Genomic DNA, 229,061 nt, shown 5'->3' on the forward strand with positions numbered 1-229,061 from the left:
CTCGGCCCCCTCCGCCCCCTCGTCGCCCTGCGAGTGGGCGGCCCGGGCGCGCGCGAGCATGCCGGCGCTGACGTCCACGCCGGTCACCCGCTCCCGGCACAGCTCCCGCAGCAGCCCCGTACCGGCCCCCGTACCGCAGCACAGGTCCAGGCCCGCGCCGAAGGGCCCGAGGGGCCGCAGTACGTCGGCTACGGACTCCAGGACCGCCGCCGGCGTCCGGAAGGGCGTCACGTCGAACTTCGGGGCGAGCAGGTCGTATCCGTGCTCCACCGACGACAGCGCCTGGGCGGTGAGCTCCCGCAGGGTCGGGCCTTCAGCCGTGAACATGGCTGTGAAGGTAACGCGTCCGCGGCTCGCCCGGGCGTCGCGGCGCCGCGGTCACAGCGGGTCCGCGTCGAAGGCGTCCAGCGGGTCGAAGGCCGCGACCGGTTGGCCCGCGGGGGCGGTGCCGGGGCCCGGGAGCTGCTGCTCCGCCCAGATGACCTTGCCCTGCCCGGTGTAGCGGGTGCCCCACCGCTCGGCGAGCTGCGCCACGAGGAACAGCCCGCGGCCGCCCTCGTCGGTGGTGGCCGCGTACCGCAGGTGCGGCGAGGTGCTGCTGGTGTCGGACACCTCGCAGGTGAGGACCCGGTCGTGGATGAGGCGCACGTGCACCGGCGGGGCGCCGTAGCGGATGGCGTTGGTGACCAGCTCGCTGAGGACCAGCTCGACGGTGAACGCCAGGTCGGACAGGCCCCACGCGTCGAGCTGCGCGGCGGCCGCGGCCCGGATCCCGGCCACCGCCTCCGGGTGGAAGGGCACGTCCCAGTCGGCCACGCGATCCGGGCCCAGGCCGCGGGTGCGGGCGATGAGCAGCGCCACGTCGTCCTTGGGATGGGCGGGAAGCAGCGCGTCCAGCACGGCGCGGCAGCTCTCCTCGGGGCTGCGGCCGGGCCCGCTGAGGGACTGCCGCAGCAGTTCCAGGCCCACGTCGATGTCTCGGCTGCGCTCCTCGATCAGCCCGTCGGTGTAGAAGACGAGCTGGCTGCCCTCCGCCACGTCCAGCTCCACCGTCTCGTACGGTATGCCGCCCAGGCCCAGCGGCGGCCCCGCCGGCAGGTCGGGGAACTCCACCCGCCCGGCCGGGTCGACGACGGCGGGCATGGGGTGCCCGGCGCGCGCCAGGGCGCAGCGCCGCGTCACCGGGTCGTACACCGCGTACAGGCAGGTGGCGCCGGTCATGCCCGCGCCGTTGCCGGACGCGCCGCCGGGCCCGGGAGCGGTCTCGTCCTGGTCGATGCGGCCGATGAGGTCGTCCAGCCTGCCGAGGAGTTCGTCGGGCGGCAGGTCGAGGGTGGAGAAGTTGTGGACGGCGGTACGCAGCCGGCCCATGCTGGCGGCGGCGTGCAGTCCGTGGCCGACGACGTCGCCGACGACGAGGGCGACGCGGCTGCCGGGCAGCGGGATGACGTCGAACCAGTCGCCGCCCACCCCGGACTGGGCGGGCAGGTAGCGGTGGGCGACCTCGATGGCGCTCTGCTCCGGCAGGGCGCGCGGCAGCAGGCTGCGCTGGAGGGTGACGGCCATGGCGTGCTCGCGGGTGTAGCGGCGGGCGTTGTCGATGGCCACGGCCGCCCGGGCGACGAGCTCCTCCGCGAGGATGAGGTCTTCCGCCTCGAAGGGCTCCGGCTTCTCCGAGCGCCAGAAGTTCACCACGCCGAGGACGACGCCGCGGGCCCTGAGCGGCACGGTGATGAGGGAGTGGATGCCGTATGCCACGATCGCGGCGGCCCGCTCGCGGTCCTGGGCCTGCCAGCCGGGCGCCTGGGACAGGTCGGGGACCAGTTCGGCGCGCCCGGAGCCGTACCCGCGGGCCTGCGGGGTGGACGGGACGAAGGCGATCATCCGGCCCGTCGGGTACAGCGGGTGGTCGTCGCGGATGCCGCGGGAGGCGGTGCGCCGCATGTCGGTGCTGGTGCCGGCGGGTTCCTCGCCGCGCAGGACGGGGTCGGAGAGGTCCACGGTCACGAAGTCGGCGAAGCGGGGGACGGCGACCTCGGCGAGTTCCTCCGCGGTGCGCACGACGTCGAGGGTGGTGCCGATGCCGACGCCCGCGTCGTAGAGCAGGTTGAGCCGCTTGCGGGCGACCTGGGCGCGGCCGCTGAGCGCGCGCAGCTCGGTGGTGTCGCGGATGGTGACGACGGTGCCGCCGTGTCCGCCGTAGGGATCGGTGGGGCGCTGGTTGACGGCGAGGAGGCGGCCGGCGGCCGGGACGACCTCGTCGGTGGCGACGCGGCCGGACGCCAGCAGGTCCGCCATGCGCGGGTCGAGGCCGGGCAGCGCCTTGATGTGCTGCCCCTCGGCGTCGGGCGGCAGCTTGAGGAGCCGCTCGGCCTCGTCGTTGGCCAGGACGAGGCTGCCGTCCCCGCCGACGATGACGACGCCTTCGCGGACCGCGTGGAGGACGGCGTTGTGGTGCTCGTACACGCGGGTCATCTCGGCCGGCCCGAGGCCGTGGGTCTGGCGGCGCAGACGCCGTGTGACGAGGGCGGTGCCCGCGGTGGCGACGGCCAGGGCCGCGGCGCTGGTGCCGAGGATGACGGGCAGCTGCCGGTTGACGAGCCCCGTGACGTTCTCGACCTTCAGGCCCGCGGACACCAGGGCGACGACCTCGCCCTCGGGGTTGGTGACGGGCACCACGGCCTGCACCTCGTCACCGAGCGGCCCGTCGACCCGCTCGGTCAGCACCCGGCCTGCCAGGGACGGCTCGATGGTGCCGACGAACCGCTGGCCGATGCGCTCCGGGAGGGGGTGCGTGTAGCGGATGCCGTCGGTGTCCATGACCACGATGAAGTCGACACCCGCCCGCTTGCGGGTGGTCTCGGTGATCGGCTGCAGCACCTCCGACGGATCCGGCTGCTCCAGCGCCTCCAGCAGGCCGGGCGCGTGGGCGAACGTCTCCGCCACGGCGACCGAGCTGTTGCGCGCCGCCCGGTCGATGTCGGCGCGCGACTGGAGCAGCAGCGCCAGCAGGGCACCGAGCACCAGCAGCACGACCAGCGTCACCTGGAGGACGAACACCTGTCCGGCGACGCTGCGTGGAAGCCTTTCGGCCAGCGACCGGACCGAGGCACCGCGGAACCGGTCGAAAAAGTTGACCACGCTCATTTGTAACACTGGGGCCCCGGGGCGGCGCCAGGGCTGAGCAGCACACAGGACGACCGCGACCGGCCCGGGCCCGCACGGTCACCGCCGTCCCGCGCACCGCCCCGCGCCCCCGCCGGAGCCTCCAGTGGGGGGTGTGTTTCACGCCGGGCCCTGGCCCAGGATCCCGGCCGCAGCCGGATCGGGGACGGAAACGCGGGACGCAGGACGCAGGACGCGGGCGGGACCCGGACGCACCAGCGGGACCCGGACAGACCAGCGGGACCGCGGAGAGCCACGGCAGGGCCCGGACACGCCGGCGGGGCCGCGGAGAGCCACGGCGGGACCCGGACGCACCAGCGGGGCCGCGGAGGCCGGGGGCCGCATGGGCCGGACGACCGGGCCCCGACCCGGGCCTGTCCTCCTACACGTGGGGGGCTACTCCGCGGGGCCGGGGCGGGAGTCCCCGCGGGTGCTTGCGGGTCGCTCCGCCCGCTCCTTCTCCCGGTCCCTGAGGACCCGCAGCCGGGCCTCCTCCTCGTGGAACAGGTCGGCGAGGCGCTGCGTGTGCTCGTCCAGCACGACCGGCGCGTCGTCCTCCTCGTCGCTGATGAGCCCCTGGGCGCGCAGCTGCTGGTCCTGCACCATGACGGGCTGCTGCGGGTCCGGGTCTGAGGGGCGCGGCCCTTCCGGCCCGTCGGGTCCGAACCGTACGAGGCGCTCCACGCGGACGATCCTGAAGCGGCGGCCCGCCACCTCCAGGTCGTTGGACGGCACCGAGTCGAAGCGGTCGGCCGCCGCGTTGTACGGCGCGCGCTCCTCGGCGCCGAGCTCCTCCTCCCACGGGATCATGACCCGCAGGGTGAAGGTGAGCGAGTCCCGGGCGTGCTGCGGAGTGGCGGCACCGGTGTGGGAGTCCGGCCGCCAGCGGCCCTTCACCCGCTCGGCCGTCATGAAGGTGGCCGGCAGGAGCACCCCGCCGGGGTGGGTGCGGGTCGCCCGCACGGAGTCCTCGCGGATGGCGCGGGGCCCGGCGCCCGCGGGACGCACGAGGGAGAGCAGGTCGACCTTGAGCACCCCCGCGGACATGCCGGTGGGCAGCGCCGGGTCGAGGACGAAGCCGGTGGTGGGGCAGGGCCGCTCGTGGCCCCGGCCGGGCTTCGGGAGGTCCGGGTCGGAGATGCGGGGCGGCTCGGGGCCCTCCGGTCCCGAGCGGATGAAGGCCTCCGCCCGGATGACGCGGTAGCGCTCCCCCAGCACCGTCAGCTCGTCCAGCTTCTCCCACTCCATGCGCTCGGCGGCCCGCATGCAGGCGTCGTAGCCGTCCTGGTCCCCCGCCTCCTCGGCCTGCTGGGCGCGGCGGCGGAACTGCGAGCCCATCGAGTCGCGGGCGTCCTGCGGCGTCTGGCCGGAGCAGCTGTCGAGGAGCTCCCACCCGCCCTGCTCGCGTTCCCGTACGACCCCGAAGGACGGGGCCCCCGCCGACATCAGCTGCGGGTACCTCTCGCGGGCGGACCACGCCTCCATGTCCGCCATGGCCACCAGAGGGTCGTCGGTGGCGGCGACCCGCACCGTCCGGTACGCGGGGACGCTGTCCTCCGGGCCCATGGCACCGTGCGGGGGGCCGTCCGGCCGCCCGCCCGCCGCGCCGCCCAGCGGCTCCCCCGCCCTGCGGTTGTCGTCCATGTCGCTGTTCCCTGAGTCGTAGGACATGGGTCCAGCCTGCCGCCGGACGGGTCCCCCGTGGGGGTGACGGAACCAAACACCTGCAACTGTTGGATGCGTTCGGCCGGAGGGCCGGACCGGAGCAGCGGGCAGCGCGGCGCCCGCAGGGTGCATTTTCGGCCGTCGGCCGTGGGTAGGGTCCCCGGAGGCTCGGCGTGTGGGTGACTGGGGGCGCAACATGTCCGAACGCGAGTTCGAGGAGCGCGGTGTGCTGATCCGCCGGGGGTGGCGGCAGCTGACGACGGCGGGCCGCGTCCGGGTGGCGGAGGGCCGGCTGACCCTGCTGAACAGCCACGGGAGCGAGATCGACAGCGCGCCCCTGTCGGAGGTGCGCGTGGGTGAGCCCTGGTACGCGCCGCGCGGCTGCGTCCGGGCGGTGCTCGGCCGCACGGCGTACCTGCTGCGGCTGGGGCCGGCGCGCGCCCGTGCCGTCGCGGAGGCGGCCCACCGTGCGCGCGGCTGACGAGGGGGCCCACCGTGCGCGCGGCCGACTCAGCCGTCAGGCGCGCCGCCGCTGCACCCCGGCGGCGGGACCGCGCCGCTGCGAGGGCCTGCGGGACGCAGGAGCAGTCGGGGCCAGCGGGCTCCGGCAGGACGCTCTCGGCCCGGTAGGGCGCGGGGCGCCCGGATGCCTTCCGGCCGGGTGCGGGCGAGTCCGCTGCCGGCGTTGCGGTCAGTAGCACCACCATGTGCCGTCGGGGGGCTGGGGCAGCCAGCCGTACGGGCCGCCGTCGGCGGGCCCCCTGCGGTAGACGGCGGTCACGGCGTCGGCACGGAAGGTGCGGACGCGTTCCGACCTGCCGTGGTGGTCGGTGCGCTCCAGGACGATCTCTCCGGCGGCGGTGCGCCCGGCGGCGGTGGCCTCGACGAAGGTGTCCTCGCCGTCGGCGAGGCGCAGCATGAAGACGGCCATGTTCGTGGTTGCTCCGTATGGTGCGTGCGGTGTCGCGGTGGTTCGGTGTGCGCGGGGGTACGGCCTGCGGTCAGATGCCGACCGGCACCGTCGGCAGGTCCTCCCACACCTGGCGCAGCTCGGTGTAGCGGCGGTCGGGCAGCCCCTCCAGCACCCGGCGCACCTCGGGCCGTGCGCCGGCGGCGGCGATGAGCAGATCGCTCCGGCTCAGCGCGCCGTTGGCGAAGACCGCCGCCAGGTGCTCGGCGATCTCGGTGCGGGTGACGTCGTCGGCCATGGTTCTCCCCAAGCGTGTGAGCGCGCACGAGCGGTGGCGGCGCGTGGCGGAAAAACTGAGGGTGAAGGTCGGGGCGGCCGCGGCGGGCGGCTCCTTCGCCGTCCGGGGCCGTACTGCGGGCCGCTCAGCGGCCCGCCGGGAAGCGGCACCAATCTAACGCAGGGGCAAAGTGCGAAGGCAAGTCAGAACCCCGCCAGGACCGGTCAGTTGCTTGGAATTCGCGCACAGTGGCGGACTTGCCGCCCGGCGGTCGGCAAGGGTTAACCCGGACATCACGTGAGGGTCGCCGGACGTCGGCGGACCGCGGGCCGGAAGCCGCCCGACATCGTGACGATACGATCGCGGGGAGTGACGAGCGCGCGGGAGCAGCAGCGGAGGGCGGGAGCCATGTCAACGGTGACGCGGCAGGAGATCAGGGCCTGTACGCGCGGGGCGTTCGGATCCGGATGGGTCGGCAGGGACCAGTTGTGCGCGGCGGCGCGGTCGGCGGGGGCCAGGCGGGAGGTGGTGGAGACGTTGGAGAAGCTGTCACCGCGGGTGCGCGTGTGCGGGGTGCCCGATCTGCTGCTGCTCCTGCCCGAACTCCCGGACGGGGACGAGGACGGGGACGGGGACGGAGAAGGGGACGGGAGCGGGAACCGGGCGCCCGACGGGGGCGGGAACCGAGCGCCCGACGTGGCCTGACCGGCCGCCGTGGCACCGCGGGCCGGCCCGCGCGTGCACCACCCGTCGCCGGACCGCGCCTGCCCGGCCGTGCCCCCGAGGCTGGTGCCTGGGCCACCGTCGGACCGCGCCTGCCCGGCCGTGCCCCCGCCGCTCACGCGAGGCCGGTACCCGGGCCACCGCCCGGACCGCGCACCCCGTACGGGGTCAGAGGGCCGCCCGGCGGCGCCGCCCGCACGGGGTCCGGACCGCACGGGATCCAGCCCGCACGGGATCCGGCCGCACGGGGTCCGGCCCGCCGCCCGCGGCACTCGCGCGCGCCCTCACGGGCCCGGTCGGCCGCCGGCCGGCACCTCGCCGGCTGTCCGACCGGACAGGCATCCGCGGCAGCGCACAGGGGGCGGCGCTGCGGCCGACGGGTGCCCCGCCGGCACCCCCTGGCCTCACGGGGATTGCGGCACGGGCGGAACGTCCTGTACAGCGGCGGCGGGCAGCCCGGCGGGCGGTGCCTGGTCGGGCATCGTCGCCGAGGGCCCGGAGAGCAGCGCCGTCAGTACCAGGCCCAGGACGGCGACCACGACGGCCACCACAGCGGCGACCTTCCGCCAGTCACGGCGTCCTCCGCGCCGCCCCGTACCGTGCGACCCCTCCTCGGGGCCCGCCGGATCCCGCTCGGGCGGCGGCCCCTCGGCGAACTGCCGGCCGAGCACGGCCATGCGCTCGTCCAGCGCGGGGTCGTCCCGGACCAGAGACCGCTCGATCTCGGCGAGCAGGCGGTCCTCGTCCATTCCTGATGCCATGTCGACCACCTCCGGTGGCTGGTACGCGGTGACTGCCCGACACCGGCGCCGCCGACTGGGACAGCGCGGGCGGGGCGGCCGGCCCCGTACGGCCGGGAGGGCGGCGGGACCGTCCCCCGGGCGAGCCGCCGCACGGCCCGTGCCCAGCGCCTGCTGCCCCACGCCTTCCGCGTACCCGTCTCCCGCGGAGACGCACCCCTCAGAAGCCGGCCGGGACACCGGAACCGCCCGGGCCGCCCGCCGACCCGGGGCCACGGCGCCCCCGGGCCGACGGCTGGGGCACGGGCGGACTCCCGGGGCGGAGCACCGCGACTCCGCCGCCCCGTCCCGGACCGTCACCCGAAGGCGCCCACGTCCTGCACCCACGGCGGGTCCGCGCCCGGCACGGCGCAGGTGGCGGCGGCGACCCGGGAGGCGTACGCGCAGCTCGCGGCCGTCTCCTCGGCGGTGAGCGCCTCCAGGCGGCCGCCGAGCCGGCCGAGGCGGGCGAGCGCGTGCAGCAGGCCCGCGGTGAAGGAGTCGCCCGCCCCGACCGTGTCGACGACCGCGGTCGGCGCCGCGGGCACCGCCACGCGGGTGCCGTCGAGGGACGCGAGGGCCCCGCGGCCGCCGAGGGTGACCACCACGAGCCGGGCACCGGCGGCGTGCCAGGCGTCGCACGCGGCCTCCGGGGACGCCCCGGGCATGAGGTGCCCGAGGTCGTCCTCACTGAGGCGGAGGATGTCCGCGAGCGCGCACCAGCGGGCGAGGCGGGCCCGGTAGGCCGCGGGGGGCACCAGCAGGGGCCGTACGTTCGGATCGACCGAGACGGTGGCCCGCTCCCGTACCGCCGCCAGGTGCTCCTCGACGCGGCGCCCGCCCGGCTCCCTGATGAGCGCCAGGGAGCCGGTGTGGAGGCAGGCCGCGTCGTCCGGGGCCGCGGCGGCCAGCTCCTCGGCGGTCCACTGCCAGTCGGCGGCGCCCTCCGCGTGGAAGGAGTACGTGGCGTGGCCTCGGGCGTCGACGTCGGCCACGGCCAGGGTGCTGGGCTCGGCGGCGGACACGCAGCCGGTCAGGTCCACGCCGGACGCGGCCAGCCGGGTGCGGAACAGCCCGCCGAAGACGTCGTCCGAGATCCGGCCGCGGAACCGGGTGGGCGTGCCGAGGCGTGCCAGGGCCACCGCCGTGTTGGCGGGGCCGCCGCCGGGCAGCACCCTGAGCGTCAGTTCCCTGCCGTCCGGCGGGTGCTCCGTGAACGCGTCGGCGACGCATTCGCCGAGCACGGTGACCGCCGGCCCGCGGACGGCTGCTGCGTCCGTCATCCGTGTGCTCATGTCCTCGCTCTCCCTGACTGCCGTGCTCGTGCCCCCCGGGCCCATGGTGTCCGTCCTGGGCGGCCCGCTGCCCATCGCCTCACCCCTTGACCGCCGAGCTCGCGACACCCTGGACGAACCAGCGCTGGAAGAAGGCGAAGACGACCAGGACCGGCAGCACCAGCAGCACGCCGAACGCGAGGATCTGGCCCCAGTCCGGCGGCTGCTGCCCCTGGAACACGCTGAGCGCCAGCGGCAGGGGGCGTACGGCGGGATCGGACACCATCAGCACCGGCCACAGGAAGGACCCCCACTGCACGAGGAAGGTCAGGATGGCGACGGACGCGAAGGCGGGCCGGCTCATCGGCACGATGACCGCGAAGAACGTCCGCCACGGTCCGGCGCCGTCCAGCCGCGCCGCCTCCTCGATGCTGGGCGGGATCTTCTGGAAGAACGTGTGGAACTGGTAGACGGAGAAGGCGTTGGCGACAAACGGCAGCGCCTGGATGAGGAGGGTGTCGCGCTGGTCGTGGTAGAGGTGGAACAGCGGCACCGCGACCGACTCGAACGGCACCAGCATCAGCAGCAGGACCAGGCCGAACACCGCCTTCCTGCCGCGCCAGCGGAGGCGGGACAGGCCGTAGGCCGCCATGGAGTTGACGATCAGCCCGCCGCACACGACGACGGCGGCCAGCAGCACCGAGACGCCCGTGAAGCGCCAGAAGTAGCCGGTGCTGTCGGAGTTCAGGCTGTCGAGGACGGCGGCGTAGTTGTCCAGGGACAGATCGGTGGGGAGGAAGCCGGACAGGCCGGCCAGGACCTGGTCGGAGGGCTTGAGGCTGCCGATGGCCAGATACAGCACGGGCAGGGCGAACACGAACGCCAGGACGCTGAGGACGCCGTAGTCGAGGATGCGGCGCAGGGGCGTACGGGACACGGGGCTCAGTCCTCGTTCTCGGGACGGACGACGCGGCGCTGCAGCAGCGTCAGGGCGACGACGATCACGAAGAAGACCACGGTGATCGCGGCGGCCCGGCCGACGTTGTTCTGGTCGAAGGCGGTGGTGACCGCCTCGTACATCACGGTGCGGGTGGCGTCCTCGTCGAGCCCGCCGCCCCGGACGAGGACGTACACCTGGTCGAAGACCCGGAAGGACAGCACCGACGTCAGCATGGCGACGAAGACGAGGGTGCCGCGGATGCCGGGCAGGGTGACGTGGAGGAACTGCTGCCGGCGTCCTGCCCGGTCGAGCCGGGCGGCCTCGTACAGCTCCTGCGGGATCTGCTGGAGTCCGGCGAGCAGGATCACCATCTGGAAGCCGACGCCCTGCCAGACGGACAGGACGATGACGGACGCCATGGCGGTGGCGGCGTCCCCCAGCCAGTCGAAGGCGCCCCAGTGGCCGAAGCTCAGGTGCTGCAGGAGGGCGTTGAGCATGCCCTCTTCGCTGCGGGCGAGGATCAGCCGCCAGACGACGGCGACCAGGGCCATGGGGAAGACCACCGGCAGGAAGAACACCGACCGGAAGAGTCCGATGGCTCTGAGCTTGCGGTTCAGCAGCAGCGCCAGGCCCAGTGCGAGGCCGGTCTGGAGGGGCACGACGACGGCGGCGAACGTGAGGTTGTTCAGCAGGGCCCGCAGGAACGGCCCGGACAGGTCCGGGTCCGTGAACAGCCGCCGGTAGTGCTCGACGCCGAAGAAGCGGGGCTCCGCGGGCGATCCGAGCCGGACGTTGAAGAAGGACAGCACGACGGCGTGGACGAACGGCACGCCGACGAAGAGGACGAGGCCGAGCAGGGCGGGGGCCGCCATGAGCGGCCCGTGCAGCCCGTCGCGCTTCCGCCGCCGCCGGGGGCCCGCGGCGGTGGACGGTGCGCCCGGCGGGGCGGGCGTCCCGGTCGCGGGCTCGGCCGCGGTTCCGGACAGTTCGGTGCGTGTGGACATGTGCGGCTCCTGCCTAACCCAGCGGGTAGCCGTCGTTGTCGGCGAAGTCCCGGTCGATGGCGCGGGCCGCCTTCGACAGGGCCGTCTTCGGGTCCGCGCCGCCGTACACCGCGTTCAGCGCCTTGCCGAACTCGGACGTGACCACGGGGTACCCGGCGGTCACCGGGCGGGTGACGGCGACGCAGGACGGTCCCGAGGCCCGGGTCCCGCAGGGCGCGGCGAGCTGGTCGGCGAAGACCTGGAGCGGGCCGCCCTTCCGGTACAGCTCGCTCTTCGCGAGGGCGGTGTGCGTGGCGGGCGGGGCGCCGTTGGCCTTCGTCATGGCGCCGACGCTGCCGTCGTCGAGGAGGAAGTCGAGGAAGGCGCCGGCGGCCTTGCCGTTCTTCGAGCCGGCTCCGATGCCCCAGGCCCACGAGCCCTGGCCGGTCTTGGTGCCGTTGCCGAAGTCGGGCAGCGGCAGGACGACGAGGTCCTCGTCCAGGGCCGCGCTGTAGGCCGGGTACTGCCAGTGGCCGACCCAGCTGAGCGCGACGCGGCCCTTGCCGAAGGCGTTGCCGTCGGTGTTGGGGTCGACGTACGGCTTCCACGACTGGACGGTCGTCAGGGCCGACACCGCCTCGGGGCCGTCGAGGACGCCGGCCGCCCTGCCGTCTTCCAGGAGGGCGCCGCCGGCCGACCAGAGGACCGGCGAGAAGCCGTAGGTGCCCCACTCGGTGGCCAGGCCGTAGTTCTCCGACACGTCGAGGACCTTGCCGTCGCCGTCGGGGTCCTCCGCCGTGAGCGCCGTCAGCGCGGCGGTGAACTCCTCGGCGGTCCAGGCGTCGCCGACGCCCTTCGGATAGTCCACGCCGGCCGCGTCCAGCAGCTTCTTGTTGCCGTAGACGCCCAGGCCGGAGTCGTACATGGCGAGGCCGTACAGATGGTCGCCGATCGTGCCCTGGGCCTTGACGGCGTCGGTGGCGTCGGCGACGGTCCCGACGGAGACGTACGGGTCGAGGGGGCCAGCTTCCCGTTGTGGACGAAGCTCGCCATGGTGGGGCCGTCGAACTCCAGGACGTCCGGCAGGGAGGCGGGGTCCGTGGCGGTGACGGTCTTCGTGTAGTCGTTGCCGGGTATCAGCTTCAGCTCGGCCTTCACGTCCTGCTGGGCGCGGTTGAACGCCGCGACCGCGGCCTGGAGTGCGGCGTCCTCGCTCTTCTGGCCCTGGTGGGCCCAGACGCTGATGGTGCCCTTGCCGCTGCCCGCCTCGGCGGTCGGCGCGGCGCCGGTCCCCCCTCCGCCGCAGGCGGCCAGCGCCGCCAGGGGCAGGGCGAGGGCGAGGGCGGTACGGAGGGAGCCGCGGGTTCTCGCGGTGCGGCGGGTACGGGAGGGGTTCATGCGCGTGTGCCTCCGGGTGAGGGGCGGAACGGGTATCAGGGGATCCGGGGGGCCGGGAGGGACGGGGGAAGGGACGGGCAGGGGGTTGGGGGGTGCAGGGGGGTGGGGGTGCGCCCGGTGGAGCGGGCGGCTGGGGGGAGGGTGCGGAGGCGTCCGAGGCGGTTCGCGGCGCCACTCCGATGAGCGGAGTCTCCGTGCGCCGACGCAGCGGGCGGCCGGGGTGCGGACGTGTCGGGGTACGGACGTGCCGGGGTGGGGACGTGTCCGGGGTGGGGACGTGTCCGGGTGGGGGGGCTCGGAGCGGGCGGGGCTGCTCGGGGGAGGCGGTGGGCGTCGGGGGCGGGTGAGGGCCCTCACGGGGCCCGGGACAAGGGGTCTGGTGGACGAGCGGAACCAAGGGGGTGGGGGCCGGGGGCTCCACGGCGTCTCGGGCAGCAGGCGCTGCCGGCTCCGGAGGGAGCGCGGCTACCGGGCGCCGGAGGTGCGGGGCGGGGCCGTGGTCTCCCGGAGGACGAGGTTGACGGGCATCTGCCGGTACGCGGGGTGGGGGCCGTCCGGGTCCTCCAGCTGCCGCAGCAGCAGGCAGGCCGCCTCCGCGCCCTGTTCCGCGACCGGCTGGGCGATGGTGGTCAGCCCGGCGACCTCGGCCAGTTCGTGGTCGTCGAAACCGACGACGGACACGTCGTCCGGCGCCTTCAACCGGTGCATGCGCAGCGCGCGCAGGGCGCCCATGGCCATCTCGTCGGACTGGGCGAACACGGCGGTCGGCGGGCGTACCGACGCGAGCAGCTCGGTCATGGCGCGCTCGCCGCCCTTGACGGTGAAGTCGCCGTCCACTTCGAGCGACGGATCGTGGTCGGCGCCTGCCTCGGCGAGCACGTCGAGGTAGGCGCGGCGGCGCTCCCCCGGTGTCGTCCACCGCTGGGGGCCGCTGGAACCGGAGATCATGCCGATCCTGCGGTGGCCGAGGTTCACGAGGTGCCGTACGGCGAGGGTGGCGCCGGCCCGGTCGTCGATGCCGACCGCGGTGAAGCCCGGCCGGGGTCCGCCCACGGTGACGGCGAGCGGCACGCCCAGGGAACGCAGCGCGGCCGCCTCCTCCTCGTCGGGAATGAGCAGGCACAGCACCGCGTCGACGCGCTTGCGGGCCGGCATGCGGGTGAAGAACCGCTTCCTGGCGTCGGTGGAGCCGAGGTTGTACAGCAGCACGTCGTAACCGGCGTCGCTGAGCACCTGTTCGGCGCCGTCGAGGACCCTGCCGAAGAACCAGCGCCCGACGTAGGGGGCGACCACGCCGATCGTGGACGTGCGGCCGCTCGCCAGGGCCGCCGCGGAGCGGGACGCGGTGTAGCCGAGCGAGGCGGCGACGGCGGTGATCCGGGCCCGTACCTCCTCCGACACGCCCTCCCGGCCCCGCAGGGCGCGCGACACGGTGGACGCCGACACTCCGGCGGCACGTGCGACATCGGTGATGCTGACGGTCACGGCGGGTCCTCCTGGACGGGTCTCTCCTCCGCCGTGCGTCACGGTGCTGTGAGCGGCGGGTGTCCAGACCGTAAACCCGGCCTCCTGGTTGCGCAAGCGTTTGCGTTCAGATTTACTTGGCGCGCTTTCAGGGCCGTGCTGACGAGCCCCAGGCAGGACGCAACCGTTTGAGTTCCCCGGTCGTGCGGTGTGGCGCCGCGCGGCTCGGCGCCGTCGTCTCCGCGCCCGCACGCCCCGCCGCCCGGCGGCCGGCTCCCCCGACATCGCGACACCCGCAGGAGTGGTCCATGCGCTACGCCCCGCCCGGTCTCTGTGTGAACGACTTCGCGGTCCTCCGCGCCGAGGACGGCACGTACACCGTGCTGCACCTCCAGGGCCCGTGGACCGAGGACTTCGACCACCTGCGGATGGAGACCTCGTACGGCAGGGCCACCTCGGCGGACCTGGTGCGGTGGGAGCCGCAGGGGCCGGCGTTCGGCACCGGGCTGCCCGGCCGCTTCGACCAGCGTGCCGTGTGGACCATGCACCCCTTCCGCCACGGCGGGGGGATGGCGATGCTCTACACGGGGATGAGCGGCCTGACGCCCGGCGGCTGGCCGCTCCAGGCGGTGGGGCTGGCGTACTCCGACCGCCTCGACGGCACGGGGTGGCGGCGCCACGGCACGGGGCCGGTCGTGGAGGCGGACCCGCGCTGGTACCGCACCGGTGAGCACATGGGCTGGCGCGACCCGTTCGTGGTGCGCAACGACGACGACACGGCCTGGGCCATGGTGGTCTGCGCGAGCGACGCGTCCCTGCCGGCGGATCGCGGCGGCTGCGTCGGGCTGGCTACCTCGACCGACCTGGAGCGGTGGGAGGTGCACCCGCCGCTGGTCTCGCCGGGCGACGTCGACGAGCTGGAGTGCCCGGTCCTGGAACGGCTCGACGACGGGTCGTGGCTGCTGCTGGGCTCCATAGGCGCCACCCGGGGGTTCGAGGCGTGGACGGCGCCCCGGCTGGAGGGCCCGTGGCGGCGCCGCGGGCAGCTCGGCCCGTCCGGCGCGTACGCACCGCGGGTGGTCACCGCGCCCGACGGCTCCCGCGTCGTGCTGCACACGACTCCGCGCCGGGTCGGCCTCACCGACGCCGGCGCCCCCTGCCGCGGCATGCTGGCCCAGCCCAAGCTGCTCGTCACGCCCGCCGGCGCCCCGCCGTTCCTGGCCTGGTGGCCGGGGCTGGACCCGTGGCTCGGGCCGGAGCTCACCGACGCGGGGCAGACCGGCGGGGCGGGAACGGGCGGGGCGGGAACGGGCGGGGCGGGAACGGGCGGGGTGGGAACGGGCGGGGTGGAGCGGCTCCACGCCGTCGGCGACCTCGCCGTGTCCGGCCCGGTCGACCTCGTCCTGCGGCGCCGGCCGTCCCGCCGCCCCGGCGCCGAGCCGGCGCTCACCGTGTCGTACGACGGCGCGGCGGAGCTGCGGATCACCGGGCCGGGGGCGCCGTGCTCGCCCGGACGTCCCTCGCCGCGCCGGCGGCGTCGCTGCGCGTCCTGACCGTCGGGGAGTACGTGGAGGTGTACGCGGACGGGGTGTTCGTGCTGACCGCGCTCAGCTACGCCGCCGCCCGCGGCGTGGACGGCCACCGAGGGGGGCCGCGAACGCCGCGTACCCGTGCGGCCGGTCCGGCTTCCGGACCCGGAGCGGGACGACGCGTCAGCCGTCTGGCCCGGTCCCGCCGCGCCCGCGGCGTAGCGGAAGGCGCGGGAGGCGGGTCCTCGTGGAGCGGGACGGGAAGCGGGTCCCCTCGGGGCCGGACGCGGGAGGCGGGACCGCCGAGCGGGTCGCCTACCGGGGTCCGGCCGGGGGCCGCCGCCGCACCGCTCGCGTACCGTGCCCCGCCGAGGGCCGACTGCCCCGCCGGCGCTCCGTGCGGGCGCGCGCCCGCCGCCCCGGGGCAGGGCGTCGGCGCGGGCCGGGCGTTCAGGGGCGCGTCGCCGCCTCCAGCATCGTGTGCCGGGACAGGCGCGCGTCGACGGACCACGGGCCCGCGCCGACGGCGAGCAGGAACGCGCTGCCGCACAGCTGCGCCAGGTCCGTGCGGGCCGCGTGGGCGAAGTCCCACCAGCCCGACGCGTCGGGGAACAGCGGGGCCCCGCCCCAGAGGATCGGCGCCTTGGTGACGAGGAGGGCCCCGACCATGTTCACGATCATGGGCGCCGCGGCGAGCCGGGTGAGCAGTCCGGCGAGCAGAAGCAGCCCGCACACGATCTCCAGCGTGCCGTCGAAGTAGCCGAGGAAGCCGGGGACGGGAAGCCCCGCCCGGTCGAAGCGCCCCGCACCCAGCTCGCCGGGGCGGACGAACTTCAGCACGCCCTCGCAGACGAACACGGCGCCCACGAAGAACCGGACGAGGACCACCGCGCCCGGTGCCTCCGTGTGCAGCAGGTGCGTACGGCGGGACATGGCCGTCGAGGGCCTCGGCAGCGTCCAGGGAGCGGTCATGGCGGGGCACGTCCTTCACACTCGGCTCGGTCCTTCACCCCCCATCCTGGGCGCCCGTGCCGGCCGGCAGAACGGCACATCGGGCCGTTCCCACCTACGGGGGACGGGAGATCCTCCCCGGTGATGTCCGCCCCGGCGGTCACCGTGCACGCCGGCGCCACCCTGGCGGAGGCGGCGCGGATCATGGCGCGGCGACGGGTGAAGCGCCTGCCGGTGGTCGACGGAGTCGGGCTCCTGGAGGGCGTGGTGAGCCGCTGCGACCTGCTGAAGGTCTTCCTGCGCCCGGACGAGGAGATCGCCGAGGAGATCCGGACGTCGGTGCTGCCCGACGTGCCGGGGCGGCGGGCACGAGGGTGACCGTGCAGGACGGGGTGGCCACGCTCGCCGCCCGCTGCGCGACCGCGCGCTCGTGCCGCTGCTGGCGCGGGCGGTGCGCGCGGTGGAGGGCGTCGTGGACATCCGGCTCGACCCGACCCGGGGCTGACGGCTCGCCAGCCGTCTACCGCGCGGCCGCGAAGGCGAGTGCGCGTGGGGCGCGGAAGCGCGCGGGTGCGCGGATGTACGGGTGCGCGGGTGTACGGGCGCGCGAGAGCGGCGGGCGCGGCGGGCGCGGCGGGCGCGGTCGGCATGAAGGGGCGTGCCGCGCCCGCCGCGGCGCGACCGGGAGTGACGCGAGACTGTCGGCGGCTCAGCCGGAGCCGTGGAGGAAGTGGTGGACGTGGGCGTCCGGGCCGGGGAAGAAGAGCGTCACCTTCCCCGTGTCGGACCATCTGACCTCGTACGGGGGTGTGCCGTCGGCGTGGGGCACCGCGACCACCTCGCCGTCGCGGCGGGGCGCCCCCAGGACCGGGCCGTCCACGACGATCCGGTCCCCGGGCGCCGCGTGCATCGCTGCGCCGTGTTCCCGTTCCTGCGCGCGCTCGTTCATCTGCCTGTCCCCTCGTGCTGTCCCCCTCATGCCTGTCCCCCTCATCGGTGCTCCTTCGGCGGACGCCTCGCCTCATCGGTGCTCCTTCGGCGGACGCCTCGCGGGCGGTCCCCTTCGCGGACCGTCACTCCCCCGGTTCCGGCACGGTCACGACCGGGCACTCGGCGCGCTGGAGCAGTCAGTGGACGACCGAGCCGAGCCGCATGCCGGTGTAGCCGCCGTGGCCGCGCCGCCCGACGACCACCGCGAGCGCGTCATGGGAGGCGAGGGCCAGTTCCTCGACGGGGTGGCCCCTCAGGACGTGCTCGCTGAACGGCACATCGGGGTATTTCTCGGGCCGGCCCGCAACGGCCGCCGACAGCAGCCGGCGCCGCTGCGCGGCCGCCGGCTCGTCACCCGCGGGCCCGCCCGCGAGGGCGCCCGGGTTCTGCGCGAGCGTACCGCCCAGCGGCAGCCGCGGGTGGGGCCACACCCAGACGGCCCGTAGGGACGCGCCGAGCAGCTGCGCCTCCTCCAGGGCGAACGCGACCGCGGCCCCCGACGCCTCGCTGCCGTCGACGCCGACGACCAGGTGGGCGGGGCCCCGAGGCGTGCGGGGCTCGTCGGCCACCACGGCGACGGGGCACGCGGCGCGCGCGCTCACCGGCACCGTCACGGAACTCGCGCTGAACAGCTCCGCCGAGCGGCCCAGCCGCCGGGACCCGAGGACGATCAGCAGTGCCTGGTGGGAGCGGCCGCACAGGACCGCGGCGGGCCCCCGTCGAGGAGTTCCGTGGTGACGGCGAGGCCGCCGCGGGTGGCGGCCACCCGGGCGGCCTCCTCGGAGAGCGCTTCCGCGCCCTCGGTGCGCAGCGCCGCCCGGTGCACCGAGTCGGCCACCCGGTGCCTGCGGCTGCCGTGCGGCAGGTCGTGCAGCACCGGCACGGCGAGGACGAGGCGCAGAGGGGCGCCCCTGCGGGCGGCCTCGTCGGCCGCCCAGGCCACCGCGGGCCGGGAGCCGCCGCGGGGTCCACCCCGGCGATGATCACGGGCGCTTCCCGGGGCTCGCGCTCGTGGGGGCGTCGCGGTGCGGCCATCGGTGCTCACTCCTCCCGCTCCGCTGGCGCCGCGGCGCCGTCCGCCGCCTCCCCGTCCGCGGGCTCCGCGGCGGTGCGGGGCACGATGGCGACGGGGCAGTGGGCGTGGTGGAGCACCGCGTGCGTGACGTGCCCGAGGGACCGCCCGATGCCGAAGGGCGGCCGGTGCGCCCCCAGGACCAGCAGGTCCGCGTGGTGGGAGGCTTCGACGAGCAGTCCCGGTACGGAGCGCGAGCCTTCCACCTCGGTGGTCACCGTCAGGTCCGGGAAGTCGGCGCGGAGCGCGTCCGCGAGGCGGCCGGTCTCGCGGACCCGGTCCCTGGCGACCTCGTCGATGTCGTCGAGGAGGACGGCCGCCGTACCGACGTGGGAGAGCGGCGCCCAGACCGTCAGCAGCCGCAGCTCCGCCTTGTGGGCCTCGGCTTCGCGGGCCGCGTACCGGGCCCAGGGGAGGTCGTCCGTGCCCCGCACGGCGGCGACGACCGCGCCGCCGCCCGGCCGTTCGTGGTCGCCGCGCACGATGATGACGGGCACCTTGGCGCGCGCGGCGACGCCGAGGCCGACGGAGCCGAGCAGCAGGGCGCCGAAACCGCCGAGGCCCCGGCTGCCGACGACGATGGTGCCGTCCGCGCCCGCCGCCTCGCGCAGGGCGGTGACGGCCTCGCCGCTGCTGTACTCCTTGGTGACGGGCAGGTCCGGGAAGCGCTCCTCGACCAGCTCGGCGGTCTCGACGAGGAGATCGCGGCCGGCCTCCCGGGCCTTCTCGACCGTCTCGGCGGACGCGTAGAGGGCGCGGTCGTCGGTACCCGACGCGTGGACGAGGTGGAGGGGCCTGCGGCGGCGGTCGGCCTCGGCCGCGGCCCACAGGGCGGCGGAGCGTGCCTGCACGGAGCCGTCGACGCCCGCGACGACGGGGCCGAGGCCCCCGGTCTCGGCGGCCGGTCCGACCGGGCCGCGGGTGGTGTCGTGGTTCATGGCTCCTCCTGACGGGCTGGGGCCGGTCGTCCGGCCGGTGCGGTGTCCCGCGCTGTGCCCCCACGCTCGCAGCGCGGGCGGCGCGGCGGCAGGGGCTCGCGGGGCAGGGGGACGGGCCGAACGTCCCTGCCCGGTGCCGGGTACCCGCTCCATGCTGGAGACTGCCTGCCCCGGTGCCGGGGCCGGCCGGAAGGGCGGTGCGGACCATGTCCGACGTGACCACCACGGACCTGTACGAGGTGACGATGGCCCTGTCGTACCTGCGGGAGGGCATGGACGGGCCTGCCGCCTTCAGCCTTTTCGTGCGGGAACTCCCGCCCGGCCGCGGGTTCCTCGTCAGCGCGGGTCTCGAACCGGCGCTCGACTACCTGTCCGGGTTCCGGGTGACGCGGGCGGACGTGCGGCGCTTCGCGGCCGCGCTGGACCGCGATCCGGAGGCGCTGGAACCGCTGCTCGGCCTGGCGTTCCGAGGGGAGGTGCGGGCGGTGCCCGAAGGGCGGGTGGTGCACGCCGGGGAACCGCTGCTGGAGGTGACGGCGCCGCTGCCGCAGGCCCAGCTGGTCGAGACGTACCTGCTGTCGCTGGTCAGCCACCAGACGGCCGTGGCGTCGAAGGCGGCCCGCTGCGTGCTGGCGGCGGCCGGGCACCCTGTGGTCGACTTCTCGCTGCGCCGCACCCACGGGCCGCAGGCCGGGTTCCAGGCGGCCAGGGCGGCCGGGCTGGTCGGCTTCGCCGGCACGAGCAACGTCGCCGCGGCGACCCGGCTGGGGCTGCCCGCGTCGGGCACGATGGCCCACTCGTACGTCGAGGCGTTCCCCGACGAGGAGGCGGCGTTCCGCGCCTTCGCCCGCGCCCACCCGGGCCCGGTGACGTTCCTGGTCGACACGTACGACACGGAGCGCGGCGCGGCGACGGCCGCGCGGGTGCTGCGCGACCTGGACCGGGGCGCGGGCTGCGGCGTGCGGCTGGACAGCGGCGACCTGGACGCGCTGTCGCGGCGTACTCGGGAGCTGCTCGACGCGGCGGGGCTGCCGGAGGTGCGGATCGTCGTCAGCGGCGGCCTCGACGAGTACGGCGTGGACGCGCTGGTGGGGGCGGGCGCGCCGGTCGACGTGTACGCCGTGGGCAGCAAGGTCGGCACGTCGGCGGACGCCCCGTACCTGGACTCGGCGTACAAGCTCGTCGAGTACGACGGCCGCCCGGTGATGAAGCTGTCGTCGGCGAAGGTGACGGCCCCGGGCTGCAAGCAGGTGTTCCGCACGCCGGGCGGACCCGATGTGCTGGCGCTGCGGGACGAGCCGCGGCCGGAGGGCGCGGAGCCGCTGCTGCGCACGGTGATGCGCGGCGGGCGGCGGCTCGGCCCGCCCGACGACCTGGCGTCCGCGCACGCCCGGTTCGTCAGGGACGTGACGGCGCTGCCCGCGGCCGCCCGGCGGGTGCGCGACCCGGAGCCGCCGGTGCCCCGGGTCTCGCCCCGCCTGGCCGCGCTCACGGAGGCGGTGCGCGGGCGGCTGGTCGAGCGCACGGCGGCGGCGCGGCGGGGCCGGTGACCCCGGAGGCGGTGCTGAGCGCGCCGTCGGCGGCGCACCTCCGCCACGGGGCCGCCGCCACCGGCCGCGGGCCCCGCCGCCGCGGGCCTTCCGCAGGCCTGCCGCGGTGCGCACCGGGCGGCGCAGGTCCTCGCCGGTCGCGGGCGCCGTGGCGGCGGCTCGGGCGGGCCCCGGCACGGGAGGGACGTTCGGACCGCCGACGGACCGGTCGGGCCCTGCCGCGGCGCGCGGCGGGCGGCGAGGCTTTGAGGCAGGGAGGCCCGACATGACCGACACCAGGAGCGCGACCCCCGACGGCCCGCGCGCCGTCATGGCGGGGCTGGACGGCTCACCGGAGAGCATGGCGGCGGCCGCCTGGGCCGCCGGCGAGGCGGCGCTCCGGAACGTGCCGCTCCACCTCGTCCACGCCCTGGACGAGCGCCCCGCTCCGGGCGCCACCGAGCACGCGCAGCGGCTGCTGCGCGTGGCGGTGGCGCGGGCCCAGCGGCCCCACCCCGGGCTCACCGTCGCCACGGCGGCGCCGACCGGCCGCAGCGCGGCCGCGGCGCTGGTCGGCGCGACGGGACCGGACGGCCCGGCGGGGATGCTGGTGCTGGGCTCGCGCGGGCTGGGCGCATTGGCGGGCTTCCTGGCGGGCTCGGTGGGCCTCGCGGCGGCCGGGGCCGCGCACTGCCCCGTCGTGCTGGTACGGCGGCGGGGCGACGCCAGGGCTCCGCAGGCGGCCCCGGGCCGCCACCGACGCCGAGGCACCCGGCGGCACGGCGGAGCCGGGCACCGACGCCGACGCCGAGGCACCCGGCGGCACGGCGGAGCCGGGCACCGACGCCGACGCCGAGGCGCCCGGCGGCACGGCGGAGCCGGGCACCGACGCCGAGGCCGCGGCGCCCGGCGGAACGGCGGAGCCGGGCGGCACCAGAGGGCCGGGGCGCGCCCCGGACGCGTCCGGGAGCGTCGTCGTCGGCGTGGACGTCTTCGAGCCCTGCGGGGACCTGCTCGCCTTCGCCTGCGAGGAGGCAGCGGCGCGGGGCTGCGCCCTGCACGCGGTGCACTGCTGGTCGCTGCCCGCCCCGTACGGGTACGCGGCGGCGATCGACCCGGACATCGGCGCGCAGGTGGCCCGCCAGGTCTCCGGCAGCCTCGCCGCTCTGCTGCTGCCCTGGCGGCAGAAGCACCCGTCGGTGCCGGTCGTGGCGCGCACGGTCGCCGGACCGGCCGCGGCCGAGCTGGTGCGGGCCGCGGAAGGCGCCGCCATGCTGGTCGTGGGCCGCCGTGCGGCCCGGCTGCCGTTCGGACCGCGTCTGGGCCATGTGGCCCACGCGGTGATCCATCACGCGGCCCTGCCGGTCGCCGTGGTACCCCACGGCGAGTAGGCGGGCCGCCCGGCCCCGGAGGAGAAGGCCGCCATGCAGGTGCGCTCCCTCGACACCGACACGGTGACGTCCCTGGTCGCGGACGCCACGACGGCCCCGTCCATGCACAACGCGCAGCCGTGGCTGTTCCGGTACGTGCGCGGCAGCGGAGTGCTGCGGATGCGGATGGACCCTGCACGCGCCATGCCGCACGCCGACCCGGACCACCGCGCCCTGCACGTCGGCTGCGGCGCCGCGCTGTTCAACCTGCGGGTGGCCGCGGCCCGCGCCGGATGGGAGGCGGGCGTCACCCTCCTGCCCGATCCGGCGGACCCCGAGCTGCTCGCGGACGTGGTGTTCGGCAAGCCGGTCGCGCCGGACGACCGGCTCGCCGACCTGCACCCGGTTCTGAGGAAGCGCCGCACGAACCGGTTCCCGTTCACCGAGGAGGCCGTGCCGCAGGCCGTGCGCGACGAGCTGAGCGGCGCCGCGCTGGCGGAGGGCGCGCGGCTGGTGTTCCTCGACGCCTGGCAGACGGAGGCGGTGCTGCGGCTGGTGCGGGACGCGGAGGCCGAGGAGGCCGCCGACCCGAGGAAGCGGGCCGAGGTGGCCCGCTGGACGTGGCGTGCCGAGTCCGCCGACGCGCCGGGCCGGGCCGAAGGCATCCCCAGCTACGCGCTGGGCCCCCGCAGCCACGGGGGCGGGCGCCGGTCCGGGACTTCGCGGCGGCGGAGCGGCCCGCGGGGCGCGGCACGGCGGTGTTCGAGCAGGTGCCGTGCCTGGCGGTGCTGGGCACCCGGCAGGACCGTCCCGAGGACTGGCTGCACGCCGGTCAGGCCATGGAGCGGGTGCTGCTCCAGGCCACGCTGGACGGCCTCGCGACGTCGCTGAACTCGCATGCCCTGGAGTGGCCGGAGCTGCGGTGGGCGGTGCGCGACCCGCGGTCGGCGATGGGGCACGCCCAGATGCTCATCCGGTTCGGGTACGGCCCGCAGGTCCCGGCGACTCCCCGGCGTCCCGTCGAGGAGGTCCTGCGCGTCGACGAGGCGGACTGAGTCCCGCGGCCCGCGGGGCTTGCGCACCGGCGGGCGACCGTCCGCCCGGCGGTGCGCGGCGGCAGCGCCGTACGGTCCTGGCCGCCGGTTCCCGTAGAGCGGGCGGAGCCGCGGGGCCCTCGGCTCCCGGAGCCAGGACCGGCGCCCGATGTCACCCGGCCACGGGGTTGCTGGGGTCGCTGCCGTCCGAGCCCCGCGGACCCGACCACGGGTTCTGCCGGGCCTCCCCGACGGCGAGGCGGGACCGTGCCGCCCGGCGCCGCAGCTCACCTCCGCGCAGCCCGGCTTCCACGCGCCCTGGGAGCGGCCGAACGCTTCCGGGTGTCGGGCCCCGGCCTCGACGTCCTGTACCGGCGTACGGCGGGCGGGAGCGGGGAGGCGCGGCTCAGGCGCCGTGGGGTGCGGCGCCGCCGTGCCGGTGCGCCGGCGTGTCGTCCCCCTGCGGCGCGTGGGTGTGGTGGACACGGATGCGGCGGCCCGTCACCCGGCGGGGCGCGACCGCCACCCACAGGTCGCGTTCGCCGCCCGCCCAGGGGGTGGTGTAGGCGGCCTCCTCCAGGACGCGCACCTCGTCGGCGCCGGTGACCTCCCGTGCGGGGCCGACGAGCAGCACGCTCCAGCCCTGGCTGAACAGGTCGTCGATGTGGTCCACCTCGAACGCGACGTCGCCCGCGCCGGCGCGGGCCGCGCGTGACGGCGCCGACCCGGGCTGCGTACGGAACGCCACCTCCCGTCCGCTGACGAGGTAGTTGACGGGGAGGATGGCGGGGCCTTCGGGCGAGGTGACGGCGACCCGGCCGACACCGTGGCTGCCGAGCAGCTCCCACGCCTCCTCGGCGCCGAGCTCGACGAGCTCCGGGTGGTACGCGGCGTGGCCGGTGCCCGGGGTGAGGTCCGCGGTGCCGCCGGTGAGGGCGACGACGGTGGTCTCCAGGGCGTCCGCGAGGCGCAGCAGGAACCCCATTCCCGGGGTGGCGGTCTGCTCCTCCAGGTACTGGATGTACCCGGGCGCGGAGCCGGCCCGCAGGGCGACCTCCTCCCGCGACAGCCCGAGCTGCTCGCGGCGGGCGGCCACGCGGCGCCCGATGTCCCCCTTCAGGTGCTCAGGTCCTGGCATGGCATCACGGTATCCGCGCCGCCCGCCGCCCGCATGCCCGGCGCGGACGACGTCCCCGGCCGGGCGCGGGGGCCGGCACGGGCGCCCTCGGCCGTGCCCGGCCGCACCCCCGCCCCCGGCCGCACCCCCGCCGCGTGCACGGCGCCGCCCGGCCGGGGCCGCGGGTGTCACGGAGCGGTGCGGCGCCCGGGCGCGGGCGCGGTGCGGGCCTCCGGCGGGGCGGTCAGCTCGCACCGTACGTCCACGACGCCCGCCACCGCGCGGGTGCGGCGCTCGGCCGCCGGGATGAGGGCGGCGTCGCGCACCGGCCCGGTGAGGGTGACCGTGCCCCGGCTCACGTCGACGCCGATGCCGCGGTGCGAGACGGCGAAGAGCCGCTCCACGACGGTCGCGCCGCACCTCCGCGGCGATGTCCCCGTCGGGCCGCAGGAACCCCTTCAGCAGGTCCGCGCGGCTGACGATGCCGCACAGCACCCCGTCGCCGTCCACCACGGGGAGCCGCTTCACGCCGCGCCCGGCCATCAGCCGGGCGGCGTGCGGCAGGGTGGCTCCGGCCGTCACGGTGACGGCGGGGCTCGACATGAGCTCCGCGGCGGTCACCGCGCCCGCCTTCGCGTGGTCGGTCAGCCGCAGCCGCTGGTCCACCGGGGAGGGGTCGGGTCGCGGAGCTCCTCCTTGGGCAGCAGGTCGGCCTCCGACACCACGCCGACGACGCGGCCCTCGCCCTCCACGACCGGCAGGGCCGTGACGTGCCGTGCCCGCAGGGCGGTCACGATCTCCTGGTACGTCGCGTCGGGACCGACGGCGACGACCGGTGACGTCATGACGTCGCCGACGGTGCGGGGAGCGGTTCACCGCTTCATGGCTGCGCCCTTCGCCGAGGTGCTCAGTACGCTCGTAAGAACCGTCGCACCGTCGGGGGTACGTCCGGTAGGGCCGGTCGGACCGGCGCCGGTGTCCCGGGCGGCCCCTGCGGGGCCGTGTCCCGGCGACCGAGGCCGGGGCCGACGTGCGCGGGGTTCCACCAGGAGGTTCCCATGAGCAGAACCGCAGCACCGAGGATCAACAGCGTGCCCGCTCCGCACCGGGAGCGGCTCATGACACTGGCCCGTGAGGTCGCCTTCGAGCCGGGCGACCGGCTGTTCGACGAGCAGCAGCCCGCCGACCGCTTCTGGGTCGTGAAGACGGGGGCGGTCACGCTCGACGCGCGGGTGCCGGGACGGCGGCCCGCCGAGGTCCAGATGCTGGGCCACGGCGACCTGGTGGGCCTGTCCTGGCTGTTCCCGCCGTACGAGTGGGAGCTCGGCGCCGAGGCGATGAGCCTGGTGCGGGCCTGGGAGTTCGACGCGGTGGCGGTGCGGGCCCTGTGCGCGGCGGAGCCGGCGTTCGGCTACGCGCTGACGCTGTGGGTGGGGCAGGTGCTGTCCCACCGCCTGCAGGCCACCCGGGTCAGGCTGCTGGACCTGTACGCCCCGCGTGCCACCACCGCGGTCTGACCGCGGCACGCCCCGCCCCGGCGCGGGGCGTGCCGCACCGAGGCGGGCGGAAAGCGCGGTGAGGGCGGTGAGGGCGGAAAGGGCCACCCGCTTCTCGCGGATCCTGATGGCGCGGTGCGCGGCCGTCAGCCGCTTCTCCCCGCCTCTCGTCAGCCCTTTCCGCCACTTCAAGGAAACCACCGCCCGGGGCGCGCCGCCAGGGCCGAACGGTCCCCGCGCGTCCGGCCGCGCCGCGCCGCTGCGGTGCGCACGGGCGGCGGGGAGGCATCCTCGAAAGCGGTGGGGGACCCGCCGAGCGAGCAGCGAGAAGGGACGGCACCCAGCGATGAGGCACCGCAGTGTGGCCGATCTGATGACCCCGGAGGCCGTCGCCGTACAGCCCGGTACCGCGTTCAAGGAGATCGCCCGGCTGCTGGACGAGTACGGCATCACGGCGGTCCCCGTCGTGGACGACGAGGAGCGGCCGGTCGGCGTGGTGTCGGAGGTGGACCTGCTGCGTCGCCACACCGGCGCCGACGACGGGGCGCGCACGGCGGAGGGGCTGATGTCGAGCCCGGCGATCGTGGCCCGGCCGGAGTGGAGCGCGGTGGAGGCGGCGCGCGTGATGGAGAGGCACCGGATCAAGCGGCTGCCGGTGGTGGACGCGGCGGGGCGGCTCATCGGCGTGCTCAGCCGCAGTGACCTGCTGCAGCTGTTCCTGCGGCGCGACCGGGCGATCCAGGAGGAGATCCTGGAGGACGTGGTGACGCGCACGCTCGGGCTGCCGCCGTCGGCCGTGACCGTCGACGTCCACGACGGCGCGGTGACGCTCAGCGGCACGCTGGAGCGGCGGAGCCTGGTGCCGATCGTGGTGCGGCTGTGCGAGAGCGTCGACGGGGTGGTGGCGGTGGACACCCGTCTCGCGTACGAGTGGGACGACACGGAGCCGGTGACGGCCTGACGGCCGGCGCCGCGGTGCCGGAGACAGCCGCGGTACGCGCCCGCTCCGGCGCCCGTACGGTACGGGCGTCCGGGGAATCGCACGTACCCGGTGCGGCGCCCGTACGACGCCGACGCCCGGGGACCCGTACGTGCCGGGACCCGTACGTGCCGGGTCCGCGCCCGTGCGACGCCGCCGCCAGGGGACCGGCCGCCGGGCGTCACCGCCCCGTCCTCGCCGCGGCGGCACGGCAGCGCGTGCAGCGCGTGCAACCCGTGCCGCGAGCCTCTACGGCCCGTACGGCCCGTACGGCCCGCGTGGGGAGCGCCGCTGCCCAGGGGTCAGCGGCGCCTCACCGCCCGACCCGCGGTGTCAGCGGCCGGGGGTGGACCAGCCGTACGGCGTCTCCTCCTCGCGTTCGCCGCCCATTCCCGCGCCCTGCTCGCCGATGTCCTTGTAGGCCAGGCGCATCAGCTGCCGCGCGAGGTCGCTCATGGCGCGGCTCGCCGCGAGTTCGTCGCCGATCAGCGGGACGTCGGTGTCGTCCGGGTTGCACCGCGCCGTGCCGTGGCCGGTGAGCCTGGACGAACCCGTGTCGAGGACGGCTCGCGCCTCGGTGGTGCCCTCGTCCTCCAGCAGGTCCATGTTGATCTTCCACTCCAGCGTCCGGGTCATGGTGTGCCTCCTCGACGCGTAGGGACGGCGGCGGACGGCGGGGCGCCCGCCCTCCCTACAGGATCCACCCGCGGCGCCGCCGGGACGACCCGGGCGGCCGGCGCAGCGGGGCGCGCCGCCGCGCTCCCCGCTGCGCCGGGCGGGGGGCGCGGAACGGCCCGCGGTTTACCGGCAGGTGGCCGGGGAAACCGGGCCTACCGGCCCTTCGCCCGCGGCCCGCGCGCGGGCAGGCTGGGAGCGCCCCCACCGCAGAGGGGGCACGGGATGCATACCCGTACGACGAAACTTCACGGAGGAAGCGCCATGGCGAACGAGGCCCCGACGAACCGCGCGATCGCGGTGGGCGTGGACGGCTCACCGGAGAGCCTTGCCGCCGCCGACTGGGCGGCCCGGGAGGCCGCGCACCGCGGGCTGCCGCTGCACCTCGTGCACGCCTGGCTGTGGCAGCCCCTGGACGTGCCGCTGGCGCAGGACCGCGAGGCGGAGGCGCAGCGGGCGCAGGCGGTGCTGGACGAGGCCGTGGCAGCCGTGCGGGCCGCGCACCCCGGCGCGGCGGTGACGGCCGAGGTGGTGCAGGACACGCCCGTCCCGGCGCTGCTGGCGGCGGCGAAGGCCGCGGAGATGCTGGTGATCGGCACGCGCGGGCACGGCGCGCTCGTCGGCTTCCTGCTCGGTTCCTACGGCCAGCAGGTGATCGCGGCGGCGGACCGGCCGGTGGTGTCGGTGCGCGCCGCGGCGCAGGACCGGCGGCCGGCCTCGGTGCTGGACGCGGCCGAGGTCGTGGTGGGCCAGCAGGGCGGCAGGGAGGAGAGCGCGGCGGTGCTGGGCTTCGCCTTCGCGGAGGCCGCGGCCCGGGGCGTCGGTGTCCGCGCCGTACGGGCCTGGAGCCTGCCGCCGCTGTACGCGTACAGCCCGGGGTCGCTGCGGTTGGCCGACGAGGCGGGCGGACTGGAGCCGTACGAGCGCAAGGCGCTGGCGGAGGCGCTGGCCCCGTGGCGGGAGCGGTACCCGGACGTGCCGGTCACCGAGCACGTGGAGATCGGCGGCGGCGGCCAGGTGCTGCTGTCGGCGGCCGAGGGAGCGGGGCTCCTCGTGGTGGGCCGCCGGGTGCGGCACGCGCCGCTGGGACCGCGCATCGGGTCCGTGGCGCATGCGGCGCTGCACCACGCACGGTGCCCGGTCGCGGTCGTCCCCCACGACTGAGAGACGCCGGTGGTGCGCCCCGGGGCCGCACGGCGTCCCGGGGCGCACGCCGTCCCGGGCACGCACCGCGGGGGCGGGACGCCCCGGGGCGCAGGCCCTCCCGGGCACCACCGCACCGGCACGGGCCGGGCCGCCGGCCGGTGCGGACCCGTGCCGCGGCCGGGCGCACGCCGACTGCGCGGGGCCCCGGCGCGACGCGCGGATGCCCGGCGCGGCGGGCAGCGGCACACGGCAAAGGGGGCGGCGGCCCGCAGCCGCCGCCCCTTTGCCGCGGCCCGTCCGTCAGTGCCTGCGGCCGCCCGGGTCCTGCGGGGGCCGGCCGCCGAGGGCCTGGGTGGCGATGACGGCGGCCTGCACCCGGCGCTCCACGCCGAGCTTGGCCAGCAGCCGGGAGATGTTGTTCTTCACGGTCTTCTCCGCGAGGTAGAGCCGCTTGCCGATCTCCCGGTTGGTCAGTCCCTCCCCCACCAGGGCGAGGATCTCCCGTTCGCGGTCGGTGAGCCCGGCCAGACCGTCCGGCTGGGCCTCCTCGCGGCCGCCGCGCAGCCGGGCCATCACGCGGGCGGTGGCGCCGGGGTCCAGCATGGACTGGCCGGACGCGACCGTGCGTACCGCCTGCACGAGGTCGGTCCCGCTGATCTGCTTGAGGACGTAGCCGGACGCCCCCGCCATGATCGCGTCGAGCAGGGCCTCCTCGTCGTCGAACGAGGTGAGCATCAGGCAGGCGAGCTCCGGCATGCGGGAGCGCAGTTCCCGGCAGACGCTGACCCCGTCGCCGTCGGGCAGCCGCACGTCCAGGACGGCCACCTGGGGGCGCAGCGCGGGCACGCGCACGAGGGCCTGCTCGGCGGTGCCGGCCTCGCCGACGACGGTCAGGTCGGGTTCGGCGTCGAGCAGGTCGTGCACGCCGCGGCGCACCACCTCGTGGTCGTCGAGGAGGAACACCCTGACGGGCTCCTTGCCCTGTGCTGCGGCGCCGTGGCTGTCCGTCATCCCACTCTCACTTCATGGTCGCGAGGTGCCGCGGTGCACGGCACGCCTCGATCGTGCCCCGGTCGGTGCCGTCCGGCCAGGGCCGGATGGCCCTCTCGGCGGGTTCCGGCCCGGATGCGGGCCGCGAAGGGTCCGTTCGGCCCTGGTCCGGGCTGCGGCGGCCCGGGGAGGCTGGGATGTCCGGTCGATCAGAGGGTGTTGCAGATGAACCACGAGGCCGTACGGCAGCCGGCGGCGGACCGCCGTGACGCCGCGGCGCCGCGCCGCATGAGGCAACTGAGCCGCGAGGAGGCGCTGCGGCTGCTGGGGTCGGTGTCGCTGGGCCGGATCGTCTTCACCCAGCAGGCGCTGCCGGCGATCCGCCCGGTGAACCATCTGGTGGACGGCGAGGATGTCGTCGTCCGGCTCCACGACGGCGCGACGCTGGCGTCGATCGCGGCGCCGGCGGGGTCGCCGGGCATCGTCGTCGCGTACGAGGCCGATGTCATCGACCCGGACACGCACCTGGGCTGGAGCGTGGTCGTCACCGGCTACGCGGGGCTGGTCGCCGACTCCGCGGAACGCAGCCGGTACGAGGCGCTGCTGCGGCCCTGGGTGGCGTCGCAGGGCACGATGAGCCATGCGCTGCGCATCCGGCCCGATCTGGTGACGGGTTTCCGGCTGACGGTCGCGGACGCGCGCGCCGGCGACGGGGCCGCGCCGCGGTCGTCCCCGGCGGGCTGAGCGCCCCGCGCCCTCCGGGCCCCGTACGACGGGCGGGCGTCCCGCGCCCTCCCGGTCGCTCACGACCCGGCCGGGCCCTTCGTCTCCCGCCATCGCGGACGGCGGGGCCGTGCCTTCCGGCCCTGCGGGTCACCTGCGCGGTTGGCCTGCGGCGGGCCGAGCCCTTCCGACCGCGTCCGGAGCCCTCCGGCGGATCGCGTCCCTCCGCGCGTCCGGAGCCGTCCGGCAGGGCGCGCCCCTCCGCCCCCCGCGGCCCCGTACGGCCGTACGGGGCGGATCGCGCCCCTCCGCTTCCGGAGCCGTCCGGCAGGTCGTGTCCCTCCGCTTCCGGAGCCGTCCGGCAGAGCGCGCCCCTCCGCTTCCGGACTCCTCCGGCAGGTCGCGTCCCTCCGTCTCCCCCGGCACGTACGGCCGTACGACGGATCGCGCCCTGCCGCTCCCCGCTGGTCGCGTACGGCCGCGCCTCCCTCACCCTTCGGTCCGCGTGCGGCGCGCTCACGCCTCCCGGTTGAGCGGGGCGCGCCAGGTGATCCGGCTGCCGCCTTCCGCGGGGCGGGTGATCTCCATGGTGCCGCCGACGCTCAGGGCCCGTTCGGTCAGGTTGCCGAGTCCGCTGCGGCGGCCCTCCTCGGGGATGCCCCGGCCGTCGTCCGCGACGGTGAGCACCACCTCGACGGGGGTGGCCTGGAGGGTCGCCTCCAGGCGGGTGGCGCGGGCGTGCCGTGCGGCGTTGCTGAGCAGTTCGGTCAGCGCGGCCACCAGGTGGTCGGCGACCTGCGGGGGCACGTCCGTGTCGAGGAGGCCCTCCATGCTGAGCCGGGGCGGGAAGCCGAGGGTCGTGGCGGCCTCGCCGACGGCGCGGGCGACACGGGCGCGCAGGCTCGGCCCGGCATCCTCGTCGCGGGCGCGCAGGCCGAAGATGGTCGAGCGGATGATCTTGATGGTCTCGTCCAGGTCGCCCACGGCCCGGGCGACGCGTTCTGCGGCGCCGGGGTTCTCGACCAGGCGGGCCGCGCTCTGCAGGGTCATGCCGGTGGCGAAGAGCCGCTGGATGGCGAGGTCGTGCAGGTCCCTGGCGATGCGGTCGCGGTCCTCCAGCAGCGCCAGCTGCTCGGCGTCGCGGCGCCGCTCGGCCAGTTCGAGTGCCACGGCCGCCTGGCCCGCGAAAGCGAGGAGCGGGCCGAGCTCGCCGTCCGTGAAGACCGGCTCGGTGTCGGCGCGGGCGAGCAGCAGCACACCCCGGACGTTCTCGGCGCCGGTGCCGAGCGGCACGGCCACGGCGGGGCCGAGGCCGTCGAAGCGGCGGGGGCCGGCGTTGTACCGGTCGTCCTTGGGGAGGTCGGGGGTCACTGCGGGGGTGCCCGCGGTGTAGGCGGCACCGGACAGGGTGCCCTCGACGGGCACGACGAGGCCGCTGCGGGCGTCCTCCTCGCTGCCCATGGCGAGTTCGACGGCCAGGCCGGCGGTGCCGGGGACGGGCACGGACACCTCGGCGAGCGCGGCGCCGGTGATCTCCCGGGCGCGGCGGGCAATGAGTTCGAGGACGTCGAGGCGGGCGCTGCCGGAGAGGAGGCTGCGGGTGATCTCGGCGTTGGCCTCCAGCCAGCGGCGCTGCCGCTGGGAGCTCTCGTACAGCCGGGCGTTGTCGATGGCGACGCCGGCGGCGACGGACAGGGTGGTGATGATGCCCTCGTCCTCGGCGTCGAACTCCTGCCCGCCGTGCTTGTCGGTGAGGTAGAGATTTCCGAAGACCTCGTCGCGGACCCGGATGGGCACGCCGAGGAAGGTCCTCATCGGCGGGTGGTTCGCGGGGAAGCCGTACGAGTGGGGGTGGCTGTGGATGTCGGAGGTGCGCAGCGGCTCCGGCCGCCGGATGATCTCGCCGAGCAGACCGTGCCCGGAGGGCAGGGGGCCGATCCGGGCGGCCTCCTCGTCGGTCAGCCCGACGGTGAGGAACCGCGACAGGGTGCGCCCGTCGGGCCCGATGACGCCGAGCGCGGCGTAGCGGGCGTCGACGAGGAGCGCGGCGGCTTCGACGATGCGCTTGAGGACCTGCGTGAGGTCGAGTTCCCGGCCGACGGAGACGACGGCCTCCAGCAGGCTGTGGACCCGGTCGCGGGTGCCTCGGGCGGCGTTGATGCGGGCCTGGAGCTCTTCCAGCAGTTCGTCGAGCCGCATCTGCGGCATCCGCGACAGGGCCTCCTCGGCTCCCACGGGCCGCCTCCTCACTTCCGTGCTCACCCGGTCGGCTTACGTCGGCCAGGGTATCCGCACGCCGCCCCGGCACGGGGCGGGCCGCGGAAGGCGGCGGCAGGGCCGGTCGGTCGCGGCGGCGGGGCCCTGCGGGCCTGCCGCGGGCGGGCGGCGGCGGGCGAGGCTGGTTCGGGCGGCAGGACACGCCGCGGGGGCCGGGCGGTGGCACGCTGGTCGTGAAGGCACCGCCGCCGATCCTCCCGTACGAGGAAGCGAGGACGCACTGCCATGGTCCGCTATGTGTACGACTTCTCCGAAGGCGGCCGGGACCGGGCCGACCTGCTGGGAGGCAAGGGCGCGAACCTCGCCGAGATGATGCGGATGGGCCTGCCGGTGCCGCCCGGCTTCACGGTGACCACGGAGGCGTGCCGGGTGTACCTGGCGACCGGCGCGCCGCCCCCGGAGCTGGACGGGGAGATCGCGGCGCACCTGGAGCGCCTGGAGCAGGCCGCGGGGCGGCGGCTCGGGCAGGTTGACGACCCGCTGCTGCTGTCGGTGCGGTCGGGGGCGCGGTATTCGATGCCGGGCATGATGGAGACGATCCTCGACATCGGGCTGAACGACCTGTCGGTGCTCGGGCTGGCGAAGACGCCGGAGCGGGAGCGGTTCGCCTGGGACTCCTACCGCCGGCTCGTACAGATGTTCGGCACGACGGTGATGGGGGTGGACGGTGCCCTGTTCGAGGAGGTGCTGACGCGGATCGAGCACCAGCACCACGTGGCGGACGAGGCGCACCTCGACGCCTGCGACCTGATCAGGACGGTGGAGACGTTCAAGGACATCGTCAGGGAGCGGACCGGGGAGGACTTCCCGCAGGACCCGCACGAGCAGCTGCGCCGGGCGGTGCTCGCGGTGTTCGGCTCGTGGAACGCCGAGCGGGCCCGTGTCTACCGCCGCCGGGAGCACATCCCCGACGACCTGGGGACCGCGGTGAACATCCAGACCATGGTGTTCGGCAACCGCGGCGCCGACTCCGGCAGCGGTGTGGCCTTCACCCGGGACCCGGCGACGGGCCGCCCCGGCGTGTACGGCGACTACCTCGCGAACGCGCAGGGCGAGGACGTGGTGTCGGGCACGCGCGACGCGGTGCCCCTGGAGGAGCTGCGGCGCCTCGACCCCGCCTCGTACGAGGAGCTGTGCGGGCACATGCGTCGGCTGGAGGAGCACTACCGCGACCTGTGCGACATCGAGTTCACCATCGAGCAGGGCCGGCTGTGGATGCTCCAGACCCGCGTCGGCAAGCGCACCGCGCAGGCGGCGTTCGGGATCGCGGGGCAGCTCGTCGACGAGGGGCGCATCAGCCTGGACGAGGCGCTGGCGCGGGTGAGCGGGGAAGGCCTGGCGCGGCTGATGTTCCCGCGGTTCGACACGTCGGGCGCCGGCGAGCCGGTGGCCCGCGGGGTGGCGGCCTCGCCGGGGGCGGCCGTGGGGGCGGCGGTGTTCACCTCCGCGGAGGCGGTGCGGCGGGCGGCGGCCGGCGAACGCGTGGTCCTGGTGCGGCCGGAGACCACGCCCGACGACCTGCCCGGCATGGTGGCGGCGCAGGCGGTGCTGACCAGTCGGGGCGGCAAGACGAGCCACGCGGCGGTGGTGGCCCGCGGCATGGGGAAGGTGTGCGTGTGCGGCGCCGAGGCCCTGTCGGTGGACGTGCCGGGGAGGCGCTGCACCGTCGGGGACGTCACCGTCGAGGAGGGCCAGGTGGTGTCCGTCGACGGCTCGGAGGGCCGGGTGTACCTGGGCGCGGTGCCGCTGGTGGACTCCGTGGTGATGCGGTACTTCGAGGAGGGCGGGCGCCCGGGTCCGGGCGCCGAGCAGGTCGTGCGGGACGTGCACCGGCTGCTGGAGCGGGCGGACTCGCTGCGGCGCCTGGAGGTGCGGGCGAACGCCGACACCCCGGAGGACGCGGCGCGGGCGCGGCGGTTCGGCGCGGTGGGCATCGGGCTGTGCCGCACCGAGCACATGTTCCTCGGTGAGCGGAGCCGCCATGTGGAGGCGATGATCCTGGCGGCGGACGACGCGGAGCGGGAGGCGGCCCTGGCGGCGCTGCTGCCGCTCCAGCGGGGCGACTTCACCGGCATCCTGGAGGCGATGGACGGGCTGCCGGTGACGATCCGGCTGCTGGACCCGCCGCTGCACGAGTTCCTGCCGGACCGCACGGAGCTGGCGGTGCGGGTGGCGCGGGCGGAGGCGTCGGGGCGTGAACCCGACCCCCGGGACGTGGCGCTGCTGGCGGCGGTCACCCGGATGCGGGAGCAGAACCCGATGCTGGGCCTGCGCGGGGTGCGGCTCGGACTGGTCGTACCGGGCCTGGTGGCGATGCAGGTGCGGGCGGTCGCCGAGGCGGTCGTCGGGCGGCTGCGCGCCGGCGGTGCGCCCCGCGCCCAGATCATGGTGCCGCTGGTGGGCGATGTGGCGGAGCTCCACCTGGTGCGGGACGAGGTCGAGCGGGTGCTGGCGCAGGTCTCCGAGGAGACCGGGGTGCGCGTGGAGTGCCCGGTGGGCACGATGATCGAGCTGCCGCGGGCGGCGCTGACGGCGGGCCGCATCGCGCGGGACGCGGACTTCTTCTCGTTCGGTACGAACGACCTGACGCAGACCACATGGGGCTTCTCGCGGGACGACGTGGAGGCCGCGTTCTTCCCCGCGTACCTGGAGCGCGGCGTCTTCGAGGCGTCGCCGTTCGAGTCGCTCGACCGGGAGGGCGTGGGCCGCCTGGTCGAACTGGCCGTGGCGGAGGGCCGGGAGGCGCGCCCGGACCTGGAGGTCGGCGTGTGCGGCGAGCACGGCGGCGACCCGGAGTCGGTGCACTTCTTCCACGCCGCCGACCTGGACTACGTGTCGTGCTCGCCGTTCCGCGTCCCGGTGGCCCGGCTGGAGGCGGGCCGCGCGACGCTGCGGGGCCCGGCGGACGGCGACGCCGCCCGCTGAGCCCGGGAGCGCCGCCGGTCCGCGGCGGGACACGACGGGACACCGGTCCGCGGCGGGGCGGCCGCCCGCTACGGCAGCGGGGTGCCGGTCCGCGGCGGGACACCGGTCCGCTACGGCAGCGGGGTGCCTCCGGTGGCGTTGACGATCTCGCCGGTGATGTAGCCGGCGCCGGACGAGGCGAGGAACACGTACGCGGGCGCCATCTCGGCGGGCTGGGCGGCGCGTCCCAGCGGTGCCTGCTTCCCGAACTCGGCGGTCTCGGGCATCGTCGCGGGGATCAGCGGCGTCCAGACGGGGCCGGGCGCCACCGCGTTGACGCGGATGCCGCGCGGCGCCAGCATCTGCGCGAGGCCCTGCGTGAACGTCACGATGCCGCCCTTGGTGGTGGCGTAGTCCAGCAGCGGCGGGCTCGGCTTGTACGCCTGCACGGACGTGGTGTTGATGATGCAGCCGCCCTTGGGGATGTGCGGCAGCGCGAACTTGCTGAGCCAGAACAGGCCGTACAGGTTCGTCCTGACGACCCGGTCGAACTGCTCCGTCGTGATGGCTTCGATGCCGTCCGGCTGCGCCATCTGGAAGGCGGCGTTGTTGACGAGGACATCGATCCGGCCGAACGCGTCCACCGCCCGGTCCACGAGGTCCCGGCACGCCTCCTCCTCGCGGATGTCGCAGGGCACGGCGACGGCCCGGCGTCCGGCGTCCTCCACCAGGCGGGCCGTCTCGGCGGCCTCGCCCTGCTCCTCGGGCAGGTGGGTGAAGAGCACGTCGGCTCCCTCCCTGGCGTACGCCAGGCACACGGCCCTGCCGATACCGGAGTCGCCGCCCGTCACGACCGCGGCCCGGCCGTCCAGCTGCCCGTGCCCCTGGTACGACTCCTCGCCGTGGTCGGGCCGCGGCTCCATCGGCTCCGTCCAGCCGGGAGGGCGCTGGTGCTGCTCCGGGTAGTCAGGTCGCGGGTGGCGGGTGACCGGGTTCGCGGGCTCACGGTCAGCGGTCATGGTGATCGGTACCTCCTCGTGCTCGGGGTGCGGCTGTTCCGCCCGTCCCGCGTTCCCCCGCAGGCCCCGGCCGAATCCCCGGGGCCCCACTCGTCGCATACGCCGGCGCTCGCTGCGCGGCCGGCCCGGGCGCCGCGGCAGCGGGACCCGGAGCCAGCCGAGGAGGCAGGGGCGGACCCGCGGGGCGGGGCGGGCGGCCTGCGGGGCCGGCGGCCTCTGGGCCGCGGGCCTGGAGACCCCGCCCGGGCGGGACGGGCGGGGACGCTCGTCCCCGGAGTGCGGGACCTTCGGCCTTCGTTCGGCGGAAAGGGTGCTGCCCTGGCTCACGCGGCTGCTAGACAGTGGGGGCCTGCGTTTCCGCGGTGAACTAACCCGCCGCCCTGGCTTTCCGAGGAGTCCCATGCTGTCCGCCGAATCGGCCGCTCTCGTCCGCGCCACCCTGCCCGCCGTGGGCGGCGCGCTGGACGAGATCACCACCCGCTTCTACGCCTCCCTGTTCGAGGGCCACCCCGAGCTGCTGGACGGCATGTTCAACCGGGGCAACCAGGCGAGCGGGCAGCAGCGCAAGGCCCTCGCCGGCTCCGTCGCCGCGTTCGCCGGGGCGCTGCTCGCCGACCCGGAGGCCCGTCCGGACCGGCTGCTGTCCCGCATCGCCCACAAGCACGCCGCCGTCGGCGTCACCGACGACCAGTACACGATCGTGCACAAGTACCTGTTCGGCGCGATAGCCGAGGTCCTGGGCGAGGCCGTGACGCCGGAGGTCGCCGCCGCGTGGGACGAGGTGTACTGGCTGATGGCCGGCGCCCTCATCGCGCAGGAGGCGCGGCTCTACCTGGAGGCGCAGGTGCGGCCCGGCCACCCGTGGCGGGAGTGGACGGTCGTCGAGCGGCGCGAGGAGACCGCCGACACGGTGTCGTTCCTGCTGCGCCCGGCCGACGGCGCGCCCGCGCCCGCCGCCCGCGCGGGGCAGTACGTGAGCGTGCGGGTGCGGATGCCCGACGGAGTGCACCAGCTGCGGCAGTACACCCTGTCGTCGGCCCCGGGCGGGGACGTCCGGCGGATCACCGTGAAGCGGGTCGAGGGCGCGGGCGGCGCGCCGGACGGCGAGGTGTCGGACCTGCTGCACGGCAGCGTCGCCGCGGGGGACGTGCTGACGCTGTCCGCGCCGTTCGGGGACGTCGTGCTCGACACGGCCGAACGGCCGCTGGTGCTGGTCTCGGCCGGTATCGGCTGCACGCCGATGGTGGCCATGCTGGAGCACCTCGCGGCCACCGGGTCCGGCCGTCCCGTGACCGTGCTGCACGCCGACCGCTCCCCCGCCGAGCACGCCCTGCGCGCCGACATGGCCCGGCTGGTCGCCGAACTGACCGACGCCCGCGCCGCCCTGTGGTACGAGGAGGGCGCGGAGGCGGTGCCTCAGGCGCGTACCGGCCGCATGGACCTCGCGGACCTGGACGGGCTCGACGTGCCGTCGGACGCGGACGTGTACCTGTGCGGCCCGCTGCCGTTCATGCGTACGGTACGCGCGCAGCTGCTGGCCGCCGGGGTGCCGGCCCGCGCGGTGCGGTACGAGGTGTTCGGCCCGGACCTGTGGCTGGCGGACGCCGCCTGACGGCACGCCGACGGTCCCCGGCGGACGCAATCTGACGGCATGCAACCTGACGGCACGCCACCGCCCGCGCCTCCACTGCCCGCGCCGCCCCCGGCCCCGCGGGTCCACCCGGCCGCGCGGGCGCCCGGTCACGCGGGCGGGGGCGGGGCGTGCGGTCAGGCGGTGTCTGCCTGGCGGTGCGCCGGCAGGGGCCGCAGGCGGCAGCGTACGGGGCCCTGCGCGCGCAGGGTGATGCCCGCGGTGACCGGCACGGCGACGTCGACGGCCTCCAGTTCGTACGCCTGGAGGACCATGGCCAGGGACAGGACGGACTCCAGCATCGAGAAGTGCTGGCCGATGCAGGCCCGCGGCCCGCCGCCGAACGGGAACCAGGCGTAGCGCGGCCGGTCCTTCTCCCGGTCGGGGGTGAACCGGTCGGGGTCGAAGCGCTCGGGCTCGTCCCAGTAGCGGGTGTGGCGGTGCGTCACCCAGGGCGCGACGACCACGTCGGCGCCCGCGGGGATGGTGTGGCCGTCGATGCGGGTGGCGGCGACGGCGCGGCGGCCAATGACGGGGCCCGCCGGGTACAGCCGCATGGCCTCCTTGAGGACACGGGTCAGGTACGGCAGCGCGTCGAGGTCGCCGGCGACCGGAGTACGGCCGCCCAGCACGCCCGCGGCCTCGTCGCGGGCACGTTTCTGCTCCTCGGGGTGGAGCGCCAGCAGGTGCAGGGCGAAGGCCAGCGAGGTGGCGGTCGTCTCGTGCCCGGCGAGCAGGAAGACCAGCACCTGGTCACGGATCTCGCCGGCGTCCAGACTGCCGTCCTCGCCGCTGCCGGCCAGGGCGAGCAGGCCGAGCAGGTCGTCCGGCCCGTCCGGGCCGTCGGTGGCACCGCCGCCCGAGCGGCGCCGTCCGATGATGCGGTCGCACTCGGCGTACAGCTCGGCCATCGCGGCGGCCGCGCGGCGGTTGGCGGGCGTGGGCCAGTGCCGGGGCGCGGTGGCGGGGGAGAACGCGCGCCGCAGGACGTAGTCGCCGATGACGGGGAAGCAGCGTTCGACGACTCCGACGGCCGACTCGACGTCGGTGCCGAAGAGGATGCGGGCGACGGCACGCAGGGTGAGCCGCGTCATCTCGGCGGACACGTCGACGACGCCCCCGGGCGCGTCGCGCCAGGCCGCGGTGACGGCGGCGGTCTCGGCGGTGACGGCGTCGGCGTAGCCGTCGACCCGGCGGCGGGTGAACAGCGGCTGCACGAGCCGGCGCTGCCGCAGGTACACCTCGTCCTGGCTGGTCAGCAGGCCGTTGCCGAAGGACTCGCGCACCTCCTGGTAGAAGACGTTGTCCTTGCGGAAGTTGGCCGATTCGGTGGCGAGTACCTGCTGGGCCCCCTCGGCGGAGAACACCCCGTACAGCTCGGTCCGCAGTCCGGGCGGGCCCGCGGTGATGCGGACGACGTCGCCGTGGGTGCGGTACGCGGCGAGGAAGGTGCCGAGCGAGTCCCGCTTCAGGTCGAGCATGGAGCCGACGAGCGGCAGCCCCGCGGGGCCCGCGATCTGTGTGCTGGTGGTGGTCATGCGTCTCCCCTGAGCCGGTCCAGGCAGCCCTGGACGGCCCTGTTGTGGCGGGCCGTGCACTGGAGCCGATTCTGCCCCGGAAGGCCCGGCCCGGGGGCGGTCATGCCGGGACCCGACCGGTTCGCCCGCCGCGTTCGACCGGATTCCGGACACATCGGGAAGATTCAGCGGAGGTTCCGGCGGCTCCCCCGCCCCGGTCGGCGCGAGGCGGCGGGTACGCCCCGGGCAGGGCCGCTACGAGGCGGGGTGCGCGCTGCACGGGGGCGCTGCGGGAAGGGGGACCCCGCGGCTCGGGCGGCTACGGGTCGGGGGGCGCGCTGCTCGGGCGGCCACGGATCAGGGTGCGCCCGCTGCACGGGCCCGGTGGAGGGCCGGGACGCGGTCCGGTCCGCGCGGCGGTGCCGCGGACCGGGGTAAAGTACCCCTCCGGGTATGCGGTGAGGAGGGGGCGGCGTGGAACTGGATCTCGCGGGAGCCGAACTGAAGTCGGTGCTGAACCGCCTGCGGCGGGCGCAGGGCCAGATCTCCGGGGTGATCCGGATGATCGAGGAGGGCCGCGACTGCGAGGCGGTCGTGACCCAGTTGGCCGCGGCGTCCCGGGCGCTCGACCGCGCCGGCTTCGCGATCATCGCGACGGGCCTCCAGCAGTGCCTGACCGGCTTCGGGGACGGCGAGGCGGCGGGCGCGGACCGCGAGGAGATGCGCGCCCGCCTGGAGAAGCTCTTCCTCTCACTGGCCTGAGGCACGCGGGCGCGGGCGTGCCTGCCCGGCGCGTTCCCGGGCGCCTGGCCCCCGCGCCGCCCGTCGTGGGCCCGGCGCGGCCCCGCGGCCAGGGCTCCGACCGCACCGCCGGGCCTCCACCCGCCCTCGCGCCGCACCGGGTATGCGCGCCCATGCACCACTCCGGACCACCGCGCCGAGTCGCCGCGCTGAGGAGCCGCCAGGGCTGCTGCCGCCCCCAGCCACACCGGGGCCGCCACCAGAGCTGCCGCCCCGGGCCGCCGCCGGAGCCGCCGTGCCGGGGCCACCGCCCCGGGCCGCCAGCCTGAGCCGCTGCGCCGGGCCGCACCTGGCCGCACCGGGCTGCACCGGGCTGCACCGGGGCCACCGCGCTGAGCCACCACCCCGAGCCACCACCCTGAATCGCCGTCCCCGGCGACGGCGCCGGGACGGCCCCTCAGCCGCCTGCCCGGACCGTACGTGCCGTCCCCTCTCGTCGGCGCCGCCGGCGCCCTCGTGCCGCCCCGTCCGGGAAGCGCCGTCCCGCGGGCCCGGCCGTGCGTCCTCACCGCAGGGCCGCGTCCGCCGCCATGAACGCCGCCACGGCCAGCAGGAGCCAGCCGAACACCCGGCTCAGGGTCTCGGGCGGGACGCGGGCGGCCAGGCGCCTGCCGTCCCAGGCACCGAGGACGGCCGCGCCCGTGAACGGCGCCACCACCGCCCAGTCCAGGGCGCCGGCCGCTCCCGAGCGGGCGGTCAGGGCGGCCAGCGCGTTGACGGTGATCACGAGGAGGCTGGTTCCCACGGCCGCGCGCATACGCAGCCCGACGACGCCCACGAGCGCCGGGACGGCGAGGAAGCCCCCGCCGACGCCGAGGAAGCCGGTGACCCCGCCGAGCGCCGCCCCGGCGGCCGCGGCCCGTACCGGCCGTACGGGCGCGCCGGCGTCCCCGTCCGCGGCCGGGGGCCGCCCGCGCAGCATCCGCACGGCCGCCAGGACGGCCACGGCGGCGAACGCGGCGGTCAGGGCCCGCCTCGGCACGCCGTCGGCGAGGGCCCCGGCCAGGGCTGCCGGCCCCACTCCGGCCACCGCGAACAGCGCGCCGGCCGCCCAGCGGACCCGTCCGTCGCGGGCGTGCCCGTAGAGGGCGGTGGCGGAGGTGACGGCCACGATCAGCAGGCTCGCGGTGGCGGCGTCGGCCGGGCTGAAGCCGAGCAGGTAGACCAGGGCGGGCACGGCGAGCACGCCCCCGCCCCCGCCGAGCGCGCCGAGGGCGAGTCCCACGACCGCTCCCGCGGCCAGGGCGAGGACCAGTGCGCTCACGCGATCGAGCCGGGGGCGCCGTGCGGGTCGACGACCGGAAACCCGGCCCGCGCCCATGCGCGCATGCCGCCCTCGACGTCCACGGTGTGCGCGCCGCGGTCGGCGAGGAGCCGGGCGGCCTGCTGCGAGCGCTGCCCGGACCGGCAGACGACCACGAGGGGCGGCCGCGGGCCGGTTCGGGCAGGGGGCGCCGGCGACGAGGCCGGACAGCGGGGCGTGGACGGCTCCGGGCGCGTGCCCCGCCTGCCACTCCGCCGGCTCGCGTACGTCGAGGAGCACGGCGCCGTCGGCGGCCCCGAGCCGGCGGTGGGCCTGCTCGGCGCTGACCCGGCCCGGGGCCGCCGCGGCCGCGGCCCGCAAGCCGGCGAAGGCGGCCGCGTCGAAGGCGTCGTCCACGGCGACGACGTCGCGGCCCTCCGCGTCCAGCAGGGAGGCGGCGATGGCGGCGCGCATCCCGCCCGCGCAGTGCACCCACACCGTGCCGTCGGGCAGTTCGCGGGTGCGGCGGCGCAGCAGGTGCAGCGGGATGTGGACGGAGCCTGCTATGTGCCCGGCGGCCCGCTCGGCGGCGCGGCGCACGTCGAGGACGACGGGGGCGGGGTCCGCGGCCAGTGCCGCGGCGAGCTCGGGAAGCCGGCGCGGCGGAAGGAGCGGGGCGTCTCGCCGGGGCGCAGCCAGTCGGCCGGGGTGCCGACGGAGGCCGCCGCGGGGCGGTCGACGCCGACGCGCGCCAGTTCGCGCTGGGCGTCGGCGAGTCGGGCGGCGGAGTCGGCGAGGAGGGTGACCGGCCGGCCCCAGGGGATCAGCCAGGCCAGGTAGGTGGCGAGTGCGCCGTCGGCCTCGATGTTGTAGGCGCCGGCCAGGTGGCCCTCGGCGAAGGCGACGCGGCTGCGCAGGTCGACGACCCACTCGCCGGCGGCGAGCCGGGCGGCGATCTCGTCGGCGTCCGCCCGCGCGGGCGGGGTGAGGTCGACGGGGGCCGGGCCCGCGGCGTTCAGGGGACCCATGTGGGCGTAGTAGGCGGGGATGTCGTCGAGGGCGGCGAGGAGGTCGGCGACGAAGGTGTCGGCGTCCTTGGCGAAGGCGTCGTTGGTGGTCTTCTCGGTGCCGATGGTGGTGGCGCCGGCGCCGTCGGCGCTGGTGGAGGAGCAGAAGCTGCCGAAGCCGTGGGTGGGCAGGACGGCGGTGGCGTCGGGGAGTTCGCGGGCGAGCCGGTGCGCGGAGGCGTACTGGTCGCGGGCGAGCCGCTCGGTGAGGCGGGGCTCGACGAGGTCGGGGCGGCCGACGGTGCCGATCAGCAGCGAGCCGCCGGTGAAGGCGGCGACCGGGGTGCCGGCGTCCTCCAGGACGTACGCGGTGTGGTGCGGGGTGTGGCCGGGGGTGGCCAGGGCCCGCAGTTCCAGGCCGGTGTCGACCGGATGCCGGTCGGCGTCCCGTACGGGGGTGTGCGGGAAGGAGACGCGGGCGTCGGCGGGGACGAGGTAGGCGGCGCCGGTGACGCGGGCCAGTTCGAGGCCGCCGGTGACGTAGTCGTTGTGGACGTGGGTCTCCACGACGAGGGCGATGCGCACGCCCCGCCGCGCGGCCGCGGCGAGGACGCGGTCGATGTCGCGGGGAGGGTCGACGGCGACGGCGCTGCGGTCTCCTCCGGCGAGGTGGCTCCGGTTGCCGAGTCCTTGCGTCTCGATGGTGTCGACGAAGAACACGTGGGCACTCCTTCCGGTCGCACCCGGGGGTGCGGATGTTACCCCCGGGGGTATATAGGCACCCTATCACGGTACCCCGGGGGGTATATTTCCGGCGGTTTCCGCGCCGGCGCAAGGAGAGAACGAGCCGCTTCGGACCGCCCTGCACGCCGACGGCCCGACCGCACCCCGAAGGGCGCGGCCGGGCCGTCGGCGCCGCTCGTCCGAGCGGGGGTCAGGGGCGGCGCGGCTCCACGATCATCGGGACGCGGTCCGGATGGGCCACGGCGGACGCGACCTCCCTGGGGGTGTGCCCGGGCACGGGTCGCAGCCGCCACTTCGCGAGGATCGTCGCGAGGGCGATGGTCGCCTCCGTCCAGACGAACGCGTCGCCGATGCACTTGCGGTTCCCGGCCCCGAACGGGATGTACGCCTGGCGGCCGATCTCCGTCCGGCGCTCCGGCAGCCACCGGTCCGGGTCGAAGCGGTCGGGGTCCGGGTACAGTCCGGGGTCGCGGTGCATCGCGTACAGGCTGAACGCCACCTCGGTGCCTTCGGGGAACCGGTGCCCGCCCAGTTCGACGGCGACGGTCGCCCGCCGCATCAGCAGGGTGACGCCGTGCAGCCGGATCACCTCGTCGAGCACGCGGCGCACGGCCGCGAGGCGCGGAACGTCCTCGACGGACACGGGCCGGTCCCCGACGACCTCCTCGATCTCCGCCACCAGTCCCTCCTCGACCTCGGGGCGGCGGGCCAGTTCGTGGAAGGTCCAGGCGAGCGTGGACGCCGTGGTCTCGGCACCCGCGAAGAGGATCGTGCTCAGCTCGTCCCGCACCTCCGTGTCGGTGAGGGACTCGCCGGTCTCCGCGTCGCGGGCGGCGAGGAGCACCGACAGCAGGTCGTTGTGGTCGGTGGGGCCGGACCTGCGGGTGGTGGCGACCACCTCGTCGATCACCTCGCGCAGACGCGCGGCGGCCGCGTCGAAGTCGCGGTTGGCCTTGATGGGCAGCCTGTCGAGGAACTTCGGGGACGCCGCCCGTATGAGCATGTTCTTCAGGACGACCGGAAGGTTTTCGCGTACCGCCTCGACGGCGGGCAGGCCGATGTCCGTGGAGAACAGGGTCTTGGCGAGGGTCTCCACCGCGTACCCGGCCATCGCCTGCTCCATCTCGATCTCCTGGCCGGGGGCCCAGGAGTCGGCCAGGGCGCGCGCGTTGTCGCTCATGACGGCGGCATAGGTGTGGATGCGCTGCGGATGGAACATCGGCTGGATGAGCCTGCGGTGCCTGCGGTGCTCCTCGCCGCCCGCGGTGGCGAGCCCGTTGCCGGCGAGGGGGCGCAGCCGGTCGAAGAGCCGGCCCTTCTCGAAGTGCCTGGCCTGGCGGACCGTCACTTCGTGGACCAGCTCCGCGGAGGTCACGATGTAGACGGGCATGGTGCCGAGGTCGACCCGGACGATGTCGCCGTCACCCCGGAGGGACTTGAGGAAGCCCAGCGGATCGCGCCAGAGCTTCCAGGCGTGCCCCAGCAGCGGTACGGCCCCTGGGGCGCGAGGCACCGATTCCAACCCGATTGACGCCACTGACACCGAAGAATCCTTTGCTCTAGCTGTGGGCGGTCGGCCGCGGCACCCGGCAGCGGGAGGCTGCGCCCGCGCCTGCGTGCACAGGTTCGGGCAGGAGGTCCCACCACCACCGGACGACGGGGATGTCGAGCGGCTTCCTGCTGTCGTCCACGGGGGTGTCGCGGAAGAAGGAGGGGATGTCCGCCGGGTCGTCGGGAGTCGTGTACCTGACAGAGCTGATGCCCCAGTCCTCGGCTCCCCGGATGAAGTGGCCGATGCTCCGCAGGTACTGCCCCAGCTGCGGGCTGCCGTGCCGGGTCAGGTGCGCGGTCAGGTCCGCGTACAGGCACATCACGCGGTCGCGCTGGGAGATGGCCTCGGCCAGCGCCTGCTCGGGGGTGAGGCCGCTGTGCTCCTCCATCACCCGCAGGGCGTTGAGGTAGTAGCCGGTGGCCTTCTTCTCCTTCTTCTCCTTGTGGTACGAGAAGATGTCGTTGTCCCAGGTGATGATGAAGGAGGCCATCTCGGTGACCGCGCGCACCTCCGTGCGGTCCCGCTCGTGGGGCTGGAGCTCGTAGCCGTGCCCCATCTCCAGCAGCGGCAGCACCACCGTGGTGGCGCCGTCGTACAGGCGCATCAGGGTGTAGTCGTTCAGCCGGGGCACCGTCCCCGAGCGGCGGTAGCCGGCCTCCCACACCACGGCGAAGAAGTACTCCCGCAGGGTGTCCACCCAGCGGGCGGCCTGCCCCACCGTGCCGTACCGGTCGACCCGGAGGCGCAGGTCGCGCAGCCCGGCCGCCAGCGGGTCGTCCAGCATGAGCGGCGCTTCCGGGTTGTGCGCGACGCGCAGCAGACGGTGGAGCTCCCCGGCAAGGTCGCCCGGCCGGCGGCCCAGCTCGCCCTCCTCGCAGTGGCCGTCGTCCACACCGAACAGCCAGAGGATGAAGTCCGCGAGGAGGGAGACCACCTCCTCGCGCCCCTCGGGGAGGATGCGCGCCGCGAACGTGCCTATCTCCTGGGCCACCAGACGGGCACGCAGCTCCTCGGAGCCGATGCGAAAGGTCTCCGCCCAGGCCGCCGTCTGGACGTCGGCCTCCGTGTGGCATGGATGGATCGCCGGCGGGATCGGAGAGTAGATCGGCGGCACTGTCAGCCCGGGCCCCACTGCGGCCTCCCTCTCGTCGCGACAAAGCGACGGGTCACTAGCGCAATAACCGTCAGAGTCGTGTCAACTCACGGCACTTGCACCACAAGAATGATCAACTCTGGCGCATAGTAGTCACCCGTGCACCCACTTCCAACAGGACGATTGCCGTGTAAGCGACACGGTCCCGGCCGCCGGACGCAGGTCCCGCGTCACCGGCTCAGTGGCCGGATCCGAACAGTGCGCTCCACCACGTCCGCCGCACCGGTCTCTCGTCCGAGGTCCGCACCACCGCGGGCCGGTCCACGGCCACCTGCTCGGGCAGCGGCCCCGGTGACGTCGAGGCGAAGTCCCGCGGCGCGCTGCCGGGCCTCGGCCGGGACACCGGCGCCGGCGGGGTGAACTGCACGGGCAGGGCGTCCAGCCGCTTCGACATCCAGGCCGCCGACCAGCGCAGCTCGGTCTCCGGGACGGCCAGGCGCAGGTCGGGCAGGCGCGCGAGCAGCGTGTCGATGCCGGTGTCGGCGATGGCCCTGCCGATGTCCTGGCCGGGACACTCGTGCGGGCCGCTGCTGAACGCCAGGTGGGCCCGGTTGCCGAGCAGCGGGCGATCCAGGTCGGGGCGGATCTCCGGGTCGACGTTGCCCGCCGCCAGTCCCAGCAGCAGCATGTCTCCCGCCCGGATCTGCCGGCCGCCGAGCACCGTGTCCCCGGTGGCCCACCGGCCGGTGATGGCGGAGAGTGGCGGCTCGTCCCACAGCACCTGCTCCAGGGCGTCCGGCAGCGTCATGTGGCCGCCGGCCAGGTTGGCCCGGAAGCGCCGGTCGGTCAGCACGAGGTGCAGGGTGTTGGCGATCAGGTTGACCGTCGTCTCGTTCGCGGCGACCAGCACCAGCCGCAGGTGCTCCATGACCTCGTCGTCGCCGAGCCCTGCCTCGTGCGCCATCAGCCGGCTCGCGAAGTCGTGCCCCGGGCGCTCCTTCTTCCGCTCGACGAGCGTACGGAGGGTCTGCACCACGAAGTCGTTGCTGGCGAGGGCGGTCTCGCTGCCCTTCATCAGGTCGAGCGCCGCGTCCACGAGCTTCGGCCCGTAGTCCTCCGGCATGCCGAACAGCTGGGTCATCACCAGCATCGGGAGCTTTTCCGCGAAATCCCCGATGAGGTCGGCCTGGCCGGTCGCGCAGACCGCGTCGACGAGCTGGTGGGTGTAGCGGATCACGTACCGGCGGATGCCGCGGCGGTCGAACCCCTCCAGGCCGTCCCGCACGGCCGACCGCAGCCGCTCGTGGTCCGCGCCGTCAGCGAACACGCACAGCGGCTGCCACTCCACCATGGGGCGCAGCGGCGAGTCGGCCGGCACCCGGTGCTCGCGGAACATGCGCCACAGCCGGGAGTCGTTGGAGAACCGCGAAGGCGACCGCATGACTTCCAGGTTCTCCCTGTGCCCCAGCACCAGCCAGGCCGGCAGGTCGCCGTGGAGGAGGACCGGGGCCACCGGGCCGTGCTCGGCGCGCAGCACCTCGTACAGGGCCTTCGGGTCGGCTTCCGCCTCCGGGCCGTACAGCCGGCGCAGGACGCCGCCGTCCATGCCGTGCGCGGGGCAGCCGGGCGGCGGGGCCAGGCCGGCGGGGGGTGCCAGGGGAAAGGCGTGCGGCGCGGACTCGGGCGGGGTCATGACGCCTCCTGGGTCGTGACGAGGGTCTGCAGGTAGCGCATCAGCGTCATCAGGATGTCGCGGCTGGAGGCGCGGTCCCGGGCGTCGCACGGCACGATCGGCACGCCGGCCGGCAGGTCCAGCGCGGTCCGCAGCTCCTCGACCGGGTACGCGGGCGCGTCCGGGAAGCTGTTCACGGCGACCACGAACGGCACACCGCGCTCCTCCAGGCGGCCCAGCACGTCGAAGCTGACCTCCAGGCGGCGCGTGTCGACCAGCACCACGGCACCGAGCGCGCCCTCGAACAGGCCGCGCCACAGGAACCAGAACCGCTCCTGCCCGGGTGTGCCGAACAGGTACAGCACCAGTTCCTGGTTGATGCTGATGCGGCCGAAGTCCATGGCGACCGTGGTCGACGTCTTCCCGTCGACGCCCGAGGTGTCGTCGACGCCGACCCCGGCCTGGGTCATCGTCTCCTCGGTGGTGAGCGGGCGGATCTCGCTGACGGAGCCGACGAAGGTGGTCTTGCCGACGCCGAACCCGCCCACGATCACCACCTTCACCGCGGTGGTCGCGGTCTCGGGCAGGGCGTCCTCGCTCCGCGGCCCCCGAACCGCGGTACCGGCGACCTGCTCGGAGCCGGGCTGCTCAGAGCTTCTGAAGTCCATCGATAACTGCCTCTATCAACGCGGGGTCGGGGAGTCGGGCGGGTGGGACGGGGGGTCGCGCCAGGACCCGGTTCTCGGCGAGCAGGTCGCCGAGGAGGACCGTGACGACACTGACCGGGAGGCCGGTGTACGCGGAGATCTCGGCCACGGACAGCGGTGACTGGCACATGCGTACGATCGTCGCGTGCTCCGGCTGCATGCCGGGTTTCACCCCCGACTTCGCCACGATCAGCGTGACGAGGTCGAGGTCGACGGGCGCTGACCCGCCGCTGCGGCCCCCCGTGATCACGTAGAGCCGCTCGGGACTTGAGTCCTCCCAGTCCCCGCCGCCCGCGTCGCTCACCTGGCGCCCTGCCCGTCCTGCCGCGGCGGGCTGCTCAGGTGCTCCCCGATCCGCAGGACCAGGTCGCGCATGCGCTGGCCCATCAGCCCCGCGTCCACGCCCTCGTCGGCGAGCACGGCGAGGTACGCGCCCTCCCCGGCGGCCATCAGGTAGAAGAACCCGCCGTCCATCTCGATCACGACGAGCCGCATCCGGCCGTCGCTGTGCGGCAGTTCGGTGGCGACGGCCCCGGCGAGGGACTGCAGGCCGGCGCAGGCCGCGGCGAGCCGGTCGGCGGTGTCGTTGTCGGCGCCGTACTGGGCCATGCGCAGGCCGTCGGCGGAGAGCACGACCACGTTCCGGGTCTGCGGGACTCCTTCCGCGAGGTCCTTGAGCATCCAGTCCATATTGGCCTGCTGCTTGATCATTGCTGCGTGTTCCCCTTGCTGCTTGCGTCGGTGGGCTCCCCGGACAGGCCGCTCTGGAAGGCGGCCAGCCACATGCCGGGCTGCACCTGCGGGTGCTGACCCGGTTCGGGACCCGTGGCGGCGGGCGTCGGCGACGTCTCACCGGTGGATGCGGCGGGTGCGGAGGCCGGGGCGGCAGCGCCCTGCGGCGGCGCGCCGAACGGCTTCCTGCGGCGGCGCTGGGGCAGCCCGTTCGGGGTCCGCTCGACGACCGGGGGCGCCTCGGGGGCCGCCACCGGGCCGGTGGCGGTGCGCTCGGCGCGGGCGGGCCCCGGGACGGGGGTGCGGCCGGGACGGTGGTCTGGGGCACGGAGGTGGCACCGATGCCGTGGGCGAGACCGGAGGCGCCGGCGACGGTGGTGATCAGTTCCTGCGGGACGACCACGACGGCGCGCACACCGCCGTACGCGGAGGAGCGCAGGCTGACCTGGAAGCCGTACGCCTGAGCGAGGCGGCCGACGACGGCGAGGCCGAGGCGCGGGGTCTCCCCCAGGTCGTTGAGGTCGATGCCCTGCTGGGCCTGGCGCAGCATCCGCTCGGCGCGCTTGCGGGCCTCCTCGCTCATCGAGACGCCGCCGTCCTCGATCTCGACGGCGATGCCCGACTGCACGTCCACGGCGGTCAGGTGGACGCGGGTCTGCGGCGGCGAGTAGCGGGTGGCGTTGTCGAGGAGCTCGGCCAGCGTGTGGATGAGCGGCTCGACGGCGGGGCCGGTGACGGCGACCTCGGTGACCGAGTGCAGTTCGACCCGCTGGTAGTCGATGATGCGGGACATGGCGCCGCGCAGCACGCTGTAGAGGGGGACGGCCCTGCTCCACTGGCGGCCGGGGCGGGTTCCGCCGAGGACGGCGATGGAGTCCGCGAGGCGGCCGATGAGGGCGGTTCCGTGGTCGATGCGCAGCAGGTCGCCGAAGACGTCCGGCCGGTTGCCGTGCCGGTCCTCCATCGCCCGCAGCTCGGTGGCCTGCTGGTGCACGATGGCCTGGACGCGGCGGGCGATGTTGACGAAGGCGCGCTGCGCGGACTCGCGCAGGTCCTCCTCCGCGACGACGGCGTCCACGACCACGCGGACGACGGCCTGGTGCTCCTCCGGGGCGTTGATGGAGGCGAGCACATCCTCGGGGAACTCCCCGCGGCGCAGCCGCTCGACGGCGTCCGGCAGCAGGGTCCCGGCCAGGTGCGCGGTCTCGGCGTGGCGCCGGGCCAGGGCGGTGTCGCGGGCGGCGACCGCGCCCCGCAGCTCCGCCAGGAGGCGCCCTCTGCGGGCGACCTCGGACCCCAGCGCCGCCAGGGTGAGGGCGGCGACCGCCCCCAGAGCCCCCACGGGGCCCCGTGCGGAAGCGGGAACCACGGCCACCAGCACTCCGGCGGCTACAGCGATCACAGCGGCGGGCAGCAGCCACACGAAAGATGCCGCGGACCGCGGGCTTCCACTTCCGGGCGACGATTCCTCACGGACCATCAGCACCCTCAAACCCATCGACGAGAAAGATCATATGACGACGGGCGTTGAGCATAGCCCTTTCGAGTGAAGCTGATTGACACAGGGTCACCCGATGGCCCGATGTTTGCCCAAGGTTCCGTTTTCGGCAGGGCGTTCGTGAGCCGGAGCCCTCCGACAGTGTCGTGTTTCCGTCAGTCGGCCGAGAGCCGCGCGGATCCCACCGCGTCGCGGGCTGCGCGTCCCACCGCGTCGCGCGTCGCCCTGGAGCCGCCCGGCCCGCGGGCCGCACGGCACCCGCCGCCCCTCCGCTACCGGGGGCGGGCGTCCCGGCGGGCCGCCGCGAGGAGGTACGGGACGTCCATGGCGAGGCACCCGCCGGCCGGTCGGCCGGGTGCGGCGCACGGTTCGGCGACGCCGGCGCGGGCGGCCCGCCACCGGCCGGCGGTCTCCAGCGCGGCGCGGTGGTCCGCGCAGGGGACCCGGCTTGCCCTCGAAGGCGGCGACGGCGTGTTCGGCGGACGGATACGTGACGCGGACGTGCGCGGCGCGGCCGCCCCCGACGCGGAGCCCGCGGAGCCGTGGCGCGCCAACGTGTCGCAGCGGCACACCGTGCAGCTGCGCTTCGCCGGGGTACTGGCGGCGAAGACGGGCGGGGTGCTGCGGGACGGCCACGACGCCGGTTCGGCGGCGGATGTGGCGGCGGCACTCCTGGGGCCGGAGACGTACGCGCTGCCGGTCGGCGGGCGGGGGTGGGCGCCGGAGCGCTGGGAGCAGCGGGCGGCCGACGCCCTGGTACGCCGGCTGCCGCCGTGACGGCGGCGGGGCCCGGATGCGGGCGGCGGGGCCGGGATGCAGGTGGCGGGGCCGGGATGCGGGCGGCGGGCCGACGCACGAAACCGACCACATAAGACCCGGTTTGACGCACAGATATACGAGGGTTGACGCAATGGGGAAGTTCCGTTGACGGCGCTCTCGGAGGTGGGTCATTCTCGACTGGCCCGCAGCGGCACACCCCCCATGACGCCCGTTCCGCGCCGTCCTGCCGCTTGCCGTCGCCCGGAAGGAACCGATCCGTGGACAGCAGCAGCTATCTCTTAGTGGTCGCCCGCAGGCCAGGCACCGCCGTCGGCGAGCCACCCGGCCCCTCGTCCTTCGCGCAGATACTGGAGCACATCGCCGGGATGCGGCACGTGCACTTCACCGGCAACCCGAAGGAGGCCCTGGAACTGGACGACCAGGCGTACGGCTCGTCGTGGGTGCGGACGGCCTGGGAGGCGCTGCTGGCGCTGCGCGACTTCGCCGACGCGGCGATCGGCGGCGGGGCGCACGGCGACTTCCGCACCTGGTGCGAGCGCGCGCCGCGGGGCGCCCACACCATCTCGCCGCGGAAGATCGTCCGGGGCGAGTCCAAGACGGTCAAGGCCAACCCGTGCTGGCGGCGGCAGCGGACCTTCCCCGTACCGGAGTACGTCCATCCGAGCCGCCGCCTGTTCATGGGCGCGCACCTGCGGATCGGCGGGGGCAACACGGTCGCTCCGCGGCTGCACTACTTCGACGGGGCGTGCGCGCGGCACGGCGTGTTCATCGGCTACATCGGCCCGCACCTGACGAACACGCTCACCTGACACTCCGCTGACACGGCCGCGGGCCGGCCGGGAGGTCCCGGCCGGCCCGCGGTCCCGCGCGTTCAGCTGACGGCGGCGGAGAGGTTCTCCGAGAGGACGCTCTCCACCAGGTGCGACAGGGCGCTGTCGCCCTTGACGGCGGTGGAGTTCTCGGCGCACTGCTGGTTCTGCGTGTCGTTGAGGAGGTCCTGGACACCGACGTTGATGAGCAGGATGTTCTGGACGTCCGCGGCGATCGGGACGCCGGCGCACAGCTTGTTCAGCGAGCCCTGGACGGCGGTGAACTGCGGGCTCATCTCACCACCGGTGACGGTGTTGCCGTACGCCTGCTCGGAGTAGTTGCCGTTCTGCGTGTCCACGAGGTGGTCTCCCGTGGCGAACGCCATCGGGGCACAGGCGCCGAGCGCGGCGGCGGCAATACCGGCGGAGGCAACAACCTTCTTGATCATGACTCTTCCTTCTCGTCGGGGGACCCGCGGCCGGGTCCCCCTGCTAACCGGCAGACCCCCGGCACGTCACGGCCGACAGGAGCGAAAGGGGCACATTCACCCATGTGCCGCATGGGGGCGGCCGCTCACCAGGCTCCGTCCCCGACCGGCCTGCCCGGCGGCCGGGCGTCCCCCAGCGGCGTGACCTGGCCCGGGGCGGGCGGCACCCACGGGTCGTGGTCGCCTCCGAGCCAGTCCCCCACCGGCTTGACGGCGCCGAGCGGTCCGGCGGGCGGCAGGTCGGCGGCCCCGGCGTCGTCGTAGTCGTACCAGGGCAGTCCCGCGCTGGTGTACGCCGCACGGTCGACGGGGGACGGGGGCGGCTCCTCCCCGGTGATGCGGCGCCAGTCGGGCGGGGTGACGAGGTGGACGAACACACGGCCGGAGGGCTCCGCGGCCCAGTCGGCGAGGGGGCGGTCGTCTTGGTACACCTCCTGGCGCATGGTGCCGCCCGCGCCGAGCCCCATGGCGGCGGCCCGGCGCGGGGCGCCGCGGACCGCGCCCGGAGCGGCGGCGGGCGCCGCGGGGCCGGGTGCGGCCCCGGGCGCGGGGGCGCGGCGGCCGGCGGAGGGGCGGGCATGCCGTACGCCTGGGGCGCCGGCGCCCCGTAGCCGCCCGCGGGCACGGGTACGGAGCCCGCGTGGCCGGGTGCCGCGCCCAGCGGGCCGCCCCACGTCCCCGGCCCGTACCGCTGCGGCGCGGGCTGCTGCTCCCGCCATGCCTCCAGGGCGGGCGGCGCCAGCGGGAACGCCTGCAACTGGAGGCCGCCCCAGGTCTCCTCCCCGGTCACCTGCCCCTCGACGGTGGCACCGAGCCCCAGCGGGACGGCGACGAACTGGCGGACCGTGCCGCGGCCGGAGTTGATGCCGTCCAGCCACGGCTGGCGGGGCAGCACGACGTAGTTCTGCGGGTCGCGCGCCAGGGTGCCGCTCCAGGGGCGGCCGGAGACCGCGCAGACCTTGCCGACGCCGACCTGCAGCGCCGCCGGCTCCGCGCTGCCCGCGAAGCTCAGCCACAGCGCCTCGCGCAGGTACATGGGGACGAGCACGCCGCCGCGGGCCAGCCACTCCGGCGGCGCCGTGTCCGGGAAGTCCTCGACCCGCCGTACCGGGAACTCGCCGAGCCCCGGAGGCAGCGGGTACGTGCCCTGCTCCGGCAGCCGCAGGGTCCGGATGAACCGGACCCGCGTACCGCCGCCCCACAGCAGGGTGTTCCCGTCGATCCGCACCGCTCCGGCAGCCATCGCAGCCCCTCTCCTCGTCCCGTGGACCCCGGCCGCTACCACGGCGTACGGCCGCCCGGCGGTTCCCGCCGGGCGGGGCGGGCCGTACGGAGTAGTCCAGCGCGAGGTTCCGCCCGGCGGGCGGGAGGGTGAGCAGTGACCCGGGCGGGGACCGCAGAACGGAACGGAGACACGCGTGATCGAGGACACCGTCGCACGACCGCCCCTGGGGCCGCCGCCGGTGCGGTTCTGGCCCGCGCTGGACCTCAAGGGCACCGTGTTCGACCCGGTGCTGGAGGAGTTGATGCGGGAGGGCCCGGTGAGCCGGATCCGGCTTCCGCACGGCGAGGGCTGGGCATGGCTGGTGACGCGGTACGAGGACGTCAAGGCGGTCACGAACGACTCCCGTTTCAGCCGCGCGCCGGTGCCGGGCCTCCAGGTGACGCGGCTGGCCCCGCACTTCAAACCGAAGCCGGGCGCCCTGGCGTTCGCGGAACCGCCGGAGCACAACCGGCTGCGCCGGGCCGTCGCGCCCGCGTTCTCGGCGCGCGGGGTGGAGCGGCTGCGCGGCAGGGCCCGGGAGCTCCTCGCCGGCTACGTGGACGCGCTGCTGCGGGACGGCCCGCCGGCGGACCTGGTGGAGCGGGTGCTGGCCCCGTTCCCGACGACCGTGATGTGCGAGCTGGTCGGAGTACCGGAGGCGGACCGGTCGCGGATGGCCGGCTGGGTGCATGCGATCGTGTTCCCGGCCGGCGGCGCCGAGGCGACGGGCCGGGCGAAGGACGCCATGTACGGATGGTTCGCGGAGGAGCTCGCGGCGCGCAGGGGGGCGGCGCCCCCCGGGGACGAGGAGACGGCGGACCTGCTGACCCTGCTGGCGGCGGCCGTGGCGCGGGGCGACCTGGCCGAGGAGGAGGCGGTCGGCCTCGTCGGCCCGATCCAGATCGGCGGGGAGGCGGTCACCAACAACTGCGGCAACATGCTCTACCTGCTGCTGACCCGGCCCGACCTGATGGAGCGGATGCGAGCCGAGCCGGAGCTGCGGCCGCAGGCCGTCGACGAGCTGCTGCGGTACATCCCGCACCGGGCGACCGTCGGGCTGGCCCGGGTGGCGCTGGAGGACGTGGACCTGCGGGGGGTGCGGATCAGCGCGGGTGACGCGGTCTACGTGTCGTACCTCGCGGCGAACCGGGACCCGGAGGTGTTCGCCGACCCCGAGCGCATCGACTTCGACCGCTCGCCCAACCCGCATGTGGCGTTCGGGCACGGGCCGCACTTCTGCACCGGGACGCTGCTGGCGCGGATGGAGATCGAGCTGCTGCTGGACACGTTCCTGGAGCGGCTGCCGGGGCTGCGGCTGGCGGCACCGGCCGAGGAGCTGACGTGGCGGCGGAGCGCCCTGATCCGCGGTCCTGAGGCGCTGCCGGTCGCGTGGTGAGGCCTCCGGACGGCGGCGGAGACGGAATCCGGACAGCCTGTACCGCGGGGCGAACGGGAGGGTTCGGCGCATAAGGGTGTGCGGGGCGGGCCCCGTCCGCGGCCACGGCCGTGGCGGGGCCCGCCGTTCGGCGCGGCGGCCCGGCGCCGGTCCGCCGCCGCGCCGGGCGGGAGGGCGGCGGCGCCCGCCGGCGGGGCGCCGGATGCGGGCACGGGAAGCCGGATCCGGCGGCTGTTCAACCCTGAACAGGCGGAACGCGGATCCGGGTCCTGCCGGGCTTGGGAGCCCTCCCACGCGGCGCGCCCCGGGCGGGCGCGTGCGCTCCGGCCGTCGCCGCGCCGGTCCGCAGGCCGCCCGGCGGGGCGCCGGCGGAGCCGCGCGCCGCCCGGGCCGGGAGAGCGGGCGGGGGCTGCCGTCGACGCGCGTGGAGCGACCGAAACCCGGCCTTGCGGGGAAGGGCAACCGGACCGGAAGATTCCCGGCGAGCGAGTTGTCAGGCACATGGCGGATCCGTGGCGGGAGACCCTCCCGCGCACCGCCGGTGCCCCACCGGCCCGTCCACCCAACGGGCCCTGACGATCCCCCACCGGAGGACTTGTGAACCTCAAGCGCTTCACCCCCGCGGCGCCGTCACCAGAGCCGCACGGCTGACCGCCGTCGCCGCCGCGCTGGTCGGCGCCACCGCGCTCGCCGCCCCCACCGCCGGGGCGAAGACCGCCGACACCGCCCGGGCCACCACCGCCGAACTGGCCCAGGTGAGCGAGGCCGTCCTGGACGCCGACGTGCCGGGCACCGCCTGGTACACCGACGCCGCGTCCGGCAAGCTCGTGGTCACCGCCGACTCCACCGTGTCCGCCGCCGAGCTCGCGAAGCTCAAGAAGGCCGCGGGCGCCAAGGCCGGCGCCGTGGAGATCAAGCGCACCCCCGGGAAGTTCAACAAGCTCATCGCCGGCGGCCAGGCCATCTACGCGGGCGGCGGCGGCCGCTGCTCGCTCGGCTTCAACGTGCGCAGCGGCAACGGCACGTACTACGCCCTGACGGCCGGCCACTGCACCGACATCGCGAGCACCTGGTACACCAACTCGTCGCAGACCTCGACGCTCGGCACCCGGGCCGGCTCCAGCTTCCCCGTCAACGACTACGGCATCATCCGCCTGGCCAGCTCCTCCCTCGCGGACGGCCGCGTCTACCTCTACAACGGCAGCTACCGCGACATCACCTCCGCCGGCAACGCGTACGTCGGCCAGACCGTCCAGCGCAGCGGCTCCACCACCGGCCTCCACAGCGGCCGCGTCACCGGACTGAACGCCACCGTCAACTACGGCGGCGGCGACGTCGTCTACGGCATGATCCAGACCAACGTCTGCGCCGAGCCGGGCGACAGCGGCGGCGCCCTGTTCGCCGGCTCCACCGCCCTCGGCCTGACCTCCGGCGGCAGCGGCAACTGCCGCACGGGCGGTACCACGTTCTTCCAGCCGGTCACCGAGGCCCTCAACGCCTACGGGGTCAGCGTCTTCTGATCCCCGCCCGCTGAGGCGTCCCCGCCCCCGCACCATCCGCACCATCCGTCCCACCCCGGACCGGCGGCCCGCTCCCCCACGCGGCCGCCGGTCCTCGGCGTACCCGGGGATCCTGCCGCGGTGCACCCCCGGCGAGCGGTGCGGCCCCTGTCCCGCAGTCAGGAGGGCGCACCCCCCGCGGGGCGCCGACCGCCTCGGCCGTGACCGGCGCTCGCCTGCGAGCCGGTCCGCGCCCCGCGCGCCGCTCCGTACCGGCGCTCGGACGCCTCCGTCCGCCGCGGCCGGGCGAGCGGCCCCGGCGGGCCCTGTGGCGCCCCGCCACCGGGCCGTCCGGCCCTGCCGCCCGGCCGCCTTCGGCGGACATCGTGGCAGTGAGGAGAGGAGGCGGGGACATGCAGCACCGCACCGTCGCGGACGTCATGACGCACCACGTCGTCACCGTGCGCCCGGACACCCCGTTCAAGGAGGTCGCCCACCTGCTCGCCGCGTACGACGTCACGGCGGTGCCCGTGGTCGACGCGCGGGACCGCCCCGTCGGGGTCGTCTCCGAGGGCGACCTGCTGCGCAAGCCGGCGAGCCTGCCGGACCCCGGGGGCGGACCGCGGGGCCGCCGCCCCGGCCGCGGGAGCGCGCGAAGGCGGAGGCCGAGGACGCGGGCGCCCTGATGTCCGCGCCGCCGGTCACCGCACGCCCCGACTGGAACGTCGTCGAGACGGCCCGCGTCATGGCCCGGCACGGCGTCAAGCGGCTCCCCGTGGTGGACGGCACCGGCCGGCTGGTCGGCATCGTCAGCCGCGCCGACCTGCTGCGGCCGTTCCTGCGGGGCGACACCGCGATCCGCGAGGAGATCGACCGCGAGGTCCTGGGCGAGACCCTGGGGCTCGCCCGGGCAGCCGTGCGCACGGACGTGCAGGACGGTGTGGTGACCCTGACCGGCCGGGTCGCCGACCGGGCGCAGTCGGCGCTGGTGGAGCGGCTGTGCCGGTCCGTGGACGGCGTCGTCGCCGTCCACGCCCGCCTCGCCTGCCCGCAGGACGCGCCCGCGCAGCCGCAGCCGCAGCCGCACGGCTGAGTCTCCGCGCCCCGCTGGTACGGGGCCGCACCCCGGCGGGTGCGGCCCCGGCACGCTGCGGGACCTCCCGCGCGCCCCCGCGGACCGGAGGGCTGCCCTCCGCCGGGGCGGAGCCGGCGGGTGGTGCGAGTCTCACGTGCTCCTCCGTCGGCCCCTCCGGTCAGGAGGGCGGGGCGCCCCAGGCGAGGGCCGTTCCGGTGTAGCCGGGGACGCGCGGGGCGTCGGCGTACTCCGCCGCCGCCGAGCGGCTGTGGTCGTCCGTCTCGTCGAACGGCGACCAGTCCGTCTTGCTCATGCGGAGCTGGATGTCGCCGGTGTGGGCCCCGGCCGCCAGCGTGCCGCCGGTGAAGGCCACTTCCAGGTACGCGTCGGCGCCGGCGACCGGGGCGGTCAGCGGGACGACGCGGAGGGCGACCCGGGCGCAGCCGACGGCGGCGTGGTCGCACCAGGCGCTGACGGTGGGCGCGCCCGCGTCGCGGGTGAAGTAGTAGCGGGCCGTCACGGTGGCCAGGTCGAGCGGTCCGCTGCCGGTGTTGGCGATGCGCAGCCCCGGGCGGATGGCGTTGTCGGCGGCTGATCCGTCGTTGTTCCGGTACTGGACCCTGAGCGTGCCCGACGGGTCGCCGCCGGGCGGGGTGGTGACGGTGACGGTGACGGCGGCGGAGGCCGCGGAGACGTTGCCCGCGGCGTCACGGGCCCGCACGGCGTAGCGGTACGCGGTGCCGGGAGTGAGCCCCGCGTCGGTGTACGCGGTGGCGGCGACGGGCGCGGGACTGACCTTGGCGCCGTCCCGGTAGACGTCGTACCCGGTGACCGCGGTGTCGTCGGCGGACGCGGTCCAGCGGAGCGCCACGGAGGAGCCGCCGGTGGCGGTGGCGGTGAGACCGGTGGGGGCGGTGGGCGGCGTGGTGTCGGACGGGTCGCCGCCGCCGTCGCCGTAGACGTCGTCCAGGCTGACACCGGTGGTGCTGCCCGCGCCGCCGAGGGGCACCTGGTGGTCGAGGCTGACGAACTTGCCGCCGTGCTGCCACAGCGACGGCTTGAGGAGGGCGTACTTCTCCTCGTCCCAGGACGTCCAGTCGTCGAGGAGCAGGCCGCCGGTGTCACCGGAGTTGGGGTTCAGGCACCAGAAGGTGTGGTGGATGCGCTCCTCGGTGAGGAGGTCGCGCAGGGCCGTCATCCACTTCTGGTTGGGGCCGCCGTCCATGAACCCGCCCCATTCGCCGATGAGCAGCGGCGCGGTGTTCTCCTTGTGGAGGTAGAGCCAGTTGGGGTCCCACACGTCGCGTTCGAGGGTGGTGCGGTCCCACTCGCCTTCGAACCAGGGCTGGGGGGCGACGAGCGGTCCGTAGTCGTGGGGTGAGTAGACGAGCTGGTCGCCGTTGCCGGCGCCGAGGTCGACGGGGTGGTCGCGGACGCCGCGCAGATTGCCGCCCCACCACGTGGAGTGGTAGTCGGTGGCGGCGGTCGAGGCCCAGTCCCGGCCGTCCTCGGGGTAGATCTGGATGCCCTCGCACAGGACGAGGAGGTGCGGGTTCACGGCGAGGATGCGGCGGCCCGCGGTCTCGCAGGCGTGCTTGAAGTTGTCCTGGTCGGTGGTGCCGCCCACTTGGCGCGCGGCGACTCCCCCGCTCCGCCGTGGGGTTCGTTCTTGACGTCCATCGCGACGAGGGTGTCGTTGTCGCGGTAGCGGGCCGTCACCCACTCCCAGGCGGTGTGGAAGTCCTCGGTGGTGATGTCGCCCTTCCACCACACCGGGTACACGTGGCCGGAGTTGTCGGCCTCGGCGCTGTGCACGTCCAGCATCACCTTGATGCCGTACTGCTCGCACAGGGCGAGCCAGTGGTCGAAGACCTCCAGGGTGGTCTTCCCGGCGAGTTCGGGGTTCGCGTGGGCGTTGACCGCGCTGGGGACGGCCGCCTGGCCGCTTTTCCACTCCAGGAGCAGCCGGGTGGAGACGGGGACGCGGACGATGTTGATGCCGCGGTCGGCCATGGAGCGGGTGACCTCCGTGATGTTGGCGGACCACAGGCCGTGGAAGACCCGCTCGGTGGCGTTGAAGCCGAACCAGTTCGTACCGGTGAGCCAGACGGGGTTGCCCTGGGCGTCGACGATCCGGTTGCCGCGGGTGTGCAGCCAGTCGTCGCCTGCGGCCGCGGGCGCGGCGGCGGCCGCGGTGGCGGCCGCGGTGGGCTGCGGGGCGGCGCCGGCGGTGCCTGCCGCCGACTGCGGGGCGGCGCCGGCGGTGCCTGCGGCGGGCATGCCGGCGGCCCAGAGGAGCCCTCCGGCGAGCGCGCCGGCGAGCAGCGCCCTGAGGGGTCTGCGGCGGGCGGGGGTGCGCCCTTCCGTACGGGGTGGCTGTCCCACTGCGTCACGTCCTCACTGTGCGTCGGGGCGTTGCGGTGCCGCTTAATGTCAGGTTCATGCCAACCACGCCGGTGGGAGCGCTCCCACCGGTCAGTCCTCATCAAGCCAGCCCCCCGCACGGCTGTCAACCTCCCCGGCAACGGCCGGTGAGGGCCCGGCAGGAGACGCACCCGGGGGACCCGGAGCAGGGGGCCTGCCGCCCCTTCGGACGCGGCCCCGGCGGCCGCCCGGGCCGGTGCTCCGCTATCCGTGGCCGGGGCCCGCGCCGCCCTGGAGGCGTTCGAGGTCGGAGGGCCGGACCTGGATGACGAGCAGGGCGACGAGCGCCCCGAGCGCCGCGGCGATCGCGGCCGCGACGAAGGCCGCGCCGGCGCCCGCCGTCAGCACCTGCGACGCCCACGGTTCCGGCAGCTCGCCGGTCCGTTGGAAGAGCAGCCGCTGCGCGTCGGTGGCCTGCGACAGGAAGGCAGGCGCCAGGCGCTCCGCCTCGTCGGCGCTCGCCGTGCCGAAGACGGTCACCAGAATGGAGAGGCCCAGCGAACCGCCGACCTGCTGGGTGGCGTTCAGCAGCCCCGATGCCGCCCCGGTCTCGTCAGAGCGGACGTTGGACAGGGCCATCAGCGTCAGCGACACGAACTGCATGCCCATGCCCATGCTGAGCACCAGCATGGGGCCGAGGATGCTGCCCGCGTACGTGGAGTCCGCGTCGGCCAGGGTGAGCCAGCCGAGGCCGGCCGCGGCGAGCAGCGCGCCCACGATCATGAAGGGTTTGGGTCCGAAGCGCGGCAGCAGCTGCGAGGTCAGCCCGGCGCCGACCGCGATCACCGCGCTGACCGGGAGGAACGCCAGGCCGGCCTGGAGGGGTCCGAAGCCCAGGACGTTCTGCACGAACAGCGTCAGGAAGAAGAACATGCCGAAGATCGCGGCGGCCAGGCACAGCATCATCCCGTACGTGCCGGCCCTGTTCCTGTCGGTGAACATGTGCAGCGGTGTGATCGGCTGCCGGGACCGGCGCTCCACCAGCACGAACACCGTGAGGATGACGGCGGCGCCGGCGAAGGACGCCACGGTCACCGGGTCCCCCCAGCTCTCCTGGGCGGCGCGGATGAAGCCGTACACCAGCAGCACCATGCCGAGGGTGGAGGTCAGCGCTCCGGTGACGTCGAAGTGGCCCGTGCGGCGCTCCGACTCGCGGATCCAGCGCGGCGCCGCGAGCAGGATGAGCAGGCCGATGGGCACGTTGACGAACAGCACCCAGCGCCAGTCAAGCCATTCGACGAGCATGCCGCCCGCGAGCAGGCCGATGGCGCCGCCGCCCGCGGAGACCGCCGCGAACACGCCGAACGCGCGGTTGCGTTCGGGGCCTTCGCGGAACGTCGTGCTGATCAGCGCGAGGGCCGTGGGGGACGCGATGGCCCCGCCGACGCCCTGGAAGGCGCGTGCGGCGAGCAACTGCGCCGAGTTCTGGGCCAGTCCGCCGAGCAGCGACGCGAGGACGAAGAGCGCGACGCCCACCATGAACATGCGGCGCCGGCCCAGGATGTCGCCGGTGCGGCCGCCGAGCAGCAGCAGCCCGCCGAAGGCGAGCGTGTAGGCGTTGACGACCCAGGACAGGTCGGTGGTGGAGAAGTCCAGGGCCCGCTGGATCTGCGGCAGCGCGATGTTGACGATGGTGATGTCCAGGACCACCATCAACTGGGCGCCGGCGATGACGAGCAGCGCCATCCCGCCGTCCCCGTGCTTCGGAGCGGTGGCGGTCTGCGGCGCGGACGCCGGTCGAGGAGTCGTCATGGCACTGTGCCCCCGGTGCGGCGGGCGGACGGGGCGTCGCGCCCACCGTTCGACCGTAAGTCCGCGGCTGACACCTCACCACTCGAACGGCGGCAGGTCCCGGCACGCGTAGGTGAAGGTGACGCTCGCGGTGTGGCGGCTGGGGCTGAGGACTTCGAGCTCGGCGCGGGCGCGGTGGGTCCCCTGGCCGGTGAAGGACCACAGCAGGTGCAGCCGCGCCTCGCGCTGGCCCCGCCGCAGCCGCTCCGTGAGCACCGCGGAGCGGGAGCCGTCGCTGCGCAGCCAGCGGTAGGTGAGCGTGCCGGGCCGCCCGTCGGTCCGTACGACGCCGACGATGTCGGCGCGGCCGCCGCAGCCGCCCTCGGGGGCGACGACGCCGTCCGTGCGGGCCGCGACGTCGCGGATCGCGACGGTGGGGCCGAACCGCTGCCAGGCGAGGAACGCGAGGACGCAGAGCAGGGCCAGGGCGGGCAGCGCGAAGCGGCGGGCCTGCGAGGGCCTGCGCCGCGGGCCCGCCGCCGGGGCGGCGGCGCCGGCGTGGCCGGGGGGACGGGTGGGACGCCGGGGCCGAAGCGCAGGACGGTGGTCAGGGGCCGGGTGGCGCCCTCCGGGGGTGGCGGCGCGGGGTGCTCGACCCAGTGGCTGGCGAGTTCGGTGGCGCTGTAGTCGTCGTCGGGGCGGTCGTTCATCGCAGCTCGCACCGGCGGGTGGGGAGGTGCGCGGAGGAGCCGCCGCCGTCGGCCGCGGGCTCGGTGGAGACCCTGACGTGCCAGTAGCAGGCGGTGCTCCGGAAGGCGTGGTCCACGGTCAGGGTGTAGCGGGTGGAGCCGCTGTACCGGTAGGTGCGGGTGGCGCCGTCCTGCGTCGTGGCGCCGCCGAGGCCGTCGCTCGCCGCCCAGGTGACGGTGAGGACGACGGGGCCTGGGCCGTCGGTGGCGATGTCGACGGTGGCGGTGGCGGTGGTGCGGCCCGTCTGGCGGAAGCCGCTGACGGTGGCGGCCTTGACGCGGGGCGGCGCCGGTGCGGTCGGGGCCTCGGGCTCCGCGGTCCCGCCGGGCCGCTGCGGGGTGGCGGAGGGTGACGGGCCCGTGCCGGGGGACGGCGGTGCGAGGGTGGACGGGCCGCCGGACACGGCGGGGGACGGGCCGGGGCCCCCGGGCTCCGCCGGGTCGCCGGTGCCGGGCGTGCCGGGGCCGCCCGGGGACGGGGGCTGGTGCGGGCCGGGGCTGTCCTCCCCGCGCCGCCCGGGCTCGCCGGGCCCGAGGGGCTGCCCGGCGCGGACGGGGAGGCGGCGGACGGGGAAGCTGCGGCGGACGGGGCAGGGACCGGCCCCGCCGGTGCGGCGCCGACCGGGGCGACGCTGGTCGTGGCGGCGGCGGCCGGGAGCGCGGGGCCGCCGGAGGCGGTCCCGGCGGGCGCGGGTGCGACGAGAACGAGCAGTGCCAGCAGCAGGACCGCGCACAGGGCGCCGATGGCGGGGCCGTTCGGCAGCCACGACTGCCACCCGGCCGCGTCGCCGGGGCCGAACGCGGTGGAGGCGACGTCGGTCGCGCTCTCGGCCCGGTCGCCCGCCGAGGGGAACAGCAGCGGCAGCAGTGCGGCCAGGGCGGCCAGCCTGCCCCGGCCGCGCTCCTCCCACGCGGGTCCGTACGCGGCCGCGGCGAGCCGCTCCAGCTCCGCCACGAACGCCGCCGCCTCCCGGGGCCGGTCCTCCGGGGCCTTGGCCAGGCCGGCGCGCACCAGGGGCAGGAGCGGCGCGGGCACGCCCTCCTCGGGGACGGGGTCCTCCAGGTGGCGCAGGGCCAGTTCGGCGAAGTTCCCGGCGGTGAAGGGCTTGCGGCCGGTGAGGCACTCGTAGAAGGTCGCGGTCGCGGCGTACACGTCGGCGGCGGGCGAGGCGGGAGCGCCGGCCCACTGCTCGGGAGCCATGTACGCGGGGGTCCCGGCGGCCGGGCCGGTGGCGCCGTGCCCCGCGGCGATCCCGAAGTCGACGAGCTTCGAGGCGCCGTCCGCGGTGACCAGCACGTTCTCGGGCTTGTAGTCCCGGTGGACGACCCCGGACGCGTGGGCGGCGGCGAGCCCCAGCAGCGAGCCCTTGAGGACGGTGAGGGCGGCCTCCGGGCCGACGGGCCCGTGCTCGCGCAGCAGGGCGCGCAGGGCGACGCCGTCGACCAGCTCCATGACGATGGCGGCGCCGTCCGGGCCCTCCACGTATTCGTACAGCCGCACGACGTACGGCGACTCCAGTGCGCCCAGCAGGCGGGCCTCGCCGCGGAAGGTGTGCAGGAAGCCCGGATCGGTGCGCAGGCTCTCGCTCAGGTGCTTGACGGCGACGGGCACCCCGGTCCCGTGGTGGACGGCGCGCACCACGCGTCCGCTCGCACCCGAGCCCAGTTCGCGGACCTCGGTGTAGCCGGGCACCGTCCACGTGTGCATGCTGCCTCCCCACCCCGCTGCGGCTGTCCCCCAGAGGGACACGTTCCGGCCACGCGCGGTTCCCGCCCGGCCGGTGGGGACGTCCGCCCCGGGCCGGTCGGGGCGAGGGGCTGCGGTGCGTGCCGGGGCCGGGCGTGCGATGCGCGCGGTCGCCGGGGGCGGGCGCCCGGTGTTAGAAAGGGGTGTATGAGGGGCATCAGCGGTCGTCTCGGGCGAGCCGGACGCCAGGGGCGGCTGCTGGGGGTGCGCAGCGTCGCCGGACAGGTGCTCTTCCTCCAGACCATCGTCGCGGTGGTGCTGATCACCGCCGCGATCGTGGCGCTCGCCTTCCACACACGCGAGGACGGCGAGGAGGTGGCGCAGAACCGGGCCCTGGCCGCGGCGGAGGCCTTCTCGGACGCGCCCGGCACCCTCGACGCGCTGCGGTCGGAGAACCCCGGGGCGCTGCTCCAGCCCGCCACCGTGCGGGCCGCCGTCGGGTCGGGACTGGACTTCATCGTGGTGATGAGCCCGGAGGGTGAGCGGCTGGCCGACAGCGATCCCGAGCTGGTCGGCACGCGCGCCGAGGGCGTGGAGCGGGCGGCGGCAGGCGAGCCCTTCACGGAGATCTACGAGGGCGAGCCGGAGGACGCGGCGCGGGCGGTCGTCCCCGTCATCGACGACGAGGGCCGGGTGGTGGGCCTGGTGGCGGCCGGGGTGGGGATCGGCAGCGTCGGGCAGGCGGTGGACCGGCAGCTCCCGGTGTTCCTGGGCGCGGGAGCGGCCGCGCTGCTCCTGGCGACACTGAGCGCGTCGCTGGTGAGCCGGCGGCTGCGGCGGCAGACGCGGGGCCTCGGGCCCGCGGAGATGACCCGGATGTACGAGCACCACGACGCGGTGCTGCACGCGGTGCGGGAAGGCGTCCTGATCGTCACAGGGGGCCGGCTGACGCTCGCGAACGACGAGGCGCGGCGGCTGCTCGGCCTGCCGGCCGACGCGGAGGGCCGCCGGGTGGGCGAGCTGGCGCTGGCGCCGGACACGGCTCGGCTGCTGACCTCGGGGCGTTCGGTGACGGACGAGGTGCACCTGGCGGGCGACCGGCTGCTGGCGGTCAGCACCCGGTCCACGGACCCGTACGGCGGGCTGCCGGGAACGGTGGCGACGCTCCGGGACACCACGGAGCTGCGGGCGCTGTCCGGGGTGGCCGAGGTGGCCCGCGAGCGGCTGACGCTGCTGTACGAGGCGGGGGTGCGGATCGGGACGACGCTGGACGTGGCGCGCACGGCGGAGGAGCTCGCGGAGGTGGTGGTGCCGCGCTTCGCGGACTTCGCGTCCGTGGAGCTGCTGGACCCGGTGCTGCGCGGCGAGGAGCCGACGGAGCAGGCGACGGCGATGCGGCGGACGGCGGTGGTCGGGGCGCGGGACGACCATCCGCTCCAACCGGTCGGGGACCCGATCAGCTTCGCGGAGCCGACGACGCCGATGGCGGCCGCCCTGGCGACCGGCCGGGCCGTGCTGGAGGCCGACCTGCGGGTGGCGCCGGGCTGGCGGGCGCAGGACCCGGCGGGCGCCGACGCGGCGCTGCGGTACGGGATCCACTCGCTGGTCACCGTGCCACTCCAGGCGCGGGGGGTGGTGGTCGGCATGGCGAACTTCTGGCGGGCGGCCGGCTCGGAGCCGTTCGAGGAGGAGGATCTGGCGTTCGCCGAGGAGCTCGCGGCGCGCGCGGCGGTGGCCATCGACAACGCGCGCAGGTTCACCCGGGAGCACACGATGGCGGTGACCCTGCAGCGGAGCCTGCTGCCGCGGGTGCTTCCGGAGCAGGACGCGGTCGAGATCGCGTACCGCTACCTTCCGGCGCAGGCGGGCGTGGGCGGCGACTGGTTCGACGTGATCCCGCTGCCCGGGGCGCGGGTGGCGCTGGTCGTCGGGGACGTCGTCGGGCACGGACTGCACGCGGCGGCGACGATGGGGCGGCTGCGCACGGCCGTGCACAACTTCTCGGCGCTGGACCTGCCGCCGGACGAGCTGCTGGGCTACCTGGACGAGCTGGTGGCGCGGATCGACGAAGAGGAGGAGGACGAGGAGGCCGCGGGCATCACCGGCGCGACCTGCCTGTACGCGGTGTACGACCCCGCTTCGGGCAGCTGCTGCATGGCCACCGCGGGCCACTACGCCCCGGCGGTGGTGCGGCCGGACGGCTCGGTGGAGTACCCGGAGGTGCCGGTCTTCCCGCCGCTGGGGCTGGGCGGCGGCCCGTTCGAGAACTACGAGACGCGGCTGCCCGAGGGCAGCCGGCTGGTGCTGTACACCGACGGGCTGATCGAGAACCGGCAGCGGGACGTGGACACCGGTCTGCGGCTGCTGGGCGGCACCCTCGCGGACGGCGGGTCGCGCAGCCCGGAGGAGACCTGCCGGGCCCTGGTCGACGCGATGCTGCCGACGCACCGCAGCGACGACATCGCGCTGCTGGTGGCCCGTACGCGCCTGCTGGAGGAGGACCGGGTCGCGGACTGGGACGTCCCCCGGGACCCGGCGGCGGTGGCGCCGATCCGGGCGGCGTGCGGGCGGCAGCTGGAGCGGTGGGGGCTCGGGGACATCGGCTTCACCACGGAGCTGATGCTGAGCGAACTGATCACCAACGCCATCCGGTACGGCTCCGAGCCCATCCATGTGCGCCTGCTGCGCGACCGCGCGTTGATCTGCGAGGTGTCGGACGGCAGCAGCACGTCCCCGCACCTGCGCAGGGCCGCGACGACGGACGAGGGCGGACGGGGGCTGTTCCTGGTGTCGCAGTTCGCGGGGCGCTGGGGGACGCGGTACACGGAGAGCGGCAAGGTGATGTGGACGGAGCAGCCGCTCACGGGCGGGGCGCAGCCGCCGGTGGCGTCGCTGTTCGGGGATCTGGAGGGGCTGGAGGACGCGGCGTGGTGACCCCGCGGCGCGGGGCCGCGGCGCCCGGCCACGAAGGCCGGTGGGACGGCACCGGAGCACGGCGGGGCTGCGCCCGGGCCCTTGGCCGACCGGTCCGGCGCACGTGCGGCCGCCGGGACCCGGGCGGAGGGGTGAGGCGCGGTCCCGGCACGTGAGGGGCCACGTGCGCTGCCCTCCCGCACCGCGGGCGGGCGTGCCGTGCAGAGGACGCGGGGGTGTTGCCGGCCGGTCCCCACGTGCCGGGCGGGGAGCCCGCTCCGGCCGCCCTCCGCGCGACGGGAAGGCGCACCCGTCGGAGCACGCGCGGCATGGGGCGCGCCGGTCCCCACCTGCCGGGCGAGGCGAGCGCGCTCCGGTCACCCTCCACGGACGGGCAGACGTGCCGTGCGGAGCACACGCGGGAGTGTTCACCCTCCCGCGCGCCGGGCGAGGAGCCCGCTCCGACCGCCCTCCGCGCGGCGGGAAGGCGCACCCGTCGGAGCACGCGCGGCATGGGGCAGGCCGGTCCCCGCGTGCCGGGCGAGGCGAGCGCGCTCCGGTCACCCTCCGCGCGGGGGCGCACCTGCCGCGCACAGGGCACGCGGTCGGTGCTTGCGTGCCGGGCGAGGCGGCCCCGCGGGCGTCGCGGTCGGCCGGCCGCACCGGTTCAGGCGCTGCCCGGCAGCCGTCCGTCCGGGCGCGGCGCGGGCAGGGGCGGGCAGCGCCGAACCGGCCGAATCGCGACGCGTTGGCCGAGGACGCCTCCGCCGGCCGGGTGAGGTGCCCGTACACACCGCGTCGCCGTGCCGGGAGTCGGTGCCGTCCTCGCGATCATGCCACCGTGACTCTCCCCCACCGCCGTTTCGCGCACCGGCCCCGGACTCTGCTCCCGGCCGGCCTCGGCGCCCTGAGCGCCCTGTCCCTGCTGCCCGCCTCCCTGGGCGCCGCCCAGCCCGCCGCCGCGGCCGCCCCGCCGGCGCCGCCCCGGCACACCACCCCCGCGGAGGCCCGTACCGCCGCGCACCTGGAGTCGCTGCGGGACGACCCGGACCGGCTGCGGGCCTTCTTCCGGGCCCTGCCCAAGGGCGGCGACCTGCACAACCACCTGTCGGGCGCGGTCTCCACGGAGTATCTGATCCGGCTCGCCGGCGAGGACGGTCTGTGCGTCGAGGAGGCGACGATGACGGCCGTCGCCCCGCCGTGCGGCCCGGGCCGGCGGCCGGCCGCCGACGCCCGGACCGACCGGGCGTTCCACGACGCGCTGCTGCGCGCCTGGTCGATGGAGGACTTCCCGGCCGGGGAGTCGGGGCACGACCACTTCTTCGCCACGTTCGGGAAGTTCGGCGAGGTGACGTGGCGTCACCCCGGCAAGATCCTCGCCGAGGTGGCCGACTCGGTGGTGCGGCAGAACCAGTTCTACCTGGAGACGATGGCCACCCCGGCGTCCCAGGGCGCCAGGGAGCTGGCCGCGAAGGTCGGCTGGGACGCCGACCTCGACCGGCTGCACCGCAAGCTGCTGGCGGACGGCGGCCTCGACCGGCTGGTGGCCGAGGCGCGCAGGGAGGCGGACGCCGCGCACGCCGAGTTCCGCGACACGGCCCGCTGCGGCACGGACCGCCCCGCACCGGGCTGCCGGCTGCTGGTGCGCTGGATCTCCCAGGTCTCCCGCAACAGCGCGCCCGAGCGGGTGTTCACGCAGATGGCCCTCGGCCTGCGGCTCGCCTCCCGCGACGACCGCTTCGTGGCCGTCAACCTCGTGCAGCCGGAGGACGGGGAGATCTCCCTGCGGGACTACCGGCTCCACATGCGCATGCTGGACTACCTGCACCGCCAGTACCCGGAAGCCCACATCACGCTCCACGCGGGCGAACTGTGGCCGGGCCTGGTGAAGCCCGAGCACCTGACGTTCCACATCAACGACGCGGTCGGCACCGCGCACGCCGAGCGTATCGGCCACGGTGTCGACCTCGTCCACGAGGACGACTGGCAGAAGCTCGTCCGGCGGATGGCCCGCGACGAGGTGGCCGTCGAGGTGCCGTTCACGAGCAACGCGCAGATCCTCGGCGTCAAGGGCGCCGACCACCCGTTCACGGCGTACCGCGCCTACGGCGTCCCGGTGGTGCTCGCCACCGACGACCCCGGGGTGTCCCGGACGGACATCAGCCACGAGTACCAGTACGCGTCGACCACGTACGGGCTGCGCTACCGCGAGCTGAAGGACCTCGCCCGCGCCTCCCTGGAGTACGCCTTCCTGCCCGGCCGCAGCCTGTGGCGCGGCAACCCGACGGCGCGGGGGTACGTGCCGGTCGACGCCTGCCGGGGCGCCCGGCCGGGTCTGGACAGGCCCGGCGAGGCGTGCCGGGCGCTGCTCGCCGGCAGTAGGAAGGCGGCGGTGCAGTGGCGCCAGGAGGCGGCGTTCGCCGCGTTCGAGCAGCGTTTCGGCGGCCGCTGAGCGGCGGCCGGTACGTGCCGCGCAGCGCGCCACCGGGATCCGCACCCGCGGCGGGGTTCGCCCCGCCGCGGGTGCGGCCTGTGCGGGGGCGGTGCGCCCCCGCTCGGCAGTGCCCGGCGGCCTGACGGGAAAGGCGACGCGGCACCTGCGGCCGCACGGCAGCGGGACCCGGGGTGCGAGGCAGCGGCGGTGCTGCACGGCCCCGTGACCCGACGGCAGCACGGCACGGCCCCGCAGCCGAACGGCACCACCACGCGGACCCGCAACCGCATCCCACCGCCGCACCATCCCGCGGACTCACAGCGTCCGGCACGGCCCCGCAGCCGGACGGCGGCCCCGCGCGGCCCCGCACCCGCATCCCACCGACGCACCGCCCCGCGGCCCAACAGCGGCCCGGCACCGGCCCGCAGCCGAACGGCACCACCGCGCGGACCCCCAACCGCATCCCACCGCCGCACCGCCACGCGGCCGAACAGCGGCCTGCCACCGGCCCGTTGTCGATCGGCGGCCTCCCGCCGGTCACTTGGTCCGTGACCCTGCCGCGTGCGAAGCGCCGGACCGGGTGCCCGCCGCCACGTCCGCGAGGTGGTCGGACAGGGTGCGCCGCGGCGACCAGCCCTGCCGCCCCGCCCGGGCCGTGTCCAGGACGACGGTGCGCGCCAACTGGTCGACGGCGTACCGCGTCAGCGGCGGCTCGGCGGACGGCCGCAGCCGGCACACCGCTTCCGCGGCGGCCGCCGCCGCGTGCGCGGCACGACGCGGGACGCGGCCGATCCGCGCCCGCACACCGTGCGCCCGCAGCACCGCCGACACCGCCTCGTTCCTGCGGTACGCGCCGGCGTCGGCGATGTTGTAGGCGCCGGGCGGCCAGTCGGCGGCCGCCAGGCACGCGTCGGTCAGGTTCTCCACCGCGGTCAGGCTCAGCTCCACGTCGGGCCCCGGCAGCAGGAGCAGCCCGCGCCGCACGCGGGCCAGCAGCCGCGGCACCAGGTGCGGGTCGCCGGCGCCGTACACCGCGCGGGGCCGCAGGACCACCGCCCCGGCGGCGAGGGCCAGCGCCTCCCCGCCGCCTTCGTCCTGCCGTACGCGTTCACCTGGCCGCGCACCGGGTGGTCCTCGGTGATCGGCGTGCGCACCGGCAGCGGGGCGTACACGCTGGCGCTGCTGACCCACACGACGGGACGGCCGGCGGCGGCCGCAGCAGCCGCGCCGTCCCGTCGACGTTCACCGCGCGCATGACCGCCTCCGCGGCCGAACCCGGCACCGGGTCGCCGACCGCTGCCGCGCAGTGCACGACGAGGTCCGCGTCCGCCAGGTCCGGCAGGCCGGTCGCCGCGTCCCACGGGACGTGCTCCCCCACCGGGCCGGGGCGCCGGCCCACGCACAGCACCCGCGCGCCGCGGGCGGCGGCGGTGCGCGCGACGTGCGACCCGCAGAAGCCGCTGGCCCCGGTGACGGCGATGGTGGTCATCGGCCCTCCCCGTCGCGGTGTCCGCGCGGACGGTGAGCGACCGCCAGCCCGGGAGCGCGGCCCGGCGGTCCACGCGCGCCGCCGCGACCCGCGGCCGGTGGGGGCGAGCGCCGCCAGCACGTCGTCGAGCTGCGCCCGGGCCAGCCGCGCCCCCGGGCAGGCGTGCGGCCCTGCGCCGAAGACCAGCTGGGCGATGCCCGGCGGCGCCGGCCGGTACGGATCGGGTTCGTCGCGGTGGGCGCCGACCGCGTGCCGTGCCACGAGGACGAGCCGGTCCCCGGCCCGTACGGGGCAGCCGGCGACGGTGGCGTCCGCCGCGGCCACCCGGGGCAGCACCGGTGAGGGGGCGGTGACCCGCAGCAGCTCGGTGACGAGCGCGGGGCGCAGCCGGTCGTCGGCGGCGGCGTCCCACAGGCCGGCGTCCGCGCAGCGGGCGACCGCGCGGGGCAGCGCGGCGACGGTCGTGCTCACGGCCGCGACGGCCAGCATGGACCGCAGTCCCCGCTGCTGCCCGCCGGGCGGCGGCCCGTCCTGTGCCGCCCGGCCGTCCAGGGGGTGCGCGGGGCAGGCGCCGGCCGTGCCGTGCGGGAGGTCCCCGTTCCGGGGCGGGTGGCGGTCGGGGCCTGCCTGGTCGAGCAGCCGCTCCAGCCGTGCGGCGGCTTCGGCGGCCGCCCGGGACGTGCCGGGCAGGCGCGGGCCGGGCAGATGGTCCCGTACGGCCGCGGCCGCGGCCTGCCCGGCGGCCTCGGCGAGTTCCACGGGGTCGCCGCGGCCGCCCAGGAGCGCGAGGACGGTGGAGCGGCCACCTCGCGGGCCAGCGGGACGAGGTCGACGCCGACGCCCGCCTCCAGCGGGGCGAGGCGCCGCTCCAGCACCTCCCGCCACACGGGCCGCAGCCGTTCCACGCCGGCGGCGCCGAGGTCCGCGGCGACACCGCGGCGGGCGTCCCGGTGGCCGGCGCCCTCCTGGTCGAAGAGCAGGCCGCCGGACGACAGCTCCCGTGCGGCGCCGCCCGTCGTTCCGCGGGCGGTGCGGTCGAGCGGCACGCGGGTGAGCACCTCCCGGAAGGCGTCGGTGCCGTGCACGAGGACGGTGCCGCCGATGCGGGTCACGGGCGTGCGGCGGGCCGCCGCGAGCAGCGCGAACAGCACCGGGTGGGAGCGGGTGTGGACCCGCCGGTCCCGGAGGCGCCCGGCCGCGCGGCGGGGCTGGGTGGGCGTGGTCATCGGACGTGCACCTCGCGTTCGTCTGCGGGCAGGTACCGGCGGTCCCGGTACCAGAGGAGGGTGCGGCGGGCGCCCCGGGCCCGCACCCGCCGGAGGCCGGCGCGGACCACGAGGTGCTCGACCCGCACGACGGGGTCGCTGTGCTCGCGGGCCCGGTCGAGCAGTTCGACGTCGTCGGACGACTCCCGCAGCGGTCCCGTCACCGGCCGCTCCCGTCCAGGCGTGCGGCGGCCCAGCGGGCGGCGGCCGCCCGGTCGGGCTTCGACGAGCGGCCGGACAGCGGGATGTCGGCGAGCAGCACGGTGTCGGGCCGGGCCGTGCCCATGCGGCGCAGCGGCGCGGCCAGGGCGTCCCGGACGCGGGCGGGGTCGGCGTCGCGGTGCGGTTGGACGACGGCGACGAGCCGCTCGTCGCCGTCGGCGGCGGGCACGCCGACGAGCAGGGCGAGGTCCACGCCCGGCACATGGAGTGACGGCTCGTACAGCCCCGGGTAGATGTTCTCGGCCCGCCGCAGCACCATGTCCTTGCAGCGGCCCTCCAGGACGATGCGGCCGCCGTCGAGGTGGGCCCGGTCGCCCGTGGCGACCCACGGGTCGGGGTCCTCGCCGAGGTACCGGTCGCGGGCCGCCGGCCCGGACAGCAGCAGTTCCCCCGTGGGGCCGGGCTTGGCCGTGACGCCGGGCAGCGGTGTGCCGACGAGGTCGCCGCCGCCGGTGAAGGCGGCCTTCTCGGCCTGTTCGACGGCGGCCGCGGGGAACAGCTCGGTCAGCGCGTACACGCCCCACGCCTCCTGGGCGCCCGCTTCCTTGACGCGGGTGAGCAGCGCGGCGCTCGCGGGGGCGGAGCCGGTCCACACGCGGCCCGTGAAGCGGGCTCGGGCGTCGAGGGCGGCCCGCAGCTGCGGCGGTGTCAGGTAGGTGGCCTGCGGGTCCAGGCGGTGCAGTTGGCGTGCGAGCGGGCGCGGGGACCGGGCGGGCAGCGCGACGGGGGCGCCGCTCGCGAGGGAGGGGACGAGGACGAAGAACGTGCCGCCGAGCACGGGCCGGCCCTCGCGGGGGCGACCAGGCCGGTCACGGCGGCCATGCCCGCGGCGAGGAGGCCCGGGTGTGGACCACGGCACGGGGGCGGGACGTGGTGCCCGAGGTGAAGACGACGACCGCGTCGCCGTCCTCGTCGGCGGGCCGGGGCGGCACGCCGCCGGACGGGCCGTCGCCGAGGGCGGGGGCGCAGCCGGGCAGCCGCGGCCCGACGGTGGCGACGGGGCCGAGCGCGGCGAGGTCGGGCAGCGCGAGGCGGGCCCGGCGGGCGAGCGGCCGCGCCCAGCCGGCGGCGGCCTGCGCGGTGGCGTCCGCGAGGACGAGGCGCGGCGCGGCCAGGGCGAGCCGGGCCCGCAGCACGTCGGGGCCCGCGCCGGGGTCGAGGACCGCGGCGCGCAGGCCGAGCCGGTGGGCGGCGAGCAGCACGGCGAGGGCGCGCGGGCCCGGCCGCACGGCGACGCCGGCGGTGTCGCCGCGCCGCAGTCCGCGGGCGTGCAGTCCGCGGGCGTAGCGGTCGGCGAGCGCGGCGAGGTCGCCGCGGGTGGCGCGGACCCGGACGGCGCCGGAGCGGGTGGTGCCGAGGATCGCCGGGCGGTGGGGGTCGCGGCGCAGGGCGTGGTCGAGGGCGTCCAGCATCAGCGGGGGTCCTCTCCCTGGCGGCCGGGTCCCTTGTCGAGGTACCAGCGGGCGGTGCCGACCACGCCGTAGGCGCGGAGCCTGCGGGTGGAGTTCTCCACGACCATGCCGGGCACGCGGACGATCGCCGCCGTGTGGCGCCGGACCCGGTTGAGGAACAGCCGGTCCGTGGGCGAGGGCCGGCGGGGCATCCCGCCGACGGCTTCGTACAGTGCGGCGGTGACGGCCATGTTGTTGCCGGCGTGCATGCGGTACGGGGTGAGGTAGCCGTGGCGGCGCCGGTGCGCGGGGCGGATGCGGCCGAAGAACGCGGCCGTGCCGACCATGGCGCGGAACGCGGCGCGGGCCAGGGGCCCGTTCTCGTCGCGGCGGGCCGTGATCCGGCCGCAGGCGAGGCCGGCGCCCGCGGTCAGCGCGGCCCGGGCGGCGGCGGTCCAGCCGGGGTGCGGCAGGCAGTCGGCGTCGGTGCGGGCGAGCAGGCGGGCGCCCTGCCCGATGGCGTGGCGGAACCCGGTGTCCACGGCGCAGCCGACGCCCTTCTCCGGTTCCCGCAGGACGTGTACGGGGAACGGCGCGCGGGCGGCGAACCGCTCGGCGATCCGGGCGGTGCCGTCGGTGGAGGCGTTGTCCACGACGACGAGGGTGAAGTCGCGGTCGTGCTGGGCGGCGAGCGCGTCGAGCGTGCCGCCGAGCCGTGCGGCTTCCTGGTGGGCGGGCACGATCACCCACAGCGCGGTCATGCGTGCTCCCAGACCATCGTCATGATGCTGATCCCGCCGCCGAGCCCGACGAACAGCAGCTTGTCGCCGGGGCGCAGCCCGTCGTGGACCCGGTCGAGCTGGACGCCGAGGCTGGCGCTGGCGACGTTGCCGAGCTCGGGCACGGTGACCACGAGGCGGTCCTCGGGCACGCCGGTCATCTCGGCGAACCGCTCCAGGTAGGGCACGGTGACCTGGTGGACCAGGACGTGCCGGAAGTCGGTCCAGTCCAGGCCGGTGCGGGTGCGCATCCGGTCGAGCACGGAGGTCCCGACCTTCTCGAACACCTCGCGCAGTTCCTTGCCGTCGCCGCGGAAGTACGTGTGCTCGTCGCCGCGCGGGTGGCGCGAGCCGCCGCCGAAGATGCCGCCGACGCCCCAGTGCTCGGAGTGCGTGGAGGTGTCGACGTCGAGGATGCCGCCGCGTTCCACGGCCTGGAGGACGACGGCGGCGCCCGCGTCGCCGAAGGTGTAGCCGGCGAAGCCGTCGCGGAACTGGTCGAGGTCGGCGGGCCGGCGGCGCACGGCCCTGCTGGGGGTCTCGCCGGTGACGACGAGGGCGCGGTGTGCGCGGCCCGCGAGGATCATGGTGCGGGCGAGGTCGATGCCGTTGACGAAGCTGTTGCACGCGTTGGTCACCGCCAAATCTCGCTCGCACACTCTTCTGTGAAACGGCCCTGAACCGGTGATGGGACACCAGCTCAGGGCCTTGATCCCCAGCTCAGAGAGGTGAGTGAGGAACCATGCGCCAGGCTACAGGCCGCTCCACTACTGAGGCAGCGCTGACCGCCGGGCCAGTAGCGGGGCGACCGCTTCGCGCTGTGATCTACGCCCGCGTGTCGTACGACCCTCGCCAGCAGTTGCGTTCCGTATCCCAGCAGATCGACGAGTGCACCGCCGAGTGTGAGCGGCGCGGCTGGACCCTCGCGGAAGTCTTCAAGGACAACGCCCGTTCCGCGTCCCGGTACGCGACCAAGGAACGCCCGCAGTACGACGCGCTGATCAAGTTCTTGGAGCAGGGTCGCGCCGATGTTCTCGTGACATGGGAGTCATCGCGCGCTCAGCGTGATCTGGAGGCGTACGTCAAGCTGCGGCGTGTCGCGGAGGACAACGGGGTTCAGTGGTCGTACAAGGGCCGCTTGTACGACCTGACGCGAACCGACGACCGGTTCACCACGGGCCTTGACGCCTTGCTGGACGAGCGCGAATCGAGCATGACCCGGGATCGGATCATGAGGGACAAGCGCAACCACGCCAAGAAGGGTGGGCCGCACGGCCGCCTGCTTTTCGGCTACGTGCGGGAGTACGACCCCAAGACCGGAGCGTTCGCACGACAGATTCCACACCCGGAGCAAGCAGCGGTGGTCCGGGAAGCCGCTAGGCGGGTGGCGGCGGGAGAATCGCTGCGGACCATCGCCGTGGACTTCAACCGACGCAAGATCACAACTGGGTGGGGCAAGGCGTGGCAAACCAGTGGCATCAGCCGCATGGTCACCAACCCTGGCTACATCGGCCAGCGCGTGCATCAGGGGAAGGTCATCGGCAAGGCGTGCTGGCCGCGTCTGCTGGATGACGCGACGTTCTACACCTGCGTACAGCGCTTGTCCCGCCCGGGGCGCTCGTACCACAGGGACGGGCGGACGCGTCACCTTCTCACAGGCATCGTTCGTTGCGGCGTGTGCGGAGGCCCTATGGCGTTCATCAATGGCGCAGTAGGGCGCGCGTCATACGCCTGCCGGGGCACAAGGGAAAGTCTCTCCTCGAAGTGCACCGTGGTCCGTCAGGAACGGTTGGACGACTACATCGAAAGGCTCGTGATCGAACGGCTGTCGAGCCCGGACGCCGCCGACCTGATCGCGAACGACACCACGGCCGCAGACGTGCAACGCGCCCTGGAAGAGGCGGCCGAGAAGCGGGCCCGGCTGGATGAGTTCTATGACACCGCCGCCACAGGGAAACTCAGCGCATCGGCTCTCGCCCGGATCGAAGCTCGCTTGCTGCCAGAGATCGAAGCAGCAGAGAAGCGAGCCTACGAGCTGCGCGTCCCCGCCGTCCTGCGTGACGTTGTGCGTCCGGACATCGCTGTTGTGTGGCCAACGCTTCATCTCGATCGGCGACGCGATGTCGTCCGCACTCTGCTGAACATCACGCTTCTGCCGCACCAACCCGGCAGTCGGGTAGACGTGTCGAAGCGCGTCGAAGTTGAGTGGAAGCACGACCTGTAGAGCAATCCCGTTGCCTGAAGCGGCCCCCGACCACGCTCCGTGGTCCGGGGCCGTTTCGCGTGCCGGAACCTATGGAGGTGACGCCCCGTGGCGACCGACCCCAGCACTCCTCCCCCCGCTGCGCCGGGCCCCGAGCCGGACGGCTACCGGGCACGCATCCGCGCCCTGGTGGACGCCGCGCCGCCGCTCAGCCCGCGCCAGCGGGAGCGGCTACGCCTCATCCTCGGGGGTGTGCTCGGCCGCCGGGCCGATGAGCCGCCCGCACCCCGCCGTACGCCCCACAAGCGCAGTCCGGTCCACCCGGACCCGCCAGTGGGTGGCGACGCCGCGTGACCGCGTCAGCCGACGCTGTACAGGCCCCCGTGCGGTTGCACTACGTCTGCCCCCGCTGACATGCGCGCACCGTGACCCGCCCCACCCGCCGCCGGGCGTGTGGTCAGCAGGTACGCGGAGCGCGACCGGCAACGCGCCGCCGTCGACTCCGCGCCGGACGCCACCCCGCCGGCCACTCCCTGCCAGCTGCGCGCCGGCGGGTCGGGGAGGTGTGTCGACCTGGCCCCCGTACTCGACGGGACCTACACCCCCCGCACCGCGCATGGACCGCAGGGACGACTGCCGCGCCCGGTCGTGTCTCGGGACGCAGCCACGTCCTCCGGCGCCCTCTCCAAGCCTCCCAGTGGCCAACCGGCCGCCGGGAGCAAGCCCCCGCCGATAGAGAAGAGCACACATGGAACAGATCAAGAGCGAGATCGACACCATCATGGCCGGAGTGATCAAGGCCATTGCCGCTCACGAAACCGACCACCCAACCGGCCGCCTGCCCGCGACCGGCCGCACGCAGATCGCCACCGCGCTCAAGACCGTCCGTTCCTACGACACCCTTCTCAACTTCGCGCACAACGAGATGGAGAAGCTGCGCCTGAACGACACCCTCTACCCCGAGGGTCGCAAGCGCATGATGCAGGACCTCCTCACCGACGCCGAGCAGAAGACCGCCGACAAGCACCGCACCGCCGACAACAACATCACCGTGGCCCGCGCCTCGTTCATCACCAACGCGTTCCCCACCCTTACCCGCAACCGCGAGATGATCGCCCGGGAGGACGCCCGCATGATCCTCGACGGCAGCAACGACCCACAAAGCACCCTCATCCACCTCGCCCAGCGCCAAGATGACGTCGGCGCCCTGGTCGTCACGGCGTGGGGAGCCGACTACCTCTACTCCCGGGGGTGCGACGACCGCGACGTCAAGAACGCCCAGAAGGCCATCATCGCGATGGCCGTGGCCGGTGCCGCCGAGCAGGACACCGACCCCCACCGATTGGCAGCCGCCCAGGGCGTGAAGGCCGCCGAGTCGGCCAAGGGGCTCAACGACGCGGCGGCATCCGCCACCCGAGGAATCCTCGCCAGCATGCGCGACTACTACGGCGTGCCCCGCGAGGAGAACCCCGTCCCGCGCGATCCCCGCCGCCCCGCCGCCCCGACCGTGCTCGGGGAAGACATCGAGCCGTTCACGGTCTGACCTCACCGCCGAAGGCCGCGCCGTACAGCTCGATGCTCGTACGGCGCGGCCCGCACCGACCTGCGAGGGAAACATGACCGACGACGAGTTCACCGTGTGGCTCGACGCGTTCGACCCGCGCGACCGCAACCGCTGGAAGCACCACTACGAACCGCTGCGCCAGGCACACGCCGCCGTCGTTCGCGCCCGCCAGGCAGGAGACGACGCACAGCTACAGGCAGCACTGCGCGCCCGCAGCGTCCTGCACACACGGCTGGATGTAGCCCAGCGCACCGCTCACCGACCGTGAACCCACCCCAGGGGGTAACCCCCAAGGGGTAGGGGGGCGACGACGCGGAGGAGGGCTCCGGGCGATCGGTCGACCAATCAACCCCAACACCAGCCACGGAGGGTGAGCTATGCCCGCACCACGGGACCCGTCGAAGCCGTACAGCCGCGCCCACCGGGGGCAGGGCCGCGCCGCCCTGGTGAGCCTGCCTGCCCAGGGGTGCACGCTGCCCGTGCCGGAGATGCCTGCCGGGCGGGAGTGGACGGACGCGGACCGGGCCCGGTGGGAGGAGTTGTGGCAGTCCCCGCAGGCGACGCAGTGGGACGACACGGCGCGGGGCACGGTCGCCGTACTGATCGTGTACGAAGCTGCGATTCTCGCGGGAGAGGCGTCCGCGTGGCAGGCGCAGGAGGCCCGGCACGCGGGTGAGGCGCTGGGGCTCACCCCGCGCGCCATGACCCAGCTCGGGTGGCGCATCGTCGACGACGCGGGGGCAGGCTCGTGACAACGCCCCGCCGGGCGGCCCGCGCCGCCCGCAGCGTGCGGGCCGCCGAGACTCCCGCGCCGCCGCCGCGTGCCGAACCGGTGTGGCGGGGGAAGCTCAGCAAGGCGGAGCGGGACTGGCCGAACGGGGGACCGCTCGGGATGCCCGCAGAGTTCATGGTCGTCTACGCGTCGTGGCGCCGTTGGCGGCGGGCGGTGACCGCGTGGCGGGCAGGGTCGGCCGACGAGTAGACGCGGGCAGCACAAGGCCCCCGGGAGGGATTCCCGGGGGCCGTTGGGTGCCTCCCGCGCCTGGCCGGGGGCCATGGACGCCGGGCGCGGGAGGCTGTCAGGGGCCGCCCGCCCCGCCCGCCTGGGGGAAGGGAAGCGGGACGGGCGGCCGGTCTACACGGTGACGACCTCCCGCCGGACGGGTACGCCCTCATGGCAGGCGCACGCGCACCTGATCGACACGGCGGGCGGCTCGGTCACCGGCTGCCCCCGCTGGACCACGTACACGTCCTGCGGAGGAGTGCAATAGCGGTGCTCATCCATCACGCACGCCCCGGACAGACCGGTGCGGTCCATCTCCGCCCACGTGTCCACGATCGTGCGGCGCCCGCTCACCGGTCACCGCCCTCGTTCGCACGGATCGCGGCCAGCGTGTCTGCGAACGCCCGGATCTCTTGGAGCTGTGCCGTCAGGTCGTCCGCGAGTTCGCGCAGTCCCTCCGGGCTGTACCGGTACGAGCCGCCGCCCAGCTCCACCACGACCGCCACGTCCCGTTCGCGGGCGCTGTACGGCGCGGCGTCTACCACGGCATGCAGCCATTCGACCGGGCCCCGCCGGGACGGCGCCGTCAGGGACAGCGACGGCCCGGTGTGGGTCACGTCCGCTCGGTACTGCGGGGCGCCCTGGTCGTGGCCCCGGCACCAGTCGGGCTCCGGCACGGTCACCGGGCCGTGGTCAAGGGTGTGCACGGTCACCGTGCGACCGCGCTCACTCGGCACCGCCCGCGCAGTCAGGCTGCACGCGGTGCCGCTCGGGGCGCGCGACGTAGTACGGGGCGCACCCAAGACAGGCGTACACCGTGAACCCGGGCCCGGTCCCCTGATCGATCTCCGCGACGATGACGGGGGTGTCCGTGATGTGGTTGCACCTCACGCACATACGGATGGGCTTCCGTGCAGGCGCCCGGTAGCCGGGCTGCACGCTCTCCTCCTGAGGCTCGACCGGGGCCGCCCACGTCTGCCCGAGCGTGTCCCGGTGCCCGCCGTCGTGACCGGCGGGCAGGACACACGGCTGGCGGTGGCGTCCGGGGCCGGGCCGCTCCCACCCGGACCGCCGCGCCCCGCACGGGACCGGGGCCGTCCACGTCTGCGCGAACGCGTCCCGGTGCTCACCCTCATGCCCGCCCGGGAGGATGCACGGCAGGCGGTGTCGACCGGGCCCCGGACGCTCCCACCCCGGACGCCGCACCCCGCACGGGGCCGTGTCCAGCGGCTCGACCCGCTTCAGGCGCGCGCTCACCGGGACACCCCGTGAAGGACGCGCCGGTCAAGGTCGATCCCGAAGTCCGCCGCCATCACGAGCGTGAGGCAGCGCCGCTGCTGCCGCAGCCTCTCCTGCCGCCGCTCGTGCGCGACCAGGTACGGCCGGACCAGGGCGAGGGTCTCGCCGTCGAACGTCTCGCGCAGCCCGTACGGGGACCGGGGCCGCGCGGTCCATCCCCACCCCGGGCCGAACTGCGCCACCTGCCCGTACGAGGGACGAGAGGTCTGGGGCTGTGTGGCGGGGGCCGCCGTGGTCGGGCGCGTGCCCGCCCGCCGTCGACCGGAACCGGGCGCGAACACGCCCAGCAGCAGACGCAGTAAGGCATGGATAATGCTCATCGTTGACGCTCCTCTACAGCGTTGGCCAAGCCCCGGGCCGTGCCAGCGGCGCCGGGGTCTGGCAGGTCTTGGGCATGGGCAGGCTGAGGCTGCGGTGTCACCGACCGTAGCCAGCCGCCCACTTGAATGGTCCACCGGTTGACTAGTCATGTCAACGGATACGGAAAAGCCCCCACCCGAATGAGGTGGGGGCTGTATCCCTGTGCGGCGAGGGTCAGTTACTCATCGCGTATTCCTCCGTCCGCGACCAGCGACCGGCGGGGGAGATACCAACCTCGTACGTCAGGGGCCTGCCCTCCTCGCAGTACGTCACGTGGCGAACCTCGCTCACCGCTTCGGGGCCGTCGAGGTGCAGCAGCTCCAACTCTTCGGGTGTGGCGAGCCGAGCCGTCCACCAGTCCCGGGCTGTGTGAGGGCGCCGCCCGGTCTGCATCTCGACGTACCGTGTCGTGCCCTCGCGGATGCGCTCACGCTGAAGGAGACGCGGCGCCGCCTCCAGCACCTCGGCAGTGAACCAACTCCAACTGGTGGCGGTCGGATTCTCACCCTCGTACGTAACACGCTGCCGCCGGGCCACCTGATCGCCCGACTGAACGCCGAGGGCGGTAGCCACATCCTCCGGAGCGGGAACCAGCTCGGCAGACACGATCGTTGCGTGCTCACCTGCCGTGTAGATGTGCCCGGTGTCCACGGACGCCTTATAGCGCTCACCCGCCGTCCGGGCCAGCAGCACCCGTTCGCGAACCGTGGACCCCGTGCCCTGGCGGGTCTCGATGAGCCCCTCGTGCCGCAGCACCTCAAGCGCTCGAACAACGGTCGCGCGGGACACCGACCATCGCTCGGTCAACTCCCGCTCGGAAGGCAGGGAGTCGCCCGGCTTCAGGTCTCCCCGCACGATCCGGCCGCGAATATCTGCGGCGATCTGGTCGTACTTCGGCAGTGCCATGATCAGGCCCTTACTCGACTAGTGGACTGGTCCAGTAGTCATGCTGGTTGAACGGCGTGTTCGAGGTCAACCCTTGGCCCGATCCGTGGACGCAACGTAAAGATGGGGCGCTGCGCCTGAGGGTGGCGACTCCACCGACTGACGCGACCCAGCGGCCCTAGGCCCTGAGGCGCCCGCTACGCCCCGCCAGAGCAGGCGGGGCGTTCGGTATTCCGGGGCGCAATCGGCCGCTGACCTGCACAGACGACCCCGAGCGTCAAAGGGTGGACCTACGCGCATTTGACACGTCGAGGGCGTGGGCGCGGGAGCCGAGCGACGCCTGGACGATGTGCGCGGTGGCCGGTTCCACCATGTCCCGGGTGGCGGACGCGAAGACCAGCAGGTCGAGGTCGAGGGGGTCGAGTCCGGCCCGGTCGAGGGCGGTGCGCGCGGCGCGCTCCGCGAGGGTGGAGGCGTACTCGCCGGGGCCCGCCGCGCGGCGGGTGGTGATGCCGGTCGCCCGCTCGAATATGCCGGGCGGCAGGGTGGGCCCGCTGGCGCCGGCGATGTCCCGGAGCAGCCGCTCGGAGTCGACGACCTGCTCCGGCAGGCTGGCGCCGACCCCGGTGACGCCGACGCGGAAGGCGTCCGCGGGGGCGGTGTTCTGACTGTTCATGACCGGAGGTTACGAACAGCCGGGCGAGTCGCACGTGAGTACGCGTACTCATCCTGTGTGGGTGCGGGCACCTGCCGGCGGGGGCGCGGCCGGTATGGGCGTACCGGCGGCGGCCCCTGGTGCGGCACCGCTGCCGGACCCGGCCGGGTCCGGTGCGGGGGGAGGGTGCCGGGGCGGCGGCGGGGTTCAGAGGTGGCGGCGGATGGCGGGGGTGTGGCTCTCGTACGTCTTGCGGGCCGCGACGGCGGCCTCCCGGGAGGCGACCTCGGCGACGGGGACGTCCCACCATGCCTGGGCGCCGGGTGCCTCCGCGCCGGGCGGCGCGGTCTCGACGTACACGCAGGTGGGCCGGTCGGAGGCGCGGGCGGCCCGCAGGGCGCGGCGCAGTTCGCCGACGGTGCGGGCGCGGAGGGTGTCCATGCCGAGGCTGGCGGCGTTGGCGGCGAGGTCGACGGGGAGCGGTGCGCCGACGAACGCGCCGTCGGGGGTGCGGTAGCGGTAGGCGGTGGCGAAGCGTTCCCCGCCGACCTGCTCGGACAGGCCGCCGATGGAGGCGTAGCCGTGGTTCTGGAGGAGGACGAGATTGACGGGGAGGCCCTCCTGGACGGCGGTGACGATCTCGGTGGGCATCATCAGGTACGTGCCGTCGCCGACGAGGGACCACACGGGCGTGCCGGGCGCGGCGAGTTGGACGCCGATGCCGCCGGGGATCTCGTAGCCCATGCAGGAGTAGCCGTACTCCAGGTGGTACTGGCGCGGGGAGCGGGCCCGCCACAGCTTGTGCAGGTCGCCGGGGAGGGACCCGGCGGCGTTGACGACGACGTCGTCGTCCCCGACGGTCTCGTCGAGGAGGCCGAGGACCTGGGTCTGGGTGGGTACGGCCGTGTCGTCGTCGGCGCGGTAGGCGGCGGCGACGACCCGGTCCCACCGTTCCTTGCCCGCGCGGTACTCGGCCTCGTACGCGGGGTCGACGCGGTGTCCGGCGAGTGCCTCGGCGAGTGCCGCGAGGCCGGCGCGGGCGTCGGCGACGAGGGTGCGGGCGGCCATCTTGTGGGCGTCGAAGGGGGCGATGTTGAGGTTGACGAAGCGGACGTCGGGGCGGGCGAAGAGGGTGCCGGAGGCGGTGGTGAAGTCGGTGTAGCGGGTGCCGACGCCGATGACGAGGTCGGCGGTGCGGGCGAGGTCGTCGCTGGCGGCGGTGCCGGTGTGGCCGATGCCGCCGAGGTCCGCGGGGTGGTCGTGGCGCAGGGAGCCCTTGCCGGCCTGGGTGGAGGCGACGGGGATGCCGGTGGCGTCGGCGAGGGCCCGCAGGGCGTCCTCGGCCTGGCTGTGGTGGACTCCGCCGCCGGCGATGAGCAGGGGGCGCTCGGCGGCGCGGACGGCGTCGGCCGCGGCGGCGAGTTCGGCGGGGTCGGGGGCGGGGCGGCGCACGGTCCAGACGCGGTCCGCGAAGAACGCCTCGGGCCAGTCGTATGCCTCGGCCTGGACGTCCTGCGGCAGTGCCAGGGTCACGGCTCCGGTGTCCGCCGGGTCGGTGAGGACGCGCATCGCCTGGAGGGCGGCGGGGACGAGCGCCTCGGGGCGGGTGATCCGGTCGAAGTGGCGGGAGACGGGGCGGAGGGTGTCGTTGACGGTCACGTCGGCGGACACGGGGTGTTCGAGCTGCTGGAGGAGGGGGTCGGCGGTGCGGGTGGCGAAGGAGTCCCCGGGCAGCAGGAGGACGGGCAGCCGGTTGACGGTGGCGAGGGCGGCGCCGGTGACGAGGTTGGTGGCGCCGGGGCCGATGGAGGTGGTGACGGCCATCGCGGAGAGCCGGTTGAGGTGCCGGGCGTAGCCGACGGCTGCGTGCACCATGGCTTGCTCGTTGCGGCCCTGGTGGAACGGCATGGCCTCCTCGCCGGCTTCGAGGAGTGCCTGGCCGAGGCCGGCGACGTTGCCGTGGCCGAAGATGCCCCAGGTGCCGGCGATGAGCCGGTGCCGGACGCCGTCGCGTTCGGTGTACTGGGCCGACAGGAAGCGCACCAGGGCCTGGGCGACGGTCAGGCGGCGCGTGGACGGGCTCATGCGGGGTGACCTCACTCGGACGGGGCGGTGTAGAGGGGGAGGCGGGGGTCGACGGGCTGGTCCGGCCAGGTGGAGCGGATCCAGGCGTGGTCGGGGTGGTCGCGGATCAGCCAGGCGCGTTCGGTGCCGGGCCCGGCCATGACGTTGAGGTAGTACATGGGGTGGCCGGGCGCGGCGATGGACGGGCCGTGCCAGCCGTCGGGGATGAGGACGGTGTCGCCGTGCCGCACTTCGGCGAGGACGTCGGTGCCGCGGCCGCGGCCGGACGGGGAGACCCGCTGGTAGCCGAAGCCGGGTGTGCCGCCGCGGGCGGCGATCTCGAAGTAGTAGACCTCCTCCAGCGCGGACTCCTCGCCGGGGCGGTGCTCGTCGTGCTTGTGCGGCGGGTACGAGGACCAGTTGCCGCCGGGGGTGAGGACCTCCACGGCGATGAGGCGGTCGCAGGGGAAGGCGTCCGCCGCGGCGAAGTTGTTGACCTGGCGGGAGCAGGTGCCGGCGCCGCGCAGTTCCACGGGGACGCCGGAGGCCGGGCCGTGGCGGGCGGGCAGGCGGCGGTCGCAGCGGGCTCCGGCGAGGGCGAAGCGGCCGCCGCCGGGGGTGGTGAGGGAGACCCGGGCGTCGCGGGGCGCGTACGCGAAGTCGGTGACGGCGCGGAAGACGTCGGGGCGGCCGGTGAGCGGGAAGGTCCGGTCGTCGGCGGTGACGGTGCAGGAGCCGGAGAGGGGCAGCACGATCCATTCGCTGTCGCCGGTGTCGTACGTGTGCCGGCCGCCGGGCGGCAGGTCGAGCACGCGCAGGCTCGAGTGGGCCCAGCCGGCGGAGCCGGGGCCGGCGCCGGCGGAGCCGGGGCCGATGTCGACGGCGTACGGGCCGTTCGCGGCCTTGCCCGCGGGCAGGTGGTGGGTGGTGGTCATGGTGGTGGCTCCTCGTCACAGCAGGCCGACGGCGGTGTCCACGGCGTCCTCCACGCTGCCGCGGGCGGGGTAGAGCAGGGAGCGTCCGGCGACGAGGCCCTGCACGGTGGGCAGTCGGAGGGCCTTGCGCCACCGCTCGTACGCTCCGTCCTGGTCCTCGCCGACGTCGCCGCCCAGGAGGACGGCGGGGAGGGTGGAGGTCTCCAGGACGGCGGCCATGTCGTCGGGGTCGTCGGTGACCGGCAGTTTCAGCCAGGTGTAGGCGGAGGTTCCGGCGAGTCCGGAGGCGATCGCGATGGCGCGGGTCACCGCCGCGGCGCCGAGGTCGTTGCGTACGCCGTGCTCGCCGCGGCGGGAGATGAAGGGTTCGACGAACACGGGGAGCCGCAGGGCGGCCATGGCGTCGATGGCGCGGGCGGTGGCGTGCAGGGTGGTGAGGGAGCCCGGGTCGGTGTAGTCGATGCGCAGGAGGAGCTTGCCGGCGTCGAAGCGGAGCCGGGCGAGGTCCTCGGCGCGGTGGCCGGTGAACCGGTCGTCGAGCTCGAAGCGGGCGCCGGCGAGGCCGCCGCGGTTCATGGAGCCCATGACGACCTTGCCGTCGAGGGCGCCGAGGAGGAGCAGGTCCTCCAGGATGTCCGCGGTGGCGAGGACGCCGTCGACCCCGGGGCGGGACAGGGCGGTGCAGAGCCGTTCGAGCAGGTCCGCGCGGTTCGCCATGGCGAGCGGGTCGCCGCCGACGGCGAGGGCGCCGCGCGCGGGGTGGTCGGCGGCGACGATCATGAGGCGGCCGCCGGCTCCGAGCAGGGGGCGCCGGGAGCGGCGTGCGGCGGCCTCGGCGATGGCCTCGGGGTGCCTGGCCCGCAGGGTGGCGAGTGCGGAGATGCTGATGGTCACGTCGGGCTCCTACTCAAGCCCGTCCGGTGGCTGCGGACGGGCGGTGTCCGGGCGCGGGGACGGGGTCTGGGGGCGGGCCTCTCACGCGGCGGGCGGGAGGAAGCGGGGAGGGGGCAGGGGGCGAGGGGGCAGCGACGGCGGGGGCGGGGGCTGCCGGGCACGGCCTAGCCGCGGGCGACGAGGGCGTCGAGCTCGGCGGCGGTGGGCATCGCGGAGGAGCAGGCGAGCCGGGAGGCGACGAGGGCGCCCGCGGCGTTGGCGTACCGCATGGTCCGCTCCAGTTCCCAGCCGGAGAGCAGGCCGTGGCACAGCGAGCCGCCGAACGCGTCGCCGGCGCCGAGGCCGTTGACGACGTCGACGGGGACGGGCGGCACCTCGGCGGTGGTGCCGTCGCGGTGCGCGGCGAGGACGCCGCGGGGGCCCTGTTTGACGACGGCGAGCTCGACGCCTGCCGCGAGCAGGGCGTCGGCGCAGGCGCGGGGGTCGCGGGCGCCCGTGGCGATCTCGCACTCGTCGATGTTGCCGACGGCGACGGTGGCGTGGCGCAGGGCCTCGGCGTAGGCGGCGCGGGCCTGCGCGGGGTCGTCCCAGAACATGGGGCGCCAGTCCAGGTCGAAGACGGTGGGGCCGGCCTTGGCGCGGGCCGCGAGGGCGGTGAGGGTGGCGGTGCGGCTGGGTTCCGCGCTGAGCCCGGTGCCCGTCATCCAGAAGACGCGGGCCCGGCGGATGGCGCCGAGGTCGAGTTCGCCGGGATGGATCTCCAGGTCGGGCGCTTTGGGCCGGCGGTAGAAGTAGAGCGGGAAGTGGTCGGGCGGGAAGATCTCGCAGAACGTGACGGGCGTCGGGTAGGCGGGGACCGGGGTCACCCAGCGGTCGTCGACGCCGAACTCCTTGAGCGCCTGGTGGACGTACGTGCCGAAGGGGTCGTCCCCGGTGCGGGTGACCACCGCCGCGGTGCGGCCGAGGCGGGCGGCGGCGACGGCGACGTTCGTGGCGGAGCCGCCGAGGAACTTGCCGAAGCTCTCCACCTGTGCGAGGGGCACACCGGTCTGGAGGGGGTAGAGGTCCACTCCCACCCGCCCCATGGTGATCAGGTCGAAGGTCTCGGTTGCGTCGGCCATGCGCGTCGCTCCTGGGGCGGTGGGGTGCGTACGGGGAGGGGGTCCGTGCCTGGTGGGGCCGGGTCCAGGTCTATGGCTTCCCCGGAATCCCTGTCAATACTTTGTACGGACATTCTCACCTGCTCCTGAAATGATGTCCGGACAAAGTATTGACAGGGGTCGGCCGCGCGGGCTTGGATCCGGTCCCAACAGCCGCGCCGCCGATCCGCCGCGGCTGACGCCCCGGGCTCTCGCGGACCCCTCTCCCCGGGTCCGCCGCCCTCCCCCTGTCGCGCAATGAGGTGCAGGACAGATGGACCGCACGTATCAGCCCCGCCCCCGCAGACTCGCCGCCCTCACCGCCGCCGCCGCGGCGTCCGCACTCGCGGTCGCCGGCTGCTCCAGCGGCTCCGGAGGGAGGCAGGCCCAGGAGAACGCCGCCGGCGCGGACACCGCAGGCAAGGCCGGCGCCCCCCGGATGACGGTCGCGATGGTCACCCACGGAGGCCCCGGGGACAGCTTCTGGGACCTCATCCGCAAGGGCGCCGAGACCGCCGCGGCCAAGGGCGGCGTCAAGCTCGTGTACTCCTCCGACCCCAACGCCGCCACCCAGGCGAACCTGGTGCAGAACGCCATCGACCAGAAGGTCGACGGCATCGCGGTCACCCTCGCCAAACCGGACGCGATGAAGGCCGTGATCGCCAAGGCGGAGGCCGCCGGGATACCCGTCGTCGGGTTCAACTCGGGGCTGGGCGAGTGGAAGGACCAGGGCCTGCTGCAGTTCTTCGGCCAGGACGAGTCCGTGGCCGGCGAGGCCTTCGGCGAGAAGCTGAACCGGCTCGGCGCCAAGCGGGGCCTCTGCGTGATCCACGAGCAGGGGAACGTGGGCCTGGAGGCCCGCTGCGCCGGGGTGAAGAAGACCTTCAAGGGCGCCTTGGAGAACCTGTACGTCAACGGCACGGACATGCCGTCGGTGAAGTCGACCGTCACCGCCAAACTCACCCAGGACCCCGCCGTCGACCACGTCGTCACCCTCGGCGCCCCCTTCGCGCTGACCGCCGTGCAGGCGGCCGCCGACGCGGGCGGCAAGGTGCAGGTCGCCACCTTCGACCTCAACAAGGACCTGGTGGAGGCGGTCAAGGCGGGAACGGTCCGGTTCGCCGTCGACCAGCAGCCGTACCTCCAGGGCTATCTGGCGGTCGACTCCCTGTGGCTGTACACGACCAACGGCAACGTCAGCGGCGGCGGGCAGCAGCCGGTGCTCACCGGTCCCGCGTTCGTCGACCGGGACAACGTCGACGCCGTCGCCGCGTTCGCCGCGAAGGGGACCCGGTGACGGCCGTGCCTCCGGCCGCGGCCCCGGCGACGACCTCCCCGCCGCCGGCCCCGGCCCGCGAGGCCGCCCCGGGAGGCGGCCGCCGAGCCCGGCGCTCCGCGGGCCGCAGGCTGCTGGCCCGCCCGGAGATCGGCGCGCTCATCGCCGCGGTCGCCGTCTACCTGTTCTTCTTCTCCGTTGCCCCCGCCTTCCGCGAGGCGGGCTCCCTGGCCACCGTGCTGTACCAGGCGTCCGTCATGGGCATCATGGCCGTCCCCGTCGCCCTGCTGATGATCGGCGGCGAGTTCGACCTGTCCGCCGGTGTCGCCGTCACGTCCTCGGCGCTCACGGCGGCGATCCTGTCGTTCCAGCTGACGCTGAACGTCTGGACGGGCGTGGCCGTCGCCCTGGTGTTCTCCCTCGCCGTCGGCGCGTTCAACGGCTGGCTGCTGATCAGGACCGGGCTGCCCAGTTTCCTCATCACCCTGGGCTCCTTCCTGGTCCTCCAGGGCGCGAACCTGGCCGTCACCAAGCTGTTCACCGGGAACGTCGCCAGCGACTCCGTCGCCGACATGGACGGCTTCGACGAGGCCCGGCGGATCTTCGCCTCCGAGGTCGCCGTCGGCGGGACGCACGTCAAGATCACCGTCTTCTGGTGGCTGCTGTTCGCCGCCGCCGCGAGCTGGCTGCTGCTGCGCACCCGGTTCGGGAACTGGGTCTTCGCCGTCGGCGGCAGCAAGGAGAGCGCCCGCGCCGTCGGCGTCCCCGTGGACCGGACGAAGGTCGCCCTCTTCATGGGGGTCGGCGCGGGCGCCTGGTTCGTCGGCATGCACCTGCTGTTCTCGTTCCGCACCGTGCAGTCCGGCGAGGGCGTCGGCAACGAGTTCCTCTACATCATCGCCGCGGTCATCGGCGGCTGCCTGCTCACCGGCGGCTACGGCTCCGCCGTCGGCCCGGTGATCGGCGCCTTCATCTTCGGCATGGTGTCCCAGGGCATCGTCTACGCCGACTGGAACCCCGACTGGTTCAAGGCGTTCCTCGGCGTGATGCTGCTGCTCGCCGCCCTCGTCAATCTGTGGGTCCGCCGCACGGCGACCCGGAGGTGATCCCCATGGCAACGAACGACACGCCGCACGGCGCTCCGGCGGGCCCGGCCCCGGGGACCCCGCTGGTGGAGCTGCGCGGCGCGGGCAAGGCGTACGGGAATGTGCGCGCCCTCCACGGCGTCGACCTCGCCGTCCGGTCGGGCCGGGTGACCTGCGTCCTCGGCGACAACGGCGCGGGCAAGTCCACCCTCATCAAGATCATCGCAGGGTTGCACCAGCACACCGAGGGGGTGTTCCTCGTCGACGGCGAGCCGGTACGGCTGCGCAGCCCGAGGGACGCCCTGGACCGCGGGATCGCCACCGTCTACCAGGACCTCGCCACGGTGCCGCTGATGCCGGTGTGGCGGAACTTCTTCCTCGGCTCGGAGCTGACCCGCGGCCGAGGGCCGCTGCGCCGCCTCGACATCACCCGGATGAAGCGGACGGCGGACCAGGAGCTGCGGGCCATGGGCATCGTGCTCGACGACCTGGACCAGCCGATCGGCACGCTCTCCGGCGGGCAGCGCCAGTCCGTGGCGATCGCCCGCGCCGTCCACTTCGGGGCGCGCGTCCTCATCCTGGACGAGCCGACCGCGGCGCTCGGCGTGAAGCAGTCGGGGGTGGTGCTGAAGTACGTGGCGGCGGCCCGCGACCGGGGCCTGGGCGTCGTGTTCATCACCCACAACCCGCACCACGCCCATCTGGTCGGCGACCACTTCACCGTCCTGCGGCTGGGCACGATGGACCTGGACGCCGACCGCAGCGAGGTCACCCTGGAGGAACTCACCGACCACATGGCGGGCGGCGCGGAACTGGCCGCCCTCAGACATGAACTCGCCCACGTGCGGGGCGCGGACACCGCCGGGCCGCCCGGCGGCCCCGACCCGGGCACCGCGGCCTGAGCCGCGCCGCGCCGCGCACCGCCCGCACCCTCCGCCCCGCCTCCCCCGCCCGTACGCGGGCGAAAGGACACGCCGCATGGACAGCACCGCCAGCACCCAGGCCCTGGACCGGATCAGGGTCGGCTCCGCGCCCGACTCCTGGGGCGTCTGGTTCCCCGACGACCCGCGGCAGGTGCCGTGGGAGAGGTTCCTGGACGAGGTCGCGGAGGCCGGTTACGAGTGGATCGAGCTGGGGCCCTACGGCTACCTCCCGACCGACCCGGCGAAGCTCGCCGACGAGACCGCCCGGCGCGGCCTGAAGGTGTCCGCCGGCACCGTCTTCACCTCCCTGCACCGGGGGCCGGCGGTCTGGGACGCCACGTGGGAGCACGTCCGCCAGGTCGCCTCCCTCGCCCGCGCGGTGGGCGCGGCGCACCTGGTGGTCATCCCGTCCTTCTGGCGGGACGACAGGACCGCCGAGATCATCGAGCCGTCCGAGCTGACGGGTGAGCAGTGGGCGCACCTCACCAAGGGCATGGAGCGGCTGGGCCACGAGGTGCGCGAGGTGTTCGGCCTGGACATCGTCGTGCACCCGCACGCGGACACCCACATCGACACCGAGGAGCACGTGGAGCGGTTCCTCGACTCCACCGACCGCGAGCTGGTCAACCTGTGCCTGGACACCGGCCACTACGCCTACTGCGGCGGCGACAGCGTGAAGCTGATCGAGACGTACGGCGAGCGCATCGGCTACCTGCACCTCAAGCAGGTCGACCCCGCGGTCCTCGCCGGCGTCGTCGCGCAGGGGGTGCCGTTCGGCCCGGCCGTGCAGCGCGGGGTGATGTGCGAACCGCCCGCCGGCGTGCCCGCGCTGGAGCCGGTACTGGCGGCGGCCCAGCGCCTCGGCGTCGACCTGTTCGCCATCGTGGAGCAGGACATGTACCCCTGCCCGCCCGAGAAGCCGCTGCCCATCGCCGTACGGACCCGCAGGTTCCTGCGCTCCTGCGGCGCCTGACCGGCCCCACCCCACGGAAAGGGAACCCTCCACCATGACCCAGCGCGCAGTGCGCGGAACGCTCGGTGTCGCCGTCATCGGCGCGGGCCGGATGGGCGCCGACCACGTCCGGCGCCTCGACCAGGTCGTCAGCGGGGCGCGGGTGGCCGCCGTCGCGGACGTCGACGCCGAGCGGGCCAAGGCGGTCGCCGCCGGCGTCGACGGCTGCATCCCCTGCACCGACCCGGCCGCCGCCCTGGCCGCGCCCGGTGTGGACGCGGTCGTCGTCGCCTCCCCGGCCCCGCCCACGAGGCGGCGCTGCTGGCCGCGTTCGCCCGCGGCCTGCCGGTGCTGTGCGAGAAGCCGCTCACCCCGGACGCGGCGTCCGCGCTGCGCGTCATGGAGGCCGAGCAGCGGACGGGCCGGCGCCTGGTGCAGGTCGGGTTCATGCGCCGCTACGACAGCGAGTACCTCGAACTGAAGGCGCTGCTGGACGGCGGCGCCCTGGGCCGGCCGCTGATGCTGCACCACCGGCACCGCAACGCCGGCAGCCCGCCCTGGTTCACCAGCGAGATGCTGATCAACGACTCGGTCGTCCACGAGACGGACGTCACCCGCTGGCTCCTCGGCCAGGAGATCACGGCGGTGACGGTGCTGCGCCCCAGGCCGTCGGCCAACGCCCCGGACGGGCTCGACGACCCGCAGTTCGTCGTCTTCGAGACCGACGGCGGCGCGCTCGCCGACGTCGAGATCTACGTCAACTGCCGCTTCGGCTACCAGGTGCGGGCCGAGGCCGTGTGCGAGAACGGCACGGCCCGCGTCGGCGACGCCCGCGGCATGAGCGTCGACACCGCCGGGCGGTGGGGCGGTGCGATCGCGCCGGGCTTCGTGGAGCGGTTCGAGGCGGCGTACGACCGGCAGGTCCAAACGTGGGTGGACGCCACCCGGCGCGGTGAGGTCACCGGGCCGAGCTGCTGGGACGGCTACGCCGCCGCGGCGGTCTGCGAGGCCGGGGTGCGCGCGCAGGCCGCGGGCCGCCGGGTCGAGGTGGAGCTCGCGCCCCGCCCGGCCCTCTACCGCTGACCCCGGTTGCGGACACGCCGCCGGACGGAGCAATCGCGGGGCGGGCGGGGGCCGGATCCCCAGAGTGTGCGGGACACGACCACCCTCCGAAGGGACAGCACTCATGCGGGTTCGCACCTGGCTCACCGCCCCGGCCCTGGCGCTCGCGGCCCTCACGGCCGGCGCGGGAAGCGCCGCCGCCGCCGACACGCCGTGGGGGCCGTTCGGTCAGGGCAACGTCGTCCAGCGCGAGGAGAGCCGGCCGGTCAACCACTGCGGCAACCACTGGACGCACCCCTCGGCGGCCCCCTCCGGCACGCAGACCGCGCCCGAGGGGAACGTCTGCATCAACGGGATGTGAGAGGCCCCCTCAGGACCGCGGCGGGGTGGCCCGTCGTCGCGTCGACGTGGTCGGGGCCCGGCTGAGCCCGCGCGCGGGCCTGCGGGCGCACCGCGGAGCGGGGCGGCGGGCGGCCCGCCGCCCCGGCCCGCTCGCGGCGGCGTCCTGGGCCCGGCCGCTTCCGGTGCCGTCCGGCTCGGCCGGGTCGGGCCCCGGCTTCCGTCCCGCGGGGCGGGCCCCGGCTGCCGTCCGACTCGGCCGGGTCGGGCCCCGGCTGCCGTCCGGCACGGGGCCGGCCCCGGGTGCCTCCGGCGCGGCGGGAGAGCCGCGGTCGGCGCGGCGGGGAAGCCGCGGTCGGCGCGGCGGGCCGACGGCGGTCGGCGCGCGGCTCTGGATCACCTGGCCATGTGGTGTCCCCGGTTGCCGCGCCGCAGAACGGCCGTGACGTCGCCGGAGCGCACGGCCTCCACGACCTCCTGGTGCAGGTCGCGGCTCTCCCGCTCCGACGCGCAGGGCACCGGGCTCCCGGTGATGGTGTACCAGTCGGAGGAGCCGCTGTACTGCACGGTGACGATGGCCTGGCCGTCGGTCCACGTCGTGTGCAGGCTGAGGTCGCCGTGGACCCGTCCCACCTCGTCGGTGGGCACCCCGCCCGCTGCGGCGAACACTCCCGTCGTCGTCCACGAAGCCCACGTCATGGCGCTCACCTTCCTGCCGCACGTTCCTCCAGCCCATGGTCCACCACCCGGGCCGCTACCGGCAGGCCCGAACGGCCCCGGCGCGTCGGCAGCGCCCCGGCGGGCGGCCCGCGGCCGGGGACGTTCGGCCCGCTGCGGCCGGGCCGCGCACCGGAGCACCATGGAGGCAGCGCGGAGCCGGACCTGCGAAGTCGGAGGTGCGCCATGAGGAACCGCTTCCCGGCAGGCCCGGGACCCGGGCACCGGCGGGGCCGCGGGCACGACCGGCCGGCGCACCGCCGGCACGGGCCCGCGGACGGCGCGCGGAGCCCCTCGTACGGCCGGTGGACCGGCTCCAGTGGCGGGTCGACCGGGCGCTGCTCGTGCTGCTGCTCGTGGGCCTGCCGTTCACCGCCTGGCTGGCGGGTTCCGTGACGTACGACAGGACGCAGGACGCGATGGCCTCTCAGGAGGCCACCCGGCGTCCGGTGGCCGCCCGGCTGCTGCAGGACGCCGTACCGGCCGGCCGGAGCGGCGCGGCGGGCGCGGCGACGGCGCGGGTGGAGTGGCGGGAAGGCGCCTCCGCACGGGACGCCGCGGCCGCCGTGGAGCCGGGCGCGCGGGCCGGGGACGTGACGACGGTGTGGCTCGACCGCGGCAGCGGCGAGGTCACGACCGCGCCCCTCAGCCCGTCCGCGGCCGTCTCCACCACGGTGGCCGCCGCCCTCGCGGCGGCCGGCGGCGCGGGCCTGGCGGGCGGCGGCACCCGGGCCGGCGTGCACCGCGCCCTGGACCGCCGACGCTACGCCCGGTGGGACGCGGAGTGGGCCCGCGTCGAGCCCCGCTGGACCGGGCGGGACGACGGCGGCCGGTGACGGCGCCGGGCGGCGGGGGGCTCAGGGACGCCCCGGGCCGCCGCTCGGCGGCGCGGTGGTGCCGCGGATCTCCAGGGCGGGGGTGGTGAGGTGCAGCCTCGCGGGCAGGTCCGGTTCGGCGAGGCGGTCGAGCAGGCACTGGGCGGCGTGCCGCCCGACAGCGCGGCTGCCGTTGTCGACGGTGGTGAGCCACAGGTGGCGCAGGCGGGACAGGGACGTGTTGTCGTACCCGACGAGGGAGAGGTCCCGGGGGACGCTGAGCCCCAGTTCCTCCGCGGCGGACCGCGCTCCCACGCAGGCGATGTCGTTGACCGCGAAGACGGCCGTGGGCCGCGGCGCGCGCGCGGCGCCCAGCAGCCGCACCATGGCGCGGTAGCCGCCTTCCTCGGTGAGGTCGGCCTGCTCGACGACCGCCGTCGCGGCGAGTCCGTGCGCGCGCATGGCGGTCTCGAAGGCGCGGCGGCGCAGCGTCCCGACGGCGCCCTGCCCCGCGAGGTGCGCGATGTGCCGGTGCCCGAGGCCGATGAGGTGCTCGGTGGCGAGGCGGGCGCCGTGCTCGTCGTCGCCGGCGACCACGTCCACGCCCGGCAGCTCCGGCTCGCGGGTGCCGGCGACGACCGTGGGGATCCGCCCCGCCGCGGTGCGCAGCGCCCCGGGGTCCGGCAGGGTGCCGACGGCGACGAGTCCGTCGACGCGCAGTTCGGTGAAGGTGCCGGTGAGGTCCTCGTCGAGCCGCCGGTTCAGGTGGCCGTCGGCGAGCAGCATGTGCATGCCGCTGTCGTGGAGGCGGGAGTTGAGGCCGTCGAGCAGGTCGACGAACCACGGGTTGCGCAGGTCGTTGAGGAGGACCCCCACGGTGCGGGTGCGGCGCTCGCTGAGGCTGCGGGCTGCGGCGTTCGGGCGGTAGCCGAGCTCGCGGACGGCGGCTTCCACCGCTCTGCGCTTCTCGGGGCGCACCTGGTCGGAGCCGCGCAGCACCAGCGAGACCAGGGACTTGGAGACGCCGGCGCGGGCGGCGACATCGCGGATGGTCGGTGCTCTGCCCATGCCTGGACCGTTCCACACACGCCGACACCGCGTCAAGCGGCCGCAAAAAGACTCAGAGGGCTGCTTTATAGAGCCTTGACAGGGCGCAGCACCGCCCTCACTGTGTCCCGCACTGATGTGGACCGGTCCAAGGGAGGCTGTCATGCCGCATGCGCTGGGTGTCGCTGTCGTCGGGTTCGGCTGGATGGGGCGCGTGCACACCCAGGCGTACAGCCGCCTGCCGCACCACTTCCCGCAGCTGCCCGTGCGGCCGCGGCTGGTGGCCGTGGCGGACGAGGTGCCGGGGCGCGCGCAGGAGGCGGCGGGGCGGTACGGCTTCGCGACCGCCGTCCGCGACTGGCGGGAGGTCGCCGCCGACCCGAGGGTGCGGGCGGTCAGTGTCGCCGCGCCGAACTTCCTGCACCGGGAGATCGGTGTCGCCCTGGCGGAGGCGGGCAAGCACCTCTGGATCGAGAAGCCGGTCGGCCTCACCGCCGGGGACGCCCGCGCGGTCGCCGCGGCGGTCGCCGCGGCCGGGGTGCAGGCCGCCGTCGGCTTCAACTACCGCTGCGCGCCCGCCGTCGAGACGGCGCGCGAGCTGATCGCCTCCGGTGAGCTCGGTACGGTGACGCACGCCCGCGTGCGGCTGTTCAGCGACTACGCGGCCCACCCGGAGGCCGCCCTGACCTGGCGGTACGAGCGGGAGCGCGGCGGCAGCGGCGTGCTGGGCGACCTGGCGTCGCACGGCGTGGACCTGGCCCGGTTCCTGCTCGGCGAGATCGCCGCACTGGCGGCGGACACGGCGGTGTTCCTGCCGCAGCGGGCGCGGCCCGCCGGGGCCACCGCGGGCCACGCGCGGGCGGCGGGCGGCGCGCCCGGCCCGGTGGAGAACGAGGACTACGTGTCGTGCCTGCTGCGGTTCGCCTCCGGTGCCCGCGGCGTCCTGGAGGCCTGCCGGGTGTCGGTGGGCGAGCAGAACGCGTACGGCTTCACGGTGCACGGCACGCGCGGCGCGGTGTCCTGGGACTTCCGGCGCATGGGCGAACTGCGGGTGAGCCGGGGCCGCGACTACCAGGACCAGCCCATCAGCACCCTGCACGTCGGCCCCGGGCACGGCGAGTACGGCGCGTTCCAGCCCGGCGCGGCCTCGGCGATGGGCTACGACGACCTCAAGGTCATCGAGGCGTACCGCTTCCTGCGCTCCGTCGCCGAGGGCGCCCCGCACGGCGCGACCCTGGAGGACGCGGTCCGCAGCGCGGAGGCGCTCGACGCGATGCTGGAGTCCGCCGAGCGCGGCACGTGGGTGGCCCCGGCCTGAACACGCCCTCCCGCCACGGGCGCCAGGTCTCGCCTGCGCGACCGGGAGCGGTAACGGCCGGTGGGCGGGACGAGTGGGAGGGCGGTACGGCCCGGTGGGCCGGAGGGCCTGCGGGCGGGCGGCCCGGTGGGCTGGAGGGCCTGCGGCGGGTCGGCCCGGTGGGCTGGAGGGCCTGCGGCGGGTCGGCCCGGTGGGCTGGATGGGCTGTGGGGGGGTGCCTCTATGTCTTTCGTCAAGGCACCTCTGTCGGGTTTCGGGTGGTTCGGGCTTGCTGAAGCTATGCGGCGAGTTCGACGTCCGTCGGTGTCCGGGGTTCGTAGAAGGTGCCGTCGCGGAGCATGGCGAACAGGACGCTGATGCGTTGGCGGGCGAGGCGGAGGAGTGCCTGGGTGTGGGTTTTGCCGCGGGCTCGTTGCTTGTCGTAGTAGGTGCGGGAGGCCGGGTCGGCGTTCATGCAGGCGAAGGCCGAGAGGAACATCGCCCGTTTGAGCTGCCGGTTTCCGCCTCGGGGTGCGTGTTCGCCGTGGATCGAGGTCCCGGACTGCTTCGTGGTGGGTGCGAGGCCGGCGTAGGAGGCGAGGTGGGCTGCGGTGGGGAAGCTGGTGCCGTCGCCGACGGTAACCAGCAGGACGGCGGCGGTCCTGACGCCGACGCCGGGCATCGACGTCAGGACCGGGGAAAGAGGGTGAGCCTCCAGCAGAGCGTTGATCTGGGCTTCCATCGCCCGGCGCTGGGTGTGAACAGCGGTGAGCGAGGCGGCCAGGGAGGGGATCACGATGTCGAGGGTGCCGGTGCCCGGGACCACGACGGTCTGTTCGTCGAGCGCGTCGAAGACGTCGTCGATCAGCCGGGTGGCCATGCGCGGGGCCTTCGGGCGGATCAGCTCCACGAGTCTGCGGCGGCCTGCCTTGCGCAGGGCGGCCGGGGATCCGTAGCGCTCCAGCAACCAGGTCACGGCCTGGTGGTCCAGGCGCGGGCCCAGGACGCGCTCCAGCGAGGGGTGGAACTGGGTGAGCAGACCGCGTATCCGGTTGGAGGTGCGGGTGGCCTCGGCGGCGAGGTCCTGGTCGAAGCCGACGAGCACGGTGAGCTCGGCAGTGATCTCGTCGGTCAGTTCCAGCGAGCGCAGGGTGTGCGGCATAGTCCGTGCGGCGTCCGCGATGACGGCGGCGTCTTTGGCGTCGGTCTTGGCCTCGCCCGGGTAGAGGTCGGCGATCCGGCGCATCGCGAGTCCGGGCAGGTAGGCGACCTGGCAGCCGGCGTCGCGGGCGACGGTCAGCGGCAGGGCGCCGATGGAGGCGGGCTGGTCCACGATCACCAGGACGGTGCCGAACTTGTCGCGCAGCTTGTCGAAGACGGCCCGCAGCCTGGGCTCGCTGTTGGGCAGCGGTTTGTCGAAGACCTTCTTCCCGCCCGGGGTGAGCCCATGACCGTGGTGGGCACTCTTGCCGACGTCCAGGCCCAGGAACACGCCCACGTCTTCGATCTCGAACATCGTGCCCCTTCCCAGGGGGTGTTGGCGGTGCCGGCCTCGGCTCGGGTGTCGTGCTCGCGCATCCACGTTATGCAGACCTGCCGCCCGCGAACTGTCCGGCATTGCGCCGGACCGGACGGTGGCCGGACCTCTGATCAGCGTCTCCGACGAACACCCCCGGACCCGGTGACACCACCCCCCAGGTCATGCCTTCGACAGGGGGCAACAGTCATGCCGGGCCCGGAGGCCAGCGGCCCCGTTGCGGAGCCGCAGAAAACATAACGGGGCGGCCCGGTGGGTGCGGGGCGCGGCGGGGAAGGCACCGGGCGCCGGGCGGCGGCGGCGGCAGGACGAGCGCGGCCCGGACGGCCGGTGGCGTGGGCCGCCCGGTGGGCGGGCGCCGGGCGGTTCGGCCTGGTGGGCGGTACGGCCCTGCGGGCGCGAGGGAGGCCCGGTGGGCGCGGGGGCAGCCCGGGGCGCGGGGCCGGTGGGCCGCGGGGAGGCCCTGGGCGCGGGGGCCGGTGGGCGCGGAGAGGCCCGGGGCGCGGGGGCCGGTGGGCGCGGGGAGGCCCGGGGCGCGGGGAGAGGCCGGTGGGCGCGAGCCCTGGACGGTGGCTGCCGGGCGCATGGGCGCGGCGCGCCGTCCCCGCGCCGGGCGGGTCCCGGGGCGGAGAGCTGTCTCGGCGTCAGGCGGGGAGCCCCGCGCGGCAGTCGGGGTGGCCCCAGCGGGCTCCGACCTTGGCGATCGGTTCGCCGGCCGCGTACGACCGCCCGCACGGGCAGGTGCCGCGGAACTTCGCCTTGACGGTCCTCGCCGCCCCGGCGCCGGCCGCGCCGCCCCGGGCCCGCGTCCGGCCCGCGGTCTTCTGCCGGGCGGGCGTGCTGCGCTCCGGTGCGGGCACCGGCAGGTCGGCGGTGCCGAGCGCGGTGCCCGCGGCCTGCTGGCCGGCCGCGGCGTCGCTGGCGGCCTGGTCGGCGATGGCGTTCAGATGGTCGCCGCCCTCGCGGTGGGCCGGCACGTAGCGGAACTCCACGTCCCGGTCCGCCAGCAGTGCGTCGATGCTCCGTACGAGCTCCTGGTTGGCGACGGGTTTGCCCGCGGCGGTCTTCCAGCCGTTGCGCTTCCAGGTGGGCAGCCACTGCGTGACGGCCTTCATGGCGTACTGCGAGTCCATCCGCACCTCGAGGGCGGCTCCCGGCGGCACCGCCTCCAGCAGGCGCTGCAGCGCGGTCAGCTCCCCCACGTTGTTGGTCGCCCGCCCCAGCGGGCCGGCCTCCCAGCGCTGCGGACGCCCCTCGGCGTCGGCGATGACCCAGGCCCAGGCGGCGGGCCCCGGATTCCCCTTGGCCGCCCCGTCACAGGCGGCGATGATGCGTTCGGACATCCCCCGATGATGCCGCACCCGCGAAGCCGGTATGTGCCGTGCCGGGGCCGGCCCCCTCCCCGCGGCGCGAGAGGCGGGACCCGATCGGCGCCGCTGCGGTGGTGGCCGCGGTGAGCCGCGGGTCGGATGGAAACCGGACGGGTGACGGTACGACCGAGAGGGCGGCACAGTGGGCGGCACGGCACAGGGGAGCGGTACGGGCAGGCGCGAGGGCCGCGCAGACCGGGCGTACATCGGGTCGTTCACGACCGGCGGGGGCCGCGGCATCACGATCGCTGCGGTGGACCCGGAGAGCGGCGCGCTGACCCCGCGGTCGGCGGTCGACGGCGTCGTCAACCCGTCGTGCCTCGCGCTCGGCGGTGACGGCGGGGTGCTGTACGCCGTGAGCGACACGGACCCGGGCGGTGTCGCGGCCTTCCGTGCCGCCGACGGGCAGCTCAGGCCGCTCGGCCCGGTGGCCGGCGCGGGAGGGTCCGGACCCACCAACCTCAGCGTCGCTGACGGGCTGCTGCTGACCGCGCACTACACGTCCGGGAGCGTCGGCGCCCTGCCGCTGGCGCCCGGCGGGGGTTTCTCGGGGCCGCCCGCCGTGCTTGCCCACGAGGGCTCCGGCCCCGACACCGACCGGCAGGCCGGCCCGCACGCCCACCAGGTGGTGCCCGCGCCGGGCGGCAGGTGGGTGCTGAGCGTGGACCTCGGCACGGACTCGGTGCGGGTCTGCACCGCCGAGCCGGGGGCCGGCGCGCTGCGCCTCCACGCCGAGACGGTGCTGCGGCACGGCTCGGGCCCGCGGCACCTCGCCTTCCACCCGGACAGCGCGACCGTGTACGTGCTGCACGAGCTGGAGCCGCTGCTGACCGTCTGCCGCTGGGACCCGCATTCCGGGCGGCTGGCGGCGCTCGCCGAGGTGGCGGTGGACACGGACGGCACTCCGGACGGGGCGCGCGCGTATCCGTCGGTCGTGCGCCCCTCGGCCGACGGGCGTTTCGTGTGGGTCGCGGTACGCGGCAGCAACCGCATCGTGACGTACTCCCTCGCCGCCGGGGCGCAGGCCCCGCGGTGGGCCTCGGCCGTCGACTGCGGCGGCAGTTGGCCCCGGGACCTGGTGACGGACCCGTCGGAGCGGCGGCTGTACGTCGCCAACGAGTGGTCCGGCGACGTCACGTGGTTCGACGTGGACGCGGAGAGCGGTGCGCTGCGCCGCGCCGGGGCCGTGGAGGTGCCCGCCGCGGCCTGCGTGGTGTTCGCCTGAACACCCACTCCCCCGGTGCGCCGGACCACCGGCGCGGCGCGTGCAGCACTGCGGCCACCGCCGTCCGGGGCGGTGTCGGCCCCCGCGAGGGTTCGGGGTTCGTCGGCTCGGGACGCGGGGCGGGGCTCGGGGCTCGGCCCGTGGGGTTCGGGGTTCGCCGGCTCGGGGCGCGGGGCGGGGCTCGGGCCGTGGGGCGGGTCGGCCCTGAGCCGGTCGGCTACTGGCGGCTCCAACGCTGGGACGCCTCGCCGGACACGCACCTGACGGTGGCCACTCCACCGCCGGTGCCCAAGTCCAGGCAGCCGCCGTTGGACACGCTTCTGAGCGTGCCGTCGGAGCCGGCGCGCCACTGGCGGGCCGGCTGGCTGTCGCAGCCCTGGACGAAGGTGGCCTGGCCCAGCAGGTTGGCGCTCAGGCACCCGCCGCCCTGCTTGTTGACGAGCCGGAAGGCACCGCCTGATGTGGCGCTGACGGTCCACTGGGCGGCGGAGTCGGCGCAGTCGCCGACTCCGGCCGCGCCGTAGAAGGGGATCAGGCAGGTGCCGTTGGCGCCGTTGCGGTAGCGGTGGGCGCCGGACGGGGACGTGGAGGTGCCTCCTCCGCCCGACGTGCCGCCGGAGGCGGAGCCCGAACCGGACGAGGAACCGGATCCCGATCCGGAGGTGGTCGACGATCCGGAACCGGACGACGAACCGGAACCGGACGTGGTCGACGATCCGGAGCCTGACCCGCCGCCCGAGGTGGATGCGGAGCCCCCACCGGACGGGGAACCCGACCCCGTGGCGGAGCCGGAACCGGAGCCCGTTCCGGAGCCCGTGGGGCCCGCGCCCGACCCCCCGCCGGCAGCGGAGCCCGGTACGGCACCGGAGCCCTCGCCGGGCACGGCGCCCGGGCCCTGGCCGTGACCGCCGGTCTGCCCTTCCGACCCGCCGCCGCGCTGCCCGCCCGCCTCCTGGCCGCCCGAGGCGGGCGTGGCGCCCGCGTCCTGCCCGCTCGGCGACGAGGAGGGCGGCGCACCGGCCGGGCTCGGTTCCTGCGCGGAGCCGGTGGGCGCGGCGGACACCGCGGGCGGGAGGGTAGGCGCGGCATGAGCACCCTGCGGGGGCCGGCGTACGGCAGCAGGTGCAGGACGGCCGCCGTGCCGACCGCCGCGGCCACCGGCACGACGGCCGTCAGCACCCACGTGCGGCGCCTCCGCTCCGCCGGGGCCCGGTCGTCCTTCCCCGCGGCCCGCGCCCGCGGCGGCTCGGCGCCGCCGCTGCCGGGCTCTTCCGCGGCACCGCCCCCTCGGGAGGGGACGGGGCCTGCGCGGCGGCGGGGCCTGCGCGTCGGAGGAACGGCCCGGCGCAGGCCGCCGCTCCGGGTCGGGCGGGCCGTCTGCGGGAGTCGGCCCTTCGGCGGCGGCCGGGCGCTCGTCGGTCGGCCGGCTTTCCGTGGCGGAGGCGGCCCCTGTGGTGGACGGGGCCTCCGCGCCGGACGCAGTCTCCGTGGCGGAGGCGGCCCCTGTGGTGAGCGGGGCCTCTGTGGCGGGCGGTCGCTTAGGGTCAGCCGAGCGCTCGGGGGCGGGCGGCTTCGCCGGCTCGGCCGTCCCCGCCTCCGGGTCGGCCGTGGTCCCGGGCCCGGACCGGACGCCGTCGGGTGCGGCCGACCGGTCGGATGCGCCGGACGGTTCAGGCGCCTTGGGGGCGTCGGATGGCTCAGACGCCTTGGATGCGCCGGACGGCTCAGGCACCTTGGGGGCGTCGGACGGTTCAGGCGCCTTGGGTGCGTCGGATGCAGGGGACGGAGCCACCGCGTGGAGTGCGTCGAGGGCCTCGGCCGGGGGGACGGCCCGCGCGAACGCAGCGCGCTCGGTGAGCCGTTCGGTGAGCACGCCGGGCCAGAGCGGGGGCCCGGACGGGCCGCGGCCCTCCGCCGCGTCGACCAGCTCGGCGGCGGAGGGGCGGCCTTCGGGGTCCTTGTCGAGGCAGGCCGTGACAAGGTCGGCCAGGTCGGGGTCGCACGCCCGCAGCGCGGTGAGGTCGGGTGCGTCGTGGACGATGCGGTACAGCAGGTCGAGGCCGGAGCCGTCACCGAACGGCGGCTGCCCGCACGCCGCGAACGCCACCAGGGAGCCCAGGGCGAAGACGTCCGTCGCGCCCGTCAGGCGCCCCGCCGTGGCCTGTTCGGGTGACATGTAGGCGGGGGTGCCGACCACCATGCCGGTCTTCGTCAGCCGGCTCTGGTCGGCGGCGCGCGCGACGCCGAAGTCGATCAGGGTCACCCCGTCGAGGGTCACCATGACGTTGGAGGGCTTGAGGTCGCGGTGCACCATGTCCCGCGCGTGGACGGCGGTGAGGGCTGCCGCCGCCCCCCGCAGCAGCAGCCACAGGGAGTCGGCGGGGAGGCCGCCGCCGTGCTGCTCCACCGCCTGGTACAGGGTCAGTCCCGGCACGTAGGCGGTGGCGAGCCACGGCGGGGTGTCGTCGCGGCCGCCGGCGAGCAGGGGCGCCGTCGCCTCCGCCGGCAGACGGGAGAGGTTGTCCAGTTCGTGTCCGAAGTGCCGGAGGAAGCCGTGGTCCTCGGCCAGCAAGGGCAGCACCTGCTTGACCGCGGCGTACCTCCCCTGGTGGACGCCGAGGTACACCCGTCCCATGCCGCCCGAGCCGAGCCGCCCGACGAGCGGTATCGGTCCGATACGCCGCGGGTCCTCCCCCCGCAGCGGCTCCGCGCCGCTGCCCCGCAGGTCAACCATGCTGCCCCGTCTCCCCCGTCCACCGTCGGCGCCCGGTCCGCGGCATATCCTGGGCCCTGCGCACGGTGTCGGAGGCCGGATGCCACACCACTAGAAGGTCTTTCTAGAAAACTACTACAGAAAGTCTCCGCGGTGTGCGCGCACCAGTCCAGACTGGAAACGGCACGGCACGGCACGGCAGCGAGAACGAGGACGACCAGCCCGATGAGCCCCAAGCAGCAGCGAGGCGAGGCCACCGCCGACCGCCTCATGGACGCCGCCCTGCGTCTCTACGGCACGTCGGGCGAGCAGGGACTGACCGTGAGCGCCGTGACGAAGGCCAGCGGCGTGAGCCTCGGGAGCCTCTACCACCACTTCGGGAGTCTCGACGGCCTCGCCGCCGCCCTGTTCGTCCGCTGGAACGAGCGGCTGATGGACACGCTCGTCTCGGCGCTGACGCGGTCCGCCTCCGTCCGCGACGGCGTACGGGCCGTGGTGGAGGCGTACCTGGGCTTCGTCCGAGAGCACCGGGACGCCGCCCTCTTCCTGCACGCCTCGGACCCGTCGCGCCACATGATGCACCACGGACGGCAGGTCCGGGAGGTGCAGAGCGCGAGCCTCGCGGCGATCGCCGCCTGGCTGGAACCGCACGTGGCGGCCGGCGAGATCGACCCCCTTCCAGGGCCCCTCGTCGAGTCGCTGGTCATGGGCCCCGTCGTGGCGACCGCCCGCCGCTGGCTGTCGGGCATCGACGACCAGGACCTCGACGAGGCGGCGCGCGTCCTGCCCGACCGCATCTGGCGCTCCCTCGCCCCCGACCCGGCCGCCCCCGACCAGGCCACCCCTGGCCGCGCCACCCCTGACCCTGCCGCCCGTGGCCAGGCCGGTCCTGACCAGGCTGCCGCTGACCAGGCCGGCCCCGGCGCGGCCTGAGGCTTGCGCGCCCTGACGCCTACGCGGACGCCGGCCGCGCCTCCGCGAGCTGCCGCGCGAGCGCCTCTCCGATGACGCGCGCCCCGTCGGGAAGGCGCCGGGGCCGGGCCCGGCGTAGTTGAGCCGCAGGTGGGGACCGGTCGGCTCGGCGGGAAACCATTCGGTGCCGGCGGCCACGACGACCCCGGCCGCCTCGCAGTCCCGGACCAGGCGCGGCAGGTCGGTGGCGTCCGGCAGCCGCAGCCAGAGGTTCAGCCCGCCCTGCGGCACGGCGTCGAGCCGGGCGGCGGCGCGTGTTCCGCCAGCGCGCTGGCGAGCAGGTCCCGCCGCGCCGCGAGCTGCCGGCGCAGGCCGCGCAGGTGGGTGCGCCAGGCGGGCTGGGTGACGACGTCGACGGCGACGGCCTGGAGGATGCCGCTGACGTACATGGCCTCCGCCTGGGCGTCGGCGAGGATGCGGGCCCGCGCCGGACCGCGCGCGACGACCCCGCCGATGCGGACGGCCGGGGAGACGCTCTTGGTCAGGGAGCGCAGGTAGACGACGTGCCCGGCGTCGTCGCGGGCGGCGAGCGGCACCGGGTCGGCGACCAGGCCGAAGTCGTGCGCCCAGTCGTCCTCGACCAGGAAGGCGCCGTGCCGGCGGACGAGGTCGAGGACCCGGCCGGCCAGGTCGGGCGACCACTGGGCGCCGGTGGGGTTGGCGAAGTTCGGCTGGGCGTAGAAGGCGCGCGCACCGGTCTGCTCGAAGGCCCGCGCCAGCTCCGCCGGGTCCGGGCCGTGCGGCCCGCTGGGGACGGGCACGAGGCGCACGCCGGTCTGGGCGGCGGCGAGGATCGCGCCCCAGTACGTCGGCGACTCCACGAGCAGGGGGCGGCCCGCCCCGACGAGGGCGCGGAAGACGGTGCTGAGGCCGCTCTGCGTGCCGGGGAAGACCACGACGTCGCTCGGCGCGGGCGGCGTGACGCCGACCGGGGCCGCGGCGCCGAGCTCCGCCGCGAACCACGCCTGCAGCTCGGGCAGCCCCGCGGAGGGGGGCCGGCTCACGGCGGCCGCGCTGCGGGACGAGCGGGCGAAGGCCGTACGCACCAGGCGCTCCGGCAGCAGTTCGCGGTCCGGGTAGCCGGAGTGCAGCGCGATCACGTCGTTGGGGACGGACCGCAGTGCGGCGGACAGCTGCGGGACGCGGTGCTGCGGCGAACCCAGGGCCGCGGTCTGCCACCCGTAGTCGTTCGGGCGGGCCACGCGCACCGTGCGGGCGAAGGTGCCCACACCGGGCCGGGTCTCCACCATCCCCTGCGCCGCCAGGGCGCGCAGCGCCTTCTGCACGGTGACGGGGCTCGCCCCGTACTGCGCCACCAGGGCCCGCGTGGACGGCAGCCGAGCCCCCGGGGCGGCGGTGGCGATCCACTCCTTGAGGCCGGCGGTGATCCGCCCGCTGCTATCGTCATACATGACAGCACACAGTAGCGCTACTCTCGCTCGCCCGCTCCCGCTATCGTCGTCCCGGGCCGGTCTCTGGTGGGGCCTGCTGGGGGTGGCGGGCTTCTCCTTCACCGTCCCGTTCACCCGCGTCGCCGTCGCCGACGGGGCGATATCCCCGCTGTTCGTCGGCTCGGGCCGCGCGGTGATCGCCGCGCTGCTCGCGGCCGCGGCGCTGGCGCTCACCCGGCAGCGGCTGCCGCGTGGCGGCCAGTGGGGCCGCCTGGCGGTCGTCGCCGCCGGTGTGGTCGTCGGCTTCCCCATGCTCACGTCGTACGCGCTGACCACCGCCTCGGCCGGCCACGGCGCGGTCGTGATAGCGCTGCTGCCGGCCGCCACCGCGGTGACCGCCGTGCTGCGCGGGCGCGAGCGGCCGCCGGTCCGGTTCTGGGTCATGGCGGCGGTCGGCGCGCTCACCGCGGTGGGGTTCGCCTCGCTGCAGGGCGGGGGCCTCGGCGGCGTCCACTGGTCCGACCTGCTGCTGTTCGGCGCCGTCGCCGCCGCCGCGGTCGGCTACGCGGAGGGCGGTCTCCTCGCCCGCGAGCTGGGCGCCTGGCAGACGATCTCCTGGGCCCTCGTGCTGTCCGCGCCGCTCATGGCCGTGCTGCTGGCCGTGTCGGTGGCGCAGCAGCCGCCGACCGCAGGCCCGGTGGAGTGGGCCGCGTTCGCGTACCTCGGGGTGGTGAGCATGTACCTCGGCTTCTTCGCCTGGTACCGCGGACTGGCGATCGGTCCCATGGCCCAGGTCAGCCAGATCCAGCTGGTGCAGCCCGTGATGACGCTCTGCTGGGCCGCCCTGCTGCTGGGCGAGCGGCTCACCTGGCCGACCGTGCTCGGCGGCCTCGCCGTGGTCGCCTGCGCCGGCACGGCCGTACGCACCCGGCTGGGCCGCGCCGCACCGCGCACGGCACCGGAGTAGCGCACGGCCGGTGCCCGGCGCGACAGCCAGGGCACCCGCCGCCCCGGACCCTCACGACAGGCCCGGGGCGGCGCCTTCCTGCCACTGCGGGCACGGGGCCCCTTCACTGACCGTGCGGGGCCGCACGCCGAGGGGAGAGCGGAGGTCGCCGACCGTCTGGGCCAGGAGGCGGAGGCCGTCCGCAGGGTGGGCGTCCGGCGGGAGAGCGGTACCGCGGACACGCCGGAGCGGCGGCCCCACGCGGCCGGCCCTCGAGCAGCGGACCGCCGCTCGCGTCGGCCACCCGCGCGGCGGCAGGGCGCAGGACGGGCGGCCGGCGTCACGGCCCGGCGGGAGCGCCCCCGTGCACGGGGCGGCCCTGCCCCGTGCGCGGGGGTCGGAACGCGGGCCCTCGGCCAGGTCGCCGCGGAGGCCCGGCCGGGGCGCTGCGGGCTCAGGCCACGCCGCGGGGCCGGAACTGGACGCTGATACGGGGACCGACCGCGCGGGCCGTCTTGGGGACCGCGTGGTCCCAGGTCCGCTGGCAGGATCCGCCCATCACGGCAAGGTCGCCGTGGCCGAGGGGCAGCCGCAGGGCGACGGGCCCGCCGCCGCGCGGCCGGAAGGCCAGGTCCCGCTGGTCCCCCAGGGACAGAATGGCGACCACCGTGTCCTGCGCGGACGAGCGGCCGGTGCGGTCGCCGTGCCAGGCCACGCTGTCGCGGCCGTCGCGGTAGAGGCACAGGCCGGCGCTGACGAAGGGCTCGCCGAGGGCTGCCGCGTAGTGGTCGCCGAGGGCCTGGCGCGCCTCGGCGAGCACCGGGTGCGGGAGCCGGTCGCCCTCGCGGTAGGAGGCGAGGAGGCGCGGCACGGCGACCACCTGGTCGTACATCGGGCGCTCCTCGGCGCGCCACGGCACCCGGGCCGCCAGATCCTCGAACAGCGCGTCGGCGCCCCGGAGCCAGCCGGGCAGGTGGTCGACCCAGGCGCCGTCGCCCAGCTCGGTCCGCCGGAGGCCGTCCAGGGGGCCGAGCCGGATGTCGTCGCCCTGATCGAACAGGGAGCCCTGGAGGGCGGGGATGTCCCGCTGCGGTCCGCTCATGGCTCCCAGCGTAGACCCGCATACGAACACATGAGCGAATCACTGGGGTGTGCGCTCCCCGCGGTGCCGCGGCCGGAGGGGCGCGCGCGCCCGGTGCGCGGGTCGCCCGGTGACTGCCTTCCCGGCGGTTCGGGGCGGCGGAACCGTCCTTAAGATGCTCCTGACGAGGGAGAATCATGGGCCTGGACGTGACGGAGCGCGCTCATTTCGGGCAGCGGTGGGCGGCGAGGGCGTCGCTGGCCGCCGCCGGGATGGCCGTGCTCCTGCCGCTGGTGTCCGGGGGCGCCGGCGGCGTGCTCATGGTGGCGGCGGCCGCCGTCGGGCTGGCCGTCACGGCGGCCGCCGTCTGGTGGGCGCTGTCGCGGCGCGGTGTGGTCCGCGTGGCGGCGGCGCGCTCGCGGTGGCCGCACCGGTGTCGGTCGTCGTCATGCTGGCGTCGGCCCGGCTGCTGTGGGTGGCCCTGGTGTCCCCGGCGCTGTGGGCCGCGTCGGTATGGGCCGGGCGGTACGCCCTGCACACCACCGGCCTGCGGCCCGTCCGCGTCAGGGAGCACAGGACACCGCCGCCGCGCCGGCCGGTCCTCCTGATGAACCCGCGCTCCGGCGGGGGCAAGGTCGCGCGGTTCCAGCTGAAGGAGCGGGCCGAGCGCCTCGGCGCACGCGTGGTCCTGCTGGACCCGGACAGGGAGCAGGACGTCACGGCCCTCGCCGAGCAGGCGGTGGCGGAGGGCGCCGACCTGCTCGGGGTGGCCGGCGGCGACGGCACGCAGGCACTGGTCGCCGCGGTCGCCGCCGAGCACGGCCTGCCGCTGCTGGTGGTGTCCGCGGGGACCAGGAACCACTTCGCCATGGATCTGGGCCTCGACCGCGACGACCCCGCCGCCTGCCTGGACGCGCTCGTCGACGGTGTGGAGCTGAGGGTGGACCTGGGCTTCGCCGGCGGGCGGCCCTTCGTGAACAACGTCTCCTTCGGCGCCTACGGGGCCGTGGTGCAGAGCCCCGCCTACCGCGACGACAAGGTGGGGACCGCGCTGGAGCTCCTGCCGGACCTGCTCACCCGGCGCCGCGGGCCGCGGCTGACCGTGCGGGCGGGCGGCACGGTCGTGCAGGACCCGCAGGCGGTGCTGGTCAGCAACAACCCGTACCGCACGGACGACCCGCTGGGCCTGGGCCGCCGCGAGCGGCTGAACGGCGGTGTCCTGGGCGTCCTCGCCCTGCGGGTCGACAGCGCGGCGGAGGCCGCGGCCCTCCTGCTGGACCCGGATGCCGACGGCCTGACGGTGCTGAGCGCCCGGGAGGCGGTCGTCGAGGGCGACGAGCCCGGCATGGAGGTCGGCATCGACGGGGAGGCCGTCGTCCTGACGGGGCCCGTGCACTGCCGCATCGAGCCGCGTGCCCTGCGGGTCCGCGTGCCGCGGCACCGCCCGGGCGTCCCGCCCCGGCCGCCCCGCGTCGAGTGGCGGCGCCTGCGCAAGCTGGCCGCGGCGGTCGGGCGTACGGCCGCGCCGCGACGGCACGCGCTCCCGCCCGCCGGGTGACGGCACCCGCCGGGCGCGGGCACCGGGCTGAGTGAGGGCACTGGGCCGGGTGAGGGCATCCGCTGAGGGCATCCACCGGGCGCGGGCACCAGGCTGAGTGAGAGCACCAGGCTGAGTGAGAGCACCGGGCCGGGCGCGGGCACGGGGTCGGGTGAAAAGGCGTCCACCGGATCAAGGCACCCGGGCCCCTTCCGGCCGCCGCGCCGGCCGGCCGTCACGTACGGCGCCGGCGAAGGCATCGCCCGCAGCGGGCGGCCGGGGCGCCCGCAGCGGGCGGCCGGGGCGCCCGCAGCCGGCCGGCCGGGCACGCGCGGCCACTGCCCCCGCCGGGCTCCCGGCGCCGGGGCGGCCGCAGGGCGCTCGGCCGCTGCCCCCTGACGGCGCCGGCGTTCGGCTGGGAGTTCCTCTTCGCCGCACGCCCTGCGTGTTCCCATGGCGGTCCTGTGTCCGGTACGCAACCATTTGGACGCCGTACAGGCCCCGTCACCGGCGTCGCGCGGGGGCGCACCACGGCAGCAGCGTCAGCCAGCAGGAAGAAGCACCGACTAAGGAAAGAAGGTCGGACGTGTCCGGCAGCGAAAGCGAAAACCCCGTCATCTCCTCCCCGACACCCACCCCGACCCGGCCCAGGACGAACCGGGACTGGTGGCCGAACCAGCTGGACCTCCAGGTACTCCACCAGCACTCGCCCCGCGCCAACCCGATGGGGCCGGACTTCGACTACGCGCAGGAGTTCGCGTCCCTCGACGTCGAGGCGCTGAAGCGCGACGTGTTCGCGGTCATGACGGACTCCCAGGACTGGTGGCCCGCCGACTACGGCCACTACGGCCCGCTGTTCATCCGGATGAGCTGGCACGCGGCCGGCACGTACCGCATCGCCGACGGGCGCGGCGGCGGCGGCGCGGGCGCCCAGCGGTTCGCCCCCCTCAACAGCTGGCCGGACAACGCCAGCCTCGACAAGGCGCGCCGCCTGCTGTGGCCGGTCAAGCGGAAGTACGGGCGGAAGATCTCGTGGGCGGACCTGCTGGTCTTCGCCGGGAACTGCGCCATGGAGTCGATGGGGTTCCGGACCTTCGGTTTCGGCTTCGGCCGGGAGGACATCTGGGAGCCCGAGGAGATCTTCTGGGGCCCGGAGGACACCTGGCTGGGTGACGAGCGCTACAGCGGCGACCGGCAGCTCGCCAGCCCCCTCGGGGCCGTGCAGATGGGCCTGATCTACGTCAACCCCGAGGGCCCCAACGGCAATCCGGACCCGATGGCGGCGGCCAGGGACATCCGCGACACGTTCGGCCGCATGGCGATGAACGACGAGGAGACGGTCGCGCTCATCGTCGGCGGCCACACCTTCGGCAAGTGCCACGGCGCGGTCGACCCCCAGTACATCGGGCCGGAGCCCGAGGCGTGCCCCGTCGAGCAGCAGGGCCTCGGCTGGCGGAACACGGTCGGCACGGGCACCGGCGCGTACGCGCTCACCAGCGGGCTGGAAGGCGCGTGGACCTCGGAACCGACGCGCTGGGACAACGGATACCTCGACAACCTGTTCCGCTACGAGTGGGAGCTGACGACGAGCCCCGCGGGGGCGAAGCAGTGGACCCCCGCGGACCCGTCGGCCGCCGGCACCGTGCCGGACGCCCACGATCCGTCGAAGCGGCACGCGCCCATGATGCTGACGACGGACCTCGCACTGAAGGTGGACCCGGTCTACGGGCCCATCGCGAAGCGCTTCCACGAGAACCCGGACCAACTCGCGGAGGCGTTCGCCAAGGCCTGGTACAAGCTGCTGCACCGCGACATGGGCCCCGTCTCGCGCTACCTCGGCCCGTGGGTCCCCGAGCCGCAGCTGTGGCAGGACCCCGTGCCGCCGGTCGACCACGAGCTCGTCGGAGACGAGGACGTGGCCGCGCTCAAGCGCACGATCCTCGACTCCGGGCTGTCGATCCCCCAGCTGGTCACCACGGCGTGGGCGGCGGCGGCGAGCTTCCGCGGCACGGACAAGCGCGGCGGGGCGAACGGCGCGCGGATCCGGCTCGCCCCGCAGAAGGACTGGGAGGTCAACGACCTGCCCGAGATCCAGCAGGTGCTGCGGACCCTCGACGGGATCCGGCAGGACTTCGACGGCGCGCAGAGCGGCGGCAAGAAGGTCTCCCTGGCGGACCTGATCGTCCTGGGCGGGTGCGCGGCCGTCGAGCGGGCCGCCGAGAACGCCGGGCACAGCGTCACCGTCCCCTTCGCGCCGGGACGTACGGACGCCTCGCAGGAGCAGACGGACGCGGAGTCGTTCGCCGTGCTCGAACCGCGGGCGGACGGGTTCCGCAACTACGTGCGGGCCGGGGAGAAGCTGTCGCCGGAGACGCTCCTCCTGGACCGGGCGAACCTGCTGACGCTCACCGCTCCCGAGATGACGGTGCTGGTCGGCGGCATGAGGGCGCTGGGCACCGGCTTCAAGGGGACCCGCCACGGCGTGCTCACGCACCGGCCGGAGGCGCTGACGAACGACTTCTTCGTCAACCTGCTCGACATGGGCACGGAGTGGAAGGCGTCCGCGGAGGAGGAGAACGTCTACGAGGGCCGGGACCGCGCGACGGGCGAGGTCCGGTGGACCGCGACCGCCGTGGACCTCGTCTTCGGCGCGCACGCCCAGCTGCGGGCCGTCGCGGAGGTCTACGGAGTCGACGACGCGGGCGGGGTGTTCGTGCGGGACTTCGTGGCGGCGTGGGACAAGGTCATGAGCCTCGACCGGTTCGACCTCCGCTGACCGGGTGGGCCCCGGCCGGCCGCCGGCCGGGGCCCGCGCGGCCCGGGCGTCTCCGGGGCAGGCGCGCAGCCGCCCCTGCGGCTGTCCCCGCCGCCTCTGCCGGTCTTCCCCGCCGGGCGTCCGGCACCATCGCCGCCCTGCTCGGCGCCGCCGCCCTGCTCCGCGCCGCCGCCCGGCGACGGCAGCGGCGGCATGCCGCTGCCCCGAGCGCCCTGACTTGTGGTCGGCTCGCACCGCGGGCGGGTCCGCGCCGGGCGGTGGCCCGGTCGTCCGCCCACGGTGCGACGACCGCCCTACCGCCGGCTGCGTACCAGCAGGTAAAGGAAGTACGGCGTGCCGATCACGGCGGTCATGAGGCCGGCGCCGAGCTGGGCCGGGGCGATCACCGTGCGGCCCACCAGGTCGGCGGTGCAGACGAGGACCGCGCCGAGGAGGACCGCGACGGGCACCGTGCGGGCGTGCTGCCGGCCGACGAGGGCGCGGGCCGCGTGGGGCGCCACGAGGCCCACGAAACCGATGGTGCCCGCGGCGGCGACGGCGGTGGCGCTGAGCAGGACGCTCAGCACGAGGAAGCCGAGGCGGCCCCGGCCGAGCGGCAGTCCGAGGAGCCGCGGGGTGTCCTCGTCGAGGGAGACGAGGTCGAGTTCGGTGCGGCGTGCGACGGCGACCGCCAGGCCCGCGGCCAGGGCGATGGCGAGGGGTGCCGTGTCGGGCAGGGTCCTGCCGTAGGTGGAGCCCGACAGCCAGGTGAGCGCCTTGGTGGCGTTGAACGGGTCGGTGAGGATGATGAGGAGGCTGACCAGGGCGGCCGTCGCCGTGTGGACGGCGAAGCCGACGAGGACGAGCCGGGTCTGCTGGAACCCGCCCCGCGCCGCGAGCCCGAACACGACGGCGGAGGCGGCCGCGGCGCCCGCGAACGCCGCACCGGCGACGCCCCACGACGAGGCGAGGGGGACGGTCGTGACGAGCAGGACCGCGCCGAGCGCCGCGCCGCCGGAGACGCCCATGATGCCGGGCTCGGCGAGGGGGTTGCGGGTGACGGCCTGGACGAGCGTGCCGGCCAGGGCGAGCGCCGCTCCCGCGAGGAGTGCGGCGGCTACGCGGGGCACACGGGTGTCGAGGATGAAGGACACGGTCTGGCCGGCCCGGCCGAGCGCCCAGTTGGTCACGTCGCCGAGGAGGAGTTTGGCGTCGCCCAGCAGGACGGCGGCGACGGCGGTGCCGGCGAGGACCGCCACGAGGGCGGCGGCGGTGGTGAGGAACACGGTCCGGCTGCGGATGCGCAGCCGGTCGGGGGCGATGCCGGTGGTGTCCCGGACCCGTACGGCCATGGCGACGACGAAGACGGCGCCGACGAGGCTGGTGACGACTCCGGTCGGCACGGCGACCGCGGTGTCGGCCGGTACGGCGGCCCGCAGGAGCACGTCGGCGCCGAGCACCAGCGCGGCCCCGACGAGGCCCGCGGCCGGGATGGCGACGCGGGTCCGGGCGAAGGCGCGGAAGCGGCGGGCGAGGGCCGGACGAGCGCCGGGGCGCACAGGCCGACGAAGCCGACGGGGCCGGCCAGGGTGACGGCGGCGGTCGACAGCAGGGCGGCGAGGACGACGGCCGTGACGCGGGTGGCGCGGACGGGTACGCCGAGCCCGCGGGCGGCGTCGTCGCCGAGGGCGAGGGCGTCCACCCGGCGGGCGAGGAGCAGCAGCCCGGCGAGGCCGGCGACGCCGATGGGCGCCATCTGCAGGACGCCGTCGAAGCCGTTCTGGGCGATGCTGCCCTGGTTCCAGTGGTAGACGCCTTCGGTCTGCTGGGGGAAGAGCAGCAGCAGCCCCTCGGTGACGGCGGTGAGGCCGAGGGTGAGGGCGCTGCCGGCGAGCACCAGCCGGACGGTGCCGGTGCCGAGGCCGGACAGGCCGAGCACCACGGCCGCGGCGGTGAGCCCGCCGGCGAAGGCGATGCCGGAGGAGGCCAGCAGCGGCAGTGACACGCCGGCGGCGGCGGCCAGCCCGAGGGCGGCGTACGAACCGGCGTTGACGGCGAGGGTGTCGGGTGAGGCGAGGACGTTGCGGCTGACGGCCTGGAGGGCGGCGCCCGCCATGCCGAGCACGATGCCGACGAGGAGCCCCGCGGCCATCCTCGGCAGCCGCGAGGCGATGACGACGGACGCGTCGGACGGGTCGGCCCGGCCGGTGAGGGCCTTCCAGACCTCGGGCGCGCCGGTGGACGCGGTGCCCTGGGTGATGTCGACGAGCGCGAGGCCCGTGACGAGGAGGAGCAGTACGGCCGTCACCGCGGCCGCGCCCGTCCGGGACGCGGCCGCCGACGGACGGGCGGCGGCGGGGGTCGCGGTGACGGCCATGGTCCTACTTCTTCGTCAGGGCGGCGACGACGGCGTCGATGTACTGGTTCATCGACTCGGGGCCGCCGAACATCCAGATGCCGTCGGGGAGGCGGTGGACGTTGCCCTTCTTCACGAACGGCAGCGAGGTCCACACCTTGTCGTCGGCGAGGACGCCGGTGAAGGGGTTGCTGGCCTTGTCGCCGTCGTTGCCGATGTAGGCGAAGTGGACGTCCTCGCTCAGCTTGGTGAGCCCCTCGACGTCGGTCGTGCCGAGCCCGTACGCCTCGTCGCCCTGGACGGACCAGTCGTTCTTCAGGCCGAGCTTCTCGTTGACCCCGCCGACGAGGGAGCCGCTGGTGAAGGGCCGGATGGAGACCTGGTTGGAGACGACGTAGCCGTCGGCGAAGGCGTAGGAGGCTCCGGCGAGTCCGGCGTCCGCGAGGGCCTTCTTCCCTTCGGCGATCTTCGCGTCGAACTGCTTCTTGAGCTTCTCCGCCTGCTCGGTGGTCCCGGTGGCCTGCGCGATGAGGTCCAGGTTCTCCGTCATCTGCCCGACCGGGTCGGAGGCGTCGGCGGCCTTCACCTCCAGGACGGGGGCGATCTCGCGCAGCTGCTTCACGGCGGCCGGGGGCAGATCGGTGGTGGCGACGACGAGGTCCGGCTTGAGGGCGGCGACCGTGTCCATGCTGGGTTCGCCGCGGGTGCCGATGTCCTTGGCGTCGTTCTTCAGCGGGACGGCGGTGTCCCAGGTGCGGTAGCCCTTGACGTCGGCGACGCCGGCGGGGTCGACGCCGAGGGAGATCAGGCTCTCCACGACGTTCCACTCGGTGGCGACGACCTTCTTGGCGGGGCCGTCGAGTTCGACCTTCGCGCCCGAGGCGTCGGTGAGGGTGATGCGCTCGGCCTTCTTGTCCGGCTTGGCGTCGGCGGCGGGCTCGGTCGTGCCGCAGGCGGTCAGGGTGAGGGCCGCGGCGGTGGCGGCCGCCGCGGTGAGGAGGAGGCGTCTCATGAGGGGGTGCTGAGCCTTTCACTTCGCGTGTGGTGCCGGCCGATCGCGCGGGTGCGCAGGCGTCCGGTGAGGGGGTCGGTGTCGACGTCGATGCGGATGCCGTACGTCTCGGTGAGGCGCTCCGCCGTCAGCACGTCCTCGGGGCGGCCGTCGGCGGCGATCCGTCCCGCGCGGAGCAGGACGATCCGGTCGCCGACGGCGGCGGCCTGGTCGAGGTCGTGCAGGACCGCGCCGACGGCGATGCCGTGGTCGTCGGCCAGGTCGCGCATGAGGTCGAGGAGTTCGACCTGGTAGCGCAGGTCCAGGTAGGTGGTGGGTTCGTCGAGGAGGAGCACGCCGGTCTCCTGGGCGAGGCAGCCGGCCAGCCAGACGCGTTGGAGCTGCCCTCCGGAGAGGTGCTCGACGCCGCGGTCGGCGAGCTCGGCGACCCCGGTCAGGGACAGCGCGCGGTCCACGGCCGCCGGACCGCCCGGATCGGTCCTGCCCCAGCGGCCCCGGTACGGGTAGCGGCCGAACTCGACCACGTCCCGCACCGTCAGTCCGCTCGGCGTGGGGCGGCCCTGCGTCAGCAGCGCCACCCGCCGGGAGAACTCACGGGGGCTCAGGGCGAGCCCGTCGGTGTCGCCGTCGATGACCAGCGCGGCGGCACGGGGCCGCTGCAACCGGGCCACCGTGCGCAGCAGCGTGGACTTGCCGCTGCCGTTCGGGCCCACGAGCACGGTCACCTGACCGGGCCGCAGCGTCAACGACGCGTCGTGGACGACGTCGACGCCGTCGTAGGCGACGGTGACACCCGTGGCCGAGAGTTCATGGCCGCGGGGGCGTTCGGCCGCGGACGTGTCTTCACCAACATGCACGTCGCAGAGGTTAGCCTAACCTAAGAAGGTAGGGAAAGGGGGGTCCCGCTGCGGAGCGCAAGGAGGCTTCAGGCCAAAGCGGCGCCCCGCCGCGGCCGGATGAGCGGACCCCTCCGGAGGCCCGCCGCGCCCGGCGGAGCGGTCACCGCCCGGGGGCCTGGCACCTCCCCCGGCGGTACCGCCGAGCATCGCCCAGCCCGCGCCGTGTACCCCGAACGGGCGTACGCACACACGCCGCTCACCCGTGGCGGGTGAGCCCCGCTCCGCGCCCCGCTCCACGCGGAGCGGTCGGGGCGCGGTCGGGGCGCCGTCGGGGCGCGGGCGCGGCGCCGTACGGGCCGGGGCGGCCGGCTGCGGAAGGCCGGCGCCCTCCTCCGAGCCGCCGGGACGGCGCCGGCCGGGTCGCCACGGTCCGGCGTCCGGGCGGTGACCCGCCGATTGCGGGCTCCCCGGACCGGGTGAAGCTCGGAGACGAGCGGCTCCCGCCGCTCTGCGCCTTCCCGAGGGAGGTGAGGGACGTCAGGCAGCATCCCGGCGAAGGGGATCACCGGAACCCCGCCGCAGCCCGCGCCCCGGACGGCCACCCGGTGCTCGCCGCCCGGTTCGCCGTACCGGCGGTCCCCGAGGTGTTCGTGCGCCGGCCCCGGCTCGCCGAGCGCCTGACCGCCGGCCTCCGCCACCCCCTCACCCTGGTCAGCGGACCGGCGGGGGCGGGCAAGACCCTGCTGGCCGCCGACTGGATCCGCAACCTGCCGCCGGGGACCGCCGCGTGGCTGACGGTGGAGCAGGAGGACAGCGTCCCCGGGGTCTTCTGGGCCTACGTCCTGCACGCGCTGCGGCACCACGGCATCCCCCCGCCCCCGCACCTCGGCGGCCCGGCCCGCCCCGGCGAGGTGGACCGCTCGCTGCTTGCCCGGCTCGCCGCCTGGCTGGACGGCCGCGACGCCCCGGTGGTCCTGGTGCTGGACGCGTTCGACCGGGTGGCCGACTGCACGGAACTGGCACAGGAGCTGGAGTTCCTGCTCCGACACGCCGGCCCGGGGCTGCACGTGGTGATCACCGGCCGTACGGAGCCGCTGCTGCCGCTGCACCGCTACCGGGCAGCCGGCGACCTCGTCGACATCCGCGGTGCCGACCTGGCGTTCCGCGCCGAGGAGACGGCGGAGCTGGCCGCCCGGCACGGACTCGCCCTGTCGGCGGGGTGCGCGGCCGTGCTCACCGAACGCACCGGCGGCTGGGCGGCGGGCGTGCGGCTGTGCACCCTGGCCGCGCAGCGGGAGGAGGACCCCGAGGGCTTCCTCAGGGACTTCGAACCCGGGCACAGCACGGTGGCCGACTTCCTGCTGGCCGAGGTCCTCGCCGCCCAGCCCGCCGAGACCCGGGACCTGCTCCTGCGGACCAGCGTCCTGGACGGGATCCACCCCGCACTCGCCGACGCCCTCACGGGCCGGGACGACGCCGCGCCGATCCTCGCGGAACTGCACCGCGCCAACGCGTTCGTCGCCCCCCTCGGGCACGACTGGTACCGCGTCCACCCGCTGTTCGCCGAGATCCTGCGCGTGCAGCTGCGGGTCCACCGCCCCGGCCTGGAACCCGAACTGCACCGCAGGGCCGCACGGTGGCTCTACGGAGCCGGCCTGCCGGACCAGGCCCTGCCGCACGCCGCGGCCGCGGGCGACTGGGAGCAGGCGGCCGCCGAGCTCGTCGCCCGGCCGGCCATCGGCAGGCTCCTCACCGGCCCCGACGCCGCACGCCTGGGCGACCTGTTCGCCGGCCTGCCGGAGGACGCCTCGGGGCCCGCCGTCGACCTGGTGCGGGCCGCCCGCGAGTTGGCCCGCCACGACGTCGACCGGGGCTCGCCCACCTGCGCCGCGCCGAGGAGGCGCTGCCCGACGACGGCACCCCGGAAGCCGCGGCGGTGCAGCTCAGCGGGGCGCTGCTGCGGGTGCTCGCCGCCAGGCTGGCGGGCTCGGCGGACATGGCGGAGGCAGCGGCCAAGGCCGCGGCGGACGCCCGGCAGGCCCTGCCCGCCGAACGCCTCGACGGCGCGCCGGAGTTGTGCGCGCTGCTGCTCACCGAGCTCGGCACGGCGCAGCTGTGGGCCGGGCGCTTCGACGCCGCCACGGCCGCGCTGTCCGCGGCCGCCGACGTGCCGGACGGGCCGCTGACGGCGATGCCCCGGCACGCGTCCCTCGGCCGCCTGGCGCTGATCGACCTGCTGCACGGACGGCCGGGTCCGGCCGAGTCGCGCGCGCGGGAGGCGGTCGCCGGAGCGGAGCGCGCGGGGTGCCGGCGGCCGCCTGCTCGGGCACGGCCGAGCTCGTGCTGTCCGCCGCCGCCCTCGACCGGGCGGACCTCCGCTCCGCGCGCGGGCACCTCGCCCGGGCGGCCGCCCGGCCCGCCGCGTCCCGCGATCCCGCCACGGCCGCCGAACTCGCGCTGCTGCGCTGCCGCGTGCTGCTCGCGGAGGGCGACGCGCGGGCGGCGCGCCGGGCCCTCGATGACGCGACGGCCGGCCCGCTGCCCGCCCCCGCGGACGCCCCGCCCTGGGTGGTGGACCGCGTCGCGGCGGTCCGGTCCGCCGTGCACCTGGCCGAAAACGACCCGGCGTCCGCGGTCGCGGTCTTCGCGCGGCGCGGGGCGCGCACCCCGGAGAGCCTGGCCGCCGAGGCCCGGGCGCACCTGGCCGCGGGCGGGGCCGACCGGGCCCTGCGCGTCCTGGACCGGCTGACCGGCGCCGGAAGCGCCGGGCCCGCCGCCGTCACGAGGGTGCTGCTGGCCCGCGCCCAGGCGCTCGACGCGACCGGGGACCCCGCCGGCGCTGAACGCCTGGTCCGCAAGGCCCTGTCGGCCGCCCGCCCGCACCTGCTGCGGGGGCCGTTCGCGGAGGCCGGGCCGTGGCCGCGGCGCTTCCTGGCGCACCGGCCGGCTCTCGTGCGGGGGCACGACTGGCTCCTCGGCCGCCCGCGGGGCGGGACGCCGGCCGCGCCCGCCGGGGAGCAGCCGCCGGCCCCCGCGCCGGAACGGCTGAGCACACGCGAACGGGAGGTGCTGGAACGGCTGGCGCAGCTCATGTCCACCGAGGACATCGCCGCCGACCTGCACCTGTCGGTCAACACGGTGAAGACGCACCTGAAGAGCGTCTACCGCAAGCTGGCCGCCACCCGGCGCGGCGAGGCCGTCCGCCGGGCCGGGAGCTGGGCCTGCTGTGACCCGGGCGCGCGCCGGCCGGCCCGCTGTCACCTCGCCGGGGTGATGTGGTGCCCCGGGCGCCGCCGCACCATGGGCACGACAGTCACGGACGGTCGTACGGCAGCGGAAGAGGCCCGTCTCTACGGGCTGCTGCTGCGGTGCCAGTCGCTCGGGTTGCGCGTGGGGGAACTGCGGCGGCTCCCGGAGCCCGGTACGGGCCGGTAGCCGCACGTCCGTGCCGCCGGGGATCCGGCGGGCGGCACGGACCCGCGGAGCGCCGGCTGCCCGCCCCGGCCGCGCAGAGGCACCGCGGCCGCGCGGACCGGGCCCGCCGAGCCGCCCCTTCGGGCGGACGCGCCGCTCACCGCGAGCCGCCTGCTCCCGCCGCCGCGCGCTCGCCGCAAGCGGCCTCCCCGCACCGGGGCGGCCGCCCCGGCCCGGGGAGCGGCCGCTTTCTGCGTGCGGAGGCCCGGCTGGCGTGTGCCGGCGTCCCGCGCGGCACGCGGCAGGCCGTCACTCCGTCCCGCGTCCGGTGAGCGTCTCCGGCCGCACCACGCAGAGGGCCCAGATGACGAACCCGTAGAGCGCGATCAGGGTCAGCGACCAGAACGGGTAGTACGGCAGGGACAGGAAGTTGGCGATGATCAGCAGCGCCGCGATGGCCACGCCGGTGTACCTCGCCCACGCGGCGGCCGTGAACAGGCCGATGCCGACGAGCACGGCGACGGCACCGAGCAGCAGGTGGATCCACCCCCAACCGGTCAGGTCGAACGCGAAGACGTAGTCGGGGGTCGAGACGAACACCTCGTCCTCGGCGATCGCCATGATGCCCCGCAGGACGTTGAGGATGCCGGAGACGACCAGCATCACCGCGGCGAACAGCGTCAGGCCGGCGACCGCGGCCGTCGTGCCCGCCGAGCGGCGGCGGGGCGTGGGGGTGTCGGTGGCGGCCATGGGCAGCCTCCCCGTTCTCACCGGGCTGCCCTGTGCAGCCGTGCAATGCGAGTGTCCGCCGCGCGCGGCGGCGCCGTCGTCACCCGGAGCGGGTGACGGCACGCCGTCCGGAGCGGGGCGGCGCGCCGCCCCGGTCGGTGGGGGCGGGGGCCGGGCATCCGTCCGGGACGGCGGGAACAGGGGCGGGGCGTCCGCTCCGGTCGGTGGGGGCGGGGGCCGGGCATCCGTCCGGCGTCCGGCGCACCGCGGGGCGCCGGCACGCCGGACGCCGAAGCGGGGCGGCGCCGCGGGTCCGGCCGCGGCCGGAGCCGCGCGGTGCGGGGTCCAAGGGCGCGCGTGCGTGCGTCACGCGGCCCTGGCGCTGAGGCGTCCGTCCGCCACCGCGTCGGCCAGCGCCCCGTGGTCGCGGGCGTTCTGGTCGGCGTACGCCTGGGCGAACTCCACGAGCGCCCGGTCGAAGCGGTCGCCGCGGCCGAGGTACGCACCGATGGCCACCGGGTCGCCCGAGCGGGCGTGGGCGCGGGCCAGGGTGGCGCCGCACAGCCGGCCGAACAGGGCCAGCGTGGCCGGGTCCATCGTCTCGGGCCGAGCGATGCCCTTCCAGTCCCACAGCTGCCGCACGTAGAAGTCGCGCCCGCGGCCGTCGATCCCGGGGACGCGCTGCCACCCGAGGAAGATGTCGCCGGCGGCCTGCATGAGCCGCTGCCCGGCGACGACGCGTTCGCCCTGGTTCACGTACGGGCTGGGACCGCAGGAGGCGGCGAGGACGGACTCGCCGGCCTCCTTGGCCTGGAGGACCAGCGGGTCACCGCCGTCGCGGCCCAGCAGCAGGACGATCCAGCAGCGGGTGCCGACGCTGCCGACGCCGACCACCTTGCGGGCCATGTCCACCACGTGGAACCGGCTCAGGAGGTGGCGCCGCTCCGACGACAGGCTGCGCCCGTAGCCGGTGACCAGGGTGCGCAGGCGCTCTTCCAGTGCCTCGCGTGCGACACCGCCCAGCAGTTCGTCGAGGGGGGTGATCAGCGGCGGGTCGGAGACGATGCGGGGCGCGCCGTCGACCAGGCGGGTCAGCTTCCCGGCGGCCTCCAGGCTCGTCCTGCCGCGGGCCTTCGCGGAGGCGCGGGAGACCCGCTGCCGGACGTCCCTGTCGAGCCGCTGGGAGAGCATCGCCTCGACCTGGTCGATGTCGTCCCGCGCGTACCACACGTCGAGGGTGCGCATGCCGGCGAACGCCCGCATGCGGTCGCGGTAGGAGCGTACGCAGGCGCGGACCGCGTCGTCGCACTGCGACCCCGTGAAGTCGTTGGCCCGGCCCGCGACGACCAGGCTCGCCGCCAGCCGTTTCACGTCCCATTCGAAGGGGCCGGGCAGAGTCTCGTCGAAGTCGTTGATGTCGAAGACGAGGTGGCGTTCGGGAGAGGCGAGGAGCCGGAAGTTCAGCAGGTGCGCGTCGCCGCACAGCTGCACCGTGAGCCCGGTGTGCGGGGCGGCTCCCAGGTCGGCGGCCATGACCGCGGCGGCGCCCCGGTAGAAGCGGAACGGCGATTCGAGCATCCGGCCGTACCGGACGGGCACCAGCTCGGGCACCCGCGCGGCGGACTGCCGCTCGATGATCCCGAGCGGGTCGCGCCGTCTCCCACCGGGTGCGAAGGCGGCGTGTGCGGAGCGCGGCAGACGGGCGCGGGCGGCCTTGCCGAGGGCCGCGCGCTCCGACGGTGAGAGAGGGGCGCTGTGCGACGTGGCCATGGACGGACCTCCTGGCCCCAGCGTCACGTGCGGCGATCCGGTGGGGATCACCCGGGACGGGTGAGGCGACCGGGGGCCGGTCACCCGGGCGCGTACGGCGGCCCACCGCCGGGGCGGCAGGCGCGCCGGGTCGGCGAACCGGGGCAGGGACGGCGAAGCCCGACGCGAGGCGCGGACGGCGCGGGGGCCCCGGGCTGCCCGGGGGCGCGAGCGGTCCGGACAGCGGACGGCAGGTGGGCGCGAGCGGTCCGGGACACGGGCGACGCGGGGTACGGGCGACGCGGGGCGCGAGCGGTCGGGACAGCGGGGCCCGGGTGCGGGCGGTGCGGAGCCTCGACGCGGCGCCGGGCCCCGGCGGCCCCGGGCTCGGGCGGCGCCGGGCCCGGGCGGCGCCGCAAGCAGCCCGCACAAGGAGCAGTCAGGTCACGGCCTGGACAGCGCGAGGCGTGGGCGGCGGATCGGGGCGCGCCGCGGGTTTTCGTCGCGGCGGCCTTTCGGTCCGCCCCCTGGGGGTACGCGTGCCGGGACGGCCGCCGAGGAGGTGGCCGCGGTGACGGCCGGTCGTCCGCGGGACCGGGGGACGGCGCGCGGGGACCGGGCGGCCGGCACCGTACGCCGCACCAGGGCGACCGGTACGGGAGCGCGCATTCCGTGCGGCCGCCCGACGACGCTACGAGGAGACGACGATGGTGCGTTCCGCTGCCCGTGGGCTGCTGGCCGGTGCGACCGGCACGGTGGCCCTCAATCTCGTCACGTACGGCGACATGGTGCTGCGGGGCAGGCCCTCCAGCAGCATGCCCGCCGAGACGGCCGACCGGCTCGCCGGGCAGGCCGGGATCGAGCTCGGCGACGGGGAGGAGAAGGCCGGCCGCGAAGAGGCCGCAGGCGCCCTGCTGGGGTACGTCGCCGGTCTCGGCACCGGACTGCTGTACGGCCTGCTGCGGGGCCGCGGCAGCAGGCCGGTGTGGCTCGCCGGGCCCCTGCTGGCCGCCGCGGCGATGGCGGCGAGCGACCTCCCGGCCACCGCCCTCGGGGTCACCGACCCCCGGGAGTGGAGCAGTACGGCGTGGCTGTCCGACGTCGTGCCGCACCTGGCCTACGGGTTCACCACCGCCTCCGTCTACGAGGCCCTCCGGTAGCCGCGCACCCGCCGTGCGGGTTGTCCGCCGGCCGCGCCGGCGGGACGGCGCCCGTGGCGCCCGCGCGGCGGGCGGGACGGGTCGGGCTCCGGGGCCATCCGCACCCGAGGGTGCCTGACCCGGTACGGTCCGCGGCCCTCCGGGCGGGCGGACGAGCGGACGGGCGAGCGGACGGGCGGGCGGGCCGAGGGCCGGCGACCGGTCCGCGGCACGGTTTGCGGCGCCCCGGACCGCGTTCAGCGCGAGGACCCCCGCTGCCCCAGGGCCGGGGCCAGCGTGTGGAGACGCAGGGCGAGCTGGATCTCCAGTGCGCGGTCGGGGGACTGCCAGTCCTCGCCCAGCAGATGGGCCACGCGTTCGAGGCGCTGCGCCACCGTGTTGACGTGGACGTGCAGCAGGTCCTTCGTGCGGGCCGGGCTCATGCCGCTGTCGAAGTACGCCTGGAGGGTGCGGACCAGGTCGGTGCCGCGGCGGCGGTCGTAGGCCGCGACCCGGCCGATCGTCCGCTCGACGAAGCCGTCGATGTCGCGGGTGTCGGCCAGCAGCAGTCCGAGGAAGCCCAGGTCGGCGGCGGCCGCGCCCTCCCCCGTGCGGCCCAGCAGGGTGAGGGCGTCCACGCAGCGGCGCGCCTCCGCGTACGCGCCGGCTATCGCGCCCGGGTGGTCCGCGGGGGCGCCGACGGGGACGAGCCGCCCACGGTGACCGGCTCGTGGAGGGCGCCGCCCAGGTGGCGGGCCGTCATGCGGGCCAGGTCGGCGGGGGTGTCGCCCGGGGTCAGCGGAAGGAGCAGGACCGTACCGCCGTCGCGGGCCGAGGCGAGGCCCTTCCTCGTGGCGGCCAGGTGGGTCGCGGCGGACCACAGGCGCTGCCGGTCGGCGCCGGTGCCGTCCTTGGCGGGCGTCCCGCCGCGGTCCTGGGGCGCTGCGGTCCGCCGGCCGAGCCGGGCCGCGAGGACGACCTGCGGGGCGTCGAAGTCCGCGCGCAGGCGCGCGGCGCGTTCCCTGAGGAGTCTGCGGTCGCGGTCCGGCGCGTCGATCAGGTCGTCCAGCAGCTCGCCCCTGACGCGCTGCTCGGCCTCGCCCGCGGAGCGGTCCGCGAGCAGGAGCAGGGACGTCACCATCGCCGCGCGCTCCAGGGTGCGCCGGTCGACCGGGTCGAGCTCCGCGTCGCCGTGCAGGACGAGCGCGCCGAACACCTCCCCGCCCGCCGACACGGCCGCCACCCAGGCGTCGCCGTCGCGGACGGCCCTGCCGTCGGCCGCCCCGGCGGGCGGCACGGCGTCGGTGAACGCGACGGCGCCCCTGAGGACGTGCGACACCGCGGTCGTGACGTCCTCCACGCCGCCGCCGCGCAGCACCAGTTCGGTGAGCCGGTCGTGGACCTCCGAGGCGCGTTCGATCACCGCGCTGCGGTCCCGGATGATGGCGTTGGCCCGTTCCAGTTCGGTCAGCGCGGTACGGGTCTCCGCCAGGAGGTTGGCCGTGTCGAGCGCGACCGCCGCGTGCGCCGCGAACGAGCCGAGCAGGGCGACCTGCTCCCGCTCGAAGACCCGCGCCCTGCGGTCCGCCGCGAAGAGCACGCCGATGACCTGGCTGCCGAGGGTGAGCGGCACGCCGAGGATGGCGACCAGTCCCTCGTCCCGTACGCCCGCGTCGATGGAGCGGGTGTGCCGGAACCGCTCGTCGTCGAAGTAGCTGTCCGTCACGTACGGCCGGGCTGTCTGGGCGACGAGTCCGCCGAGCCCCTCCCCCATGCCGAGGCGCAGCTGCTGGAAGCGCGCGGAGACGGACCCCTCGGTCACCCGCATGTACGTGTCGCCGCGCACCGGGTCGTTCAGGCTCAGGTAGGCGACCTCGGTGCGGAGCAGGGAGCGGGCGCGCTGCACGATGGCGCGCAGCACCGCGTCCAGGTCGCGCAGGCCCGCCAGGTCGTGGGCCGTTTCGAACAGCGCCGACAGCTCGGCCTCGCGGCGCCGTCTGCCCTCCAGTTCCGCCCGCACCCGCAGGGCGAGCCGCTTGGCCTGTTCGAGGTCCGCGAGCACTCCGGGTGCCGCCCCGCCGGCGCGGGCGCGGGCCACGGGCCGGTCGTACGCCTCCACGGCCGCGCCCTGTGCCAGCAGGTCGAGGTAGGAGGCGTACGGGGGTGCGGTGGCCGCGTCGGCCGTCTCGGGTTCTTCGGGCATGGCCACAGGGATACCGGCCCGGCCCGCTGTCTGACCAGGCCCGGGGGCGATCCGGCACGGACCCGCCGGGCCGGCGGCGGGCGGCGGCCGTCCTCCGCGGCGAGTGCGGGCACGCGACCGGGACGGCGGGCCGCCGCCGCGGGGCCGTGCTCCGGTGCCGGACGCGGCCTCCGGTGCCGGACGCGGCCTCCAGGGCGTACGCGTGCCGCACGCCCCGGTGCGTCAGAGGGCGGGCGGGGCGGCGAACCAGGTGGGCTCGCCGGCGCGGGCCTGCTTGATCCTGAACAGGTCGAGGTCGGACAGCGGCGGAAGGGCGTCGGCCGCGAACCAGCCCACGGCCGACGACTCGTCGTCGTTCACCCGGGCCCGCCCGCCCGTGGCCCGGCAGCGGAAGGTGATGTTCATGTACTGGCACCTGTCGCCGTTCGGGTAGACGACGGGCTCCGGTTCGGCCTCGACGAGCACCACGCGCTCCGCCTCGCACGCCACGGCGGTCTCCTCCAGAGCCTCCCGCACGGCCGCGGCGGCCGGCTGCTCCCCCGGCTCGGGGATGCCTCCGACGAGGGTCCACCGGCCGTCGTCGGACCGCTTCACCAGCAGGACCCGCTCGTCCGCGTCGAAGACGACGGCGGTGACCCCGGGCAGGAGGAGCAGGACGTCTCCCGCTTTGGCGCGAACTTCCTTGATGAAGTCAGGAGTTGCCATGCCGTCGACTGTAACCGGCGGACGCCGCCTCGGGATCGGGCGGCGCGGAGGGCCGGTCCGCCGCTCCTGACGCGGCCGGGGAGGCGGCTGCGGAGGAGCCGGTGGCGGGGGAGACAGCGGCCGAGTGCCCGTCGGCCGACTGGACGCAGGCGGTGGCGGTGGCGGTGGCGGTGGCGGAACTGGTCCCGTCAGCGGGGGCTGTCGCGGCGCCGGAACGGGTCCCGTCAGCGGGGGCGGTGGCGGGGCCGCGCCGGGCGCGCACCCCGGCCGCCGCGGCCCACGCCAGGCCGCCGAGCGCGAGCGCCGCCAGTGCGGCCTCCGGCAGCACGCCCATGCGGGTGGCGGGGGTGAGGGAGGAGCGCAGCGGCACCTCGGCGACGAGCGCGTCGGGGGTGAACAGCTCCGTCCGCTGCGCGATCCGGCCGTCCGGGAGGATGATCGCGCTCACCCCGCTGGTGACCGGGACCACGACCGTACGGCTGTGCTCGACGGCCCGCACACGGTCCATGGCGAGCTGCTGGTAGGTCATCTCGCTGCGGCCGAAGGTGGCGTTGTTGCTGGGCACGGCGATGAGCCGGGCCCCGTGGACGACCGTGTCGCGGACCGCCCAGTCGAAGGCGGCCTCGTAGCAGGTGGCGAGTCCGACGCGGGTCCCCGCCAGGTCGAACACGCCGACTTCGCTGCCGGGTCCGAAGTCGCGGCTCACTCGGTCGACGTCCTTGTTGAAGATCCGTACGAGGGACCGCAGCGGGATGTACTCGCCGAAGGGCTGGACGTGCCGCTTGTCGTACGTGGCGACGGGGCCGCGCCCCGGCTCCCACTGCACCAGGGTGTTGCGCAGGTGCCCGGTCTCGGGGGTGAGGACGGCGCCGACGACGGTGGGCACGCCGACGGCCCGCACGGCGCGGTCGATGACCTCGCGGGCGTCGGGGTTGCGGTAGGGGTCGAGGTCGGAGGAGTTCTCCGGCCACAGCACGAAGTCGGGCTTCTCGACCCTGCCCGCCCGGACGTCCGCGGCGAGCTGCTCGGTGCGCCGCGCGTGGTTGTCGAGGACCGCGCGGCGCTGCGCGTTGAAGTCCAGGCCCAGCCGGGGCACGTTGCCCTGCACGGCGGCCACCGTCGCCGTGCCGTCCTGCGCCGCGGTGGACACCAGGGGGCGGGCGGCGAAGGCGCCGAGGAGGGGCGTCAGGACGCAGAACGCGGCGACCGCGGCCCGGCCGCGGAGCCGTGTGCCGGAGGGCTCCGCTCCGTGCGCGCGGCGGGCCCGTACGACCCGGAGCGCCTCGTACAGGCCGAAGCCGCTCAGGGCGACGGCGAAGCCCAGCACGGGCGTGCCGCCGACGGCGGCCAGCGGCAGGAACACGCCGTCGGCCTGCCCGAAGGCGAGCTTGCCCCAGGGGAACCCGCCGAAGGGGACCCGGGCGCGCGCCGCCTCCCCGAGGACCCACACGGCGGCGGCGAACAGCGGCCATGCGGGGAGCCGGGTCACGGCGGCGATCCCGAGGCCCGCGGCGGCGACGAACAGGGACTCGGCGGCGACCAGTGCCAGCCACGGCCCCGGCCCCACCTCCTCCCCGGTCCACACCAGCAGCGGCAGCAGGAACCCGAGGCCCGCGAGCAGGCCGAGGCCGAAGCCGGCGCGCAGACGGCGGCCGTGCAGCGTCCAGCCGAGCAGGGCGAAGGCGGGAAGCGCGAGCCACCACAGGGGCCGGGGCGGGAAGCTGAGGTACAGCACGGCGCCGGACAGGGCCGCTGCCGCCGGGCGTACGAGCCCGCGCAGCAGCCGTCGCGCTCGTGCCTCCTCACGGGCGGGGGGCTCGGGCACGGCGTCGGGGGTGGCTGTGGCACTCACGTGGCGGAGTCTACGGCGCGCCGCTGTGCGGAGCGCGGCCGAACGGGTGGGGTCGGCGCCGTCGCGGCCGGGACCGGCCGCGGCGGGCACCGCGTGGCGCCCACCGCCCGGGGCACCGCCCCGGGCCGATGCGGCGGGCGACGGGCGACGGGCGGCGGGCGGCGGGCGGCGGCGGGAACGCGGCGTCCCGCCCCTGCGGCTGTCCGCCGGGCGTCCCGCGGCTGCCTCATGCTGGGGAGAGTGCCCAGCGGCCGCGTCCTGCGGCGTGCGCCGGGAAGCGACCGGGTGAGGCCCCGCGGGGGTCAGGCGACGGGGGCGGCCTGGCGCAGGGCGCGGCCCTCCGGGTAGGTCAGCGCGGCCGGCGGCAGCTCCGCGGGGCGGCCGCTGAGCAGCACGGTCAGCGCTCCGGTCCCGGGTGCCCGGGTGGCGGTGACGCGGCGCAGCGCCTGCGCCGCGACGGCGGGTGCGGAGCCGAGGAGGCCGACCTCGCGGCCGGTACGCGCGCGCAGGACCCGGCCGATGGCTTCGGCGACCAGTTCGTAGTGGGTGCAGCCGAGGACGACGGACTCGACCGCGGCCGGGGTGAGGGCGGCGGCCGCCTCGACGGCCGCGGCCACGGCCGCGGAGTCGGCGTGCTGGACGGCTTCGGCGAGCCCCGGGCACGGCACCTCGGCGACGTCGACGCCGGCCCCGAACTCGGCGATCAGCCGCCGCTGGTAGGGGCTGCCGGTGGTGGCGGGGGTGGCCCAGATGGCGACGGGCCCGCCCGCCGCGGCGGCCGGCTTGATGGCGGGCACGGTGCCGATGACGGGGATCCGGGGCTCCAGTTCGGCCCGCAGGGTCGGCAGGGCGTGGACCGAGGCGGTGTTGCAGGCCACGACGAGCGCGTCGGGGGCGTGGGCGGCGGCCGCGCGGGCCACGGTGAGGGCGCGCGCGGTGAGGTCCTCCGGTGTGCGGGGGCCCCAGGGCATGCCGTCCGGGTCCGAGGAGAGCACGAGATCGGCGTCCGGTCGCAGCCGGCGCACGGCGGCGGCCGCCGGAAGCAGGCCGATCCCGGAGTCCATCAGTGCGATCTTCACCCGGTCACCCTAGCCGACGCCCCTTCGACGTGCCGCGATGTGGGGCAGACTGCGACGAATGACCGTTCTTGCATGGATTGCCCTGGTTTCCTGTGCCGCTTGGGGGTGGCTTCTCGTGTGCCGGGGCTTCTTCTGGCGGACCGACCAGCGGCTGCCCGGCACCGGCGCGGCGGCGGAACCGGACCGGTGGCCGGACGTGACCGTGGTGGTGCCGGCGCGGGACGAGGCGGAGGTGCTGCCGCTGAGCCTGCCGTCGCTGCTCGCCCAGGACTACCCGGGCCGGGCGGACGTGGTGCTGGTGGACGACGGCAGCACGGACGGCACGGGGAGCACGGCCCGGGCGCTCGCGGAGCGGCAGGGCCCCGGGGCGCTGCCGCTGACCGTGGTGTCGCCGGGGCCGCCCGAGGCGGGCTGGACGGGCAAGCTGTGGGCCGTACGGCACGGGATCGCGGTGGCGCGCGGTGGCGGTGCGGCGGCGCAGGCCCCCGCGGGCGGGCGGCGGCCCCCGCTGCCCGCAGGTGTGCGCGAGCGGGGCGGCCCGGCGGAGTTCCTGCTGCTGACGGACGCCGACATCGCGCACGCACCGGACAGCCTGCGGCGCCTGGTCGCGGCGGCCGTGGCGCACGACCTGGACCTGGTGTCGCAGATGGCGCGGCTGCGGGTGGCGAACGCCTGGGAGCGGCTGGTCGTGCCGGCCTTCGTCTACTTCTTCGGCCAGCTCTACCCGTTCCGGTGGGTGAACCGGCCCGGGGTCGCACCGCGGCCGCGGCGGGCGGCTGCGTCCTGCTGCGGGCGGAGGCGGCCCGGCGGGCGGGGGTTCCGGACGCGATCCGGGGTGCGGTGATCGACGACGTGGCGCTGGCCGGGGCCGTGCGGCGGCACGGGGGCGGATCTGGCTGGGCCTCGCCGAGCGGGTGGACAGCGTCCGGCCGTACCCGCGGCTCGCGGACCTGTGGGACATGGTGGCGCGCAGCGCGTACGCGCAGTTGCGGCACAGCGTGCTGCTGCTGGCTGCCGCGGTGGCCGGGATCGCGTGCGTCTACCTCGCGCCGCCGCTCTGCCTGGCGGCGGGCCCGCCGGCGGCGACCGGGTGGCGGCGTGGGCGGGCGGCGCGGCCTGGGCGGTGATGGCGGGCACGTACGTGCCGATGCTCCGTCACTACCGGCAGCCGCTCTGGTCGGCGGTGCTGCTTCCCGTGACGGCGCTGCTGTACCTGTGCATGACGGTGGACTCGGCGGTGCGCCACCACCGGGGGCGGGGCGCCGCCTGGAAGGGCCGGACGTATCCGCGTCCGCAGGCGGCGCCGGACAGCTGAGCGGGCGCCGCTCACTTCCTCCCGGGGGTCCAGTCCATGCCCCAGCCGTAGGCGCGGTCGACCGTGCGCTGGGGGCTGACGCCGCGCTCCGGTACGAGGTAGCGGGCCTCGCGACGGACGACGAGGTCGCCTCCCCGGCCGGTGATCAGCGCGAGGGCGCAGACGGGGGAGGGCACGGTGCACTCGTCGAGGGAGAACGCGACGGGCGCGCCGTGCTGCGGGGTGAGGGTGACGGTGGCGTGCAGGTCGGCGAAGCTGCGGGCGCCCTCGTAGATGGTGACGAAGACGAGGATGCGGCGGAACCGCTGCCGGTGGTCGAGGTTGACGGTGAGGTTCTCGCCGGTCTCGACGGCTCCGGTGCGGTCGTCGCCGTCGAGGTGGATGTACGGCGGGTGGTGGAGGGAGCCGAAGGCGTTGCCGAGGGCCTGGACGACGCCCTTGCGGCCGTCGGCCAGTTCGTAGAGGGCGCACAGGTCGAGGTCGAGGTCGGCGTGGTGGGCGACGGCCCGGCCGCGCTGGGTGCTCCAGCCGCGGAACTGCTTGCGCACGCCCCAGTTGAGGTTCACCCGCAGCGCGCCGGCGGTGCCGCCCTGCTTGGCGAGGGAGACGGTGGGGGCGTCCTCCGTCAGGGTGATCTTGGTCAGCCGCACGGGGGCGGGCTGCGGAGCGGGGCCGGACGGGGTCCGGCGCGGCGGTCGGACGGCGGCGGGCGGTGGCGCGGGCACCGGAGGGGTGCGGCGCGGCGGCCGGTCGGCGGCCGGGCGCAGCACGGTGTCCGGGGGCGGGACGGCGGCGGACTCCCCGCCCTGCGGGGCCGCCGGCCACAGCGGTGCGGCGGCAGGCGCGGGGGCGGCGGCCCCGTGCCCGCCGCCGGGGAGCGCGGCTGCGGGGACGGCCGCGGGGATGGCTGGGGGCGCCGGTGCGGAGACGGCTGCGGGGGCGCGGGGGTGCCGGGCTCGGCGCGGCCGCGGGCTGCGGGCGCTGCGGCTCGTCCACCGTGATGCCGAAGTCCGTCGCGAGGCCCTCCGGTCCGCCGGCGTACCCCTGCCCCACGGCGCGGAACTTCCAGGCGCCCTGGCGCCGGTAGAGCTCGCCCAGGACGTACGCGGTCTCCACGGTCGCGCCCTGGCTCTCGAAGCGCGCCACCTCGGTGCCGTCCGCCGCGTCGACCACCCGGACGTGCAGCCCGGGTACGCGGCCGAAGGTGCCGCCGTCGGCGGAGGCCGCGAGGACGATGCGCTCCACGGCCGGTTCCACCCGGGGCAGATGGACCGTGAGGGTGTCCGTCACGGCGCCGCCCGAGGTGCGTTTCCCGTCATGGCGCACGGAGCCCGAGGGGTGCGCGGCCTGGTGGTAAAACACGAAGTCGGCGTCGGAGCGCACTTTTCCGGACACGAGCAGTAGCGCGGAGGCATCGACATCCGGCACCCCTTCACCGGAACGCCATCCCAATTCGATGCGAAGAGTCCGCGCCGGCACCGGAACATTGGCTCCCTTAAGCATGGACATGCCCACCCCCACCGCCCGTCGGCCGCCGCCGGTTTATGTAGCGGCCACGTTAATCCGGGCGGCACGGCCCTGCCCGGCAGACCCGTGGGTAACCCCTCCCAAGCTCGGGTTTTACGCGATCATCACCCTCCGACGCGACCGATTTCCCCATGTTCGGTCGCATTGGCGTTCCGCCGTCACAGGAAGCACGTCAAACAACCCGCTTATCGGCCTTCCACCCGACACATCGTGGGCTTAACTTAGGGCCATGACCTCCCCCCGTGCCTCGTACGGCGGTGCGTACTACAACGCGCCGCCGTTCCCGGACACCCCGATCTACGACTCTCTGGTCGCAGAGCGGGGCACGCCTCAGATCGCCCCGATCCGAGTGCCCTCCGCGTACGACACCGGCAGCACCTACATGCCGGCCTTGCCCGCGGCCCTCCCCGCCCTCCCGGCGGCCCCCTCCCCCCAGCAGGCGCCCTCCTACGGCGGCGGATACGGCTACCCCCAGCCGGCGACGCCGTATCCCGCGCCGCTCCAGCACGCGGCGGGTCCGCACATCCCGCAGCAGTCCGCGCCGCCGCGCGGATACGGCTACCCGGGCCCCCAGCAGCAGCAGCCGCGGCCGATGGCCACCGGCTACGACGCGATGCGCCCGGTCGGCCCGCCGCGTCCGGCCGCCCCCGCTCCCATGGCCGCGGCGCCGTACGAGGACCCGTACCGGCGGCCTTACCAGAACGGCGGGTACTGAGCGGCCGCGCACGGCGGCACGCGTCCCACGGAGGGCGGCAGCACGGCGGCACCCCGCGAGGTGCCGCCGTCCGTACGCGCCGGACGCACGGACGAGCAGGCCCGACGGGGCGGGGCGGCCTGCTGCTGATCCCGTGTCAACCGCCCTCCGGTGACCGTCCGGGGGCTCCTGGCAGGATGAGGCCATGCCCAGTCACGAGGTCATGCCCTCCTCCGTCCTGAGTTCCCTGCACGTCTACCCGGTCAAGGCCCTGCGGGGCTCTTCGCCCGCCCAGGCGGTCGTGGAGCCCTGGGGGCTGTCCGGCGACCGCCGCTGGGCGCTCGCCGACCCGTCCGGCCGGGCGGTGACCCAGCGTCAGCGCCCCCTCCTCGCCCTGGCCCGCGCCCAGGCGGAGCCCGGCGGCGGACTGCGCGTGTCCGCGCCCGGAAGGGAGGAGCTGACCGTCGCCGTGCCCGATGCGGCGTCTGCCGGCACCGTCGTCGTGGAGGTGTTCGGCTCGAAGGTCGACGCCGTGCCCGCGGGCGCGGAGGCCGACGCCTGGTTCAGCGGCCACATCGGCGCGGACGTGCAGCTGGTGTACATGGGCGACCCCGCGCGCGACCGCCCCGTCGACCCCGACTACGCCCGCCCGGGCGACACCGTCTCCTTCGCCGACGGCTACCCGCTGCTCGCCGCCGCCACGGCCTCCCTCGACGCCCTCAACACCCTCGTCGCACAGGGCGACCACGCCCACGAAGGCCCCCTCGGGATGGAGCGGTTCCGGCCCAACCTCGTCATCGGCGGCACCCGCGCCTGGGAGGAGGACCGGTGGGAGCGGATCGCCGTCGGAGAGGTCGTCTTCCGGGTCGTCAAGCCGTGCGGGCGCTGCGCGGTGACCACGGTCGACCCGCGGACCGCCGCGAAGGGCAAGGAGCCCCTGCACACCCTGAGCCGGCACCGCCGCGCGGGCGGCAAGGTCCTCTTCGGCCAGAACCTCATCCCGGAGACCACCGGCACGGTGCGGGTCGGCGACCCGGTGCGGGTGCTCGCCACCCGTGGCGGGCAGACCGCGGAAGACCCCGGCCCGGCCGTCGCATAGGCCTCCGCGACCTGGGCACCCGACCCCCGGAACCACGGTCGAACACGGATGACGGGAGAAGGGGGTGGGCGCCGTGTACGCGGCGGCCACGGGTCTGTGGCGCTGGCGCGGCAATCCGCTGCGCCGCACCACCGACCTGCTGGAGGCATGGACGGCACTGGCGGCCCTGGTGCTCATCTGCGTGGGCGCGCCCGTCGCGGGATGGCTGGTCGGCGTGTCCGCCGACGCGGCCCTCCAGGAGTCGGCGCGCCTCCAGCAGGAACGCCGCCTGCAGGTGGTCGCCGAGGTCCTGGGGCCCGCCGCGGCGCCCGAGCCGGGCTCGGTGCTCCCCTATCGGGTGTCCGCGGCGGAGCAGCAGCTGCGCGAGCCGGTCGACGCGCGCTGGGCGGCACCCGACGGCACGGAGCGCACCGGCGTCGTCACCGCGCCGCGGGATGCCGCCGAGCCGGGCGACACGCTGCCGGTGTGGGTGGACGGCGAAGGCGAGTTGACGCGTCGGCCGCTGACCGGGGACACCGCCCGCGAGCACGCCGCCCTGGCGGGTGCGGGGGCGGCCGCGGGCGCGGTGCTCGTCGTCGAGGAGGCCGGCGCCTGGTCCTCTGGCGGCTACGGCAGCACCGGTACGCCTGCCTCGACCGGGACTGGGCCGGCCGGGGCCCCGACTGGGGCCGCACCGGGGCCGGCGGCTGAGAGCCGCGCGAGCGGCCGGAGCGGGGCGACCGGGCTGCGGCCGAGGGTCCCGACCGTACCGGCGCGGGAGGAGGCCCGTCGTACCGGCGCGGGCGGAGGCCCGCGCGGGAGGACGCCCACCGTGCCGGCGCGGGAGGAGGCCCACCATGCCGGCGGGGGACGGCCTCCCGTACCGGCGCGCGGCAGAGCCGGTCATACCCGGCGCGGGCGTCGCTCCTGGCGGCGTGCGGCGCCCCTTGCCGGCGCGGCCGGCGCTGCGCGCGCGGGTGCGGTCGCGGTACGGGGCCGCGGCACCGATCCTCGCGGTGCGGGGAGCGTTCGGGCGGGCAGGGGCCGCGCGCCGGCACGGGCCCGCGCCGCGGGAAGCGGGCAACCGGGCGCCGTCGTGCGCGCTACGGTGGTGCGACGAGTCGGAGATCGGCGGCGCGCCGGGGTCGCACGCGGGCCGGGCGGGCGAGCGCACGAGGCGGGGGCAGAGCAGCACGATGGCACAGGGCACGGTCCAGGTGACGCACACGGGCACGTCGCGGTGGCGGCGCCGCACGGGCGAGTACCCCTCCCTCACCGCTGCCCTGGAGGCCGCGGGCGACGGGGACGTCCTCACCCTCGCCCCCGGCACCTACCGGGAGAACCTGGTGCTGCAGCGTGCGGTGACGCTGCGCGGCACGGACGGGGCCGTGGGGTCCGTGCGGATCGCGCCGGCGGACGGCGTGCCGCTGACGGTGCGGGCCTCCGCCACCGTGCGGGACCTGCACATCGAGGGCCAGGACGCGGCGGTGCCCGCGCTGCTCGTGGAGGACGGCACGCCGGAGCTGCTCGACCTGCGGATCGTCACGCGGTCCGCTGCGGGCGTGGAGGTGCGGGGCGCGGCCCGGCCGACCGTGCGGCGGGTCACCGTCGACAACCCGGCGGGTGTCGGCATCGCCGTCCTGGGCGGCGCGGGCGGCGTGTTCGAGGAGTGCGAGGTCGTCGCGGCGGGCCAGGAGGGCGTGGCGGTGACGGGCGGGGCCCATCCGCGCCTGGAGCGGTGCCGGGTCCACCACGCGTCCGGGGCGGGCCTGTCCGTCACCGGGGAGCACAGCGCCCTGGAGGGCCTCGGCTGCGAGGTGTACGAGATCCGGGGCAGCGGCGTGCGCGTCGCCGGCCGGGCGAGCGCGCACCTGAGCGACTCGTCGGTGCACCGCACCTCCGCGGACGGGGTCACCCTCGACACGGACGCCGTGCTGACGTTGTCGGACTGCGACATCCACGACGTGCCGGAGAACGCCGTCGACCTGCGGTCGCGGGCGGTGCTCACGCTGACCCGGTCCACGGTCCGCCGGTTCGGGCGCAACGGCCTGTCCGTATGGGACCCGGGGACGCGGGTGGACGCGAACGGGTGCGAGATCCACGACAGCACGGGCGACTACCCGGCGGTGTGGGTGAGCGACGGGGCGACGGCCGTGCTGGACTCCTGCCGGGTGCGGGAGGTGCCGGACGCGCTGTTCGTGCTGGACCGCGGTTCGCGCGTGGACGTGGTGGACAGCGACCTGTCGCAGGTGCGCAACACGGCCGTGTCGGTGAGCGACGGGGCGACCGCGCAGCTCGACGACTGCCGGGTGCGGGAGGCGTCGACCGGCGCCTGGTTCCGGGACCACGGCAGCGGCGGCACCCTCGCGTCCTGCGTCTTCGAGAACGTGCAGACGGGCGTCATCGTCAGCAAGGGCGCGGACCCGGTGGTCGAGCGCTGCACGGTCGCGTCCCCGGGCGAGGCCGGCTTCTACGTGTCCGCGGAGGGGCGCGGCACCTTCGACGGCTGCCGGGTCGCGGACAGCGGCGGGTACGGCTTCCACGTGCGGGACGGCTGCCGCACGACGCTGCGGCGGTGCCGCACGGAGCGCTGCGCCCGCGGCGGCTACGAGGTGGCGGGCGACGGCCCGGTCGTGGAGGACTGCACGGGCGACGAGAGTGCGACCGTGCCGGCCGCGGCCGCGCGGGTGGCGGTCGCGCCCCGGCCGGGTGCCACCGCCCCGCAGCCGGGCGCGGCGGTGGCGGTCGCGCCGCCCGCGCCGGCGGGGTGCCCGCGCAGCCGTCCGCGCCGGAGCGGGAGGCGGCAGCGGCACGGGACTCGCAGGACGTGCTCGCGGAACTCGACGCGCTGGTGGGCCTGGAGAGCGTCAAGCGGGAGGTGCGCACCCTCATCAACATGATCGAGGTGGGGCGCAGGCGGCAGGAGGCCGGGCTGAAGGCCGCGTCGGTCCGCCGCCACCTGGCCTTCACCGGCAACCCGGGCACCGGCAAGACGACGGTGGCGCGGCTGTACGGGGAGATCCTGGCGTCGCTGGGGGTGCTGGAGCGCGGGCACCTGGTGGAGGTGTCCCGGGTCGACCTGGTCGGCGAGCACATCGGGTCGACGGCGATCCGCACCCAGGAGGCGTTCGACCGGGCGCGCGGCGGGGTGCTGTTCATCGACGAGGCGTACGCCCTGTCGCCGGAGGACTCGGGGCGGGACTTCGGGCGCGAGGCGATCGACACCCTGGTCAAGCTGATGGAGGACCACCGGGACGCTGTGGTGGTCATCGTCGCCGGGTACACGGCCGAGATGGAGCGGTTCCTGACGGTGAACCCCGGGGTGGCGTCCCGCTTCTCACGGACCATCAGCTTTCCCGACTACGTGCCCGAGGAGCTGCTGCGGATCGTGCGGCAGCAGGCGGAGGATCACGAGTACCGGCTGGCCGAGGGCACGGCTGAGGCGCTGCTCACGTACTTCGAGGCGGTGCCGAAGGGCCCGGCGTTCGGCAACGGCCGTACCGCGCGGCAGACGTTCGAGTCGATGGTGGAGCGGCACGCGGGCCGGGTCGCCGTGCTCGCGAGCGCGAGCACGGACGACCTGAGCCTGCTCTATCCCGAGGACCTGCCGGAGGCGCCCTGACCGTCCCCGTCGTCCGGCCCGCCGCCGCGCTGGGTCGGCACCGCGGACAGGGCGTCGGCGGGCAGCGCGTCCGGCAGCGCGTCCGCGGGCAGCGGCAGCCGGTCGAGGAGGGCGGTGCGCTCCCGGGCGAACGCCGGGTCCGCCTGGTAGTCGGAGTGCCCGAGGATCGGTTCGGGCAGCGGGTGGTCGCCGGTGCGGCCGTACACGACGGGGTCGCGCAGGGCGGGGTGGTCGACCTCGCGCCTGGCGCCGTCGGCGGGCAGGCCGACGGGGCCCCCTATGGGGTCGGTGTGCCGCCACAGGTTGCGCCAGCAGTGCACCTCGCGGTGCAGGCCGGTGAGCGGCCCGCGGCCGAAGTAGGCGGGGAACCAGCGGCCGTACAGCCGCTCCAGCGGTGAGCCGTACGTGAGGAGGGCGACGCGCCGGCGGGTGGCGGCGGGCAGCTGCCACACGGCGGCGGCGGCCAGCACGCTGCCCTGCGAGTGGCCGGAGATGACGAGGCGCCCGCCGGTGCGGCCGGTCCAGGAGGCCATCCGCCAGGTGAGGTCGGGCACGGCCCGCTCGGCGTAGCAGGGCGGCGCGAACGGGTGGGCGGCGCGGGGCCAGAAGGTGCCGACGTCCCAGAGGATGCCGATGGTGCGGCGGGCGGACGCGTCGCGGTAGGCGCGGCGGCCCCAGGTGACGAACAGCAGGAAGCCGAGGCCGACGAGCCACGAGCCGAGGGACTGGGCGGCTTCGGCGGCGCCGTCGAGGACGGCGGGAGCCCCGTCGAAGGCGGTGCCCGGCACTTCGCCGGTCAGCCACGCGCCGGCCACGCCGACCGCGCCGAGGGTGAGCGTGGCCCCGGCCAGCAGCCCGGCGAGACCGGGGCGGCGTCGGTGAGCCGGGCGGCGGCCCGGACCCGGGCGATGGTCCGGGTGCGGACCGGGTCGGGGCGCTCGCCGGCGTACTCGGCCTCGACGACCGGCGCGAGCCGCAGGGCGGCGAGGGCGGTGCGGGCCGCCAGGTAGGCGACGGGCACGAGGAGGGTGAGCAGCACGGCCGGTATGGCGGCGGCCTGCCAGCTCAGCATGACGGGCGGCCCGGCCAGGGCTCCCCGCCGGGGCCCGGGTCGGCGGGCGCGGCGAGCCAGTCGGCGACGCGCTGGGCGACGCCGCCGGCCATGAGCCCGCCGAGGGCGCAGGCCAGCATCGCGACGGCCGGGCCCGCGAGGCCGTGGAGGGCGGTGCGGGGCGCGGGGGCGCGGCGGTACAGGCGCACGGCGACGGCCGCGAGGGCCAGCACCAGGCAGCCCTGGGCGAGGGCGACGACACCGAACGTGGCGTCCCCGGCAGGGAGCCCGCTGACGCCCAGTCGGGCCGCGACCAGGAGGCGTACCCGGCGGCGAGGACGAGCAGCACGGCGGCGGAGCCGGGCAGCCAGGTGATGAGGGTGCCGTCGAGGCGCTGGTCGAGGCGGCGTTCGCTGCGGCCGCGGCGGCACACCACGGCGGCGGCGGTGCACCCGCCGACGAGCAGGGCGCCCTCGACGCACCAGCCGAGGACGGCGAGCGGGGTGCTGTCGCCGCCGCGGTCGTGGCGGGCGGCGGCCCCGGCGACGGCCGCGGCGACGGTCAGCAGACCGGCGGCGGTGTGGGCGGCGCGCAGCCTCGCGACGAGGCGGCGGCCGTACCAGAAACCGGGGCGGCCCAGGGCGGGCCGGTCCGCGTGCGGCAGGAGGCCGCCGCCCGCCTCCTCGGCGTCGGGCCCGGCGTCGCCGCGGGGCGGGCGCTGGGACTCGTACGCGCTCCAGGTGCGGTGGGAGAGGTACCAGAGGAGGGCGACGAGCGCGGTCGGGACGACGGCGGCGGCGGTGAGGCGGCGGCCGGGCTGGGACCACCAGCCGCCCTCCGCGGCGGCGAGGAAGGACAGCCAGCCGCGGCCGTCGGTGCAGGCGGCGGTGCCCGCGCACTGCCACGCCACCAGGTCGAGGGCGACCTCGCAGGCGGCGGCGGTGAGGAGCACGGTGAGGGAGAGGGCGACGAGCCGGACGAGGACGCCGTAGAGCCGCACGGAGCCGCCGCGGCCGCCCGGGGCGGCGGGGCGCATCCAGTGGGCGAGGTTGACGACCATGAACGGCAGGAGCAGCAGCCACAGGGCGCGGGAGCCGTTGCCGGAGGTGAGGTTGGACCAGACGTACGCCTCGGGGACGGGGCCGTCGCGGAAGCGGTCGGGCCGGGTCTCGGCGTCCGCGTCGTCGGCGCGGCGGTACATGGCGGCGGTGGCGTCCCCGGTGACGCGGACGGTGCGGGGGTCGTCGAGCATGCCCTGCGGTGTGGCTCCGCCGACGCCGTGCACGAGGAGTTCGAGCGCGGCGGCGGGGCTCCTCGCCTCCGGTCCTGCGCCGGGTGCGGCTTCCGGTGCGGCTGGCGACACGGGCTTCCTTCCTGCGGAGTTGGCGAAAACGGTCACGGGGGGCGGCGGTTGCGGAACGGGGGTGCGCGGGCGACAGCGGGGTGGGTCTGTACGGGGGCGGTGCGACACGGCGAGTACAGCCGGTGCGGGACGGCGGTGCGGCAGGTGCGGCGGGTGCAGGGGTGTGCTGCGGGGCGTGCGGGCGGGGAGCGCGCGACGTGCCGTGGCCGGCGGCGCCGGGGCGGGCCGCCGCACGGCCCTCCCGTAGTCTCCCCGTCACCCCGCGAAGTGAAGCGCGTGGCAGGATGAGCAGGCTTGGCCAGCGGTGTTGCTGAAACGATCACGGAAGGAACGGCCCTGGGGTGAGCGACAACCAGAACCTCCTCGCGGAGCAGCGGCGCGCCCTGATCCTGGACGAGGTGCGGCGGCGCGGCGGCGCGCGGGTCAACGAGCTCACCCGCAGGCTGAACGTGTCCGACATGACGGTGCGTCGGGACCTGGACGCGCTGGCGCGCCAGGGCGTGATCGAGAAGGTGCACGGCGGTGCCGTGCCGGTCGCGGAGGCCGAGGCGCGGACGCACGAGCCGGGTTTCGAGGCGAAGTCGGCACTGGCGCCCGGAGCGAAGGAGGACATCGCGCGGGTCGCGGCGGCGATGGCGGCGCCGGGCAGCGCGGTGGCGCTGTCGGGCGGTACGACGACGTACGCGGTGGCGCGGCACCTGCTGGACGTGCCGGACCTGACGGTGGTGACGAACTCCGTGCGGGTGGCGGACGTGTTCCACGCCGCGAAGGGCGGTACGGCGACGGTGGTGCTGACGGGCGGGGTGCGGACGCCGTCGGACGCGCTGGTCGGGCCGGTCGCGGACCAGACGATCGCGACGCTCCACTTCGACCTGCTGTTCCTGGGGGTGCACGGGGTGTCGGTGGAGGCGGGTCTGTCGACGCCGAACCTGGCGGAGGCGGAGACGAACCGGCGGCTGATCCGGTCGGCGCGCCGGGTCGTCGTGGTCGCCGACCACACCAAGTGGGGCACGGTGGCGCTGGGTTCCTTCGCCCGGCTCGACGAGGTCGACACGCTGGTGACGGACGGGGGCGCGCCGGACGCGGTGCGCGCGGAGATGGCCGAGCACCTGCCCGGACTGGTGGTGGCGGGCGGCCGCGACCACGACGGCGACCGGGGGTGAGGCGGGGATGGGTGTCTTCCGTGTGGAGCGGGTGACCGCGCTGCCGCCGGAGGAGGCGTGGCGGCGGATCACCGACTGGCGGGCGCAGGCGGCCCAGGTGCCGCTGACCCGGCTGGCGTCGGTGAGTCCGGGGCCGGCCCGCGCGGGCACCCGCTTCACGATGCGGACGGGCGTGGGGCCCGTGGCGTTCGACGACCCGATGGCCGTGGTGCGCTGGGAGCCGCCGGCGGAGGGCGGCGGCACGCGGGGCGTGTGCCGGGTGGAGAAGTACGGCCGCGTGGTGGGCGGCTGGGCGGAGCTCACCGTGCGGGCCGAGGGGACCGGCTCCAGGGTGACGTGGGTGGAGGAGCTCCGGCCCCGGGGCGTTCCGCGGTGGTGCGACCCGCTGCTGGACGCGGGCGCCCGGCGGGTGTTCGCCCGCGCGCTGCGGCGGGTGCTCGGCGGACGGTGAGGCACGCCTCGGGAGGCGAGCGGGGCGGCGGGCACGCCCCGGGAGGCGAGCGGGGCGGCGGGCACGCCCCGGGAGGCGAGCGGCACGGCGGGCACGCCCCGGGAGGCGAGCGGCACGGCGGGCACGCCCCGGGAGGCGAGCGGCACGGCGGGCACGCCCCGGGCGCCTGGCGGGGCTCAGGTACTCCTCGGGAGGCGGGCGAGGGCGAGGCGCACCTCAGCGGCCGAGCAGGGCCGCGGCACGCCACCGGGCGCCGACCGCGCCGCCGGCGCCCGGTGGCGGCGCGTCACTCGGGCCAGGCGCCGGTGGCGAGGAACTCGTCGAGCGTGGCGCTGTACGGCTCGATGTCCAGGCCCTGTTCGGCCAGCCAGTCGTCCGAGTAGTACTTGTCCAGATAGCGCTCGCCCGGGTCGCAGATGAGGGTGACGACGCTGCCGGTCCGCCCCTGGGCCACCATCTCCGCCACGATCTTCAGGGCGCTCCACAGGCCGGTCCCGGTGGAGCCGCCCGCCTTGCGGCCGATGGCGTTCTCCAGGGCCCGCACGGCGGCGATGCTGGCCGCGTCGGGGACCTTCATCATCCGGTCGATGGCGCCGGGGACGAAGCTGGGCTCCATGCGGGGGCGGCCGATGCCCTCGATGCGGGAGCCGCAGTCGCTCGCCGCGTCCGGGTCGTGCCTGGTCCAGCCGTCGAAGAAGCAGGAGTTCTCCGGGTCGGGCACGCAGACCCGGGTGTCGTACTGCATGTAGTGCACGTAGCGGGCGATGGTGGCGGAGGTGCCGCCGGTGCCGGCCGTGGCGACGATCCAGGCGGGTTCCGGGTACCGCTCCAGGCGCAGCTGCTGGTAGACGGATTCGGCGATGTTGTTGTTGCCGCGCCAGTCGGTGGCCCGCTCCGCGTAGGTGAACTGGTCCATGTAGTGGCCGCCGGTCTCGGCGGCGAGGGCGGCGGCCTCCTCGTACATCTTGCGGGAGTCGTCGACGAAGTGGCACTGGCCGCCGTGGAATTCGATGAGGCGGATCTTCTCCGGGCTGGTGGTGCGCGGCATCACGGCGATGAACGGGACGCCGACGAGCTTGGCGAAGTACGCCTCGGAGACGGCGGTCGAGCCGCTCGACGCCTCGATGACGGGCTTTCCGGGGCGGATCCATCCGTTGCACAGGCCGTACAGGAAGAGCGAGCGGGCCAGCCGGTGCTTGAGGCTGCCGGTGGGGTGCGTGGACTCGTCCTTGAGGTACAGGTCGATGCCCCACGCCTCGGGCAGCGGGAAGCGCAGGAGGTGGGTGTCGGCCGACCTGTTCGCGTCGGCCTGCACCTTCCGTACGGCTTCTTTCAGCCAGGTGCGGTAGGCGGTGTCCGTGCGGTCCACGTCGATCGTCGCGACCGGGCCCGCGGGCCGCGCCGCGGATGCCGCTCCGGCCGCGGCGGTTCGGGGGGCCGGCTCGTGCCGGTGGTGGGTGGTGTTCACGCCCGGCGCTCCTCGCTTCTGGTCGTCCTCACGGTCCCCGTGCTCCTCATCCCGCTCTCCTGCCGCTCAGGGCCCTTGCTGCCGCAGGGGGCCTCGTCCCTGAACATACCTCCCCCACCTGGGCAAACAATGACTTTGATGACGCATAGGCTCTGCTTGCAGGGAGGGGCTGCCGGTGCTCTGGTGCGAACGCGGCGCGTTGTGCAGACTGGCCGCGGACAACCGGTGCGAAGGGGGCGGCGGACGTATGGCGGAACCCGACTTCAGTGCCACGGGCGTACGGATCGAACGCTGGCCGCGCTCCCTCACCAGGGCCGGCGAGGTCCGGATCGAGGACGGCCGGCTGGCTCTGCTGACCAGCTACGGCCGCGAGATCGACAGCGCTCCCGTGGGCACGGTCAGGGCGGGCCGCCCCTGGTTCGCGGCGCCCGGTTCCGCCGTCGCGACGCTGAACGGCACCCGGTACCGGCTGACACTGAACGGCCGCGACCGGGACCGCGCCGAGGACCGCTCCCGGGACGCCTTCCGGGAGGGGCTCTGCCGCCGCTTCCTGGAGGCCCTGCGCAGGGCGCGGGGCAACCGCGTCTGACGAGACGTCGGTTGCCGCGAGTTGCGGAGCGGTCACGTCTGGTCCACGCTGGATTGACATCACTCAGGGTGCATGGGCGGTAACGCTGTGATCCAGCCGCCGTACCGCGAGCCAGCCCACCACTGGATCCGATTCCGTCTTCTTCCGGACCTACTTCGGGGAGTCGCAGCCGTGATCAGCCAGGCAAGCAGCAGGCAGTGCACGGTAGAGCTCCAGGCCCTGCCGTGGCGGATCCGCCAGGTCCGCAGGATCGTGTCAGCGCACCTGCGCTACTGGAACCTGGACTGCCTGATCGACCGAGCAGCACTCGGCGTCACCGAGCTGCTGACCAACGTCCACCAGCACGCCCGACCGGACAAGGCGTGCACGGTCGAGATCTCCTTCTCGCTCGACCGCCTGACCGTCTCCGTCCACGACCACGATCCGCGTCTGCCCGTCCTCGACCGCTCTCCCGAGGCGCGGGACCCCCTCGCCACGTCGGGGCGCGGCCTCGCGCTGATCGAGGCGGTCAGCGAGAGCTGGGGGGCGCGACCGCAGGGGGACTCCGGGAAGGTCGTGTGGTTCACCCTCCCGGCGCCCTCGGGCGCCCCGGTGGACCTGCCACCGGTGTCCGGGCGCGCGGCGCCCGCGTCCTCCGCACGGCCGCGAGACCCGCGGCGCCGGCGCCCGAGTACGTGGCGGCGGCCCCCGCCCCGGTGCCGGTCCCCGGCTGATCCGCGGCCGCTCGGGCCCTCGGGCGCCAGACTGTACCTACTGGTATGTACAGTGGCGGCATGAGCGCATCGGAGCGGCTGGTCGAGGCCGCGCAGGACCTGCTGTGGGAGCGGGGGTACGTCGGGACGAGCCCGCGCGCCATCCAGCAGCGGGCCGGCGCGGGCCAGGGCAGCATGTACCACCACTTCGCGGGGAAGCCCGCCCTCGCCCAGGCCGCCATCCGGCGTTCCGCGCAGGAGCTCCGGGCGGCGGTCGAGGCGGTGCTGGGCGGCGGCGGCACGGCGTACGGGCGCATCGAGGCGTACCTGCTGCGGGAGCGCGACGTGCTGCGCGGCTGCCCGCTGGGCCGGTTGGCGATGGACCCGGACGTGGTCGCCGACGCCGCGCTGCGGGCACCGGTCGACGAGACGCTGGACTGGCTGCGGGACCGGCTCGCCGGCGTCGTCCAGGAGGGCGTCGACCGCGGCGAGTTCGCCCCGGGGCTCGACGCGCGGCACACCGCGGCGGCCGTCGCGGCGGTGGTGCAGGGCGGTTACGTGCTGGCCCGCGCGTCCGGCTCGGCGGCGGCGTTCGACACGGCGGTGCGCGGGCTGCTCGACCTGCTCGCCCCGGGGCGCGGCGCGGCGGCGGGCAGCCGGGGGGAGTACGCGCGGACGGGAGCCGCGGACGCGGCGGGCGACGAGGGGGACGCCTGACATGCAGGCGATGCAGTACGAGATCACTTTGCCGGCCGGCTACGACATGGGGATCATCCGTCACCGTGTGGCGACGCGCGGCCGCCTGCTGGACGACTTCCCGGGGCTCGGGCTGAAGGCGTACCTGATGCGGGAGCGCGGCCTGGCCGGCTCACCCGTGAACCAGTACGCGCCGTTCTACCTGTGGGCCTCGCCCGAGGGCATGAACGCGTTCCTGTGGGGCCCCGGCTTCCAGGGCATCGTGGACGACTTCGGGCGGCCCCGGGTGCTGCACTGGGCGGGCGCCGCGTACGGGGAGGGCCCGGCGGCCGGGTCGGTCCCCCGTACGGCGGTGCGGCGCCGGGAGCCGGTGCCCGCGGGGGTGCGGCCTGCCGAGGCGGTCGAGCGGGCGGCCGCCGCGCACGAGCGGCTCGCACGGGAGGACGGCGTGGTGGCGGCCGCGGTCGCCGTGGACCCGCATGCCTGGGAGCTGCTGACGTTCACCCTGCTGGCCGCCGGTTCGGCGCCGAAGGACGCGGCGGGCGACGTGTTCCAGGTGCTGCACCTGTCGCAGCCGGAGCGCTCCCGGCTGCGCCGGGGCCGCCACTGGTGACGGCGCGGTCCGGCCCGCCGGCGCACCGGACCGTGCGGCGCGCGGCCGCCTGTCGGCGCGGGCGCGCAAGCCCGTCGGTTCCCCAGCCTGCCGGCCCCGCAGCCGGGCCGGCTCGCCCGGCCTTCGCGCGGCTACACCCGCGACGCCGTGGCCAGGGCGCCGAGCGGGTCGTCCAGGACGGGCTGCCAGGCCAGTTCGGCCGCGCCCGCCAGGCTGTTGTGGGGCAGGGTGCAGCCGAGGATCGGCACGCCGCCGCTGCGGCCCCACAGGCTGCGGTCGGCGACCACGGCCCGCAGGCGCTCCGGGTCGGCGGCGAGGAGTTCGCGGTGCAGGCCGCCGAGGATGATGCGGTCCGGGTTCAGGATGTTGACCAGCCCCGCCAGTCCGAGGCCGAGCCGGTCGACGAGCTCTTCGACGGCGGCCCGGACCGACGGGTCGCGCGGCTCGTCGCGCAGCAGGTCGCGGGCCTGCTGGAGCAGCGACACCTCCGGGCCCGGGGTGCGGCCCGCCGCCGTGAGGAAGGCCAGGGGGTCCGTCTCGACGTCCAGGCAGCCGCGGCTGCCGCAGTGGCACGGCCGGCCCTCGGGGTGGACCGTGAGGTGGCCCACCTCCAGGGCGAGCCCGGAGCTGCCGGTGTGGAGCCGGCCGTCCAGGACGAGCGCTCCGCCGACGCCGCGGTGACCGGTGGCGACGCACAGCAGGTGCTGGGCGCCGCGCCCGGCACCGTGCCGGTGCTCGGCGAGGGCGGCGAGGTTCACGTCGTTGCCCGCGAAGGCGGGCCCTCGATGCCCGCGGCGCGTACGAGGTCCGCGAAGACCTGCCGGACGGGCGCCCCGGCGGCCAGGCGAGGTGCAGCGGGTTGAGGGCGGTGCCCTCGGGCTCGGCGACCGCGGACGGCACGGCCAGGCCCGCGCCGACGCAGCGGCGGCCGCTGTCGTGCAGCAGCCGCGCACCGGCGGCGACGACGGCCTCAAGCACCTGGGCCGGGTCGGCGGTGACCTCCACGCAGCCGGGCGCGGTCGCCACGATGCGTCCGCCGAGACCGACCAGCGCGGCGCGGAAGCCGTCGGCGTGGATCTGGGCGGCGAGGGCGACGGGGCCGTGCTCGTCCACGGTGAGCCGGTGGGAGGGGCGGCCCTGGGCTCCGGCCCCCGCACCGGGGCGGGCGTCGACGCGGATGAGGCCGAGGGCCTCCAGCTCGGCGGCGACGGCGCCGGCGGTGGCGCGGGTGACACCGAGCTCGGCGGTGAGCACGGCCCGCGTGGGCGCGCGGCCCGTGTGCACCAGTTCCAGGGCGGGGCCGAGGGCGCTGCGGCCCCTGTCCAGCCGTGTCCGGGTCGTCGTCGCCTTGCCGTTCATGCCGGTGAGTCTCCCATGATCCGGCGGGCCGGCCGCCCCGCTGCGCTGTTTCGCCGGTGCCTGGACGGGTACTGCGGGCAGCGGTGGCGGGGGACCGGACCGACGACGGCGGGGTGAGGGAGGCGCCATGTCACCCTCGGGCGGCGAAGAGCGGCGCGAGACCGTGCGGGAGCTGCTGGGCGCGCACGGCGAGACGTACGCCCGGCAGGCCGGGATCCGGCTGAGGGACACCCCGCAGCCGCTGTACCAGCTGCTGGTCCTGGCGCATCTGCTGTCCGCCCGGATCCGGGCGGACGTCGCTGTGGCGGCGGCGCGGGCGCTGTTCGACGCCGGTTTGAAGGACCCCCGGCGCATGCGGGACGCGAGCTGGCAGGAGCGGGTGGACGCGCTCGGCGCGGGCGGGTACCGGCGCTACGACGAGCGGACCTCCACGCAGTTGGGGCGGGCGGCGCAGCTCGTGCTGGACGCGTACGGGGGCGACCTGCGGCGGATGCACCGGGAGGCCGGCGACGATCCGGAGCGGCTGCGCGGGCTGCTCCGGGAGGTGCCCGGCATCGGCCCCGCCGGAGCGGACATCTTCCTGCGGGAGGCGCAGGGGGTGTGGCCGGAGCTGGCGCCCTACCTGGACGACCGGACGCTCGACGGGGCCCGGCGGCTGGGGCTGCCCGCGGACCGCGGCGAGCTGTCCGGTCTCGTGGACCGGGACGAGCTGCCCTCCCTGGCCGCCGCGCTGGTGCGCGCCGCGCTCGACCGGCACGTGGTGGAGGACGTGCGCGGAGGTCGGGAGGACGGCGGCGGGCAGCGGAGCAGGGGCGCGAGGAAGGCACGCACGGCCGGGCGGCCGGCGTGAAGGAGCCGGCGGCGGCGCCCGGCGATCGGGCGCCCGGACGACGAGCAGCCCGAGCGGAAGGAGGCGGCGACACGGCGAGGAGACCGGGAGACCAGAGCGTCGAGAGCCGAGGAGAGGCAGAAAGGGACAGCGCCGCACGGGCGCCCCGCCCGGCGGCACGCACGACACCCAGGGAGGATCCGGATGAGCACCCCCGACCGCGGCGACCTGCCGCTGCCCGACTACGACCATCTGCCCGCGGGCGCCCTTGAGCACCGCATCCGCTCCCTGCGCTCCGAGGAGGTCGCGCGGCTCCTGAAGTACGAGCACGAGCACGCCGACCGGCCGCCGGTCGTGCAGTTGCTCGCGGCGCGCAAGCGGCAGTTGGAGGAGGGCGCGCAGCCGTCCGGCGGCGATCCCGGGGCCTACCGGCCGGAGCAATCCCAGCGGGGCCGGGGCGGTTCGCCGGTGTCGCCGGCGACGTCGCCGCAGCCGTCGAGCCCGCCGCCGCACGGCACGCCCGACCAGCGGGGAAGCCGAAGGGCGACCGCACGGTCTGAGGCGTCCGCTCGCTGATTTGGAGCGGGGCGCGGGGATCCCTATCCTGAGTTTGTGCCGCTACTAAACAAACTCGGTTCCCCGCGCCCCGCCGCCGCGCCCCGCCAGGCCGCCCCCGACGCCGACCGGGGCCCCCGCGACCTGCGCGGGCTGCGCACCGCCCTGACCCTCTTCTTCGCCCTGGACGGCTTCCTCTTCGCCGGCTGGGTCGTCCGCATCCCCGCGATCAAGCAGCAGACCGGCGCGAGCGAGAGCGGCCTCGGTCTCGCCCTGCTCGGCGTGTCCGCGGGCGCGGTGGTCACCATGACGCTCACCGGCCGGCTCTGCCGGCGCTTCGGCAGCCACCCGGTGACGGTGGCCGCCGCGGTGCTGCTGTGCCTCGGCATCGCCCTGCCGCCGCTGACCCACTCGGTGGCGGCGCTCGGGCTGGTCCTCCTCGTCTTCGGGACGGCGTACGGAGCGGTCAACGTCGCCATGAACAGCGCCGCCGTCGACCTGGTGGCGGCCCTGCGCCGACCGGTGATGCCCGCCTTCCACGCCGCGTTCAGCCTGGGCGGCATGCTCGGCGCGGGCATCGGCGGGCTGGTCGCCGGCCACCTGTCCCCGGCCGCGCACCTCCTCGGCCTCACGGTCGCCGGCCTGCTGCTGACCGCCGTGGCCGGCCCGGCCCTGCTGCGGCACCCTCCCCGCCCGCCCGGAGGCCCCGGCGGGACCCGGGCGCGCCGGACGCGCACCCCTCGACCGCCGTTCGCGGCGGCTGGTCACCGTCTTCGGCGTGATCGCCCTGTGCACCGCGTACGGCGAGGGCGCGCTCGCCGACTGGGGCGCCCTGCACCTGACGCAGGAGCTGGGCGCCCACCCGGGCCTCGCGGCAGCCGGGTACTCCCTCTTCGCCCTCGCGATGACGGTCGGCCGGCTGTCCGGCACGGTGATGCTGGAGCGGCTCGGCCAGACCCGCACCCTCGTGGCGGGCGGCTCCGCGGCGGCCGCCGGCATGCTGCTGGGCACCCTGGCGCCGACGGTGTGGTCGGCGCTGCTGGGCTTCACGATCACGGGACTCGGCCTGGCCAACATCTTCCCGGTGGCCGTGGACCGCGCCGGCGCGCTCGCCGGTCCCACCGGCGTGGCGGCCGCCTCCACGCTGGGCTACGGCGGCATGCTGCTGGGCCCGCCGGTGATCGGCTTCCTCGCCGACTGGTACTCCCTTCCGGTGGCGCTGACGAGCGTGGCGGTGCTCGCGGCGGGCGCGGCCGCCATCGGCTACGCCACGCGGGGCGCGTCGGACGGCCGGCCGCAGCGCGGTTGAGAGCGGGGGCCCACTGGCAGAATTCCGGCATGGACACTGCCGAGCACATCAAGTACCTCACGCATGAGGGCCAGTTGCTGGCCGACGCCGCCGAACAGGCCGGGCCGGACGCCGAAGTCCCCACCTGCCCGGGCTGGCACGTGCGGGACCTGCTCCGGCACACCGGCATGGTGCACCGCTGGGCCACCGCCTTCGTCACCGAGGGGGACACCGCCTACCGGGCGGGTGCCGGGGAGCCCGACTTGGACGGCGACCCGCTGCTGGCGTGGTTCCGCGAGGGCCACGGTGCGCTGGTCGCGGCGCTGGCGCAGGCGCCGGAAGCCCTGGAGTGCTGGACGTTCCTGCCCGCGCCGTCGCCGCTGGCGTTCTGGGCCCGCCGCCAGGCGCACGAGACGACCGTGCACCGCGTCGACGCGGAGTCCGCGCTGGGGCTCGTGGCGGGCCGCTCCCCGGTGGACGCCCGGCTGGCCGCCGACGGAGTGGACGAGCTGCTGTGCGGCTTCCACGGCAGGGAGAAGAGCCGCGTCCGCACGGACCGTCCCGGTACCCTGCGGATCCGCGCGACGGACACGGGGGACGTCTGGACCGTACTCCTGTCGGCGCAGGCGCCGCGTACCGCCCGGGACGCCGAGGGCCCGGCGGACTGCGAGCTCAGCGGCCCCGCGGAGGCCCTGCACCTGACGTTGTGGAACCGCATCAGGCCGGGCTCCCCCGCCGTGACGCTCACCGGTGACGAGCGCCTGGCGCGGCTGTGGCGCGAGACGTCAGCGGTCACCTGGTGACGGCGGCCGGCGCTTCGGCGGCACGCGGCGGTACGGTCTCGGCGGACGCGGCGGCGGCACGCGGCCGCACGGCGGCAGCGCACGGGGACGGCAGGGGGACGGCACGGGGACGGCAGGGGGACGGCACGGGGACGGCAGGGGGACGGCACGGGGACGGCAGGGGGACGGCACGGGGCGGCAGGGGGACGGCACGGGGACGGCAGGGGGACGGCACGGGGCGGCAGGGGGTCAGGCATGAGGGACGGCGATGCACGGCAGGCCCGGCGGGACGCCGTCACCGTGGAGATCGGTTTCGCGGTGGTGACCGGGGCGCTGCTCGGCGGCGTGCTGTTCTGCCTCGTCGGCGCCCCGGTGCTGCTCTTCGACCTGGACGGCGGCACGGAGCGCACCCTCGTGGCGGGGGCGTGGGCCGCGGCCGCGGCGGGCTTCGCGGCCCGGGTGGCACGGGTCCTGTGGAGGTTCACCCAGGCGACCGCCGGTCCGCCCGCGGGGAGCCCGTCCGGGCCCCCGCCCCCGCGTCCGCTGGGCACGACCCGGGCGGAGCGGCCGGCACGCCGCAGGCCCCTCCTCCCGGAGGCCGCCGCCCCGCATCCGACGGGTGAGGCAGCGCGGGCCGGTCGGCGCCGCGTGCGGCCCGGCGCGGAGCGGAGCGGCCCGGTGGGGTGGCCCGGTGGGGTGGCCCGGTGCAGCGGCATGCAGCGCGCCGCGGTCGGGCTACTCCCCTGCCGCGCCCCCTCGGCCGCGGAGCGTCCCTCAGCGGGGTCCTGGACCGGGTGCTCCTCGTCCGGTACGGGCCGCTCCGCGGCCTGGCGGCGGTCCAGCGCGTCGACGGCGCGGCGGGCCAGAGCGCTGTCGCGCACCATCCCGCCCAGCGTCGAGGTGCCCCGCGTCACGTCGGTGAACGCCCGCCAGGCGGGCCGCCAGCCGGTGATGACGGCGTGCAGCAGTCCGGGGCGCCGTGCGAAGAAGCCGAGCATGCGCCGCCCCACGGCCATCTCGACGCCCAGCCCCGCCTTGATCGCGAACGCGTAGTTCAGGGCCTGCCTGCGCGCGTCCACCGCGTCGTGCGCCTCCGCGATCCGCACCGCCCACTCCCCCGCGAGGCGGCCGGAGCGCAGCGCGAAGGAGATGCCCTCACGCGTCCACGGTTCCAGGAGTCCCGCAGCGTCGCCGCAGACGACGACCCGGCCGCGGGAGAGCGGCGAGTCGTCGGTCCGGCAGCGCGTCAGGTGCCCGGACGACAGGGACGGTTCGAATCCGGCCAGACCGAGCCGGGCCACGAAGTCGTCCATGTACCGCTTGGTGGCGGCGCCTTCACCGCGGTGCGCGATCACGCCGACGGTGAGGGTGTCGCCCTTCGGGAACACCCAGCCGTAACTGCCGGGCAAGGGGCCCCAGTCGATGAGGATCCGGCCCGCCCAGTCCTCCGCCACGGGCGGCGGCACCGGGATCTCCGCCTCCAGTCCGAGGTCCACCTGGTCCAGCTTGACCCCGACGTGTGCTCCTATGCGGCTGGCGCTGCCGTCGGCGCCGACCACGGCCCGTGCCAGGACCGTCTCGCCGTCGGCGAGGACGACGGCGACCGTGCGCCGGTCGGGCACGGCGGCGCCGTGCTGCTCCACCCGGGCCACGGTGGCGCCGGTGCGCAGCTCGGCGCCGGCCTTCTGGGCGTGCTCCACCAGCCGGGCGTCGAAGTCCGGCCGGTTGACGAGGCCGAACAGCATGCGCTTGGCGCGGCGGGTGCGGGCGAACCGGCCGTTCAGGGAGAACGTCACCGCGTGCACCCGGTCCCGCAGCGGCAGTTCGAAGCCGGGCGGGAGCGCGTCGCGGGAGGGGCCGATGATGCCGCCGCCGCAGGTCTTGTAGCGGGGCAGCTCCGCCTTCTCCAGGAGCAGCACCCGGCGCCCGGTGACGGCCGCGGCGTAGGCCGCCGACGCGCCGGCGGGACCGGCGCCGACCACGACGACGTCCCACACCTCGGCGGGGCCGGGCGGCTCCTGCGCGGCCCCGACCGGATCGGCCGCGGGCGCCTCGGCGGGGCCGCCGCCGGGCAGCCCGCGCGGCTCCCCTGCGTCCGGTTCCCCGCCGTCCCGGTCCTCCGGGTGCGGCCGGCCGGAGTCGGGCGCGTCCCCGTCGCGGCCCTCCGGGTGGGGTTTCGCGGCGTGCGGCCGCTGCGGGGCGGATGCCACGGCCTCCGACGGCCCGGCGCCCGGCTCCGTCTCGTACGCCTCTTCCCCGGCCGCCTCGACGGCGCCCGGCTCACCGGGGACCGGCAGGACGGCGCCCCGGTCCTCGGCGCCTCCCCGGCCGGCGCCCCGCCCGTCGGCACCCTGCTCGTGGGCACCCTGCTCGTGGGCACCCGGCCGGCCGGCGTCCGCGTCCGGGGCGGTCCTCCGGTCACGCACGGTCGGCGCGGAGCCGTGGGCCGCGGAGCCGGGCGCCGGGTCGCCGGAGCGGGCGGAGCCCGGCCGCGCGGCGGCGCCGTCCACCGCGCCGTCCATCGCGCCGTCCACCGCGCCGTCCACCGCGCCGTCCACCGCGCCGTCCACCGCGCCGGCGGCCGGGGAAGGGGCTCCGGTGCCGGGGCCTCGGGCCCGGCCCCCGGCGGCCGCGCGGCCGCGCCCCGGGCGGTCGCGTTCTCGTCGTCTGTGCTCTCAGCCGCTGCGTTCTCGCTGCTCACGATGTGCTGCTGCTCCTGATCCCGATGATCCAGACCGTGTCCCAAGCTCTCGATCGCATCCTACGGCGCCGACCGCGAGCGTCCCTGTGGGAGGATCGAACCGGCGTTCGCGGCGCACCGGCAGCAACGCCGACCCCAGCAACACCCCGTGACACCGTCGCACCCACGAGGAGCGTGCCCATGACCGCCGCCGACCCGATGGTCGATCCGCTCGCCGAGCCCGTCGCCGCCACCGTGGCGTCGCTGATGCCCCGCGCCAGGGCGGAACTCACCGAGCTGGTGGCGTTCCGGTCGGTCGCCGATCCGGCCGTCTTCCCGCGCAGCGAGTGCGAGGCGGCCGCGGCCTGGGTGGCGGACGCCCTGCGTGCGGAGGGCTTCACGGACGTCGCCCTCCTCGACACCCCGGACGGCAGCCAGTCGGTGTACGGCCATCTGCCCGGCCCGGCCGGCGCGCCCACCGTCCTGCTGTACGCGCACTACGACGTGCAGCCGCCGCTGGACGTCGCGGCCTGGGACAGTCCGCCGTTCGAGCTGACGGAGCGGAACGGCCGCTGGTACGGGCGCGGAGCCGCCGACTGCAAGGGCGGGTTCATCATGCACCTGCTCGCGCTGCGCGCCCTGAAGGCGAACGGCGGGGTGCCGGTCGGCGTCAAGGTGATCGTGGAGGGCTCGGAGGAGCAGGGCACCGGTGGCCTGGAGCGGTACGTCGAGGAGCACCCCGAGCTGCTGACCGCCGACGCGATCGTGATCGGCGACACCGGGAACTTCCGGGCGGGCCTGCCGACGGTCACCTCGACGCTGCGCGGGATGACGATGCTGCGGGTCCAGGTGGACACGCTGGCGGGCAACCTGCACTCCGGGCAGTTCGGCGGCGCCGCGCCGGACGCGCTGGCCGCGCTCATCCGCGTACTGGACTCGCTGCGCGCGGAGGACGGTTCGACGACCGTCGACGGGCTGGCTGCGGACGCGGCCTGGGACGGACTCCAGTACGACGAGGAGGAGTTCCGCCGCGACGCGCGGGTCCTGGACGGTGTGGGTCTGATCGGCTCGGGCACGGTCGCGGACCGGCTGTGGGCACGGCCCGCCGTCACGGTCATCGGCATCGACTGCCCGCCGTGCGTCGGGGCCACCCCGTCCGTGCAGGCGTCCGCCCGCGCCCAGGTCAGCCTGCGGGTGCCGCCGGGGCAGGACGCGGCGGAGGCCACGAAGCTGCTCACGGCGCACCTCCAGGCGCACGCCCCGTGGGGCGCGCGGGTGACGGTGGAGCAGGTGGGGCAGGGCCAGCCCTTCCAGGCGGACGTGGCCAGCCCGGCGTACCGGGCGATGGGCGAGGCGCTGCGGGCGGCGTACCCGGGCCGGGAGATGCAGGCGGCGGGCATGGGCGGGTCGATCCCGCTGTGCAACACGCTGGCCGCGCTGTACCCGGAGGCGGAGATGCTGCTGATCGGGCTGAGCGAGCCGGAGGCCCAGATCCACGCGGTGAACGAGAGCGTGTCCCCGGACGAGTTGGAGCGCATGTCCGTGGCGGAGGCGCTGTTCCTGCTGCACTACGCGCGGTCGCGGCAGGACTGACGGACCCGGCCGCCCGCGGAGCGCCGCCTGCGGGCGCCCCGCGGGCGGCGCTCCGCAGACCGCCCGTCGCCGGCCGGGCCCGTCCGCCCGCGCGGGTCGGCACGGGGACGGGGCCGCCCCAGCGCGGCAGCCTCCGTGCGCCGGGCACGCGGCCGTCCGGCGCAGGCGCGGCTTCCCCGGGCTCGGCGGGGCCCGCACCGGACCCCCGGCGGCAGGGCGCTACACCGGGCCGACCGGAACGCCCGCTTCCAGGTTCAGCACCGTGCCGCGCTCGCGCGCCCTGAGCGCCCAGCGCAGCCGTTCGTACCGTACGGGCGGCAGCATCCCGGCCGCCTCCTCCTCGCTCGCGAAGCGCCAGCCGCGCAGCTCGGAGCCGGGCAGCAGCACCCGGTCGGCCTGGGCGCTGGTGAGGCGTCCGCCGTCGAAGAGGAGGCGCAGCCCGCCGTAGCGGGGCGGGGCCGGCGGCTCCCAGTCGACGACCAGGAGCCGGGGCACGGCCCCGAGTTCCAGGCCGGTCTCCTCCGCGACCTCCCGCATCGCCGCCCGGGCCGGGGCCTCCCCGCGCTCGACGACCCCGCCCGGGAACTCCCAACCCGGCTTGTAGGTCGGGTCCACCAGCAGCACGCGGTCCTGCTCGTCGAAGAGCAGCACGCCCGCGGCGAGCGTCTCGCCGGTCGGCTCGGGGGTCTGCACGATGCCGCAGACGCCGGCCGCGCCGGTGCGCACCGCGTCGGCGATGGCCTTGGCCGTGGCCTCGGGGGTGAGGGAGCCGTTGTCGACGGCGTAGGCGTCGGCCGCCAGCCAGCCGTCGAGAGCGGCGCGGTACGGCGCGATGCGGTCCTCGGCCCGCCGGCACGCGCGGCCGGTTCCCGCCGGGTCGCCCGGGTCGTCCCGGCGGGCGGCGATGCGGGCGCGCAGGATCGTTTCGTCTTGGGTGAGGACGATATGGCGGACGGTGATCCGGCGGGCGGCGAGGCCGCCGAAGATCTCGTCGCGGTACTCCTGGCGCAGCACCGTCATCGGCACCACGAGCACCCCGCCCACCTCGGCGAGCACGGCCGCCGCGGCGTCCACGACCAGGCGCCGCCAGATCGGCAGGTCCTGGACGTCGTCGACCGCGGCGAGCCGCTCCGGTGGCAGCAGTCCCGGCAGGGCGGCACCGACCAGTTCCGGGTCGTACAGCGTGCTGTTCGGGATCAGGTCGACCAGTTCGCGTGCGGCACTGGTCTTGCCGGCACCGAACGCACCGTTGATCCAGACGATCACGGTTCCCCCTCTTCCGTAGGCCCCGTCGGCCCCCTGTGGATTGCCCGCAACACCCTGCCACGGAAACCCGTCACGGCCGGGTGCGTGGCCGCAACGCTCCGGGCACCACCGCTTTGCGCACCGGGGGCGCGGACGCGTACGGCCGGTGCAGCCCCGTCTCGTTGGCCGAAACGCTGCTGCGGTGCGCGGCCGGCGCCGGCAGGGGCAGGAGGTCACCGGGGGGCGAGGACGATCCAGACCGGGCCGGGTGCGAAGGGGAGCGGTTCGCCGGATTCCCTGGTGAACGTGGTTCCGTCGGCGGCGGAGGGGCGGCTCCAGCGGGCGTCGTAGCTCTTCCCGTCCCGCAGGACGACGGCACTGCCCGAGCCGACGGTCTCCGTGTACGGGGTGACGTTCCCGCCACGGTCCTCGTAGGCGGACGGGCGGACGGTGACGTGCTGCACGACGACGGTGGGTGCGCCGACGCGCTCCCCGCCGGTGGTCCGCGCGGCGGTGCCGTCCATGCTGACGAGCCACCGCTTCTCGGCGGCGGACCAGGTGAATCCGTACTCCGCCGCCGGGAAGTCGACGGCGTACGACTCCGCGGAGCGGCCGCCTTCGGGGGCGCCGCCGAACCGGAATCCGATGTCCTGCGGCCGGTCGGCGCCGGGTGCGGCGGCGAGGGCCTTCCCGGGCACCACGTACAGGTTGTGCGGGGCCGGCCGGGAGGAGTCCCGGACGTACGCGGTCGGCGCGTCCTCCGGCGGCAGCGGCAGCAGCGGGGCGTCCTCGATGAGCGGCTTGAGTGCGCTCTGCACGCCGGAGTAGGCGAGCGCGGGCCGGCCGAACTGGCGCAGCAGCTCCACGTCCGACTCCCGGGCGCTGCGCACCGGCCCCACCCGGGGCGGGTCCTGCGACGAGTACACGGCGAGCAGCCGGGTCAGACCGCCCTCGACCTGTTCGACGTACACGAGGTCGGCGGCGTCCAGGCCGGTGTGGGGCCGTGCGGGCCGCACGTTGTCGATCTTCACGGCGAGGACCGGCCCGAGACGCCCGGGCAGCCCCGTGAACGGGGAGACCCCGGCTGGGGTCGTCGCCGTCTCGGGCGTGGCGGTGGGCGCGGCCGTGTCCTGCGGACTCGTGGGTGTACGGGACGGCTCGTCGGTCGTGGTGCACCCCGCGAGTCCCAGGACGAGCGCCATCACCAGGGCGGTCACCGCGGCGGTGACGAGCCCCAGTGGTCCGCGCGTACCCCGTGCAGCCATCCGAGTGACTCCCACGTCCAGTGCACCACGCACCCGCACACGTCGCACGGTGTGCGCCGCCGTGCCGGGAGGGGTGCACGGTGAAGCCCCGGCGCGGGTGGTCCGGGTGGCGGGCGTTGGCGGGGGTGGCGGAGATGGCAGGCGTGGCAGAGGTGACGGGCGCCGCAAAGGGTGGCGGAGGTTCGCGGAGGTGGCGGGCGCGGCAGGAGTTGGCGAGCGTGGCAGAGGTGACGGGCACAGCAGGGATTGGCGGAGGTGGCGGGCACGGCAGAGGTGACGCGCGGCAGGGGGCGGCCAGCCTGGCGGGGGTGGGCGGGCGCGGCAGGAGTTGGCGAGCGTGGCAGAGGTGACGGGCACAGCAGGGATTGGCGGAGGTGGCGGGCACGGCAGAGGTGACGCGCGGCAGGGGGCGGCCAGCCTGGCGGGGGTGGGCGGGCGCGGCAGGAGTTGGCGAGCGTGGCGGGCGGCGGCGGAGTACGACGGCCCGGCAGCCGGAGGACGCGGCGCGTGGAGCCGTGCCAGGGCCGCCGCCGCACCCGCCCGTCAGGGCCGGCACGCTCGCCGCCACCGCGGCACGCGGTCCGGGTCCGGCCCGCCTCGACGCCCCGCACCGAGCGGTCGGGGCCGCCGGTCGGGCGGCCGGCACCGCACAGCCGGTTCGGGGCCGGCCCGCGCGCCGCCTCACGGCGGCCCGCGCCGGCCGTGCGCCATGGCATCAGTCCGGACGGCGCCGCCGCAGCTCCCGCCACACGGCGGGCGGACACGGGCCCTGCGGGCGGTCCTTGAGGAAGTTGCGGTACGGCACGCGGCGAGGCGGAAGCCCGACCTCCACCCAGTGGCCCTTGCCGGACACGCGGTCCCAGTCGGCGTTGGGAAGCCAGACGAAGCCGGAGCGCCCGTCCTTGTTCTGCGACGTGATCTGGAGGACCTCGGCATACCCCCACCGGCGGCTCAGCACCACGCAGTAGTGCCGGGCGCACTCGTCGCGCTCGCGGAACGGCACCAGGGCCAGCCACACCTCCCCCGGCAGCGGTCTGCCCCGCTCCGACCGGCGTACGGCGACGCGGAAGGCGAACGCGGTGATCCCGGCGGCGAGGCTCTCCAGCGTCGCGCCCCGCGTCCAGTCGTCGGTTCCCACGGCGTGCCGCACCCAGAGCGCCACCGCCGTGGACACGGCCAGCAGCGCCGCCGCCCGGGCGAGGACCACCCACCAGCGGCCCGCTCTGCGGCGGCCGGCCGTCAGGGCCATGACCACGGCGGTGGCCGCGGCGAGTCCGACGGAGGCAGCCCACACCTCGGGCCCGGCCTGCTGCGGCGGAGTCTGCGCGGCCATCAGGTCGGTGACGGTGATCGGACTCACGAGGAGCTTGCCGACGAGGCCCACGATCAGCAGGACGAACAGGCAACCCCACACGGGCGGCCCCCTCCCTCAGTCCGTGGCCGCCTGCAGCTTCATGACCTGCTGGACCAGCACGGGCGTCGGGACCGGCACGTCGCCGCCCTTCCCCGAGGTGGCCACGAAGCGGAGCAGGTGGGGGCCTCGGCGGACGACGGTGTACGTCGAGGGGACGCCGCGGCCGGCGGTGTGGAAGGACACCGCCTCCTCTCCGATGTCGGGCGTGTCGCGCGGACTCACCGTGATGGTGCCGCGCCCGTCGCCGGTGTAGCCGTTCCCGCAGGCGCGCACGGCCCCCCGCAGCCCTTCCATGATCTTCCGCGCGTCCTCCTCGGCGAACTCGGCGAGGGTGATCTGCGTGCCCGTGCCCAGGTGTTCGCCCCGGGACGCCAGCGCATGGCGCCGCTCCAGGGCGCGCGGCGCCGGGGCGTACGTCTCGCGGCGCAGGTCGGCCACCGGCCGACAGGCGTCCGGCCGGATGGCGCCGGACGGCGTGTCGCGGACCTTTCCGGGGACGTCGGTGATCTGGAACTCCGCCAGGTCGCCGTTCGCCAGGACGACCGCCGCCAGGTCCGCGGTGCCTCCGCCCGCACCCGTGCTCGGCGGAGCTGCCCGCGTCGGCGGCGCGGTGTCATCCGGTGGTGCCGGATCGCCGGTCGCGGGGACGCCGTCGGCCGGGCGGACGGTCCGGCCGTCTCCCGCACGGTGTCCTCCGGGGCTTCGCCGGACGCGCCCGCGCATCCCGCCGCCAGCAGTGCCACCGCCATGGCCAGGGGCACAGGCGCCGCCACGCGCTGCCGTGCGGCAGCCGCCCTGCCGCGGTCTCGGTCGGTCATCGGTCGTCGCTCCCCCGGGTCCCCAGCGGCGTGCGCCGCCTGTGCGGCACCAGACGCTCCCACCCGGACCCCGGCGCAGGCATCCGTGAAACTACGCAAACACGTGAAGCCACCAGGGAGTTCACGGGGGCGCTATAGGTTGGGCCCCATGGGAGCTGCGGAGTCGTGGGCGGAGGCGGGCGCGCTGCCCGCCGAGCTGACGCCCTTCGTCGGCAGACGGGACGAGACGGACGCGGTCAGGCACCTGCTCTCCGCGTCCCGCCTGGTGACGGTGACGGGCGTGGGCGGGGTGGGCATGACGCGGTTGGCGTACCAGGTGGGCGCCGGGCTGCGCCGCGCCTTCCCCGACGGCGTCCGCCTGGTCGAACTCGCGAGCCTGCGCGACCCGGGGCTGCTGCCGGAGACGGTGGCCGCGGCGGTCGGCCTGCGCGGGCGGCGCACCCGTCTCACGCTCGACAGCGTCGCGGCGCACGTGCGGAAACGGCACATGCTGCTGGTCGTGGACAACTGCGAGCACCTGGCGGACGCGTGCGTGCCGGTGCTCGACGCGCTGCTGCGCGCGGCGCCGCGCCTGCGGGTGCTGGCGACCAGCCGGCACGTCCTCGGCATCACGGGCGAGCAGACGTTCTTCCTGGAGCCGATGCCAGGACCGCGCTGGGGCCGCGCAACGGCGCCGGGGACGGGTGCGGGTCCGGTTCCGCAACCGGCGCCGCACCCCGCGCAGGACGCGGCGGCCGGGCCTCCCCCGGCACGGCGAGCCCCCTGGGCCCCCGGACGTCGGCGCCTCCCCGACCGGACACCGCGCCACCCCCGGCAGCGGGCCCGCCCGCGCTCCCCGACCGGGCACGGCGCCGCCTCCCGAACCGGACGCGACCGAGCTCCGGAAGCCGTCCGCGGCGAAGCAGCAGGAGCGGCCCGCGGCGAAGCTCCGCGAACGGTCCGCCGGGACGCTCCAAGCGCCGGACGAGGCGCGGGCAGCGCCCCCGGGCGCGACAGCACCGGCCCCGCACGCGCCGGGGCACGGACGCCCCGCGGCGGCGCCGCACCGGCCCCCGGCCGGCGCAGGGGACGGCGAGGCGGCGCCGGCCGCCGCCCCTCGGCCGCTCCGGGGCACGACGGGCCTGCGCCGACCCGGCACGCGGCGGATTCCGGGCCTGCGCCGACCCTGCACTCGGCGGATTCCGGGCCTGCGCCGACCGGCTGCGGGGAGGCTTCCGGGCCCCCGCAAACCCGGCACGAGGCGCGGCCCGAGCGCGCCGCGACAGCACCGGCGCAGCCCGCCACGGCGGCGGCCCAGCGGTTGCGGGACCGGAGCGGGGAGCCGCCGCCCGCGGCCCCGGACAGCGGGCCTTGGCCGCACCCCTTCGGCGGCGGGGCGGCCACCGCCCCGCCGCCGCTGTCCGCCAAGGAGGCGCTGCGGTACGAGTCGGTCGTCCTCTTCGCCCAGCGGGCCGCCGCGGTCCTGCCCGGCTTCCGGGTCAGCGACGGCAACGCCGCGGCCGTGGCCGATCTGGTGCACCGCCTGGACGGCCTGCCGCTCGCGCTCGAACTGGCCGCCGCCCGCATGCGGACACTCACGCTGAGGGAGATCATCGAGCGGCTCGACGACCGGTTCGCCCTGCTCACCGGTGGCAGCCGCGCCGCGCTCCCCCGCCAGCGGGCCTTGCGGGAGCTGATGGACTGGAGCCACGACCTCTGCTCCGACCGGGAGCGCGTCCTGTGGGCGCGGGCGTCCGTCTTCGCCGGCGGTTTCGGCCTGGAGGCCGCCGAAGAGGTCTGCGCAGGGCCGGGGCTGCCCCGCCCCGCCGTGGTCGACGCGGTGCACGGCCTGGTGGAGAAGTCGGTCCTCGTGCGGCACGAGCAGCACGGCCGGGCCCGCTTCCGGATGCTGGAGACGGTCCGGGCGTACGGGCAGGAGCGGCTCGCCGAGACCGCCGAGACGGTCCGGCTGCGCCGGAACCACCGGGACCACTGCCTGGAGCTGGCGCGGCGGGCGGAGGGTGCCTGGTTCGGTCCCGAGCAGGTCGCCTGGTTCGCCCGGCTGCACGGCGAGCACGCCAACCTGCGGGCGGCGCTGGACTTCTGCCTGCGCACACCGGGCGAGGCGGCCGCCGGCCTGGCCCTGGCCTCGCTGCCGCGGCACTACTGGATCAGCCAGGGCGGCCTCGGCGAGGGGCGCCGCTGGCTGGCCCGCCTGCTGGAAGCGGGCCCGGGCCGGGGAGCCGCACACGTGACGGCGATGGGCGCGTACCTGTACCTGGGGCTGATGCAGGGCGCGGTCGTCGAGTCGGTGCCCGCGATCGACGCGTACGAGGCGGAGGCCGAACGGATCGGGGACGCCTCCGGCCTGGCGTGGGCGCTGCACCACCGGGCGCTGGCGGCCGCGTTCCGCGGGGATCTGGCCGTCGCCGCGGGCCTCCTGGGGGAGGCCGCGGCCCGCCACCGGGGCGGCGGCGACCTCGCCGGGGCCATGGAGTGCACCTTCAAGCACGCGATCGTGCTGACCATGCTGGGCCACACGGACCGCGCTCTCGCCCTGTGCCGGGAGTGCCGGACCGTCACCTCGGCGCACGGGGAGACGTGGATCAGGGCCGACGCGCTCTTCGCCGAGTCCCTCATCCGGTGGGAGACCGGGGACCGCGGGGCGGCCGCCCTGCTGGCACGGCAGGCGATCCGGCTGCTGCGGCCGCTCGGCGATCTGTGGGGCATCGCCCTGTGCGTGGAGATCCTGGCGTGGAGCGCCGCGTCCGACGGCGGGACGCGGCGGGCGGCTTGCCTGCTGGGCGTCCTGCGGTCCCTGTGGGAGGCCATCGGCGGCGCGCTGTTCGCCGCGCCGTTCATGGCGGTGTCGCACGAGCGGTGCGAGCGGGAGACGCGGGCGGCGCTGCCGGCAGCCGACTTCGAGCGGATGCTGCGCCACGGTGCGGGTCTCGGTTTCGACGAGGCGCTCGCGTACGTCTTGGAGGAGCCGTCGGCCCGGCTGCCGGACGCCGCGCGTGACACCCCGCCGCGCACCCCCGGGCACACGGCGCGGGCCACCGCCGCGGCCCCGGCCCCGCGCACCGGCGGGCGTACGGCCGGGTCCGCGGGGCCGTACTCCGGAACGGAGCTGACGCGGCGGGAGCGGGAGGTGGCGGACCTCGTCGCCGCCGGGCTGGGCAACCAGGAGATCGCGGCCCGGCTGGTCATCGCCCGCCGCACGGCGGAGAGCCACGTCGGGCGCGCCCTGGCGAAGCTGGGGCTGACCTCCAGGACCCAGCTGGCCGCCTGGGTGCACGAGCGGCGCGCGGCGGGGGCCCTGCCGGCACGTGAACGGGTGGCGGCACCGCGCGTACCCGTGCACACGGGTGAGGAGACCGTCCCCGTGCAGCCCGCCCCTGCCGGGCGACCCCCGTGCCCGCGGTGCGCCGCGCTACCGCCCCGCCGGATACCGGACCGGCCCACCGGGCGGCGGCCCCGCGTCAGCGGCCCGCGGCCCGGGCGCCGTGCGCGCCGCCGCGGCGGCGCCCAGGAGGCCCGCGTCCGTGCCGGTCACGGCCGGCGCCACCGTCAGCCCCGGACGAAGGAGAGCGCGGCGTAGTCCCGCAGGGCGCGCCGCAGCGGTGCGAACAGCACGTCGCCCGCGCCGCCACTCCCCGCCGACGACCGCGATGTCGACCTCCACCAGCGTGGCGGTGGCGGCGATGCCCGCCGCCAGGGCGCGGGCGGCCCGGTCGAAGGAGGCCCGCGCGGCGGGGTCGCCGAGACGGGCCGACGCGGCGACCGCCGCCGCCGTGGCGTCGCCGTCGGCTGCGGGGCGCCAGCCGTTCTCCAGGGCGCGTCGGGCGATGTTGGGGCCGCTGGCGATCCCTTCGAGGCAGCCGCGGCCCCCGCACGGGCAGGGGTCGCCGTCCAGGTCGACGCTCATGTGGCCGATGTGGCCGGCGTTGCCGGTGGGCCCCGGGTGGAGGCGCCCGCCGAGGACGAGACCGCCGCCGACTCCGGTGGAGACCACCAGGCACAGGGCGTTGTCATGGCCCCTGGCCGCGCCCTGCCAGTGCTCGGCCGCGGTCATGGCGACGCCGTCGCCGATCAGTGTGACCGGCAGGCCGCCCCCGGTGGCCGTCCGGACCCGGTCGACCAGCGGGTAGCCGCGCCAGGCGGGGACGTTGACCGGGCTGACCGTGCCGGCCGAGGCGTCCACCGGGCCGGCGCTGCCGATGCCGATGGCCTCCGCGCACCGCCACAGCGGGGAGGCGGCCAGGTCGGCGAGGACCGCTTCCACCGCGCCCATCACCGTGTCGGCTCCCTGCCGCGCGGGGGTGGGCCGCCGGCTCCGGGCCCGGAACCGGCCGGCGCCGTCCACGAGGGCGCCCGCGATCTTGGTGCCGCCGATGTCCAGTGCCGCCACGATCCGGTCGGGCCGGTGCCGCGTGTGCTGGGACAGCGCCTCGGTGTACATGGCCGTCGGATCCCCCGTAGTCGTTCGGTCGTAGCAGGTCGCGGCCCGTCTCCGCGCCCGCAGGGCCGGGCGCCTGGCCGTCACGCCGGTGGTGCGTGGCGGGCGCGGCGGTGGCGGCCCGCTTGCCCCCTGCCGTCCGGTGCGGCGGACGGCGGGTGCGGGACGCGGCGTACGGCGAGACACCTGCGGCCACGCCCCCTTCCCGGACGCCGGTCGTCCCGGGGCGCGTCGCCGCACGCACGGCCGGTCTGCCGCGCACTGCGGCGGACGGCGGGTCCGGCGCTCCTGACGTGCCGTCGGACCCGCCGGGGCGGGTTGGCCTCCCGTGCAGTGTGCAAGCTTTTGACAACGTTGTCCAGGGCCTATGCTCAACCGTCGTACGAGTCGTACGGCAAGCCGACCGGAACAGGACAGGACTGCGCACCGTGGCCGACAACGCCAGGACCGCCCGAAGCCCCGCCGCCGCCCGCTACGGCACCCGGCCCACCATGAAGGACGTGGCCGCCCGGGCGGGCGTGGGGCTGAAGACCGTGTCCCGGGTGGTGAACGGCGAGCCGGGCGTCACCGCGGACACCGAGCGCCGCGTCCAGGAGGCCATCGAGGCCCTGGGGTTCCGCAGGAACGACAGCGCGCGGGTGCTCCGCAAGGGCCGCACCGCGTCCGTCGGCCTGGTACTGGAGGATCTCGCCGACCCGTTCTACGGGCCCCTGAGCCGGGCCGTGGAGGAGGTCGCGCGCGCCCACGGCGCCCTGCTGATCAACGGGTCGAGCGCGGAGGACCCCGACCGCGAGCAGGAACTCGCCCTGGCCCTGTGCGCGCGGCGCGTGGACGGGCTGATCGTCATCCCCGCCGGGACGGACCACCGCTACCTGGAGCCCGAGATCCGGGCCGGGGTCGCCACCGTCTTCGTCGACCGGCCCGCGGGCCGGATCGAGGCCGACACCGTGCTGTCCGACAGCTTCGGCGGGGCCCGCGCGGGCGTCGCCCACCTCATCGCGCACGGCCACCGCAGGATCGGCTTCATCGGCGACCAGCCGCGCATCCACACCGCCGTGGAGCGGTTGCGCGGCTACCGGGCGGCCATGGAGGACGCCGGGCTGCCCGTGGACGACGCGTGGGTGTCGCTCGGCTCGACAGAACCGGCACGGGTACGGGAGGCGGTGGCGGCCATGCTGACCGGCCCCGCCGCGGTGACCGCGCTGTTCGCGGGCAACAACCGGGTGACCGTGACCGCCGTACGGGAGCTCGCCGCGCGGGGCCGGCCGGTCGCCCTGGTCGGCTTCGACGACATCGAACTGGCCGACCTGCTGGGGATCACGGTGATCGCGCAGGACGCCGCCGCACTGGGGCGCACGGCCGCGGAACGGCTCTTCCACCGACTGGACGGCGCGCAGGGGCCCGCCGCGCGGGTGGAGCTCCCCACGGTGCTGGTCCCCCGCGGGTCGGGCGAGATCCCGCCCCGAACGTAGGGCTGCGGGCGGCGGTTCGTCCCCGCCGCCGGGCTCCCGGACGCGGAGCCCGGCTCTGGGCCCTGCACCTTCCCTGCCCGTGCCGCCACCTGGCGCAGCGGTCCCGCGCGCACGTGCCGCGGCCGCGCCGGGTGGCCACCGCCGGGCGGAGGGCTGCGCGGGCGGGCGGCGCGTGCCGGACGGCGGACGGCTGCGCGGGCGGCGGCAGTGGCCGTGCGGAGTCGGTCGGCGGGGTGCCCGGATGCCGGGCGGGGCCGGGGTGCTCATGAGGGTCGGCGCGGGCCGTGCGGTCCGGTCGAGCGGGGGCCGGGCACCGGCTCGGGGTACGGGCCGCCCGGCCCCGTCTCCGGCACCGGCCCGGGGCGCGGGCCGGTCGGCTCCGCCGCGGACGCCGGCTCGGTGTGCGGACCGGTCCCGGGCCCCGCCCCGGAGTGCGGACCGGCGGGGCCGGCCGCGGGCTCGGGAGCCGCGGAACTCCTGGCCCCGCCCCCGGGGTCGCCGTCCGCTGGGTCGCCGCGGGTGGCCAGGAGGGACCAGGCGATGGACACGGTGAGGGTCACCACGATCACGCCCAGCGTCAGCGGGATCGGCAGCTTCCCCACCGGGGTCTCCGAAAGGATCAGCTTCACCCCGGCGAAGGCCAGCAGCACGGCCAGCCCGTAGTGCAGATAGGCGAACCGGCGCAGCAGCCCGGCCAGGCAGAAGTACAGACTCCGCAGCCCCAGGATGGCGAAGGCGTTGGCCGTCCACACCAGGAACGTGTTGGTGGTGATCGCCAGGATCGCAGCGACCGAGTCGACGGCGAAGACCAGGTCCGTGGCCTCGATCGCGACCAGCGCCACGAACAGCAGGGTGGCCACCCGCCGCCCGTCGATCCTCGTGAAGAACCGGTCGCCGTGGTACCTCGCGTCGGTGGGCACGATCCTCTTGACCAGGCGGACGACGGGGTTGCGGTCAGGGTCCACCTCCACGTCCTTGGAGACGGCCATCTTCCAGCCGGTCCAGATCAGGAACGCCCCGAACAGGTAGGCGCTCCAGAAGAACAGCTGCAGCAGTTCGGCGCCGACGAAGATGAACACCAGCCGGAAGAGCAGGGCGCCGACGACGCCCCAGAAGAGCACCTTGTGCCGGTAGGCGTCGGGGACGGCGAAGAAGGAGAAGACCAGCGCGAAGACGAAGACGTTGTCGACCGACAGCGCCTTCTCGATGAGATAGCCCGCGTAGTAGGTGGAGGACACTTCGGCGCCCTGCCAGACCAGCAGGACCAGGCCGAAGGCGAGGCCGATCGCGATCCACGCCCCGGACCACAGGGCGGCTTCCTTGAAGCCGATGACGTGGCTGTCGCGGTGGGCGATCAGGTCGACGGCGAGCATGACGGCGATGACGAGCGTGACGGCGGCCCACGCCCACAGCGGGACGGTGAACGACAGGGTACTCATGGCGGATCGGCTTCCTTCCTCGCGCTCGGGACGGCGGACGGGCGGGTGGGGAAGAGCGGCGGAGCCGGCCGGGCCAGCCGTGGAGCAGGGCCGGGCCGGGTCCGCCGCTTCAGCCGGGTGTCACGCCCCCGGCCCTGCCGGACGGCGGTCGTCCGGTGGCGCGGCCCTGTCGCCGGAGCGAGGTGCCGCAGGGCGGGGAGCGGCTGTGCGCGCGGAAGGAGCCACCGTCCCGAGGCCCCGGCGTTCGGGGCGGCCGACCGGCCCGGCCGGGAGGTGCCCGTCGGCCAGTGCCCACACGTGGCGCACCACCGCGGGCGGCAGGCCGGTCGCGTGGCTGCCGGCACGGGCCGGGGCGACGGCGTGGACGAAGGCGCCGCCCCGCCGCAGGGAGGCGTCGATCAGGCTCCGCGCGTCCAGACCGTCCGGTCCCCTGCGGGAGGCCACCACCAGAGGGGAGTAGTGGCGGGCCGCCAGGTCCAGCACCGCCCCGGCGGCCCCGGGCCCCGGCCGCCCGCCCGGCCCGTGAGGAGGCGGGTGGCGACAGGGATGCAGCCGACACCGTCGCGCCGCAGCCTGGCCAGTACCCGCGCCAGGTGCACGCCCGCGGGGGCGGTGTCCTCGCCGACCCCGGCGGACGGTCGCGGCCGGTCGGGCAGGGCCACGACGAGCAGCACGGGGACGCGTCGGGGGGCGGCCAGGCGGGCGGCGGCGTCCACCACCGCGAGGTCGTCGGGCCGATCGGTCACCAGTGCGGTGACCGGCTGCGGCAGGGACAGGGGCAGAGCCGGGGGGCTGGTGGCGGGGTGCGTCTCGGTCGCGGTCGGGGTGGCCATCGAAAGCCCCCTTTCAGAGGGGCCGGAGGAGCGGGGATGCGTCCAGCGTCACCCGACCGCACAAGCCACGTCAAGTTTTTCGCGAAATGTTTTTCGTCAATCATTTTTCGCTCAAAGTCGGCGGGAACGCGGTGTCCCGCCCGTGCGGCAGGGCAGACGCGGGCTCCTGCGGGCGGGGCGGGGCGGAGGCCGGCCCCTGCCCAGGAGGCGTGGCACGGTCCTCTGCGGAGGCACCACACCGCGTGGAGGCCGCCGAGCCCCGAGGACGCGAGCAGGGCAGGAAGGCCGCGCGGGCCAGGAGGACACGGCGGGGCGCCGCCAGGAGGCGGCGCCCCGTACACCCGCCAAGCGCCCTCGGCCCGCCGGACCCACTCCGACCGACCAGACCCACGCCAAGCACCCTCGGCCCACCAGACCCACGCCAAGCGACTCCGGCCCGCCGGACCCACTCGGGCCCCGGGCCCTACGCCGAGCCGCTCCGACCCATCAGACCTCCGCCGACCTGCCTACCCGAACCCCCACCCCCCGCTCCGCCCCACTCGCCCCCAGCCCACCGCACCCGCCGGCCCCACCCGACCCGACCGCCCTCGCACCCACCGCGCCCCCGACCCCGCACCGAACCACTCGCCCTCGGACCCGCCGTGCCCCCGGGTCCGGTGGAGGGAAGTCAGCAGACCGGCAGGCCGGGCACCGGCGCGTCGTTGTCGCCGCCCTGGAGGTAGACGTCGCTGACCCACACGTCGACATTGCCGCTGTCGTCGTCGGTCTTGGCCCACCAGACGTTCGTCCACTCCCCCGACGTCTCGCGGCGGCCGAGGTTGGCCTGGCACGAGAAGTAGTTCTTCCCGGCGTTGAGGACCCCTGCCTGGCGGCCGTCGCTCCAGTACGTCGTCGCGGTGCGCCACACCGTGCAGTCGTACTTGCCGTCCGCCCGGGGGAAGCACGCCGGCTCCTGGGGCGCGGCTCCCCCGCCGCTCGTGGCGGCCGGGGAGGCACCGGTCGCCGCGCCACCGCTCGTGGCGGTGGAGCCGCCGCCGGTGCTTCCCTTCCGCGCGGCGGAGCCCGTCCGGGACGGGGTGGCGGAAGGTGAGGCCGAGGCGCGGGACGGCGACGAGGAAGGCGACGGGGCGGCGGAGCGCGCCGCGCCGCTGCCGGAGGCCGCGGGCGACGGTTCGTCGCCGGGGGTGAGGGGCAGGGCCTCTCCGCCGTCCGGGCCCCCGACACCCCCTCCGCCCGCGGCGGCTCCGTCCCCGCCGCCGGCCGCGGAGGGCGCCCCGGCGGCCGCGGTCGGGTCACCGTTCGTCAGGAGGTACGTCGCCCCGCCCCCGGCCAGCACCACGGCGGCGACCGCGGCGGCGACGAGCGCCCGGGACGTGCCGCGGCGCCTGCGCGCCCCTTCCCTCACGGGAGCCGCGGGGCCTTCCGCCCGCTCGCGTACCCGGTGCCACCGGCCACGGTGCCACCGGCCACGGCACCGGACGGGAACCCGCCGGGCACCGCACCGCCAGGTCCACCGGGTGCCGTACCGCCCCCTTCCGGACCGCCGGCCGCCGCGCTGCCGCCCCCGGCGGGGTCGGACGGGAAAGCGCCCACCGGCCCGAAGGCGCCGGCAGCCGCCCCCGCTGCCGTACCGGCGAAGCCCGCGGCGCCCGGTCCCGTACCGCCGGGCACCGGCGGCCAGGACCCGCCGCCTGTCGGCGCGCCGCTCGGCGGCGGGAAGGGAGCGGGTCCGAAGCCGGCGGGTTCGTGCGCGGCGGGTCCGAAGCCGGCCGGTTCCTGAGCGGCGGGCTGCGGGGCCGCCGCCGCGGGGCGGTCCGGCGCGTGGGCCGCCTCGGGCGCGCCGCCCGGAGGGTCAGCGAAGTCGGCCAGGAGCCGGGCGGCCGTCCGGGCGTCCGGGCGCTGCGCCGGGTCCTTGTGCATGAGCTGCTGGAGGAGCGATCCCAGCGGGCCGGCGCGCCGGGGTTCCGGCAGCGGCTCCACCACGATCGCGGTGAGCGTCGACCAGGTGGACGTGCGGCGGAACGGCGAGGTGCCCTCCACCGCCGCGTAGAGGGTGGCGCCCAGGGCCCACACGTCGGAGGCGGGTCCCGGCCGGCCGCCCTGGGCCCGCTCGGGCGCCAGGTAGTCGAGGGAGCCGACGAGTTCGCCGCTGCGGGTGAGGTGGGCGGTGGACCCGTCGCCCGGGTCCTCCATGGCGGCGATGCCGAAATCGGTGAGGACGACCCGGCCCGCCCCGTCCAGCAGGATGTTCCCGGGCTTGACATCGCGGTGCAGGACACCGGCGTCATGGGCGGCGGCCAGCGCCTCCAGCACCTTGGCGCCCGTCCGGGCGGCCTCGCGCGGGTCCACGGTGCCGCGCTCGGCCAGGACGTCCGCGAGGGAGGGGCCGTCGACGAGTTCCATGACGATGACCGGTCGGCCCTCGTGCTCGGCGATGTCGTGCACCGAGACGACACCGGGGTGCCGGACGCGGGCCGCCGCCCGGGCCTCCCGCTGCATCCGCAGCGTCAGCTCGGCCAGCTCGGGCGCGGACGAGTCCGTGTACGTCCGCAGTTCCTTGACGGCCACGTCGCGGCCGAGGACCTCGTCCACGGCCTGCCAGACGACGCCCATCCCCCCGCGCCCCAGCTGCCGGACGGGGCGGTACCGCCCCGCGATCAATGCTGCGTGCTCCCCCGAAGACACCGCTGGCCCCGTTCCCTTGTACGTCGGTGTGATCAACGGGTACAGGGTACGGGGCGGTGGCGGCGGCCCCGGCGTCCGGCGGCTACGGGGCGGTGGCCGTCAGGTCGCCGCGCCGCGGGGCGGCGAAGCCGTCGAGGTCGGCGCGGGTGAGGCCGGTGTGGGCCGCCACCTCGGCGGTGTCGAGCGCCCCGCAGTCGATGCCGCGCAGCAGGTAGGAGCTCAGGGCCTTGGCGGTGGCCGGTTCGTCCATGACGTCACCGCCGGCCTGGTTGGCGTACGCGGCCAGGCGGGCGGCGGCCTGCGCGAAGCCCTCGCGGTAGAAGGCGAAGACGGCGGCGTACCGGGTGGGGAGGTGGCCGGGGTGCATGTCCCAGCCCTGGTAGTAGGCGCGGGCCAGGGCGCGGCGGGTGAGGCCGTAGTGCAGCCGCCAGGCGTCGTGGACCTGCTCGGTGGGCCCCACGGGCAGGACGTTCGTCGACCCGTCGGAGACCCGCACGCCGGTGCCGGCCGCCGCGACCTGCATGACGGCCTTGGCGTGGTCGGCGGCGGGGTGGTCGCTGGCCTGGTAGGCGGCGGACACGCCGAGGCAGGCGCTGTAGTCGAAGGTGCCGTAGTGGAGGCCGGTGGCGCGGCCTTCGGCGGCGTCGATCATGCGGGCGACGGTGGCGGTGCCGTCGGCGGCCAGGATGGCCTGGCTGGTCTCGATCTGGATCTCGAAGCCGATGCGGCCGGGCTCCAGGCCGCGGGCCTTCTCGAACTCCTCCAGCAGCCTCACCATCGCCGTGACCTGCTGCGGGTAGGTGACCTTGGGCAGGGTGAGGACGAGCCCGTCCGGCAGTCCCCCGGCCTCCATCAGGCCGGTGAGGAAGACGTCGAGGGTGCGGATGCCCCGGTCGCGTACGGCGGCCTCCATGCACTTCATGCGGATGCCCATGTACGGGGCGGCCGTGCCGTTCCGGTACGCCTCGGCGACCAGCCGGGCGGCGCGTGCGGCGTCGCGGTCCTCGTCGGCGTCGGTGCGGCCGCCGTAGCCGTCCTCGAAGTCGACCCGCAGGTCCTCGATGGGCTCCTGCTCCAGCTTGGCCCGTACGCGGGCGTGAACGGGCTCGGCGAGCTCGTCGGGCAGGCCGAGGACGGCGGCCAGGGCGGCGGCGTCGGGGGCGTGCTCGTCGAGTGCGGCGAGGGCGCGGTCGCCCCAGGAGCGGACGGTGTCGGCGGCGAAGGCGTCGCCGGGTACGTAGACGGTGTGGACGGGCTGCCGGGTGCCGGGGTCGCCGGGGTAGCGGCGGGCCAGCTCGGCGTCCACCGCGGCGAGGGAGGCGCTGACGCCCTCGCCGACCGCACCGGCGAGGCTGGTCGCCACCTGCTCCTGCCGGTCTTCGTACCGGTCCATGCCCGCACCCTCCATCAGCTCACTGTTTCCGTCTGCCGGAATCCTTCATCCGCATGGTGAAGTTATCCGGGGCGGCGGAGGTGCGTCAATGGTGACCGGCGCGACGAAGGGCGCGTCCGCGGCCGACGCCGGGGCGCAGCAGCGCAGGCCGCGCGCGTGCAGGTCGCCCGTCCACCGACCCGCGTCGGCCGGGCGACCGGCCGGGGACCGCCGCGCGCGGGCGGCCTGGCGGCGCCGGGCGCCTCGGCGTGCGGCGGGGCGAGGATCCGGTGGACGGCGGAGGCGGTCGGCCGGGGCGGCGCCCCTCTGCCGGACGCGGGTGCGCATCTGCCGCGCGGACAGGCCGCCCGCCACGCGGGGTGCGCCGCGCCCGGGCGGCCGGCCCGCACCGCCGGGAGGGCGGGCGTCCGCACAGGGTTCGTCCCTCGGACCCTCACCCCCTGATTGAGGCTTCTCCGGACATTCCGCCACCCCCACCAGCGGCGATGCGGGAAAAGTCCTACGTCGCTGGTGAATGAAACACTGGAAGGAGCCAGGCGCCCGGCATCGATGGTCCCGTGAGGAAGGACGGACACGTGAAGTTCCTGCTCGAAGTGACCGTGGACGACGAGGCATCGGCGGAGACGACCGCGAGGGAGCTGGGGAGGATCCTGCGCTACTGGGGCGGGAACCTGCACCACTACGCACTGGAGCCCGGCGACGGGTCTCCCGTCCACGACTCCGCGTACCGCGAGGTGGGCCGCTGGAGGCTCGTCGCGGACGGGGGACCCGCGGTGTGACGGCACGGCGAAGGCCCGGGGCCGCGCGGTGGTGGTCCACCGCGCGGCCCCGGGCCGTGTGCCTGGGCGCGCGATCAGCCCTTGCGGGACGTGACCTCTTCGGTCAGCTGCGGGACGACCTCGAAGAGGTCGCCGACCACGCCGTAGTCGACCAGCTCGAAGATCGGGGCCTCGGCGTCCTTGTTGATGGCCACGATGGTCTTCGAGGTCTGCATGCCGGCGCGGTGCTGGATCGCGCCGGAGATGCCGGCCGCGATGTACAGCTGCGGGGAGACCGACTTGCCGGTCTGGCCGACCTGGCTGGTGTGCGGGTACCAGCCGGCGTCCACGGCGGCGCGCGAGGCGCCGACGGCGGCACCGAGCGAGTCGGCCAGCGCCTCGATGATCGCGAAGTTCTCGGCGCCGTTGACGCCGCGGCCGCCGGAGACCACGATCGCGGCCTCGGTCAGCTCGGGGCGGCCGGTCGACTCGCGCGGGGTGCGGGAGACGACCTTGGTGCCGGTGGCCTGCTCGGAGAAGGAGACGGACAGGGCCTCGACGGCGCCTGCCGCGGCCGCGGGCTCCACGGGGGCCGAGTTCGGCTTGACCGTGATGACCGGGACGCCCTTGGAGACGCGGGACTTGGTGGTGAAGGCGGCGGCGAACACGGACTGCGTCGCGACCGGGCCCTCGTCGCCGGCCTCCAGGTCGATGGCGTCCGTGATGATGCCGGAGCCGATGCGGACCGCGAGGCGGGCGGCGATCTCCTTGCCCTCCGCGGAGGACGGCACGAGCACGGCGGCCGGGGACACCGACTCGTAGGCGGCCTGGAGCGCGTCCACCTTCGGGACGACGAGGTAGTCGGCGAACTCGGGCGCGTCGGCGGTGAGGACGCGGGTGGCGCCGTGCTCGCCGAGCGTGGCGGCGGTGGCCTCGGCGCCGGCGCCCAGGGCGACGGCGACCGGCTCGCCGATGCGGCGGGCGAGCGTCAGCAGCTCCAGGGTCGGCTTGCGGACGGCGCCGTCCGCGTGGTCGACGTAGACGAGAACTTCAGCCATGGGACTTCTTCTCTCCTGCTTGCGAGGGGTGAGGGGGCGGTGGGGGGCCGAAGCCTCAGATGAACTTCTGGCCGGCGAGGAACTCCGCGAGCTGCTTGCCGCCCTCGCCCTCGTCCTTGACGATCGTGCCGGCGGTGCGGGCCGGCCGCTCCACGGCCGAGTCGACCTTGGTCCAGGCGCCCTCGAGACCGACCGCGTCCGCCTCGATGTCGAGGTCGTCGAGGTCCAGGGACTCCACGGGCTTCTTCTTGGCGGCCATGATGCCCTTGAAGGACGGGTAGCGGGCCTCGCCCGACTGGTCCGTCACGGACACGACGGCCGGGAGGGACGCCTCCAGCTGCTCGGTCGCGGCGTCGCCGTCGCGGCGGCCCTTGACCACGCCGTCCTCGACGGAGACCTCGGAGAGCAGGGTGACCTGCGGGACGCCGAGGCGCTCGGCGAGCAGCGCCGGCAGGACGCCCATGACGCCGTCGGTGGAGGCCATGCCGCAGACGACCAGGTCGTAGCCGGTCTTCTCGATGGCCTTGGCGAGCACCAGGGAGGTGCCCATGACGTCGGTGCCGTGCAGGTCGTCGTCCTCGACGTGGACGGCCTTGTCGGCGCCCATCGACAGCGCCTTGCGCAGGGCGTCCTTGGCGTCCTCGGGACCGACGGTGAGCACGGTGATCTCCGCGTCGTCCGCCTCTTCCGCGATCTGCAGCGCCTGCTCGACCGCGTACTCGTCCAGCTCCGACAGCAGGCCGTCGACGTCGTCGCGGTCGACGGTCAGGTCATCGGCGAAGTGCCGGTCGCCGGTGGCGTCGGGCACGTACTTCACACAGACAACGATCCTCAAGCTCACGCCGGCTCTCCTACTGCATCGTCATTACTGGGCTGCCTTGTTGCACGCAGCATAGGCGCCTGATGGGGCGGTTTCCGCTCGGGGCGGCGGGCGCCCCGCAACGAAATATTACTCGTCAGTACACCGGGAGCCTTCCCGGTAAGCAAGCGCTTTGAACTGTGACCTTCGCAACGCTGAGTAACCAGGATCTCTCAGTCGCGCAGGGCGTTGAAACGCCCGTGGTGGTAGAGCAGGGGGCGGCCCCCGCCGGCGCCGGGGTCGCCCGCGACGACCTCGGCGACGACCAGCCGGTGGTCCCCCGCGGGCACGCGCCCGACCACCCGGCACACCAGCCAGGCCAGCGCGCCCTCCACGATCGGCACGCCCTCGGGGCCCGGGTGCCAGCGGGTCGGGGCGGCGAACCTGTCGGCGCCGCTGCGGGCGAAGGTCGCGGCCAGCTCCCGCTGGTGCTCGCCGAGTATGTGCACGCCGACGTACTCGGCCGCGGACACGGCGGGCCAGCACGACGACGCCGTACCGATGCCGAAGGAGACGAGCGGCGGCTCGGCGGACACGGAGGTCAGGGAGGTGGCGGTGAATCCGGCGGGTCGGCCGCCGTGCCCGGGACGGCCGGGGGCGGTGATCACGGCGACACCGGCGGCGTGCCGCCGGAAGGCGGAGCGCAGCAGCTCGGGGCCGGCGGCCGCGGGGGCGGGCTCCGTGTCGAGCGCGGGGGTGACCGTCATGGAGTTGTCCTTCTGCCGGTGCGAGGCGCGGTGGCGCGTGTGCGGGGTCCGTGGCTGCTCAGACACCCGGACAGAGCGCGCTCGCGCTGCGGGCGAGGTCGACGTGGACGCGCCCGAAGAGAAGGAGTTCGTACGGCACGGCCGCCAGCCTGGCGAGCGGCGGCCGACGGCGTCAAGGCCGCAGGGCGCAATGCGACGAGTGTCACGGCCGGTCGCGCCGCAGGTCACAGGACATGGCCGAGGGCGGCGATCACGTCGACCCGGCGCGGCCGGCCGGCCGCACGGCGCACGACGCGCCCGGCGGCGTCGAGGACGAGCACGGTCGGCGTACGGGTGATGCCGAGGGCGCGGACGAGCGCGAGGTGCCGTTCCGCGTCGATCTCGACGTGCGCGACGCCGTCGACCATCGCGGCGACCTCCGCGAGGGTGCGGCGGGTGGCGCGGCACGGCTGGCAGAAGGCGGTGGAGAACTGGACGAGCGTGGCCCGCCCGCCGAGCGGCGCGCCGAGGTCGCGCGCGTCCAGCACGGCCGTGCCCTCCTGCGGGCCGCCGCCGTCGTCCCGTGCGTCCGTGGCCACCGTCGTTTACCTCCTGCCGTTCCGCCTTGCCCCGACCCGCCACCCCGGCCCGCCATCCCCCGGCCCGTGGGCGCGTCCGGCACTCGTCACTCGTCGCGCCTGGCCTGCGTGCCGGCGCGGCGACCGCCGCGGGTGGGGCGCCGTCCGTCCGGGATGCCGGGAAGACCCAGCATGCGCCCGTGATCGGGGGGAACGTGACGAGCATCTCGCTGCGTTTGCCATCTTCCCAGGCCGCGCGGGCTGGCCTGCCCCCGGCCGCATGGGGCACGATCGGCCCATGCCGTTACCTACGGCGGCGTAACCTAGCCGGGAGCTCCCCGGGCTGTGGAAGAAGGGTCTTCTCCTCGATGGCAGAACTCGTCTATCGGCCGGTCATCGGCGCCGCGCTGACCATGTTCAAGGCGCTGGACCTCAAGATCGACGTGCAGGGATCGGAGAACATCCCGCGCAAGGGCGGGGCCGTGCTGGTGAGCAACCACATCGGCTACCTCGACTTCATCTTCGCGGGCCTCGCCGCCCGGCCCCAGAAGCGCCTGGTGCGCTTCATGGCGAAGGAGTCCGTCTTCCGCAACAAGGTGTCCGGCCCGCTGATGCGCGCCATGAAGCACATCCCGGTCGACCGGGCGCAGGGCGAGGCGGCCTACCGGCACGCGCTGGACGCCCTGCGGTCCGGCGAGATCATCGGGGTCTTCCCCGAGGCGACCATCTCGCAGTCGTTCACCCTGAAGGGCTTCAAGTCCGGTGCGGCCCGCCTCGCCCAGGAAGCGGGCGTCCCGCTGGTGCCCGTGGCCCTGTGGGGCACGCAGCGGCTGTGGACGAAGGGCCGCCCCCGCAACCTGAAGCGCAGCCACATCCCGGTGACGATCCGCGTGGGCGAGCCGGTGGAGGCCCCGGCCGACCAGTACGCGGGCGCCATCACCCGGCGGCTGCGCGAGCGCGTCCAGGAGCTGCTGGAGACGGCGCAGCGGGCGTACCCGGTGCGCACCAAGGACGCGGCGGACTCCTGGTGGATCCCGGCCCATCTGGGCGGCACGGCTCCGTCCCCGGCGGAGCTGCGCGAGGCGCAGTAACGCTTCGGCAGCGCCCGGCCGCCCCCGTCTGCGGCCGGGCGGTCAGGCGTCCGCGCCCTCCTCACCGTCCGAGAGGCCCTCGGGGAGGATGCGCCACAGGTGGTGCCGGTCGGCCGCGGTCCGCAGGGCCGTGAGGACGCGCGGGTGGGGCACGGCGTGGAGCTCCGGGTAGTCGGTCTCGCCGAGCTCCGGGCGTACGGGGAAGGCCAGGCACTCCCCGTCCAGGGAGAAGCGCGCCGTGACGCCGGGCTTGTTGCCTCGGCAGTCCTGCCGGTGCCAGGCGCCCTTGAGCCGGACGGCGACGAGGCCGTGCAGGGCGTGGCCGCCGTCGCCGGTCGCGAGCCGCTGGTAGCACAGGGCGGTGGGGATGTCCTCGGCCCGCAGCAGCGCGGCCAGGGCGTGGGACTTGGCGTAGCAGACCCCGGTCCCCGACTCCAGCACGTCGGAGGCGCGCCAGGTGACGCGCGGGTCGCCGCTGTCCGCGGAGTGGGGGACGGCGTCACGGACGTACTCGTATGCCAGTCGCGCATAGTCATACGAGTCCGCGGCGGGGCCCACCAGCCGGGCGGCCGTTTCGCGCACCACGGGATGATGGTGGTCGATCACGTCGTCCGCCGCGAGGTACGCGGACAGGTCGGGGTTCTGCTGGATCAGCTGCATGCTTGCCGAGCATAGGTAGGCGACTGACCGATCGTCAATGGACATTCGGTCAGCCGCATACTTATGCAGCCTTACGGGAGGGCCGGGTTGCCTCTGCGGGCTACCGGGCCATCTCCTCCTTCAGCGCCTGGACGAAGGCGTCGACGTCCTCCTCGGTCGTGTCGAAGGAGCACATCCAGCGCACGTCGCCGGCCGCCTCGTTCCAGAAGTAGAAGCGGAACCGCTTCTGGAGCCGCAGGCTCACCTCGCGGGGCAGCCGCGCGAAGACCGCGTTGGCCTGGACCGGGTAGAGGATCTCCACCCCGTCCACGGACCGCACGCCGTCGGCCAGGCGCTGCGCCATCGCGTTGGCGTGCCGGGCGCTGCGCAGCCACAGGTCCTTCGCGAGCAGCGCCTCGAACTGCACGGACACGAACCGCATCTTCGAGGCGAGCTGCATGGACATCTTGCGGAGGTGCTTCATGTGGCGGCCGGCCTCGGGGTTGAGGACGACGACCGCCTCACCGAAGAGCAGTCCGTTCTTCGTGCCGCCGAGCGTCACGACGTCCACGCCGACCGCGTTCGTGAACGCCCGCATCGGGACGTTCAGCGACGCGGCCGCGTTGGCCAGCCGCGCGCCGTCGACGTGGACCTTCATGCCGAGCCCGTGGGCGTGCTCCACGATGGCCCGGATCTCGTCCGGCGTGTAGACGGTGCCGAGCTCGGTGTTCTGGGCTATGGAGACGACCTGCGGCATGGCCCGGTGCTCGTCGTCCCAGCCGAACGCCTGCCGGTCGATCAGCTCGGGAGTGAGCTTGCCGTCGGGTGTGGGAACGGTGAGCAGCTTGAGGCCCGCCATGCGCTCCGGAGCGCCGCCCTCGTCCACGTTGATGTGCGCGGACTCGGCGCAGACGACCGCTCCCCAGCGGTCGGCGAGCGCCTGGAGCGCCGTGACGTTGGCACCGGTGCCGTTGAACACCGGGAACGCCTCGGCGGTGGGGCCGAAGTGGCTGTGCATCACCCGCTGGAGGTGCTCGGTGTACTCGTCCTCGCCGTAGGAGATCTGGTGACCTCCGTTGGCCAGGGCGAGGGCCGCGAGCACCTCGGGGTGGGCTCCGGCGTAGTTGTCGCTGGCGAAGCCCCGCACCGACGGGTCGTGGTGGCGACGGGCGTCGGTACGGGCCGGTGCGGACGGGATCATGCCGACCGGGGTCACGGCTTGGGGGTCAGCCACAGACGCTGTCCATTCACTTCCTGGGCGGGCTGCTGCCAGACGCCGGCGATGGCGTCGGCCAGGTCCTTGACGTCGGTGAAGCCCGCGAACTTCGCATTCGGGCGCTCGGCGCGCATGGCGTCGTGCACCAGTGCCTTGATCACCAGGATGGCAGCCGCGGCCTTCGGGCCCTCGTCGCCCCCCGCCTTGCGGAAGGAGTCGGCGAGGGCGAGGGTCCAGGCCTCGGCGGCGGCCTTGGACGCGGCGTAGGCGGCGTTGCCCTCGGTGGGCTTGGCCGCACCCGACTGGCTGACCAGCACATACCGGCCGCGGTCGCTGCGCTTGAGGGCCTCGTGGAAGGCGAGCGAGGTGTGCTGGACGGTGCGGATCAGCAGCTTCTCCAGCAGCGCCCAGTCGGCCAGGTCGGTCGAGGCGAAGTCGGAGCTGCCGCGCCAGCCGCCGACGAGGTGGACGACCCCGTCGACGCGGCCGAACTCCTGCTCGGTCTTGTCGGCCCACTCGCGGGTGGCGGCCGGGTCGAGGAGGTCGACCGTGTCGCCGGTCACGGTGGCGCCGCCGTGGGCGTAGCGGGCGGCGTCGACCGCCTCGGCCAGGCGCTCGGCGTCGGCGTCGGCGCCGACCACGGTCGCACCGGCCTCCGCGAGCCGGAGCAGGACGGCGCGCCCGGCGGGGCCCGCCGCTCCGGCGACCGCGATGACGGCGCCTTCCAGGGGGCCGCCGTTCCCGTTGACGTTCTCGGTCATGCTGCTCGTCTCCTCCGCACCCGTCGCGGGTGCCGTGTCGGTCGCCTCTGCCCTGCCTGCCTTCCCCGACGGATCGGGGCTCACGCGGCCGCCTTCTCGACGTCGGCGGCGGTGATCCCCTTGGTGGAGGCGATCACGGACTTCAGCTTCTTCGCGAGCGCCTCGAAGAACATGCTGAGCGGGAACTCGTCCGGAAGCACGTCGTCCACGAGCTTGCGCGGCGGCTGCGACACGTCGAGGGCGTCCGGGCCCTTGGCCCAGCGGGAGCCGGGGTGCGGGGCGAGGTAGGCGGAGACCAGGTCGTACGCGGCGAACCAGTGCACCAGCTTCGGGCGGTCGATGCCGTCGCGGTACAGCTGCTCGATCTCGCCGCAGAGCTGGTTGGTGACCTGGGGGGCGCGGTCCCAGTCGATGTGCAGGGTGTTGTCGGTCCAGCGCACCACGTCGTGCTTGTGGAGGTACGCGAAGAGCAGCTGGCCGCCGAGGCCGTCGTAGTTGCGCACGCGGTCGCCGGTGAGCGGGAAGCGGAACATGCGGTCGAACAGCACCGCGTACTGGACGTCCCGGCCGTGCGGGTTGCCCTCGGCCTCCAGCCGGACGGCCTCCTTGAACGCGGTGAGGTCGCAGCGCAGCTCCTCCAGGCCGTACATCCAGAACGGCTGGCGCTGCTTGATCATAAAGGGGTCGAACGGCAGGTCGCCGTGGCTGTGGGTGCGGTCGTGGATCATGTCCCACAGCACGAACGCCTGCTGGCAGCGCTGCTGGTCGCCGAGCATCTCCCGGATGTCCTGGGGCAGGTCGACGCCGAGCACGTCGACGGCCGCCTCGGTGACGCGGCGGAAACGCGCCGCCTCGCGGTCGCAGAAGATGCCGCCCCAGGTGAAGCGCTCGGGGACCTCGCGGACCGCGACCGTCTCGGGGAAGAGCACGGCCGAGTTGGTGTCGTACCCGGAGGTGAAGTCCTCGAAGGTGATGCCGCAGAACAGCGGGTTGTCGTAGCGGGTGGCCTCCAGCTCCGAGAGCCACTCCGGCCACACCATGCGCAGCACGACGGCTTCCAGGTTCCGGTCCGGGTTGCCGTTCTGCGTGTACATCGGGAAGACCACCAGGTGCTGGCGGCCGTCGACCCGCTCGGCGGCGGGGTGGAACTCCATCAGGGAGTCGAGGAAGTCCGGCACGGCGTAGCCGCTGTCGGCCCACTTGCGCAGGTCGGCGACCAGGGCGCGGTGGTACGCGGCGCCGTGCGGCAGCAGCGGGGAGAGCGCCTCCACGGCGGCGACGACCCGGGCGAGCGCGGCGTCGGCGTCCGCGCGGGCCGGGGCGCCCTCGGCGCCGAAGTCGACGGAGCCGTCGGCGGACTGCCAGACGCGGATCTCCTCCACGGCATTCTTGAGCTCCGTCCAGGCCGGGTGGTCGATCACCCGGGTCCCGGTGGCCACGGCACCACCGGCAACGTCCTGCACAAGAATTTCCGTCATTTCACTTCCTCCACGGGAGAACCTCGCGTTAAGGCACCGTATCCATGTGCGCGTTTCCACCACAAGGGGGTATGGCGAAAATTATCCTGCGCCACCCCTTGGTCACCGCCGATTTTCCTGTGCAGTACCCCCGAACCGCGCACTTAGGCCGCCTCATGTGCGGTAGTTCGACCCCGGCACAACAGAGCGCATCCGCTCGGCCACGCCACGGAACCGTGGGACCCGCCGGCATCGGCCACCGCGGGACTACGGGCGCCCACGGCCGGCCATGGCCCACCGGGGCAGCCCGGCCGCAGCCTGTCCGGGGCCCGCGCCCCGCCGCATCGCGACAGGGCCGGAGGCCCGGCGGAGCCCACCGGGGGCGACCGCGGCTGCCCGCCGGACCGGCGACCGGCGGGTCGGCGCGGCACCGCGGCCCGGGGCACCGGCACCGGCGCCGCCCCTCCGGCGGATGCACCGGTCGAGGCCCGCGCCGCGGACCCTCCGGCCCGGGTGCCCCGGCGCGGACCGCTGCCCGGAGCGGACGGCAGGGCCTCCCCGCCGCATCGCCTCCCCGCGACATCGCCTCCCCGCCGATCGCCTCCCCGCCGGATCGCCTCCCGGTCCGCGTGTCACCTGAGGGGAGCAAGGCGGCGCGCCGCACCCGCGCCCGAGGCGCGACCGCGCGGCGCCCGGCACCCCCGGACCCGGCGAAGCCGGTGCCCGTACGGCCGTACACCCTCCGTACGGGCGCCGGGCCCGCCTCGGGCACCCGGCGGCGACCGGCCGAGACGCCCCCGGCGGGATGGTCTGGCGTGTGTAAGCCGGGGCCGCCAGGGAACTCGCGCGCTGGATTTTGCCGTAAGCGGCATGAATCCTGGACGGACAGGGACGGATCGGCCTAACTGGGACGGACGGTACGGACATATGAGCAGTGGTTTCCTCGGACCGGAGGGCTTCGGCCCGGACCCGTTCAGCGAATTCCTGGCCCGCCTCTTCGGAGGTACGCAGGCCCCCTCCGCGGCCCGCCGCGGCCCCCGGTACATCGACATCGCCCGCATGATGAGCGAGCCGACGCGGCGCATGGTGGACGAGGCGGCCTCGTACGCGGCCGAGCACGGCAGCCCCGACCTGGAGACGGAGCACCTGCTGCGGGCCGCGCTGGAGACGGAGCCGATCCGCGACCTGGTCGTCCGGGCCGGCGCCGATCCGGACGCCCTGGCCGCGGAGATCGACCGCACCGCCGGCGAGGGGCCACCGCAGTCCCGCATCGCCGTCACCCCCGCCGTCAAGCGGGCGCTGCTGGACGCGCACGACCTGGCCCGGCACATCGGCGCCTCCTACATCGGGCCCGAGCACGTGCTCGCCGCGCTGGCCGCGAACCCGGACTCCGCCGCGGGCCGCATCCTGCGGGCCGCCAAGTTCGACCCCGGATCGGTGCCCTCCTCCGGGTCGGCGCCGCAGCGCGGGAAGAGCGGCGGGTCCGGCGGGTGGGAGAACACCGCGGCCGACCAGCGCCCGGCGCCGCAGCACGGCACACCGACCCTGGACAAGTTCGGGCGGGACCTCACCGACATGGCCCGCTCCGGGCGCATCGACCCGGTCATCGGCCGGGAGGAGGAGATCGAGCAGACAGTCGAGGTGCTGTCCCGGCGCGGCAAGAACAACCCCGTCCTGATCGGGGACGCGGGCGTCGGCAAGACCGCCGTCGTCGAGGGCCTCGCCCAGCGCATCGCCGACGGCGACGTGCCCGACTCCCTCCTCGGCCGCAGGGTGGTCGCCCTGGACATGACCGGCGTCGTCGCCGGGACCCGCTACCGCGGCGACTTCGAGGAGCGCATGACCGGGATCATCGACGAGGTGCGGGCACACTCCGACGAGCTCGTGGTGTTCATCGACGAACTCCACACGGTCGTCGGCGCGGGCGGCGGCGGAGGCGGCGGCGAGGGCGGCTCCATGGACGCGGGCAACATCCTGAAGCCCGCCCTGGCCCGCGGCGAGCTCCACGTCATCGGGGCGACCACCATGGAGGAGTACCGCCGCTACGTCGAGAAGGACGCGGCGCTCGCCCGCCGCTTCCAGCCGATCCTGGTGCCCGAACCCAGCACCGAGGACGCCCTGGAGATCCTGCGCGGGCTGCGCGACCGGTACGAGGCCCACCACCAGGTGCGGTACACGGAGGAGGCCCTGCTGGCGGCCGTGGAGCTCTCCGACCGGTACCTCACGGAGCGGTTCCTGCCCGACAAGGCGATCGACCTCGTCGACCAGGCCGGGGCCCGGGTGCGGCTGCGCGCCCACGCCCAGCCGACCGACGTGCGGGCCCTGGAGCGGCAGGTGGAGCAGCTCACCCGCGACAAGGACCAGGCGGTGGCGGCCGAGCAGTACGAACGGGCCACCGAGCTGCGCGACCGCATCCAGGAGGTGCAGACCCGGATCCGGGACAGCCGCGGCGAGCCGTCGGACGGGGACGCCCGCGACCGCGTCCTGGAGGTCACGTCCGAGGACATCGCCCAGGTCGTCAGCCGTCAGACCGGCATTCCCGTCAGCCGCCTCACGCAGGAGGAGAAGGACCGGCTGCTCGGCCTGGAGCAGCACCTGAAGGAACGCGTCATCGGGCAGGACGAGGCGGTGGCGGCCGTGTCCGAGGCGGTGCTGCGGTCCCGCGCCGGCCTCGCGGACCCGCGGCGGCCCATCGGCAGCTTCCTCTTCCTCGGACCCACCGGTGTCGGCAAGACGGAGCTGGCGCGGGCCCTCGCGGACGCGTTGTTCGGCAGCGACGAGCGGATGGTGCGGCTCGACATGAGCGAGTTCCAGGAGCGGCACACCGTGAGCCGGCTGGTCGGCGCACCCCCCGGGTACGTGGGTCACGAGGAGGCCGGGCAGCTCACGGAGGCGGTGCGCCGCCACCCGTACTCGCTGCTGCTGCTCGACGAGGTGGAGAAGGCCCACCCGGACGTCTTCAACGTGCTGCTGCAGGTGCTCGACGACGGCCGGCTCACCGACTCGCAGGGGCGGACCGTCGACTTCAAGAACACGGTCATCGTGATGACGAGCAACCTGGGCGCCGACGTCATCGGGTCCGGCCGGGGCGTGCTCGGCTTCGGATCCGCGGAGGCGGACGGGGACGAACAGGCCGCGCGGGACCGCGCGCTGCGACCGCTGCGCGAGCACTTCCGCCCCGAGTTCCTCAACCGCATCGACGAGATCGTGCTCTTCCACCGGCTGGAGGGCCGGCAGCTGCGGCAGATCACCGACCTGCTGCTGGACGAGACGCGGCGCCGGATGCGCGCCCAGCACGTGGCGGTCGAGTTCTCGCCGGACGCCGTCGACTGGCTGGCGCAGCGGGGCTACCAGCCGGAGTACGGCGCGCGGCCGCTGCGCCGGACCATCCAGCGGGAAGTGGACAACGAGCTGTCCCGGCTGCTGCTGGACGGCCGGCTGCGGGACGGCGGCCGGGTGAGCGTCGGGGTGGCCGGCGGCCGCCTGGACTTCCGTACGGAGTGATCCGCCGGCGTCAGCCCAGGTCGCCGAGGTCCTTCACGAGGAGCTCGAACCGCAGGTCGTCGCGGCGCGGCAGGCCGAAGCGCTCGTCGCCGTACGGGAACGGGGTCATCCGTCCCGTACGGCGGTAGCCGCGGCGCTCGTACCAGGCGATGAGCTCCTCGCGCACCGAGATCACCGTCATGTGCATCTCCCGCACGCCCCACTCGGCGCGGGCCCGCCGCTCGGCCTCCGCGAGGACGCGCCGCCCGAGGCCGCCGCCCTGGAGTCCGGGCCGCACCGCGAACATGCCGAAGTAGGTGGCGTCACCGCGGTGTTCGAGCTGGCAGCAGGCGACGATGCCGCCGTCGCGCTCCACGGTGAGCAGCCGGGAGCCCGGGGCGCTGATGACGGCGCGCACCCCCTCGGCGTCGGTGCGGCGGCCGTCCAGGATGTCGGCCTCCGTGGTCCAGCCTGCCCGGCTGGCGTCGCCGCGGTACGCCGACTCGATCAGGGCGACCAGGGCGGGCACGTCGGCCTCGACGGCGTCGCGGTAGGTCGGCTCACCGGTGCCCTGCAGTGCGGTGTCCATCGTGTGCGGTCTCCCCTCGGCTGTGCTGTCCCGGCGCCGAGCCTAACGCGCTCCCCCCGTACGCCCCTGCGCTCGCGTGCGCCCCGGGCCGTGGGGGCATCCCCTCGTGGGGCGCTACGGGGAGGGATGCTGCGGTGTCGGACTGGCTGCTGGTGGTGCTGTGCGCGGCGACCGGGGCGTACTGCCTGGTCCGGAGGGTGCGGATGCGGCGCGGCGGCGCACTGCGCGAGGGACGGGAGGCGGGTGGCGAGGCGGTGATGGCCTTCGGGATGGCGGCGATGGGGGTGCCCGCGGCGGTGCTGCCGCCTCCGGCGTGGATGTGGGTGGTATACGCGGCGGTGTTCGGCGCCGCGTCGGTGCGGGCGGCCTGGGCCGCGCGCCAAGGCCGGGGCCATCTGCACCATCTGGTGGGGTCGCTGGCGATGGTGTACATGGCGGTGCCGCTGCCGGGCGCGGGGGCGGCGGGCCACGCGGGGCACGCCGGGCACGCGGGGGCGGGCTGCCCCTGGTGACGGGCGCCCTGCTGGCGTACTACGCGGTGTGGGTGCTGCGCACGGGCGTGCGGCTCGCTCCGGCCGCGGCGGCCGTTCCGGTCGCCGGCGCCACGGCCGGGGGCCCGCGGGCCTCGCTGCCGGGGGCTCGGCGGGCGCCCCGGCGGCAGGACCTGCGGGCCCGGTCGCGGCACCTGCCGCCGACGCCGCTCCCCGGAGCGCGGAGGCCGCCCCCTGGGGCGCGGCGGTGGACGGCCCGTCGGGCGGGGCGGTGCTGGACGGACCGGAACTGGCGGCCGGGTGCCGGATGGTGATGGCGGTGGCCATGCTGGCCATGCTGGGGACGATGTGACCGCGCCGCCCGGGCCCCGGCGGGCGGCGCGGCGACATGGAGACGGGGTGTCCCGGCAGGGCGGCAAACCGTGGCGTGCGTCACTTCCCGCGCCGACCTGGTCCGGCCCGCGGGGGTCCCCTCTTAGGCTGGCGCCATGCTGCTTCCCCTCGCGCTGCTCACGTTCGGCGTCGTGGCCGCTGTGGCGGCTCCGCGCCTGCTGGCACGGGCCGACTGGCCGGAGCGGGAACCCATCGTGGCGTTGTGGGTGTGGCAGTGCGTCGTGGCGGCGGTGCTGCTGAGCTTCGCGCTGTCGATGACGTTCAGCGCGGCCGCCGCCTGGCAGGTGGTGCGGGGCCACGTCTTCGCCCCGGCGCCCGCCGCGGTCGTGGAGGCGTACGCGCTCGCGGACCACGCCCCGTGGTCGGGGGTGCTCGCAGTGCTGCTCGGGTGCGGGGGGCTGTGGACCGGGGCGATGCTGACCCGTGAGGTGCGCCGGACGCGGGCGCGGCGCCGCCGGCGGCGGGCCGAACTGCTCGTACGGGCCCCGCTGCTGCCGGGCGAGGAGCCGGGCGCGGGCCCGCTGGTGCTGCTGGAGGGCGACCGGGCGGGCGCCTGGTGGATGCCCGGTCCGACGCCCCGGCTGGTCATCACCACGGCGGCGCTGCGCCGCCTGAAGGGTCGTCAGCTCGACGCGGTGCTGGCGCACGAGGAGGGCCATGCCCGCGCCCGCCACGACTGGCTGCTGCACTGCGCCTCGGCGCTGGCGTCCGGCTTCCCCCGGGTGCCGGTGTTCGCCGCGTTCCGGGACGAGATGCACCGGCTGGTGGAGCTCGCGGCGGACGACTCGGCGTCCAAGCGGTTCGGGCGGCTGACCACCGCACTGGCGCTGGTGGGACTGAACGAGGACCGCGGGGTCTTCGGTCCCTGCCCGGTGCCGGACGCCGAGGTGCCGCGGCGGGTCCGCCGGCTGCTGTCGGGCGGTCCGCGGCTCACGCCCGGGCGGCGGCTGCGGTTGACCGCCGCTGCCGCGCTGGTGCCGGCGATGCCGCTGCTCGTGGCGCTGGCGCCGGGGCTCAGCGCGCTGCGCTGACGGCTCCCCCGCGTCCGGTGGTGTGTGTGGGCCGGGCGGGACGGTGGAAGATGCGTTCCATGGCGACGTCCACCAGGGAAGCAGCGGTCACCTCCGTCACGTACGTCCCGTCGCGCAGACCGCGCGTCGTCGCCTGGTGGAGCGGTGCCGGCGCCGTGGTGCTCCTCGCGCTGGTCGCGGCCGGATGGGAGCCGCTGACGGCGGCGGACCGGGCCGTGGCGGGCGCCACGCACTCCTCGGCGGTGGACAGCCCGGCGCTGGTGCGGATCAGCCGCGTGCTGACGGACTGGGTGTGGGACCCGTGGACGATGCGCGCCCTCGTCGCGGTCGCGGTCGTGGTCCTGTGGCGGCGCGGGGAGCGGTGGGTGGCGGGCCGCCTGGCCGCGGTGGCGGCGGTGGCCGCGGTGGCGCAGCAGGTGCTGAAGGCGGTGGTGGGGCGGGACCGGCCGCGGTGGCCGGATCCGGTGGACAGCGCCCACTTCGCGGCGTTCCCCTCGGGTCACGCGATGACGGCCGCGGTCACGTGCGGGCTGCTGTGGTGGGCGGCCGCGGTGGTGGGCGGCGGGCGCCCGGGGCCGCGGCGGGCGCCGCCCGGGTGCGGCAGGCGGCGGCCCGCGGCGCGGCACCGGCACGGAGGGCCGCGGTGGCGGGAGCGGCTCCGGTGCGGCGGGCCGCGGCTGCCGCGGCGTCGTCCCTGCGGCGGGCCGCGGGCCGGGTGTCGGCGCGGACGGTCGCGGTCGCGGGTGCGGTGTCGGCGCTCGGCGTGGGGCTGACACGGGTGTACCTGGGCGTGCACTGGCCGACGGACGTGGTGGGCGGCTGGCTGATGGGCGCCTGCCTGGCGGCGGCGGCCGCCGCCGTACCGGTGCGCCTCGCATCGGCGCCGGCCAGGCGGGCGGCCCGGCGGCTCTGAGCCCGCGGGCCCCGCGGCGGCACCGGGCACCGTCCGCCCCCGGCGCGAACCGGCGCTGCCGGGGCACGAACCGGCCCGCCCCGCCTGGTACGCAGCGCCGGAGGCACGACATCCCCACCGGACGCCGAAGAGGTGCGTAGGGGCTGCGGGCGGCGGCCGGTGCCGTCAGCGGTGCCGGCGGGGGCCTGCGCCCCGGGTGCGCGGCACGGGGAATGCGACCGCTTCGCGGACCCGTACGCGCCGCCGTCCGGGCACGGCGTGCAGAGGCCGGCAGCGGCTGTTCCGGGAGGCGTGCGCGGGGCTCGGCCGGGAGCCCCGTGTGCCGGTGAGGGGGCCGCGACCGGCGGGCGGACGGCGGGGCCGCCGCCGTGGCGTGCGCGGTGCGCTGCGCGGGCCGCCTGCCGGTGGGCGGCGGCCGGACGGGGTGCGCCGGTGCCCGACCTCGCGGCGTGGCGGCCCGCGGGCATGCGGACGCCATCCGACCGGACGATCCCCCGCGTCGCCCGGTCGGATGACACCGGCCGCACCGACATGCCGTGCGCGTCGGTGCGGACGCACTGAGTATATTGGCTGGGAGCCAGTCAACGCAGGAGTTAAGCATGTCCCCGCGGAGCGCATCGGTCAATGAAGAGCTCCGCCGACGGTCCCGGGAGCGGCTTCTGCAGGCCACGGTGGACCTGGTGGCGGAGCGCGGGTACGAGGCCACGACACTCGGCGACATCGCGGAGCGCGCCGGCACCGCCCGCGGTCTGGTCTCGTACTACTTCCCCGGCAAGCGGCAGCTCCTCCAGTCGGCGGTGCACCGGCTGATGCACCGGACGCTGGCGGCCGCGCTGGAGCGGGAACCCCGCACGGAGGACGGCCGGGAGCGGCTGGCCAGGGCCATCGACGCGGTGCTCGGCCTCGCCGTGGAGCAGCCCGTGCTGATGCGGACGCACATGGCGGGGATCCTCCAGGCGGAGGGCTTCGTGCAGTGCGAGGACCAGCAGCGGCTCGCGGCCCTGCTGCGCGACACCATGGAGCGGTACGGGTCGCACGACGTCGACACGGACTACCCGCTGCTGCGGGCCCTGCTGATGGGCGCGGTGTTCGCGGTGCTGCTGCCGGGGGCGCCGATGCCGTTCGCGCTGCTGCGGGCGGAGCTGTTCCAGCGGTACGGGCTGGAGTGGGAGCGGGGGTTCCCGCCGGGCGGCGGGCCGGGGGGCCGGCCGCCCGGCGGGACACCCGTCTGACGGTGCCGGGCGGGCGGGGCTGCGGCGGCAGGGGCGGGGCGCGTCGTCGACGGCCCGGCCTCCCGCCGCGCCTGCACTGCTCCCCGCGGGCGGACGGCGCTGCGCCAGGGGCACTCGTCAGCGGTCGAAGTCGTCGAAGTAGTCGGGCTGCGTCTGGACGTTGAGTTCGTGCATGCGGACGCGCTGCGCGGAATCCGTGCGCCGGTCCTCGATCTTGAGCACGTCGAGGCCCTTGCGGATGTCGTTGGAGTAGATGTGGCCGTTGTAGTAGTAGGCGGACCAGGACCCGCCGAGGCCGAGCGTGTCGGTGCTGAGCGGGCCGCGCTCGAAGTAGCCGATCTCCTTGGCGCGGGCGGGGTTCGTGAAGTCGATCACGGAGACGCCGCCCTGGTACCAGGCCTGCACCATGATGTCCCGGCCCTTGACCGGGATGAGCGAGCCGTTGTGCGCGACGCAGTTCTCGGTGTCGGCCTGGTGGCGGTCGATCTTGTAGTAGCCGCGGAAGACCAGCTTGCGCCGATCGCCCTTGCCCCTGATGTCGTAGAAGCCGTCGGCACCGCGGTGCGGGCCGACGCTCTCGTTGCAGGTGGCGCCGACGCCGCCGCCCAGCTCGTCGGTGAACATGACGCGGTTCGCCCGCTGGTTGAAGGTGGCGGAGTGCCAGAAGGCGAAGTTGGTGTTGTCCTGGACCTGGTCGATCACCCTGGGGCGCTCGGGGTCCTCGATGGAGAAGAGGATGCCGTCGCCCATGCAGGCGCCGGCCGCCAGGTCGCGGTGCGGCAGGACAGTGATGTCGTGGCAGCCGGTCGTCTTCGAGACGCCCGGGTTCGCGGGCGCGCCGGGGTTGCCGCCGCCGTCGGGGCCGTCGCCGGGGAAGAGCACGGGGAAGCCGACGACCGCGGCGCGTTCGGGGGCGGAGCGCGGCACCTTGATGACGGAGATGCCGTCGTGCGGCGGTTGGCAGTCGGGGAAGGCCGCGTTCGGGGAGTACGAGGCGACGTACACGTAGACGTTCGCGCGCTGCGGGAGGAGGGTGTGCGTGTGGGAGCCGCAGGCCGTCTCGACGGAGGCGACGTACCGCGGGTTGCGGATGTCGCTGATGTCGAAGACCTTGATGCCCTCCCAGGACGACTTCTCCGTCGCGGACTGGGGGGTGCTCTGGCAGGAGTCGTCGCTGCGGGACGAGTCGGTGGACAGGAACAGCAGGTCGCCGGAGACCGAGATGTCGTTCTGGCCGCCCGGGCACAGGACCTGGGTGACGGTCTCGGGGCGGGCGGGGTCGCTGATGTCGAAGATCTGGAAGCCGTCGTAGTTGCCGGCGAACAGGTACCTGCCCTGGAAGGCCAGGTCGGTGTTGATGCCCTTGACGGAGGTGAGCGGGATGTTGGCGACATGGCGGATGTTGTCGCTGTGGACGACCTCGTCCACGCCGGGGACGGAGCCGCTCGCGATGGCGGCCTCCGTGTCCGCCTGCCGGCGCTGTGATGCCTCCTGCCCGCCGGCCGGGCCGTCTCCGGGGTCGGGGACCGCCGCGGCGGGGCCCGCGGCGAGGAGGGCGGCGATCAGGCCCGCGGCGGCGGTGGCCACGAGCGGGCGTCTGCGCCGCTGCCGAGTGGTGCGCAACAGGGTCATGTGCGACCTCCCTTGTCGGACGTTCGCCGTCCAGGGGGTGAACGGCGCATCGACCAGGGCAGTATGAGCCTGAGCATGGACATCTCAACAGGGGTCGTCAGAGACACCGGGCGCCGGCCGGCGCCCGCCGTACGGAAGCACGCCGAGGACCGTTCCCTTCACCACCACCGACATGGGGGTCTTTCGTGTCGATCCGCAGGACGCACCGCCGCACCTCCGCCCCGGTCGCCGTGGCCGCCGCCGCGGCCCTCGCCCTGACGGGCGCCCTCGCCCTCGCCGCCTGCGACGGGGACTCCCCGCGCGGCGCCGGGGAACCGAGGGCCGCGGCCGGCGGGACGGGTGTGCTGGCACCGGGCAGACCCGGAGAGCCGGCCCGGACGCTGTCGCCCGAGGAAGCCGCCGCGGCGGTGCCCGAGGACACGCCGAACGCGGCGGATTTCTCGTACATGCGGATGATGGTGGTCCATCACCGCCAGGCACTCGTCATGACCGCGCTGGCCCCGGACCGGGCCGCGTCGCAGCAGGTGAAGAACCTGGCGGCGCGGATCGAGGCGGCGCAGGGGCCGGAGATCGCCGCGATGCAGGCATGGCTGGAAACGCACCGCGCGCACGAGGCCGGCGACGGGAGCGGCCCGTCCGCGGGTCCCCGCTCCCCCCACCCGCCGCACACCGCGCACCCGTCGGGTTCGCCTCACGGGGCCCACCCGTCGCATGCGCCTGATGCACCGCAGTCGGCCCACGCATCGCATCCGCCTCACGAAGGACGGTCGGCCCACCCATCGCACCCGGCGCCCGCATCGCCGGCGGCCCGGCCCGAGCATCTGTCACACCCGCCGCACCCGTCCGCGCCCGCATCCGGGGGCGCTCCCGGGCACGGCCCCGGGCGGGCCTCCGGCAGTCCCCGAGGCGAGGCGCCCGGGCACGACCACGGATCCATGCCGGGAATGGCCACGGACGCGCAGCTCAAAGAGCTGGAACGGGCGCGGGGCAAGGCCTTCGACAGGCTGTTCCTCCAGTTGCTGATCACTCACCACGAAGGCGCGGTCGTCATGGCGTCGGAGGTCCTGCGGGACGGCCGCAACACCGCCGTCCAGGAGATGGCCGGCGACGTGATCGCCCAGCAGACCGCGGAGATCCACCGGATGGGCGCGTTGTGACCGGGCGGCATCGGCGGGTCTCCCGCGGTGCCGGTCCCGGTGCGATGCTGGAACCCTCCGTGGAAGGAGCTCCGTCGTGCTGCGTGTCGCCGTGGTCGGTTCCGGCCCCAGCGGGGTCTACACCGCCCAGTCGCTGGTAGAGCAGACGGCCGTGCCGGGCGTCCGGGTGCACGTCCTGGACCGGCTGCCGTGCCCGTACGGCCTGGTGCGGTACGGGGTGGCGCCGGACCACGAGAAGATCAAGACGCTGCAGGGCAGCCTGCGGGCCGTGCTGGAGCACGAGCGGGTGACGTTCGTCGGCAACGTCCCGGTGGGCGGTGGGGCGCTGCCCCCGCACCGGCTGCTGGAGCTGTACCACGCGGTGGTGTACTGCGTGGGCGCGGCCCGGGACCGCAGGCTCGGCATCCCCGGCGAGGACCTGGCGGGCAGCGGTTCGGCGACCGACTTCGTCTCCTGGTACAGCGCCCACCCGGACGCGCCGGCCCTCCCCTTCGGCCTGGACGGGGTGCGGTCCGCCGTGGTGATCGGCGCGGGGAACGTCGCCGTCGACGTGACCCGCGTCCTGGCGCGCGACGCCGAGGAGCTGCGGCCCACCGACGTGCCCGCGGAGGTCCTGGCCGCGTTCGCGGCGAGCCGGGTGCGGGAGGTGCACATGGTGGCCCGCCGGGGGCCGTCGCAGGGCCGCTTCACCACCAAGGAGCTGCGGGAGCTCGGCACGCTGCCGGGGGCCCGGGTCGCGGTGGACCCGGCCGACCTCGCGCCGGACCCGGCGTACGCGGACCCCTCGGGGCTGCCCGCGGTGAACCGGCGGAACGTGGAGGTGATCCGCTCCTGGGCGGAAGCCGGGCCGTCCGGGGCCGCCGACCGGAGCCGCACGATCCGCCTCCGCTTCCACCTGCGCCCCGTGGAGGTCCTCGGCAGGGGCGGCCGGGTGGTGGGCGTCCGGTTCGAGCGGACCGTACCGGACGGGTCCGGCGGGGTGCGGGGCACCGGGGTGTTCGAGGACATCCCCGCCGACCTCGTGCTGCGCGCGGTGGGCTACCGCGGGGCGGCTCCGGAGGGGCTGCCGTTCGACCCGGTGCGGGGCACGGTGCCGCACGCCGCGGGACGGGGCACCGTCGCCCGGGGAGTACGTCGCGGGATGGATCAAGCGCGGGCCGTCCGGGGTGATCGGCACGAACCGGCCGTGCGCCAAGGAGACCGCCGGTTCCGTGCTGGCGGACGCGCACCTGCTGGTGCGCCGCGCGGTCGCCGGCGACCCGCTCGCCGCCCTGCGCTCGTGGGGCCTCGCCCCGGTCGAGTGGGAGGGGTGGCGGTCCATCGAGCAGGCCGAGGCGGAGCTGGGGCGCGCCCTGGGGCGCGGCCCGGTGAAGATCCCCGACTGGCCCGGCCTCCTGGCGGCAGCGCGCGCCTGACACGGTGTGCGGGCGCGGGAGCGGGCGCTTCGCCCGGACACAGCGGACACCGGGAGCGGCGGGGTGACGGAGGACGGGGGCCGCCAGGGGCGACGGACGACGGCGGCACGCGCGGCCCGGGCGGCGGCGACCGGTCCGGCCGGGGCCCTGGCGTACGGCGGGACAGGCGCACCGGAACCCGGGGGCGAGCTGCGGGCGCCCCGGGCCGGGGCCCTGACCGCGGGGTGTCGGGGTGGTCCAGGGCCGCGGCCCTGACGGCGCGGTGAGGGGCGGGCCCGGCCGGGCCCGGTGCGGGGGACGCGCCGGTGCATGGCTGCTGACCTGGGGCGCAGCGGCGTTCCGGGGTGGTGTCAGTGGGTGGGTGCAGACTGGCGGTTGTCCGCGACAACGGCGTCCTGGAGGTCGGGCCATGTCCGATGACGTACTGCTGACCGTAGGCACCCGCAAGGGTCTCTTCCTCGGCCGGAGGCGCGGTGGCGCCTGGGAGTTCGAGGGACCGCACTTCACGGCGCAGGCCGTGTACGCCATCGGGATCGACCTGCGGCGCAGCAGGCCGCGGCTCCTGGTCGGCGGGGACAGCGCGCACTGGGGGCCGTCGGTGTTCCACTCCGACGACCTGGGCGCCACCTGGACCGAGCCCGCCAGGCCCGCCATCCGGTTCCCGCAGGACACCGGCGCCTCACTGGAGCGCGTGTGGCAGCTCCACCCGGCGGGGCCCGCCGCGCCCGGGGTGGTGTACGCGGGGACGGAGCCGGCGGCGCTGTTCCGCTCGGACGACGAAGGGGAGACGTTCACGCTGGTCCGCCCGCTGTGGGAGCACCCCACCCGGTCGCAGTGGCACCCGGGCGGCGGCGGTGAGGCGCTCCACACGGTGGTCACCGACCCCCGGGACCCGGACGTGGTGACGGTGGCGGTGTCGGCGGCGGGGGTGTTCCGCACGGTGGACGGCGGCGCGAGCTGGGAGCCGTCGAACGACGGCGTGTCCGCGGTGTTCCTGCCGGACCGGCACCCGCGGTTCGGGCAGTGCGTGCACAAGATCGCGCAGGACGCCGGCGACCCCGACCGGCTGTACCTGCAGAACCACTGGGGGGTGTACCGCAGCGACGACCACGGCGTGCGGTGGACGGACATCGGGTCCGGGCTGCCGTCGGACTTCGGGTTCGCCGCGGTCGCGCACCCGCACCACTCGGGTGTGGCGTACCTCTTCCCGATCAGCGCCGACTCCGACCGGGTGCCCGCGGAGCGGCGGTGCCGGGTGTTCCGCACGCGGGACGCCGGCGGCAGTTGGGAGGCGCTGACGGCGGGGCTGCCGCAGGGCGATCACTACGGCACGGTGCTGCGGGACGCGATGTGCACCGACGGCGCCGATCCGGCGGGCATCTACTTCGGGAACCGGAACGGGGAGGTGTACGCGAGCGCGGACGACGGCGACACCTGGCAGCTGCTGGCGGAGCACCTGCCGGACGTGCTGTGCGTGCGGGCCGCGGTCGTCGGGTGAGCCCCGGGACCGCTGCCGCCGCGTCAGGGGAGGCGCCAGTCGACCGGCTCGGCTCCCTGGCGCATCAGGAGGTCGTTGGTGCGGCTGAACGGCCGGGAGCCGAAGAAGCCGCGGTCGGCGGACATCGGCGAGGGGTGGGCCGACTCGATCGCCGGGTAGGCGTCGAGGAACGGGCGCAGGTTGCGGGCGTCCCGCCCCCACAGGACCGCGACGAGCGGCTTGCCGCGCGCGGCGAGCGCCTTGATGGCCTGTTCGGTGACCTCCTCCCAGCCCTTCCCGCGGTGTGCGCCCGGCTTGCCGGGAGCGGTGGTGAGGACCCTGTTGAGGAGCAGCACGCCCTGCCGGGTCCAGGGCGTCAGGTCGCCGTTCGAGGGGCGGGGCAGCCCGAGGTCGGTGTGCAGCTCGCGGAAGATGTTCTGCAGGCTGCCGGGGAGGCGCTGCACGTCGGGCGCCACGGCGAAGCTGAGGCCGATCGGATGGCCCGGGGTCGGGTAGGGGTCCTGACCCACGATCAGGACGCGCACCTCGTCGAAGGGCTGCTGGAAGGCGCGCAGGATGTGCTCCCCGGCGGGCAGGTACGTACGGCCGGCCGCGATCTCCTCGCGCAGGAAGCCGCCCATGGCGGAGATGCGTCCCGCCACCGGGCGGAGCGCCTCCGCCCAGCCGGGCTCGACCAGTTGATCCAGGGGTTGTGCTGCCACGGCGCGTCACTCTACCGGTGCAAGGGGATCACTCCCAACCGGTCACGGGGCGGCGGTCAGCGGCCGCCCGGCCGCGGTGCCGGAGCAGGAAGCCGCAGGGGAGCGCGAGGAGGGGACGGACGTGGGAGGAGCGGATCCGGAGGGGCCGTGGCTGCTGGGTGTCGACTCGGGCGGCTCCGGGCTGCGGGTCGCCTTGGGGCGCGCCCCGGGGGCCCTGGCGCTCGGCTGGGCGGACGTGGAGGCCGTGGCGGTGCGGGAGTTCGGCGAGCCCGTGCCGACCGGGCCGGGAGGCATCGACGCGGACCGCCTGCTGGAGCGGGTGGTGCGGGCGGTGCGGGAGCTGTCGGCGGAGGCCGGGGGCGGGGCGACCGTCCTGCCGGTGGCCGCGGCGGTGGGGGCGGCCGGGATGGCGTCGCTCGGCGGTCGGCTGCGGGCCGTGCTGCCGCGCGCGTTGCGTACCGCGCTGGGCGTGCGGCGGCTGGCGCTCGCGTCGGACGCCGTCACCGCGTACGCCGGCGCCGCCGGGCAGCGGTCGGGCGCGGTGGTCGCCGCGGGCACCGGCATGGTGGCGCTGGGCACGGACCTGGCCCGCTGGCGGCGCGTCGATGGCTGGGGGCATCTGCTGGGCGACTGCGGCAGCGGGGCCTGGATCGGCCGCGCCGGTCTGGAGGCGGCGCTGCGCGCCCACGACGGGCGGCGGGGCGGTTCGGGAGCGCTGCTGCGGCGCGCCGAGGGGGTGTTCGGCCGGGCGGCCGGACTGCCCGGGGCGCTGTATCCGCGGCCGGACCGGCCCGCGGTGCTGGCGTCGTTCGCGCCGGAGGTGGCGCGGTGCGCCGCGGAGGACGGCGACCCGGTGGCGGCGGGCGTCCTGACGGAAGCGGCCCGGCACATCGCGGAGTCGGCCTCGGCCGCGCATCCGCCGGGCGGCGGGTGCGTCGCCCTGACGGGGGCCTGTTCAGGGTGGGTGAGCCGCTGCTCGGGCCGGTGCGCGCCGCGTTGGCGGGGCGGCTGCCGGGGGTGCCGGTGGTGGAGGGTGTGCGGGATCCGCTGTCGGGGGCGCTGCTGCTGGCCGGGGCGCTGGCCGCGGGCGCGCTGCTGCTGCCGCGGGAGGAGGGGTTGCTGGACACGTACGAAGACTGACCGGCGATTCGGACAAACGTACCCGGACAAACCGGGTGATAGGTCGCGTGATCGCCCCCTACCGAACGTCGGAGTGGGCGGAACCAGTAGCATGCGGCGCCATGAGCTCCCCCACTGGGCCCGCTTCCGGCCTGCCTGTACGAATGCCGCGACCCCGCCAGTCCGGGCGGCACCGTCGCCCCGAACCCCTGGCGGCGCCCGAGGGCGCGCCCGCACTCGTTCTCGCCGTCCCCGGTGAGCCCTCCGCCGCCGTGCGGGGCCTGGCGGACGAGCTGGTGAGCATCGCGCGCTCTGAGCTGCCCGGCCTGGACGCCGCGGTCGCGTTCCTGGACGGCCACGACGCGGAGTACGCCTCCCTGCCGGCCGTGCTGCAGGAGGCGCAGGCACTGCGGGTCGAGCGGTACGAGCTCGCGCAGGCCGCCGGCCGGGAGGTCGCCGCGCCCGAGGGGCCGGCCGCCGTCGTGGTGCCGCTGCTGGTGGGCCCCGAGCACGCGGTGATGGACCGGATACGGCAGGCGGTCGCCGACAGCGGTGTGCCGGCCGAAGTGACCGACATGCTGGGGCCGCACCCGCTGCTGGCCGAGGCCGTGCACGTGCGGCTCTCCGAGGCGGGTCTCGCCCGGGCCGACCGGGCGCGGCTGTTCACGGTGGCGACGGCCGCCGACGGCATCGTCCTGGCCACGGTGGGCGGTCAGGAGGCGGTGCAGGCCGCCGGGATCACCGGCATGCTGCTGGCCGCGCGGCTCGCGGTGCCGGTGATGGCCGCCGCGCTGGACGAGGACGGCTCGGTGACGGCGGTCGCGGAGCAGCTGCGGGGCGCGGGCTCCGCCCAGCTCGCGCTGGCGCCGTACCTGGTCGGCCCCGAGGCGCCCGCGGCGCTGCTGGACGACGCGGCGAAGGCCGCGGACTGCCCGGTGGCCGAGCCGCTCGGCGCGTACCCGGCGGTCGGCAAGCTGGTGCTGTCGCAGTACATGACTCTGCTGGGACTCTCCCCGCAGCAGGCGGGCGCACCCGTCCGCTGACAGCACACGAAGACCCCCGGCGGCCCGTACGGAACCTCTCCGTGCGGGCCGCACGCATGCCGGGCCGCGTGCGTGGCTGTACGCCCGGCGGGCTATCCGAGAACCACGCAGGTCGCCGCCGGCACGGAGACGGAGCCGGCCGGGGACGGGACGCCCGTGGCCGGGTCGATGTCGAACCAGGTGACGTCGCCGGACCGTTCGTTGGCCACGTACAGGCGACGGCCCCCGGGGTCGACGGTGAGGTCCCGGGGCCAGCGGCCGCCGCAGGGCACGTGGGCCACGGGGGTGAGCCGTTCGCCGTCGCCGTCCACGGCGAGGACCGCGAGGGTGTCGTCGCCGCGCACCGCCGCCCAGACGAACCTGCCGTCGGGGGCGACGGCCACGCCGGACGGGTAGGCCGCGCCGCTCTCCCCGGCGCCGGGCCGTACCGGCACCTCCCCCACCGGGACGAGGGTGCCGCCGCGCGGGTTCCAGCGGCACACGGTGAGTGTCGGCGTGAGCTCGGCGAGGACGTACACATGGCGCCCGGCCGGGTGGAAGGCCAGGTGGCGGGGGCCGCTGCCGGGCCGCAGCGGAGTCCCGCCGCGCGGTGTCAGCGCGCCCGTGGCGGGGTCGAGGGCGTGGACGCGGACGGAGTCGGTACCGAGGTCCACCGCCAGCAGCAGGCGCCCTCCGGGCGCCGGCACGACCTGGTGCGCGTGGGGGCCCGCCTGGCGCTCCGGGTCCGGGCCGCGGCCCTCGTGCTGCACCAGTCCCGACACGCCGCGCAGGGAGCCGCCGGGCCGCACGGAGAGGGCGCTGACGCTGCCGGAGCCGTAGTGCGCGGTCACCACGTGGCCGGAGGCGCAGGCGAGGTGGGTGGGGCCGGAGCCGCCCGAGGGGACGGGCGCGGACAGCAGGCGGGGTACCGGCCCGGAGGTGGTGTCGAACGCGGCGACCGCACCCTCCTCCGTCTCCGACACGGCATACAGCACCGTGCCCTGCGGGGCCAGGGCGAGGAACGACGGATCGGCGACCGCGTCGGTGGTGCCGGTGATCGCGAGGGCGCCGGTGGCGGGGTCGACGGAGGCGGCCGTGACTCCGCGCCCCCCGGCGTGGGTGAACGATCCGATGAAGGCGCGCCCCACCGGAGCGCCGCGCCCGGCCGGGCCGGGCCGCGCCTGCGTGGCGGGCGGTGCCGCCGCGGTGTCCCCGCCGGTCGCGTCCTGACGTCCCTCGTGACGCGTTGCCATCGCGCTGCCCCTCTCGTCGGCCGTGTGTGCGCTGCCTGCGCCCTGCCGCGGGGCAGACGCTAGCAGCTCAGGTCTAGACCAGCTGGGGGTGTGTCGGAAACCCGGGCGGCCGTGCCGTCCGCCGGGGGCTCAGGGGTGGGCCAGCGGCTGGAGGCGCACCGGGCGCTGGAGGGGGTCCTCCAGTCCGACGAGGGCCTGCTCCAGCGCCTTGAGGTGGCGCAGCGCAGGGTGCTCGGCCGCCTGCTCCGCCGCCGCGTCGGCCTCCCGCGGCACCGGCCGAGCGGCAGCGGGCTCCGGTCGGTCCGCGGCCGGGTCCGCGGCGGCGGCCGCCCCGGGCGCCCCGCCTCCGGTGGGAGCGGCCTGCGTGAGGGCCCGCACCGCGGCCTCCACACGCCAGCAGGCGACGGTGAGCCGCACGTCGTGCGAGGCGTCGGCGTCCGCGGCGACGAGCGCCAGGGCCCGCGCCTCGGCCGCGCAGGCGTCGAGGAGCTCCATGACCCGCAGGGCGCGCCGCTTGCGTACGCGCAGCGGGTTCAGGGGGTGGACCAGCGGGGCAAGCGAGAGCCGCACCCGGGCCAGCAGTGCCTCCAGGTCCCGGATGTGCGGGGTCGGGTCGGCCTGCTCGTCGCCCGCCAGGCGTGCGGCCGCCGCGGCGGCGGAGGCGTGCACGCTGTGCAGAGCGCGTCCTATCCAGCCGTTGGTCGTCGCGTCGGTGGTGATCGGCAGCACGAACAGCACCGCGAGCACCGCTCCCGCCATGCCGACGCCGGTCTCCAGCAGCCGCAGCGCCAGCAGCCCCGCGTCGAGCATCCCGAGCAGCCCGTAGAGCAGGCTGGCCATCACCGTCACCGCGAGCATCATCCACGTGTAGGAGACGGGCGCCGCGTAGAAGATGCCGAACACGCACGCCGCGATCAGGACGGCGCTGGGCACGGGCGCCCCGTGCAGCGGGACGGCGACGAGTGCGCCCGCGCCGATGCCGATGAGGGTGCCGAGGAAGCGCCGGAAGCCGCGGACCAGGGTCTCACCGCGGGACGTGGTGTTGACGAAGATCCACCAGGTGGCGCCCACCGCCCAGTACCAGCGCTCGTCCGACAGCATCTGGCCGACGAGCAGGGCGAAGCCTGCGCCGGCCGTGGCCTGGACGGCCTGGCGCGTGGTGACCCGGCGCAGGCCGGTGCCGTCGCCCGGGGCGGGGACGGTGGGCGGCGGCGGAAGGCGGCGCTCGTAGCACCAGGCGCCGAACCGTACGGCCGCGGCGGTGGCCAGCGACAGCAGGACGGCGGCGTACAGCTCCGGCAGCTGCGCGGGCACGGTGCCGAGGAACTGCGTCACGAAGTACGACATGAACGCGAAGACGCCGAGGGCGTGCCCGCGCGGCCCCCAGCGGCGGGCGTAGACGCCGGCGCCGGCGACGGCGAGGAAGGCCGCGTCGCGGGCTGCCGGGTGGTCGTGCAGCACGGCGGCGAGCGCCAGGACCGGCAGGCCGGCGGCCGGCAGCAGGGCGGTGGTGACGGCCTGGCCGCGCACGGTCGGGTCGGTCACGGTGAAGAGCGCGAGCAGCGCGGCGAGGCCGCCGGTGACCGCCGCGACGAGCGAGTGCCCGGCCAGTCCGCACAGGGCCACCGCGAGTCCGATGCCGAGGACCGCCCGGGTCGCGGCACGCAGCCGCAGCCGGCCCGGGTCGGGAGCCGCGAACACCCTCTTGAGCACCTACTACCGCCCCTTCGCATGAGTCCCCCCGGCGCCGTCCGGGCGCGGTCGCGCGCCGCGGCACGGGCCGTGGGAGACGTGGCATGAAAAAGGCGCCGCGGGATCCGCAGCGCCATCGACCCCTCCATAAGACCATCGAGTGACGCGATGGCTCAAGTCGACTCCGATTCACTGGACCATTGGCCCAGCCGTACGCCGTCGGCCCCTGCCGGGACGCGGCCAACGGACCAGTGGCCGGGGCCAGGGGCCGTTGCACCGCCGTTGGTACAGTCGGCGCATCGGAATGCCGACTTCCGGCACGGGCGCGCCGGGCCGGCCGCTGCGGAGGAGAGGACATCCGTTGCCGGTGGACGAGCTGGACACCCGGATCCTGCGGCTGCTCATCGAGCAGCCCCGTACCAGCGTGCGGGAGTACGCCCGCCTCCTGGGCATCGCCCGCGGCACCCTCCAGGCGCGGCTGGACCGGCTGGAGCGGGACGGGGTGATCACCGGGACGGGCCCCTTCCTCTCCCCCGCCGCCCTGGGCCATCCGGTGCTGGCGTTCGTGCACGTCGAGGTCACCCAAGGGCACCTGGACGAGGTCGGTGACGCGCTGGCCGCCGTGCCGGAGATCGTGGAGGCGTGGTCCATCACGGGCGGCGGCGACCTCCTGACCCGGGTGGTGGCCCGGGACAACGAGCACCTGGAGGACGTGATCCAGCAGCTCATCCAGTTGCCGGCGGTCGTCAGGACCCGCACCGAGGTCGCTCTGCGCGAGCGGGTCCCGTACCGGCTGCTGCCCCTGGTCGAGTCGGTCGGCCGCCGCCGAGCCGAACCGCGTCCCCGCTGAGGGCGCGTCGCAGCCCCGCGGAAGCGCGGAGGCGCGGAGGCGCGGAGGCGCGGAGGCGCGGAGGCGCAGACCTCGGCGGGCGAAGGAGCGGGCGGAGGAGCTGACCACAGAGGCACAGGCCGCGGAGGCGTCGGCGGCGATGACGGACCAGGCGTGGTGACGCGGTCGGCGGGCCGGACTCGCGCAGCCGATGGGCCGAACTCGGCGCCCGACCGGCGGACCGGACTCGGCCCGGCCGGGTGCGCGGACGCCCCCGGCCGGGCGTCGTCCGTACGGGGGCGCCGGGGCCGGGGGCGGCAGGCGGGGGCGCGCGCCGTCCGTGCCGGGGCGGCGGGTGCGCGCAGGGCGGGTCACTTCAGGTACGGCCCGTCCGTGCCGACCTTGCCGGGTGCGGCGTTGGCGCCGCCCAGGTCGAGGACGTAGACCCGGAGGTTTCCCTTGCCGGAGGCCGGGGCGGTGAGGGTGCCGTCGGTGACGGTGACGGCCCTGCCGGTGACGGCTTCCTTGTAGGTGCCGTTGAGGACGCCGGTGAAGGTGGCGCCGCTGCCGACGGAGACCAGGGCGTAGCTGTCGACGCCCGCGGCGGCGTCGGTGTAGCGCCGTTTGAAGGCCATGTCGCCGCTGACGCCCTCGGTGGAGTACTGGCCCATCTGGAGGGCGGGCACGGCCCGGCGGATCTGGTTGAGGCGCTGCACATGCGCCACCAGGGGTTGCTGGAGCGTGGTGGCCACGGGACCGTCGGCGCTGGAGACCTCCGAGAAGTCGCGGGCGGTGACCTCCCCGGCGATCCTGTCTCCGTAGTAGGCGCGGCCCGTGCCGGCCAGGGGGCACGTGGGGCCGCAGTCGATCTGCTTGCCTGCCTGGAACTCGGTTTCGGAGCCGTAGTAGAGGGTGGGGATGCCGCGGAAGGTCCACATCAGGGACATGTTCTCGGCCCAGGCGTCGGTGCCGCCGGCGTAGCGCTCCTTGGACTTGTTGGGCCCGTAGTCGTGGCTGTCGACGTAGACGACGTTGTAGGTGGCGTCGTTGACGGAGTCGTCGGAGTCCTTGCCGTTGTGGAACGCGTTGGACGCGTCGCCGAAGTTCATGTGCATGCGCATGTCGATGATGTGCATGCCGCTGAACCGGCTGCGGTCCGGGGTGCGGTAGGTGTTGCCGTCGAGGAAGGCGTTGGCGGAGGTGGGCTGGCCGGCGGGGCCCAGGGCCTGCTCGTGGGCGTACATCTCCAGCGCCGCCGCGGTGTCGTCCGCGGCGTACTCGCGGCGCTCCTTCCATGTGTAGAACTGCGCGGAGTGGTTCGCGGAGCCGCGGTTCCACTTGTCGTTGACGAAGGCGGCGACCTCGCCGAAGACGAAGAAGTCCCGTGCCTTCTGCGCGCCGGACCGCTGGGTGACGCGCTCCTGGATGGCGGGCAGGAAGCGGCGGTTCCAGGTGGTGCGCGGGATGTGCACGGCCGTGTCGACGCGGAAGCCGTCCACGCCCATGTCGATGTACTTGTTGTAGGCACCGATCAGGTACTGCTGGACGGCGGCGCTTTCGGTGTCGAAGTCGGCGAGGTCCTCGTGGATCCAGCAGGAACGCGCGTCCTCGCCCTCCCAGTTGCCCAGCCAGCACTGGTGGTAGAGGGCGGCGGGGAACATCTTGCCGGTGGGGTCGGGCCACTGGCAATTGTAGAGGGTGTATCCCTCGGCGCTGTACCTGCCGTTCGGCTTGCCCCAGTTCAGGCAGGTGTTGCCGGTGGGTTCGGCCGTCGACCACAGGTCGCCGTTGTAGTGGGACTTGCCGGACACGGGGTCGACGGTCAGGCCGTCGTATGCGAAGTCGCCGTTCGGCTGGTCGTAGTACCAGCTCCACTGGGTGTCGCGCACCCCGTACACGGTGGGGGTGAAGAGGCCCTTGGCGCCCCAGCGCGAGGAGTGGTTGTAGACCACGTCCTGGTAGATCTTCATGCCCTTGGCGTGGGCGGCGTTGATCAGGTCCTGGTAGGAGGCCCCGGCGGACTCCAGGCGCGGGTCGACTTCGTAGAAGTCCCAGCCGTGGTAGCCGTGGTAGTCGTAGTCGGAGCGGTTGAGGACGACGGGGGTGATCCACACGGCCGAGAAGCCGAGGGCCTTGACGTAGTCGAGCTTCTGGATCAGGCCCTTGAAGTCGCCGCGGAACATGGGGTCGTCGTGGGCGGCGTTGCCGGACTTCTGGTGCCGGCTGCCGCCGCGGTTGTTGGCGGGGTCGCCGTCGTTGAAGCGGGCCGTGAGGACGAAGTAGATCGGGTCCTTGCGAGGGTCGCCGCCCAGCGGGGTGCCTGGTTCGGCCGGGGGCGGTGCGTCCCCGGTGGTGGCGCACTCCGGCGCGCTCGCGGCGGACGTGTTGCCTGCCGCGTCCCGGGCCTGCACGGTCCAGCAGTAGGAGGTCCGCTCCTCCAGGCCGCTGGCGGACAGGACGGTGGAGGAGGTGCCGGCCAGCGACGTGCCGTGGCTGCCGCCGGTGCGGGTGACCTGGTAGCCGGTGACGCCGGTGTCGTCGGTGGACGCGTCCCACGACAGCACCGCGGAGGTGCCGGTGACCGAGGCGCTGAGACCGCCGGGTACGGAGGGGGCGGTGGTGTCCGGCTCGGCGGCCGCGCAGGGGTCGGCGGCGTCTGCGGTGACGGCGGTGTCCTTGACGGTGTGGCCGCCGGTGCCGAGTGTGTAGTCGGCGCCGTTGTGGTTGTCCCAGACGCCGTTGCCGTTGTTGAAGGCGGCCCGCCAGGTGGTGGCGGTGCCCAGGTCGACGGTCTTCTTCACCCAGCCGGTGCAGGCCGGTTCCATGCCCGTGCCCGGTACGGTCGTCCAGGAGCCGCCGGAGGGCGCCCAGTGCAGGTTGACGGTGGCCCAGCCGACGGTGCCGGTGGAGTACCAGACGGTCGCCGCGTTGCCTTCGGGCGGCTCGGTCGACCCGCAGGGGTCGCTGTGGGCGACCATGCCGTCCTTGACGGCGATCGTGCCGGTGCCGAGGGTGTAGTCGGCGCCGTTGTGGTTGTCCCAGACGCCGTTGCCGTTGTTGAAGGCGGCCCGCCAGGTGGTGGCGGTGCCGAGGTCGACGGTCAGCGTGACCCAGTCGGTGCAGGCCGCCGCCATCCGGGTGCCGGGCGCGGTGGTCCAGGGGCCGCCGGTCGGCGCCCAGTGCAGGAAGTAGGCCGGCCAGTCGCGCGTCGGCGTGTGGTAGTAGACGGTGGCAGAGGTGGGCTCCGTGTCCGCGCAGGGGTCGGTGGTGGTGACCGTGCCGCCGGCGACGGCGGAGGCGCCGCCGCCGAGCCGGTAGTCGGCGCCGTCGTTGTTGTCCCAGGTGCCGGCTCCGTTGGTGAAGGCCGCGGTCAGCGAGGTGGCGGCGCCCAGGTCGACGTCCTTGACGTACCAGCCGGTGCACGCAGCGGTCATGGGCTCGCCGGGTGCCGTGGTCCACGTGCCGCCCGCGGGGGCGTAGTGGATGTTCACCGAGGTCCAGGCGGTGTCGGGCCGGTAGTACACGACCGCGCTCGTCGCCGCGTGGGCGGTGACGGCGGGCAGCAGCGCGGCCAGCAGGCCGAGCAGGGCGGTGAGGAGGCCGAGACCGGCGGGCCACCGGGGTCCTGGGCGTCTGCGGGGCGGGGGTCGGTGCGGGAGGCTGCTCACGATGGCGGCTCCTGACGTGAGGGCCCGCGGTCGGCGACCGCGGCGGGGGCGGGTCGGGCGGGCAGGCCGCCCGGGGTGACAGCACGGCGGTCCCCGCGCCCTGCCGGCACCCCGCAGCTCCGGAGCAGTGGTGAGGCGTCCGGGCCCCGCCACGGGCACCGGTGCCGGCAACGGGCCGCCGGGGACTGCAAGTTGTTGCTGAATCTTGCGGCAAGGTAGTGCAGCGTTGCAGTGCCGTAAAGACTTCGCGCACGGATCCGTCGAGGCGACCGCCGAAGCGGGGCGGGGACGGCCGGGGGCGGCTGAGGAGGCGGGGGCGGATTACGGGCCGCGGGGTCGGCTGACGGGCGGGGCCTGGGCGGCGGCCGACACGACCGACGACGACAGCGAAGGGCGCGGCGGCGAGCGGGGAGTCGACGCAGGCCGCGTGCGCCGGCATGCCCCAGGGGCACGCGGGGCGATCCTTCTGCGGCTCCGTGCCCGATGCTGCCGCAGCCGTCAGAGCTGCGGCAACCGGTCCACCGCCGAGGGAGAGCGTCGCTCCTCAAGCCAGAAAAGATAGACGCGGAGGTGCGCAGCCAGGTCACCGTCGAGGTACGCGGCGTACTCCAGTGCCGCTGCGGCCACGCCTTGCCCGGCCTTCGCGTCGTCGGCCTCCCAGTCGGCTCGCCGGTCTGCCAGGTACTCCCTGATCCGCCCTCGGTCGCGCCACCACTCCCGGACCGCTTCCGGCGTCCAGTGGGTGTCGCCGTCACAGCCGTATCCGGAGAACACTTCGACTTCTGCTGCGTCGACCAGCTGCCGCAGTTCCTCCGGTGTCCGGGGCTGCCGGTACACGTACTCGGTGAAGTGGTCGGCTTCGTAGAGGACCAGCCCGGGGGCGTGGATGCGGCCCGTGCCGCAGTTGTCGGTCTCGGCTCCGTAGAACGGTCCTGGCACGTTGAGCCACTTCCGCTCCGACCACCGGCCCAGGAACGCTGCGCGCGCCTCGCCGAGCAGCGGCACCGGGTCGAAGTGGGGCTTCACGTCGAAAGGTCGGCCACGTGCCGCATCACGCACCGGACACGTCCTAGTAGTACCCCTTGGCCCCGTCGAGCAGCTCCCGCACGATGTCCGCGTGTCCCGCGTGGCGGCCGGTCTCCTCGATGAGGTGGATGAGCATCCAGCGCAGATTGGCTCCGGCCGAGCGGTATTCGGGGTGGCGGCCGACGTCGTCCAGGGAGGCCGCGGCGACGATCTCGTTGCTGCGGGCGCACTGGGCCTCGTACTGGGCGAGCAGTTCCTCCAGCGGGACACCGTCGGTGCGCCAGTCGGCGTCCTCGTCCGTCTCGTCGAAGGAAGGGTTCTGCGCCTTGTCGCCGCCGAGGAACAGCACCTCCAGCCAGGTGTGCTCGACCCACCGCATATGGCTGATCAGCCCGGCCATCGTCATCGCCGGGGAGGTCGGGATGACGGAGCGGTGCGCGTCCGCCTCGGTGAGGCCGGCGCACTTCCATCTCAGGATCTGCCGTTGGAGGTTCAGCCAGCCGATGAGCGCGGTGCGCTCGTCCGCCTGAAAGGGGGGACGTTCAAGTGAAGGTGCCATGTCTTCGGACGGTAGACGCCCTGGCGCGGGCTGTCGTCCGGTTTTCCGCTGGACGTGGCTGGGACTCCCGGTGCCACGGCCAAGCTGACGCGTCGTACGGCGCGCCCGGAGCGCCTGGCGGGCAGAGGGAGGGAGCCTGCACCGGAGGCAGCGCCCCCGAGGACTGCTCCGGCGGCTCACGCTCGGGCGGACGGCGAGGGCGGCGGCTGTCGCGGCGCCGAGGGAGACGTAGCCGCGCTTGTCGTAGCGGGTGACCAGGGCTCTGGGGTGCTTGAGGTGGTTGATCGCCCGTTCCACGCTGGCGCTTTGGGGCGGCTTGGCTGTCGCTCTTCTGGCTCCGCGCGCGGCCTGCCCTCACCGTCCGCGCCGGACCTGCTCGGGCCACGGCCGGCCAAGCACGGGCCGGGGTGCATCCGCTGACGCCCGTCCCTGCCCTCACGCTCCGACGGCAGGTGGCCCGGCCCGGCGCCTCACGCGTCACAGCCGGATACCGAAGGCGCCCCGATCAACCGGAGCCGATCGGGGCTGGGCCGTCTGCCGGCGGCCGAGGAAACATCGCCTGAACACGGCCGCCCCACTTGGCAGTTGCCGTGCAGTCGACTCGCCGGAAGCCGCCTCTGCCGCCACCGCTCCTGCTGTGCGGCCTCCTCAGACGTGCGCCACGAACGCCGTGAACCGCGCCCATCCCCCGCGCCCGACGGCGAAGTGGGGCAGCTCGACGTCTTTGGAGTCCCGCACGTGGACGGCCTGTTCGGTTACGGCGACCTCCACACAGCTGTCACCCTGGCTGCCGCTGTAGCTCGACTTGAACCAGGCAAGTTCCGTGGCGGTGCTCATAGTTCTCCTCGCAGTCGCTCCAGCAGGCCCCGCGAGTCCTGGGCGTTGAGGGCCTGCGAGCGAAGTGTGCCATAGCGCTGGTAGAGCAGGCTCACCTCTTTCGGGTCGGAAATCAGGCGGCCGTTCTGCTGCCCCTCCGAGTACCCGAGCCGCTGCCCCTTCGGCGTCTCCAGCAGTTGCACAGGACCATCGAGGCACGCGTGCATCCCGGCCTCGCAGGGCACGAGTTGGAGCGTCACGTTCCGCGGGGCGGTGAGCTCCAGGACGTGGTCGAACAGTGCGCGCATCTGCCCCGCGTCCCCGAACCGGCGCCGGAACACGTGCTCCTCGACGATGAAGCTGAAGGGCGTGGTGGGGCGCTCGAACAGCATCCGCTGCCGCTCCATGCGCCGCGCCATGTACTCCTCCAGCCGGTCGTCCGGCGCCACGGGCACGGTCCCCTCGAAGACGGCCCGCGCGTACCCCTCGGACTGCAGCAGCCCCGGCACGAGCCTGCACTCGTACGTGCAGAGGCTGTCCGCCGTCCTCTCCAGCCGCGCCCACTGGCGGAACCACGTCGCCAGCCCGGCCTCCCCGCGTGTCAGGTGCTTCACCGACCTCCGGAGCGCGCCCGTGTTGCCCAGCGCCTGCTCCGCCCGCTCCACGAAGACTCCGTCAGGCATACGGCGGCCCCGCTCCACGGACTCGACCGTGTGCTTGGAGAACCGGACGAGTTCACCGAACTGCGCCCGGCTGAGGCCCGCGTGCTCGCGCAGGGCCTGGACGACCGCGCCGAACGTGCGCAGGCTGTCGGACGGGTCGGGTTCCCGCGTCGCCCCCTCCCCCGCGTCCGCATCTCCCGCGCCGCCGAGGCCGCCGGCGTCCCGCGCCTGCCACAGGCCGCCCGCGTCCCCCGCGCCTCCCGGGCCGCCGGCCGCTCCCGCACCTCCCGCGCCCTCCGCGCCCCCCGGGCCGCCGGCGTCCTCCGCGCCCCCCGCCTGACCAGGACGTCCGCCGACGTCCCCCTCGACCCCTGCCATGTGCACCTCCGCGTGCTCACACGGGTGTTGACCCGCCGTCGGCCGCACGCGCGCGGCCGACGGGTCCAGCGTTGTGCGGAGACCGCCGTACTGTCCACTCAGAGTGTCCGTACGCTGACAGAGCGTACGGACCTGTGGCATGGCGAGCGTGGCGGAACTGCCGCCACCGTGGCCCCATGAACCAGCGCACTGCACCCCCTTCACCTGCCGCGTACGCGGTCAGCCGCCTGCTCCCCGCCACCCACCTCGGGGCTCGGCAGGCGAGGCTGGTGACGGTCCTCGAACTGCACGACTGGCGGTGCCCGCCGGACGTGTCGGAGCGCGCCGAGCGGATCGTCGCCGAACTCGCGGCCAACGCCGTGCTCCACGGACGCGTACGGGGCCGGGACTTCCGGCTGCGGCTGCGGCTCGACCCGTCGGCCGGGACGCTCCGCATCGAGGTGACCGACGCGCGCGGCGAGCGGGCGCCCGCTCCCGGGCGGGAGGCCGACGGCGGCGGCGAGGGAGGGCGCGGACTGCTCCTGGTGGACACGTTCGCAGACCACTGGGGAAGCACCTCGGCTCCGCCCGGCGGCAAGACGGTGTGGGCCGAGATCCACCTCGCCCCGGGCGGCGACCGGCCGCTCCGGGGCGCCGCCCTGGGGACCGCCGCCGACCGGGCGGCGGCGCGCACGCGGTGACCGGCCCGGCAGTCGGCGAGCCGGACGCGGCCCGGCGGCGTGCGGCACGCCCGGTCGCCACCCCTCCGTCGGGGACGTGAGGGTCAGGCCCCGCTCGCCTCTGCGGGGTCGCAGGTGCGCAGGCCCGTGACGTGGTTGCCGTCGGTGCCGTAACCGGCGAAGGTCGCCCACTCGCCGGGCTGGATGACGCGGCACGGGGCCCACTGGCCGTTCGTGTACTCGACGGTGACGGCGACGGTGTCGCCGCAGCCGTTGCGGACGTCGGTGTAGCGCCAGCTCTCGTAGTACTCCACGCACTCCGGAGCCGCGGACCCGGAGGCCGCCGCGGCGGAGGGAGCGGCCGCCAGGACGGTAAGGAGACCGGCCGCGGCCGCGGCGGCGAGGGCGGCGGGGTGCTGCGCTATGCGCTTGAGGCGGTTCATCATGCTCGGCATCCTCACCGCACGGCAAGTTCTTGCGCAAACCACTGCAAGAACTTTCAGCCATGCGCCACAGGAGGCGCTTAATCTCCAGGCCAATCGGGGTTGCAAGGAATGCAAGGGCGCATACGACCGTCGTTCGCCACGACGGGGAAAGCCCGCGCGGGCTGGGACGATGGCACGGGCGTCGCCCTCAGGTCCACCGGTGCCAGGCAGACGCACAGTGGCCGAGATCCGACTGCCCCGTCTCCTCCCGCTCGGCACATGCACCCCAACGGCCGCGTCCTCGCACGAGGTACATCCCCCTACGGCACACGTGAACCGCAGTGCCGATGGCCGGCCGATCGCGGGTCACCTGCCTGTACCGTTCCCCTCGTGGGTCACCTGCCTGTGCCGTTCCCGGGGCCGGCCTTTCAGGATCGGGTCATTCCGCCAGCACGATCGTGTGCGGGGCCGGCGTGAGCTGCGCCCGGTAGCGGCGGACGCCCCAGCTGCGGTGCTCCAGCTCCGCCGCGACCAGTACCTCGGCCGTGTTCGTACAGTCGGGCACGAGCTCCACCAGCGCGGCCACCGGGTGGTCCCCGACCAGCGGACATCCTTTGACTGGTCGGAACTCCCACTGCGGGTTCGACTGGGAGGCTCCGTGGCCCCGGACGATCCACTCCTCCCTCGCCGGCCCGGATCCCGGCGGCTTCTCCACCCCTACGTCCAGCACTCCCGTCGTGACCGTGAAGCTCACGCCGGTCCCGAGGCCGGGAACCGGCTGTGTACGCTCACCCGGGTCGATCAGGCGCGCGATCGGCTGCGCCTCGCGCTCGGGTGTGGACAGTGCGACACCCAGAGAGGCATGGCGGAACACCCCTCTGCTCTCCGGTGTCTCGGGACGAAACGAGCACACCATGAGCAGTTGCCGGAACTCCCGGTCGGGGGCGGCACTCACATAGGACAGCCAGCCGGCCGGCACGCCCGCATGGTCGGCGGGCAGGAGGTCCCAGCCGAAAGTGAGCCTGCCACGCAGCGGTGCGTCATCAGCTGGGCTGCCGAGCGTACGCTCCGGCACGAGTTCGACCTCGTGCAGCCGAATCTCGGTCATGGGGTTGCTCCCTTGTTCCTGCCATGGACAAAGACGAACGCTCCCCAATCACGGTACGGGGGATGCGCGACACGGGTGGCGAGTTGGGCACTGCGGAAGGCCTGCTCCGGATCGGTGCCGCGCGCGACTTCTTGATGCAGGTGGTGGTAGAAGTACGTGGCCGGTTCCGGGCGCACGGGCCACAGGCACCCGACGACGGCCTGAGCTCCGGCGGTGATCAGTGCCGAAGGGATGCCACGGACGTTGTCACCGCGGTCGAAGCGGCCGAGCGCCGACTCGCAGGCGGCGAGCGTGACAAGACGGAGCCCCCGCAGGTCGACATCCAGGAAGTCGTAGGCGAATACGCGGCCGTCGTCGTCGCCGTCCGGCGCGAGGTAGAGGCAGTGCATCCACGGCGCGTCCTCGTCCAGCGTCCCGTGTACGGCGATGTGGACGACGTCCGCCACGGACATCTCCGCGCGCAGCCGGTCGCGAGTGGCCGCACGACCGGTGAGGGCTTCGGTGCCTACCGCCTCGGCGACCTTCCGCGCATGCTCCTCCAGCGCCGGTTCGGCATGCAGACCGAAGGGAACACCCCCGGCAGCGGAGGCCAGTACCACGGTGCGGCCCTTGCGCGCGGGTACGTCGGCGGGTGCCAGGGCTTCGAGGCCGGCGATCGTGGTGACCGTCCAGTCGTCGGCGATCAGACGGCCGCCCCTGCGGCACAGCGGTAGGGGCAGGTAGTGCAGAGCGCCGTGCGGCCAGGCCAGGATGCGGTCCTTGCCCTGGGCGCGCCACTTGTCCCACAGCTCGCTGCCGCCGATCGGCAGGCCGGCCGACTCCAGCAGCCGACTGCCCTCCGGTGTCACGTCGCCGAACAGCGGGTCGCGTGCGATCTCCGTCCGGATCGCCTCGACGCGGTCCGCATCCGGGTGCCGGTCGCCGTTCCCGTCCGGGCCCTCGCCGAGGTGCACCACGAGCTCTCGGCCCTGCCGGGTGACCGCGAGCAGCACGGTCGCGCCGTTCACCGCCGTGGGCAGGAACCACGTCAACAGCACCGTTCGATCGTCGAGAAGATCATGCACCTTGGCCCAGAGGTGCTGGGCGTCGATGAGCGGCGTCGAACGCCGACGCAGCTCGTCGTCGATGAACGCCGAGATGCGCCACCGCAGATTCCGGGCGATCTGCGTGTCGTCGTGGCCGCCAGGACGATGGTCGGCGTCCACGGCGTTCAGCAGGTTCGGCAAGGCACCGCCTGCGGCAGTGGGCTCCTCCCGGTCACGCACCTTGCCGAGGAAGTGCTGGATGTGCGCGGGCAGGACCAGCGGGCCTTCGATGCGCCACCACGCGCCCAGTTCCGAACCCTTGCCCGCTTGGTGCAGGCCGAGTATCAGCCCCATCGGCAGCGTCTCGCTTTCCACGGTGAGCTGCCAGACCGCAGAGTGCACGAGGTCGCGCAGTATCGCGCCCAGTCCGGGCATGCCGGCGGTGTCGAAGTTCGGCGCATCCACGATGATCGCGTACAGCGCGTTCCTGAGTGCGTCGCCGCGGAGGTTGCCCAGCTGCTGCACGAGCGGCACCAGGCAGGCTTGGGCCAGTTCCTCGAAGCCGAGCGAGGCGTAGGAGAGCGCCGCGTACGTGTAGTAGCCCCACGGGAACGGGACAGGGCCGGCGACCTGCTCGCCCTGCTCCGCCGACTGGTAGTACAGATCGGCCGTGAGCAGCCGGACCTCTTCGCTCCGGTTGTCGCCCGCCTGGCGCAGGAGGGTGAGCCCCCACGCCGGCTGCCGCCGGTCGCGGGCGTGTGCGGCCGCATGCAGCAGAGCCGCAGATCGCTGCGCCGGTGTCCAGTACTCCTGTCCCCTGGTGGCCATCCGCAACCGAGCGGCAGCCAGCAGCGCGGCTTCCAGGTCGGCGGTATCGCTTCGCCCGTCGATCAGCCGAACCGCCAAGGCATCGGACTCCTCGAACACCGCGCGGTCGCACCGGTCCGCCACCAGCTGGACGCCCGCCTCGACGGCCTGGAACGACGCGGCCCGCCAGGCGGCCTCCCTCGCACAGGCGTCGGCGACCTCGGCGACCAGTCGCCAGTAGACGTACATGAACTCCACCAGGCCGCGGTGATCGAGGAACTCGTCCCGGAACAGCAGATCCACCATCGCCTCGGCGGACATCGCGCCGTGCTCCGCCAGGGCCTGCCGCGTCTCCTCCACTTCGCGCGCCCGTCGCTTCGCCTCGTCCAGCGACATGATCCGGTCGCACACGTACAGTGCCAGCTCCATGAGCACGCCGACCGGGTCGATGACGAAGGTGACCGTCGGCTCGCCGTCCGCCTGGCGGTCAGGCTCACCGAAGCGCACAACACCGGCACACACCTTCCCTCGCCGCGTTTCGAAGGCGAGTGCGCCGAGTGGATCGTCTGTGGCGGGCAGCACGTGGGACACGACCAGCATGACCGAGCCGGAAGCATCCGCCGCCTCCCACCACCCCGCCGGCGGTCCCACGTCCAGGTCGTGCACGAAGAGCGCGCCGTCGGGGTCCAGGACGGACAGCACGCCTTCCTCGTCCTGCGTGACACACCACCGGGGGGAGAGGGGGCCGCTGAACGGCAATGCGTCCAGTGAGGGGAGCACCGGGAGGCCCCGCGCGTACGCGCGGGCGAACAGGCTGCCTCCTGCCCCGCCACCAGTGGAGAACGGGCTGATGCCGGCCAGGCCGACGGCCAGGCCGGCATGACGGACACCCTCCACTTCGGCGAGGAACGCCCACCCGGTGACCTCGCGTGACAGTCGCATGCCATCCCCCTTCGCGCCGCCGGCCATCGACAGGTGCAACGGTGGCACAGACACCCGTCGAACCAGCCGGCCTTCGGGCACAGGAGGACGGCCCAAAGGCGGCAACGTGCACGCCGCGCCGTGTGCCCTCCCGTACACGTCTGCTGCATGCGTCGATCACGACCTCGCCCGCGAAGGCCGACGCCACCGCTGCGCCGACTCGCTTCCACGCAGGGCCCCTCGCCCGTACGGGCCGGAGGCACGTCCTCCCGCTGCCGCTCGGGCGAGGTCGCGGCGGCCTTGACCCGCGACAGCCGGCGAACGCCGCGCAGGCACGCTCCGCAGCCGTCGTACGGCCGCTCGGCCTCGTCCATGGTGGTACCGCGCGCCTCTCCCCCGTGTCGCCGGCGCGTCAGGAGATGTGGCGGACACACCCAGGACGATCTCCATCGGCCCGATCAGCCCAGGAAGCTCAACCGGACCTGGCGGCGGGGGTTGTCCTTGTTCGTGTCGACCAGGCACACCGACTGCCAGGTGCCCAGGGCCATACGGCCGCCGATCACGGGCAGGGTGGCGTGCGGCGGCACCAGGGCCGGCAGGACGTGGTCGCGGCCGTGGCCGGGGCTGCCGTGGCGGTGCTGCCAGCGGTCGTCGGCGGGGAGCAGCGTGTGCAGGGCGGCCAGCAGGTCGTCATCGCTGCCCGACCCCGTCTCCAGCAGGGCCACCCCGGCTGTCGCGTGCGGGGTGAAGACGTTGAGCAGGCCGTCGCGGCCGGCGGCCGCCTCCGCGAGGAAGGCGGCGCAGTCGTCGGTCAGGTCGTGGACGACCTCGTGGTGGCCGGTGGTGATGTCCAGTGTGCGGGTGGTGAAGGCGTCGCTCATGCCTCCATGGTGCCCGGTTCCCGCCGGGAAGATCCCTCCCGCGCTCCTGGTTGGTAGAAGCATGAACCATCTCTCGACGGGTGTGGAGGCGGCCGTGCCGGCGGCGGCTGTGGATGTGGACGCGGTGGTCGTCGGTGCCGGACAGGCCGGCCTGTCGGCCGCGTACCACCTGCGGAGGGCCGGCCTGGAGGCGGACCGGGACTTCGTCGTCCTCGACCACGCCCCCCGCCCCGGCGGCGCGTGGCAGTTCCGGTGGCCGTCGCTGACGTACGGCCGGGTGCACGGCATGCACGCGCTGCCGGGCATGGAGCTGACGGGCGCGGACGGCGACCGGCCGTCGGCCGAGGTCATCGGGGAGTACTTCGCCCGGTACGAGGACGCGTTCGGACTGCGGGTGCACCGCCCCGTGCACGTGGCGGCCGTACGGGAGGGCGACGGCGGGCGGCTGCGGGTCGAGACGTCGGAGGGCCCGTATGCGACCCGCACCCTGATCAACGCGACCGGGACGTGGGACCGGCCGTTCTGGCCGCGCTACCCCGGCCAGGAGACCTTCCGGGGACGCCAGCTGCACACCGCGCAGTACGCGGGGCCCGGGGAGTTCGCGGGGCTGCGGGTGGTCGTGGTCGGCGGCGGGGCGTCCGGCACGCAGCACCTGCTGGAGATCGCCGAGGTCGCTGCGGGCACGACGTGGGTGACGCGGCGGGAACCGGTGTGGCGGGAGGGGCCGTTCGGGCAGGACGAGGGGCGGGCCGCGGTCGCGCTGGTCGAGGAGCGGGTCCGGCGCGGCCTGCCGCCGCGCAGCGTGGTGAGCGTGACGGGTCTGCCCCTGAACGACGCGCTGCGGGAGGCGCGGGAGCGCGGGGTGCTGGACCGGCTGCCGATGTTCGACCGGGTGACCCCCTCCGGGGTGGCCTGGGACGACGGTCGGGCGGTGGCGGCGGACGCCATCCTGTGGGCGACCGGTTTCCGTGCGGCGCTGGACCACCTGGCGCCGCTGCGGCTGAGGGAGCCGGGCGGAGGCGTCCGCATGGACGGGACGCGGACGGTACGGGACGAGCGGATCCACCTGGTGGGCTACGGCCCGTCGGCCTCCACCATCGGCGCCAACCGGGCCGGCCGTGCCGCTGTCCGCCAGGTGACGGAGCTGCTGGCCCGCGTTCCGGCGGCCGCCTGAACCCTCGGCGTCCCGCCCGGCGGCCAGCCAGGGCCGCACGGGTGCGGCGCCGCGCCGCCCCGGCCGCGGCGGGGTTCGGGCGGCGGCATGCGGCGAACCGGCGGGCCGCCTGCCCGGCGGCCGGGCAAGGCCGTACGGGCGCGGCGGCGGGGGCGTTCGGAGGGCCGGCCGGGCCGCCTGCCCGGCGGCCACACGACCCGGCGCCCCCTCCCCACCGGGCCGCGCTGCCCGGCAAGGCCCGCAGGCACGCGGCCAAGCGGGCCGCGGGCCCCGATGCGTGAGGTCCCGCGCCCAGTAGGGCCCGCGCCCGGCAGGGACCGCAGCCCGGCAGGGACCGCGGCCCGGTCGGCCCAGAGCCCGCCAGGCCCGCAGCCCGGCAGACCCAGAGCCCGCCAAGCCCGCAGCCCGGCAGACCCACACCCCGACAAGGACCGCAGGCCCTCAGGCCCTCAGGCAGGCGGGCACGCGGGCAGGCGGGCTCCGATGCGCGAGGTTCCGCGCTCCGCGGGCGCGCCGCGGGGCGCGGGTCAGGAGGCGCTGCGGCGGTGCTGGTTGAACTCCTGCACGTTCTTCGTCTGCTCGGCGTAGCTGTCGGTGAAGCGGGTGTCGCCCGGTTTCACGGTGACGAAGTAGAGCCAGTCGCCCGGCGTGGGCTCGACGGCCGCGTGCATGGCGTCCTCACCCGGGTTGCCGATGGGGGTGGGCGGCAGGCCCGTCCTGGCGTAGGTGTTGTACGGGCTCTCGATGCGGGTGTCGGCGTGGCTCGTGTCCAGAGTGGAGCGGTTCAGGGCGTAGTTGAGCGTGGAGTCCATCTGGAGGGCCATGCCGAGGGCCAGGCGGTTGTGGATGACGCGGGCGACCTTGCCCATGTCCTCCGGGCTGTCGGCCTCCGCCTGGACGATGCTGGCGATGGCGACCGTCTCGTACAGTCCGCGGCCGCCGCGCCGCAGGCCCTCGGTGATGCGGTCGCCGGCGAAGCGCTCCCCGGCGGTCCTGACCATGTACCGCAGCAGGCTCTCCGGGGTGGTCGTGTCGTCGACGGGGTACGTCGCGGGGAAGAGGAAGCCCTCGGGGTTGCCCCCGGCCTCGGGCGGCAGGCGGTCGGCCAGGGCCGCGGCGGCGGCTTCCGTGGTGCCGGGCGGCGCGCCCAGGGACTCGTCGACGGCGGCGTACACCTGCGCGGCCCGCCACCCCTCCGGGATGACGAGGGTGCGGGTCTCCTTCGGGGGAGGCTCCACCGGTGGGGGGTCCCGCAGAAGCAGCAGCGGGAGCAGGACGCCGGTCGCGACCAGGGCGAACGCGCCGGTGAGCAGGACGATCCGGCCGCGGCGGGTCAGCCGCGGTCTGCGTCGGTGTCGGGGCGCGCGGGTGCGCCGCCAGAACTCGCGCCTCATGCCGGGCACAGTAGCCGGAACTACTCACAAAATCGGACATATCCTCGGCGCGGTCGGATTGCGGCACCCCACGGCGAACGCGCGAACGCACGAGCGGTTGTTCGCTGGAACGTGTGACCGTACGGGAATCCGCCCCGCACCGGCCCCGCGGCGGATGATGCTTACGGGGCGCAAGCGACGGGCTGCAGACCTCGGTTGCGCGGTCCCACACTGCACCACGTACAAGGAGAACGACGTCCCATGAACATCCTCACGGACCTGCTCGCCGGCTTCATGCACTTCGTGGGCTGGCTGGTCTGACCCTCGCTTCGCGCGGCGCCGTCGCTCCCCCGTCCCACGGGAGCGGCGGCGCCGCCGTCGTGTCGAGGTGCGTGTCGCCGCGGACGAGCGCGGCGTACCGGCCGCCCCGGGCCAGCAGGTCGGCGTGGCGGCCCCGCTCGACGATGCGGCCGCCGTCGAGGACGACGATCTGGTCGGCGTCCCGCACGGTGGAGAGCCGGTGGGCGATGGTGATCGTGGTCCGCCCCTCCGACAGTTCGTCGACGGCCTGCTGCACCGCGTGCTCGGTACGGGTGTCGAGGGCGCTGGTCGCCTCGTCCAGGATGAGGACCGGCGGGTCGCGCAGGATGGTCCTGGCGAGGGCGAGGCGCTGCTTCTCCCCGCCGGAGAAGCGGTAGCCGCGCTCCCCGACCAGGGTGTCGTAGCCGTCCGGGAGCGACGCGATGTGGTCGTGGATCTGGGCGGCCTTCGCCGCGGCCTCGATCTCCGCGTCGGTCGCGTCCGGTCTGGCGAAGCGGAGGTTGTCGGCGACGGAGGCGTGGAAGAGGTAGGTCTCCTGGGAGACGACGCCGACGGCGCGGGCGAGGCTGTCGAAGTCGAGGTCGCGTACGTCGACGCCGTCGAGCGTGACCCGGCCGCCCGTGACGTCGTACAGCCGGGGCACCAGGTAGCTCAGGGTGGACTTGCCCGAGCCGGTGGCGCCGACGACGGCGAGGCTGCTCCCCGCCGGCACGGTGATGTCGATGCCGTCGAGCGTCGGCACTCCCCGCTCGGGGCCGCCGCCGGCCCTGCCGTCCCGGTCGTAGTGGAAGGAGACGTTCTCGAAGCGGACCTCACCGCGGATCCGCTCCAGCCGCACGGGCCGCTCGGTCTCCGTGATGTCCACCGGCAGGTCGAGGTACTCGAAGATCCGCTGGAAGAGCGCCAGCGAGGTCTGGATCTGCACCCCCGTGGACAGCAGGCTGACGGCGGGGCGGAAGAGCCCCTGCTGGAGTGAGACGAAGGCGACGAGCGTGCCGATGGAGAGGGCCGGGCCGCCCGTCTGGAGGGCGAATCCGGCAGCCCAGTACAGCAGGGCGGGCATGGCGGCCATGACGATGCTGACCGAGGCCATGCGCCAGCGCCCGGCCATGGAGGCGCGGACCTCCAGGTCCACCAGGCGCTCGGACTCGACCTCGAAGGACCGCGTCAGCGAGTCCGCGCGGCCCATGGTGCGACCCAGCAGGATGCCGCTCACCGACAGCGACTCGGTGACGGTCGCGGCCATCGCGGCCATCTGCTTCTGCCGCTGGGTGGTGATCTTCTTGCGCTCGCGGCCCACGCGGCGGCTGATCCACACGAAGACCGGCAGGAGCAGCAGGGAGACGGCGGTGAGCCGCCAGTCCAGGGCCAGCATGGCGGCCACGGTGGCCACCACCGCCGTCAGGTTCGACACCAGGGACGTCGCCGTGGAGGTGACCGTGGCCTGCATGCCGCCGATGTCGTTGGCGATCCGGGACTGCACCTCGCCGGTGCGGGTGCGGGTGAAGAACGCCAGCGGCATCCGCTGGAGCTGCGCGTAGACGGCGGTGCGCAGGTCGTGCATGACCCGCTGGCCCACCGTCGTGGATATCAGCGTCTGGAGGACGCCGAACACGCTGGTGACCACCGCGATGAGGATCATGCCGAGGGCGAGCAGGCTCAGCAGGCCCGTACGGCCCTCGGGGATCGCCGTGTCCAGGATCTCGCGGAGCAGGAACGGCGAGGCCACCCCGACCAGCGAGGCGGCGCAGACGAGCAGGCCCACGACGGCCAGCCGCCCGCGGTACGGGCGGAAGAGCCGCAGGATGCGCCCGATCTGCGCCGGCGGCTGATCGGGATCCGGGGGCGGCGGGGTCCAGTCGGTCTCGGCGTGGATACGCATGGGCTCCTCAGGGTCGGCCGGCGGGGGACGCGGTGCGCGGGGCGGCCCGCGGACACCGCACGTCGGGGATGTCGACGAAGAGCATAGCTCACTGTTACCTAACTTCACAATGAACAAGGTCCTGATACGCTTCCGATTATGAACGCTCCCGACGCCGACGGCCTCCTGGCCGAACAGCTGCTGCGCCTGACCCGACGGCTCCACCGCAGCCAGAAGCGGCAGCTGGAATCCGCGGAGGTCAGCATCACGCCGGCCCAGTCCCGGCTGCTGCGCACCGTCGCCCACTACGAGGCACCGCCGCGGATGGCCGACCTCGCCGCCCGTCTGGAGGTCGTCCCCCGGGCGGTGACGAGCCTGGTCGACGGCCTGGAGGCGAGCGGCCGGGTGCGGCGCGTCCCGGACCCCGCCAACCGCCGCGTGGTGCGCATCGAGCTCACCGAGGAGGGCCGCGCCACGCTGAGGCAGCTGAGGAGCGCGCGCCGGGCCGCCGCAGAGGAGATCCTGGCTCCACTGACCGCCGAACAGCGCGAGCTGCTGGGCGGGCTGCTGGGCGCCCTGGTCGACGGAGTGCCGGAGCGGCCCTGCTGAGCCCGCCGCACGCCCCGCGCCACGTCGAGGGGAGTGCGCCATGCCGCTGCTGGAGCCGAAGCCGGACGCCCTCCGCCCCGGCGACCCCGGGCGGCGCCCGCTGCCCGACCGGCTGGCCGACCTGACCGCGCACGGCACACCCACGCCGCTGCGCGAGGAGCTCCAGGCGGTGCTGGGGCCGGAGAAGGTGCTGTGGCAGGTGTCGGACCTGGTGCGGTACGCGTCGGACGCCAGCCCGTACCGGTTCGTGCCGCAGGTGGTGCTCGTCCCCGAGGACGTCGACGAGGTGTCGGCCATCCTGTCGTTCGCGCACGGCAAGGGCCGCGAGGTCGTCTTCCGGGCCGCGGGGACCAGCCTCAACGGTCAGGCGCAGGGCGAGGACATGCTCGTCGACGTGCGCCGCCACTGGGAGGGCGTCGAGGTGCTCGACGGCGGCGCCCGCGTCCGCGTCCGCCCCGGCACCACGGTCGCCCGGGTCAACGCCGCCCTGGCCCGGCACGGCCGCGTCCTCGGCCCCGACCCGGCGAGCGCGGCGGCCTGCACGGTCGGCGGGGTCGTCGCCAACAACGCGTCCGGCATGACGGCGGGGACGACCCGCAACGCCTACCGCACGATGGCGTCCGTGACCGTCGTCCTGCCGTCCGGCACCGTCGTGGACACCGGCGACCCCGCCGCCGACGACGAACTGGCCCGTGCCGAGCCCAAGCTGTGCGAGGCGCTGCTCACCCTGAAGGCGGAGATCGAGGCCGATCCCGAGCTCACCGCCCGCGTCCGCGCCAAGCACCGCATCAAGAACACCAACGGCTACCGGCTCGACGCCTTCCTCGACGGCCGGACGCCCGCGGAGATCCTGCGCGGGCTGATCGTCGGCTCCCAGGGCACGCTGGGCTTCGTCGCCGAGGCGGTGTTCGACACGCTGCCGCTGGACCGGGCCGTGTCGACGGGGCTGCTGTTCTTCCCGTCCCTCGCGGCCGCCGCGGCCGCCGTGCCCCTCCTGGCCGGAACGGGCGCCCGCGCCGTGGAACTCATGGACGGCAACACCCTGCGCGCGTCCGTCCGCGTGGCCGGCGTGCCCGCCGACTGGGCGGAGCTGCCCCGGGAGTGCGCCGCGCTGCTCGTCGAGCTGCGGGCACCGGACGGGGCGGCCCTGGAGGCGCAGGAGTGGGCGGCCGCGGAAGTGCTGGACACCCTGCACCTCGTCGCGCCCGTCCCGTCGATCAGCAACGCCTTCACCCGCGACCCGGCCGCCATCGGCCGCCTGTGGACCGCCCGCAAGGCGTTCGTCACCGCTGTCGGAGGCTCCCGGCCGACCGGCACGACCCTCGTCACGGAGGACTTCGCCGTACCACCGGACCGCCTCGCAGAAGCCTGCGAGGCCCTGCTCGGCCTCCAGGCCGCGCACGGCTTCGACGCGGCGGTCGCCGGCCACGCCGCCCACGGCAACCTGCACTTCCTCCTCGCCTTCGACCCGGCGGACCCGGCGGACGTGGAGCGGTACGCGGCGTTCATGGAGGCGTTCTGCCGGATGACGGTGGAGCGGTTCGACGGCTCCCTCAAGGCCGAGCACGCCACCGGCCGGAACATCGCCCCGTTCCTGGAGCTGGAGTGGGGCGCGAAGGCGGCCGACCTGATGTGGCGGACCAAGCAGGCCCTCGACCCCGACGGGGTGCTGGCGCCCCGGATCGTGCTGGACCGCGACCCGCGCGGCCATCTGCGCGGCCTGAAGTCCGTGCCCGCCGTGGACCCGCTGACCGACCCGTGCATCGAGTGCGGCCTGTGCGAACCGGTCTGCCCCAGCCGCGACCTGACGACCACCCCGCGCCAGCGCATCGCGCTGCGCCGCGAGATGGCCCGGCAGCCCGCGGGCTCCCGCGTCGAGACCGCACTCGCCGGGACGTACGGCTACGAAGCCGTCGACACCTGCGCCACGGACGGCTCCTGCCAGGCCGCCTGCCCGGTCGGCATCGACACCGGGGCCCTGATGAAGCGGCTGCGGCACGCCCGCCACACACCGCGGGAGGAGCGGGCCGCGGCGCTCGCGGCACGCCGCTTCGGGGCCGCGGAGGCGGCGGCCCGCGCAGCCGTGGCAGCCGCGCACCGCACCGGACGGGTCGCGGGCGACGGGCTGCCGCGGGCCGTGACCGGCGCCCTGCGCCGGGTCGTACGGGCCGATCTCGTACCGGAGTGGCTGCCGGAACTGCCCGGCGCGGCCGCAGCCCTGCCGCCCACCCGCCGCGACCGGGCGGCCGCGGTGTACTACCCCGCCTGCGTCAACCGGATCTTCGGCGGGCCCGCCGGGCAGCGGGGCCCGTCCCTGCCGGAGGCCGTCACGGCCCTGTCCGAGCGGGCCGGGCTCCCCGTGTGGATCCCCGACGACGTCCGCGGCACCTGCTGCGCCGTCCTCTGGTCCTCCAAGGGGTACGAGGAGGCCGCCGCGCTGGCGGCCGACCGGATCGTGGAGGCCGCCTGGGGCTGGACCGAGGGCGGGCGGCTCCCGCTGGTCGTCGACGCGTCGTCGTGCGCCCTCGGCTTGGGGCGGGACGCGGCGCCGTACCTCAGCGACCGCAACCGGCAGCTGCACGGGGAGCTGACCGTGCTGGACGCGACGGTGTGGGCGGCGGACCGGCTGCTGCCGCTGCTGACCGTGCGGCGCCGGGTGCGGTCCGCCGTGGTGCACCCCACCTGCGCGGCCCGGCGGCTCGGGGCGGAGGACCGGCTGACCGCGCTGGCGCGGGCCTGCGCCGACGAGGTGGTCGTGCCGGACAGCGCCGGCTGCTGCGCCTTCGCGGGCGACCGCGGGCTGCTGCACCGGGAGTTGACGGAGGCCGCGACGGCCCGGGAGGCCGCGGAGGTCGCGGCCGGGGCCTTCGACGCGCACCTGTCGGCGAACCGCATGTGCGAGATCGGCATGGAGCACACGACGGGCCGCCCCTACCACTCGGTGCTGCTGGAACTGGAGCGGGCGACCCGCCCCTGACGGCCCGGAGGAGCCGGCGCACGGCCGGCACGGACACCTGCGGACGACCCGGGACACGGCCGGCACGGACACCTGCGGACGACCCGGGCGACCGGCCCGTGACCCGGAGGTGGGACGGACGGGGAGGGGCCAGGGCGCCGCGGCGGACGGGCCGGGGAAGCCCGGCGCGCGGAGTCGGTCGCCCGCGGCGGACGGCCGGGACGGGGCGGCGCGGGCGCGGGCGCGGGGCCATCCGGGTGCGGCCGCGTGCGGTCCTGGCGCGTTCTGTGGGGTCGGGAGCGAAAACCGTTTGCCCCGTGCCGGGCGGCGGCGCGAACCTGGCACGTCTTCGCCGCTCCACGACAAGCCTGGGACGTCATGCAGATCCGCCACCTTCCGTACGCCGACCCCGGCGAACCCGACGTCCGTTCGGGCACGCGGTTCCTCGTCTGGCTGGGCCGCAAGCAGTGGCAGGGGCAGCTCGCCGCCCTGTGGTGGGCGCTGGTGATGCAGCTCGGCATCGCGACGCTGCCGCTGGGCGTGGGCCTGGCCGTGCAGGCCGTCGTGGACGGCTCCGGAGCCGGGCTTGCCGCGGCCGGCGGGATCCTCGCCGCCCAGGGGGCGGCCATCGCGGCCGGGGACGCGCTGCTGCACCGCGCCGCGGTGGCCAACTGGATCGGCGCCGCCGTCCGGGTGCAGCAGTTGCTGGCCCGCAAGACGGCGGAGCTGGGTGCGGTGCTGACCCGGCGGGTGGCGGCGGGTGAGGTCGTCGCCGTCTCCACCGCGGACGTCGAGAAGATCGGCTGGTTCGTGGAGGTGCTGTCGCGGTTCGCGGCCGCCGCCCTGACGCTGCTGGCGGTCTGCGTGGGCCTCCTGCTGTACCAGCCGGAGCTGGGCCTGGTCGTCGCCCTCTGCGTGCCGGTGCTCGCGCTGGCCCCACTGCCGCTGCTGCCGCGCGCCACGCGGCGCGCCGACGCGCAGCGCGAGAAGGCGGGCCGCGCCACGGAACTGGCCTCCGACACCGTCGCCGGGCTGCGCGTGCTGCGCGGCATCGGCGGTGAGGAGCTGTTCCTCGGCCGCTACCGGCAGGCGTCGCAGGAGGTGCGGGCCGCCGCCGTGCGCAGTGCCCGGTCGTGGGCGCTGATCGCGGCCGTCCAGGTGGTGCTGCCGGGGCTCCTGCTGATCGGGGTCGTGGCGTACGGCGCGCCCCGGACGGCCGCTGAGCACCGTGCCCGGGTCGGTCGGGGCCGGTGCCGGGCCGGGTCGGGTCGGGTCGGGTCGGGTCGCGGCGGCGCTATGGGAGGACGTTGAGGGCGACGGCGCCGCCGAGACCGCCGAGGACCATGAAGAGCGGCATGAGGACCCGGACCTCCACCCAGGCGCCGGCCTTGAAGCGGAGCGCCTTGGGCGGCCCGATCGGGTGCCACCGCCGGCCGGCGATCGGGATCGGCCACAGGACCGGGCAGCCCGAGACGGTCAGCGCGTCGCCGATGTCGTGGACGAGGGCGCCCAGCACGATCGGCAGGCCGAGCCACAGGTACTCCTGCCCGGGCGCGTCGAACAGCCAGGCGGAGCCGTTGCCGGGCTGGTCCAGGAAACCCGCCAGGATCCACGCGCTGGTCGCGCCGAGGAGCCACACGAGGATGTCGCTGGAGACCCGGGCGGCTTTCCACAGCAGGCCCTCCACCGCGAGCACGAGGTGGACGAAGAGGATCGCGAGCACCGCCCACCGGCCGCCGGTGACGGCGAGCGCCGAGGCCCCGGCGCCGATGGCGACGGCCCAGACCCAGGTGTGGGTCAGCGTCCGGTGGCCGCCGCTCCTGCGCGGGTCCTTGGCCGTGCGGGTGGCCTTGTAGACGGCGTACGAGAGCTTGTCGACCACTTCGCACAGCCAGCGGGACACGGGGCCGAAGGCGCGGGAGATCGTCGCCGCCTTGTGGTCGAGGTCCGGGGCGAGGGCGGCACCTGCGCAGATGAGGGCCCCGACGACGAGCACAGGCCACGGCATGGGGTGGCCGGCGGCCGCGGCCGCGGCGCCCACCCCCAGCCAGGCTGCCGCGCCGGAGAGAGAGTGCGCCGGTCCCATCATGGTGTGTGCCCGCCCCAAGTGTTCGTGCCGTGTCGCCGAGTTGACGGGACAGGTTACCTCCCGTGATCTTCACGGCGGCGGCCGGTTCCCGGTTCGCGGGGCAAGGCAGGCAAGATGGAGGCGTGACCCTTATCGATCAGCTTCCGCAGACCGCCGATCCCGATGCCCTCTTCGAGGCCTTCTCGTCGTGGGCGGAGGGCCGCGGCATCAGCCTCTACCCGGCCCAGGAGGAGGCGCTGATCGAGGTCGTCTCCGGTGCCAACGTGATCCTGTCCACGCCCACCGGCTCCGGCAAGAGCCTGGTGGCGGCGGGCGCCCACTTCACCGCGCTGGCCAACGACCAGGTCACGTTCTACACGGCGCCGATCAAGGCGCTGGTGTCGGAGAAGTTCTTCGACCTGTGCAAGCTGTTCGGCACCGAGAACGTCGGCATGCTGACCGGTGACGCCTCCGTCAACGCCGACGCGCCCGTCATCTGCTGCACCGCGGAGGTGCTGGCGTCGATCGCGCTGCGCGACGGCAGGAACGCCGACATCGGCCAGGTCGTGATGGACGAGTTCCACTTCTACGCCGAGCCGGACCGCGGCTGGGCCTGGCAGATCCCCCTCCTCGAACTGCCGCAGGCGCAGTTCGTGCTGATGTCGGCGACGCTCGGCGACGTGTCGATGTTCGAGAAGGACCTGACGCGCCGCACCGGCCGCCCCACGGCGACGGTCCGCTCGGCCACCCGCCCGGTGCCGCTGTCGTACGAGTACCGCACCTCGCCCATCACGGACACGCTGACCGAGCTGCTCCAGACGAAGCAGGCGCCCGTCTACATCGTGCACTTCACGCAGGCGGCGGCCGTGGAGCGGGCGCAGTCCCTGATGAGCATCAACATGTGCACGCGGGAGGAGAAGGACCGGATCGCCGAACTCATCGGCAACTTCCGGTTCACCACCAAGTTCGGCAAGAACCTGTCCCGCTACGTCCGGCACGGCATCGGCGTGCACCACGCCGGCATGCTGCCCAAGTACCGGCGGCTGGTGGAGAAGCTGGCGCAGGCCGGGCTGCTCAAGGTGATCTGCGGCACGGACACCCTCGGCGTCGGCGTGAACGTGCCGATCCGCACGGTGCTGTTCACCGCGCTCACCAAGTACGACGGCAACCGGGTCCGCACGCTGCGGGCCCGGGAGTTCCACCAGATCGCGGGCCGCGCGGGCCGGGCGGGCTTCGACACCTCCGGTTTCGTGGTGGCGCAGGCCCCCGAGCACGTCATCGAGAACGAGAAGGCCCTCGCGAAGGCGGGCGACGACCCGAAGAAGCGGCGCAAGGTCGTCAGGAAGAAGGCGCCCGAGGGCTTCGTCAACTGGTCGCAGAACACCTTCGAGAAGCTGATCGCGTCGGATCCGGAGCCGCTGACCTCCCGGTTCCGGGTCACGCACACCATGCTGCTGTCGGTGATCGCCCGGCCCGGCAACGCCTTCGAGGCGATGCGCCGCCTCCTGGAGGACAACCACGAGCCGCGGAAGAACCAGCTCCGCCACATCCGCCGGGCCATCGCCATCTACCGCTCGCTGCTGGACGGCGGCGTGGTGGAGCGGCTCGACGAGCCGGACGCGGAGGGCCGCACGATCCGGCTCACCGTGGACCTCCAGCAGGACTTCGCGCTGAACCAGCCGCTGTCGACGTTCGCGCTGGCCGCGTTCGAGCTGCTGGACCCGGAGTCCCCGTCGTACGCGCTGGACATGGTGTCGGTGGTGGAGTCGACGCTGGACGACCCGCGGCAGATCCTGGCCGCCCAGCAGAACAAGGCGCGGGCCGCGGCGGTGGCCGCGATGAAGGCGGACGGCGTCGAGTACGAGGAGCGCATGGAGCGGCTCCAGGACGTGTCGTACCCGAAGCCGCTCGACGAGCTGCTGTGGCACGCGTACGGCACCTACCGGAAGTCCCACCCGTGGGTCGGCGACCACCCGGTGTCGCCGAAGTCGGTGATCCGGGACATGTACGAACGGGCCATGTCCTTCTCGGAGTTCGTGTCGTTCTACGAGCTGGCGCGCACGGAGGGCATCGTGCTGCGCTACCTGGCGAGCGCGTACAAGGCGCTCGACCACACCATCCCGGACGACCTGAAGACGGAGGACCTGGAGGACCTGATCGCCTGGCTGGGCGAGATGGTGCGCCAGGTCGACTCCAGCCTGCTGGACGAGTGGGAGCAGCTCGCCAACCCGGAGGTGGAGAGCGCCGAGGAGGCGCAGGAGAAGGCCGACCAGGTCAAGCCGGTCACGGCCAACGCCCGGGCCTTCCGGGTGCTGGTCCGCAACGCGATGTTCCGGCGGGTGGAGCTGGCTGCGCAGGACGACGTGGACGAGCTGGGCGAGCTGGACGCGGAGTCCGGCTGGGACGCCGACCGCTGGGCCGAGGCGATGGACGGGTACTGGGACGAGTACGAGGACCTGGGCACGGGTCCGGACGCGCGCGGCCCGAAGCTGCTGTCCATCGAGGAGGACGAGGAGCACGGGCTGTGGCGGGTGCGCCAGACGTTCGCCGACCCGAACGGCGACCACGACTGGGGCATCAGCGCGGAGGTCGACCTGGCGGCCTCGGACGAGGAGGGCCGCGCGGTGGTCCGTGTGACGGACGTGGGCCCGCTCTGAGGCACCCGGAACGGGCCGCGGTTCCCGCCGGCACGGACCACCGCGGCACACGGGCCGCCGCGGCACACGGACCGCCGCCGGCACCGGCCGCCGCGGCGCCAGGGCGCCCGCGCCACACGGACCGCCTCGGGACACGGGCCGCCTCGGGACACAGACCGCCTCGGCACGATGTCCGCAGCGACCGCTGACGCAGCCGGACGGCCGGTCCATGCCGCCGGCCGCGTCGGCCGCCCCGAGGGCGCGACACCGCGTCGAGCCGCGGGCGGCCGGCGCGGCTGCGGCTCCGCGCCGGCCGCCCTCAGCCCGAAGGCGCTGCTGCCTTCGGGCTGAGGGCGCGCGGTCCGCGCAGCACCACCGGAGGGCGAAGCCCCGGGTCAGGCTCATCAGGGCGTCGCCGCCCCCGCCTCCCCGTGACCGGCCTGGCGGCGGCCGCGCCGGTCCGGCGGGCCGAGCGGCTCAGGGCTCCCGCGGTGTCGCATCGCGCGGTCCGGCCGCCCGCCGCAGCCGGTCCGCGATGGCCAGGCCGATCCCGCGCGGCTCCGGCAACGACGCCACGACGACATCGCACCGGCGCCGGTCGAAGTGGCGCAGGAACTCGTACAGCCGGCGGGCGTACTCCTCGTCCGCGTGCGGGACCTCGACGACCACCTGCCCGGCAGGCGACGCGGAACGGGACGCGTACGCGGAAGGCAGCAGGACGCCGGGCCGGTGGCCCTTCTCCCGGAGCCGTTCCGCCTCGTCGACCACCCGGTCCGGTTCCACCAGGCAGACCCGGGCCCTCGGGGCGTAGTGCGAGGGGTGCTGGCCCGGAACCCGGACGGCGGCCTTGGCACCCACCCGCACCGGCACGCCCATGACCTTCGCGAGTTCCTCGCGTGCCACGCCGCCGGGACGCAGGATCACCGGCTCGTCCGTGAGGTCCAGGATGGTGGACTCGACACCGACCTCGCAGGGGCCGCCGTCCAGCACGTAGTCGACGTCGGCGCCCAGCCCCTCCACCACGTGGTCGGCCGTCGTGGGGCTCACATGGCCGAAGCGGTTGGCCGACGGCGCCGCGACACCCCCGCCGAAGGCGGTGAGCACGTCCAGGGCGGCCGGGTGGGCCGGCACCCGCAACG

Annotated in this window: 174 protein-coding genes and 24 pseudogenes (1 of these 198 running past the window's edge); 82 read left to right on the top strand and 116 right to left on the bottom strand. The window is 75.6% G+C overall.

Annotated features, from left to right (window positions below):
* The 3 genes from L6E17_RS00005 to L6E17_RS00015 all read right to left on the bottom strand — a co-directional run.
* Positions 1-327: class I SAM-dependent methyltransferase (locus tag L6E17_RS00005; RefSeq protein WP_236238757.1), on the bottom strand; the 327-nt coding region annotated here is incomplete at its 3' end.
* A 51-nt stretch (positions 328-378) separates the two neighbouring features.
* Positions 379-3,147, bottom strand: coding sequence for a SpoIIE family protein phosphatase/ATP-binding protein (locus L6E17_RS00010; RefSeq protein ID WP_236238758.1), 2,769 nt, complete (start codon positions 3,145-3,147; stop codon positions 379-381).
* A gap of 414 nt (positions 3,148-3,561) precedes the next feature.
* Complete coding sequence (locus L6E17_RS00015; protein WP_236238759.1) at positions 3,562-4,836, bottom strand: DUF5954 family protein; 1,275 nt, start codon at positions 4,834-4,836, stop codon at positions 3,562-3,564.
* A 190-nt stretch (positions 4,837-5,026) separates the two neighbouring features.
* Here L6E17_RS00015 and L6E17_RS00020 point away from each other — a divergent pair, with 190 nt between their 5' ends.
* Positions 5,027-5,311 carry a hypothetical protein gene (locus L6E17_RS00020; RefSeq protein ID WP_236238760.1) on the top strand — a complete coding sequence of 95 codons (285 nt, stop codon included), beginning with the start codon at positions 5,027-5,029 and terminating at the stop codon, positions 5,309-5,311.
* A 210-nt stretch (positions 5,312-5,521) separates the two neighbouring features.
* Here the strand turns inward: L6E17_RS00020 and L6E17_RS00025 are convergent, their stop codons facing one another.
* Positions 5,522-5,761, bottom strand: a complete 240-nt coding sequence (locus L6E17_RS00025; protein WP_236238761.1) for a hypothetical protein — start codon at positions 5,759-5,761, stop codon at positions 5,522-5,524.
* A 70-nt stretch (positions 5,762-5,831) separates the two neighbouring features.
* On the bottom strand, positions 5,832-6,038 hold the full coding sequence (locus L6E17_RS00030) for a hypothetical protein (RefSeq protein WP_236238762.1): 207 nt from the start codon (positions 6,036-6,038) through the stop codon (positions 5,832-5,834).
* A gap of 387 nt (positions 6,039-6,425) precedes the next feature.
* On the opposite strand from L6E17_RS00030, the gene L6E17_RS00035 reads away from it, so the two are divergent.
* Positions 6,426-6,722 (top strand): hypothetical protein, encoded by a 297-nt coding sequence (locus tag L6E17_RS00035; protein WP_236238763.1) that lies wholly within the window; start codon positions 6,426-6,428, stop codon positions 6,720-6,722.
* A 422-nt stretch (positions 6,723-7,144) separates the two neighbouring features.
* Here the strand turns inward: L6E17_RS00035 and L6E17_RS00040 are convergent, their stop codons facing one another.
* The 6 genes from L6E17_RS00040 to L6E17_RS00070 all read right to left on the bottom strand — a co-directional run bounded on the left by L6E17_RS00040 (position 7,145) and on the right by L6E17_RS00070 (position 13,599).
* Complete coding sequence (locus L6E17_RS00040) at positions 7,145-7,501, bottom strand: DUF3040 domain-containing protein (protein WP_236238764.1); 357 nt, start codon at positions 7,499-7,501, stop codon at positions 7,145-7,147.
* A 335-nt stretch (positions 7,502-7,836) separates the two neighbouring features.
* Entirely contained in the window at positions 7,837-8,814 is a 978-nt protein-coding gene (locus L6E17_RS00045) for a carbohydrate kinase (RefSeq protein ID WP_236238765.1), read from the bottom strand.
* 79 nt (positions 8,815-8,893) lie between these two features.
* Complete coding sequence (locus L6E17_RS00050; RefSeq protein ID WP_236238766.1) at positions 8,894-9,730, bottom strand: carbohydrate ABC transporter permease; 837 nt, start codon at positions 9,728-9,730, stop codon at positions 8,894-8,896.
* A 5-nt stretch (positions 9,731-9,735) separates the two neighbouring features.
* Entirely contained in the window at positions 9,736-10,737 is a 1,002-nt protein-coding gene (locus tag L6E17_RS00055) for a carbohydrate ABC transporter permease (RefSeq protein WP_236238767.1), read from the bottom strand.
* A 13-nt stretch (positions 10,738-10,750) separates the two neighbouring features.
* On the bottom strand, positions 10,751-12,535 hold the full coding sequence (locus L6E17_RS00060) for an extracellular solute-binding protein (protein ID WP_308315795.1): 1,785 nt from the start codon (positions 12,533-12,535) through the stop codon (positions 10,751-10,753).
* Between the two features lie 44 nt (positions 12,536-12,579).
* Entirely contained in the window at positions 12,580-13,599 is a 1,020-nt protein-coding gene (locus L6E17_RS00070) for a LacI family DNA-binding transcriptional regulator (protein WP_236238768.1), read from the bottom strand.
* Positions 13,600-13,886: 287 nt separating this feature from the next.
* On the opposite strand from L6E17_RS00070, the gene L6E17_RS00075 reads away from it, so the two are divergent.
* Positions 13,887-15,131 carry a mucin-1 gene (locus L6E17_RS00075; RefSeq protein ID WP_236238769.1) on the top strand — a complete coding sequence of 415 codons (1,245 nt, stop codon included), beginning with the start codon at positions 13,887-13,889 and terminating at the stop codon, positions 15,129-15,131.
* Between the two features lie 426 nt (positions 15,132-15,557).
* On the opposite strand, the gene L6E17_RS00080 is transcribed toward L6E17_RS00075, so the two are convergent.
* A complete protein-coding gene (locus tag L6E17_RS00080; RefSeq protein ID WP_236238770.1) occupies positions 15,558-16,079 on the bottom strand; it encodes a DoxX family protein in 522 nt (173 codons plus the stop codon).
* A 120-nt stretch (positions 16,080-16,199) separates the two neighbouring features.
* Between L6E17_RS00080 and L6E17_RS00085 the strand changes: the two are divergent.
* Positions 16,200-16,563 (top strand): annotated as a pseudogene (locus tag L6E17_RS00085) (CBS domain-containing protein); the annotation flags it as partial.
* A 204-nt stretch (positions 16,564-16,767) separates the two neighbouring features.
* On the opposite strand, the gene L6E17_RS00090 reads toward L6E17_RS00085, so the two are convergent.
* The 4 genes from L6E17_RS00090 to L6E17_RS00105 all read right to left on the bottom strand — a co-directional run bounded on the left by L6E17_RS00090 (position 16,768) and on the right by L6E17_RS00105 (position 19,058).
* Positions 16,768-17,007, bottom strand: coding sequence for a DUF1918 domain-containing protein (locus L6E17_RS00090; RefSeq protein ID WP_374108962.1), 240 nt, complete (start codon positions 17,005-17,007; stop codon positions 16,768-16,770).
* 178 nt (positions 17,008-17,185) lie between these two features.
* On the bottom strand, positions 17,186-17,650 hold the full coding sequence (locus L6E17_RS00095; RefSeq protein WP_236238771.1) for a universal stress protein: 465 nt from the start codon (positions 17,648-17,650) through the stop codon (positions 17,186-17,188).
* Between the two features lie 68 nt (positions 17,651-17,718).
* Entirely contained in the window at positions 17,719-17,991 is a 273-nt protein-coding gene (locus tag L6E17_RS00100) for a hypothetical protein (protein ID WP_236238772.1), read from the bottom strand.
* 98 nt (positions 17,992-18,089) lie between these two features.
* Positions 18,090-19,058, bottom strand: coding sequence for a universal stress protein (locus L6E17_RS00105; protein ID WP_236238773.1), 969 nt, complete (start codon positions 19,056-19,058; stop codon positions 18,090-18,092).
* 206 nt (positions 19,059-19,264) lie between these two features.
* Between L6E17_RS00105 and L6E17_RS00110 the strand changes: the two genes are divergently transcribed.
* The 4 genes and pseudogenes from L6E17_RS00110 (at position 19,265) to L6E17_RS00125 (ending at position 23,012) form a co-directional block, all read left to right on the top strand.
* Complete coding sequence (locus L6E17_RS00110) at positions 19,265-20,608, top strand: nicotinate phosphoribosyltransferase (RefSeq protein WP_236238774.1); 1,344 nt, start codon at positions 19,265-19,267, stop codon at positions 20,606-20,608.
* 310 nt (positions 20,609-20,918) lie between these two features.
* Positions 20,919-21,287, top strand: a pseudogene (locus L6E17_RS00115) (universal stress protein); the annotation flags it as partial.
* Between the two features lie 283 nt (positions 21,288-21,570).
* Positions 21,571-21,978: a universal stress protein gene (locus tag L6E17_RS00120; protein ID WP_236238775.1), complete on the top strand. Its 408-nt coding sequence runs from the start codon at positions 21,571-21,573 to the stop codon at positions 21,976-21,978.
* A 33-nt stretch (positions 21,979-22,011) separates the two neighbouring features.
* Positions 22,012-23,012 (top strand): annotated as a pseudogene (locus L6E17_RS00125) (nitroreductase).
* 385 nt (positions 23,013-23,397) lie between these two features.
* Here L6E17_RS00125 and L6E17_RS00130 read toward each other — a convergent pair.
* Both L6E17_RS00130 and L6E17_RS00135 read right to left on the bottom strand, forming a co-directional pair.
* Entirely contained in the window at positions 23,398-24,129 is a 732-nt protein-coding gene (locus L6E17_RS00130) for a pyridoxamine 5'-phosphate oxidase family protein (RefSeq protein ID WP_236238776.1), read from the bottom strand.
* 167 nt (positions 24,130-24,296) lie between these two features.
* Positions 24,297-24,953: pseudogene (locus tag L6E17_RS00135) on the bottom strand (CBS domain-containing protein).
* Positions 24,954-25,166: 213 nt separating this feature from the next.
* Here L6E17_RS00135 and L6E17_RS00140 point away from each other — a divergent pair.
* Both L6E17_RS00140 and L6E17_RS00145 read left to right on the top strand, forming a co-directional pair.
* On the top strand, positions 25,167-25,625 hold the full coding sequence (locus L6E17_RS00140; RefSeq protein ID WP_236238777.1) for a cyclic nucleotide-binding domain-containing protein: 459 nt from the start codon (positions 25,167-25,169) through the stop codon (positions 25,623-25,625).
* A gap of 325 nt (positions 25,626-25,950) precedes the next feature.
* Positions 25,951-26,565, top strand: coding sequence for a CBS domain-containing protein (locus L6E17_RS00145; RefSeq protein ID WP_236238778.1), 615 nt, complete (start codon positions 25,951-25,953; stop codon positions 26,563-26,565).
* Between the two features lie 351 nt (positions 26,566-26,916).
* Here the strand turns inward: L6E17_RS00145 and L6E17_RS00150 are convergent, their stop codons facing one another.
* The gene (locus L6E17_RS00150) at positions 26,917-27,219 is read right to left on the bottom strand and encodes a DUF1876 domain-containing protein (protein WP_236238779.1); all 303 of its coding nucleotides are present in this window, start codon (positions 27,217-27,219) and stop codon (positions 26,917-26,919) included.
* Between the two features lie 303 nt (positions 27,220-27,522).
* Here L6E17_RS00150 and L6E17_RS00155 point away from each other — a divergent pair, with 303 nt between their 5' ends.
* A complete protein-coding gene (locus L6E17_RS00155; RefSeq protein ID WP_236238780.1) occupies positions 27,523-28,422 on the top strand; it encodes a universal stress protein in 900 nt (299 codons plus the stop codon).
* Positions 28,423-28,704: 282 nt separating this feature from the next.
* On the opposite strand, the gene L6E17_RS00160 is transcribed toward L6E17_RS00155, so the two are convergent.
* Positions 28,705-29,415, bottom strand: a complete 711-nt coding sequence (locus L6E17_RS00160; RefSeq protein ID WP_236238781.1) for a response regulator transcription factor — start codon at positions 29,413-29,415, stop codon at positions 28,705-28,707.
* A 204-nt stretch (positions 29,416-29,619) separates the two neighbouring features.
* Here L6E17_RS00160 and L6E17_RS00165 point away from each other — a divergent pair, with 204 nt between their 5' ends.
* Positions 29,620-30,138, top strand: a complete 519-nt coding sequence (locus tag L6E17_RS00165; protein ID WP_236238782.1) for a pyridoxamine 5'-phosphate oxidase family protein — start codon at positions 29,620-29,622, stop codon at positions 30,136-30,138.
* 495 nt (positions 30,139-30,633) lie between these two features.
* On the opposite strand, the gene L6E17_RS00170 is transcribed toward L6E17_RS00165, so the two are convergent.
* Positions 30,634-32,316, bottom strand: coding sequence for a GAF domain-containing protein (locus L6E17_RS00170; protein ID WP_236239576.1), 1,683 nt, complete (start codon positions 32,314-32,316; stop codon positions 30,634-30,636).
* Positions 32,317-32,619: 303 nt separating this feature from the next.
* Here L6E17_RS00170 and ppdK point away from each other — a divergent pair, with 303 nt between their 5' ends.
* A complete protein-coding gene (ppdK, locus tag L6E17_RS00175; protein WP_236238783.1) occupies positions 32,620-35,319 on the top strand; it encodes a pyruvate, phosphate dikinase in 2,700 nt (899 codons plus the stop codon).
* A gap of 110 nt (positions 35,320-35,429) precedes the next feature.
* Here the strand turns inward: ppdK and L6E17_RS00180 are convergent, their stop codons facing one another.
* Entirely contained in the window at positions 35,430-36,317 is an 888-nt protein-coding gene (locus tag L6E17_RS00180; protein ID WP_236238784.1) for an SDR family oxidoreductase, read from the bottom strand.
* Positions 36,318-36,717: 400 nt separating this feature from the next.
* On the opposite strand from L6E17_RS00180, the gene L6E17_RS00185 reads away from it, so the two are divergent.
* A complete protein-coding gene (locus L6E17_RS00185) occupies positions 36,718-37,929 on the top strand; it encodes a globin domain-containing protein (RefSeq protein ID WP_236238785.1) in 1,212 nt (403 codons plus the stop codon).
* A gap of 155 nt (positions 37,930-38,084) precedes the next feature.
* On the opposite strand, the gene L6E17_RS00190 is transcribed toward L6E17_RS00185, so the two are convergent.
* Complete coding sequence (locus tag L6E17_RS00190) at positions 38,085-39,485, bottom strand: cytochrome P450 (RefSeq protein ID WP_236238786.1); 1,401 nt, start codon at positions 39,483-39,485, stop codon at positions 38,085-38,087.
* A 453-nt stretch (positions 39,486-39,938) separates the two neighbouring features.
* Here L6E17_RS00190 and L6E17_RS00195 point away from each other — a divergent pair, with 453 nt between their 5' ends.
* On the top strand, positions 39,939-40,226 hold the full coding sequence (locus L6E17_RS00195) for a metal-sensitive transcriptional regulator (RefSeq protein WP_236238787.1): 288 nt from the start codon (positions 39,939-39,941) through the stop codon (positions 40,224-40,226).
* A 544-nt stretch (positions 40,227-40,770) separates the two neighbouring features.
* Here L6E17_RS00195 and L6E17_RS00200 read toward each other — a convergent pair.
* The 10 genes and pseudogenes from L6E17_RS00200 to L6E17_RS00250 all read right to left on the bottom strand — a co-directional run bounded on the left by L6E17_RS00200 (position 40,771) and on the right by L6E17_RS00250 (position 50,495).
* A complete protein-coding gene (locus L6E17_RS00200; RefSeq protein WP_236238788.1) occupies positions 40,771-41,529 on the bottom strand; it encodes a sulfite exporter TauE/SafE family protein in 759 nt (252 codons plus the stop codon).
* Positions 41,526-41,684 carry a rhodanese-like domain-containing protein gene (locus L6E17_RS31280; protein ID WP_374108990.1) on the bottom strand — a complete coding sequence of 53 codons (159 nt, stop codon included), beginning with the start codon at positions 41,682-41,684 and terminating at the stop codon, positions 41,526-41,528. The genes L6E17_RS00200 and L6E17_RS31280 overlap by 4 nt, the downstream gene beginning before the upstream one ends.
* A 202-nt stretch (positions 41,685-41,886) precedes the next feature.
* A pseudogene (locus L6E17_RS30335) lies at positions 41,887-43,235 on the bottom strand (rhodanese-like domain-containing protein); the annotation flags it as partial.
* Positions 43,236-43,449: 214 nt separating this feature from the next.
* A complete protein-coding gene (locus tag L6E17_RS00220) occupies positions 43,450-44,802 on the bottom strand; it encodes a cytochrome P450 (RefSeq protein WP_236238789.1) in 1,353 nt (450 codons plus the stop codon).
* A gap of 16 nt (positions 44,803-44,818) precedes the next feature.
* On the bottom strand, positions 44,819-45,943 hold the full coding sequence (locus L6E17_RS00225; protein WP_236238790.1) for a selina-4(15),7(11)-diene synthase: 1,125 nt from the start codon (positions 45,941-45,943) through the stop codon (positions 44,819-44,821).
* Positions 45,944-46,142: 199 nt separating this feature from the next.
* A complete protein-coding gene (locus L6E17_RS00230) occupies positions 46,143-47,597 on the bottom strand; it encodes a cytochrome P450 (RefSeq protein WP_236238791.1) in 1,455 nt (484 codons plus the stop codon).
* Positions 47,594-48,244: an ATP/GTP-binding protein gene (locus L6E17_RS00235; protein ID WP_236238792.1), complete on the bottom strand. Its 651-nt coding sequence runs from the start codon at positions 48,242-48,244 to the stop codon at positions 47,594-47,596. The genes L6E17_RS00230 and L6E17_RS00235 overlap by 4 nt, the downstream gene beginning before the upstream one ends.
* The gene (locus tag L6E17_RS00240) at positions 48,225-48,587 is read right to left on the bottom strand and encodes a DUF742 domain-containing protein (protein WP_236238793.1); all 363 of its coding nucleotides are present in this window, start codon (positions 48,585-48,587) and stop codon (positions 48,225-48,227) included. The genes L6E17_RS00235 and L6E17_RS00240 overlap by 20 nt, the downstream gene beginning before the upstream one ends.
* Positions 48,584-48,994, bottom strand: a complete 411-nt coding sequence (locus tag L6E17_RS00245; RefSeq protein WP_236238794.1) for a roadblock/LC7 domain-containing protein — start codon at positions 48,992-48,994, stop codon at positions 48,584-48,586. Before L6E17_RS00245 ends, L6E17_RS00240 begins: the two co-directional genes overlap by 4 nt.
* A pseudogene (locus tag L6E17_RS00250) lies at positions 48,991-50,495 on the bottom strand (sensor histidine kinase). Before L6E17_RS00250 ends, L6E17_RS00245 begins: the two are co-directional and overlap by 4 nt.
* 342 nt (positions 50,496-50,837) lie before the next feature.
* Here L6E17_RS00250 and L6E17_RS00255 point away from each other — a divergent pair.
* Together L6E17_RS00255 and L6E17_RS00260 are read left to right on the top strand one after the other, a co-directional pair.
* Entirely contained in the window at positions 50,838-51,290 is a 453-nt protein-coding gene (locus L6E17_RS00255; RefSeq protein ID WP_236238795.1) for a hypothetical protein, read from the top strand.
* A gap of 260 nt (positions 51,291-51,550) precedes the next feature.
* Positions 51,551-52,102: a hypothetical protein gene (locus tag L6E17_RS00260; RefSeq protein ID WP_236238796.1), complete on the top strand. Its 552-nt coding sequence runs from the start codon at positions 51,551-51,553 to the stop codon at positions 52,100-52,102.
* Positions 52,103-52,164: 62 nt separating this feature from the next.
* Here L6E17_RS00260 and L6E17_RS00265 read toward each other — a convergent pair whose 3' ends face one another.
* Positions 52,165-52,551, bottom strand: a complete 387-nt coding sequence (locus L6E17_RS00265) for a rodlin (protein WP_236238797.1) — start codon at positions 52,549-52,551, stop codon at positions 52,165-52,167.
* A gap of 125 nt (positions 52,552-52,676) precedes the next feature.
* Positions 52,677-53,833: pseudogene (locus L6E17_RS00270) on the bottom strand (hypothetical protein).
* A 175-nt stretch (positions 53,834-54,008) separates the two neighbouring features.
* Between L6E17_RS00270 and L6E17_RS00275 the strand changes: the two are divergent.
* The 3 genes and pseudogenes from L6E17_RS00275 to L6E17_RS00285 all read left to right on the top strand — a co-directional run bounded on the left by L6E17_RS00275 (position 54,009) and on the right by L6E17_RS00285 (position 57,842).
* Positions 54,009-55,250 (top strand): cytochrome P450, encoded by a 1,242-nt coding sequence (locus tag L6E17_RS00275; protein WP_236238798.1) that lies wholly within the window; start codon positions 54,009-54,011, stop codon positions 55,248-55,250.
* A 578-nt stretch (positions 55,251-55,828) separates the two neighbouring features.
* A complete protein-coding gene (locus L6E17_RS00280; protein WP_236239577.1) occupies positions 55,829-56,770 on the top strand; it encodes a S1 family peptidase in 942 nt (313 codons plus the stop codon).
* 392 nt (positions 56,771-57,162) lie between these two features.
* Positions 57,163-57,842: pseudogene (locus tag L6E17_RS00285) on the top strand (CBS domain-containing protein).
* Between the two features lie 160 nt (positions 57,843-58,002).
* On the opposite strand, the gene L6E17_RS00290 reads toward L6E17_RS00285, so the two are convergent.
* The 5 genes from L6E17_RS00290 to L6E17_RS00310 all read right to left on the bottom strand — a co-directional run bounded on the left by L6E17_RS00290 (position 58,003) and on the right by L6E17_RS00310 (position 64,436).
* On the bottom strand, positions 58,003-59,451 hold the full coding sequence (locus L6E17_RS00290) for a cellulose binding domain-containing protein (protein WP_308315797.1): 1,449 nt from the start codon (positions 59,449-59,451) through the stop codon (positions 58,003-58,005).
* Positions 59,379-60,209 (bottom strand): cellulase family glycosylhydrolase, encoded by an 831-nt coding sequence (locus L6E17_RS30345; protein ID WP_308315798.1) that lies wholly within the window; start codon positions 60,207-60,209, stop codon positions 59,379-59,381. Before L6E17_RS30345 ends, L6E17_RS00290 begins: the two co-directional genes overlap by 73 nt.
* A 243-nt stretch (positions 60,210-60,452) precedes the next feature.
* Positions 60,453-61,934 (bottom strand): MFS transporter, encoded by a 1,482-nt coding sequence (locus L6E17_RS00300; protein WP_236239579.1) that lies wholly within the window; start codon positions 61,932-61,934, stop codon positions 60,453-60,455.
* 141 nt (positions 61,935-62,075) lie between these two features.
* Complete coding sequence (locus L6E17_RS00305) at positions 62,076-62,255, bottom strand: hypothetical protein (RefSeq protein WP_236238799.1); 180 nt, start codon at positions 62,253-62,255, stop codon at positions 62,076-62,078.
* A 552-nt stretch (positions 62,256-62,807) separates the two neighbouring features.
* Complete coding sequence (locus tag L6E17_RS00310; protein WP_236238800.1) at positions 62,808-64,436, bottom strand: serine/threonine-protein kinase; 1,629 nt, start codon at positions 64,434-64,436, stop codon at positions 62,808-62,810.
* Positions 64,437-64,622: 186 nt separating this feature from the next.
* On the opposite strand from L6E17_RS00310, the gene L6E17_RS00315 reads away from it, so the two are divergent.
* Positions 64,623-67,349 (top strand): SpoIIE family protein phosphatase/ATP-binding protein, encoded by a 2,727-nt coding sequence (locus L6E17_RS00315; protein ID WP_236238801.1) that lies wholly within the window; start codon positions 64,623-64,625, stop codon positions 67,347-67,349.
* An 820-nt stretch (positions 67,350-68,169) separates the two neighbouring features.
* A complete protein-coding gene (locus L6E17_RS00320) occupies positions 68,170-69,780 on the top strand; it encodes an adenosine deaminase (RefSeq protein ID WP_236238802.1) in 1,611 nt (536 codons plus the stop codon).
* Positions 69,781-70,299: 519 nt separating this feature from the next.
* On the opposite strand, the gene L6E17_RS30780 is transcribed toward L6E17_RS00320, so the two are convergent.
* From L6E17_RS30780 to L6E17_RS00355, 8 genes are read right to left on the bottom strand one after another with little or no spacing between them, the layout of a single operon-like run.
* Positions 70,300-70,815 (bottom strand): hypothetical protein, encoded by a 516-nt coding sequence (locus L6E17_RS30780; RefSeq protein WP_308315799.1) that lies wholly within the window; start codon positions 70,813-70,815, stop codon positions 70,300-70,302.
* Between the two features lie 55 nt (positions 70,816-70,870).
* Entirely contained in the window at positions 70,871-71,722 is an 852-nt protein-coding gene (locus tag L6E17_RS30785) for a cytochrome P450 (protein ID WP_308315800.1), read from the bottom strand.
* Positions 71,719-72,477 carry a cytochrome P450 gene (locus L6E17_RS00335; protein ID WP_236238803.1) on the bottom strand — a complete coding sequence of 253 codons (759 nt, stop codon included), beginning with the start codon at positions 72,475-72,477 and terminating at the stop codon, positions 71,719-71,721. The genes L6E17_RS30785 and L6E17_RS00335 overlap by 4 nt, the downstream gene beginning before the upstream one ends.
* Positions 72,474-72,680: a hypothetical protein gene (locus tag L6E17_RS00340; RefSeq protein WP_236238804.1), complete on the bottom strand. Its 207-nt coding sequence runs from the start codon at positions 72,678-72,680 to the stop codon at positions 72,474-72,476. The genes L6E17_RS00335 and L6E17_RS00340 overlap by 4 nt, the downstream gene beginning before the upstream one ends.
* Positions 72,677-73,516, bottom strand: a complete 840-nt coding sequence (locus tag L6E17_RS30350) for a class I adenylate-forming enzyme family protein (protein ID WP_308315801.1) — start codon at positions 73,514-73,516, stop codon at positions 72,677-72,679. The genes L6E17_RS00340 and L6E17_RS30350 overlap by 4 nt, the downstream gene beginning before the upstream one ends.
* 31 nt (positions 73,517-73,547) lie before the next feature.
* Positions 73,548-74,150, bottom strand: a complete 603-nt coding sequence (locus tag L6E17_RS30355; RefSeq protein ID WP_268984672.1) for a class I adenylate-forming enzyme family protein — start codon at positions 74,148-74,150, stop codon at positions 73,548-73,550.
* Complete coding sequence (locus L6E17_RS00350) at positions 74,150-74,890, bottom strand: glycosyltransferase (protein WP_236238805.1); 741 nt, start codon at positions 74,888-74,890, stop codon at positions 74,150-74,152. Before L6E17_RS00350 ends, L6E17_RS30355 begins: the two co-directional genes overlap by 1 nt.
* Positions 74,887-75,546, bottom strand: a complete 660-nt coding sequence (locus tag L6E17_RS00355; protein ID WP_236238806.1) for a 3-oxoacyl-[acyl-carrier-protein] synthase III C-terminal domain-containing protein — start codon at positions 75,544-75,546, stop codon at positions 74,887-74,889. Before L6E17_RS00355 ends, L6E17_RS00350 begins: the two co-directional genes overlap by 4 nt.
* 182 nt (positions 75,547-75,728) lie before the next feature.
* Here L6E17_RS00355 and L6E17_RS00360 point away from each other — a divergent pair, with 182 nt between their 5' ends.
* The 6 genes from L6E17_RS00360 to L6E17_RS00385 all read left to right on the top strand — a co-directional run bounded on the left by L6E17_RS00360 (position 75,729) and on the right by L6E17_RS00385 (position 79,657).
* Positions 75,729-77,132 (top strand): recombinase family protein, encoded by a 1,404-nt coding sequence (locus tag L6E17_RS00360; protein ID WP_236238807.1) that lies wholly within the window; start codon positions 75,729-75,731, stop codon positions 77,130-77,132.
* Positions 77,133-77,219: 87 nt separating this feature from the next.
* Positions 77,220-77,465: a hypothetical protein gene (locus L6E17_RS00365; RefSeq protein ID WP_236238808.1), complete on the top strand. Its 246-nt coding sequence runs from the start codon at positions 77,220-77,222 to the stop codon at positions 77,463-77,465.
* A 394-nt stretch (positions 77,466-77,859) separates the two neighbouring features.
* The gene (locus L6E17_RS00370; RefSeq protein WP_236238809.1) at positions 77,860-78,654 is read left to right on the top strand and encodes a hypothetical protein; all 795 of its coding nucleotides are present in this window, start codon (positions 77,860-77,862) and stop codon (positions 78,652-78,654) included.
* 73 nt (positions 78,655-78,727) lie between these two features.
* Entirely contained in the window at positions 78,728-78,943 is a 216-nt protein-coding gene (locus tag L6E17_RS00375) for a hypothetical protein (RefSeq protein WP_236238810.1), read from the top strand.
* Between the two features lie 109 nt (positions 78,944-79,052).
* Positions 79,053-79,427: a hypothetical protein gene (locus L6E17_RS00380; RefSeq protein ID WP_236238811.1), complete on the top strand. Its 375-nt coding sequence runs from the start codon at positions 79,053-79,055 to the stop codon at positions 79,425-79,427.
* Positions 79,424-79,657: a hypothetical protein gene (locus L6E17_RS00385; protein ID WP_236238812.1), complete on the top strand. Its 234-nt coding sequence runs from the start codon at positions 79,424-79,426 to the stop codon at positions 79,655-79,657. The genes L6E17_RS00380 and L6E17_RS00385 overlap by 4 nt, the downstream gene beginning before the upstream one ends.
* Before the next feature lie 153 nt (positions 79,658-79,810).
* Here the strand turns inward: L6E17_RS00385 and L6E17_RS00390 are convergent, their stop codons facing one another.
* The 10 genes from L6E17_RS00390 to iolC all read right to left on the bottom strand — a co-directional run bounded on the left by L6E17_RS00390 (position 79,811) and on the right by iolC (position 87,891).
* Positions 79,811-80,032: a hypothetical protein gene (locus L6E17_RS00390; RefSeq protein ID WP_236238813.1), complete on the bottom strand. Its 222-nt coding sequence runs from the start codon at positions 80,030-80,032 to the stop codon at positions 79,811-79,813.
* Positions 80,029-80,391, bottom strand: coding sequence for a hypothetical protein (locus tag L6E17_RS00395; RefSeq protein WP_236238814.1), 363 nt, complete (start codon positions 80,389-80,391; stop codon positions 80,029-80,031). The genes L6E17_RS00390 and L6E17_RS00395 overlap by 4 nt, the downstream gene beginning before the upstream one ends.
* 13 nt (positions 80,392-80,404) lie before the next feature.
* On the bottom strand, positions 80,405-80,569 hold the full coding sequence (locus L6E17_RS00400) for a hypothetical protein (protein WP_236239674.1): 165 nt from the start codon (positions 80,567-80,569) through the stop codon (positions 80,405-80,407).
* Positions 80,570-80,931: 362 nt separating this feature from the next.
* Positions 80,932-81,297 carry a hypothetical protein gene (locus L6E17_RS00405; RefSeq protein WP_236238815.1) on the bottom strand — a complete coding sequence of 122 codons (366 nt, stop codon included), beginning with the start codon at positions 81,295-81,297 and terminating at the stop codon, positions 80,932-80,934.
* 214 nt (positions 81,298-81,511) lie between these two features.
* Complete coding sequence (locus tag L6E17_RS00410) at positions 81,512-82,243, bottom strand: GntR family transcriptional regulator (RefSeq protein ID WP_236238816.1); 732 nt, start codon at positions 82,241-82,243, stop codon at positions 81,512-81,514.
* 256 nt (positions 82,244-82,499) lie between these two features.
* Positions 82,500-82,898, bottom strand: a complete 399-nt coding sequence (locus L6E17_RS00415) for a hypothetical protein (protein WP_236238817.1) — start codon at positions 82,896-82,898, stop codon at positions 82,500-82,502.
* 186 nt (positions 82,899-83,084) lie between these two features.
* On the bottom strand, positions 83,085-84,962 hold the full coding sequence (iolD, locus tag L6E17_RS00420; protein ID WP_236238818.1) for a 3D-(3,5/4)-trihydroxycyclohexane-1,2-dione acylhydrolase (decyclizing): 1,878 nt from the start codon (positions 84,960-84,962) through the stop codon (positions 83,085-83,087).
* A gap of 11 nt (positions 84,963-84,973) precedes the next feature.
* A complete protein-coding gene (iolB, locus tag L6E17_RS00425) occupies positions 84,974-85,876 on the bottom strand; it encodes a 5-deoxy-glucuronate isomerase (RefSeq protein ID WP_236238819.1) in 903 nt (300 codons plus the stop codon).
* A 15-nt stretch (positions 85,877-85,891) separates the two neighbouring features.
* Positions 85,892-86,770, bottom strand: coding sequence for a deoxyribose-phosphate aldolase (locus L6E17_RS00430; RefSeq protein ID WP_236238820.1), 879 nt, complete (start codon positions 86,768-86,770; stop codon positions 85,892-85,894).
* A 164-nt stretch (positions 86,771-86,934) separates the two neighbouring features.
* Positions 86,935-87,891: a 5-dehydro-2-deoxygluconokinase gene (gene iolC, locus L6E17_RS00435; protein WP_236238821.1), complete on the bottom strand. Its 957-nt coding sequence runs from the start codon at positions 87,889-87,891 to the stop codon at positions 86,935-86,937.
* A 292-nt stretch (positions 87,892-88,183) separates the two neighbouring features.
* Here iolC and L6E17_RS00440 point away from each other — a divergent pair, with 292 nt between their 5' ends.
* The 6 genes and pseudogenes from L6E17_RS00440 to L6E17_RS00465 all read left to right on the top strand — a co-directional run bounded on the left by L6E17_RS00440 (position 88,184) and on the right by L6E17_RS00465 (position 93,568).
* Complete coding sequence (locus L6E17_RS00440) at positions 88,184-89,206, top strand: sugar ABC transporter substrate-binding protein (protein ID WP_236238822.1); 1,023 nt, start codon at positions 88,184-88,186, stop codon at positions 89,204-89,206.
* A 5-nt stretch (positions 89,207-89,211) separates the two neighbouring features.
* Positions 89,212-90,291, top strand: coding sequence for an ABC transporter permease (locus L6E17_RS00445; protein WP_236239580.1), 1,080 nt, complete (start codon positions 89,212-89,214; stop codon positions 90,289-90,291).
* Positions 90,292-90,296: 5 nt separating this feature from the next.
* Positions 90,297-91,172: an ATP-binding cassette domain-containing protein gene (locus tag L6E17_RS00450; protein WP_236238823.1), complete on the top strand. Its 876-nt coding sequence runs from the start codon at positions 90,297-90,299 to the stop codon at positions 91,170-91,172.
* A 76-nt stretch (positions 91,173-91,248) separates the two neighbouring features.
* Complete coding sequence (locus L6E17_RS00455; protein ID WP_236238824.1) at positions 91,249-92,166, top strand: sugar phosphate isomerase/epimerase; 918 nt, start codon at positions 91,249-91,251, stop codon at positions 92,164-92,166.
* A gap of 34 nt (positions 92,167-92,200) precedes the next feature.
* Positions 92,201-93,228, top strand: a pseudogene (locus L6E17_RS00460) (Gfo/Idh/MocA family protein).
* A gap of 103 nt (positions 93,229-93,331) precedes the next feature.
* On the top strand, positions 93,332-93,568 hold the full coding sequence (locus L6E17_RS00465; protein WP_236238825.1) for a hypothetical protein: 237 nt from the start codon (positions 93,332-93,334) through the stop codon (positions 93,566-93,568).
* Positions 93,569-93,942: 374 nt separating this feature from the next.
* Here the strand turns inward: L6E17_RS00465 and L6E17_RS00475 are convergent, their stop codons facing one another.
* Positions 93,943-94,245: a hypothetical protein gene (locus L6E17_RS00475; RefSeq protein WP_071271776.1), complete on the bottom strand. Its 303-nt coding sequence runs from the start codon at positions 94,243-94,245 to the stop codon at positions 93,943-93,945.
* Positions 94,246-94,568: 323 nt separating this feature from the next.
* Between L6E17_RS00475 and L6E17_RS00480 the strand changes: the two genes are divergently transcribed.
* Complete coding sequence (locus tag L6E17_RS00480; protein ID WP_236238826.1) at positions 94,569-95,099, top strand: hypothetical protein; 531 nt, start codon at positions 94,569-94,571, stop codon at positions 95,097-95,099.
* A gap of 21 nt (positions 95,100-95,120) precedes the next feature.
* On the opposite strand, the gene L6E17_RS00485 is transcribed toward L6E17_RS00480, so the two are convergent.
* Complete coding sequence (locus L6E17_RS00485; protein ID WP_236238827.1) at positions 95,121-96,146, bottom strand: LacI family DNA-binding transcriptional regulator; 1,026 nt, start codon at positions 96,144-96,146, stop codon at positions 95,121-95,123.
* Between the two features lie 142 nt (positions 96,147-96,288).
* Between L6E17_RS00485 and L6E17_RS00490 the strand changes: the two genes are divergently transcribed.
* Positions 96,289-97,443, top strand: coding sequence for a Gfo/Idh/MocA family protein (locus tag L6E17_RS00490; protein WP_236238828.1), 1,155 nt, complete (start codon positions 96,289-96,291; stop codon positions 97,441-97,443).
* A gap of 277 nt (positions 97,444-97,720) precedes the next feature.
* On the opposite strand, the gene L6E17_RS00495 is transcribed toward L6E17_RS00490, so the two are convergent.
* Both L6E17_RS00495 and L6E17_RS00500 read right to left on the bottom strand, forming a co-directional pair.
* Positions 97,721-98,938, bottom strand: a complete 1,218-nt coding sequence (locus L6E17_RS00495; RefSeq protein ID WP_236238829.1) for an IS110 family transposase — start codon at positions 98,936-98,938, stop codon at positions 97,721-97,723.
* 665 nt (positions 98,939-99,603) lie between these two features.
* Entirely contained in the window at positions 99,604-100,302 is a 699-nt protein-coding gene (locus L6E17_RS00500) for a ribonuclease H (RefSeq protein WP_236238830.1), read from the bottom strand.
* A gap of 169 nt (positions 100,303-100,471) precedes the next feature.
* Between L6E17_RS00500 and L6E17_RS00505 the strand changes: the two genes are divergently transcribed.
* Positions 100,472-101,554, top strand: a complete 1,083-nt coding sequence (locus L6E17_RS00505; RefSeq protein WP_308315802.1) for a lactonase family protein — start codon at positions 100,472-100,474, stop codon at positions 101,552-101,554.
* A 217-nt stretch (positions 101,555-101,771) separates the two neighbouring features.
* On the opposite strand, the gene L6E17_RS31285 is transcribed toward L6E17_RS00505, so the two are convergent.
* Positions 101,772-104,288: a protein kinase gene (locus L6E17_RS31285; RefSeq protein WP_374108963.1), complete on the bottom strand. Its 2,517-nt coding sequence runs from the start codon at positions 104,286-104,288 to the stop codon at positions 101,772-101,774.
* A 204-nt stretch (positions 104,289-104,492) separates the two neighbouring features.
* Between L6E17_RS31285 and L6E17_RS00520 the strand changes: the two genes are divergently transcribed.
* Positions 104,493-105,200, top strand: a complete 708-nt coding sequence (locus L6E17_RS00520) for a TetR/AcrR family transcriptional regulator (protein ID WP_308315803.1) — start codon at positions 104,493-104,495, stop codon at positions 105,198-105,200.
* Positions 105,201-105,451: 251 nt separating this feature from the next.
* Here L6E17_RS00520 and L6E17_RS00525 read toward each other — a convergent pair whose 3' ends face one another.
* A complete protein-coding gene (locus tag L6E17_RS00525; RefSeq protein ID WP_236238831.1) occupies positions 105,452-106,651 on the bottom strand; it encodes a PLP-dependent aminotransferase family protein in 1,200 nt (399 codons plus the stop codon).
* Here L6E17_RS00525 and L6E17_RS00530 point away from each other — a divergent pair.
* A complete protein-coding gene (locus tag L6E17_RS00530; protein WP_236238832.1) occupies positions 106,650-107,597 on the top strand; it encodes a DMT family transporter in 948 nt (315 codons plus the stop codon). The genes L6E17_RS00525 and L6E17_RS00530 overlap by 2 nt on opposite strands.
* Positions 107,598-108,030: 433 nt before the next feature.
* On the opposite strand, the gene L6E17_RS00535 is transcribed toward L6E17_RS00530, so the two are convergent.
* Positions 108,031-108,678, bottom strand: a complete 648-nt coding sequence (locus tag L6E17_RS00535; protein WP_236238833.1) for an alpha-ketoglutarate-dependent dioxygenase AlkB — start codon at positions 108,676-108,678, stop codon at positions 108,031-108,033.
* Positions 108,679-108,854: 176 nt separating this feature from the next.
* Here L6E17_RS00535 and L6E17_RS00540 point away from each other — a divergent pair.
* Positions 108,855-110,215 (top strand): annotated as a pseudogene (locus tag L6E17_RS00540) (diacylglycerol kinase family protein).
* A 565-nt stretch (positions 110,216-110,780) separates the two neighbouring features.
* The gene (katG, locus tag L6E17_RS00545; protein ID WP_236238834.1) at positions 110,781-112,970 is read left to right on the top strand and encodes a catalase/peroxidase HPI; all 2,190 of its coding nucleotides are present in this window, start codon (positions 110,781-110,783) and stop codon (positions 112,968-112,970) included.
* Between the two features lie 293 nt (positions 112,971-113,263).
* Here katG and L6E17_RS00550 read toward each other — a convergent pair.
* The 3 genes and pseudogenes from L6E17_RS00550 to L6E17_RS00560 all read right to left on the bottom strand — a co-directional run bounded on the left by L6E17_RS00550 (position 113,264) and on the right by L6E17_RS00560 (position 117,174).
* Positions 113,264-115,326, bottom strand: a pseudogene (locus tag L6E17_RS00550) (iron ABC transporter permease).
* A gap of 4 nt (positions 115,327-115,330) precedes the next feature.
* The gene (locus L6E17_RS00555) at positions 115,331-116,317 is read right to left on the bottom strand and encodes an iron-siderophore ABC transporter substrate-binding protein (protein ID WP_236238835.1); all 987 of its coding nucleotides are present in this window, start codon (positions 116,315-116,317) and stop codon (positions 115,331-115,333) included.
* Positions 116,314-117,174: an ABC transporter ATP-binding protein gene (locus tag L6E17_RS00560; protein WP_236238836.1), complete on the bottom strand. Its 861-nt coding sequence runs from the start codon at positions 117,172-117,174 to the stop codon at positions 116,314-116,316. The genes L6E17_RS00555 and L6E17_RS00560 overlap by 4 nt, the downstream gene beginning before the upstream one ends.
* Positions 117,175-117,683: 509 nt before the next feature.
* On the opposite strand from L6E17_RS00560, the gene L6E17_RS30795 reads away from it, so the two are divergent.
* Entirely contained in the window at positions 117,684-119,342 is a 1,659-nt protein-coding gene (locus L6E17_RS30795) for a hypothetical protein (RefSeq protein WP_308315804.1), read from the top strand.
* 118 nt (positions 119,343-119,460) lie between these two features.
* The gene (locus L6E17_RS30800; protein WP_308315805.1) at positions 119,461-120,591 is read left to right on the top strand and encodes a LuxR C-terminal-related transcriptional regulator; all 1,131 of its coding nucleotides are present in this window, start codon (positions 119,461-119,463) and stop codon (positions 120,589-120,591) included.
* Positions 120,592-120,879: 288 nt separating this feature from the next.
* Here the strand turns inward: L6E17_RS30800 and L6E17_RS00570 are convergent, their stop codons facing one another.
* Both L6E17_RS00570 and L6E17_RS00575 read right to left on the bottom strand, forming a co-directional pair.
* Positions 120,880-121,320: a hypothetical protein gene (locus L6E17_RS00570; RefSeq protein WP_236238837.1), complete on the bottom strand. Its 441-nt coding sequence runs from the start codon at positions 121,318-121,320 to the stop codon at positions 120,880-120,882.
* A 345-nt stretch (positions 121,321-121,665) separates the two neighbouring features.
* Entirely contained in the window at positions 121,666-123,069 is a 1,404-nt protein-coding gene (locus L6E17_RS00575) for a DUF2252 domain-containing protein (protein ID WP_236238838.1), read from the bottom strand.
* A gap of 686 nt (positions 123,070-123,755) precedes the next feature.
* Between L6E17_RS00575 and L6E17_RS00580 the strand changes: the two genes are divergently transcribed.
* Positions 123,756-124,208: a hypothetical protein gene (locus L6E17_RS00580; protein ID WP_236238839.1), complete on the top strand. Its 453-nt coding sequence runs from the start codon at positions 123,756-123,758 to the stop codon at positions 124,206-124,208.
* Positions 124,209-124,444: 236 nt separating this feature from the next.
* Here the strand turns inward: L6E17_RS00580 and L6E17_RS00585 are convergent.
* The 4 genes and pseudogenes from L6E17_RS00585 to L6E17_RS00600 all read right to left on the bottom strand — a co-directional run bounded on the left by L6E17_RS00585 (position 124,445) and on the right by L6E17_RS00600 (position 130,026).
* Positions 124,445-126,390 (bottom strand): annotated as a pseudogene (locus L6E17_RS00585) (helix-turn-helix domain-containing protein).
* Between the two features lie 222 nt (positions 126,391-126,612).
* Positions 126,613-127,095, bottom strand: coding sequence for an NUDIX domain-containing protein (locus L6E17_RS00590; protein WP_236238840.1), 483 nt, complete (start codon positions 127,093-127,095; stop codon positions 126,613-126,615).
* Positions 127,082-128,947, bottom strand: a complete 1,866-nt coding sequence (gene lnt, locus L6E17_RS00595) for an apolipoprotein N-acyltransferase (RefSeq protein WP_374108964.1) — start codon at positions 128,945-128,947, stop codon at positions 127,082-127,084. The genes L6E17_RS00590 and lnt overlap by 14 nt, the downstream gene beginning before the upstream one ends.
* A gap of 302 nt (positions 128,948-129,249) precedes the next feature.
* Positions 129,250-130,026 (bottom strand): glutamate racemase, encoded by a 777-nt coding sequence (locus L6E17_RS00600; protein ID WP_236238841.1) that lies wholly within the window; start codon positions 130,024-130,026, stop codon positions 129,250-129,252.
* Positions 130,027-130,084: 58 nt separating this feature from the next.
* Between L6E17_RS00600 and L6E17_RS00605 the strand changes: the two are divergent.
* Positions 130,085-131,341 (top strand): annotated as a pseudogene (locus L6E17_RS00605) (glycosyltransferase).
* 11 nt (positions 131,342-131,352) lie between these two features.
* Here L6E17_RS00605 and L6E17_RS00610 read toward each other — a convergent pair.
* Positions 131,353-132,844 (bottom strand): annotated as a pseudogene (locus tag L6E17_RS00610) (TerD family protein).
* A gap of 253 nt (positions 132,845-133,097) precedes the next feature.
* Here L6E17_RS00610 and L6E17_RS00615 point away from each other — a divergent pair.
* The 3 genes and pseudogenes from L6E17_RS00615 (at position 133,098) to L6E17_RS00625 (ending at position 138,262) form a co-directional block, all read left to right on the top strand.
* Complete coding sequence (locus tag L6E17_RS00615; protein WP_236238842.1) at positions 133,098-133,583, top strand: DUF6643 family protein; 486 nt, start codon at positions 133,098-133,100, stop codon at positions 133,581-133,583.
* Positions 133,584-133,767: 184 nt separating this feature from the next.
* The gene (locus L6E17_RS00620) at positions 133,768-134,661 is read left to right on the top strand and encodes an MOSC domain-containing protein (RefSeq protein WP_374108965.1); all 894 of its coding nucleotides are present in this window, start codon (positions 133,768-133,770) and stop codon (positions 134,659-134,661) included.
* Positions 134,662-135,836: 1,175 nt separating this feature from the next.
* Positions 135,837-138,262: pseudogene (locus tag L6E17_RS00625) on the top strand (right-handed parallel beta-helix repeat-containing protein).
* Here L6E17_RS00625 and L6E17_RS00630 read toward each other — a convergent pair.
* Positions 138,232-140,565: pseudogene (locus L6E17_RS00630) on the bottom strand (hypothetical protein). The pseudogenes L6E17_RS00625 and L6E17_RS00630 overlap by 31 nt on opposite strands.
* Before the next feature lie 452 nt (positions 140,566-141,017).
* Between L6E17_RS00630 and L6E17_RS00635 the strand changes: the two are divergent.
* A complete protein-coding gene (locus L6E17_RS00635) occupies positions 141,018-141,839 on the top strand; it encodes a DeoR/GlpR family DNA-binding transcription regulator (protein WP_236238843.1) in 822 nt (273 codons plus the stop codon).
* Between the two features lie 7 nt (positions 141,840-141,846).
* Entirely contained in the window at positions 141,847-142,290 is a 444-nt protein-coding gene (locus L6E17_RS00640) for an SRPBCC family protein (RefSeq protein ID WP_236238844.1), read from the top strand.
* Between the two features lie 286 nt (positions 142,291-142,576).
* Here the strand turns inward: L6E17_RS00640 and L6E17_RS00645 are convergent, their stop codons facing one another.
* Positions 142,577-143,758 carry a PLP-dependent cysteine synthase family protein gene (locus L6E17_RS00645; RefSeq protein WP_374108966.1) on the bottom strand — a complete coding sequence of 394 codons (1,182 nt, stop codon included), beginning with the start codon at positions 143,756-143,758 and terminating at the stop codon, positions 142,577-142,579.
* Between the two features lie 247 nt (positions 143,759-144,005).
* Between L6E17_RS00645 and L6E17_RS00650 the strand changes: the two genes are divergently transcribed.
* The 4 genes from L6E17_RS00650 to L6E17_RS00665 all read left to right on the top strand — a co-directional run bounded on the left by L6E17_RS00650 (position 144,006) and on the right by L6E17_RS00665 (position 146,348).
* Complete coding sequence (locus tag L6E17_RS00650; RefSeq protein ID WP_236238845.1) at positions 144,006-144,347, top strand: hypothetical protein; 342 nt, start codon at positions 144,006-144,008, stop codon at positions 144,345-144,347.
* A gap of 174 nt (positions 144,348-144,521) precedes the next feature.
* Positions 144,522-145,124 (top strand): ATP-binding protein, encoded by a 603-nt coding sequence (locus L6E17_RS00655; RefSeq protein WP_374108991.1) that lies wholly within the window; start codon positions 144,522-144,524, stop codon positions 145,122-145,124.
* Complete coding sequence (locus tag L6E17_RS00660) at positions 145,106-145,756, top strand: TetR/AcrR family transcriptional regulator (RefSeq protein ID WP_236238847.1); 651 nt, start codon at positions 145,106-145,108, stop codon at positions 145,754-145,756. Before L6E17_RS00655 ends, L6E17_RS00660 begins: the two co-directional genes overlap by 19 nt.
* A gap of 1 nt (position 145,757) precedes the next feature.
* Entirely contained in the window at positions 145,758-146,348 is a 591-nt protein-coding gene (locus tag L6E17_RS00665) for a DUF4865 family protein (protein WP_236238848.1), read from the top strand.
* Between the two features lie 131 nt (positions 146,349-146,479).
* Here L6E17_RS00665 and L6E17_RS00670 read toward each other — a convergent pair.
* Positions 146,480-147,707 (bottom strand): annotated as a pseudogene (locus L6E17_RS00670) (ROK family protein).
* Between the two features lie 127 nt (positions 147,708-147,834).
* On the opposite strand from L6E17_RS00670, the gene L6E17_RS00675 reads away from it, so the two are divergent.
* The 5 genes and pseudogenes from L6E17_RS00675 to L6E17_RS00695 form a co-directional block, all read left to right on the top strand.
* Positions 147,835-148,557, top strand: coding sequence for an endonuclease (locus L6E17_RS00675; protein WP_236238849.1), 723 nt, complete (start codon positions 147,835-147,837; stop codon positions 148,555-148,557).
* Positions 148,558-148,740: 183 nt separating this feature from the next.
* Positions 148,741-149,112, top strand: coding sequence for a hypothetical protein (locus L6E17_RS00680; RefSeq protein WP_236238850.1), 372 nt, complete (start codon positions 148,741-148,743; stop codon positions 149,110-149,112).
* 123 nt (positions 149,113-149,235) lie between these two features.
* Positions 149,236-150,400: pseudogene (locus L6E17_RS00685) on the top strand (MFS transporter).
* Between the two features lie 29 nt (positions 150,401-150,429).
* Positions 150,430-151,182: a maleylpyruvate isomerase family mycothiol-dependent enzyme gene (locus tag L6E17_RS00690; protein ID WP_236238851.1), complete on the top strand. Its 753-nt coding sequence runs from the start codon at positions 150,430-150,432 to the stop codon at positions 151,180-151,182.
* A 234-nt stretch (positions 151,183-151,416) separates the two neighbouring features.
* A pseudogene (locus tag L6E17_RS00695) lies at positions 151,417-151,617 on the top strand (DUF6332 family protein); the annotation flags it as partial.
* 374 nt (positions 151,618-151,991) lie between these two features.
* On the opposite strand, the pseudogene L6E17_RS00700 reads toward L6E17_RS00695, so the two are convergent.
* Positions 151,992-153,158 (bottom strand): annotated as a pseudogene (locus L6E17_RS00700) (geranylgeranyl reductase family protein); the annotation flags it as partial.
* A gap of 884 nt (positions 153,159-154,042) precedes the next feature.
* On the opposite strand from L6E17_RS00700, the gene L6E17_RS00705 reads away from it, so the two are divergent.
* Positions 154,043-155,434: a dipeptidase gene (locus tag L6E17_RS00705; RefSeq protein WP_236238852.1), complete on the top strand. Its 1,392-nt coding sequence runs from the start codon at positions 154,043-154,045 to the stop codon at positions 155,432-155,434.
* A gap of 219 nt (positions 155,435-155,653) precedes the next feature.
* On the opposite strand, the gene L6E17_RS00710 is transcribed toward L6E17_RS00705, so the two are convergent.
* The 4 genes from L6E17_RS00710 to L6E17_RS00725 form a co-directional block, all read right to left on the bottom strand.
* Entirely contained in the window at positions 155,654-156,700 is a 1,047-nt protein-coding gene (locus tag L6E17_RS00710; RefSeq protein ID WP_236238853.1) for an NUDIX domain-containing protein, read from the bottom strand.
* Between the two features lie 212 nt (positions 156,701-156,912).
* A complete protein-coding gene (locus L6E17_RS00715; RefSeq protein ID WP_236238854.1) occupies positions 156,913-157,944 on the bottom strand; it encodes a DUF3048 domain-containing protein in 1,032 nt (343 codons plus the stop codon).
* A gap of 715 nt (positions 157,945-158,659) precedes the next feature.
* Positions 158,660-159,358, bottom strand: a complete 699-nt coding sequence (locus L6E17_RS00720) for a hypothetical protein (protein ID WP_236238855.1) — start codon at positions 159,356-159,358, stop codon at positions 158,660-158,662.
* 15 nt (positions 159,359-159,373) lie between these two features.
* Positions 159,374-160,081, bottom strand: a complete 708-nt coding sequence (locus L6E17_RS00725) for a hypothetical protein (protein ID WP_236238856.1) — start codon at positions 160,079-160,081, stop codon at positions 159,374-159,376.
* A 243-nt stretch (positions 160,082-160,324) separates the two neighbouring features.
* Here L6E17_RS00725 and L6E17_RS31290 point away from each other — a divergent pair, with 243 nt between their 5' ends.
* Positions 160,325-163,756, top strand: a complete 3,432-nt coding sequence (locus L6E17_RS31290) for a LuxR C-terminal-related transcriptional regulator (protein ID WP_374108967.1) — start codon at positions 160,325-160,327, stop codon at positions 163,754-163,756.
* Here the strand turns inward: L6E17_RS31290 and L6E17_RS00735 are convergent.
* Positions 163,724-164,617, bottom strand: a pseudogene (locus L6E17_RS00735) (ROK family protein); the annotation flags it as partial. The gene L6E17_RS31290 and the pseudogene L6E17_RS00735 overlap by 33 nt on opposite strands.
* Positions 164,618-165,105: 488 nt before the next feature.
* On the opposite strand from L6E17_RS00735, the gene L6E17_RS00740 reads away from it, so the two are divergent.
* The gene (locus L6E17_RS00740) at positions 165,106-166,086 is read left to right on the top strand and encodes a LacI family DNA-binding transcriptional regulator (RefSeq protein ID WP_236239586.1); all 981 of its coding nucleotides are present in this window, start codon (positions 165,106-165,108) and stop codon (positions 166,084-166,086) included.
* Positions 166,087-166,349: 263 nt separating this feature from the next.
* Here the strand turns inward: L6E17_RS00740 and L6E17_RS00745 are convergent, their stop codons facing one another.
* The 5 genes from L6E17_RS00745 to L6E17_RS00765 form a co-directional block, all read right to left on the bottom strand.
* Positions 166,350-167,525, bottom strand: a complete 1,176-nt coding sequence (locus L6E17_RS00745) for a TerC/Alx family metal homeostasis membrane protein (protein WP_236238858.1) — start codon at positions 167,523-167,525, stop codon at positions 166,350-166,352.
* Positions 167,526-167,923: 398 nt separating this feature from the next.
* Positions 167,924-168,358, bottom strand: coding sequence for a hypothetical protein (locus tag L6E17_RS00750; RefSeq protein ID WP_236238859.1), 435 nt, complete (start codon positions 168,356-168,358; stop codon positions 167,924-167,926).
* Between the two features lie 667 nt (positions 168,359-169,025).
* On the bottom strand, positions 169,026-169,763 hold the full coding sequence (locus L6E17_RS31295; RefSeq protein WP_236239675.1) for a hypothetical protein: 738 nt from the start codon (positions 169,761-169,763) through the stop codon (positions 169,026-169,028).
* Complete coding sequence (locus L6E17_RS31300; protein ID WP_374108968.1) at positions 169,760-170,971, bottom strand: serine/threonine-protein kinase; 1,212 nt, start codon at positions 170,969-170,971, stop codon at positions 169,760-169,762. The genes L6E17_RS31295 and L6E17_RS31300 overlap by 4 nt, the downstream gene beginning before the upstream one ends.
* 154 nt (positions 170,972-171,125) lie before the next feature.
* Positions 171,126-172,436, bottom strand: a complete 1,311-nt coding sequence (locus L6E17_RS00765) for an aldolase/citrate lyase family protein (protein WP_236238860.1) — start codon at positions 172,434-172,436, stop codon at positions 171,126-171,128.
* 575 nt (positions 172,437-173,011) lie between these two features.
* On the opposite strand from L6E17_RS00765, the gene L6E17_RS00770 reads away from it, so the two are divergent.
* Positions 173,012-173,215: a hypothetical protein gene (locus L6E17_RS00770; RefSeq protein ID WP_236238861.1), complete on the top strand. Its 204-nt coding sequence runs from the start codon at positions 173,012-173,014 to the stop codon at positions 173,213-173,215.
* A 74-nt stretch (positions 173,216-173,289) separates the two neighbouring features.
* Here L6E17_RS00770 and L6E17_RS00775 read toward each other — a convergent pair whose 3' ends face one another.
* The 5 genes from L6E17_RS00775 to L6E17_RS00790 form a co-directional block, all read right to left on the bottom strand.
* Complete coding sequence (locus tag L6E17_RS00775; protein WP_236238862.1) at positions 173,290-174,252, bottom strand: electron transfer flavoprotein subunit alpha/FixB family protein; 963 nt, start codon at positions 174,250-174,252, stop codon at positions 173,290-173,292.
* Positions 174,253-174,307: 55 nt separating this feature from the next.
* On the bottom strand, positions 174,308-175,093 hold the full coding sequence (locus L6E17_RS00780) for an electron transfer flavoprotein subunit beta/FixA family protein (protein ID WP_236238863.1): 786 nt from the start codon (positions 175,091-175,093) through the stop codon (positions 174,308-174,310).
* Between the two features lie 191 nt (positions 175,094-175,284).
* Positions 175,285-175,818 (bottom strand): flavin reductase family protein, encoded by a 534-nt coding sequence (locus L6E17_RS00785; RefSeq protein WP_236238864.1) that lies wholly within the window; start codon positions 175,816-175,818, stop codon positions 175,285-175,287.
* A gap of 58 nt (positions 175,819-175,876) precedes the next feature.
* Positions 175,877-175,957, bottom strand: coding sequence for a putative leader peptide (locus L6E17_RS31305; protein WP_374108992.1), 81 nt, complete (start codon positions 175,955-175,957; stop codon positions 175,877-175,879).
* An 85-nt stretch (positions 175,958-176,042) separates the two neighbouring features.
* Entirely contained in the window at positions 176,043-176,396 is a 354-nt protein-coding gene (locus L6E17_RS00790; protein ID WP_374108969.1) for a TlpA family protein disulfide reductase, read from the bottom strand.
* 347 nt (positions 176,397-176,743) lie between these two features.
* Between L6E17_RS00790 and L6E17_RS00795 the strand changes: the two genes are divergently transcribed.
* The gene (locus L6E17_RS00795) at positions 176,744-177,466 is read left to right on the top strand and encodes a 1-acyl-sn-glycerol-3-phosphate acyltransferase (RefSeq protein ID WP_236238865.1); all 723 of its coding nucleotides are present in this window, start codon (positions 176,744-176,746) and stop codon (positions 177,464-177,466) included.
* Positions 177,467-177,508: 42 nt separating this feature from the next.
* On the opposite strand, the gene L6E17_RS00800 is transcribed toward L6E17_RS00795, so the two are convergent.
* From L6E17_RS00800 to L6E17_RS00815, 4 genes are all read right to left on the bottom strand, one after another.
* Entirely contained in the window at positions 177,509-178,126 is a 618-nt protein-coding gene (locus L6E17_RS00800) for a transglutaminase family protein (protein ID WP_236238866.1), read from the bottom strand.
* Between the two features lie 100 nt (positions 178,127-178,226).
* Positions 178,227-179,306: a low specificity L-threonine aldolase gene (locus tag L6E17_RS00805; protein WP_236239588.1), complete on the bottom strand. Its 1,080-nt coding sequence runs from the start codon at positions 179,304-179,306 to the stop codon at positions 178,227-178,229.
* A gap of 11 nt (positions 179,307-179,317) precedes the next feature.
* Complete coding sequence (locus L6E17_RS00810) at positions 179,318-180,082, bottom strand: SDR family NAD(P)-dependent oxidoreductase (protein ID WP_236238867.1); 765 nt, start codon at positions 180,080-180,082, stop codon at positions 179,318-179,320.
* Between the two features lie 80 nt (positions 180,083-180,162).
* Positions 180,163-181,560 carry a DUF6421 family protein gene (locus tag L6E17_RS00815; RefSeq protein WP_236238868.1) on the bottom strand — a complete coding sequence of 466 codons (1,398 nt, stop codon included), beginning with the start codon at positions 181,558-181,560 and terminating at the stop codon, positions 180,163-180,165.
* A 906-nt stretch (positions 181,561-182,466) separates the two neighbouring features.
* On the opposite strand from L6E17_RS00815, the gene L6E17_RS00820 reads away from it, so the two are divergent.
* The gene (locus tag L6E17_RS00820; protein ID WP_236238869.1) at positions 182,467-185,043 is read left to right on the top strand and encodes an ATP-dependent Clp protease ATP-binding subunit; all 2,577 of its coding nucleotides are present in this window, start codon (positions 182,467-182,469) and stop codon (positions 185,041-185,043) included.
* 10 nt (positions 185,044-185,053) lie between these two features.
* Here L6E17_RS00820 and L6E17_RS00825 read toward each other — a convergent pair whose 3' ends face one another.
* Positions 185,054-185,611: a GNAT family N-acetyltransferase gene (locus L6E17_RS00825; RefSeq protein ID WP_236238870.1), complete on the bottom strand. Its 558-nt coding sequence runs from the start codon at positions 185,609-185,611 to the stop codon at positions 185,054-185,056.
* Positions 185,612-185,745: 134 nt separating this feature from the next.
* On the opposite strand from L6E17_RS00825, the gene L6E17_RS00830 reads away from it, so the two are divergent.
* From L6E17_RS00830 to L6E17_RS00850, 5 genes are all read left to right on the top strand, one after another.
* Complete coding sequence (locus tag L6E17_RS00830; protein WP_374108970.1) at positions 185,746-186,123, top strand: DUF5134 domain-containing protein; 378 nt, start codon at positions 185,746-185,748, stop codon at positions 186,121-186,123.
* 467 nt (positions 186,124-186,590) lie between these two features.
* Positions 186,591-187,526, top strand: coding sequence for a M56 family metallopeptidase (locus L6E17_RS00835; protein WP_236238871.1), 936 nt, complete (start codon positions 186,591-186,593; stop codon positions 187,524-187,526).
* Positions 187,527-187,585: 59 nt separating this feature from the next.
* Positions 187,586-188,299, top strand: coding sequence for a phosphatase PAP2 family protein (locus L6E17_RS00840; protein WP_236238872.1), 714 nt, complete (start codon positions 187,586-187,588; stop codon positions 188,297-188,299).
* Complete coding sequence (locus tag L6E17_RS31310) at positions 188,275-188,439, top strand: phosphatase PAP2 family protein (RefSeq protein ID WP_374108971.1); 165 nt, start codon at positions 188,275-188,277, stop codon at positions 188,437-188,439. The genes L6E17_RS00840 and L6E17_RS31310 overlap by 25 nt, the downstream gene beginning before the upstream one ends.
* 599 nt (positions 188,440-189,038) lie before the next feature.
* Positions 189,039-189,671: a TetR/AcrR family transcriptional regulator gene (locus tag L6E17_RS00850; RefSeq protein WP_236238873.1), complete on the top strand. Its 633-nt coding sequence runs from the start codon at positions 189,039-189,041 to the stop codon at positions 189,669-189,671.
* 117 nt (positions 189,672-189,788) lie between these two features.
* Here the strand turns inward: L6E17_RS00850 and L6E17_RS00855 are convergent, their stop codons facing one another.
* Complete coding sequence (locus L6E17_RS00855; RefSeq protein ID WP_236238874.1) at positions 189,789-191,303, bottom strand: LVIVD repeat-containing protein; 1,515 nt, start codon at positions 191,301-191,303, stop codon at positions 189,789-189,791.
* A gap of 485 nt (positions 191,304-191,788) precedes the next feature.
* On the opposite strand from L6E17_RS00855, the gene L6E17_RS00860 reads away from it, so the two are divergent.
* The 3 genes and pseudogenes from L6E17_RS00860 (at position 191,789) to L6E17_RS00870 (ending at position 195,373) form a co-directional block, all read left to right on the top strand.
* On the top strand, positions 191,789-192,460 hold the full coding sequence (locus L6E17_RS00860) for a DUF305 domain-containing protein (protein WP_236239589.1): 672 nt from the start codon (positions 191,789-191,791) through the stop codon (positions 192,458-192,460).
* A gap of 76 nt (positions 192,461-192,536) precedes the next feature.
* A pseudogene (locus L6E17_RS00865) lies at positions 192,537-193,875 on the top strand (FAD-dependent oxidoreductase).
* Positions 193,876-194,284: 409 nt separating this feature from the next.
* Positions 194,285-195,373 carry a sialidase family protein gene (locus tag L6E17_RS00870; protein ID WP_236238875.1) on the top strand — a complete coding sequence of 363 codons (1,089 nt, stop codon included), beginning with the start codon at positions 194,285-194,287 and terminating at the stop codon, positions 195,371-195,373.
* A gap of 23 nt (positions 195,374-195,396) precedes the next feature.
* On the opposite strand, the gene L6E17_RS00875 is transcribed toward L6E17_RS00870, so the two are convergent.
* Positions 195,397-196,074 (bottom strand): uracil-DNA glycosylase, encoded by a 678-nt coding sequence (locus L6E17_RS00875; protein WP_236238876.1) that lies wholly within the window; start codon positions 196,072-196,074, stop codon positions 195,397-195,399.
* A 121-nt stretch (positions 196,075-196,195) separates the two neighbouring features.
* Here L6E17_RS00875 and L6E17_RS00880 point away from each other — a divergent pair.
* A pseudogene (locus L6E17_RS00880) lies at positions 196,196-197,214 on the top strand (N-acetylglucosamine kinase).
* A 101-nt stretch (positions 197,215-197,315) separates the two neighbouring features.
* Positions 197,316-198,236, top strand: coding sequence for a sirohydrochlorin chelatase (locus L6E17_RS00885; RefSeq protein WP_236238877.1), 921 nt, complete (start codon positions 197,316-197,318; stop codon positions 198,234-198,236).
* A gap of 92 nt (positions 198,237-198,328) precedes the next feature.
* Here L6E17_RS00885 and L6E17_RS00890 read toward each other — a convergent pair whose 3' ends face one another.
* Positions 198,329-199,468, bottom strand: coding sequence for a lactonase family protein (locus L6E17_RS00890; RefSeq protein WP_236238878.1), 1,140 nt, complete (start codon positions 199,466-199,468; stop codon positions 198,329-198,331).
* 129 nt (positions 199,469-199,597) lie between these two features.
* Entirely contained in the window at positions 199,598-201,181 is a 1,584-nt protein-coding gene (locus L6E17_RS00895; RefSeq protein WP_236238879.1) for an FUSC family protein, read from the bottom strand.
* 340 nt (positions 201,182-201,521) lie between these two features.
* On the opposite strand from L6E17_RS00895, the gene L6E17_RS00900 reads away from it, so the two are divergent.
* Positions 201,522-202,010 (top strand): Lrp/AsnC family transcriptional regulator, encoded by a 489-nt coding sequence (locus L6E17_RS00900; RefSeq protein ID WP_236238880.1) that lies wholly within the window; start codon positions 201,522-201,524, stop codon positions 202,008-202,010.
* Between the two features lie 350 nt (positions 202,011-202,360).
* Here L6E17_RS00900 and L6E17_RS00905 read toward each other — a convergent pair whose 3' ends face one another.
* The 5 genes from L6E17_RS00905 to L6E17_RS00930 all read right to left on the bottom strand — a co-directional run bounded on the left by L6E17_RS00905 (position 202,361) and on the right by L6E17_RS00930 (position 209,098).
* A complete protein-coding gene (locus L6E17_RS00905) occupies positions 202,361-205,657 on the bottom strand; it encodes a carbohydrate binding domain-containing protein (protein WP_236238881.1) in 3,297 nt (1,098 codons plus the stop codon).
* A 498-nt stretch (positions 205,658-206,155) separates the two neighbouring features.
* Entirely contained in the window at positions 206,156-206,683 is a 528-nt protein-coding gene (locus L6E17_RS00910; protein ID WP_236238882.1) for a ferredoxin, read from the bottom strand.
* A gap of 43 nt (positions 206,684-206,726) precedes the next feature.
* Positions 206,727-207,242, bottom strand: a complete 516-nt coding sequence (locus tag L6E17_RS00915; RefSeq protein WP_236239590.1) for a DinB family protein — start codon at positions 207,240-207,242, stop codon at positions 206,727-206,729.
* A 648-nt stretch (positions 207,243-207,890) separates the two neighbouring features.
* The gene (locus L6E17_RS00925) at positions 207,891-208,079 is read right to left on the bottom strand and encodes a DUF397 domain-containing protein (protein ID WP_236238883.1); all 189 of its coding nucleotides are present in this window, start codon (positions 208,077-208,079) and stop codon (positions 207,891-207,893) included.
* Complete coding sequence (locus L6E17_RS00930; protein WP_236238884.1) at positions 208,076-209,098, bottom strand: helix-turn-helix transcriptional regulator; 1,023 nt, start codon at positions 209,096-209,098, stop codon at positions 208,076-208,078. Before L6E17_RS00930 ends, L6E17_RS00925 begins: the two co-directional genes overlap by 4 nt.
* A 176-nt stretch (positions 209,099-209,274) precedes the next feature.
* Here L6E17_RS00930 and L6E17_RS00935 point away from each other — a divergent pair, with 176 nt between their 5' ends.
* Positions 209,275-209,778 carry an ATP-binding protein gene (locus L6E17_RS00935; protein WP_236238885.1) on the top strand — a complete coding sequence of 168 codons (504 nt, stop codon included), beginning with the start codon at positions 209,275-209,277 and terminating at the stop codon, positions 209,776-209,778.
* Positions 209,779-209,861: 83 nt separating this feature from the next.
* Here L6E17_RS00935 and L6E17_RS00940 read toward each other — a convergent pair whose 3' ends face one another.
* The 4 genes from L6E17_RS00940 to L6E17_RS00955 all read right to left on the bottom strand — a co-directional run bounded on the left by L6E17_RS00940 (position 209,862) and on the right by L6E17_RS00955 (position 214,924).
* On the bottom strand, positions 209,862-210,203 hold the full coding sequence (locus L6E17_RS00940) for an alpha-amylase (protein WP_236238886.1): 342 nt from the start codon (positions 210,201-210,203) through the stop codon (positions 209,862-209,864).
* A gap of 418 nt (positions 210,204-210,621) precedes the next feature.
* Complete coding sequence (locus L6E17_RS00945; protein ID WP_236238887.1) at positions 210,622-211,290, bottom strand: hypothetical protein; 669 nt, start codon at positions 211,288-211,290, stop codon at positions 210,622-210,624.
* Entirely contained in the window at positions 211,287-214,064 is a 2,778-nt protein-coding gene (locus L6E17_RS00950; RefSeq protein WP_236238888.1) for a CHAT domain-containing protein, read from the bottom strand. The genes L6E17_RS00945 and L6E17_RS00950 overlap by 4 nt, the downstream gene beginning before the upstream one ends.
* Positions 214,065-214,501: 437 nt before the next feature.
* Positions 214,502-214,924, bottom strand: coding sequence for a secondary thiamine-phosphate synthase enzyme YjbQ (locus L6E17_RS00955; RefSeq protein WP_236238889.1), 423 nt, complete (start codon positions 214,922-214,924; stop codon positions 214,502-214,504).
* A gap of 61 nt (positions 214,925-214,985) precedes the next feature.
* Here L6E17_RS00955 and L6E17_RS00960 point away from each other — a divergent pair, with 61 nt between their 5' ends.
* Positions 214,986-216,098, top strand: a complete 1,113-nt coding sequence (locus tag L6E17_RS00960) for an NAD(P)-binding domain-containing protein (protein WP_236238890.1) — start codon at positions 214,986-214,988, stop codon at positions 216,096-216,098.
* 527 nt (positions 216,099-216,625) lie between these two features.
* Here L6E17_RS00960 and mltG read toward each other — a convergent pair.
* Positions 216,626-217,492 carry an endolytic transglycosylase MltG gene (mltG, locus tag L6E17_RS00965; RefSeq protein ID WP_236238891.1) on the bottom strand — a complete coding sequence of 289 codons (867 nt, stop codon included), beginning with the start codon at positions 217,490-217,492 and terminating at the stop codon, positions 216,626-216,628.
* A 271-nt stretch (positions 217,493-217,763) separates the two neighbouring features.
* On the bottom strand, positions 217,764-219,674 hold the full coding sequence (locus L6E17_RS00970; RefSeq protein WP_236238892.1) for an ABC transporter ATP-binding protein: 1,911 nt from the start codon (positions 219,672-219,674) through the stop codon (positions 217,764-217,766).
* 138 nt (positions 219,675-219,812) lie between these two features.
* Between L6E17_RS00970 and L6E17_RS00975 the strand changes: the two genes are divergently transcribed.
* From L6E17_RS00975 to L6E17_RS00985, 3 genes and pseudogenes are all read left to right on the top strand, one after another.
* On the top strand, positions 219,813-220,262 hold the full coding sequence (locus L6E17_RS00975) for a MarR family winged helix-turn-helix transcriptional regulator (RefSeq protein ID WP_236238893.1): 450 nt from the start codon (positions 219,813-219,815) through the stop codon (positions 220,260-220,262).
* A gap of 40 nt (positions 220,263-220,302) precedes the next feature.
* Positions 220,303-223,239, top strand: coding sequence for an FAD-binding and (Fe-S)-binding domain-containing protein (locus tag L6E17_RS00980; protein ID WP_236238894.1), 2,937 nt, complete (start codon positions 220,303-220,305; stop codon positions 223,237-223,239).
* Positions 223,240-223,596: 357 nt separating this feature from the next.
* A pseudogene (locus L6E17_RS00985) lies at positions 223,597-224,463 on the top strand (ABC transporter transmembrane domain-containing protein); the annotation flags it as partial.
* Between the two features lie 49 nt (positions 224,464-224,512).
* On the opposite strand, the gene L6E17_RS00990 reads toward L6E17_RS00985, so the two are convergent.
* Entirely contained in the window at positions 224,513-225,307 is a 795-nt protein-coding gene (locus L6E17_RS00990) for a metal-dependent hydrolase (RefSeq protein ID WP_236238895.1), read from the bottom strand.
* Positions 225,308-225,429: 122 nt separating this feature from the next.
* Here L6E17_RS00990 and L6E17_RS00995 point away from each other — a divergent pair, with 122 nt between their 5' ends.
* The gene (locus L6E17_RS00995; protein WP_236238896.1) at positions 225,430-227,943 is read left to right on the top strand and encodes an RNA helicase; all 2,514 of its coding nucleotides are present in this window, start codon (positions 225,430-225,432) and stop codon (positions 227,941-227,943) included.
* 456 nt (positions 227,944-228,399) lie between these two features.
* Here L6E17_RS00995 and L6E17_RS01000 read toward each other — a convergent pair whose 3' ends face one another.
* Positions 228,400-229,061: the 3' portion of an L-threonylcarbamoyladenylate synthase gene (locus tag L6E17_RS01000; protein WP_236238897.1), read on the bottom strand. Its footprint extends 346 nt past the window's final position; only the last 662 of its 1,008 coding nucleotides appear in the window; its start codon lies off the right edge, out of view; the stop codon is at positions 228,400-228,402.

The organism is Streptomyces sp. CC228A (assembly GCF_021390935.1).
Classification (GTDB): Bacteria; Actinomycetota; Actinomycetes; order Streptomycetales; family Streptomycetaceae; genus Streptomyces.

Bases quoted from the DNA above. Each gene is read 5' to 3' on its own strand.
- L6E17_RS00010 (WP_236238758.1), bottom strand. From the start codon at position 3,147: ATGAGCGTGGTCAACTTTTTCGACCGGTTCCGCGGTGCCTCGGTCCGG.
- L6E17_RS00015 (WP_236238759.1), bottom strand. From the start codon at position 4,836: ATGTCCTACGACTCAGGGAACAGCGACATGGACGACAACCGCAGGGCG.
- L6E17_RS00020 (WP_236238760.1), top strand. From the start codon at position 5,027: ATGTCCGAACGCGAGTTCGAGGAGCGCGGTGTGCTGATCCGCCGGGGG.
- L6E17_RS00025 (WP_236238761.1), bottom strand. From the start codon at position 5,761: ATGGCCGTCTTCATGCTGCGCCTCGCCGACGGCGAGGACACCTTCGTC.
- L6E17_RS00030 (WP_236238762.1), bottom strand. From the start codon at position 6,038: ATGGCCGACGACGTCACCCGCACCGAGATCGCCGAGCACCTGGCGGCG.
- L6E17_RS00035 (WP_236238763.1), top strand. From the start codon at position 6,426: ATGTCAACGGTGACGCGGCAGGAGATCAGGGCCTGTACGCGCGGGGCG.
- L6E17_RS00040 (WP_236238764.1), bottom strand. From the start codon at position 7,501: ATGGCATCAGGAATGGACGAGGACCGCCTGCTCGCCGAGATCGAGCGG.
- L6E17_RS00045 (WP_236238765.1), bottom strand. From the start codon at position 8,814: ATGAGCACACGGATGACGGACGCAGCAGCCGTCCGCGGGCCGGCGGTC.
- L6E17_RS00055 (WP_236238767.1), bottom strand. From the start codon at position 10,737: ATGTCCACACGCACCGAACTGTCCGGAACCGCGGCCGAGCCCGCGACC.
- L6E17_RS00075 (WP_236238769.1), top strand. From the start codon at position 13,887: ATGCGCTACGCCCCGCCCGGTCTCTGTGTGAACGACTTCGCGGTCCTC.
- L6E17_RS00080 (WP_236238770.1), bottom strand. From the start codon at position 16,079: ATGACCGCTCCCTGGACGCTGCCGAGGCCCTCGACGGCCATGTCCCGC.
- L6E17_RS00090 (WP_374108962.1), bottom strand. From the start codon at position 17,007: ATGAACGAGCGCGCGCAGGAACGGGAACACGGCGCAGCGATGCACGCG.
- L6E17_RS00105 (WP_236238773.1), bottom strand. From the start codon at position 19,058: ATGAACCACGACACCACCCGCGGCCCGGTCGGACCGGCCGCCGAGACC.
- L6E17_RS00110 (WP_236238774.1), top strand. From the start codon at position 19,265: ATGTCCGACGTGACCACCACGGACCTGTACGAGGTGACGATGGCCCTG.
- L6E17_RS00130 (WP_236238776.1), bottom strand. From the start codon at position 24,129: ATGCCAGGACCTGAGCACCTGAAGGGGGACATCGGGCGCCGCGTGGCC.
- L6E17_RS00140 (WP_236238777.1), top strand. From the start codon at position 25,167: ATGAGCAGAACCGCAGCACCGAGGATCAACAGCGTGCCCGCTCCGCAC.
- L6E17_RS00145 (WP_236238778.1), top strand. From the start codon at position 25,951: ATGAGGCACCGCAGTGTGGCCGATCTGATGACCCCGGAGGCCGTCGCC.
- L6E17_RS00150 (WP_236238779.1), bottom strand. From the start codon at position 27,219: ATGACCCGGACGCTGGAGTGGAAGATCAACATGGACCTGCTGGAGGAC.
- L6E17_RS00155 (WP_236238780.1), top strand. From the start codon at position 27,523: ATGGCGAACGAGGCCCCGACGAACCGCGCGATCGCGGTGGGCGTGGAC.
- L6E17_RS00160 (WP_236238781.1), bottom strand. From the start codon at position 29,415: ATGACGGACAGCCACGGCGCCGCAGCACAGGGCAAGGAGCCCGTCAGG.
- L6E17_RS00165 (WP_236238782.1), top strand. From the start codon at position 29,620: ATGAACCACGAGGCCGTACGGCAGCCGGCGGCGGACCGCCGTGACGCC.
- L6E17_RS00170 (WP_236239576.1), bottom strand. From the start codon at position 32,316: ATGCGGCTCGACGAACTGCTGGAAGAGCTCCAGGCCCGCATCAACGCC.
- ppdK (WP_236238783.1), top strand. From the start codon at position 32,620: ATGGTCCGCTATGTGTACGACTTCTCCGAAGGCGGCCGGGACCGGGCC.
- L6E17_RS00180 (WP_236238784.1), bottom strand. From the start codon at position 36,317: ATGACCGCTGACCGTGAGCCCGCGAACCCGGTCACCCGCCACCCGCGA.
- L6E17_RS00185 (WP_236238785.1), top strand. From the start codon at position 36,718: ATGCTGTCCGCCGAATCGGCCGCTCTCGTCCGCGCCACCCTGCCCGCC.
- L6E17_RS00190 (WP_236238786.1), bottom strand. From the start codon at position 39,485: ATGACCACCACCAGCACACAGATCGCGGGCCCCGCGGGGCTGCCGCTC.
- L6E17_RS00230 (WP_236238791.1), bottom strand. From the start codon at position 47,597: ATGACCCCGCCCGAGTCCGCGCCGCACGCCTTTCCCCTGGCACCCCCC.
- L6E17_RS00235 (WP_236238792.1), bottom strand. From the start codon at position 48,244: ATGGACTTCAGAAGCTCTGAGCAGCCCGGCTCCGAGCAGGTCGCCGGT.
- L6E17_RS00245 (WP_236238794.1), bottom strand. From the start codon at position 48,994: ATGATCAAGCAGCAGGCCAATATGGACTGGATGCTCAAGGACCTCGCG.
- L6E17_RS00255 (WP_236238795.1), top strand. From the start codon at position 50,838: ATGGCGAGGCACCCGCCGGCCGGTCGGCCGGGTGCGGCGCACGGTTCG.
- L6E17_RS00265 (WP_236238797.1), bottom strand. From the start codon at position 52,551: ATGATCAAGAAGGTTGTTGCCTCCGCCGGTATTGCCGCCGCCGCGCTC.
- L6E17_RS00300 (WP_236239579.1), bottom strand. From the start codon at position 61,934: ATGGCGCTGCTCGTCATCGCCGGCGCCCAGTTGATGGTGGTCCTGGAC.
- L6E17_RS00310 (WP_236238800.1), bottom strand. From the start codon at position 64,436: ATGCACACGTGGACGGTGCCCGGCTACACCGAGGTCCGCGAACTGGGC.
- L6E17_RS00315 (WP_236238801.1), top strand. From the start codon at position 64,623: ATGAGGGGCATCAGCGGTCGTCTCGGGCGAGCCGGACGCCAGGGGCGG.
- L6E17_RS00335 (WP_236238803.1), bottom strand. From the start codon at position 72,477: ATGACCACGCCCACCCAGCCCCGCCGCGCGGCCGGGCGCCTCCGGGAC.
- L6E17_RS30355 (WP_268984672.1), bottom strand. From the start codon at position 74,150: ATGCTGGACGCCCTCGACCACGCCCTGCGCCGCGACCCCCACCGCCCG.
- L6E17_RS00350 (WP_236238805.1), bottom strand. From the start codon at position 74,890: ATGACCGCGCTGTGGGTGATCGTGCCCGCCCACCAGGAAGCCGCACGG.
- L6E17_RS00370 (WP_236238809.1), top strand. From the start codon at position 77,860: ATGGAACAGATCAAGAGCGAGATCGACACCATCATGGCCGGAGTGATC.
- L6E17_RS00375 (WP_236238810.1), top strand. From the start codon at position 78,728: ATGACCGACGACGAGTTCACCGTGTGGCTCGACGCGTTCGACCCGCGC.
- L6E17_RS00380 (WP_236238811.1), top strand. From the start codon at position 79,053: ATGCCCGCACCACGGGACCCGTCGAAGCCGTACAGCCGCGCCCACCGG.
- L6E17_RS00405 (WP_236238815.1), bottom strand. From the start codon at position 81,297: ATGAGCATTATCCATGCCTTACTGCGTCTGCTGCTGGGCGTGTTCGCG.
- L6E17_RS00410 (WP_236238816.1), bottom strand. From the start codon at position 82,243: ATGGCACTGCCGAAGTACGACCAGATCGCCGCAGATATTCGCGGCCGG.
- L6E17_RS00415 (WP_236238817.1), bottom strand. From the start codon at position 82,898: ATGAACAGTCAGAACACCGCCCCCGCGGACGCCTTCCGCGTCGGCGTC.
- iolD (WP_236238818.1), bottom strand. From the start codon at position 84,962: ATGAGCCCGTCCACGCGCCGCCTGACCGTCGCCCAGGCCCTGGTGCGC.
- iolB (WP_236238819.1), bottom strand. From the start codon at position 85,876: ATGACCACCACCCACCACCTGCCCGCGGGCAAGGCCGCGAACGGCCCG.
- iolC (WP_236238821.1), bottom strand. From the start codon at position 87,891: ATGGCCGACGCAACCGAGACCTTCGACCTGATCACCATGGGGCGGGTG.
- L6E17_RS00440 (WP_236238822.1), top strand. From the start codon at position 88,184: ATGGACCGCACGTATCAGCCCCGCCCCCGCAGACTCGCCGCCCTCACC.
- L6E17_RS00450 (WP_236238823.1), top strand. From the start codon at position 90,297: ATGGCAACGAACGACACGCCGCACGGCGCTCCGGCGGGCCCGGCCCCG.
- L6E17_RS00455 (WP_236238824.1), top strand. From the start codon at position 91,249: ATGGACAGCACCGCCAGCACCCAGGCCCTGGACCGGATCAGGGTCGGC.
- L6E17_RS00465 (WP_236238825.1), top strand. From the start codon at position 93,332: ATGCGGGTTCGCACCTGGCTCACCGCCCCGGCCCTGGCGCTCGCGGCC.
- L6E17_RS00475 (WP_071271776.1), bottom strand. From the start codon at position 94,245: ATGACGTGGGCTTCGTGGACGACGACGGGAGTGTTCGCCGCAGCGGGC.
- L6E17_RS00485 (WP_236238827.1), bottom strand. From the start codon at position 96,146: ATGGGCAGAGCACCGACCATCCGCGATGTCGCCGCCCGCGCCGGCGTC.
- L6E17_RS00490 (WP_236238828.1), top strand. From the start codon at position 96,289: ATGCCGCATGCGCTGGGTGTCGCTGTCGTCGGGTTCGGCTGGATGGGG.
- L6E17_RS00495 (WP_236238829.1), bottom strand. From the start codon at position 98,938: ATGTTCGAGATCGAAGACGTGGGCGTGTTCCTGGGCCTGGACGTCGGC.
- L6E17_RS00500 (WP_236238830.1), bottom strand. From the start codon at position 100,302: ATGTCCGAACGCATCATCGCCGCCTGTGACGGGGCGGCCAAGGGGAAT.
- L6E17_RS31285 (WP_374108963.1), bottom strand. From the start codon at position 104,288: ATGGTTGACCTGCGGGGCAGCGGCGCGGAGCCGCTGCGGGGGGAGGAC.
- L6E17_RS00520 (WP_308315803.1), top strand. From the start codon at position 104,493: ATGAGCCCCAAGCAGCAGCGAGGCGAGGCCACCGCCGACCGCCTCATG.
- L6E17_RS00530 (WP_236238832.1), top strand. From the start codon at position 106,650: ATGACAGCACACAGTAGCGCTACTCTCGCTCGCCCGCTCCCGCTATCG.
- L6E17_RS00525 (WP_236238831.1), bottom strand. From the start codon at position 106,651: ATGTATGACGATAGCAGCGGGCGGATCACCGCCGGCCTCAAGGAGTGG.
- L6E17_RS00535 (WP_236238833.1), bottom strand. From the start codon at position 108,678: ATGAGCGGACCGCAGCGGGACATCCCCGCCCTCCAGGGCTCCCTGTTC.
- L6E17_RS00555 (WP_236238835.1), bottom strand. From the start codon at position 116,317: ATGAGACGCCTCCTCCTCACCGCGGCGGCCGCCACCGCCGCGGCCCTC.
- L6E17_RS00570 (WP_236238837.1), bottom strand. From the start codon at position 121,320: ATGGCCGCCACCGACACCCCCACGCCCCGCCGCCGCTCGGCGGGCACG.
- L6E17_RS00575 (WP_236238838.1), bottom strand. From the start codon at position 123,069: ATGGCCACGTCGCACAGCGCCCCTCTCTCACCGTCGGAGCGCGCGGCC.
- L6E17_RS00580 (WP_236238839.1), top strand. From the start codon at position 123,756: ATGGTGCGTTCCGCTGCCCGTGGGCTGCTGGCCGGTGCGACCGGCACG.
- L6E17_RS00590 (WP_236238840.1), bottom strand. From the start codon at position 127,095: ATGGCAACTCCTGACTTCATCAAGGAAGTTCGCGCCAAAGCGGGAGAC.
- L6E17_RS00615 (WP_236238842.1), top strand. From the start codon at position 133,098: ATGACCTCCCCCCGTGCCTCGTACGGCGGTGCGTACTACAACGCGCCG.
- L6E17_RS00620 (WP_374108965.1), top strand. From the start codon at position 133,768: ATGCCCAGTCACGAGGTCATGCCCTCCTCCGTCCTGAGTTCCCTGCAC.
- L6E17_RS00640 (WP_236238844.1), top strand. From the start codon at position 141,847: ATGGGTGTCTTCCGTGTGGAGCGGGTGACCGCGCTGCCGCCGGAGGAG.
- L6E17_RS00650 (WP_236238845.1), top strand. From the start codon at position 144,006: ATGGCGGAACCCGACTTCAGTGCCACGGGCGTACGGATCGAACGCTGG.
- L6E17_RS00660 (WP_236238847.1), top strand. From the start codon at position 145,106: ATGTACAGTGGCGGCATGAGCGCATCGGAGCGGCTGGTCGAGGCCGCG.
- L6E17_RS00665 (WP_236238848.1), top strand. From the start codon at position 145,758: ATGCAGGCGATGCAGTACGAGATCACTTTGCCGGCCGGCTACGACATG.
- L6E17_RS00675 (WP_236238849.1), top strand. From the start codon at position 147,835: ATGTCACCCTCGGGCGGCGAAGAGCGGCGCGAGACCGTGCGGGAGCTG.
- L6E17_RS00680 (WP_236238850.1), top strand. From the start codon at position 148,741: ATGAGCACCCCCGACCGCGGCGACCTGCCGCTGCCCGACTACGACCAT.
- L6E17_RS00690 (WP_236238851.1), top strand. From the start codon at position 150,430: ATGGACACTGCCGAGCACATCAAGTACCTCACGCATGAGGGCCAGTTG.
- L6E17_RS00705 (WP_236238852.1), top strand. From the start codon at position 154,043: ATGACCGCCGCCGACCCGATGGTCGATCCGCTCGCCGAGCCCGTCGCC.
- L6E17_RS00715 (WP_236238854.1), bottom strand. From the start codon at position 157,944: ATGGCTGCACGGGGTACGCGCGGACCACTGGGGCTCGTCACCGCCGCG.
- L6E17_RS00725 (WP_236238856.1), bottom strand. From the start codon at position 160,081: ATGCGCGGGCGCGTCCGGCGAAGCCCCGGAGGACACCGTGCGGGAGAC.
- L6E17_RS31290 (WP_374108967.1), top strand. From the start codon at position 160,325: ATGGGAGCTGCGGAGTCGTGGGCGGAGGCGGGCGCGCTGCCCGCCGAG.
- L6E17_RS00740 (WP_236239586.1), top strand. From the start codon at position 165,106: ATGAAGGACGTGGCCGCCCGGGCGGGCGTGGGGCTGAAGACCGTGTCC.
- L6E17_RS00745 (WP_236238858.1), bottom strand. From the start codon at position 167,525: ATGAGTACCCTGTCGTTCACCGTCCCGCTGTGGGCGTGGGCCGCCGTC.
- L6E17_RS00750 (WP_236238859.1), bottom strand. From the start codon at position 168,358: ATGGCCACCCCGACCGCGACCGAGACGCACCCCGCCACCAGCCCCCCG.
- L6E17_RS31300 (WP_374108968.1), bottom strand. From the start codon at position 170,971: ATGGGCGTCGTCTGGCAGGCCGTGGACGAGGTCCTCGGCCGCGACGTG.
- L6E17_RS00765 (WP_236238860.1), bottom strand. From the start codon at position 172,436: ATGGACCGGTACGAAGACCGGCAGGAGCAGGTGGCGACCAGCCTCGCC.
- L6E17_RS00775 (WP_236238862.1), bottom strand. From the start codon at position 174,252: ATGGCTGAAGTTCTCGTCTACGTCGACCACGCGGACGGCGCCGTCCGC.
- L6E17_RS00785 (WP_236238864.1), bottom strand. From the start codon at position 175,818: ATGACGGTCACCCCCGCGCTCGACACGGAGCCCGCCCCCGCGGCCGCC.
- L6E17_RS00795 (WP_236238865.1), top strand. From the start codon at position 176,744: ATGGCAGAACTCGTCTATCGGCCGGTCATCGGCGCCGCGCTGACCATG.
- L6E17_RS00800 (WP_236238866.1), bottom strand. From the start codon at position 178,126: ATGCAGCTGATCCAGCAGAACCCCGACCTGTCCGCGTACCTCGCGGCG.
- L6E17_RS00805 (WP_236239588.1), bottom strand. From the start codon at position 179,306: ATGATCCCGTCCGCACCGGCCCGTACCGACGCCCGTCGCCACCACGAC.
- L6E17_RS00810 (WP_236238867.1), bottom strand. From the start codon at position 180,082: ATGACCGAGAACGTCAACGGGAACGGCGGCCCCCTGGAAGGCGCCGTC.
- L6E17_RS00815 (WP_236238868.1), bottom strand. From the start codon at position 181,560: ATGACGGAAATTCTTGTGCAGGACGTTGCCGGTGGTGCCGTGGCCACC.
- L6E17_RS00820 (WP_236238869.1), top strand. From the start codon at position 182,467: ATGAGCAGTGGTTTCCTCGGACCGGAGGGCTTCGGCCCGGACCCGTTC.
- L6E17_RS00825 (WP_236238870.1), bottom strand. From the start codon at position 185,611: ATGGACACCGCACTGCAGGGCACCGGTGAGCCGACCTACCGCGACGCC.
- L6E17_RS00835 (WP_236238871.1), top strand. From the start codon at position 186,591: ATGCTGCTTCCCCTCGCGCTGCTCACGTTCGGCGTCGTGGCCGCTGTG.
- L6E17_RS00840 (WP_236238872.1), top strand. From the start codon at position 187,586: ATGGCGACGTCCACCAGGGAAGCAGCGGTCACCTCCGTCACGTACGTC.
- L6E17_RS00850 (WP_236238873.1), top strand. From the start codon at position 189,039: ATGTCCCCGCGGAGCGCATCGGTCAATGAAGAGCTCCGCCGACGGTCC.
- L6E17_RS00855 (WP_236238874.1), bottom strand. From the start codon at position 191,303: ATGACCCTGTTGCGCACCACTCGGCAGCGGCGCAGACGCCCGCTCGTG.
- L6E17_RS00860 (WP_236239589.1), top strand. From the start codon at position 191,789: ATGACCGCGCTGGCCCCGGACCGGGCCGCGTCGCAGCAGGTGAAGAAC.
- L6E17_RS00870 (WP_236238875.1), top strand. From the start codon at position 194,285: ATGTCCGATGACGTACTGCTGACCGTAGGCACCCGCAAGGGTCTCTTC.
- L6E17_RS00885 (WP_236238877.1), top strand. From the start codon at position 197,316: ATGAGCTCCCCCACTGGGCCCGCTTCCGGCCTGCCTGTACGAATGCCG.
- L6E17_RS00890 (WP_236238878.1), bottom strand. From the start codon at position 199,468: ATGGCAACGCGTCACGAGGGACGTCAGGACGCGACCGGCGGGGACACC.
- L6E17_RS00915 (WP_236239590.1), bottom strand. From the start codon at position 207,242: ATGGCACCTTCACTTGAACGTCCCCCCTTTCAGGCGGACGAGCGCACC.
- L6E17_RS00925 (WP_236238883.1), bottom strand. From the start codon at position 208,079: ATGAGCACCGCCACGGAACTTGCCTGGTTCAAGTCGAGCTACAGCGGC.
- L6E17_RS00930 (WP_236238884.1), bottom strand. From the start codon at position 209,098: ATGGCAGGGGTCGAGGGGGACGTCGGCGGACGTCCTGGTCAGGCGGGG.
- L6E17_RS00935 (WP_236238885.1), top strand. From the start codon at position 209,275: ATGAACCAGCGCACTGCACCCCCTTCACCTGCCGCGTACGCGGTCAGC.
- L6E17_RS00940 (WP_236238886.1), bottom strand. From the start codon at position 210,203: ATGATGAACCGCCTCAAGCGCATAGCGCAGCACCCCGCCGCCCTCGCC.
- L6E17_RS00945 (WP_236238887.1), bottom strand. From the start codon at position 211,290: ATGACCGAGATTCGGCTGCACGAGGTCGAACTCGTGCCGGAGCGTACG.
- L6E17_RS00950 (WP_236238888.1), bottom strand. From the start codon at position 214,064: ATGCGACTGTCACGCGAGGTCACCGGGTGGGCGTTCCTCGCCGAAGTG.
- L6E17_RS00955 (WP_236238889.1), bottom strand. From the start codon at position 214,924: ATGAGCGACGCCTTCACCACCCGCACACTGGACATCACCACCGGCCAC.
- L6E17_RS00960 (WP_236238890.1), top strand. From the start codon at position 214,986: ATGAACCATCTCTCGACGGGTGTGGAGGCGGCCGTGCCGGCGGCGGCT.
- mltG (WP_236238891.1), bottom strand. From the start codon at position 217,492: ATGAGGCGCGAGTTCTGGCGGCGCACCCGCGCGCCCCGACACCGACGC.
- L6E17_RS00970 (WP_236238892.1), bottom strand. From the start codon at position 219,674: ATGCGTATCCACGCCGAGACCGACTGGACCCCGCCGCCCCCGGATCCC.
- L6E17_RS00975 (WP_236238893.1), top strand. From the start codon at position 219,813: ATGAACGCTCCCGACGCCGACGGCCTCCTGGCCGAACAGCTGCTGCGC.
- L6E17_RS00980 (WP_236238894.1), top strand. From the start codon at position 220,303: ATGCCGCTGCTGGAGCCGAAGCCGGACGCCCTCCGCCCCGGCGACCCC.
- L6E17_RS00990 (WP_236238895.1), bottom strand. From the start codon at position 225,307: ATGATGGGACCGGCGCACTCTCTCTCCGGCGCGGCAGCCTGGCTGGGG.